This is a genomic window from Tunturiibacter gelidiferens (assembly GCF_051013345.1).
In the GTDB taxonomy this organism is placed as follows: Bacteria; Acidobacteriota; Terriglobia; order Terriglobales; family Acidobacteriaceae; genus Edaphobacter; species Edaphobacter gelidiferens_A.
Genome location: NZ_CP132939.1, coordinates 115,344 through 346,029, shown reverse-complemented (window position 1 = coordinate 346,029; position 230,686 = coordinate 115,344). Strand labels below are relative to the sequence as shown.

Sequence of the window (230,686 nt, the reverse complement as noted above, 5' to 3'; positions counted from 1 at the left end):
TGGTCACTAAGGTTGCGACCAGCAGGCCGCCAATTTGTGCGTAGCAGAGCGGTTTCCAGAGCGGACCGCCGTGTGCCGCCAGGGGAACCAGCGCAAACACGGTAGCGAACACGGTGATCAGCACCGGGCGAAGGCGAAGTATTCCGGCGTCGATCAGAGCAAGCTCGAAGTCATCACCCGCGATGTGCCGCTCCTCAATGAAATCGAACAGGACAATCGAGTGACTGACGATAACGCCCACCAGGCTGGCGACACCGAGAAATGCCATGAACCCGAAGGGTTCTCCCATGATCCATAACGCCGCAAACGCGCCAATCATGCCGTACGGAGCAGCGGCTAGCACCAGGAGAGGCTTGATGGCATCTTTGAATTGAAAAGCCAGCGCCATAAAAACAGCGGCAATGGAGACCACCATGACCATGGCGAGGTTCCGGAAGCCGTTCTTCGTCTTGTCGTACTCGCCGCCAATCTGGATCTTATAGCCAGGTGGCAGTGTCGCTTCCATCTTTCGCAGCCTGGGCATGGCGGCTTTCAGCACCTCAGAGCTCAAGTGTCCAGCGACAGGGAAGCTGCGAACGTTAATCGTACGGAATTGTTCCTGCCTGACGATGCGGCCTGTCAACAGACTGTGATCGATGTCCGAGATCTGCGCGAGCTTTATCTTGTTAGTATCTTGCGAACCATAGACGTATAGATCCTGAACATCGGAGAGCTGCGCCCGTTCCCCCATTCGCAGGCGGGCTACAATCGGAATCTGCTTCTGGCCTTCTTGCAGAACTCCGACAGTCGAGCCGCTGATACCCGCAGTCGAAGAGTTAGCCACATCCATGTTGGTGATGCCAGCCAGGTTCGCTCGATCAGGGTCGATCGTCAGCGCAATCTGCCCATTTGCTTCTCCCCATTCACTGCGGGTACGCTCCGCGATCGGAATCGAACGCAATATGTCTTCAACTGTCGTTGCCAGCGACTGTAACTCACGAATGTCCCCTGGCTCCTGCTGTGCGCTAAGATCAGCGGCACTCGAGATGCGAATCTCAATAGGGTAATCCATGGGGTTCGTCAATAGCTGACGCGCATCCAGGCGTGCTCCCGGAATCGATGAGGTAAGTACAGGTTGCAGCTTCCTGACAAACTCCGGCGTCATCTCCTTGTCGTTGACCTCGATTAAAATCTGCGCATAGTTCAACTGCTGACCCTGCGGAGACGCGGAGAACCAGAAACGTGGGCCGCCCCCGCCGACAAAGGTGGTGATGTAACGCAGGAGACCGCTTCCTTTCAACCGCTGCTCATGTTTCCTGGAAAAGAGCGCTGCCTGTTCCCGTACAACCTGTTCCGCTCTAAGCGCAGTCTCTTGGGTCGCTCCGATGTTCGCGTCGTTCGGCAACCAGACATCGATGTAAGACCAATACTGAACATCCTCCGGAAAGAACGTGGTACTTAGTCTGGAAAAATCAGAACGCCGCCGGCAAGGAACAGGAGCGATGCGAAGAAAAACTTCCAACGATGTTCGATTGAGTACTTTGCTGCGCGCGCATAGAGGCCAAAAAAGCCGCTCTCACGTCGCTGCTCCAGTGACCTTTCACTGCTTTTTCCGGACGAAGCAGATAATATCCGAGTACGGGTAAAAAGGTCATCGAAACCAGGCGCGACGCAACCAGTGCCACCGTCATCACAATCGGCAAGCTAAAGAGAAACTCGCCGGTACTACCCGTCACCATCAGGAACGGCAGATAGGCCACAATGTTGGTGACCGTCGCATACATAATGGCAGTTGCAAGCTTGGTCGGACCAAGCCAGGCCGCGATGATGCCTGGATGGCCTTCCGCAAGAGAGCGCTTAATCGAATCACCGGCAATCACCGGATCATCGACCAGCAGTCCAAGCGCGATAATCAACGTGGCCACTGAAACTTGCTGAATATCAATGCCGAGCAGGTACAGCGCACCGAAGGTCATTGCCAGTGTAATTGGGATGGAAATAGCCATCAGCAGCGCGGAGCGCCACTCCCAAAAGCCGACCCAGGACACCAGCACCACAAGAACAATCGCCTCGTACAGCGAATCCATAAACAGGCTGATGTTCTCCTTCACCTGCAAAGGCTGATCTGAGGTCCGCGCGAAGACCAGATCGTCGGGGAGATATTGCTTTACCGCAGCGAGCTTCGCATCAACGCTTCTGCCAAAGTCATCGATCTGCGCACCATCTTTAACCTGAACCGCCAGCGTTATGGCGCGGCTGCGATGCCAATGTCCTTGCTTGTCTGCCCACGTGAGGTAATTCAAATAACGCGCGGGGCTTTGGTAAGAGCGCGAGATCTCCACGAGATCGCGAAGGTAAATAGGGCTTTGTGCCGCGGAAGAAGAAGAACCGACGATCACATCGCCAATCTGCCGTGGATCCGTAAATTTTCCTGAAGGATTGATCTGAATGCTGGAGGGTCCCGCCTCCAACTGGCCTCCCGGCAGCGTCACGTTGCGTGCACCTAGTATGTCCTTCAAGTTAGAGGGAGTCATGCCGTACTGTGCTAATCGGTACTGGGAGTAGTCCAGGTAGATTTGCTCAGAGAGCACTCCCTTCCGATCAATCTTGGCGACCTCCGGCGCACCCTGGATAGTTCTGCTCATCAGGTCGGTGTAGTCATCAAGTTCTCGATAGGAGTACCTATCTCCCGCCACGGCACCCAGCCGTTTCTCCGAGTCTTCTGGATTACGAATGAAGACTGCAGGCCACGCATCCGGATGCACTTCGGAGCGATGCAGCTTGTCTGCGACCAATCGATCCCTTCCACTGTGGAGTTCTTCATCCGTCAGAGTAGTGCCGATATCGACACCGATAAAACCGCTGCCTTCGAAATAGTGAGGATCGGAGATCATCCCGGTTTGTGCCGCAGACTGAATGACGGAAACAAAAGAATCTCGCACCAGAGAAGCCGATACGGACAAGGGAAATGCATTCACGATGCTAACCCGCGCCTTCGGCGATCTTCCTGACTCCACAGCACGTGTCTTCTCGATGGCACTGCGAATCGAACTTGCCCGCAAAGCCACGTCAACCTCGTTCGCGGGGGACTGGCAACGGTCAGCATCAAAGCTGCGGTGTCACCAAAGTCGCTGTTGAACTGGATGGGGCCCGCACCCTGCGGCAACATGCCATTCAGAGCATTCAGTTTCAAATTCATATCGGTGAACTGCTTCTTTGGATCAGTCACCTGGTCATCGAGCTGAACATACACCATCGAAAGGGAAGGAAAACTAAAAGAGCGAATGCCAAAGTCAGAGGCTGATGGAGGCTTGACGAAAGCATTCTGCGCCATCGACTGCTCAACTTGTCTGGTAACGAGTTGTTCGACCTCCTGTGCCGTCGCCCCGGGCCACTGGGTGGAGGCAACGGCCACGCGCACTGGGATCTTCGGGTCTTTGCGCTTTGGCATATGCTGAAAGCCATACCAACCCCACATGCAGAGCGCTACCAGGATAACCAGCGAAAGCTGCCGGTTCTCCACGAAGAAGCGCGCCGTGTTGTGAGTGTGAGCGATGTACTCGGCTTCAGACTTGTGGCTCATGGCATCCCGTCGATTACTTCTTCACTCCGCAACCTGCTGACCAGCAGTTATGGAATAACGCGAACCTGATCGCCACTCTTGATCAAAGTGACGCCGGTCGTAATCACTCTTTCCCCAGAACTAATTCCGCCTTTAGCAACAATCATGTTTCCAAAGGTGTCGCCAAGCTCCACGGGTTGTAAGCGCGCCGAGACTAGATCGCCAACGCCTTCCGCAGTCATCACCGCAAAACCATTTGCTCGCCCAGGGTCACGAATGATTGCAGCCAACGGGACTGCTAGCGCAGGTTGTTGCAATTTTGCGCCCTTCACGCTAAGCGAAGCGATCATGCCCGACTTCAACTCGTCTCTTGGATTCGGCATCGTCACCTCGACAGAAAAGACCCGGCTCTTCGGATCAGCGGCAGGCGAGATCGCACTGACGCGACCATCCACCGAACTAGAGAGCGCGTCTGTGTTGATAACCAGGTGTTGGCCTGGCCTGACCCGGCTGATGACAGTGTCGGGAACTCCAAACACTGCCTTGACCGAGCTCGTATCGGCTAGAGTAAATCCATTGGTGGCTGGTCCCACCAGGCTTCCGAGATCGACGCTGCGCTTCACTAACCAGCCGCTGAAGGGAGCGCGCAGAGAACAATAATCAAGCGCGATCCTCGCCTCGCTGATCTGTGCCTGGGCGCCGGAGACCGATGCAGTGGTGCTATCCAGTTGCGCCTTGGCGGAGTCGTAGTCAGGTTTAGTAGCACTCTGTGTTGAATAAAGCGCGGAGACCCTTTCAAAGCTAAGTTTCGCTTTTTCGTGTTCTGCCTCACCACGCGCGAGTTGCGCCTCGGCCTGTTGCAGCTTCTCGATATAGTCCTGCTGGCTGACTAACGCGAGCACTGTCCCTTTGGGAACCCAATCTCCCTGATCGACATTTCTTATACCGCCGCTCGGGTTCTTGACTTGGTGGATCTTCTCGACATAGCCGTTCGATTTGAAGGACAAGTCCACCTGCGCGTACGGAACGATGTTGGCCGAATACTTCGTGCTGCTCTCTTCAGAGATCATCTGCACCACGGCCGTGTGCACTGGCAGGGGAAGCGTCGCAGCAGAGTTTTCCTGTTTGCATGCGGAGACAGCGATGGCGAGAGTGCTCGCGAGAGTTGCGGTCCAGAGTCGATCCTGCATGCTAGGTCGATTCATCGTTCACTCTTCCCCGAGGGCTTTCTCAAACTCCGCCTTCGCGTTCCAGAACGAAAGCAGGCTCTCCTCGTACTCGTGATTGGCGTTGGCGACCGCAGCTTCCTGCTTCAACACGTCGCGTAACAGTACTGCCACTTGCTTGAACTGATTATTTACTTCACGCAGCTTTTCATCCGCTGCATCGCGTGCTGCCAGTGCAACCTCCAACATCGAGCGGCTCTCGCTCAGCTTGCGAAAGGTTTTGTCGACATCCAGCAGTATCTGCGAGCGCGTCTGGTCCAGTTGATACTGGCTCTGCTGCACCTCGACACTCTTTTCCTTTACGGTGTCCCTGCGACGACCCCACTCAAACGGCTCCCAGGTCATCTTCACGCCGCCCGAGAGAATATTTTGTGGAAGGATTTGTGTATTGATCGGAGTCAGATATTGCAGCTGTGCCCCAATACCGGGAATATATTCAGCCTTTGCCAGACGGCGATCATTACCAGCCCGATCGACGTTGATCTTCGCCTCCCTAAGCTCGGGCCGCTGTTTCAGCGCCGTCTCCCTCGCCACTTTCAAATTCATCTCGTCGTTAGACACGGGAGGAACAGGCTGAGTGCGAAACGGAGTATCAAGATCGCGCCCCAGCAGATCGTTGAGATGTTCCTTCTGTGTCTCTAAATCATCTTGAATCGTAACAAGCTGATGCTTTGCCTGGGCCAGTTGTGCCTTCACTTCAAGGCTCTCAGATTTCAGGACCGACTCCTTACTCAGGTACTGACCAGCCACCCGATCGGTCTCCTCATACTCCTTCACCAGCGATCGCTCCAACTCCAGAGCACTCTCCGACTGGAGAATGCCGTAGTAGGCCTGCTTTACGTCCGCCACCGTCGTCTGCCTCTTCTGCTTATATTTTTCTCCTGCAAGATCGGCGGAGAGCTCCTTCTCCCGGATCCCAAGATGTATCTGATAGAGCTGCGATATCGGCTGCGATGCAGTTGCAATGGCGTATCCGGTAATTCCATTCGACAGGCTGATCTGAGTATCTTTCGATGGAATCGGCGGTCCATTTGGCTGCCCATTTGTCGTTCCGAAGATGCCTTCCTTAAACGTGAAGGTTGGCGAAGTAATATTTCCCGAGGCCAGCAACTCTGTCTTGAGCTCGGGAAATCGGTGCGTTCTGGCCTCGGCGACCTCCCATCCGGACTTGCTGACATCGAGCCTGGCGATCTGGACCGGCCTGTTATTTCCCAACGCGATCTGAATTGCATCGACCAACGCAAGCTCCGGCACCTGGTCCGCAGCACCTTGGCACCAACCGGAGAGGCTCCATAAAAAGACCAGGCCGCCCGAGTAGCAGCTCAACAGCCTTGCGCGCCTTGCTTGTATCATCGCCATACCGGGATCGAACCGGACTCCACGGACCCGCGGATAGTTTGCCTACAATCCATTTGTCCTCAGACGGGCGCCGCCTCCCTTAGGTCCGAGACTGTTCAGATCATCGAGGACCGCTTGTCGGTCTTGCGGTCGGAATGAGCCAACGTTCATCGTCTCTTCGATCTGAGCCTTAGCGGCCTTCATCGCCCTGAACTGTTGAAGCATGCCATCTCCACTGCCCTTGATCGATTGGAGCGAATTCAGGCTCTCCTGAAGCTGCTGCACCTGCGCGGGAGTTGGTTCGCCATGCATGACAGCGGCGAAGATGTCTTTGCCAAGTTTTTCCCTGGCGTGTCAGGTTCTGTCGATGGCGCCGGCTGTCTCGTCGCCAACATCAGCTGAAAGTCCTGTCGCAGAGTGCCGCGGTCAGGCTCCGTTACGGTCGCCATGATAGCTCTAATCTTGGAGACGGCCGTGTAGAGGGTCATCAGGTCAATGGGTGCGCCCGGCTGCTGTTCGCTCTTGGCCTCTTTAAGTATCGCCAGATTCCCTTGAATCTCTTTCAACTGAGGGACGGTAATACTCTGATCCATGACTGCTGCTTTTAGATCCTGCTGGAACTTCTCCTTAGCCGGATTGGATTCCTCCTGCGCTGCGATGAGCCAGGAAGAGGTGAAGATCAGTGTCGCCAGAAGAGCGACAGGGAAGCCGATAACTCTTCGCTCGCATTCCATAGATCCTGCTTTCTTAGAATCTCTCTTTATCAACGTCCTCTGCGTGAACCGCGTGCAGTGCCGCCTCCGCGACTTTGAGACTGTTCCAGTTGATCTCCGCGCGCGCGAGACTGTGAATCATTCTGTAGCTGCCCCATCGTATTGGGCGGGCTCGAACTGCCCGGAGTAGCTTGGGTAGAAGGCGAAACCGGCTGGTTCTGAGTTCCTCTCCCGCGGCGCGAGGATTAGTCTGATCTGATCCCCTGCCCGTCGTAGGTGAAGTAGCTCCTCCCTGCGCACTCGGCGCGGAAGACCCCGTAGGTCGCGACTGAGACAACTGACTAGGATTGTCTGAACTCTGCTTCTGCTGCCGCGTCTGGTTTGCGCCAGTCGATGGATCTACCGGAGTCCAGCCACCGTTGTCATACTTACTCCAGTTGCCGCTGGAGTCTTTCTTATAGACGTTGCCATCGGCTCCAGCATAGACATTGTTATTATTCGCATCCTTCGCGACAAAGCCGCTGTTCCCGTTGGCGCCCGAATATCCAGCGCCCGCGCTCCCCTTGGAAGTCTGGAAAGATCCTGCCGTTCCCTGGCTGTTCGTTACATGCTGAGCCTGCGCCCAATTGTCACCGTTTGTTACTACCGAACTGCCCCACTGGCTGTACTGGTTATGGCCTTGCGAGGTCGCAGCATAGGTCCCAGTCCAAGGATTATAGCCTTGGGCATAAGTATGGCCACCATATGCATTTTGAGTGGTGACTGCTCGTCCATAGGCTCCGGTGCTGGGGTTATACCAGGCCGCCGTACCTGCTGACCCGTAAGGCCCATACACTGCGTGCCCAACTCCATAAGCGCCGGTATAAGGGTTGTATACGGCGGCTACTCCGTAGGTATAAGGATATGGATAGTAGACGGGGTGTGGTCCCCAGTAAACATACGGCGGATAGTAGTATCCGGTCCCATACACAACCGCGGAACCCACAGCCATACCCACAACAAAGACTCCTAGGTAGCCGCTCGAATAACTTGTCTGCACCGTCGTCGGCGTCGGGTTCGAGACGATCACATAAGTCACGTTGTACATCGGTGAAGTCGGTGGAATGGTGTAGATGATCTGCGGTACCGAATCCGCCGTCTTCCACGGGCCGGTCGGACTTCGAGAAACAAACCACACCCCCTGAAAACAAAGATAGTAAAGATCTCCAACACGAATCACTTTATCCGGCGTGTTCATCGCATAGGACATGGTTGTAGTTGGAATCTGCGCAAAGTTAGGTGGTCCCGCATAAGCCACCTTCACTTGAGCCTCCGCGGCAGCGCGATTCACAATTGCTGTAGTGGGTACCTGCGAGAGCAGCACCGCATCACTGGCCTCCTGCGTTCCGGGCACCGAGACAAGGACATCGTGACACGGGCTCCCGCGCGGAATCATCCTGAAGTCAGCAGGAAGGGAATCGCCCGCGTACATCCACGGACCCTCGAGGCCCGCGGCGCGAAACCACCGCCCCGAAATCAAAACATATACCTGCCCATCAGGCTGATGAAGAAAAACTTTGGCCTCCGTATTCATCGCATAACTCAGGTTGGTCTCAGGAATCTTTGAATAAATTGGCCTACCTCTGAACAGGATCAACTCAGCCGGCTTTTCCACGAAAAAAACCTTGGGTGTAACCCCGGCAATTGAGCTTGGCGGCACGGACTTCAAGACGTCATCCCAGTTCTGATGAGCCGGAAGTTTCGCGATATCCGGTGGCAGTCTTACAGTCGTCTCCCACGGACCGTGAAGATCTTTTGCCTTCAGCCAGATCTTTCCGCTCATCAAGTAGTAGTCGGATCTGTCAAAGAACAGGTCCCAGTTAGTATTGACGACATACTCCAGACTTGTTCCTTGAACCGGTGCCAGCACAGGTTTCCCGTCGACCACAAGAACAATCGCGGGCACCGTTGTTACGAGTATCGACGGCGCCGCCGTGCTTGCCGCGATCGACCTTACCGGCGCATTCACCTTCTCCAGACTGGCAATCATCCGAGGCAGTCCAATGGTCAGCGTCATAGTTGGGTAAAGTTGGTGGGCACGCCTCTGCATCTCCGCTTCTTGTATTGCACCAAGCGAAGGAAACCGCGCGTCAAGCACCTCGATGTCTTTCACATAAACCGTCTGCGCGCTAACGTTGGTGATCGTATCGGCGCGCCAGGAGATAACACCGAGGACAGGCTTTCCCCCTTTGTCTGTTACCGAGACTGCAGTATCGGCCACCATCGTGCGGTATTTTTGCCAGGCCTTAAGTTGTGGCTGATAGACAACCAGATGCACGCCATCCCGGTCGAACACCCTGGGCCACGGTGGAATACTTGTCGAGGAGTTAGCTAGCTTGCTACCTGACGGAAAGCTTCCCTGCGCAATGGAAGAGCTCGCTACACTCAGGAGACAACTCGCAACCACAAAGACCAGACAGCCTCTTGATCCTCTCAAAATGGCTACCTCATCGAGGTTTGAAATTGGTAGTGGCTGGCCTGTTTTTTGCGAGACGAGTGTATCCGATAAACGTCATCTTGTGGAATTAGTTTTAACGGCCAATAAATCTGTTGCCAATAAATTTAGTTTCCTCTTATAATCCTGACTCCTCCGAAATGCAAGAAACAACCGGGCCCAAGTTTTGCCAGCGTAGTTTGGCAATCTCACTTAAGGCACCCATGAAACCACTCCGACTTCCTTTCGCACTATCTTTACTCTTCATATATCTCTGCGTTGTCGCTCAGGCGTTGCCCGAGCAATCGTCTGTCGCGCCGCAAAAGTCGCCCACCTCGTTCTTCACCAAAGACATGACCGTATACGTCAGCGACTTTGAGCTCGACGCCCAGGATGTTCAGGTGGACAAGGGATCAGCCGTGGGTCAGTTACGACCGGGAATTCTGGAAAGACCGCGAAAGAAAGAGCAAACGGATCCGGCAGCCCAGGCCAAGAAGCTCGTGGACACTTTGTCCCAAAGTTTGATCAGCGATCTCCAGAAAGCCGGCTACAAAGCACAGCGGCTCGGCCCCGACGAGCCCAGGCCCACCGCCGGCGCATGGGTGCACGGAGTCTTCACCCAGGTCGATGAGGGAAGCCGTCTTCACCGCGCAATGATCGGGTTTGGATCCGGCCAAGCGAAGATGGACTTATTCGTAACATTGACCAATCTCGCCAGTCCCGAAAAGCCTCTCTACGAGTCTGCTGAGGCGGGCACAAGTAAAAGAAGCCTGGCGCTGCCATCACCATGAACCCTTATGTGGCCGCAGCTAAATTCGTCATGGAACAAAATGCGCCGGAGAAGACCGTCAAAGCTACTGCCTCTCAGATCTCAAAGGACATTGTCTTGCATCTACAGCAGCCTGGGAGTCCAGCGGCACTCCCCTAGTTGCCATCTACCCTTCCACGCGCCCTGCCGAAACCTGCAAGCCCATGGCATCGAACTCTTATGCCCATTTACCTCGCCACCGCGAGGAGCAGATTGAGCCAGGCGTCGGTTCTCGGTTAGGATTTGAAAGTGGTAAAGGAGGATGTTGAGATGAGTTCGTCAGCTGAGTCGATGTCTTGGGTGGATCGTTGGTGGCCGCTGCTGGTCATTCTTTTTGGAGTGATCTTCGTCACGGTTCTGGTGAGCTTTAACCCGACGACGTAGAGAAAGGGTGCGGCGCAAGCCGTGCCTTTTTCCTTGCACACGCTGGAGCCGCGCGCAAGATCTGTGGCCTCCACTGCTATCCTGATCCGGTGTCTGAACTCAACCTCAACTTGGAAAACTGGAAGCCCGCGCGCCTGCCTGAACCTGTCGTGTTGGACGGTCAATGGGTTCGACTCGAACCGCTCACTGCATCCCAGCACGGACACTCGATCTGGTTGGCTGTAGACGGGCACGATTCCATCTGGGCGTGGCTCGGTGACTGTCCCTATGCGCGCGAGGAGGACCTCCTTCGAGCTCTGCGCGCCAAGGAGATGGACATCGCTGCCCGGTTCTTCGCTATCCTCCCAAAACAACCATCAGGGGCAGCCGGGAGTGCCGCCGGATACGCCAGCCTGATGCGAATCGACGCGCCCAACGGCGTCATCGAAGTCGGCAACATCATGTTCTCTCCCCAGTTGCAGCGAACGCGTGCCGCCACCGAAGTAATCTATCTGATGGCGCGATATATCTTCGAAGAGTTGGGCTATCGACGCTACGAGTGGAAGTGCAACGCGCTTAATCTACCTTCGCGGCGAGCTGCCGAGCGGTTCGGCTTCACCTTCGAGGGTATCTTTCGCCAACACATGGTAATCAAAGGGCGCAGCCGGGACTCAGCGTGGTATTCCATGCTCGACAGCGAATGGCCCGACCGCAAGCGTACTTTTGAACGCTGGCTCGATCCCGCAAACTTCGACACAGAGGGGCACCAGATCCGGTCGCTGACCTCATTGGCGAACCCGAGCAAATAAATCAAGCGAGCTCGAATTCTGTATATCCAACAAAGGAAAGCCCCGCAATGCGAGGCTCTTCCGAAGCTTACGGCCGAGACTAAGAAGCGCGCTTCTTCAAGCCCAAAGCCGCCTCTTTTTCATCCTCGCGGCTCTTCTGCGCCGAATACTTTTCCTTGGCAGACTTCGGCTTCTTCTTATGCTCCGGCTCTTCTGAACTCTGCCTGAGAATCGGCTGCGCGGCCTCGGTAATCTTTGCCGCCGCCGCCAGCTCCTCGTTCAGATTCTCCGTCAATAAGTCGATTACGTCCTGCATCCCCAGCGTCTTGGCCATCGCAATCGTCGCCTGGTAACCCGCGATCTCATAGTGCTCGGTCCGCAGTGCTGCGCCGATCAAACCCGAATCGAAGGAGGCTCCCTCCTCGTCCTTCTCCAGCGCATCCTTACCTTCTTCCACGATGCCTTCCATCCCGTTGCAGTGCTCTCCGGTCGGCTTCTCTTCCAAATGCCCGAAGACCTCCTTCAAACGTTCCACTTGGCCCTTGGTCTCTTCCAGGTGTGCAGTAAAAAGCTCCTTGAGCTTTGCATTCTTTGCACCCTTGGCAAGCTTGGGGAGCGCCTTGACCAATTGATTTTCCGCGCTGTACATATCGCGCAACTCATCCAACAAAACATCCTTTAAGCGGCATAAACCTCTCCTGTTCGATTTATAAATTTGCGATTCCCGGCCACTTTGCCACTTGTGAACCAACTAATGAGAGACACGCCAGCTAAAGTAAGTTGGCCGCCGACAGCTTTAAATGTCGAACGGGCCGCGGAAACATCGCAGTCCTTCAAATCCGATCTAACTACTTCTCGCCGGACGATGTCGCCGACTTCGTGTGGGCATTAGTCGGTTCACCATGCGCCGCCGTCGACGACTCATGAGCCTTCTTGGAGTGTTCGTGCGCCTCGTCACCGTTGCCATGTCGTGTTTGTGGGCCGCGTTGGTGTGGTGACCCGCAGCCTCGGTGTGATGCTTTGCAGCGCTCATCACCGCAGCAAGGAGACGTATGTCGGTCTAACGATCCATAGACCGAGTCCCGAGGATCCGGCCACAGTCCGGCTGAAAATAATTCGAAAAAATCTTCGCCAAAGTTGGCGTATGAGTTATATCCGGTTCGCTACAATTATAAGGAGAGATCAAAATCAAGGGCTGCCTGCGGCGAAAGCTGCGGCAGCCCTTTGCATTTAGCCGTCCACAACACACCACCGATACACCACGAAAGGACCACCAAACACCATGTCCACGCGCATCAGGATTCACGCCTTCACGGAACCGCCCGTCCTACCCCACGCGGAGGCCCCCTTCAGCCAAAAAGCTTCAAACCCCTCTGCCCATTCACTTCTCGGGACCCAAAGAGCGAGAAAAGACGCCCTCCGCAGCGAAGCTAACCTGAACAAAACAAATATATTAGGCGTAACCCTTATAGATGCGCTATTTTAGCGGCATGCCCTCCCGCTAAACCACTGCATCTATTCCACTTACTCCCAGAATACCCTTGGGGAGGGGTACCACCGAAACGCGGTCAACTACTCATAATCGCGAACTTCGTCACGTCTTCGTAAAAGCCGGCACTGGCCTCCCGGCAAAACGGCGTGCCCCCGACCTCTTACAGTCTCGTGACAGACTTAAGACTGGTCCATGACACACCGATTGCGGCGCAACGATAGTCTGTCACTGTTCCCGCCATCTTCCAACGGGCCCGGAATTCAATAATGTCGTCTATGGGAACCATCGTATGTCGATCGTGAGCGAAGTTCGCGCAATGATCAAGAGGATTGTCTTCGGGGATACCCTATTCCCTCAGGAGTTTACTCTCGGACTTGCAGAACCGCAGGCAGAAATCACAGTGTGGCTACATGGCGCAGGAGAACCCCGCGACGTAACTCACCGGCATTCCATGGTATGTGCTTCTCCACTAACTATCTGCATCGGATTTGACGAAGGACAAGTAACAAATGAGAAAGACCTGCCTAACTTATCGCTGAGATTCTGCGAACGAAGCGGTCGTAGGCGAATCTTAGGAGAGATCGGACTCAGGCCTCAGATCATCGCTGCGGAGGGTGGATCGGAGTTCGTCTTGTTCGAACCTCGAAGTTCAAGAAACTTTTGTCTGCCGAAAGCGCGTCTCTGCGCTCACTATTTGCTTCACGCATATCGGCAGTGGAGGAGCGATAACACCAAAGGAATAAAGATGTCGTTCCTCGAGAGACGAGCAGGGATGGCGATCTTTATCTGCCCCCGTCCAATCATGCTTGTAAGCGTGGGCAGCAGAGAAAACGGGAATATTTTTCCCATGAACATACTCGGCAATCTGGGTAACGGCTATATGGGGTTTGCTTTGAGAGGCGAGAGACTGGCGGCCAGCCTCGTAGAACGTGCCGGCCGTATTGCGCTGAGCAGCCTTCCATTGTCGCAGGGGACCCTGGCATACCAACTCGCAAATAACCACACAAAGGAATCAATCGACTGGAGCCAACTCCCGTTCGCAACAAAGATGTCGACCACATTCAATATTCCGGTCCCTGAATTCGCTCAACGAGTCAGGGAGGTGGAGGTCAAGTCGGTTCGTGCGATCGGGAGTCATCAGTTTTTTATCGCGCGAATCATTCGAGAAGACAAATTTTTCGACGGCTTGGAATTCTGCTCTATTCATGGCTTCTATCAGGCCTGGCGACTCAGGAAACTCAAAAGGGAAACGAAGAGCTAGAGATTTCGTTGGCAGGAGATGCGTTCAACAAGCGAGGACGCCACCGCTCACCGGCGGCCAGGGATGTTCCGATCAAGATGGTTGCATCAAACAATAAGCTTAATCGATGAGTGTGAAGCGGAAGCCGCCAGGCGATCGCCGGGACCATCAGAGGTGGCCACGACCTCCGAATCACTCAATGTTGCTAAGACACACGGAGAACATCGATTGGAAGATCCAGTAGCCTCCACAGTTGAGCATCTCCACTCCGCACTCCGATGGTCTCGTATCGGGGAATGGATATTGTTAACGTTGCTGGCGACGCATATGGCTCTACGCACTTTGCCGAAAGCGTGGGACACGCTGAATACTGACTTTCCCAATTACTACTTGACCGCAAGTCTCGTACATGAAGGATACGATACATCGCGAGTCTACGAGTGGCCATGGTTACAGCGTCAGAAAGATCATCGTGACATCGATCAACGGCTGGTCGGTATGGTCCCGATAACGCCATTCTCTACCCTCATCATCTATCCGCTCACGTCGTTGCCTGTCTTAACTGCGAAACGCTGCTGGCTCATCCTTAACCTCGGCCTTCTAGTCGCGACTTTGTCGATTTTGAGACGTCTGACGCGGCATCCTTGGCGACATCTTTCTCTCGTGGCTGCCTTAAGCTTCCCGCTGCGTGTGAATTTCTTATTCGGACAATACTATGTTTTGCTGCTGTTCTTACTAACGCTCGCGTGTTGGCTTTATATCTGCCAGAAGCGGTTTTTGGCAGGAATTGCGGTTGGATTTGCGACAGGCCTGAAGGTCTTTCCCGCCTTTTATTTGCTTTATTTCCTTAGGAAGAGGGATCTCAAAGCGTTTGCGGGTGGAGTGCTGGGCTCTGTGAGCACTGGCGTCGCATCAATATATGCCTTCGGTTGGGAGCTAAATCGCACTTATATTTTCCAGGTGCTACCCTCAGCACTCCGTGGCGAAGGCCTGGATCCATACAACCTGCAGGCAGCGTCTCTCTCATCCCTCCTACACAAGCTTTTTATTTATGAGCCCCAGCTAAATCAACATCCCGCATTTAGTGCACCTTCCTTGTTTGCAATCTTGCACCCACTCTTGCAAATGATGCTGATGGCGCCAGCCCTGCTCCTTGCTACGCCCAACGAAACCTGTCCGCGTCGTGTCCAGCTCGAGTGGGCGGCGATCTTACTAGCCAGCCTTGCGATTTCAACGTCACCGGCGTCCTATCTCTTCACTCTCCTAATCTTGCCCGCATCCTTAATTTGGGAGGCGCTTCAGCAGGAGAAGCGCGGCTGGTGGGTCGCAATTCTCTTACCTCTTTACGTGATAGCGGGATTCGTGGGCGGAACAAATAATGGGGCAGAGGGATGGATCGCGTTACTGACGGTGCCAAGACTCCATGCAATGATCCTCCTCTGTGTGTTTTCCTATGTGGTTCTGGTCAGGCAAGAGTCAAGCAAAAGTACGAAGCGTGATCGTCTTGCGTGGTCGCTTGCACTCGCCGCAATCCTGACCTTTAGCATCGTATTCAATCTTCGCCACCAGCGCGGCCTCTATGCCGATTATCAACAACGAATACCTATTCCAAAAGAAGTATTTATGGCGGTTCACCCAACGGTAGAAGAAGATGGGATTTTGTTTGTGGCGATGCAACACGATGGCTACCATTCCGCAGTTGAACGTTTCGGGGCCGTGCACTTCAGTAAAGGGCACGATGACGAACTCGGAATAGCCGCCGCGAACGGCAATCGATGGGTTGAACAAACCGGAAACGAATCCAAAATCATCTCCGCATCGGACGGGAGAATTAGCATACAGCAGGCCGAGTCTCCAGTGGCATCTTCTAATGGCCGATGGCTGGCGTTTCTTCGCGAGGATCACGGCCGAACGCGCATTTGGACACGCGCTCTGGATCAGCCGGCGGCCATAGACATGCCGCTTACTCCATCGGAATTCAACGTGCTCGAAATGTCGTTTGCGCCCGGAGGCGGAATTGTATTTTCAGCTGCGTCGGGGGTGGGCAACCAGGATTATTTGTGGCAGATCGAGTCGGAGGTATCCGATCTCTCGATATGGGCGAGGCCAGATATCCTTCTATCTCACCAAACGGCCACTGGCTCGCTTATAGCCAATTGCAAGGTGGAAATTGGAATCTTTGGCTGCGCGATTTGCGCAACGGCCAAACTCGCAGGCTTACCGATGCAGCATGCAACAACACCGAACCTGCCTGGGCCGCGGACTCGCAAACGTTGATTTATGCCAGCGATTGCGGACGAGCCCTTTGGTTCTCGGCTCTTTGCAGACGCGGAATCATCTACTAAACGATATGCTCATGTTATCCCGTCGACTGGCAGTCCATATCGTTGGTTATCTTTACGTCCCGCGTGTTCTTTGAACTAACCTTGATCAAGGTTAGCAGAAACAATCAAATTACAAACCTGTGACAACAAAGAAACGCTAAGCAAGTAGTATTTTTTTGTCCGGTTTTTTTCGCTAACTCAATAGTAAAGTTCAGAGATATAACCATTCTGAGCTGATTGGTCTTCGGTACGTCTATATTGCCAATTTCGCGACCATATCTCTTCATTTATTAGAGCATGCCCTGGAGTCGTGTTGACCTTTCGATATTAGGACGGCGGTGCTCGCCCATCCTAAAAATAGCTGTTAGACGTAAGCCTCTCGCGTCAATTCCGAGATGCAATTTCACTTGATCGCGCGCATTAGAACTAAAAGAAATTTTGCGAAACTCATTAAATCAGCAGGAGTTGGGAACAGTGGATGACCTCGTGAAGCCGTTTCGTGAAATCTATGCTCCTGATCTACAGTCACACTTTTTGAAGGATGAAATAGCCTCGCAAGGATATTTGCTCGTGAGGGGATTGCTGCCCTCCGAGGATGTGAATCAACTGCTGAATGAGATTCTGCCGGTTGTTCGTATTGCTGGCTGGCTCATGCCAGGTTTTAGCCTAGCGGAGCGTATCGCTGACCACAGCGCCATCTGTGGCGATTCTGACTTATCGTTCAATCTTGTCTACGAACAAGTCTTTAGATTGGAATCTTTCCACGCTCTCGCGCACCACCCGGCGCTCCAGCAGGTGATGAAACTACTTGTGGGTTCACGACTCCTGATACACCCGAAGCCGATTGGCCGGTTAATCTTTCCTAACTGTGAACGGTTCGTGATTCAGGCACATCAGGACCATCAGTCCATTGGGGGAGACCCGGAAAGTTTTACGGCGTGGATTCCGCTCCACAACTGTCCCGAAGAACTAGGACCGTTGCGGATTCTTGAAGGGTCTCATCGTTTTGGACTTCAGAAGAGCGACCCCGAAACAGGCATCATTCCGAAGGGGGCAGAGCGAGGGGGCGATTGGGTCGGCGGACAGATCAATGCAGGCGATGTCCTGATTTTTCACAGTCTAACGGTCCATGCAGCTTCCCCGAACGTCTCTAAGCAACTTCGCATTTCATTGGATTGCAGATTTCAGGATTACGAACGAGCGATTGATCCGGCAAATCTGGTATTCCCGGGATCCTCAAATAGATCTTGGGAGGCGACATACGATAATTGGCGCTCAGACGAATTAAAGTATTTCTGGAAGCATATGTCCCTAAAGTTAAAGCCCTCCAAAGACGAACTGGTTCAGCTTGTCCAAACGGCCGGTTCTCCAAAGATGCAATCGAGGTATGCCAGAATTCTGAGCCAGCTCGAGTCACAAATGCCTTGTTGATCACACTGTAATTTTTAACCAAAAATCGATCCGCTCTCAACTCTAACACCGACATCTTCCATGGCTTCTTCTCTCGATTCCTCCAGCTTCAGTGACGATGTAAGGTCTGTCAATCGGACTTCACGGGACATTAGCGGGACCACAAAAAAGAAGCGATTCTTATCAGGGCCAGGGCCAAACCTCGCGAGAATAAGGGCCGAGATTTGGAAACTCGTCGAGCCGTTTCGGGGGTTCTTGCGTGCAGCTTTTTGCTGATGATTGCGAACCGAGCTTGTAGCTTAGCTGTTCCCATTTCTTCTCGTTACCTTGTCAATAATGTAATGTACAAGCATCAGCTAGCGATGCTGCCCCTGATCGTAGGTGCTGTAGCCTCTGCTGCCTTCATCCAGGGCGTCACCACCTACGCCATTTCGAAGCAGCTCTCCACTACCGGCCAGCGTCTTATCGCAGACCTACGCATTCGGGTCCAACAGCATATCAGCCATTTGCCCATCTCGTTCTTCGATAGTAATAGTACTGGGGCTCTGGTCACTCGCATCATGTCCGATGTAGAAGGAGTCCAGAACCTTGTCGGTGCAGGGCTCATAGATTTTGTCGGTGGCATTCTCACAGGGATCATCGCGCTCGTCATTCTCATTCGCATTAGCATCCTCATGACGATCCTCACGTTCTGCATTTTGATCGTTTTCGCCTGGTTTCTCAAAAAGGCATTTGGGGTCACGCGACCGATCTTCCGCGAACGCTCCCGTATCAGCGCCGAGGTCACCGGTCGCCTCAGTGAATCCCTGAGCGGTGTACGTGTTGTAAAGGGATATCACGCTGAGGCGAGCGAAGGGCGGGTCTTCGCCAAAGGTGCTGTCCGCCTTCTCCAAAATGCCGCCAGTTCGATAACTGCTAGGTCGATTATGTCGCTCTGTTCCACGATCGCGATCGGAATCGTGGTCGCGCTCATTATGTACCTCGGAGCAAAAGCAACAATGACGCATCATCTCGATGTCGGAGGCTACGTGGAATTCACAATGCTCCTGGCCTTCCTAGTTGCGCCGATTGCCCTGTTAGTCAGCGTCGGAACTCAACTCACCGAGACGTTTGCCGGTCTTGATCGCACCTTCGAGATCCTCGATGAACCCGAGGAGGATGACGAACTGACCCGCACGGAGGCAGTAGATTCAATCATGGGGGACGTCGTGTTTAAGGACGTCACTTTCTCCTATGTACCCAACACGCCCGTTCTGCACGGGATCAGTTTTGAGTCGTTGCCGGGCACCGTCACGGCGCTCGTTGGGTCTTCGGGATCGGGCAAGTCGACTATCATCTCACTCATCTGCGGCTTTCACAATGCAATCGACGGTCAGGTTCTGATCGACGGCGTTGACCTATGCACTATCCGTCTGTCGAGCTTTCGTCAGCGACTCGGCGTCGTACTGCAGGAGACGTTCCTCTTCGACGGAACCATCCAGGAAAACGTTCTGTTCAGCAGTCCAAACGCGACCGAAGAGCAACTGATGGAAGCATGCCGCATCGCGCGAGTCGATGAGTTTGCCGAGCGATTTCCGGAGCGATACCAGACGGTGGTGGGAGAACGGGGGGTCAAGCTATCAGGCGGACAGCGTCAGCGGATCTCGATAGCCCGTGCCATCCTGGCTGATCCGTGCATTCTGATCCTCGACGAAGCTACCAGTTCGCTGGACTCAGAATCTGAAGCTCTGATCCAGAGCGGCCTCAACTTTCTGATGCAGGGCCGCACTACCTTCGTGATCGCGCACCGGCTGTCGACGATTCGACGTGCCGATCAAATCCTGGTGATTGAGCAGGGGAGGATCGTCGAACGAGGGACTCACGAGTCTCTGTATCAGCGCGGAGCTCGCTATTACGAGCTTTACACTCGTCAGCACGGCCTGGAATCTAATTTATTTCTCGCACCCGGCGAAGGCGACAGGGTCATCTAATCTCACGCTCCTCTTCATGAAACCGCGGCTGAGCATTCCTGGCGTAATCCGGTTCTTAAGATGCGACGATCTGACAAATTAGTGACAGACTCCAGACCATTGGGTGACACACTCGTCGAGACCTCGCGATAGCGTTGAAACAGCATGTGTACTTTATCTAATTTGAAAGATCGCGCACTTCTCGGACGAGTCGGCAAGGTGCTGTTTTTCGCCACGATGCTGTGCTACTTGCCAGTTGTCCTTGCTCAGGACACTCCTCTCCTCTCGGGAGGTTTAGGCTTCTTTACAAACACCAACGGCGGTAGTACTTCTTACCAGACAATCGCGGTCCCCGTGCTGGAAGCTCCGATCGGGCAACATCTACTGGTTGAATCGCGTGCCAATGTCCTTGAGACTTTTTCCCCACAAGGAAACGGCCAAGGGTATAACCATTCTGGGTTTCTAGGATTGTCCTATCTTCAGGCGGACTACATCGCCACGACACACCTCACAGTGGTCGGAGGCTACTTCCTTACGCCCTTTGGCACCTACAACGAGCGGCTTTCACCGATCTGGATCAGCAACCTGCAGGATGCTCCTTTGATATACGGCATCGGCACCATGGGCAGCGGCAGTGGAACGGGCGGTATGCTAAGAGGTAACGCGTACTCGACGGATACGGTCTCAATCAGTTATGCAGCTTACTTTTCGGCAGGCAGCACGAATAAACAATTTCAATCGTCACGCTCGACGGGCGGACAGGTATATGCCTACTTCCCTAAGACAAGGCTCGAGATCGGAATGTCTTATGGGAGAACGCTGGAAAGTGCCAAATCAAACTCCTTTGGAGTGCATCTCTGGTGGGAGCCGGCAAGGACTCCTCTGAAGATCCGCTCCGAGTATGCGCATGGGGCTCACTCGCAAGGATATTGGATAGAGACGGACTACCGGTTGTCTCAGATTCACGGCGCTGATAGCTTGATCGGGCGGTTGGAGCCGATTTTCCGGCTGCAGCAGACGTTCCGCAATAGTCCGGATGCGTCGGATTTTTTGCCAACAGCCGATACGCAGAGAGCCGATTTCGGACTCGATTACTATCTGCCGCACGAGGTGAGAGTCAACACCAGCTACTCCCGTCAGTTTTCCTCGACCGGAAATTTCAATGTCTGGGAGACGGGAGTTGTCTACCGCTTCCTCTTTCCAGCATGGAAAGGTAAATTGCGATGAAGATTCCTTTACGCATTTCCTTCTGTGTTCTCTTGTTATCTACAGTGCAGGGGTTCTCGCAGACGGAAAGTAACTACGTACCGGCTGAGGCTCAGCAGCAGACAAAGGGCAACGCGGTGCATGGCGCAAAGCAACGAGACGGACAGCAGGTGTTCGATCAAAACTGTTCGCGCTGCCACAACGCTCCACAAGGCTTTTCGCCTCGGATTTCTGGGACAGTCGCAAGACACATGCGCGTGCGCGCGGGACTGAGTAGCGAAGATGAAAAGGCCATTTTGCGTTTTCTGAACCCGTAGCCCGAAACCCTGCAAGCGCTTGAATGAAAGGTTATATGGTAAAGCTCAAACACCTGCGCCATCCTTTTCAGACAGCGAATGCTGCGAAGAATCTACTCGGTGCGCGCGTAAGCATGTGGAGGTTCGCAAATCACGGCGCTCGTCGTTTTAAGGACGATGATCGCTACGATCTACATAATGTAACGGAGGGGTTCAAATCCCGCATCGATGATTCGAGCGATGACGATGCGTTGCTGGAAAGAATATGCACGGCATACATTGGAGCTGTACGGCAACAGTCTGCGCCAAGCGCATACCAGGCTACGGAATGGTGGCAGCAGGTACGACATAGAAGCCTGGGACCTGTAATCCAGGCGCTGCTCACCAAAGACACTAACGCGCTCCGAGGAATGTACCGGAATTTTTTCCGGGATCCTTGTTCGACGGGTTTGCTAGGAGCACCTTATGGTATGTCGAAGGCATATTTCGGCGGAAATATCAAAGATCTTCATAGGAAGTTTTATCTAGGTCACGTTCTATACCGGTTTGACTACTGGAATGCGCAGACAGAGGGCCGCTTCCCATTGCGTCACCTGGCAGGCCCAGGGATAGGAAATCCATTTGGCGTGGTGATTAACGGAACACACATAAATGTAGGTGCGGAGTACGCACATTACTGTGCGCATAGGATCGAAAGCATGCTATCTCCAGAGTCCGGCACCGTTGCTGAAATAGGAGGAGGGTTTGGTGGAATGGCTTACTATCTGCTGCGCGACCGAGCGAACGTGACTTACCTTGATTTCGATGTTCCAGAAAGCATTGCGTTAACCTCGTACTACCTAATCAAAGCCTTTCCAAGGCTGAAGTTTCTACTTTATGGCGAGGGCAAGCTGACAAAGAGAGCTATCACTCAGGCGGACGTGGTGCTATTGCCAGTGTTCGACCTAGAAAACATGCCGGCTGAAAGCGTCGACATTACTTTTAGTTCTCATTCAATGTCGGACATATCCTCTGGCGCGATGGATGAGTATCTGAAACATATCGATCGAATGACAAAAGACTGTCTTTTTTATATAGGTAAGCAACAAACGAGCCAGTCAATATCGAGCATTTTCGGTCAGAAAAAGGATTCATTCGAGCTGTCAGACACGCGAACGTCCGGGTGGCACAGTTATAAGGTATCCGGTGCTGGGGTAGGCGGCGCCTCGGGCTTGGCAGCGTCAACGATGTTGGAACAGAGTTACACACGAATCGCGAAACCTATCCGTTAGACCGTCTTCGAGTTGCCTGATACGAGCAGTCAACACATTACCTCAGATCTTCGGCTGAGTACTTATTGACAGGAAAGTTATGCCGGTGAATTTGATGACAACAGAAACATCGACATCTACCCCATATGCGTTGCGCCGGAAGCTCAAAGCCCTTCTCTGGGTTGCGATGGGCGGGATGACAATATCCGTCATTCTTTATAGCGAGGTACCGCTTCTGCGTCAGGTAAAGGAGCGAGCTTATCTGGGTACGATCCCCTTCCTGATCATCCCACACATTTTAGCGGGAATCGCCGCGTTGCTAATTGGTCCGCTTCAATTTTCGAGTCGGATACGGCGGGACAACCCAAAATTTCATCGAGCCCTCGGGCGCGTATACGTCTGTTCTGTCTTTATCGCGGCTCCGCTCGCCATTATCCTATCCAACCACCGCCACGATCCCCGTGCGATCCACTTCGTTGTTGCGAATACCGTCCAGGCGGGAACCTGGATCATCGCGACGGGGCTGCTTTTCTGGCGGCCCGCAATCGGCACTTTCACCAGCATCGCGAGTGGATGGTCCGTTCCTATGCTGTCACCTTCACCTTTGTTGGTACCCGTGTCTTGCAGCCAGTCCCAGCATGGAATCGTCACAGCGAGGCAGGATTTGCTATAGAGATAATTATCATCACCTTCATGGCCATCTTGGTTCCAGACCTCGTCTTTCATTGGAGCGCGTTCACATTGCGTCGATCGTGAACCAGGTGTTCTCTCTTCTTCTGCTAGTTGTGAGAGCGAAGCTTCAGCCTTTGTCTTAATACCACTCACAAATACCAGCATTTCCAAGCGCGCGAGTACGCGTTTCTTCCCTTAGCCCACAGCGACAACGAGTGCATCCTCCCACACCGCGTACAGAGTTCGGGCTCGCAATAAGGATACTGCACGATTGGCCTGGACTGGCCGTGAAAAGAAAGACCCTGCAATAGATCGCATCAGATAAAGTCGACATTTGCTCCTCCATATTGCCACCCCTTTTACTACTACTCCGAGTTCCATATCCTTCGCCAGTGAGGTGCCGGTCTCAAGAATCGGCAGAGTAGTGTTTGGTTCAGAACTTCGCTCCTGCCGAAGCTCGACCTCGACCTTCATGCGGTGCGAGACCTCCGGCGCATCTCTCGTTTCAGCCAGCCCACGCACAGGATTGTGCTCAACAGAAGCATTTGCGTGGCGGCATCCATTCGCTCCACCCAGAACCAAATCTTGTGATTTTTCTGTGCATGTCCAAGGAACTCCGTCTCCGCCGCATTCGTCATGGCTCGTTCGTCGAGCGAGTGAGCGGTTTCGTCCAGCTTCCGGTCGTAGTCTACGATCCATTTCGTATCGACGACGGGTCTTGCTGACCGCTGCCGGAAAGCGTCTGCTTGCCGCGAGATAAATGACGAGTTTGTCTCAAAGCCCGCGGGACTAGTTTCCCCCAGCTTGCGTACACGAAGCGAGCGTTGTCGCCTTAGCTGGAAGCGATTCCGTCCCGCCACCCTGGGCGCCTTCCATCTGAGTCTGCAGTCTATCAAGTTGCGATCGGTACGACATCAGCGAAGCTCTCTGCGCGAGCGGGACTTCATTTCGTAATTCAGCGAAGGCAAGGAAGACTCAAAAATCTCGGCTTCTCTATAGACCTCGATTTCAAACTCATAAAAAGGCGCTGTGTGATAGTCAACGGAGACAGCCGAGAGTGTGCCCAAAGAGCTTATGCTCGCTCTCGGCGCCAGCAATTATCGGGCAGCGTGCAGCGCGTGATCCTGCTCGAGACCAATCGACTCCGGGGGACCAACGCCGTTGTGTCGGCTAAGCGTGTCCGCGATACGGGAGTAGCGCGGCGAATCCCTCAACAAAAACCAGCACTCGCGATCGCCTTCACCGTAACGCCAGCCTCTACGCCGCCGATAAAACTCCGATCCGTAAGAGACCAGCCACAATTCATACCGCGATGTGTCCGCGCCAATTACCAGATTTCGAGTCAGATTTGGCCACGTCCGACTTCCATACTGCATCCGCCATCCGGGCTGGATCAGGCAACTATCCGGCTGATCCGGATGGACAACGATCACATCCGCGTGTAGGCGCTCCACATCCTCGGGTTGTATAAAGCGATGGGCGAACTCCGGAGTGTTCAAACCCCATGGATCATACGTCAACCACCCGGAATAATAGGGCAGAAAACCGGTCTCCGTTGTGATCATGGTGCCGCGTTCCTGCATCGCACTCAGTTCCTGCGCGATGTCCTTCGACTGGCTGAATTGCATATCCCGAAAGGTACGGAGCTCGCGATAGAATGGCATCGCAATCAAAAGCAGCCAGGCCCCGAAGCCGATACGCAACACCGTCCTACGTGACGAGAGTGGCGTTTGCTGCCAATAGACAGCCAGCAGAATAGCGGCAGTTAGCGGCAAATAATAGAAGAAGCGATCGCCGACATTTTGATCGAGACGCATCATCCAATAGAAGGCCGTAGGTGCCGCGATCAGACTCACAAGCAGAAACCGCGATTGCAATTCGCGAAGCAAAACCACTGGCATTAGGACCGCCGCGTCGAACACAAGATACTTGAGGCTTTGCTGCAGCGAATGAGCAACCACTAATCCCAGCATCCGCCGCGCATCCGACTTGACCAGGAACGGCAGCGGAAAAAGTTCACCAAAGTAATGGACTCTCCAAACGAAATACGTCATCCCCGGCACCAGAAAAAATGCAGTCACCCCACTCCCCGCACCTCTCCTATCCTTCGAAGAGACCACCGCATAAGTCAGCAGAGGCAGCACAAACACCACACCATCGGGCCTGAACAGGCAGAAACCCAGCGCGGTGAGCGAGGCCCAGACCACACGCTTTTCGATAACCAGCAAAGTCACCGTTGCGAGCAGCAGAGCATCTGGAAGAACCGCGAACCCTGATGCCGCGGCGAAGACCTGCGGGAACAGAGCCGCCGATCCCGCAATGGCGAGCACAAGAAGCGTTGAAATCCGAACCCGCATCAGCCGCAACAACACAACCACCAGCCCTAGCAGCGATCCGACATTGACGACGGCCGAGAACCAGAACGGATCGAAGCCAACGCGAATCGCTCCGGCGACCAGCGTCATCCACGCAAAATCCGTCGCGCCCTCTGCGAGCGGCCCGCCCGCAAAAAAGTGATAGCCCCATGCGTGGCAAGATTTCTGCTGTATGCAAATAAGATCATTGCATCTTCCGCAGGCAGAAAATACTTTGGCGCAATCGCCAGAAAAATCAGCCCAATCGCCCCATAAATCCCTAGCAGCCACACGAGTACGCGTTCTGATCCCGCCAGCTTCGGCTCTAAGTCAATATGCGACAAAGGCGAAGAGGAAGACCTGTCCGGTTCATGATCGTGGATGGGGATCGACAAGTGTTGGCTGTCACTTTCTTCTACCGCGTTATATCGCAGCTACTTAGGAGTATAGATTCAACAGGTGTAAGAAGAGTCTGCCCCGTGGGTCTTGCGTTTAGGCGAGGCGAGATCATCTTTTTGCGCAATAGGCAACTGCGTACTAAACTTCAAACAGGGAAGAGTGGCCGAGTGGTTGATGGCTCCAGTCTTGAAAACTGGCGTACCTGAAAGGGTATCGGGGGTTCGAATCCCTCCTCTTCCGCCATTTTGTCTGTCCTGTCTTGGAGTAGCGATTACCTTCGGCAGAAACTCGCGGAAATCCCCATAAATGGAGCTATCTTCCGCTGAGCTCGATCTCCAAAGAGGGTTGTGGGTTGGAATCATCTGCCCTGCGTGGGCGAATATCTCCGGGTGGGTCGATTGGAGAGAAATCCTGGGCGGGTCGTAGGAACGCGATGATTCATCTGGGAGGCCTCATCCAGCATATCGATCCACTGATGTGAACTCTTTCGCATGGTGCCACCGCGTGGTGCAAGCTGCCAAAGCATATCCGGGTCTCTGACCAAATCTCGGCCGCCAAGTGCCCGAGTTCTTGATTGATGTTATCGCCGTGAAAGGGCGATTCACGGTGATTATGGGTAGTTTGTATGAGCTATGCAAAGTTCGCATAAACCCAGTAAACATGCATGGTTCAAGGGTACTCGCTACCCTAATTCATTTGGTGAGGTTTGGACCAGTTTTTACCCTATTCTGCTACCAAGGTGCTACCAGACCCTAACCAGTGCTAGACGCACCCAGAAATGGGCTGGGCCTCTGGGTGGCTCTCTGAAGGCCCCATACCCCTGTTCTGAGGGCTAGAAGAGCACCTAGGGCCAGCCAGAGGCCAAGAATCACCCAAACAGAGAAGAGATGAGCCTCTGGCGTTTGCCTCTGAACTGCTGTGAAGCGATTCGACCCAAATCGAAGTTGCCGATAATGCGACTTTCGAGGAACGGCCAACTTGCCAGTTTTATTTCTGCCTGAGAGCATCGCACTATGCTGAACCCAGATGAGCGACGGCAAAGGCTTCGCATGATGATCATCTTCCTGATTGTCCTCGCCTGCGTACTTGCCTTCATCTACGACGTGGAGAGGCCACACTCAGGGCCGGATGCAGGGGCCGTGTCAGAGGTCCATCACTTGGTTGGACCGTAGTTGCCGCAAAGCCGACTTTCGGGGAAGAAGTAGAAGGAAGAAGTAGAATGCGAGTGTGACTGGACGCCATAAGGCTAAGCTGGACGTTCGTAAGCGATTGAAGGATCTCGCGCTGTACATTCTGATCTGTGTCCTTGTGCTGGCGACTATAGCTGGACTCGCGAGCACTGGTATCAAGTGGGAAACTCTGTTCAAGCTGTTGCAATCTCTGATGTTCCCGATACTCCTATTCGGAATCGGAGTGCCCAAGCGTCGCTCGCGGTGGAAAAACAAGCGGTTCTGGCTCACTATTGGCGTGACCTTGCTGACACATGCCGTCCTCTTTGCGATCCTCGCCAGCCGTACCGAAACACTAAAACCCGCGGTCACCAGCATCATGGCAGTCCCCGAGTTCTTGCTTTGGATGATTGCCGATCACTGGCAGATGGAGCTTGCCGACCGGAAGTCCAAACGGACGAACAAACGCGTCGGCTCGATCTCGTGAGCTGAGACGCCCTGAAAACGGCGTTATGAGAAACTTCGACCTTGAACTTGCCGCCCGACTTTTAGGGAACTTCGCGGCTAGCTTGCGACGATCGGCCTTCGCAACGAAGGCCTTACATTACCGGTGGTTTTTTGCGAAAAACTCTTCTGCGAAGAAATTTACTACCTTCGCGTTGTCGCGAAGTATCTCGAGATAGGCGGTCTCAAGCAGCTGCGAACGATCGTTGCGGATTTGGTTGCGAACATTTTGCTGCACCACGGGGCTGGTAACATCGCGCTGGCCGATTCCCTCACGTGAAATGAGCTTCACAAGCATGTAGCCAGGTGGGGTTGAGGAGTCCGTCGGGCTAAGTTCCAGAATTTCACTCGTCTCGCCTACCTTCAAGGTGCTCACCGCTGCAAAAAGCAATGTGTTTGATCGGAGTTGATGTTCCAACAGAAAACCCATATCTCCTCCGTTCGCGGCGGATGGGGCATCGGAGAGGCTCGAAGCAAGGGTGTTGAAGTCTTCGCCGTTATCGATACGACTTTTTAGGATTTGAATCTTTGCCCTCGCCTCGGGAGCGTCATTGGCTTTGCTGCCGAACAGCGTAGCTCTTCCGTATGTTGGAACTGAGTTCACAACAATTTGAGAAATCCGATACCTGTTTTCAGCTAAATTGAAATCCGCTCTATGTGCATTGAAATATGCGACTGTATCTTGGTCAGTGACGCTAATCTTGCTATTAATCTCCCTATTGATGAGCCTATCCGCCGTGAGAGAGCTACGCAGATTGCGGCGTAGATCGGAGATCGTTTGGTTGCTTTGCTGCAGCAACTGATTAAATTGAGCCTCCGTGTAGCGCGCCTTGATCTCGGCGAACTTGATGTCGACATCTTCGTCCTTGACCGTCACTTTCATCTTGACCGCCTGAAGCTCGATAATTTTCCGATCTATTAGGTCGCCTAGTAATGCCAATCGATCCATGTCGCCCTGCTCCGGCGTTTCGAGGCGCATACTCCCCATCTGCTTTTGCCGTGCGGTGTAATACTGGTCCAGTTCCGAGCGCGTTATGGCTTGGCCGTCTACCGGGCAACCACATCCGGAGCAGCCGGTTTGTGACAGCTCGAGACGCCAAGGGATGCAGCTACCGTCAAGCTAAGGGCAATTTTCCGCCGTTGACTGGAGCGGGTGGCCATGGATCTGGTTATCTCAGCGGGCTGGCTCTGGCGGCGCTTCATCCCAATCATTTTAGGCTTGCCCGGACCGTAGTCCCGAAAGATTGCTGGCACGGGCATGAAAATAGCGGTGTCCGCACCTGCTGCCACCTCGGAGATGCGGGTGATTGAACTTCGGTTCGGAGATGGGGATGATCAAGCTACCCTCCGACTCGTCTTTGAACTCAGAAAGAAAATGATCGACATCATCACGCCTACGTGAAAAAAGTGCCGACTACGATACCTGATGGCTTCGTACGTGTGCTTCGGCTACAGACCTATTCGACGCCCCAACTGACCTTCCCGGGAAACGGCGCTATGACTAACTTCGGCAACTCAGTTTTCGAACTTGCCGACAACCCGACTTTCGAGGAAGCTGCGGAATTCGTTCAGAAGTTGCCGTTCAGTAGACCCATGAGGATCAGAAGCGGGTATGCCAAGCCAATAGTGGAAGCAGAAAGCAAACGTCTTCGATCGCAGAATAGCCCCACGATTCCGATAAAGGGTGCGAAGAAAATGGGCAGAACGACATAGTGGATGAAAGTTTTAGACAGAGGCAGGGTCACACCGGCGACGCCGACTCGCGCGATAACGAAGTACACCAAGAAGACCGCAATGGTACTTAGTTCGAGAATCAGGCCGAACGCGCCGAATGTGCGATCCGTCTTTCGCATCTTGCCTATTCACCTGACATCTCTCTGATCGAAGCTTCCGTAACGATGATAGCTGTAGCGGTTCCCGGGAAACGGAGTTATAGGAAACTTCAACGAAGTTGCCGATAAGCTGACTTCGCGGGAACGTAGAGCTTCACAGGAGTCGTTTAGAAATTGCCGTTCAGGACACCCATCAGCGTGAGCGTGGGAAGCGCCAACATAATCGCAGCCACAGACAACAAGCGCCTCCTATCGAAAAACAGTCCGCCGACCCCGACAAGGGGCGCAAGGAAAACCGGCATGACAATGTAGTGAAGGAACGTTCTGGAAAGCGGCAAGGTCGCACCGGCCACACCGACCCGCGCAGCGACGAAATACACCAAAAAGATCAGGATGGTCGTACCTTCGAGGATCAGTCCGAACGCCCCGAATAATCGATCAGTCTTTCGCATTTGATTCCCTAAGTACAGTATTTCTACGTTTGGAGCATTCCGCCACGATGATAGCCGAAGCGGTTAGCGAAAAACGGGGTTGTAGGCAACAACGGATTGAACTTGCGAGATGGTGACTTTGACTTTATGGGCATGACGCGATTACTTCCGTTTGCCCGTCATCGGGGAGCAAGCTCTTAACCGTACCTAGCGAGAAGTCATTGCAACCACGCGCCCGAGGCCTGCGAAGAGTGCTAGAAGGCAACGCACGTTTCAACGCGGCGAAATATCGTCCGAGCATTACCATAACTCTGTGCCGATCCTCCAAAAGTTCCTTCTCTTCCTGCCGCTTCTGGTGCCCTGCGCAAAGGCGCAAACCCTCACCATCACTCACGCAACGCTCATCGATGTCACCAACGGCAAAAGTCAGCCCGACACCACCGTGGTCATCAACGGCAATCGCATCTCCAGCATCGCTCATTCCACCAAAGCCAATCCCAAAGCAGGCCAGATCGTCGATGCCAAGGGCCAGTACCTCATTCCTGGCCTCTGGGATATGCACACCCACGTCTACTTCGATGGCACTGCCGCTGACGGCACGGACCTCATCCTTCCGCTTTTCCTCGCCAACGGTGTCACCGGCATCCGCGATATGGGCAGCGCCCTTGACTCCGTCCTCCAGGCCCGCGATGACGTAGCCGCGCACCGCGTCTTCGGACCGCGCATGGTTGTCTCGGGTCCCATGCTCGACGGTCCCAAATCCCACTACAAAGCCGCCGTTCCCATCGCCACACCTGAGGACGGACGCAACGCTGTGGACATGCTCAAGAGCCGAGGGGTCGACTTCATCAAGGTCCAGTCCGGTGTCCCTCGTGAAGCCTACTTCGCCATCGCCGAAGAGTCGAAAAAGGTAGGTATCGAATTCGAGGGTCACGTCCCTGACTCGATTCGCGCCTCCGAGGCCGTATCCGTCGGCCAGCGAACGTTCGAGCATCTCATCGGTATCTTCGAGGCCAGTTCCCTCGATGAGGACAAATACCTCACCGGCACGAAGACCCCCGGAATGTTCCTCGAGAGCTACGATCCAGCCCGCGAGGCCGGCATCATTCAGCTTCTAGCGAAGAACCATGTCTGGCAGTGCCCCACCCTTTTCTGGGAGCGTGGCCAGTGGCTCGTCGACGCCATCGACTACACCAGGGACCCGGACCTCGCATACGCTGGTCACATCTGGGTGACCAAGCAGTGGCCCGCAGCTCAGAAGGGCATCCTCAAATCCCTCGACACCGACCCTCTTGCTGTTCGTGAGAAGTTCGTCGATCACGAACTCGACATCGTTAGAAAGCTGCACGCTGCGAATGTGCCATTTCTAGCCGGCACCGATACACCTGCGGGAGTCGATGTCATTCCGGGCATCAGTCTCCATCTTGAACTGCAGCGCTTTGTAGCGGCAGGCTTCACCCCACTTGAAGCCCTCCAGACCGCCACCCTCAATCCGGCAAGGTTCTACAACAGGCTCAACGACTTCGGCACTATCCAGAGAGGCAGGATTGCCGATCTCGTTCTTCTCAGAGCCAACCCGCTGGACAACATCGGCAACACCCGCAAGATCGCAGGAGTCATAGCCGATGGACGCTACTTCTCACCACAGGACCTAGACCAACTCCGCGCCCGAATCAAACAGATTGCCGCCGCGAAATAGTTCTTCGATCTGCCGTTTTGAAAGAATCCCTGAACCTTGGTGCGGGACTTCGTAAACTGCGGCGTGCCTCGCTCGCCATAGTTACTCGACGAGCAGATTGGCTAGTCCGCGGCTGTGCTCCCCTGCGCACGCCTGCTCGGATGCGATAACGCTGCAACCGTGATCGACTGGACGCAGGCTGGTTCGAAGGGACCGCCACGCGCAACAACTGCGAACCAACTGAAAAATTGATCGCTGACGAACCTTTGATGGTCGCTTCGCCAGCATGCAAGCTTCATGGCCGTTAGCGCATTTCCCACCAGAAAGAGGTAGTATTCGTTCGGGAAGAGTCAGGATTAGGTTCATTCAAGTCATCAGCGATGCGAGCAAAAGCACTGTTGATGGTATCCGTCGTATTTGTCGAGGAGATGTGAAGCCGCCGGGTCGCCTTCGAGGCAGTCTGACAAAGTTTGTATTTATTAGTAACGGTTTCCTTGGCACGAAAGATCAGTTCTGAGCGCATGGTAATTCTCCGATTCTTTAACGGCGTCTCAGGCTTCTCTTCTGCTGAATTCGCGGGTGAACTGCAGGTGCTGTTCCTTTGGAGGCCATCCGACCCAAGACGACAGTTCGAACTACCGAGCCAAATCTTCGTCGCCCTCGCCAGAAAGCCATTGGAGCGATGTTTCGCCAGGATTTTCGATATTGAAAGCGACATCACCAGTCTACGCCCTGAGCGGTTTTCGATGAAATTCGGTTTAGCTTTAAGTCATTTCGCCTGATTATTCTACGTGGCGGGCGTTATCAGGGGGTAAGGAGGTCGGTATGTCAAGGTCGACCCATGTTCAATCTGTCACTGAGTCAGTGAGAAACGACTAGGAGAGAGGATGTCAAAGCTCGTATCGAAGGGCCGAAAATCGAACTTCCCGAAACAGCGTTAGCGACAACCTCCGCCGTCAGCGAATCGAACTTGCCGCAAACCCGACTTTCGAGGAGTCTGCATTTGAACGTTCTGCTTATGAGCCAAAGCCGACCACATCCCGAGAGACTTCGATCCCATCAGCAGGTATAGTGCGGATGATGCGCCTAGGGTGTTTCCCATCGACGACCAGGACATATAGCTCCTGAAGTCTTCCCTCCCATTCAGCGAGTTGAACGTTCACAGTGAACTGCTCGTCGGTCTGTATCCACAGTTGGGCAATGGAGTTTCGGACTGCTTTGGCACCTGGATTCTCGGGAGCGGGAGCTTGCAGGACCAGTAAGACTCCCTCAGAGTTCGGCCCTTCTGCGACGACCCTTGTTTGGCTTATATCGGCGGTCTCCCATCCATCGCTTGCGGCCAGTATCGACTGTACCCAACCCTGCTCGATTCCCGACAACGGGCGTGGCTCAATCGACTTCACTTCGTCACTGAGAAGAGCTGACCGATCAAGTTTAAGTAGGCGCGACAGTCGTTCGGAAATTTCAGGGAGGATCATAGCTTGGGAATAGAATATCGCCGCGCACGGGATCAGGAATGAAAAACGGGGTTACTGAGATGGTCCGCCGCTTGAACTTCACCGTAGGGTGGAAGATCTTGTAGGCAGGTTCAAGGAGGATCATCGATATGCAGATTCGTTCGGTAGGGATTGACCTTGGCAAGACGACCTTTCACCTGGTGGCGCTCGGCGATAACGGCAAGGTGCTGCTGAAGAAGAAGTTCACCCAGAAGCAGCTGATCACGTTCACGGCGAACCTGCAGAGCTCGCTGATCGGCTTGGAGGCATGTGCCGGAGCGCACTTTCTTGGTCGTGCTCTGCGTGAACAGGGCCATGACGTGAAGCTCATTCCGGCTCAGTTCGTGAGGCCATTTGTGAAGTCCAACAAGAACGACTTCCTGGATGCAGAAGCTATCGCGGAGGCTGTCGATCGACAGAACATGCGTTTCGTGCCGATCAAGACAGATGACCAGCTCGATCTGCAGGCGCTGCATCGTGTGCGCGACCGCTTGATCACACGACGAACGTCCGTGATCAACCAGTTGCGTGCCTTCCTGCTGGAGCGCGGCCTAGTGTTCGCGAAGAGCCCGGCCAAGCTGCGCGAGCGTATGCCTGAGATCCTTGAGAACGCCGAAGAAGATCTCACTCCGCGGATGCGTAACCTGCTCGCTCTGCTTTGGAACGAGTGGAAGGATCTTGAGCAGCAGGTGGTCGATCTGAACCATGAAGTGGAGCTGATCGCTTCCAGTGATGCGGCATGCCTACGGCTCAGGCAGATCCCAGGCATCGGCCCTTTGGTCGCAACAGCGATCGTGGCTTCGATCGGCAACGGCGCTGCGTTCCACAAGGGGCGAGAGTTCGCCGCCTGGATGGGACTGGTGCCGAAGCAGTACTCGACTGGCGGCAAAGCAAAGCTCTACGGCATCAGTAAGCGAGGCAATCGCTACTTACGCAAGATCCTCATCCATGGAGCACGCGCCGTGGTCTTACGCTGCAAGCGAGAGCGGATTCCCATGGGAGCGTGGATGACGGCTCTTGAAACGAGAGCCCCACGCAACGTGCTCATCGTCGCGGCAGCCAACAAGCTCGCGCGGATCGCATGGGCGGTGCTATCGAGTGGCCAGGACTATCGGGCAGTTCAAGAGCCAGCTGCTGCGTAGGCAAGAGTAACCATCAAGATCAAGTTCTCCCACCGAGGTCTGCACCGGACAAGTAAGGATGAAAGAACAGTCAAAACGGCGCACCTGAAGCCTGTTTGCTCAAATGGCCCTTACACGGCCGAGGGGTTTCGAAGGACAGGTACGCGGCGTATCTCATCATGGCCAGGAGACACCTCTCCACACAACAGGTCGGATACATTGACGCAGACTTTCTTCATCCACCAACTTTTCCCTTGCAGTCAGACGGCGGACCATACATTTCGGCAACTTCGATTTTGAAGTTGCCCAAAAAGCTGACTTCAAGGGGAGCGATTGCTATCTGTCTCTTACTGAATCAAGCATGCAAGTTGATTATTGTTGTTTCTCACACATAGATTGCTCGTACGATTCCATGCTTGGAGGAACTTTGTGCTGAAAGCGCTTGATGCTCGTGCCTGCTGTAGTTTCGTGTTGTTGGGTCTGTTTGTGTCCAGCCCTGTCTCGGCTCAGACGGCGGTGCGGCCGCAACCGGATCGGCAGCAGTGGTATCTCAATGCCGGCAAGATGACCTACGTGGTCGGCGTCAATGAACAGGGCATCCTGCAATCGCTTTACTGGGGACCGAAGCTGAGCGACCGTGGTCTCGTGCCGGTGGCGAAGAGCCTGCCTGAACGTGCTTCCCAGTATCCTCCGGCAGCCACAACGCCACAAGAGTATCCGGCATACGGCGCCGGGATATTCCCGGAGACAGCGCTCAAGGTCAATTCGCCGAACGGGGATCGAACGCTCATTCTCAAATACGAGTCGGCAAAGGTAACTGGATCGGAGCTCGAGATCGTCCTGAAGGATACGAATGAGCCTCTGCGCGTACACCTGTACTACAAGACCTTCCCCGAGGGCGTACTGGCGCGCTGGTCACGCATCGAAAACACAGGCAAAGGCAGCTTCGGCATTGAGAATGCCGCGTCGGCTACATGGAATCTTCCCGCCGGCACAGGTTATGCGCATCGTTGGCTGACGGGGATGTGGGGCGGTGAGTTCCGGTTGAACGAGGAGCCGCTGAAGACCGGAAAGAGCGTGCAGGAAAGCCGTACCGGACACACGTCGCACGAAGCGAACCCGTGGTTTTCGATCGGCAAAGAGGGAGAAACGACCGAAGAAGCCGGTCCGGTCTGGTTTGGGGAGCTTGGCTGGAGCGGCAATTGGCAGATCGTCACCGAATATACTTCGCTGCACCAACCGCGGGTGACCGGCGGCTACAACCCATTCGACTTTCATTGGACGCTTGCAGCCGGCGCGTCGCTCGAGACACCGAAGTTCTACGCGGGTTACACGGATGGCGGCGATGGCGAGGCGTCGCGCATCCTGAGCCAACTTCAGTTGCAGGAGATCCTGCCCAAACGCGGTGAAGCGCGTGAGCCCAAGCCGCGTCCAATCATCTACAACTCCTGGGAGGCGACGGAGATGAACTTCACGGCCGACACGCAGATCGCGCTCGCCGAACGCGCCGCGAAGGTAGGCGTGGAGAGGTTTGTGATCGATGATGGCTGGTTCGGCAAGCGTGACGACGACCATGCCGGACTTGGCGACTGGACAATCACGCCGAAGAAGTTTCCGCAGGGGTTGAAGCCGGTCATCGATCACGTGCATGCGCTCGGCATGGATTTCGGCATCTGGGTGGAACCGGAGATGGTGAATCCAGGCAGCGATCTCTATCGCCAGCATCCGGAATGGGCGATGCAGTTCCCCAATCGCGAACATTCGGAAGAGCGCAACCAGCTGATGTTGAACCTGGCCCGGCCGGATGTGAAGGAGTGGATGTTCAACTGGCTCGACAAGCTGGTGAGCGAGAACGACATTGCTTTTCTGAAGTGGGACTATAACCGCATCTGGTCGGAACCGGGCTGGGACATGGCACCAGGTTCTTCGCCGGCGCACCCCAATACAGACGCGGAAAAGGCAATCTATCTCGAAGCTGTGCGCAACCTGTATGACGTGATCGACCGGCTTCGCGCGAAACATCCGAAGCTCGAGATCGAGTCCTGCTCAAGCGGCGGCGGGCGCGTGGACCTCGGCATTCTTGAGCGGACGGATGAGGTTTGGCCGAGTGATAATACGGACGCGCTCGACCGGCAGGACATTCAGTTTGGCTACACGCAGGCTTACACGCCGCAGACCATGGTGGCGTGGGTGACGGATGTGCCAAGTATGGATCACCGCATGGTTCCGCTGCAATATCGCTTTGTTGTGGCCATGCAGGGTGCGCTCGGCATTGGGGCAAACCTGACGAAGTTTTCTGATGCCGACTTGGCGCTCTCGGCGAAGCTCACAGAGTTTTACAAGACCATTCGTACTACGGTGCAACAGGGCAGACTGTATCGGCTTGCATCTCCGCTGACAGGTGATCCATCGCAGATGGAATATGTCGCACAGGACGGCTCACAGGCCGTGCTGCTGGCGTTTCTGCATAGTCAGCGATTTCGGCTGCCCTACCCCACCGTCCACCTGCGTGGGCTTGACCCCGACGCGATGTATCGTCTTCGTGCGTTGGACCCGGAGAAGTACACGGGGGAGGCGGTTCTATCGGGCTCCGTACTGATGGGGGCGGGTGTGAACTTGAAGCTCGAGGGCGATTATGACAGCACCGCTTTAGTCCTGGAGCGGCTCCCGTGATTTGATTCACCCATCGGGAAACAGCGTTTTCTGCAGGCTCAACCAAGTTGCCGAAAACGTGACTTCGCAGGAACATGTTCTGTTGACCGAGTTATGACCCGCACATCCAACGCCTCTTGAAACCGACAAGCGTCTCGGGCGTTGGCATTACGAAAGGCCGATGTTGCCCAGCAAGATCGTAGGCTTCCATACCTTCAATTTCCTACAGAAACCATTTGCTTGGGAACCAGGGTGTATCAGCGTTAACGTGGACGACGGCCCTTTCTTCAAAAGAAAAGCCCGCTCTTAAGAGCGGGCTTTCAAGCATCGCACCGACTATGGCTTCAGCGCAGACTCGATCGCCGAGATCACCTGTGGCGAATCCGGCGTCACGGCCGGCTCAAAGCGAGCGATCGGCTGTCCGTTGCGGGCGATGAGGAACTTGGTGAAGTTCCACTTAATCTCGCCGCTAACGTTGGGCGCCGCAGTGAGGTACTGGTAGAGCGGCGTCTTATCGTCGCCCTTTACCGAGACCTTCGCCATCATCGGAAACTTCACGTGGAACTTGGCGTTGCAGAACTCTCGGATCTCTGCATTGGTGCCGGACTCCTGGTTGGCGAAGTTGTTCGCCGGCACGCCGACGATTACCAATCCCTTGTCCTTGTACTTCTCGTAGACGGCCTCGAGCGCGGTGTACTGAGGCGTGAAGCCGCAGGCGCTGGCGACGTTAACCACCAGCAGCACCTTGCCCTTGTAGACACCTAGAGTGGTGGGGTCACCATCGATGGTGCTCAGTTTGAAATCGTAGACGGGCGCGCCGGTACCGGCCACGGCCACGCCGCTGAAGAACAAGAACATCAGCATCAGGTAGATCTTTCGCACGGCGACTCCAGAAAATCGTTATGTGCCCAGTGTAACCGTGCGGCTGATTTAAGTGGCAGCGCCGTCGCCGATGTTCGTACCAACTGCCATATGCCGTCGATAATGCCAAACGACCAGCAGCACGAAAAACGGAGTTTTCGGCAACTTCCAAAGCCGCGTACACAATCCTTTATCCGAACAACGAAGGGGCTGGGGGCTCATCGGCCCACGCCTCACAAAGCTCTGGGCCAATGTTCCTGACATTACCGACCTTGGGGTCTACCTTCCATGCCTCCAGACTCAGCAGAGAGGGCCTGAGCAGGTCAGTGGGTGGCGTAGCTGGGTCTACTGGAGCCAGCCATCTCTCGTAGTCCTCTGGGCGGAGGATGACAGGCATCCTCGTATGGATCGGCTCCATGACCTCATTGGGGTCCGTCGTGATGATGGTGAAGGTCTCAAGGGGCTGTCTCGCAATGGGGTCGTTCCAACTCTCCCATAGACCTGCCATGCCGAATAGCTTGCGATCTTTCCGCGCAATCGCCCATGACTGAGTTTTCTTGCGCTGGGGGTCTAGGCCCTGCCACTCGTAAAACCAATCGGCGGGAACGATGCAGTGCCGTCTCTTGAAGGCTTCGCGGAACGTGGGCACGGTGGCGATGGTCTCGGCGCGTGCGCTCGTCGATTTGAAACCTGTCTTGTCATCCTTCGAAAAGAAGGGAATCAGACCCCAGCGCATGAGCGTCAGTTCGCGGTCGCCTTCATCATCGAGACGCACAACGGGGAGGAACGTACTGGGCGCGACGTTGTAGTTCGGAGCCAGCACGACCTTCGGGTTCACCTTCTTCGCGTAGAAGGCGTCGGCGATTGATTGCTTATCTGACCTGAGTCCGTAGCGGCCACACATTGGGAAATTCTATTCGCAAAATTCGACCGACCGTCAACAATGCCAAACTCGTAATAATCGCTCGATGACTTGGTGATCAAGGCCATAGGCGAGGTGGGAGGCCAAACTCGAGGGCGAGCTCCAAGCCTTCGTTGATTGCCCGAAGAGTCTCTGGATTTCGGAACCAGTTGCGGTGTTTGAAGCTGAGGTCGTTTCTCTTCTTGGCGTCATACTGTTGGATCAAGACCCTTGAAGCGATTTCGAAAGCTTTTAGAAGAGCCATCTGGGGCGGTGTGTTTTCTGTGGCAAGCCACGTGTTTGGTTTCGCTAATTTACTCAGATCCTGATCCAGGCTCCAGCTTTGCTTGGCGTAGGTTTGACGCTCTAACTCCCCGACAGCGTAATAGACCAAACCTTTTCTCTCTAAAGCCGGGTGCATGGTCAATTGCTTCGAACGGTGCGTCTTTCTATGAGTCTCCCAGAAGTTCTTCACTTTGTCGCACGCGAGAAAGGTACCCGCTTTTAGGCTGAAGTCAGATTCTGTCAACGGACTATCAGGAGACTCAAAGATCTTGGTGTATAGGCCAGTTGAAGAGACGTCGAAGAGCTTGCTTGTCCCGCCCCACATGTCGTCTGGGCCAAATTGGAACGCGTATAGGGCCTTCGTAAGCTCTTCCAATGTGATCGCAATAGTATTTCTGTCCTTACGGCTGCGCTTATTCTTATACTCGTACTTGCGACCGAGGAGATTGACGCTATCGAACCGCCGCGCCATATCCTTTTGAACTTCGTCATTACTCCTGAAGTCCGCGATCTTCACAGCATTTTGGGTATTGTTGTACTTTGTTACTTCAGCTACGAATGGAACTTCGGCCGGATATTCGAAGGACATTAGCCGCAAAAGTACCCTGACCGAACTGACTGGTTTGTGATGCTTCTCTCCGGGCCGGTTCACGGCCACAAGCAGGGACTTTACGGTCTGTGCGCCATTGATTATGGACATCCGTTCACAAGTGAGGGTCCCCGCTTTGCTATCGGGCGATATCTTGCCAGCCACCGCCGTTACGCCGTTATTGAAATACTCGAAATTCAGCGGGTCTTTCAAAGCCGTATCAATGATTTGCTTATTCGTCTTTGTGTCGCCAACGTAATCTCGGATGTTCATAGTAAAGAGACTGGACTTGTGTGTTTGCAGCAGCTGTGCAAGGACTGCCCCGTTGACTTCGCCGACGTAGATCTCTCGGTCATCGCCTTCGAAATGGCACCAAGGTTTGTCATCTGAATCCGGAATCATCGGGATAATGATGGGGCGTTCAGAGAAGTCAGCAGAAGAAATTGCATCTCTAAGAGCTTGATTGAGTAGAGATTGATCAAGGTAATGAAGAAAACTGCGGTCCTTGAGATCGGGAAGATCAGGTATGTGAACCAGACCCTGCTTGACGCGGTCCTTCACCGCATCACCGGTCTTGGCCGACGTTATAAAGTAGACATTGAAGATGTCTTCTTCCCAGTTGATCTGACTAGCCAACTCAAGCAAATCCTTGTGTAGACTTTCTTGCTTGCCTTCCATGGCAAGATACAGGCGCTCGAGAATGTCACAAACTCGTCCAACAGATTCCGGAGACTCCGTAGCATCCTTACCCCGATACTTAGCCTGAATAATTAGGACTTGTCCGTCATCCGTCCGATACAAAAGATCGGCGCCCCCGTCACCAGAGCCATCAATGATGCTGCTCTCGAGTTCTCCCTCGTCATCAGGGACAATGCCAGGGTCGAGCTTGCCGAGAACTTCTTGAACAAAGAACATGATCATCTGACGAGATCGCTGGAATTGATTCAGATTGTCAAATTTGGTTCCAAGGGTTGCTTCTGTCCAAATCAGAAGACGGTCCTTAAACTGCTCTTTCATCTTGGTTTCTGGCTTCATCTGTGTCTTCGTGACTCACTCTCTAAGTTGAAATTAGAACATACGCACGAGTTCGGGGAGCCAAAGCACATCATAAGGCTCCCTCGGCGGAGACTATCGCGCGGATGGACAGGTATCTCCTATTCACAGCCCTCGAAGCAGCTTCGACAAACTCAATTGGAATCCGTCGGCGATGGTCTGCCTCTCTCGACAGACCACATAGAGCGCCTCGACAAGTTGCCCGAACCCAAGCTCAACTTTCCTGCTCAGTATTTGAAGATTGCTCCCAATTTCTCGATTGCAGGGGCAACGGTCAACGGAGCTCGATCTGTCGAAGTTTGAAGACGGGTACGAAGTCGCGGTGGAGGAATTGGTCGATGCAAAGCTGAAACATCTGCCCGTGCCGAAGGACGAAGGTGCACAGCCTTCGCGCGGCAACGTCGTGAACCTGATGGATGCGCTGCGTAAGAGCATCGGCAGTGACGAAGCCCAGGTGGGGAAGGCTACGAAGAAGCCCGTCGCCAGCGCAAAGCCCGAAGCGAAGAAGGGAATTGGCCTCGTGAAACCTGCGGCTAAGGCTGCGTCGAAGCGGAAGACGGCCTAGGGAATCTCTGCGCAAGTTCTCCGTTTGCGGCCTGATTGATTAATACTGTTGCCAGGGGTGAAGGACGGTGAAGCAGCAGAGTTTGGCGTCGCAGGCTGTGTTTGAGAGGTACGGGCGGAAGAGTCGGCGGGAGTTGTTTCTGGACGAGATGGAGCAGGTAGTTCCGTGGTCAGGCCTGCAATCGCTAGTCGATCCTCACTACGCGAAGGCGGGGAACGGGCGCCGTCCGGTGGGGCTGGGGATCATGCTGCGGACGTACTTTGTTCAGCAATGGTTCAACCTGTCGGATCCCGGGGTGGAAGAGGCGTTGTACGAATCTGCCGCGCTGCGCCGGTTCGTGGGCGTGGATCTCGGCGTTGCTCCGCCGCCAGACGAGACGACCATCTGCCGCTTCCGCCATCTGCTGGAGAAGCACGATCTGGGTGGTCTGATGCTGGAGGCTGTGAACGTGCATCTGGAGGCCAGGGGCATCCGCATTGCGACGGGCACGATCGTGGATGCGACCATCATCCACGCGCCTTGCTCCACCAAGAACAAGTCCGGCGAGCGTGACCCGGAGATGCATCAGACCAGGAAGGGGAACCAGTGGTACTTCGGTCTGAAGGCGCATATCGGGGTGGACAGCAAAGAGGGCGTGGTGCATTCGGTCTGCACGTCCGCGGCCTCGGTGGCCGACAAGCACATGCTGCCCGACCTGCTACACGGCGAAGAGCGCAAGGTGTGGGGTGACGGTGGCTATCAGGGCCAGACAGAGGCGATCCAGGAGGCCGCGCCACACGCGCAGGACATGACCTGCCGCAGGACGAAGTTCAAAAACTATGTGGACGAAGAAGCGAAACGAAAGAACACCACGAAGTCGAAAGTAAGAGCGAAAGTAGAACATGTGTTCCGCATCCTGAAACGCGTCTTCGGCTTCGACAGGGTACGCTATCGTGGCATCGCGAAGAACCATCACCGGCTCTGCGCGAACTTCGCCCTGATCAATCTCTACCTGCATCGCAAACGCCTGGCCCCGCTCGGGGCGTAGTGCGTCTGGAGGCCAGAAAACGGCCGCTCCAACACTTCAAATCAAATCGAGAACCAACCACTTCCGACATCACCAATCGAAAACCCCGCAACATCAAGCTCCGTTCGCCGCCGCCGTCCAATCAAACACCTGCGCAGGGGCTCCCTAGGTGTAAACGTCATATCCAGCGACCAGCAGAGTTTCGTTCACTTGAGCAAAGTGGCGAACAAAGCTTCCCAGTTTTTCATATACTCCGTAGCTATGGGTTTTGCGTTCTTTCCGAGGAGCGCCTGTTTTGTCCGTTTCGCGACTTCCACCTTCCAACCCGGTGCATTTAGCTCTATCTTGTTGGCCTTCGCCCATGCTTCTATCTGCGGCACTATTGGTGTTCCCGCTTTATATGAGTCAGCGAAACCTACCTCGGGGCCACGCTGCCACCGATCAATGACCTGCGCCAACACTTCACCGGGAATCAGGTCTTCGATTTCTGATCCATCTAAACCAGTGAATGTAGCCACTTCGAACACGCGATCTTTTGCATCGACGTACAGCGAGGACATCAGCTGCTGTGCCGTGACCTTCCCCGTCGCATCGCTGTCGAATAGTGCCACGGGCAAGGCCTCGTCACGGCTACTGAGAATACTCGCGACGACCTTCACACCTTTTGCTCCGCCAGCTGGTGGGAAGACCACCTCTTTATGTGGCGTGATTTTTCCTTGGCCTATCAGGATGTTTTTTATCGCACTGAGATACATCTGGTCCGATGTTCCTTCGACGATGACAACGGTGCAGCCTAGGAGCAGGCTTTCGGCGACAGTTAGGCCTAGCGCAGCGTAGACTGCGTACCCCGAAGCACGTTGTGCCTTGTCATCCCCTTCTGATTCCCTGAGATCTGGTGTGGCTTTGGTGGTCCCATCGGCCGCAACATAAACTTTCCGCGCTCGGTCCAGTCGGTCAGAGTCAATTAGAAAAGGCGAGTGTGTTGTATACACAAGTTGATTGCTCTCAGAAAGGCCATCGAAAAACGCCGAAAGGTCCTTCTGAGCTAGAGGATGAAGCGATGTTCCAGGCTCGTCGAGCAACAGGATAGCTCCGGCATGTGTGTCGCGACTTTCAACTAGGAAGACAAGATAAAAACTCAAGAACCACTGGAGACCGGTGCTGCGCCCTTCTAATTCAACTTCCTCGGGCCGCTTGTCGTCGGAAACCCAAATGCGGAAGTGATCGCCGTCAGCCTCAAAACGAAAACGATATTCACCTTGCTTCCACCACGAGCGGAACTCCTGCGTCAGCTTTGTAGACGCAGACTGGAGCAGAATGCTGCGCTCTTTCTTCTTTTCAGCAATTTCCGCGATTTCTTGTTCCGTTGGCTCTCGGTCCTTACCTGCTGGAGCTTGAAAATCTAAACCGAGTTCCAAAATCTCTTCCGGTTTCAAGCCAACAAATTCGAACAAAACTTTCAACGTGCGAACTTTTGCTTGCTCCTTTGCTCCTAGTTCGGCACGTTTCATGTTTTCGATTACGTGAGGGAGATATATCTCAGAGTCTAGATTCCCATAGTTTGTGTAGTAAACAAACGATGGCATCTCAGCATAAGCGAGGTTTCTGGCTTCTTGAACGTCGTTGGGAAGAGGGGCGGATAGCTCAATTCTGAAGGCCTCGATCTCTGCTTGCAGTTGAGCATAGCGCGGAGCTATTGAACTAGTTTTTGCTGTTCCTTCAATCGTCGGTAGAAGCGCGATCAGGTTGGCTAAATCGTCCATAGCGACGTTTTCTTTGGGCGATAAACCGCTGGAAGCTTTGGTAACGGTCGCTTTGATCCGGGCTGCCACTTCCTCTTCCACTTTCATCGGAGTGATCGCATTGATCTCAGTAGCTGCCGCAGACAAAACAGCGACAAGCCGTTCGCGTCTTACCGTACGGTACGTCGGAGCTTTCGGAAACGACACGTACGTTTTGTTCGAGAAGCTCTTCTGAATATGGATTTCTTCGAAATCGGCGGGGTCTGACTGGCACAACGTAGCGAGACGTTGGGCCAAATCTTTGTCGCTCGTAAATATGGCTTCGATGAAGATCGGTTTCGGTTCCATGCCCCGAAAGTCGTTGTAAGACTTGCGCGGATAATCAGCGGTTGGTTTGATCTCGCCATCTTTTGCAGGGTTCAACTTCCAGAGTGGTAAAAGCAAATTTGATTTGCCTGATTCGTTGATTCCGATAAGGGCGGTGACTCCGTCGGTTTCGATTACGCCACTGTCATCCACAGACCTGAAATTCTTCACTCTAAAAGACTTAAGCTGCATACCCATTTTTTTGTAGATCTCCGCTGTTGTTCCTCGAGTCTATTGCAACCGACGCCGAAATGACACTCCACAATCGTGTAACTTACCGCAAACAAAAGGCCATCTAAATAGGTTCTAGCCTAATCGGATATCTTTTGTGCTGTTTTTACTTGTCGAAATAGGGTTCTAAATCGATCATTTAGGCGCTTTCTAATATAGATAGGACCCTTTTTAGACGGTGCGTTTGGCTCGCACTACGGTCGGCGGAAAGTGGCGTCATCGCACCAAAACCGCTGCGTCTTCCATCCTAGGGGGAGATCTTTCTTAAGGATGGACAAAGTAATCGGCTCTGCCGCGACGTGCGATCGATATGGTTCATACAGTTGGATCTCGGCGGAAGGATCGCCTGAACGCGCCTTCCCGAGAAGGTCTTTGCAGACTTCTTCTCGGCTAAAAAGACGCACAATCCATTGCTAGCTCCTTGCGGTCAAAGAGCAGAGGAATACAACGTTCTGTTAGCGCTCCAGTGGTTCCAGCAACGGAGCGCTCGGCTTTTCTTCCTCGATCGCTGGAATGAAATTCGGCAAAATCTTTGCCTTCGCTGCTTGCTCATACGCGTAGCCGTATCCGAGCAGTCGCGCTTCGCTCCACGCTGGACCAATGAAGGATAAGCCTACCGGAAGTCCTAGCACCGCGCCCATGGGCACGGTCAAGTGCGGATAGCCCGCCACAGCAGCGAGTCCCCCCGCACCTCCACCGTTGATCTGATCCCCGTTCGCAACGTCTATCTTCCACGCTGGTGGCATGGTCGGGAACACCAGCGAATCCAGGTGGTTTGCTGCAAGCATCGCATCGATCCCATCGTGTCCGGCAATCCTAAGAGATAACGCGCGTGCAGCTTTGTAGGCTGGATCGTCCAGCCCCTTTGTTGCCTCGGACTTAATGAAGGTTTCCTGACCGAAGAGCGCGAGTTCGCGTTGGGCGTGAGTTGTGTTAAATGCGATCACGTCAGCAAGCGACCGCGTCTTCACCGTCTCGGGGGTTGTTGCGAGATAAACGTTCAGATCCGCCTTGAGCTCAGTTTGGAGTACCAACGTCTCCGCTTCGCCGATCTTGTCCTTGTCCTTGAGTTCAGTAACATCGACCAGCGTCGCGCCCTGCTTCTTCAGCACCGTCAGCGCCTGTTCAAACACCTCGTCGGTCTTCACAGACCAGCCTGTCGCGAAACGCAGCACACCAATCCGCGCACCCTTTAGAGCATCGGGCTTTAGCGCTGCCAAATAGTCGGCAACGTGCGCATCGGCGTCTTTCGTTGCCGAGTCCGCGGTGTCTGTCCCGGCAATTGCGCTGAGCACTCGCGCCGCGGTTGTAACATCGACAGCAATCGGCCCGGCGGTGTCCTGACTATGACTAATAGGAATGATCCGAGTGCGACTGACGAGACCAACCGTAGGTTTCAATCCCACCACGCCGTTCACCGCCGCCGGGCAGGTGATCGATCCATCAGTTTCAGTGCCGATAGCAGCATCAACTTCGCCCGCGGCCACCGCGGCCGCGCTGCCCGAGGAGGAGCCACAAGGATTCCGGTCTAGAGCATACGGATTGTGCGTCTGGCCACCCACCCCGCTCCAACCTGAGATCGAAGCATTTGAACGAATATTTGCCCACTCAGACAAATTTGTCTTACCGAGAATCACCGCATCCGCCCTGCGAAGGCGAGTAACCAGAGGCGCATCGCGATGCGTTACGTTGCCGAGGAGCGCCATGCTCCCCGCGGTTGTGGGTAGCGGCCCATCCGTTTCGATGTTGTCCTTCAACAGAATCACGCGTCCGTAAAGCAGCCCCCGCGCCTTTCTCTGCCGGTCGATTGCTCTAGCCTGCTCAAGCGCCGTCGGGTCGAGCGCGAGCACCGCATGAATCTTCGGATCTAATGTCCTTACTCGCGCAGTTGCTGCCTCGGTCGCCATCTCAGCGCTGGACGCTTCATTTGAGGAGCCGTTTGGAGCTAAGGTCTGTGCAGCACACGAAACCGTCAGCAGAAGGGTGAGCAAAGTTGAAGTCATGTCGTATGTTCTCACCTTCAAACACGGCATGCTAGATCACTCCTCACGAATCTCTGGGCTTATCCATGACGTTTGACTGGGAAAGATCGAAATCATCTTGCCACCAAGTCAGCTGCGCCTAGAAGACCAGGCAGCCAAGACCCTAATACCCTCTGGCGAGTGAAGGGTTCTCACGGATGGTAGGCCAGTTCTGGGATAGAAGATGGTGAGACATTCTTGAATCAAACCAGCAGCGGATCGAAGAGAGAGATGCGCCACCTTTGTGGGTTTCGCGATGCCTAGGGTTTACCGTGCGTTGGTCCTATCCTGCGAGATGTTGTTCATTCCACTCCAAGGAAAGATCTTTTGTTAAAAGGAATACGCTAAGCAGGGGTGAGTGATTTCCAGAAAGAATGGCTTCGTAGAGGGCCGGAGACAATGCCGCTAATCGGAGAATCCGAGAGGCGTACCGTTTGTTGAGACCGGCCTTCGCCGCAAGTTGCTCTAGGTTCCCTACCTTCCCGGAGACTATCCATTCTGACCATGTCCTCGCCTGGACGACCGCGCGCACGAGCGAAGCGATCGGGGCGTCGCTCTTGCACTCTCCGTTTGACAGGATTAATTTGACGGCGCTGCCACGCCGTGCGAACGATATCGGTTCATGCAGTTGGATCTCGGTCGATGAATCTCCTGAACGCACCTCGCCGAGCAAATCTTTGCAGAGCTCCGCTTGGCTCAGGAAGATGCACAGTTCATTACTATCGACAACTATTCTCTTAACGATCCGGGAGACTGTGTCCCGTACGTTTGCGTGCGTGATCTCTGAGAGTTGAGCAGAGCGATGCTTTGCCGCCGACGTCAACAAGCGCAGTTCCCGAATGTCTAGCGTAGTGAAATGCGCTGCAAGCCGCGGAGAGTCTTCAAGGAAAGCACCGATTGAGAAGAGAACACGACCCTCCAATTCATCTGCAGGCAGGCGTTTGATTGTGTGCGCCGATGGACCGCGGCTGGAGCCGGTGAGGATGTAGTAAAAGTAGCGTCGTCCGTTCTTCGCTGCGTGAGTTGGGGTATAGCTTTGGCCATCCGAAGTCAATAATTTCCCATGCAATAGACGGCCCGACGGGATGTTGCCCTGGGTTCGCCGAGCAGCGCGGTTGTCCTTCAACATTGCTGCGACTTTATTCCATATTTGCAAATCTAAAATTGGCTCATGTTGCCCGTCGTGAAGTTTCCCCTGATGAGCAATTTTTCCGATATAGATCGGATTGTTGAGCGTGTGATAGAGGGAGCCACGTGAGAGGGTCACACCCCCGCGTTGACGTCCTGTGGAGCTAGTCCATCTCTTGCTGCGAATACCAGAGTGTTTCAGACGTTCAGCTAATTTCCGCACACATCCACACTCAAGATATGTGAGGAAGATATTACGGACAGCCCCCGCCTCCTCGGTGTTGACGATGAGTTTTCCCTCCACCCTGTCGTATCCCTTGGGCACATGGCCTCCCATCCACATGCCCTTCTTCTTCGAGGCGGCGACTTTGTCTCTAATCCTTTCGCCCGTGACCTCACGCTCGAACTGTGCGAAAGAGAGCAGCACATTGAGAGTAAGTCGACCCATGGAGGTTGTCGTGTTAAATTGTTGGGTAACAGAGACGAAGCTGACGCCCTGCTTATCGAAGGTATCCACTATCTTCGCAAAGTCGGATAGTGCGCGAGTGAGGCGGTCTACTTTGTAGACAACTACGGTGTCGACCTTGCCGGAGGCGATATCGGCGATCAGCTTCTTGAGTCCGGGACGTTCCATGTTGCCACCGGAGAAACCGCCATCGTCATATTGATTTGCGAGAAGCCGCCACCCCTCATGCCGCTGGCTTAGGATGTAAGCTTCGCAGGCTTCGCGCTGGGCATGGAGGGAGTTGAAAGACTGTTCGAGCCCCTCCTCGGAAGACTTTCGGGTGTAGATCGCACAACGAATTTGAGTTTTAGCCGAGGTCACGAAGCCTTCACCTTCTTCGTGCCGAAGAAGGCTGGCCCAGACCAGCGTGTCCCAGTGATCTCACATGCGATCGGAGAGAGACTCTTGTAGATCTTTCCCAGGTAGTGATAACCCTCATCGTTTAGTGTGACCTCGTGGGTCTTTCCCTCCATTCCCGCACGAGCTTGGTCCCCGACTTGAAGCGCCGACGCGCTTCATCCCGAGAACGGCTCTGCGGTCTTAGCGAGGTCGCAATGACCTGCGACCTCGCACTAGCTTTCGGGGACAGACCACCATAGGCTCTTTCCTGGATCCTGTACGCGAGAATGGGCAGCATGAGTTCGGGACGAACCCTACCCGGCTCCTTACCAAAGTTGTCCTTCCATAGCTCTACCAACCGCGTTTTAGGAAGCTTTGGCAGGCTACGAATCAATAGAGCATCCTGTGATGTTGCTTCGTCCATGGGGCCGCCCTCTCTGCGGCAGTCCCATTCCCGCTCCAATCAGGCGAACAGTCAAGTCGAAACTGTCTCTGATCGACCTCAGATTATTTCTTTATTTGGTTCGTGAGGCGGGCTGAAGGGGCCTCTGTCGACTTCCCGGCTGTCTCAACAACTCGCGCCACAAAGTAGGCGGATTAAGCTCCCATTCGCCCCAGGCGCGCCCAAATATCAGCGCTATTGTTGTTGCGTAGGTAGTTGAGAGCCTGTGTCGTCGAATCGACCTGGTCGTCATATTTCGTCCCGGAAATGTGGTTAGCTCGCGAACATAGTCAGCCAGCCACGGCGCCTGTTTTGGAAGCCATACGCAGCCATTCTCAAAGGCTGCAGACTGAGCAAACAACCGCATCGCCTTATCGTTGCCAGGCGGTGGACAGTAGGCCTTTAAAGCAAAAACCCCATCGGCTCGCAGATCCTGTAAAAGTTGGATACCGGAGCCCTTATCTTCGATCACAACTGCATTGGGAGAATGCTTCACGTACTGCTCCTTCACAGCGCGTCTCAAATCGGGATATTCCAAGCGACAACGAAAGACATCCAAGAGATAGTGCTGCTCGTTCAATACCCCCACGTAGTACAGACACTGTAGTCGTTAAACTCTCCGCTCTTACTCGCAGTGTCCCAACTCTGGATTTTTGAAGAGAATCTGCCTGGACGTTCTTCTGGAACGTAATACCGAAGCCACGCGGTCTTTATGATGGCGCCACCCACAGGGACGGGGTTTTGTTGGTACTGGCTTTGGAAGAGATAATCACCCAGCTCATGTTTTATCTTCTCGATGGTTTTAAGATTCTCTCTTCCCGCGTCGAGTACCTCCCCGGCCTTCCTTTCAAAACGAAACTCGCCGAACGCAGTTTGAGCAACATGGACTTCGTCCTCTTCGGCGATGGCAGGGAAGCGGAGCACGTCCCATTCGCCCACCTCAAGCAAGTGCCCGACCAAATCGTCCTGATGCAGTCTCTGCATAACGACGATGATCACCCCGTCCTGTTTGTTATTGAGACGGCTCACCAGCGTATTGTCGTACCAATCGTTGACGTACTTACGGAGTGTCTCCGAAAAGGTGTCTCCTGGCTTGATCGGGTCATCGACGATGATAAAGTCCGCCCCTCGTCCCGTCAGCACACCGCCAACAGAGGTCGCCATCCGGAAGCCGCCCTGCGTCGTGTGAAAGTCGTCTACAGCCAACTTTTGGGGAGAGAGCCTGGTGGGAAAGGCGCGTCGGTAGTCCGCACTCGACATGATTGTGCGCGTGTCTCGAGCATGTTTATCTGCGAGGCTTTGTCCGTAGCTGGCACATATGAGTTGCAGGTGCGGCCGCTTTCCAAGCAGCCATGCCGGGAAGGCGACACTGGTCATAATCGATTTTAGCGAGCGAGGCGGGAGACAGATAATCAACCGTTTGCATTTGCCGGAGGCGCACTCTTCAAGCTTGGCAGCAAGGATGGAAAGGTGGGGACTGTCTGAAAACGGAGTCTGTGGGAAGAGTTCGCGAAAAGTGTATTCCGTGAAAGCCATCAGGCTATGCTGCATTACAAAATCAAAATCGCTGATTGCCACGGTTGCGCTCATTTGGTTTCCTCTTCTTCGTTCGCTGGGGACGTGGGTAACGACTCATCTTGCACTGCTTTACTCATCAGTTTCATCCGTTTGATAAATCCGTCCATGACCTCTTTGTTCCTTTGAGTGAGCTCTCGCGGAATCTCTTCTGTAGGCTCTGCCAGGCTGTAAATTCTGTCTGTTTGTAGGTAGCTTTGTATTGCCCACCGTTCTCCGGAGACTGCTTTGTTTGTCAGCTGAACCATGACTGCATGGGCTTTATTCATGGTCCGTTTGCGGCCGCCTTCGGTGACAGTCACCTGCTCCTGACCTATTTCTCTGAAAAGGGTAGCTAGGTTCTTCGACCCCTTCGGTCGACCATTAGGGTTTCCGGACTTTCCCTTTGCGAACTGAGTGCTCTTAGGTGGCTTTCCGAAACCTACTTCATACTCTTCATCGGCCACGAGACACCTCCTCAAAAACATGCTCATCAAAGGTGACACCAGTGCCAGATTTGTAGGCTCGCTCTCCTGTAAGCTGCTGCCACCGTCGAATGGTTAGGTCAATGTACCTGCCCTCGATCTCCATCCCATAGCAGACCCGGCCTACACGCTCGGCAGCAAGCAGGGTACTCCCAGCCCCGAGGAAGGAATCGAGAACGATCTCTCCTCTGGCTGAGCAGTCGAGGAGTGCATCAGCGACCAGCGCTATGGGCTTCACGGTGGGGTGCATTGCGAGTACGTTTCCTTCTTCGCCGGTACGGGAGAGAGTGTTGGCGCCAGGGTAGTTCCAGGAGTTGGTTCGGTTACGACCAAACTTCCCCAACTGAATATTGTTTCGGTATGGCTCCTTGCCCGATTTGAAGACGAAGATCAGTTCATGCTGTGATCGGTAGAAACTGCCCATACCTCCGTTGTTCTTGTTCCAGACACACAGGTTCAATAAGGAGTCGTAGGCTTGTCTCCCGGCTGACAACAGCTCTGTCATGTGGCGCCAATCCATCGCTACGAAGTGGACGGAGCCATCGGTACTCCATTTGCCGAGATGTCCGAGACATGTTGTCAAAAACTGGGTAAATTCCGGCTCGCTCATCTCTCCCGACGCCATTGCGAATTCTGGATGCTCGATCTTTCCGTTTCCACTGACGTGGCCAGAGATGCAGACGTTGAACGGTGGGTCTGTGAAGACTATGTTTGCGCGTTTATCTCCCATGAGGGTCGAAAAGGAAGATTTCATTCGCGCATCGCCACAATAGATTCGGTGATCCCCTAAACACCAGAGGTCACCGGCCTGCGAGATGATCTTGCCAGACTCTTCAGGAACTTCGTCGTCGGCGTCTTCTTCGACGGACGCGGGACCTATGATCAGATCGATCTCCGTCACTTCAAAACCAGTTATTGAGACGTCAAGGTCTGGGAGGGCGACTAGATGTTGAAGCTCGATTTTCAGGATTTGCTCATCCCAGCCTGCGTCTTCAGCAAGCCGATTGTCAGCAATGACATATGCTCTGATTTGATCCGGGGAGAGCTTTTCAAGGCAGATGGTTGGTACTTCTGCCATGCCGAGGACCTTAGCTGCCTCAACTCTTCCGTGACCGGCAATGATCGTTCCCGCTTGGTTGATCAACACTGGATTGACGAACCCAAAGCTTCGAATGCTGTCTCGTAACTTTCGAATCTGGGACCGACTATGGGTCCGCGCGTTACTCGCAAATGGGGACAGCGTCTTGATCGAGCGGTAGACTACTTGAAGTTCTAGCGGTTCTGTTGTCGGTGACTCGGACATAATAGGTACCTCCTGAGATCACATTACTGTGGCTGTCAAGAGACAATTTCTTTTGATAACAAATTGTTATCCTTGGTAGTGACCGACTTCCACTAGTACAGTGTTTGCGCCAGGCGCACGGCTGCCTGGTCACGCCTGACGTCGTCATTTGCCTTGGCCAAACGGGCAAGAACCAGCTGCATAATAAGGGTGCCATCGCAGCCGGTTCTGACTTGATTTATCGATCACGCTTCACTTGCAGTCATGGACCGGACCATAGATGCGGGAATGCATCCTTGATTTGCTTGAGCTCTTAGATTCCCAGAGTGGATGATTCGCGAACACCTATTCAATCGAACAAGTTTCGCTTATGAGCCAACATTACTAAGAGCAATGTCCACGACGTCTTCATTTTCTACGATTCTTGGCTCCAATGATGTTGATCCGCTTGCCTCAAATAAATGACTCAAGGGCAAGCCTACGTCACTGTTCACCAGTACAAAGTTACCGTTCTTTTCAACAACAACGGCAATCCCGAGGCTGGATGCTAGTTTCAACCTCTTCGCTTCGACATTCGCGTCCAGAAAAATAATCATTTTGGGCGGCAATGAATGTTGAGTCCTTCGATGAGGGGCAGGGAACCGCCTACGTCGCGAAGAGCAAAAATGGAGAGTCGCGGTACGTCGATTTGAACGATGAGGGCATCGCGGTGTTTGCGGAAATTACAAACCAACGTAAGCCGAAGGAGCGTCTGGACTATTTCACTAGGAGCTGAACGGTGTTGTTCCGGGCTCCGACTTTGGTTGAGCTTTGACGAAGAGGTTCTTGAGGCGGCGGCCGAAGTAGAAGAGAGCTCCCGAGATCGCCGCGCTGATGCCTTGAAACAGGAGCAGACCTGAGCCGGGATCGACATACGCATGGGCCTGGCGCTCGAAGGTAAAGCTGAGCGCTATAAGAAGCATCAGCGTAATCGCGAACCGCTTAAAACCGTGAGTCATTCTTGTTTCCTCTGGGGAGGTGTGTGCCTCGAGGGGCCCAATCTCATTAGGAGTGAAGACGAAAAGTGCAAACAAAAGTTTCGATTCGATGAATACTTTCGCCTACGGAATGCCGAATCTTTTTTCTTGCGTTTCGCTTGTACTGGCGCCGTCACTTTCTGTGCAAACGCAACAAACAAATGACAATCGAATGACAGCATGAGGACAACCATCGCCCAGGTGCGGTGCAAGATGGGGTGGCCATCCTCGGACGGTCCCTCAAATGTCTGCAATCTCTTTGTAAGGAGTTTTACCTTGCGTTTTAAGACTCTGCTCATTGCTCTTCTAGCGTTCGCGGTGATGGTTGGTACGGGAGTTGCACAAACCGGAAGTATTACAGGTCAGATATTCGACCCCGCAGGCGCTGTCATAGCCAATGCGAAAATTACCGCAACTTCCGCTTCCACTGGCTTCACGCGTACGGTTACCTCGACCTCCGCCGGTATCTATAACTTCGGCGCACTACCGCCCTCTGTCTATAGCCTTTCTGCGACCGCGACAGGCTTTCAGGAGCAGATCAAAAAAGATGTCACCCTCAGTGTGGCCGCAACCCTTCCAGTTAATTTCACGCTGGCGATCTCTGGTACGACGGCTGTCATCGATGTTCGGGACGTCTCTTCCGCTTCGGTCGAGACAGACAGCTTCCAGCTTTCAACTGTCATCGATTCAAAGCAGATCAACGATCTCCCTCTTATTTTGCGCGATCCTTACCAATTGGTTCTCCTGTCGCCGGGCGTTGTCAGCGCCACAAATAACGACGGTGGAGTTTCGGTCAACGGCCAGCGCGACCGGAATAACAACTTCACGCTCGATGGAGCCGACAACAACGACACCTCAGTTCCGGGTGGTCTGGGAGGCGTATCTTCTGCAAATCCAGACTCGGCGCAGGAGTTTCGTGTGATTACCAACAACTTCGACGCGGAGTTTGGACGAAACACCGGCGCCATTATCGATGTGATCACACGCGGAGGCACCAATAGCTTTCACGGGGACGCCTATGAGTTTGGCCGCTATAATGCGTTGGGCGCCCGCGATTTCTTCAACACCAAGGCGAACGGCAAGCAGGACCCTTATGTCCGTAACGATTTTGGCGCCTCGGTCGGTGGGCCACTCTGGAAGGATCGCACCTTCTTCTTCTTGAACGGCGAAGTCCAGCGTTTCAGAACCACACGCACGGAGAGCACAGTTACCCCGACCGCCGCATTCAAAACAGGACGGTTCACCTACATTGATCCCACGGATGAGAGTCAGACGCCCGTGAATCTCACAAATCCGGTCGGCAACCCCAATAATCTCTCCGGTTTGCCACAGGATCCCACCATTGCAAAGATCTTCGCGATCGCTCCTGTCGGACAGGCGGATAACGGCGATGGCGTCAGCACTACGTACTTTTTTGCGTCTCCCGACGCGCTCAACTCCTACACCCTCACCGGCCGCTTCGATCAAAAGCTAACCGATAAACACCAGCTTACGGTGCGCTACATCTACGGCCACTCGAACGAAAATGACCCCTTCCACGATGAGAGCTTGCCGGGATATGGCAACACGGCCGTGATCGGCACAAACCACAATGGCGTGGTGTCCATTGCGTCTGCCCTCTCCGCCAACACCGCCAATGTATTCCGCGCCGGGTATAACCAGAACCAAGCTGGTTTCTTTTGCAATCATGCAGGTTTTGACTCGTTGCTCGGCGTCGACAGTTTCGGCAACGGCAGAGATATCAGTGTCCCTTACTTCTTTAATGGCAACGCTTTTGGCTGTTATGACCTGGGCGACAGTAACGCGCAGGCTCGCCTCAGCTCTACGCTGCTTTTTTCGGATACCTACTCGGTCACCAAGGGTGCTCATTCGCTGAAGTTCGGTGGCGAATACCGCAGCGTCAAGGACACCAGCTTCGATAATTTTTCCTCTCGCAATCTGCTCTCACTTAATAACTTTACCGACTACGGCGCATCCGCCTACGCCTTCGCCGGAAACCCCAATTCGCCCAGCGTCCTATCTTTTCAGGATCTTATCTGGGGCGCTCAAGGCGCCGTCGCGGAGACCACCGAGAACCAGTTCTTCACGGCCAACGGCACTCGACGTGGCACTGATCTCACCCGCTTCCGCCAACATGAGTGGGACCTCTTCGCGCAGGACACTTGGAAGGTGAATCCCCGTTTTACTGCGATTCTGGGCCTCCGCTACGCCTTCAACGGAGTTCCTTATGAAGAGAACAGCAACTTCTCTAATTTCTACGGCGACGCCTCCGCTCCGCTTCCGGCATCAGGCTTTTTCAGCTTCACTCCTGTGGGCCCTGGGACCGGAAAACAGCTCTATGCAGATAGTTGGAAGCTGTTCGAACCCCGGCTGGGCTTTTCGTACGATCTCAATGGGGATGGCAAGACAGCAATCCGCGGCGGATACGGCATCTTCCATGACCGCATCTTCGACAACCTCTTCGGAAACGCAAAGTCCAATCCACCCTTCCAGGCTAACCTTACCAACTTCCCCTTCGATCCCAACAACCCTTCAACCAGCCCCACGGTGTCTAACATCCAAAGTCCGGGTAATCTGATACCGTCCGCAGATATCACCAATGGATCCTACCTCGAGCCAGTGGTGATTGATCCTAACCTCAAAATACCGACCAGCCAGAGCTACAACATTGGCATCCAGCACCAGCTCAACCAGCGAATGACCCTTGAGATGGACTATGTCGGCAACCACGGCACCCACGGCCTGCGCGAAATCGATGGCGCTCCCCCACAACAGAATCTCGTGCAAGCCTATATCGCCGCTGGTGTACTGCCGTCGGCCCTGACGTTCAACGCGCTCTATCTAGGCGGCAATGACGGCAATGGAACTAAATTCAATCCCGCGGTCAACAACACAGCCTTTCTCCACGAACTCTTTCAGACCTCAATCGTCAGCAGCAATTACAACGCACTACAGGCTAAGGTCCAGGGACAACTAGGCGGTCTTACTCTCACCGGAAGTTATACCTACGCGCATTCACTAGATAACGGTTCCGACCCGCTCGTACCGGGCGCCGGCGGCTCCGGCCTTCCGCGCAACAGCTTCGATCTCGGGCCCGAGTACGGGAACTCTGACTTCGACGTCCGTCACCGCGGGACTGTGGGTGCCAGCTACAATCTTCCTGTCGGCATAGGCGGCGCGCACCTGAATAGTGGTTTGCTCGGCCACGTCTTGGAAGGCATTCAAATCTCGGGCATTCAACAAGTGCAGAGCGGTCTGCCCTTCGATATCCGGGGTACGGTCGATAACCTGCATACCGGCCTCACTAACCGCCCTCAGCTCATTGGCGCTCCCTACCCCTCAGGTCGCGGAACCATCGTCGCGGCAGGAGGAAAGATTACCGGACCATCCGTCAATGCATTTGGAAACGCCCCCTATGACCAGAGTGTGTCCATCCATCGCAACAAATTCTATGGCCCTGGCTTCGTCGACACGGATGTCGTCTTCCAAAAACCCAGACCCTGCATGAGCAACTCAAACTGGTGTTCCGCGCCGAAAGCTACAACGTCTTTAACCATCCCAACCTCCTTGCGCCTGCTGCTAGCTCCCTGAGCATTGCATCACCGACCTTTGGCGTGTCTCAATCAGAAGTTGGTCAGAACGATGGCACAACGGGTGCCCGGCAGATACAAGGCGCGCTAAAGGTAATCTTCTAACCCCGACCAACTGATGCAAAAAGTCCGTCCTCCCTCATCCAGGGCGGGACGGACTTATTCTTGATGCCGCCAATCTGTGACGTGCCCGGGATCGAAAGTAACAATAAACGCGCTTGTGTTTGTCAACATCCCAAACGCTCCAGAAAAGTCTGGTTTCTATGAGCAGGTCATTCACGTCAAAGGGTTTTCTGTTTCTTTCCTAGCGGTTTAGTCTCTCTTGTTGGTCTGTTGTAGTTGGTCCGCATATTGTTCTCCACCGTGTTTCTATTCGCACTTTGGTGAGCCGCTCGTGGCTCTGTGTCGGTTGGGGTCAGAAGGAGAAGTTGATGCTGCCAGAATTGAGGCTAGCGTTCGGTCGGTGGAAGTTGTAGTCGTGCAGCCAGAGAGTTCTTGTCGGTGGAGCGAGGTGGGATCAGACCGGGCGTAGTTCTACCGCCTGGATGTTTTACCCGTCTTCCGGGCCCGAGTGCCCCGCTCGGCGTCAAAATCGTATTCGCTCTGCACCAGGCCACCGTTAAAGCAGCGCGTAGCTACGTGGCGAAGACTGATGTCGCGCGGCACCGGACCGAACAACGGGATGCCCGCTCCGATCAGTACTGGCACGTGTGTGAATGGACCGCCTCCCGATTTAGATCAGTTGAGTCTAGTGATCCTAATTTGCCTGGTCAACAATTCGGGCTGAAGCGTCGTTGCCTCTGACTCGAAATTGTGGATAGTCCCCGTAAGGTCTCGCTGAGTGACTCGACGATTTGTCATGAACCGATATTCTGAGCCAATGTAACTTCCGGTTTGTCGGCAATCCGCACCTTGCGCTCGGGGGACCATGTGACGGACGCGAGAAATCTTGCCACAAGCCGACTTCACGCTACTAGTCGCCTGAATACCAGACGTCCGTTATGCCCTGCGTTCTTCTGAACTCCCGGCAAAGGCTAATGTGAGCAGGCAGCAGTTCCCGACCTACGATGTCGTGCTATGCTGGCCGGGTTATGCGCCTTTCATTCGTTCTGCTCTTTGTTCTGCTTGCGCCGAAACTATCGGGCCAAGCCAATCTGTCCAGCGGCTCTGCTTCCTCTGTCTCGGACAATGCAGCATTGACAGAGATGTACACCGTCGATCAAAAAGCGCGGGAAGGAGATCATATTGACTGGGTCAAGTTGTCGAAAGACGACGAGCAACGAAGAAAAGACCTACGGCACCTACTGGCTGCTGGTGAGGTTCGGACAGGTAATGACTATTACCATGCTGCGATGATCTTCCAGCACGGCCAGAATCCCGACGATTACTTATTGGCTCACGTGCTCGCCATGGACGCCGTTGCGCAGGGCAGCAAAGAGGCCCGGTGGCTTTCCGCAGCTACGCTAGATCGGTATCTGCTCTCTATCTGGCAGCCACAGGTCTTCGGCACACAGTTCGACGGAGGGTATGGCTTTGGGCCAATGACACACGACAGGATTAATCCCGAGATTGTTAGCGACTCTATGAGAACCGCCACCTGTGTGGTGTCATCTGCACAGCAGCAGAAGACGCTTGAAACGGTCAACCACGGTGGTAGCTTCGGTAGTACGCAATTGAAGGAGCAATGTAAGTAGGTTTTCACTGCTCGCCATTAGTGTTTCTTCTCTTTGCTCGGCGGTAGACGATTCTGCACAGCCAGCAAGGAGGCGGATTAGGTCAAGACAAACGCCGGCACGGCTGCAGCAGCCTACACTGACGAGAGTAAGGTGCGGTTTGCCCGTTATCCGCCCAGAACCCAGAAATCCGGAAAGTCTTGTGTCCACACTGTTCGGTGGGTGTTTCTTGGAAAACACCCAAGCAGGTTGCTAATCTGGGTCCGGGTTAGCTAATCCCCACCGGTAGAGCCTAGGCGAGGAGGATCTCTAACATGTCACGGAAAGTAGATCTCTACGATAGTGCGTATGGAAATTATGAGTCGGCTACCTACCGCCAGGTGCGCATCGAGACCTACGGCGAGGATTTTGGGCAAACAAGCTGGGTTACAACGGAAGAATCTAATGCAATCCCCCAACTGCTGGGTCTGAGATCCGATTCGTTTGTGCTGGAACTGGGGTGCGGTTCGGGGGGATACGCGTTGCACCTTGCAGAAAAAGTGGGCTGCCGGCTCATAGGGCTGGATATTAATGAACCGGGAGTTCGCAATGCGAACCAGCTTGCGCTGGCAAGAGGTCTCGCTTCCCAGGTACGTTTTGAACAGTGTGACGCCTCGAAGAATCTACCTTTCGACGACAACACCTTTGATGCTGTGTTCTCGAATGACGTTCTGTGCCATCTTTCAGGACGCCCCGAGGTGTTGGTTGAGATGTTTCGCGTACTAAATCCCGGCGGACGGATGCTATTCAGTGACGCTCTGGTAATTGGCGGAATGGTTTCCCACGAAGAGATCGCTACGCGTAGCTCGATCGGCTTTTACGTGTACAGCCCGCCCGGAGAGAATGAACGGCTCATGGAGCGAGCGGAGTTTCGCCACATCCGCGCAAAAGACACAACCGAGAGCGCGGCTCGCATCGCGAAGCAGTGGTATCACGCACGGGAGAAAAGGAAAGAGGAACTGGTCGCAGCCGAAGGCAATACTAACTTCGAGGGACTGCAACGGTTCCTCTCCTGTGTATATATCTTGACGAGCGAAAAGCGTCTGCTGAGGTATCTGTACGTTGCGAGTAAGGAGCCACGACACGATCCCACTCCGTGATTGCATGAAATGTGTCGCAGATACTGAATGCCGCGCTATGTGTCAGTGTGGGCGTATAGTCCCTACCGTGACAACTGGAAACCGCGGCAGTTGGCAGCCGGCCCCAAAATATTGAATGGATAACTTCAGGTTTGCCCGTTACTCGGGATCGACCGAGGGATACTAGAACCGACCCGCGCGCGGAACTCGACAATGCCCGCTCGCTGATAGAGTTGTACAAACCTGAAATGTTCCCTGTCTTCCCGCGATTCTCCCGTGATCGCGGACAATCGTGCCTCAGTTTGAAGGGAGTTGCAATGAAGCTTTCCTGGGTATGCTCGCTCATTGTTGTGCTCGGCGCCTGCTGCTGCAGCGCGTCGGCTACGGAGGCGAGCCTGATCTTCGTCAACGCCAAGCTATGGACCGAAAATCCGGCGCAGCCCACCGCCCAGGCAGTGGCGCTCGATGGTTCCAGGATCCTCGCGGTCGGCAATAACGAAGCGATTAGAAAACTCGCCGGCCCCGACACCCGCATCATCGATCTCGGCGGCCGCCTTCTCCTGCCCGGCTTCAACGACTCCCACGTGCATTTCCTCATCGGCGGCGGTTCGCTGATCACCGTGCATCTTGGCGCAGCCAACAGCCAGGCCGAGTTCAAGGATCGCATCGCTCAATTCGCCAGAACCCTGCCCAAAGGTGCGTGGCTTCGCAATGGCCTTTGGGATCATCAACGCTGGAATCCGCCCGTTCTGCCCGACCACCAGTTGATTGACGATGTCTCCGGCGATCATCCTGCATTCTTGTGGCGGCTCGACGGACACATGGCCCTCGTGAATGCACAGGCCATGAAGCTCGCCGGCATCGACCGAAACACGAAGGACGTGCCGGGCGGAGAAATCGAGCGCGACAAGGACGGCAACCCGACCGGCATTCTCAAAGACGCTGCCATCGCTCTCGTCCAGCGCATCATGCCTCCGCTGTCTCCCGAAGAGGAGGCCCAGGCCATGGAAGAAGCCATGCGCGAAGCGGCAGCTCACGGCGTAACCAGCGTGCAGAACATGGCCGACAGCTCTGAAGACCGCGGCCAGCCGGACAATTTTCGCGAGTTTCAGAAGATCGAGCGCGCTGGCAAGTTGACTGTCCGCATCTACGAGGCTTTTCCCGTCCGCGATTGGAAGACTCTGGCCGACGCCGGCATCGTCGCGCCTTTTGGCAGTCCTTATCTCCGCATTGGCAACCTGAAAGCCTTCGCCGATGGCGCCCTTGGTTCTGAAACTGCCTGGATGGATGAGCCGTTCACGAACAATCCGGCGAAGAGCGGCCTCGCCAGCCCCGATCTTCTCGACGTCGAGCATTTCTACGAATCGATGCGCCAGGCCGACAAGGCCGGACTCCAGCTTACGATCCACGCCATCGGCGATCGCGCCAACCGCACCATACTCGATCTCTACGGCCGCCTGGAAAAAGACAATGGCCCTGCCGATCGCCGCCCCCGCATCGAGCACGCGCAGCACCTTCATCCGGAGGACTACGCGCGCTTCGCAAAGCTTGGCGTGATCGTTTCCATGCAGCCCTACCACGCAATCGACGACGGACGGTGGGCTGAAACCATCCTTGGCCCGCAGCGTATCAAGTCGAGCTATGCATGGAAATCCCTGCTGGATGCCGGTGCAACACTCGCCTTCGGTTCCGACTGGCCCGTCGCGCCATTGGATCCCGTGATGGGCATCTATGCCGCCACCACTCGCCGCACCCTCGACGGCAAGAACCCAAACGGCTGGATTCCCGAGCAGCGCATCACCGTTGCGCAGGCAGTGCACGCCTACACAATGGGATCCGCATTTGCCGAACACCAGGAGACGGTCAAGGGATCCATCGAACCGGGCAAGCTGGCAGACCTGGTAGTGCTCTCCGACGACATCTTTACAATCCCGCCAGAGGCGATCGAGAAGACCAGGGTCGACATGACCATCTTCGACGGCAAGGTGATCTACCAGCGCTGAGCGGGCGAGAGGCGTATAGCTAAGCAAACGTTCCCAGCGCTAGCGCGCTTTGCGGATAGATACCCGCCGCTGCGGGGTGGTCACACACTGAATTGAGCGCAACTTCCGGATGGTCGGCAAACCGCACCTTACTCTCCAGCGTCTGACTCCGACCACGTCCTGTGGACCCGGAGACGCCTTTCCGAAAAATGGGATGAGCAGGTCTCTTAGATCGGAGAGACTATTGCCATGAAAAAGCCATCGCAACACCTCATCGCGGGAGTTCCACGCAGGCAAGTCAGGGTTGGGATGACGATCGGGATCGACCTTGGGGATGTCTGGAGCCATTACTGCACGCTCAACGAAGATGGAGAAGTTGTGGGCCGGGGCCGATTTCGTACCAGCCCATCGGGAGTCGAGAAGTGGTTTACCGATCTGCCTCCGGTGCGGATCGCGATGGAAGCTGGGACGCATTCGATCTGGATCAGCGAACAGCTTCAGGAACTGGGTCACGAAGTGATCGTTGCGAACGTGCGCGAACTGCGTGCGATCTCGCACAGCGATCGGAAGAGCGATCAGGTGGATGCGGAGAAGCTGGCTCGATACGCGCGGCTCGATCCGAAGATCCTGCGTCCGATTGCGCATCGTACGGTCGCTCAGCAGGAAGCACTGACCTTGATCCGTGCCCGCAACCTGATCGTTCGGCTGCGGACGGCGGCGGTGAACTCGGTGCGCGGGTTGGCTAAGCCGTGCGGCTATCGCCTACCAGCCTCTTCCACCTTGTGCTTCGCCAAGCGGTGCATGGCCGTGCTGCCGCCAGGTCTGGCTCTGGCACTCGGCCCAGTGCTCGAACAGATCGCCACCATGACGGTAAAGATCAAGCACTATGACCGTCTGATCCAGCAGCTGACGGAGACGGAGTACCCGGAGACGCAGGCGCTGATCAAAGTCTATGGCGTCGGCCAGCTCACAGCACTGACGTACGTTCTGACGCTGGGCAGCAAGGAACGCTTCGAGCGAAGTCGCGATGTGGGCTGTTATCTCGGCCTGCGGCCGAGACGCCGGCAGTCCGGGGACCACGACCCGCAACTCGGCATCACCAAGGCTGGCAATATCTACCTCAGGTCTCTGCTAGTCGAGTGCGCCAACCATGTGCTCGGGCCGCATGGACGGGACTCAACCCTGCGGCAGTGGGGCCTGCATCTGGCATCGCGTGGAAGCAAGCAGTCTCGGAATCGAGCCATCGTCGCCGTCGCTCGCAAGCTCGCAGTACTGCTTCATCGCATCTGGGTCACGCAAGAGCCGTACATCCCGTTCTATGCAGTAGCTGCCTGAGTATCCGAATTATGTGCCCTGTTGCTAAACCCCGCGTCCCGATGACTGCGTGTCGGGTTGGGCCTTCACAAGGCCGGCCGAAAACTGGCAGCATCGACTTCTCCTTCTGACCCAACCCGACACAGAGCCACGAACGGCTCACTCAAAGTGCGAATAGAAACACGGTGGAGAACAACAACGCGGAGCAACCACAACAAACAACAGCAAAGACCAATGACGCTATGAAGGAAAAAACAAAAAACACTTGACGCCAGTGACCTGCTCATAGAAACGTGACTTTCCGGGCAGAACGTGCCGGCAAGCCGCTATTCCGAAGGAATGAATGAGCGACTGCGCTGATCGTAAATCTGTGCCTTCTGACTGGGCCGTTCAAGTAATCTTTCTCCCCGTGGACGTCTGCTTGACTCTCGATCACCAACATTACCGATGGGGCCCCCTACTGAGCCGCCACGCGTGAAGTGGATCGACGGCCTGATTGTTCCCGACAACTCTCCCAGTGAAGTGCCAAAGTATGTATGCCAGTACAGACCGTGAGGTCAAGAAAGAATTGCCAGCCCCAAGCCAAGATCGGGTCTAGAATTCCCCACATGAAGCGCACGTTAGTTTCAATCCTCGCACTTCTCGGCTTTTCTCCGGCGCTCGTCTCTGCGTCCTATGCGGAGATACCCGCTGCAAAGGTCGGCCTGCTGCTATTTGTGACGCGGGGACTACGTCCAAGCCGCCGACCCTTCCTCCAGAGGTCTTTTCGACCACATATGAGGGGAGTCGATTGGCAGGATATGAATCCAGCCCAGACCTACGCCAGTGGGTTCGCCTGCGTGGTCAAGTCCCTTTTGGCTGGCCAGATTCGAAGGAAGGATATAGACAGTCTGAGCGGAGGCATCCTGTCCGGGGACACCTGGGTCTGGTCCAACAACCGTAGTTCCCGGGCGCGTGGTGCGGGGACTCGCGAGTGACACGCGAAAAGCACTCAGAGAACAGAACTGTTCAGATATAGACAGAAATTTGTACGCGTGGGTCGCAGCCTAAGCCACAGCGCAGTGGAGCTTCCACCTCTAGTTGCGAAGGAGATCTTCTATATCTTCGGGAGGTAGAGGCCGCGACAAGAGAAAGCCTTGAATACAATCGCACTTCAGCTCCCGAAGAAGCAGCAATTGATCTTCGTCTTCCACCCCTTCTGCAATTACTTGCATTTTGAGGCTATGCGCCAGCTCGATGATGGCCTTGACAATCGGATAGCTGCGGCTCGACTCGCACAATCGCTGAATGAAGGAACGGTCAATCTTGAGCGTTGAAATTGGCAATCGATGCAGATGTTGCAGCGAGGCATAACCTGTGCCGAAATCATCGACGGCAAAACGAATCCCCATGGCAGCAAGCTCCGTCATGCGTTTGGCAATCTCGTCAAAGTTCAAGACCACTCTCTCCGTGATCTCCATCTCCAGCTGCGCAGCTTCGATACCCGACTCCAGGATGGCTTGCTGCACCTCTGCAGCAAAATCGCTGCGCATCAATTGCAGCGGCGATACATTGACTGCAATTCGACCCGGTGTCAACCCCGCCTTGTTCCAGAGCACTAATCGTCGGCAAGCGTCTTCGATCACAAATTTTCCGAGAGGGTGAATCAATCCACTCGCCTCGGCCAGTGGGATAAAACGATCCGGACTTACATATCCTAGGGTTGGATGCGGCCATCGCACCAACGCCTCGGCTCCACGGATTTGACCATTCATGTGATATTGCAGCTGATAGTGCAGGCAAAATCCCCCTCCTGCAGTATGGTACGCATTTGGTTCTCAAGCTCCACGTTCTCTATAACGTCCGTACTTGTATCCTGTGTTGCCAAAAGATACCGGCCACCTCCATCACCCTTGGCACGGCGCATTGCGACGTCTGCGTCCTGCCATAGCTGTGTCTCTTTCTCGCCATGGTCCGGATACACAGCGCCCCCTATACTTGCGCGAAGCAGAATCGGGCACTCCTCAACTTCCAAAGGTATTGCGAACAGCTCCATGAGAGCTTTCGCCACAATGCCTGCAGCTCCCACACTTTCTACTTCACCCAGGACGATCGTGAACTCTTCCTCTCCCGTACGGGCTACTGTATCCATTCCTCGCAAGCGCCGGGTCAGCATCGTTGCCACCCGTTTCAGACACTTGTCTTTCACCATTTGTCCATGTTCATCGTCGGCCTGCTGAAATCGTTCGAGCGCCAGACAGAGAACGGCAGCTCGGTGTCCCCTCTCTCGCCGAAGTCAAAACACGGATCATCTGTTGCACAAGTAATCTGCGATTTGGCAGCCCGGTTAGATCGTCGTACAAAGCTTGCTGATTATCTTGTCCACGATGATGTTTCACCCGTAACATCCTCCACCAACTACAGTTGCCGCTGCGCAGAGAATGGTTCCTCGCACCTCCGAGTATACAAAGTTTGTCTGCAAAACTATGCATAGTCGCGTCGAAAACTTCGCCCGTTCGAGTTGCCGATGGTACCCTTTTGGGAACGAGCCCGCGAGCGTTAGGATCGTCTCGATATTAAGGAGACAAATTCACGTTCACTGGTCTCTACGCAGCTTCTTGTCACTACGTCAAGCCCTTCACTTTTGCACGATTCGGCGCTGCCATACTCGACATGCATGACTGCACATTTTCAAAACAGAACTATGCAACCGTTTGCATGATGGGCCTGTCTAACGAATATGTTGAACCGGCTCTGTGTCGGTTCCGAACGGCTGGTGCTGGGGAGAGATGAAACTCCTCGATATGCCTTATACGCTTGTTTCCATCGTTTGCCTCAATCCTCGCCGCCAATCTCATAGAAGTATCGGTTGCGTTCCGAATGCCACTCCGGTGCTGATAAAATTGATGGCCTTCCCTTGTAGAGTACTTAGGAGATGTTGTGGCCGCTACGAAAGTTCTGTTGGTCGATGATGATGTTGTTGTACGGTTTACCTTGGAAAAGGTCCTAGAACAACATGACTTCGATGTAACAACAGCAACAAACGTGCCAGAAGCGCTGAAGCATATTAGCTCGAATTCTTTCGACGTGCTGCTGAGTGATCTCCACATGCCAGGAGCAGGAGATGGCCTGACGGTCGTAAGTGCGATGCGCCACGCTAATCCCAAAGCCGTCACGATGCTACTCAGTGCATTCCCCGAGATGGATGCCGCAGCTCATGCCATCCTGAAGCAGACCGATCAGATATTGGTGAAGCCGATGGAAGTAATGGAGGTGGTTAAGGCGATCAAGCAGAGGCTGGTAAGTGGATCATCTGCTATTCGTGTGGTGGAGACCGTGGCTTCCATTCTGGAACGCTTAGCCAAGATCACCATTCAGGCGTGGTTTAACCGTATTGTGACTGACAAGAAGCTAATGGCAGTCTCAATGACATACGAACAGCGCACTAGTCATCTCCCTCAAGTCTTTCGTGATTTGGTGTCTCGCCTTAACTCTACTAAATCAATCGGCAGCAAAGAACTGATCTCAGAAGCCGCCTCTGAACATGGAATCAACCGGCGTAGGCAGGGTTATACGGCTGCAATGATGGTGGAAGAGTCCCGGATATTGCAGGCCTGCGTCTTTGATACGTTGCAAAACAATTTGGCAACAATCGATTTTTTCGCGTCGTGCTCACCAGCGTGATGACAATTGCCGACGAGATCGATTCTCAGCTGAGCCAAGCTATGGACAGCTATATCTCGGAGTCGGTCGAAGATGCACTTCCTGCTTGATCGCTGTTACCGATAGCGTAGAAGCGGGCATTCGGGTTTGCCGCCGACGAAACGAAGATGCTTTCTCAGCTAACTGCAACGGCGATACATCATGCGATCTTCGTTATTTGCTTGCAGCGAGGCGGTTCCATTTTGGGTCAGCGTGTGGATTTAATGCGACCGCGAATTGGTTTGAGCGTGACTTTGGAGCTAGAATGGTCTCGTATCTGATGGCACACATTGAGTTAGACCAGCATCGGGAGAAAAATGAAGCTGTTTGATGTATGTACGTTTTTCCTTGTAGTGATTGTCTGTGCGAGACGGTATCCGTTCCCCTGGAGACATCTGGCCGCGGCTCTAATAGCGAAAGATCGTTTCCTCCAGATATCGGCAGTCTGCGATCTTTTAGCGCTGCTCACAGCCTGTGATTACGTGATGTCCCGCATCTCTAGATCAAGTCACCACCCCGCTTGGACTAGCTTTCTGTGCGCGGGCTACGTTTCCGTAGGATTAATCCTTACTCCCACCGCCCGATCTCTTATTGCAAGTATCTTTCTCAGGAAATCTAAATTGGAACGACCCGCCAAGCGAGTGTTGTCATCGCCGTAGAGTCAGTTGCCCGTTTCAAGGAAACATCATGCGTCTCTTATCGAAATTGCTGGAAAATGCGCCGCCCTGTTAAGGCGGAAACCATCCGTTCAGAATAATTCGAACCTTGGATCTGATTTCAATCGAGCAAACTAATGCCCGCTCTCTATGCCGAGCTTTTCACGAGACTTTCAGTGCATCCCATTGTGTGGATGGTGCTTGCCATTTTCTCTTCCACGGCCGCGTTCAAGGCGTACTGCGGAATAAACACCTCGGTTCAGTTGTTGCGGATTGCATTTTTACTGGAGATATTCTCTGTCGACGGATTGACTCTCCATCTGCACGTTATTGCACGAAACCTCTTACTCTTGTGGTCAACAGTAATCTTCTTCGTCTTTGCCGCCTGCGCCATTGCCTGGGTCAGGGATCGGCAGGAATGGGGCAGATCTATGTACTACAGGGTCCAATCATGTGACGTCGATTCTACCCGTCTGAGGGCAAAGAGCTAGTAGTAAATGTCGGGACCAGCTTTCCTGCCAGATCGAAACAATCCTCACCGACTAGATCGAAGGATCTTTGCCACCCTGACAGTCTGACCTGCCCATCGAAGAACATCGGAAGTACCGTATCCAACTCTTGTACGAGGCAAGAGCCAGATACAAACGCGCGGAGCGGTCCAACACCAAGGCCATTCAAACGATCAAAGAAACGCGTATCGGATGACGGCGAGGTGCGGCTGTGATGCCGAAGATCTTCCAGAAAAACTTCGACATCACTGAGCTCGCCCTCCAAAGTGACTTCGATCTTAGCTTCCCAATTTTGCAAAACATACCCGGTCAGAGTGTATGAATTTTGCATATGAAACCGCAAGATCACGATAAAAGGCACTCCGTGTGTCCGGAGTTCTGAGTTTGTGTATTCCAGAATCTGATAATCGCAGGGCGTCATTTTCACTGTTCTGGTAAGCGAACTGTCGGGATCTCGTCGCATCCTTTTGGACAAGCTCGGTCAGGTTGGATAATCGATGGATTAGTCCTTCCATCAGGCTTCTCAAGTCACCGTTATACCATCGCGCGGGAAGAATTGAGGTGACCCAAGAGAGGACCTCAGGAAGAACGGTTCGAAAGTGGGAAATCCAGGACGAAACGACCTCGTCATGCCAGAGTTCGGAGTAAACGGATGATTCGAGATGGAGGGCCGCTCCCGGCCGTTCTCGAAAGTTCCAGTCAGGACCTCCAAACATGTGGCCGTGGTCAATGAAGAAAGCCTCCTGAGCATTGTCGTCCGATCTCCTGAGGAGAACAGCCTGTCGGTTGTCTTGATGGTTCGCCCAAACGTCTAAGATGTACATCCCCAAAAATGCATCCCTATTCGCAATAGAGTTGATTCTCGAGGGACTGATGTACTCTGATGGCCGTTGTGGACCAGAGGGTTGGCCCACAAGCAGGCTTCCAAAATGCAAGCCAGCGTCCGGACGCTTTCTTCCTGAGGGGAGTTCAAACCAGATGTCTGGCTCACTATCGATGAAGTGATCGGATAGGTGAATCACCATACTTTCAGCTACGGGAAGTCCGACTGCGCCTGCGATGACGCTACCCAGAAACTCATTGGCCACGACATTAGGCCCCTGTGGGTTGCCGGCCATTTTTACGACGTAGAATCTATCGTCGTCGCATTGAACAAGGATTGATTGAGAACCACCTTTCATCTTCCGAATGTATTTGTTAGCAGAGAGAAAAACAGTAGAACAAGGGTGCTCTTCCTTATAGAAGGAATCAAACTCAACGAAACTCAACGCATTCCTCCAGGTTGAATCACTAGGAGGCTACATGGTAGGACCATGATTTCGCTAGTAGGATATTCAGAATAGTTCGCAGTTCGATAACACTTTTGGGTGAACCGCCTGGGTCGATGGGACAGTCTTTTGATCAACTGCCGATCTTTCGAACATTCAATTGGGCTAGCGTTCTGAAGAGAACCAGCCGACCTCTCTGGAGCAAGTCGGTTGGCGCTTGCCCTTCGGGGCAAATCAGTGCGTTATCGCCCGCAAGGATGAGACGTTGCTTCTCGGGCGATGAACAGGATCGTTCGACATGACATACGTTTTTGCTTCAAAAGCGAGGATGACGACATCGACGGTGAAATCAATCACTGGCTTACTACGCTGCGCTAAGGAAGGCAGGTATACCCGTGGAGATGTACTTGCATACGCAAGACGGCCACGCAACGGCAAGAATCGAGTTCGCTCTCTTCTGCAAAATACTGCGGATTGAAACTCTTCGACAGTTTCTAACCAGCCCTCTGTCCTCCGACGGATGGCCGGAATGCAAAGGCGGTTACGGCGTGACCGGAGTTTAGGCCCATTGGTCTTTATAAACGCCATAGTATTCACTGATTTCCAGTCGGGGACTTTCCACTTGGACGATTAGTCGGCTTTCTATGAGCAGGTCACTAGTGTCAACTTGTTTTTTCCTCGTTAGGGTCTTTGTTGTTGTTCGTTGTGCGGCACATTGCTCTCCACCGTGTTTCTATTCGCACTCTTGAAGAGCCAATCTTGAAGCAGGCTCGGTGCCGGTTGGGATTCGAGAGGAGAGTCGATGCTGCCATTTCTCGGTCGGTCTCTGAGACCAAAGCCGACTCGCAGTCATCGGAACACGGTGTCGTCGCAACGAGTAAACATGGTGATCATCTATGCAGCTTGTTCGTAGAACGGCATATAGGGCTCCTGCGTCGTCCAGGATGCGATGCAGGAGCACCGCCAGCTTACGTGCTACCGCAACAACAGCCTTGTTCCTCGCTTGCTTACCTCCCGCGGGAGGCAAGGTGTAAGCCCCACTGTCGGAGAGCCGAGTCTCGTCCGTGCGGTCTGAGGATGTGGTTGGCACATTCGATCAGCAGACTTCGGAGATAAACGTTGCCGGCCTTGGTAATGCGGAGTTGCGAATCACGATCACCTGACTGACTGCGTCGCGGTCTCAGGCCGAGGTAGCATCCGACATCGCGACTTCGTCCAAATCGCTCCTTGTTCCCTAGAGTGAGAACAAAGGTCAGGGCGGTGATGTGGCCCACTCCGTGGACCTTCAACAAAGCTTGTGTCTCTGGATACTTGGCTCGACCGAGCTGCTGGATCTGCTGGTCGTAGTGCTTGATCTTGAGCGTCATCGCCGCGATCTGTTCGAGCACCGGACCGAGTGCTGCGCTGTGTGCCGGTTCTCTTCCGACTCCACCTTCAGACCGCGTTGGATAACCGGTTCCCGCGCGCGGTGGCCAGGGAGATATACCAGGTTATGGATCTCATCCCCCGGCTCTGACTTAGTCGGCAGTTGGATCTTTCTCTCACCGCTTCAAATTCTAGGGAATCGGTAGCTCGGATCAAATGCGGCAACAATTCCGCAACTGCTTCCATGCTACATTGACACACCGTTAGTGGTTTGTCCGATTGTTAATTCGTGACGTCGAGTCCAAAAGTAAAACGCAAAGCCAATAGTGACCAACGGTAACGCAATCCCAAACTCACCGGTAAAGTAACTGGTGCGGCCAGTATCGGCCGTCATGGGATCGAAGAACCGTTGGATAAAAAGGTTATGACTGGCGTGCAGAAACATGCACGTCCACAGATTTCCAGACTTCAAACGAATCCACGCAAAGATGAAGCTTGAGGACACTATCATCACCGTGAAGCAGGCCAGCTCATACCATACAGATCTATTCGAACGGTAGTCTGCTCCTATCAGAACGGGGTAGTGCCAGACTGACCAAACTGCTCCGCTGATCAAGGCCGTCTTTGTATAGCTAAATCTCTTCGCAAGATGAGGAACAAGAAAGCCGCGCCAGCCAATCTCTTCCCCGAGTGCGCGTGCGCAACCCGGCACCATACCTGCAGTTGCCGAAAGTACAAAATAAATCGTGATGGTAAGCCACGGAGGGAGAGCTCCAAGTCCAAAGCTTTGACCTGTGCGCTCAACAAAGGCATAGTCATAGAAATGGCCTCCGTGAACGAGCCAGACTCCGCAATAAGCGATCGTCGCGTAGAGCAGAGGAATCAGGTAAGCCATCACCTGATAACGTGTCTCGCCCCACTTCCAGCCGAGCGTGCCTAAAGATTCTCCGAAGCTCAAGCAGGCGATGATACCCGCCGTCGCCGGTGACCACATCAGCCCCACCACATAGAGTCCGCCGGCTGATCCTATATGGCCAGACTTGATAATCAAGAAATAGAAGAGCGAACTGAATGCGAACGCCAACAGCAGATAGAGCGGGATCTGATTACGATGTTCACTGGTTCTCATGGTGGGATTCTCACTTTGGAATGAATTCGACGCAGCTTACCTTCCAGATCTGAAACCAGGGATACCTTGACTTCAGCATGACAGTTGAGTCTAGCTGTTATGCTGCTAGACAACACTATACGTATGTGATATCACAGTGAAATCCTACCCGCCCCTTCGGAGAGCTCAATCATGTTCCGACGCACCGCAAGTCTCTTTTGCCTGGTCCTGATATCTACCTTCTCCTCTCACGCTCAACAGGGTGCCGTCTCGGCTCCGACTTTCAATCTAAAGATCGATTTCAATCAGCGGGTGAAGATGCGGGATGGCGTTGAACTAGACGCCGATGTATATCGGCCCGATGCTCCCGGACAGTTCCCGGTGATCATTGCGCGAACTCCGTATAACAAGAGCACCCAGGTAGGCAATCATCTGGCAATGGGTGGATATTTTGCGGCCCGCGGTTATGTGTATGTCGCTCAGGATGTCCGCGGACGGGGCGACTCAGACGGTCTTTTCATTCCATACCGTAATGACGGTCCTGACGGATACGATTCCATCGAATGGTGTGCCAAGCAGCCATGGTCGAGTGGAAAGGTGGGAACGATTGGTCAGTCTTATCTAGGCTACGATCAGTGGATCGCAGCGCTGCAGCAGCCGCCACATTTAACCACGATGATCGTAATGACGACGCCGCCTGACCCGATCGTCGAGTCACCGACAGGTCTTCCTTCTCCAACCTATATGAGTTGGTGCAACCTGCTTCTCGGCCATACGATGCATAATGATGTCGCTGTGGACTGGAATGCGCTTTACTGGCATCTGCCGCTGGACACGATGGACGCAGCGGGGGATACCACTCCGTCTACTGGCAGGAAGCAATCAATCATCCCGGGATTAACTCTTGGTGGGAACCGTTGATCTATCAGGATAAGTACGACCGCGTTCATGTACCAATCATGCATGTGTCGGGCTGGTATGACGACGAGCAGGCAGGCGCGCTCATGAACTATATCGGGATGACACAAAAAGGGCCTGCCGATCAGCGCAAGAATCAGAAGTTACTTATGGGACCCTGGCCTCATGCCATTAACTCGACTCATAAGCTAGGAGAGATCGAGTTTGGGCCGACCGGTCAGATAGATCTGTTCGGGTATGAGCTCCGTTGGTTCGATCATTGGCTGAAGGGGATCGATACAGGCATCATGGCTGAACCTCCAGTGCGAATCTTTCTGATGGGAAAAACGAATGGAAAGATGAGTCTGGCTGGCCGCTGCCTGGCACGGAGATGGTGAAGTATTACCTCAACAGTGAAGGCAACGCGAACAGTCTCTATGGAAAGGGAGTGCTTGCGTTGCAGCCATCAGAAAAGCCATCGTTCGACCGGTATAGCTACGATCCTGCGAATCCGGTTCCGTTTATTACCGGCGCGACGTTCTCTCAGCTTGGCGGGCCGGACGACTACCGTCCTGTGGAGAATCGCGACGATGTATTGGTATACACAAGCGAAGCTTTCGAAAAGCCGCGATTGATCTGCGGGCCTATCCGTGCTCACCTGTCCGCCTCGTCGTCTGCGACAGACACGGACTTCATGGTGAAATTCCTTGACGTGTGGCCGAACGGTTTTGCCCAGCGCATGAGCGATGGAATGATTAGAGCCCGTTTTCGCGACGGTGGGGATAAGGCATCGCTGATCGAGCCAGGGAAAATCTATTCCTATGACGTGGACGTGTGGAACACATGCCAAGAGTTTCCCGCGGGACATCGTATGAGGGTTGAAGTCGCCTCAAGCGCATTTCCTAAATATGATCGCAATCAAAACACAGGAGAGCCACTCGGAAGAACGGCGAATATAAAGGTGGCTCAGCAGAAGATCTATCATGATGCGGACCATCCGTCCTATGTGACAATTCCTTTTGCGCCAGACAACTAACGAGAAAAGCTTGGCCCGTCAGGAGTGATCGATTTGCCCCACTTGCCTTTATCACGCTTCACAAGCATGCGGATCTTATTGATCGCTTCCTGATCGGGAACGAACCGGATCAAAATCGACGTTTGTCTTCTGGCATCCGTCTTAGCTATCCAATCCCTGCAGCTTGCGGTGTAGATCAGAACGTCCGACTTCTCTATGACCTTACGAACAGCAGCTTGGTCAGTTACAACAGCATAAGGAATCGATTCGGCCGGAGAGTCACGATAGAACTGGATCATCTTTATGATCCCCGGAGCCGGATCGACTGAGCCGAATAACACGCCGAGCTTCTTATTGTGTGGTACGGAGACAATATTTTGTATGGCCTCACTGTCGAGAGTGTGGGATAGAGCGAAGACTTTCTGATGCCGAGGGCTCACCAGGCGTTGAACAAAGTCGTAGTGGTAAAGAGTTGTAGTCATTAACTTGTCAGTGCCTGCGTTTTTTGGGGCCGGGGGTAGGGCAGAGACTATATCTTTGAGCGAAGTCGTCAAAACTCCTTCAATCTCAAGATGCAGGTCGGCCAGCGCAATTCGAAGCTCCGCAGTATAGTCATCGACATACTCCGGCAGGCACTCCACGAAGATGATTTTGACTGGTGCCGCTTGTCGCTGATGGGCGAGTGCGCGATGGTTGATGGATTGCGCCACAAGCATGGGGTCCATCCCCTTTTGCACGGCCTGCGTAACGACTTTTTCGGCAAAGGCCGAGAGTCGCGCCCTCTGGCGCGCCTCTTCTCCAGTGGCTTCAAGCGTAAGAATGACCCGCACCCCCACTCCCCGCGTGCTTGCAACTACTCTTCGATCTCGCAACCAGGCGTAGGCCTTGTTGACGGTAAGAAAGGAAACACCTAGTTCCTCGGCTAGTGTTCGTATTCCAGGAAGTTTGTCGCCAACGTGCAGTGCGCCAGTCTCAATGCGAAAGATGAGTTCATGGGCGATTTGCAGATATAAGGGAAGGCCGCTCTCCGAATTGAGAGTAAATCGCTCTAGTTCGCTCAACTTGGAACTTTCCTTTCGCCCGACGATGCTGGTGAATTTTAACACCTGCACATTGCTTATCAAGCGACTACGTAAATCTATGTGATTTAGCGGCACTCTAGCCAAAAAGTACGGCTTCAGCAGAAAATCGTTTGACACATCGGGCGGTTGCATGCTGTACTACATCACTATAACAGCTGACAAAGAAGGAGGCTTCATGATCAAAGCACTCGTTTGCGTTCCAGCCATCTTTTTCCTGTCAATTACCGTGTCTGCGTTCTCTCAACAGGCCACAGCCGACCTCCGTGGCTTTGTCACCGACAAATCTGGCGCAGCTGTTGTCGAAGCGCACGTTACGCTGACCAATCCTCAGACCGGATTGCAGCGTTCGTCCCAGACTTTGGGAACAGGTGCGTTTGCTTTCGTAGCTATACCTGCAGGCGGTTACAAGCTTTTGATTGAGAAGCCAGGATTTGCGGCTAAGCTGGTCGAGGGAATCACTCTCACCGTTGGACAGACAGCCAGTCTGGATGTTCTTGTTGACGTTGGCTCTGTGGCCCAGACGACGAACGTATCCAGTGATCCTCCAGTCGTCGATACCACACAGTCCTATATAGGAACAACAATCGGCACCCGTGAGGTTCGGGACCTTCCCTCCAATCGCGTCAGTTTGCCAATCTTGCGGTCCTCACGCCAGGCGTGACGCTGGTCTTCAATGCAGATCCGACTGCGAAGAATCGTCTGATGCCCTCGATCGCGGGTGGCCGAGGACGTTATACCAGCTTCTACGTGGATAACGCCGACGACAATGAAGATCTCGACGGCGGTCTCCTGCAAACGGTCAGCCTCGAAGCCGTTCAGGAGTTTCAGGTAATTACACACCGGTTTACTGCCGAGCAGGGACGTGCTGCTTACGGCATTATCAATGTGATAACGAAGTCAGGCACGAACAACTGGCATGGGAGCGCCTTTGAGTTCTTCCGCAACGATGCGTTTAACTGGAAGACTCACAGCGAAGAGTTATCGGATTCGCCGAAGAGCGCGTACAACCGAAACCAGTTTGGTGGTTCGTTTGGGGGACCAATCATAAAAGACCGCATGTTCTTCTTTGTGTCGCCGGAAAGACTTTCCCAGAGCACCGTAAACATTGTGAATACGCAGGGCGTTGCTCCTACGCTGGATGGACCAGAGACGCTGCCGCAAACGCTGTTTACTATCTCTGCCAAACTCGATGTGCAGTTGGCGAAGAATACTCTTCTTACGTTCCGTTACTCGCGTGAAACCAACGCTGACGTTAGCGATGTCAACACGCTCACTCCCCATCAGAGCTCCGGTACCAATCAGAACACGTACAACACCGGGACTATAAACCTCACCAGCACTTTCGGAGCAAACAAGGTGAATCAGCTAACCTTCGAAACGGCAGACTGGCAAAACGGTTTGTTGGCAAACAGTTCGGGCCCTGGATTGTCTTTTTCGAATGGCGTTATTCTGGGACAAGGTCCGTCCTTTCCTCAAACGACATCGTTCAGAAAATATCAGTTACGCGATACTTTTTCGACGACAGTCGCGGGAAGGGGATCCCACAACCTGAAATTTGGAGCGGAAGAAATTCTCGAACCACATCCACAGGGGACATACGGCACACAGACTTTTCCTCAGTACAGCTTTCTGGGCAACAGTCTCACTTCTCCAATCTCCCAGATCTTCTACAACGTAGGTGACGCCTCTTTCACGTTCAACTCTTTCAACCGGTTCGGCGTTTTCGCCCAAGATGATTGGCAGATCACTCGCAAACTAACAATCAATGCAGGTCTCCGTTGGGATGTTTACGGCGGCGTTGCGTTCAATCAGAACTATAGCCAGACTTATCAATTCCTTCAAACAGCCTCACCATATTTCACCGGGCAACAAACTCAGACGCCGAAGACCAACTTCGGTCCACGCCTCGGCTTCGCCTATGACCCTACTGGAACAGGGCGAACCGTTATTCGGGGCGGATATGGGCTCTACTATAACTTTCCGATCGAGACGAGCTTCTTCACTATTGTCGAACGCAATCCAGATCCTCAAGTTCTCGGATATCTCGTATCGAATCCAACCGGCATTTTGAACCCAGACGGTTCGTTCTATCAGTATGGCCAGCCGCTACCTCCAAACCAGCTAACGCCGAGCCCATTTCCGTTGGAGAATTCAGTAGTAGATCCGCACCAGGTTGATCCGCGTTACCAGCACGCGACGATAGGATTCGAACATCGATTAGCTCCTAACACAGTGATTGGTGCAGATTTCTTGTGGTCTCGGGGAGACCATACTCCTTCTGCTGATGAGATCAATCGTTTTCCCAGTCTGGAAAATCAGGTACGTCCGTATGCGGCAGCCGGTTACAACTTTCCAATACGCATCGAACAGACAACGGGAAAAAATCTGTACCGATCGCTGAACATCTCTCTTGTGCACAACTACTCGAAGAGCTTCGCAATTAATACTTGGTATACCTATTCAACTTGTCGCAGCACCAATGTCGTTGCCTCTGACGAGGGCTTCAGTACGTTTCCCATCACAGAGAATGACGGAGGTGCCCCCGCAAACTTTGGACCTTGCGCACTGTCTCCGACGCATAAGCTGCTGGCGAGCCCGGTCTGGACCTTGCCGAAGCAGTTCCAGATCTCATCGATCGCTCGATTCAGCTCACACTCTCGCTACAACATCACCGCTGGAGCAGACTTGAATGGCGATGGCGTCAACAATGACCTTCCAGTCGGAGTAGCAACGATCAACTCCGGTGTTGGAGCCAACTTCTTCCAGCTAGACCTGCGCGCTTCAAAGTTCTTTACGATGCCACGCGAATTCGGCAGGATAGAAGCGGTATTCGAGCTGTACAACTTGTTTAACAACATCAACCCTTCTGGGTATCAGGGCAATGAGCTCGGAAGTGACTTTGGACAACCCACTGCATTCGCCGGAGATCCCGTGCAGGGCGATGCTCGCCTCGCTCAGCTCGGAGTTAGATACTCATTTTAGGTGTGGTTGAGGTGACGCGGAGTTCGCTGATCCTCGACTCTATCCCACCCATCCGGCCATGACTTACAGCAGGCTCTACAAAACAAGCATGTCAACGCGGCGCATGAGCCTCCTATCAGCGGCTCATGTTTTATAAGCGCAGAGAAGCCGTTGCAGACGGAAGCAGGATTTCAAAGTGACAACAATGTTGAAGGACTCTCTGCAATATTTGCGTGATGAGGATGCAACATCACAACTAGATAACCTTGATCTTATAAAAGCAATCGAAGATGCCTTCCAACTAAATCGCGATTCCTACGTCATGCCGCAGCGAATGATTCTCTCCCAAGGCTCACAAACTGTTCTTGTCATGCCCTGCTTTGCGGAAGACGTTTTTGGTATCAAAGTCGTGACGATGAGTAGAGATCCTGGTCACGGTCCTCGAGTGCTAAAGGCTAACTACACCGTTTACGACGGCAAGACCGGCGAAGCTCTGCTGGCGATGGAAGCAGACGTCTTAACTGATCTGCGCACTGCTGCAACATCTGCTGTAGCTACAAAACTCATGGCACGGACAAACTGCAGCGTTCTTGGAGTGTTCGGCACAGGAAGGCAAGCAGTTGCACACCTCTCCCTAATGCTCTCTGTACGACCCTTTACAGATGTTCTAATCTGCGGCTCGTCGACGGAACGTAGTCGAACATTCGCTGCGATGGCCTCGGAGAGATTCAAACTCCAGGTGCGATCTGTGGACGCCGACACGTGTGCTGCGGAGTCCGATGTTTTGTGCACATGCACCACATCCGCTACGCCACTTTTCGATGGTAGATTGCTGCGTCCGGGCGTGCACGTCAATGCAGTAGGTGCCTTCCGCCCGGACACGCGCGAAGTCGACGATGAAACGATTCTTCGATCGCGGCTGGTTGTCGATTTCTACGAAGGAGCGCCCGTAGAAGCTGGAGATATATTGATTCCGCAAGCCAATCATGTAATCGGGCCGGAACATATACTTGCCGATCTGCATGAAGGGCTCTCCGGCAAAAAGGAGATTCGGAGGAACGACTCTGACATCACATTATTTAAAAGCGTAGGCTGCGCTCTGGAAGATCTTGCTGCTGCTCGCCTGCTACTCCAGCGTACTCATTGACCCAAAGTGGGCTCTTGTGATCAGACTTGTTCGTGAGGAAATTCGTTGATGACGGAATCTCGAACAGTCGGCGCAAGTGAAGGGCGAGTCATCATAGTTGGTGGCGGTGCAGTCGGTGTGTGTTGTGCCTACTTCCTGGCAACGGCCGGCTTCCGCGTGCTTTTGTTGGAAGAAAATGAAATATGTTCCGGCTGCTCTTATGGAAATCTCGGATTGCTGGCCGCAAGCCATTGCACGCCACTGGCCTCTGCTGGAGTAATAGCCAAAGCGACTGCCTGGATGTTTGATCCTGAAAGCACATTCTCAATTCACTGGCGGTCCGATCCCCAGTTGGCCGCATGGCTATCGCAGTTTGTTCGAGTAAGCTATCTAAAGCCAGCTCCTGTTGCAACTGCTGAACTTTTGCGGCTCGTTCTCGTCAGTATGTCACTCTTCGATCAGTTATCCCGTAGAGAGGACCTTAGCTTCGGATATAAGAAACAAGGTGTTCTGGAGCTCTTCGCCACTACGACCGCCTTCCGTGACGCGAGCAGGCGGACAGAATCGCTCAGAAGAGCAGGCTTGGAAGTGGAGATTCTTGATCCGGAGGCGACCAGGCTCCTGGAGCCGGCAGCTTCGTCTAACGTCTGCGGAAGTCTGCTTTATAAAGATGACTGCCACATTCAGCCTGCAGACTTCGTCTTGGGCTTGGCAGACGTCTCCAGAGGAGTCGGCGTGGAGATTTTGGAACATAGCAGGATAACCAGTCTGAGGACATCGGGGAACTGTATCACCGGGGTGTGCACAAGGGAATCCTTCTTCGCCGCTTCAATAGTCATACTTGCGGCCGGTTGTGCCACACCCTCGCTGGCGAAACCTCTTGGCGTAAGTCTTTCGGTGCAACCCGCGCGCGGATACTCTTTTACTGCACCAGGCAGAGGTGCCGACTTGCTACGGCCAATCATGCTCGCTGAATCCAAAGCGCTGTTAACTCCGATGGGGAACGATCTGCGACTTGGCGGCGTGTTGGAACTCACGGAAGTAGGCTCAGCGATCGACGCGAGACGTGCGCAGGCGCTGGTTAAAAGTGTTTGCCGATACCTATCACCGGAAATCTCCTTTGACGGCTTGGAGCCATGGAGTGGATACCGCCCCTGCTCGCCGGATGGTTTTCCTATAGTGGGTTGGTCGCAACGCTGGGAGAATTTAATATATGCAACCGGGCATGGGATGCTCGGACTTACTCTTGCACCTCTGACCGGACAGATTACTGCCGAACTAGCTGCGGGAAAACCTCTGCCCTATGAGGCGGCACGACTCTCTCCCACTCGATTTGGTTCGAGGATCTGAATTAGTAATATTTATTACCTTCTGTTATATAACAGTGATACAGTAAAATCAGACCTAACAAAATTTGCCCACTATGCCTCCGAAGGCGTCGCACAACAGACTCTTGTTTTGGTTCCCGTAGCACAGGTCCAACTGTCTTTGAAATGACTGAAGGATAACGATGAAGCGTTGGTCCTTGCTCTCGATTTCTTTGTGTTGCTGTCTCAGCATATTCGCGCAGACCAGTACGCCGGGGTCGAAGGCGGAGTTTCAGGTGCGGATCGACTTTAATCAGCGTGTCAAGATGAGCGATGGCGTGGAATTATCTGCGGACGTTTATCGACCGGACGCCGAAGGCCGTTTTCCAGTTATTCTCGTTCGCACTCCGTACAACAAAGGCAGCGAATTTAAGAATCAGGTTTACCTTACTGAAGGCAGATATTTTGCGGCGCGCGGATATGTTTACGTGGCGATGGATGTTCGAGGCCGAGGCGATTCTGATGGAAGATTCACCCCCAGCGCAACGAAGGCAAAGATGGATATGAATCCATCGAATGGTGTGCGCGGCAGCCGTGGTCAACGGGGAAGACCGGCACTCTAGGCGCTTCTTATCTGGGGTACGACCAGTGGCTCGCCGCGGTTCATCAGCCTCCGCACCTCACGACGATGATCGTTCACACTACTCCGCCCGATCCGTTTATTGAGAATCCTACCGGCTTGCAATCGCCGGCCTATCTCAGCCTCTACCACTTCACCACAGGCCACGTTCTCCAGAACCTAGCTGCGGTCGACTGGAATAAAACCTACATGCATCTGCCGATCTACACCATGGACGAAGCGGCAGGCCTCCGCATTCAGTATTGGAAAGACATCATCGAGCACGCCGGGATCAACACATGGTGGGACCCGCTGATGTACCAGAGCAAGTTCAGCCTTGTGAATGTGCCTGTCATGAACGTCTCCGGATGGTATGACGATGAACAGGCCGGTGCCACTATGAATTACATCGGCATGACGACTGAAGGTCCGCAGGCGCTGCAGCAGTCGCAGAAACTTCTCATGGGACCATGGCCTCATGCGGTGAACACAACGACGAAACTGGGACAGATAGAATTTGGCCCAACGGCAGTCATCGATCTTTTAGGGTATGAGCTCCGTTGGTACGACTACTGGCTGAAAGGTATGGATACCGGAATAGCCAAAGAAAAACCCGTACGCATCTTTCTCATGGGGCAGAACCAATGGCTCGATGAAGAGACGTGGCCGATTCCTGGCACAAAGGACATACGTTACTTCCTCCACAGTAATGGAAAAGCCAACAGCCTGTATGGTGACGGAATCCTGTCAGAGGCCAAACCTGGCGAGGACAAAGAAGATGTCTACTCCTACGACCCAGCCGATCCGGTACCGATGATTATGGATCAAACCTTTGCTCAGCTCGGGGGCCCAGACGACTATCGCTCGATCGAACGAAGAGACGATGTTCTGGTTTTCACGGCGGCGCCATTCCTGCAGGACGAGACGGTATGCGGCGCAGTTCGGATGCAGCTCTCAGCCAGCTCTTCCGCAAAAGACACCGACTTCACTGCCAAACTCCTCGATGTGTGGCCAAATGGATTTGCCCAGAGACTCAGCGACGGAATCGTTCGGGCGAGGTATAGAGACGGAGGCGATAGACCTTCCCTTATTACCCCGGGACAGATCTACTCCTACGATATCGACCTATGGAATACCTGTCAGGTGTTCAAGACCGGGCACAGTCTTCGGGTTGAAGTTTCATCGAGTACCTTCCCGAAGTACGACCGTAATCAAAATACGGGCGAGGCTCTTGGTAAGACGAGCAATATCGTGGTCGCACAGCAGAAGATTTACCACGACAATCAGCATCCATCGTACATAACGATTCCTATTGTGCCCGACAACACCGGAACACCGGCATTCTTCACGCGACAGTAGACCGGCTAGTCGCCGCAGCCAACTGAAAGGAGCTTGCTCATGCGCTTCGCGAACATGATCTCAGCGGTAGATGCACATGCTTGCGGAGAGCCGGGCCGCGTCATCGTGGGCGGAGTGTTCGATGTTCCTGGACGCACGATGTACGAGAAGAAAGTCTACCTTGAAAAGAACGCGGATGGTCTTCGCCGGAGAATGCTGCGTGAGCCGCGTGGATATCCTGCACTGTGTTGCAACCTGGTGCTACCCGCGGCCGATCCAAGTGCCGACATCGGCTTCATAATCATGGAGCAGACAGAGTATCCTCCAATGTCCGGCTCGAACACAATCTGTGTCGTGACCGTTCTTATCGAAACAGGCATGGTTCCGATTCAGATGCCGATCACCCGGCTCAAGCTTGACACGCCGGCGGGAATAGTTGAAGTCGAAGCAGAAGTATCGAATCAAAAAGTCACGCAGGTGACCTTTCAGAATGTTCCTGCATTCGCTGTCCATCTCGACCGCGTCATTGAAGTCAGGGGCCTTGGTTCCGTTACCGTGGATGTTGCCTACGGAGGCATGTTCTATGTCATCGCCGATGCATCCCAGTTCGGACTTTCCCTAGTCCCCGAAGAGGGCAGTGAAATTGCACGGATCGGTGAGATGTTGAAGGCAGCGGCGCGAGAGCAACTTCCCGTGGTCCATCCAGAGAATCCCGATATCGCCGGAGTCTCTATCTCTCAGCTTTCAGCTCCCGCAATTAGTCCGGAGGCAGATCGAAGGAACAGCGTGGTGGTTTCAACCGGAACGTTCGACTGGAATAGGCCCGAGAGTTGGAAGGCCAGTCTGGATCGCTCGCCTTGTGGTACAGGGACGTGCGCAAAGATGGCGGTCTTATACGCCAAGGGACTACTGCCTCTGCACCAGACTTTTGTGCATGAGAGTGTCCTTGGCACTTTTTTTACCGGGCGACTCATCGCAGAAACCACAGTCGGGGGCTATCGGGCTGTCGTACCAACCATCAGCGGGAAGGCATGGATTACAGGATTCGCTAACTATGTTCTCGATCCGGACGACCCTTTTCCAGAGGGATTTACCGTGGGAGATATCTGGGCATAGAAGGCTCGAGTGCATTCTGGATATCTAAATTAGCAAGGAGAAGGGAACTCGAATTGATGAACTCGCGCGAACCGTACGAAACATCCATTGTGATAGATACCCATGCCGACACTTTTGCTCGTGTGTTGGATGAAGGCGAAGATTTCTTCAGTCCGACCAGCAAGTTGGCCGTCAACTTCCCGGATATGGTCAAGGGGGCTGGATGTGCAGGTGTTCGCACTCTACATCGCCCCAGGACTTCCTCCCGGCAAGACGATCAAGCGAGCGATGTCGATGGCCGGTACCTTCTTCCAGGCGCTTGAAGCGTCCAACGGAAAGTTTGTCATGGCCCGCACAGTCAGAGAGGTGAGAGCTGCTGTCGCTTCAGGCCGTAAGTGCGGCCTGCTTGCAGTAGAGGGAGGTCATATTATCGAGGGCGATCTGAACATACTGCGGTCGCTGCGAAATATGGGAGTCGTCACCATGACTCTCACTCATGCGAACACAAACGAGTGGGCTGATTCCTCTCAGGACGAACGTCGATGGGGCGGTCTGAATGATCTGGGACGCGAAGTGATTCGTGAGATGAACCGACTTCGGATGTTGATCGATGTCTCACACACATCCGACGAGACAGTTGAAGCGGTATTGGAGATCTCTGACGCTCCCGTAATCGCCTCTCATTCCTGTTGCCGCGCTATCTGTGATCATCCGCGTAATCTTACCGACGGCTTAATCAAGAAGATCGCCAGCAAAGGCGGCCTCATCGATATGGCCTACTATCCCCTTTCGTGGACAACGCGGCTTCCAGCGCATACCAGGAGCGATGGGATCAGCTGCGCGGTGCTAACTCGCCTAAGGTCACTCCGGAAGAAGATCCCAACTACATGATGAATCTTTACGCCCGTTGCATGGAAGGCGTTCCCGCCGTCTCTATCGAAAAACTATGCGATCACATCGATCATGCTGTGTCCCTGGTCGGTGCCGAGCATGTAGGCCTTGGTTCGGACTGGGACGGTGCTACGGTCGTGGTCAAGGGTTTGGAGACCTGCGCGAACTTACCCTTACTCAACGAAGCGCTTATCAAACGCGGGTATAAGCAGAAAGATCTAGACCTCATTATGGGCGAAAATTTTCTGCGAGTTCTCGAAAGAGCCGTCGGCGAGTAATACCCCGCTTCAGGTTTCTAGTTGTGATACCCATCGGATTTGACTTGGCCCGAAGATACAGCGAGAGACTATGACCCAAGTAAGCAGACTGAGACAAGGAGCTTCATACGGAAGACTGCTTCTTGCTCTTCTGTTCACGATCAATCTATTGAACTATATTGATCGGCTCGCAATCAGTGGACTGCTCGAACCGATTCGCAGGGATCTTGGTTTGACCGACGCCCAGTTGGGCAGGGTTGCCCTTGCCTTCCTGGTCCCGTATGCCGTTCTGCCGCTTTTCGTTGGCTGGATCGGTGACCGTGCGAATCGATCCAAGTTGATAATGCTTGCGATCTCTGTCTGGAGCGGCGCGACCGCATTCGCGGGATTGGCCAGGGGTTTTGGGCAGCTCGCTGCGACCCGGGCTGTTGTCGGTGTAGGTGAAGCTACTTACATGACGGTCTCGCCCAGCATGATCGCTGACGTCTACGGTACCAGCAAGCGCGGATCCGCAATGTCCCTCTTTTACATCGCGTCTCCTGTAGGTTCAGCGCTGGGAGTCATCCTCGCAGGAGTGATCGCGGCAGCATACAACTGGCGTGTTGCTTGCCTGATGGTAGGTCTTCCCGGCATTGTCATGGCGATCACTATGGGATTTTTCCCCGAACCCACTCGAGGCAATCTCGATCCGGACCAGGAGTCCATTCGTCCTAGGCTCAGCGTCGCCGCGCGCAATTTAGTAAGCAACCGGCCCTTTCTTTTGCTGGTGCTCGCGTACACGGTGCAGGTATTTGCTTATAACCCGGTTGAGTTCTGGCTGCCGACACTACTCCAGCGTGATAAGGGAATCCCGATCGTCCAGGCAAACACCATATACGGCACGCTCGTCTTCATAGCGGGAATCGCAGGTCCTATATTCGGGGGCCTTGTCGGGGATTACCTCGTTCGGCAGAGGCGCACTGCATACTACTGGATATGTATGGCAAGCGCGCTGGGTTCTGTCGTTCCTATTATCGGATTAGCCCTATTGGATCGCGGTATTCCATTATTTTCCGCCGTCTTTATCGAGGTGTTACTGGGAAATATGAGCACCGGGCTGGTATTCGCAATCCTGGTAACAATTGTCATCCCCGGATTGCGTGGCACGGCTACGGCGATCATGCTGACAGTCATTCATCTGTTTGGGGACGGGCTCTCCCAACCATTAATCGGACAGATTTCATCGAACCTTCAGTCAGGGGCAGACTTTCTAGGCCTTCGCGGAAGATTTTCCCTCTTTGATCACCTTGCTGGCACACAGCATCTCTGTGTAGCTTTGGCGTGCATCACGGCACCGGCCATGCTGGTCTCCGCTGGTCTATATATCCTTGCGATACCCGGAAAGAGCGGTCTAGAGATGTCGCCAGGCGAACCGATTTACGGTTGTTCCCCAATCGGTAAGTGATCGCCGGCTCCCGCGTCATCCGCGTTGGGCGTTCGCGACCATATGGCTAACACATTTTAGAATAGCTGCACGAGAAGATGATTTCGTGAGGAGTCAACCCCGCCGAGGCACAAACTGCAGTGTAGCTAATGTTGAAAGCGCCACTTGGAAGGGATCGCTGCCCGCCAACGCACTGACCTGCGAAGCGGAGGTAATATCCCGATTTGCGGTTTATGCGGGTTTTTTTACAAAAGTTAGGTCACGCATTGCCTGATATTTCCCTGTTGTTCGCTGTTGCTGAAATGCCTTGTCCTCTCAATCGAGGCCTTAACGCGCGGATTTGACCAATATTGATAGTCAAAAAGGCCCACATTCCCAGTATATTTCCCTGTAAGCAGGCGGATTGTCGCGGAGAGTAGTTCGCCCTCGGACTGCATCCACCGCCATCTCTTTATCCGAGAGCATCCGGAGAAATCCACAAGAACTTAATTTAAGCGCTAAACCCCGCATAATTACCGTAGAGTTAGTCCGTATGCGTCCGGGAGTGTACGGGGACATCCATCGTTTGGCGGGTGTACATCTGGGTGTATTCTGTTCTCAGCTTGGGTGTATTTTGCAGATGGAGGCATTTTGACACTAGCCAATACCGAGATACAGAAGGCCAAAGCGACACCGTCGCCACGGAGTAGATACCCTTGTCAGCTCACTGACACCAAAATCAAGAATGCTAAAGCAAAGGCAGAAGCCTATAGCGTGGTCGATGGAGGCGGACTTTACCTCCGGGTGACTCCGGCAGGCGGCAAGCTGTGGCGCTGGTCCTATCGGTTTGATGGCAAGGAAAAACTCATGTCACTGGGAGAATATCCGTATATTTCACTGTCGGATGCGAGACAGAAGTATGCCGACGCCCGGGTGCTTCTCGCTAAAGATATCGATCCAATGGCGCAACGGAAGGCTGAGAAAACCGCAAAGAAAGCAAATGCCGAGAATTCTTTTCAGAGCGTTGCCACAAGATGGATGGAACATTGGCACCACGAAAAAAGCCCGCGACACGTGGAGTACGTGAAGCGTCGTCTGGAGGCCGACATCCTGCCCGTTTTGGGGTCGCGGCCGATTGCGAAGATTCAAGCTCCCGAGATCGTGGCGATGGTGATGGCCATCGAAGCACGCGGCGCCGGAGTTATTGCCCGGCGCGCACTTCAGACCACGGCGCAGATCTTTCGCCACGCCAGAGTCCGTGGCTACGCGGACCGCAACCCCGCCAGCGAGTTCAGACCTAGCGACATTCTGAAGCCAGTGCGCGAAACCAACTATGCCCGCATTGAGGCCAGAGAATTACCCGACTTGCTGAGACGGATTGAAATCTATCAGGGAACCCATGTCACGCGTCTGGCAATTAAACTAATGGCGTTAACGTTTCTGCGGACGTCCGAATTGATCGAAGCCCCGTGGACAGAGTTTGATTTCGAGGCGGCTCGCTGGGACATCCCGGCCGAACGCATGAAGTCGGGTAAACGGCACATCGTGCCCCTGGCTCGACAGACTCTTGAGGTCCTGGGAGTGCTACACGACTTGACGGGACACAGCGAATGGCTCTTCCCCGGCGATCGTGACCCTAAAAAATGCATGAGCAATAACACCATTTTGAAGGCGTTGGAACGTATGGGGTACAAAGGCGCGATGACTGGGCACGGTTTTCGGGGCCTGGCTTCGACGATCCTGCATGAGCTAGGATACAAATCCGAATACATCGAACTGCAGCTCGCGCACCTTAAAAGGGACAAGGTGAGCGACGCCTACGATCATGCCCGTTATCTAGGACCGCGCACCACGATGATGCATGAGTGGGCGGACTTCCTGGAGAAGACCCAGAAGAGCGGTAAGGCGCCACAATTCGCCGGCAAGGTTGCATAGCGAATTGAAGGGCTTCGAATTACTCCAAAATTTAGATTGATAGATCGTTTCGTGTGCGACGTTCCGATAGTACCCGCGCCAGTGCGCGAGCTGCTGGATGAGGTATGGGCTGTATATGGACAATTCACCGCTTCCAAACTCGAATCCATGACGCATCAAGAGCCGCCTTGGATAAACACTCCCCAGAGCGATCCGATTTCACATGGTGTAATGGCTGAGTTTTTTAATACACTGGTAATCGATGATGGCCAAGGGAAAGATACTCAAGCCCAAGCAAGATAAAGGCAAAAGAATCGCTCTATCGGCGTCGGCCGAATCTGCAACCGATTACAGCCGGGAAACCCCTACGTTTTGTCTTCGATATGTAGATCCCGAATACTGCGTCTCGCTGTGCGAGAAAGACGATAAGGCGGCTTTTGCTGATCGCGTACGCAAGCTTAGCCAGGTGACTTGGAATGAAATTATCCAAGCCGATAGACATGGCTTTGGTCGGGAAAAGATTGCCACCTCCTCTCTCAAACGTCCCATACCCCGACATTTGACGGAAGACGTGACTTTCATTGCATTACGATTTAGCGGCAAGAAGCCGATGGTAGGCTATCAATCCGGGCGCACGTTTCACGCTATCTGGTTTGATCGCGACATGAGCGGCGGGGTCTATCCTCACAGCTAATTCAAACTGCACCACTACCGGGGCGCAACGTTCGGCCATGGAAGGCGAAACGGATGACGCCTTGCGCGGGCGCGATCCTGTCGTCGTACTCAAGCTCGATGCCCTGCTGCCTGTGGCGACTGAAGTTCGTGAGCCAATCGGTGTCAGCGCATCGATGATTCCGAACGAGTTCGGAATTCTGAGACAATCTTGCCGACCAGCGATCCAAACTTAGCCTCGTAGTTCCCAGAACTCGCGCGATTCCTTCCAATGCATCAGGTCGTGAGCGGCCGCGATGTTTCTCTTAGGCGGAATTAGCGGAACGACCCAGGATGGCTTCGAAGTGAGCGGCTATTGCACAGTGGTCGAGATGACTTGAAATGATCCGGAGTTGTAGTTCGTCAGGTACAACGTTTTATCATCGCTGCCAACCGTAATCTCCCGCGGAAACAGTCCCGTCGAAATCGTCTGCACCACGCTGGCCGACGCTGGAACCACAACCGATAGAACCGTCGCATTGGCAATGCTGCCGGTGCCAAACCGGTTGGAGTTGGCTACCGCCAGCAGCTTACCGCTGTCGAACAGCCGCAGCCCGACCGGAGCCGTCCCGCCGGTATCGGCATACCCCAACAACGCATTCCCTGGGTTGGTCTCAAGCATCCCCGTACTGAACGCCAGCACCCGGTTATCCCCGCGCGCCGAAACCCACAGCGTCGACCCATCCGCCGTCTCCACCGCGCGCACAGGCGAGCAGCCAGCGTTAACAGTCGAAACAATCGCCGCCGAGGAAGGATTCGCCTCCGCCTTCGCCACATCGATTACCGTTAGCAGCCCGCTGGCCTGCGTCCCGCCGCCCGCCTGCTGGTAGCACCCTGTCCGCGTCAGGATGGGATTGCTTCCCCGGTCGCATTCGTGAAGCTCCCTTCTACCTCGCTCGTCGCATACAACCGGCTACCGTCAGGCGAGATCGCAACGCCCGCGATCGTCTGTCCTCCGGTTGATATCTCCCCCACCAGCGTCCCCGCCGACACGATCCCTGACGAGTCATACTGCAGAGCCACAACCCCTACATTCCCCTCCGCCGTTGCACCCGGTGCCACCCCATACGCGTTCGCCACAAACGCATACTTGCCATCCGGCGACATCACAACATCGAAGCTTCCCTCATCGGCCGAGACCGCGCCCTGGCTCACCTGCAGTCCCGTCGAGGTGCATGTCTGGAGCGTGCTGAGGTTATAAAAGATCGCCCCATCCACGCCTAGCGTCGCCGCCAGTCCCTGCCCATTCGGAGTCAGGTTCATCCCGAAGGTGGACGCCCCATCCTGCACGAACTGCGGACGCACATAGTTGAAGCACGAAAGCTGCAATCCGCCGCCGGTCGCCGGCCCAAAGACCAGCATGCCGGAGGTCGAAGCCGAGACCGATACCAGCACATTGCCCGACGCCAGCGGCAGCGCCCGAAACGGGCTGCCATAACCGCTAGTCGAATAAGTAACGCTGGAGGCCGTTACCACCGGCGTCGCCGCTCCTGAAGCCAACACCGTCACATTCGTGGTGCCCGCCGCGCTCGTGTACGAAGCCGTATTCGCGGGCGTGAAATTGGCCGTCAAGGTATCCGTTCCTACCGCCAGCAGCCCCGCCGGCACGCTCACCACCGCCTGTCCGCCACTTACCAAAAAAGGGAACGAACCGTAGTTTCCGCTGCTCAAAACCACCGAGCCCGCAGGCGCCCCGGCACTCGACGCCACCGCAACCGCGACGCTCAGAGCCTGCGCTGTGCTGATGCTTCCTGAAGGCGACGCCGTGACTGTTACCGTCGGCGTCACCGCTCCCGTCATCGGTGGGGTCGTGCTGCCACCCGAGGAGGTTCCACTCGCGCAACCTGTTATGAGAGACAAACCGAGGGACACAGTTCCAAGCAGAAAAGCGCAGCGCCCCATTTTCGTCAGAAGATTATTTATGGCATTTCCCACCCGATTGTCATGAACTGCTTTAGGGGAAGTGTACCCTGACCAACCAGAAGCCATGTCCAAGTCATAGGCGAGACACACGGCGAACAAACGCAGCAATCAAAAGCACGCATAGGACGGCGTGTGTAAATGAAGAACATAAAAGAGTGGTGTCGAGGGGGCAGAAACGGCGCAGCAGACATCTCACGTTCGAAAAACCTCAGGGAACCGAAAATTGAAACGTAACACGCCTAAAGAGAGGCCAAAGACAAGAAGTGGAAAACTGGGAGACGAACCCTAAAGTACACACCTCCCGCAAAAATGCAAAGAGTTCGGGAACGATTTTTTGCGAACAATTTTCACGCGTGATAATCCAAGGAAATATGTTACGGTCCACGGACATCACAGATCTCTTCAACAATCGGTATTCCCAACAAGGGATAAACCCAACATTGCTGTCACCAGGGGCAATGGACCAAGACAAAGCGAGGTTATCGGGGTAGTTTCCCGGAACTACAAGACCGCACTTGTCCGGAAAGCCGACTATTCGGCCAAGTGCCTCCCGTTCGATTCTCGATAAGCGCATTGGCGATTTGCCACCAATTGAGAAGCCGCCAACTGCATAAAGCTGGCGGCGCGAGACTATGTTTCATTCGGCCGGACTCACGGGAATATGTAATTTTCGACGATCGAGCTGATTGTTACGATTTCGCATGATAATAGAGATGAAAACCAGAACACTCAGCATAGTGAGGAACCAAGGGGCGTGCCCCGCCATCGGGTTAGTGGCAAGCCCAAATCTGCGTTAGTCCCAAAACGACGCATTCTCTGTGTAGATGACTAGATAGTCGGCACTACGCTCCGTGCTAACGCCCTAGGGAACCTCTGCGTAGGCGTCTGACTTTCTGGGGTCAGGGAGTGGGCATGGAAGATGCGCGGGTTTTGGTTGGTTTGATGCTGTTGGAGGGCTAATTGAACGCGCATCCGCCCGTTTTCCGGGGCTTCCAGGCGCACTACTGCCCAAGGACTGCCAGACGTTTGCGGTGCAGGTACAGGTTCACCAGCGCGAAGTTCGCGCACAGGCGGTGATGGTTCTTCGCGATGCCTCTGTATCTCACTTTGTCGAAGCCGAAGATGCGCTTCAGGATCCGGAACGGATGTTCTACCTTGGCCCGCACCCTCGACTTACTCCGGTTCTTCTTTTTCTGTAACTCGTCGACATAGTTTTTGAACTTCGTCCGCTTGCAGGTCATGTCCTGTGCCTTCGGAGCGGCCTCTTGGATGGCGTCGGTCTGGCCCTGATAGCCGCCGTCGCCCCACACCTTACGCTCTTGGCCGTGCAGCAGTTCCGGTAACATGTGGCAGTCCGCCACGCTGGCTGCGCTCGTCGCCACAGAGTGGACGATGCCCTCCCTCGCGTCCACGCCGATATGCGCCTTCAGGCCGAAGTACCACTGGTTGCCCTTCCTGGTCTGGTGCATCGCCGGGTCGCGCTCGCCACTCGCGTTCTGGGTCGACGAAGGCGCATGCAGGATGGTCGCATCGACAATCGTGCCCGTCGCGATCCGGATGCCCCTGGCATCCAGATGCACGTTCACCGCATCCAGCATCAACCCGCCCAGCTCGTGCCTCTCCAGCAGATGACGGAACCGCAGGATGGTCGTCTCATCCGGCGCAGGCGCAATCCCAAGGTCCACGCCAACGAACCGCCGCAGCGCCGCAGACTCGTACAACGCCTCTTCCACCCCAGGGTCCGACAGATTGAACCACTGCTGCACAAAGTAAGTCCGCAGCATGATCGCCAACCCTACCGGCTGCCGTCCCTTGCCCGCCTTCGCATAGTGCGGTCGTACCAGGGCTTCCAGCGCAGACCATGGAACCACCTGCTCCATCTCGTCCAGAAACAACTCCCGCCGACTCTTCCGCCCGTACTTCTCAAACACACCCTGACTCGACAGACTCTGCTGCTTCATCGCAATCTCCTCGCAGCTATCAGATTAATCAATCAGGCAAGCGATGCAGAACTTGTGCAGACTCTCCCTAGAAGAGCACGGCTATTCGATAACTCTCTACCACTGTCCGTTGGCCGTACTCAGGTGCGATGTTTTGTATCGATCTTGCGATTCTCGATTTTCAAATGCCCGGACTTAATGGCCTAGAGCTCCTTCTGCGTATGCGAGCCTTAGGAGCGAGGTTCCCATTGTGCTACTCACCGGATGTGTCGATGCACTCTCGTGCGATGACCGCGCCCTCTTTGCGCGCTGCATCGACAAAGCCCAACACATAAAATCTCTGTTGTACACCATTGCGGATTTTCTGGACCCGAATCAGATTCCCGACTACGGCGCCTGAGACCGCACTGTCGCAGGCGCGAAATAACGAGCGAGTGCTAGTCGGGAACTGGCATCGCGAGGACGAACGTATCAGTAGCGCTTACGTCAAAAGCGGCCTTAGCTACGACCACAGCGGGTACCTCGCTCTCGGCGGCAATGCACTGACCTACATCCTGACTCTGAAGACTCGCCGCGGTTCCGAAAGAGCCGAGATGGAGATACCGGTACGAGTGGCGTCATCACTTCAGGAAGCAAACCTTAAACTTTCACGAGCCGAAGACTTGAACGGAACTGTGGGCCAGATGCCGCGGTGCAGTCGTAACGTGGTGTGCTGAATACCCAGCCGAGATTTGACCCATAGAGCTTCCGAGGATGATTTGCACCTACAGACAATGCGTTCTGGATCACAGCCATTCGATTAGTCTCCTAGGAAGCAACACCATTGTTCATTCATTGAATGCAATACATGAGTGGCTTCGTTTCTTACCAGACCTTGTGCTACTAGGAACATGTAATAGCGACTTGTTTTTTACCTCCATACGATAGACCATGCCAGACCCGGACGAGTCGCTCTAATGTTGAAAAAGAAGGCTTTTCTAATGCCGTGGTACTGACGGCAAAAAGGCAACGCACACCGCCTGTCGGGATTATTGGGCAAGCGAGTTCAATCGCCTGGGAGTAGGCGGGTGATGACGGTTCTACGAACAATGTGGGGTAAGGCGGTGGTCGTCCGAATACGGGCACGACCCGTTTTCGTGTTGGGCACCGTGTTGGCTTACTTGTCGCTGGTAGCGCTTCCCCGTGCGCTCGCGCTTGATCCGGACCGGCGGATCTCTCAGTACGCGCACACTGCCTGGCGCGTGCGTGACGGAGTCTTCGCAGGAGCACCCACTGCGATCACCCAAACTACAGATGGATATGTGTGGATTGGGACGGTAGGCGGGCTGTTGCGCTTCGACGGCGTTCGTTTCGTCCGCTGGACTCCACCCACCGGAGAACATCTTCCCGCGACGGCCGTTTTCTCACTCCTGGGCGCTGCCGATGGGAGCCTATGGATCGGAACATCCGGTGGCCTGGCCCAGTGGAAGAACGGAAATTTGTTAAATTTCCCGGAGACAGCGGGTCGCGTGAACTCGATCTACGAGGACCGCGAGGGCACGATTTGGATGGCGCGTTCGCGAACGCGGGCTGGAGCTGTTTGTAAGGTCACAGCATCTGTGGCCAAATGCTACGCGCCCAAAGACGGAGTTCCACCCTATGCCGGGACATTGACCGGCGACAACTCCGGATATCTTTGGATTGGAACCAGCACCGCACTTGTCCGATGGAAACCAGGTTCATCTACTTCGTACGAGTTGCCCGGACTCAAGTCCAACGCAGCGCTTGGTGGTGTAATGGCTCTTGCTGCCGCTCCTGATGGATCTGTCTGGACGGGGATCGCGAATTCAGGCCGCGGGCTTGGTCTCCAGCAAAGGGTAAACGGTACATGGAGAACCCTGACCACAACGGCACTCGACAGCAGCACGTTGAATGTCTACGGCTTGTGGTTGGACCGACATAACGCCTTGTGGATTGGAACTCAAGGAAACGGCATCTACCGGGTCCACGACGGCAAGGTAGAACGTTTTCGAAGCGCAGATGGTCTATCAAGCGATACTGCCGAAAGTTTTTGAGGACCGGGAAGGTAATTTGTGGGTGACCACGCCCGAGGGCGTCGACTGTTTCCGCGACATTCCAGTTGTCAACTTCTCTGTGCACGAGGGGCTTACTGGTGACTCGGTCGATTCCATACTTGCGGCCCGGGACGGGACCATCTGGATCGGGAACCATGCAGGTTTGGATTATGTGCGTGGGGACGTCGTTTCATCCATCGGTCCAAAGAATGGATTGCCGGGCAGTCGCGTGACGTCGCTTCTCGAAGACCATGCTGGACGGCTTTGGGTCGGGTTGGACAATGGATTGTTTGTTTACGAGCGCGGCAGGTTTAGACCCATCCAGCGTCGCGACGGAGGTGCCATTGGGGTCGTTTTGAGGATGATCGAGGACGTGGATAGCTGCATTTGGGCCGTAGTCGTTCGCACTGGTCCCGGAAATGAAGGTGGACTGGTCCAAATTCAAGATGGCAGATTCGCCACCGAAATTGCAGACGAGAGGCTGGGTATTCCAATTTCGCTGGCGGGCGATCCCGAAGGTGGCCTCTGGTTGGGATTGCGTAAAGGCGGCCTGGCCCGGTATCGGAATGGCCAACTGCAGATCTTTCCTCTCAAGAACACAAATGCTCCAGTTTTACAGCTACTGGCAAACTCGGATGGTTCTGTGCTGGCAGCAACAACCGATGGCGTTGTCGAACGGCGCGGTGAGACTCAGTATGCCCTCGACCACCATAACGGCCTGCCCTGCGACCGGACCTACGCGATGGTTACAGACAAATACTCCAATCTTTGGCTGTATACCGAGTGCGGTCTGATATTGATCAAATCGGACGACCTGCAACAGTGGCGTAGACACCCCGACCTAAAGGTAAGGTCCGATTTGTTCGATGCGTATGACGGCGCCCAGCCCTATCTCGCTGATTTTAAGCCACGTGCAACACGATCAAACGATGGGCGCTTGTGGTTCGCGAATGGAACTGTGGCTCAGATGATTGATCCTGACCGGTTGTTTAGAAACTCCATCCCGCCGCCAGTTCATATCGAAGCAGTGATTGCTGATCGAAAGAGTTATCCGTCTCAAGACGGCCTTCGTCTCCCGGCCCTGACGCGTGATATCGAGATCGACTATACGGCTCTGAGCTTTGTCGTTCCTCAGAAAGTGCAGTTCCGGTACAAGCTGGAAGATTATGATCGAGACTGGCAGGACCCTCAAACCAGGCGCCAGGCTTTTTACAGTAATCTGCCCCCTGGCAACTACCGGTTCCATGTGATGGCCTCCAATAATTCTGGTGTCTGGAATGAAGCAGGGGCTGAACTCGATTTCTACATCGCTCCCGCCTACTATCAGACAACCTGGTTCCGCTTGTTGTGCGTGGCTGCGTTTCTGGCATTCCTTTGGGGGCTGCATCAACTCCGAGTGCAACAATTGCGGCGGGAGGAAAGAAAGTGTCGCGAAGCCATCGAGTTTATTCCGACCATGGCGTGGATGTCTGGACCGGATGGGGTCCTTCAATTTGTGAATCGACGCTGGGTTGAGTATACCGGGCTGTCGCAGTTGGAAAAACCGAAGGAAGTCAGGAAAGTCGCTGTTCATCCCGACGATCTGGATCGAATTGAGCGACGACTGGGCGCGGCCAAAGTCAGTGGTGAGCCGGTCGAGGAGGAGCTGCGCCTCCGCCGCACCGACGGGGAGTATCGCTGGTTCTTGGCCCGCGTCGTGCCGCTGCGGGACAAGCGAGGAAAGGTCGTGAAATGGTACGGTGCGGCGACCGACATTCAAGATCGCAAGCGTGTGGAACAGCTGCAGGCAGACCTTGCACACACCAATCGGGTCAGTATACTCGGAGAACTGGTCGCCTCCATCTCGCACGAACTCGCACAGCCCATCACGGCCACAACCAATAATGCCAAGGCATCTTTGAATTGGCTTCAGCGCGACCCGCCCGATCTGACGCAAGTTCGCAAAGGGACGGAAAGAATCATCGAGGCGGGCACCTTTGCCTCGGAAATCATCAATCGTCTGCGATCGTTGTACAAAAAGGCCCCTCCCAAGCGAGAGTTGGTCGCGATAAATGAGGTCATCGGCGAAATGGCCGGGATGCTGAGAAGCGAAGCCAGAAGACACGGAGTATCAATCCGCACCGATATCAAAGACGATCTTCCAATGACCGTGGCGGATCGAGTACAACTTCAACAGGTGCTGATGAACCTGATGCTGAATGGCATCGAGGCGATGAAGGACACGAGCGGCGTGCTTACGGGGAAGTCGCAATTGGGTGAGGACGGCCAGATCCAAATTTCTATTCATGACACGGGGCCCGGGCTGCCCGTGGGCAAGGCCGACCAGATATTTGACGCATTCTTTACGACGAAGCCGCAAGGCAGCGGCATGGGCTTGGCAATCAGTAAGTCGATCGTCGAATCGCATGGCGGACGGATCTGGGCCACCGGTAACGGCGGGCGGGGCGCGACGTTCCACTTCACCTTGCCAGCGGCTTCCGCGGAAACAAACCCTCCAGTAGATGTAGCGTGATTCGGCATTCAGCAGAGTGGATACGCGGGCCCAGTCGGCGTCATTTGATGCATAATCGTCTCACTCGTCGACTGCAGATTGGCGCTGGAATGTCAGCCAGTGTTTACGAGTGCGTTCGCTTCACCTGGCCGAAAAGCCGGCTAACCATCACCAGGTTGCCGGCAGCATAGCGTAGACATAGCAGGCAGTGACTCTCTTAACCTCATGATCCACCACATTGAGGGCGGCAATCATGAGGAAGATGTCTACGAGTGGAAGCAAACGCAAGAAGAACCGACCTAAGACCAAACTCGGCATACCTGATCTGGAGTATTCGAAAGCCGCAGTCCTGCGAAGTCTCGCTTCACCTGATTCGCGGCGTGGCTACCAGCACGCAATTGATGAGTTTGTTGCTTGGTACTGCTCTGAACCACGACTGGCATTCAACAAAACAGTGGTTTTGCGCTATCGGTTTTACTTGGAAGAACGCGGTCTTGCGCCTGGGACGATCAACGTGCGCATGGCCGCTGTGCGTCGGCTTGCTTATGAGGCAGCAGATTCGGGTCTGTTGAGTCCCGAACTCGCCGCCGGCATCCATCGAGTCAAAGGCATTCGTAAGCTCGGCTCTCGTTTGGGTAACTGGCTAACGGCGAATGAAGCATTAGCCTTCTGGCAGTCGCCCGATGGCCGGACTCTTACGGGAAAGCGCAATCGAGCGATGTTGGCGATCTTGCTTGGTTGCGGACTGCGCCGTCGCGAGCTCAGCAGAGCTGACATTCGATAGTTTGCAGCGCCGTGAAGAACGTTGGGCCATCGTGGATCTCGTTGGCAAGGGAAGACACATACGAACCGTCCCCGTAACGAATTGGGTGAAAGAAACGCTTGATGCATGGTTAGAGGCAGCTGGCATCAGTAATGGTCCGTTATTTCGATGTGTCTGTCGAGCAGGTAAGCTCTAGGGCCACGGCATTTCAGAAAAGACAGTGTGCACGACTCTGCCATGATGCTGGCGGCGAGCTGGAGCAAATCCAGTTCCTTCTCGGGCATGTCTCAGTGCAAACAACCGATCGCTACATTGGCTGCAAGCAACATTTGAGAATCGCTGTAAATGACCGCCTTGGCATCGAACCCAGCTGAGCTTCACCTGGACGAGAAGCGGACTATTTCGGCCATGTGTCAACTTCTGGATGGTCGGCAACGCGGAAGTTGGACAGCGATGAACTGGGTCCTAGCAGGAAAGTTTCGTAATAGTCTCGAACAGACCCGCAGACGTTCTCTCTAGGTTTACAAGCTCTTTTAGGGTGACTATATACTTGACTCACCAGCAAATCCTTTCTCTCAAGGGTAGATTCGATTCGAGTCGTCCTAAAAACCCCCTATATCAAGCTATTTTTGACTGTATACCTAGTCCTCTGCAACCATGTTCCACAGCGGAAGATTGGGTGTCATACGCATCCTTCCGTAGCGACCCAATAGGCGCGGATAGGATCATGGTGGCATTGATTAGTGCGTACTTTGATGAGAGTGGAGGAACAACTTCAGACTCTGCATTGACATGTTCTGCTGCGTATCTCTTTCGAGAAGACGGGTTGGCCCAATTCTTCAAAGAATGGGAACCCTACCTAAAAGGCAAGCAGTTGAAGTACAAGCAGAGCTACTGCTTTCACGCAACAGATCATTGTCGCCAAGATAACAGCCCAGAAATCTTTAACACTCTACGGGACTTAATTTCACGCACAAGTGAACAAGGGTTTGTCAGATTTGCTCTTAACAAAGACCTTGAGAAATTTAACTCTCAAGGTGGCATCGCTCGAATATCAGGTGACAAATACTCTTTACTCACTCTCGCCACAATGGAGGCTGTGGCCGACTATGCCAAGGCTCAAGATTGCAAAGTTGTCTATTACATAGAAAACGGCCCTAATGCTGATCTTCGAGAGATGATTAAACAAATTGAGATGGATGACTCTCTGAGGGAGAGATATGCGCTTAGCAACATAAGTTTTCCTAAAAAGGCTGATGCTATGCAACTGCAAAGTGCAGACCTACTTGCATGGTCATTTCATCGTCTGGACAGATCCTTGGGTAAGGTAAATCCGCTCATTGACCCCGCTCCTGGAATGGATTCATTCAAGACTTGGTATGAGTGGTACAAGGGTCACGATCTAAGGGGTTCTCCTTCGAAGGGCTTGGGGTTAGGAGTTTAGTGAATAGTATTGCCGGTCTGAGAATGCCACAGAACTTCATAGATAAGGGCCCAAAATGAAAAAAGAAGAAAACCCCTCATCTGAGTTCAATAAGTTCAAAGAATTTGTCCGTAAGGTAGTCTCTGTTCCCAAATCAGAGATAGACAGTATCAAGGAAGAAGAATTGAAGGAAAAGAAAAAGGCCCCGAAGAAACGGCCAGCTAAATCTAAAACCTAGTTGGCTGTTTTACCTGTTAGCTCTGCGAGTGTAAGACGCTTGCCACCAATGTTGCTACCTGTGCAACTCGCGATGTCTTTGTATCTGGGCGGTGATGCTCGTGACGAAACATAATTTGCCGGAAAGCAAGCGAGACCGCTCATTTGTGGTGACTAATCCAGTTGGCAAAAAGCGCAGCTTTGACAAACTGATGGATCTTGCGCAATGGGCCGCTGCCAACTCATTGGGCAAGCCTGAAAGCGAGTGGTTGATGAACGGGCGCGATGTCGAATAATTGGATTTGGTGGGAGTATAGAAGCCGCGGTAAGGGTTTATCTTTATCTAACTAGAGTAGTGGAGGGTGTGCATGATTCATCCAGGACTCGCGGCTCTAGAAAAGTGGGACACCATCGAATACGCGGCCGGCTATCGGGCCCGTCTAGCTGCGATACCGGACTCAGAGATCGCACATCACTGTTGGCGTTGTGGCTGGGAAGACGCCGATACGGAAGCTCTTGAATTGGATCGGCACAAACGTGTCTTAGCCGATGGCGGGGAAGATGATTACGCAGAGACAGGAGGCCTGCTGTTCGATGCCGGCGGCGATGCACGGGCGAATGGAGTTCCGTTCGATGAAGGCCGTACGCAACCCTGGAAAGAAGGCTGGATCGGAGCGGACATCAACGTTAGGCTGGCAGGGATTGAAAACTAACCCTTCACCGAACCCGATATAATTTTTGTGCAATGGCCTAAGCTCTCTTGCGAAGAAACTATTCCGAGCACTGGCAAGAGTCATTCCACAGTGCGGCATGGTGTCGCAGGCCGTAGCCTTCAATATGTTCCTGGCTTTTTTTCGAGTCTGCTGGTTGTGCTCGGTCTGATGAGCAATCTTCTAAGAGGGAAGAGCGGTGGGGAACTTGCCGTGCGGCTTTCGACAATTCTGCCCCCGGGAAGTTGGCAGCTTGTTTCTGATTCCCTGTTGCGCCGGAAAGTGAATCCCTGGGCCTGGGTGATTTCCGGCTGGGTCGGGACGCTACTCGTCGGCTCGCAGGTGATGAAACTCATCATGGAAGGCATCCACTTTATTTATGATGATCGCGAGAGACATTCTTTTCTCGGTCGGCAGCTGCGTGGCTTGCTTTTGTTCTGCGTGTCCATTGTGGCATGGCTCCTGGCTGCTGGACTGAGTGTCTTTGGCCAGCCATTGCGCCAATGGATAACTCGAGAATTCGGACTCTCTCCTTTGGTTCTCGGCGTCTGGAGCGTGATACTTCCGGTCTTAGGAGGGATCCTGACGATGCTCCTCTTGGCCTTGATCTATCGCGTTGCGCGACCCATCGCAACGACTTGGAGGTCCGTTCTGCCTGGAGCAGCTGCGGCTGCGATTCTATGGTGGGGCGCTAGTCTACTATTTGGAATTTACGTTCAGAAGATGCGGTATGGCCCTGTCTACGGTGGGCTGGCCGCTGCGATCGGTTTGATGGTGTGGATGGAGTTCTCTGCAATGATCGTTTTTCTTGGGGTGGCCTGGAACGCAGAAAGCACCTGAGCCGGAGCGGCCCTATGGTGGAGTTTGCTCTCGAGAACATCAATCAGCCGATCGGGTTGTCTACTGATCTTGGAGGACCGAACTAAGTTCGCGCCGATGTTGATTGCGTACCCGGATGATGAACACGGGGATAACCTGATCTCCTCCCTTGCCGATCTGGCGCCATGCTTCATCGAAGCCGATCTGGATGCCAAAATGCTCAAAGGTGCGACGCCATGCTTCTGCATGCAAGGCGTTGCTGTCCACAAGAGTTGCGTCAATGGTTCGATGAGGTAGACGAGGTACTCGCGGCGCCACACGGCAGTGGATCTCCCCTTTGCCAGGGGTAGAATTGATGGACAAACAGGTGAGATCTATCGAACAAAACGAGCTCGTGCCACTCGATGCAATCGACGCCACGGCACGTCTTTTCTGTCTTCCTATCTACCCGCTCCTCTCAGGGAGTGCGGTTTTTAGCATTCATCCGTTGAGAATAATCCATGCATCTCACTTGGAAGTGCATCGCGGCATGTAGCGCCCCCTAGGAGACGGGACGGCCGACGTTTTGCTCACCGACAATTCCTACAGGCGCCCTCTCCCTGACAAACCGTTCAAAAGGCTTGATTATGCCCTATGATCTCAAATCTGATGACGCAGGGCAGAACTCACGTTGAACGGTGTTGACTCCATTGATCGCGTCCAGCACCGGAAATGTTCGCAAAGAATCGGTGCAAGTCACAGCGAAGATTCCTTTGTCGTTCTTTACCCAGACCGCCGCTCTGGCGTGCGTGCCCGTGCGCGGACGCGCAGGGAGCTCATGAAGCAGATTCGGTCTCTCTTGCTCTTGCACTTTGAAATATGCCAGCGGTCGAGGCCGTGGGAATGTGGTAATCCCGAAGGCATGTCCAAAGAGTGTGGGAACGGTGGAAAGCCAGATTCTTGGCTTTCCATGCTTCCATACTCTGTCATTTCCATGGCCTGCTTTGTAAACGCGTGTCGCAAGATCACGATCACGTTTTGGGAACGGGACCACTTGTCCGAAGGGCCGACTATTCGGCAATCGCTCTGTGTTCCACGCTGGACTCTCGTTGGGGTGCCGCGCTGATTTGTTGGCAATCGCTGCGAAAGATGTCGATGACGGATTGAGCGAGTGCCCATTCTCTTCTCTGTAGCCGCCGGATCGCCCTCTTCCGTAGACTTCTCGTAGATGATCCGGTGACTGAAGCTCGGATTCCATTGATTCATACATCTTGCGGTGTTGGGCTCATTGCGTCGCCGGTGTGGGTCGCCGGTGTGGCGACACCTTTGATGAGCAGCCACAGCGAGAGCACGACTTGGAATGCCAGCGCCGGCAGCCACTGGTAGTATCCGGTCAGCGGCCCTGTGGAGAAACCGGCGAGCTGCAGGGGAAGGACCACCACGAGCAGGCTCGACGCGAACACGCCCAGCCATGCGATTGAGACGGGGACCATCCGTCCGCGCAGGAGTAGCCAGGAAAAGATCAGGCTTCCGACGGCAAAAAAGAACGCACCGAGGGGAACGCTCGCGCCGGGCATCAGCAGAAATGCCCGCAGCGCGTTCGCTGTGGGCATGTCGGGGACATCCGTTCCGACCCCCGCCTTTGCCAGCCACAGCAGTCCCAGGTAGCTCGGGATGTTATTGATCGAACCGAGGACACCTTCAGCAACGCGACAGACCAATCCGAGCATTGCAAGCTCGTGGTCCTCGTCGCGTGTGATCCCATAAAGCGTCACGGCGAGCACGAGGGACGAGAGGCCCTCGAGCAACGCAATCAGGATCGACAGGCGCACGTTCATCGCATGCTGACCCATGTGTACGAGTTTCGCGGCATCACCGCCGACGCCCCTCGCCTGGTGCATCAGCAGCTCGATGCACATGCCGATCGCCGCGTAGAAAAGGTACGTGAATCCAGCGATTCTTGCGTTTGTGGTGCGTGTCATGTCAACTCCTGTGCTGTCGACCTGCTTAATCTATCGGGCGCAGCTCCGGAAGGTGGTAATCCCTTCAGCAGGAGCCAGAAGCCCATTGTCAGTTCGAAGAAGAAGATAGGAGCTCCATAAATCTCAACGGGGACGATCTTCGCAAGCTCTGGAAAGATGATGAACGAGAATGCGCACGCTCCCATCAGAAAGGACGCAACCATTCCCCATGCCGCCAATGCTCTTGGGATGAAGCCGGACTTGAACCACAGATAGCAGAAGGCAGTACTTCGAAGCCCGGCGAGCACCAGCCCGACGTTATACGCATCGGCATGCGCACTGATCGACAGCCTGGCCAGGGCCTGCAACCGGTTCGCTTCGAATGCATGCAAGTAGTCCGCACCACTGAGTATCCGCAAAACCTCGAAGTCACTGAGCGTGACGACGACCAGGGTTGCGGTTTCGATCAGCCCCCAGCCCGTGGCCAGCAACGCGAGGCTTCGATTGACTGGCACGAGGACCACGTAAAGAGCAATGATCAGGACGACATCAAGCGCGAAGACAGTGAGATTACTGGCGGTGCCCAAACGAAAGAGCCGTTCGTGCGCCATGATATTCTGCGCAGTTTGCGCGGCATTGTCGAAGGTGATGAGTTGGGTGCGTACATAGAACTCGGCGAAGATCGCCGGCGGCAGCGCAAACAGATAAGAGAATCCCACAACTGTCGCTGCTTTGCGTTGTGATTCGTCGATGGTGCCGATTATCATTCAGCCTCTCCACCGTCTCGGTGCCGCCTAACTAATAGTAGGCCGACCAGAATATCTCGGCCAACCCTGTGAGGCTCGCTGTATAAAGCCTAATCCGCCCACCCGAAGGCGACGTATTTCCAGCCAGGTTGGGGCTTTTTTCTAGCCAAACAGTGAAGCGCTTATCTCAGTGGCCAACCGCCTGCCAAACGGGTACGGGCTTTCCGTTGAAGAGCTAGCACCCAAGTACGGGCTTTTTCTGCAAACTACCACTCAGGTACGGGCTTTTGGTCTCAAAACAACGAGCGAAATTCGGGCTTTCGAGGCTATTTTTCAGCCAAGTTCGGGTCACTTCTACCCGAATACGGGATTTTTCCAGCCGGGTACGGGCTTTCTCCAGCCAGGCAGTAAGGAGCTTATTTCAGGTGATCGATGGCTGCTGCCAATCGGGTACAGGCTTGCGGACGTCTCGTTGTTCAGTCCCTCATGCGGTCGCTCATGGTTGAAGAGCTGCCGGAAGCGATCGAACTTCTTCGGTTGTAGCCTGATGTTCTGGTGAAACCGATGGCACTAGTCATGCTGGTCTGAAGAGGAAGGGGCGAGGCATTCGCAGAAGCGAGGGCACTTCAGCCGCAGAAGCTGTGCTCACCGTATGAATGAAACTCAGAACCGGATCAGGATCCGGGAGCCAGTGAAAACCGCAGCACGAACAGACACCGCTACAGGCATCCGGCTCAACCGGTGCGGGATGATTGATGACCGGGCGCAACGAAGAAAAAATCGTCGGATGCGGCTCGTCACACAGGTCGCAATGCGGAGAGCTTACCGACAACCACGTCATCAACAAGCACAGCAGCCAAGCAGCTATGCGGGTCGTAGCTTTGACGGAAGGCTTCATTCCAGAATCATACTTCCCCAGATATACCGGCGGCGATCCGTGGGCATTCAGAGATTCGTTTTGGATGACCCCGGATGACGGGCAACCCGCACCCTACCCGTCGTTGGCCGTTCGGGCGCGTAACGGAAGGGTTGCCGACCATCCGGGAGTTAGCCGGTTTTCCTGATAGACCCACACTGGGACCCAATCCAGCCTAGGCCATTTTCTGAACAACCTCTTCAGGCCGCATGATGGCTGAAATCAAATTTTCGCGCCGCTACAACCCTGATGGGACGTGGCGAGCAATCTTCCCGGAATGTTATAAAACGGTAGCGGAAAGCCGCGTAGAGGCAGACCTCAAGCGAGCCGAGAGTTTCCATGTTTGCCTCTCACTCAATGGACCCATGGTTCGGATTGATTAGCCTTTTTCCGCTCGCGCGGATCAACTCGACTGTGTTTCGGAGAGTTCCCGAAGATCGAAACAACAGATCAGGGGGCCAAATCCTTCGGATCGACCGGATTGAGGAGCTACCGGAGGATTAGGGCCATGTCTTCCAGTGGAGTAAGCTGGAAGTGAGGTCAGCCGACCATGTCAGTCACAGTGAGGTCGCTGGCGACGGCCAACGGCAACCGTTTTCGGTTCTCTGCGACGAGTAGCCCGTCTGCGGTCGCTAGAAGAAAGAACCTGCATTTCCCCGCGAACTCAGCAGAACATAGTCTGAACGCCGCAAAGAACGTGGAGGCTGACGTGCGCTCAGAACTCATATTTCGTGCCAAGGAAACAGTTGATAACAAGTACAAGCTCTGTCAAACAGCCTCAAAGGCAACTCGTAGCCTTCACATCGCCGCGAAAAACACCACAGACACCATCAACGATGCCTTTTCACGAATAGCTGGTGGCGATGAATCGTCGCTAACTGCGAATCCTGTTGTTGCTTCGTCGTAACAAGCACAGTCAGGAACGTGCACGCCTGGCCTCATGGCGTCCTTTGCAGTCGGCAGAGCGTTAAATAAGGGCGTATGGTTGAGTCCTAATCATCTTAGCTCCTCCCCATCAGCCATCCATTGCTTCGCTCTAGAAGGGCATCACTTAGCGAACCAAAGATTCAGTATGGAGGCAAGGGAATGAACTCACTGCGCTTTAGCTGGCCGGCTGGACTTCCGAGGTTGCTGGGTTCGCCTAAAGAGTGCCCAATCTGTACCTTGATCGAGTTTACCGAGGCGGAGTCCCATCCTCTCGATCGCACCTTGTCCTTGCTCGCATTACATCCGATTCGCTGTGTAAATTGCTGTCGAATATACTACGACTTCTCGATGACGAACAGAGCCAGCACATGACGCGCCACATTTATGGTGGCTCGTGCCAAGGGAGGAACATGGACGATACCCGATCTCCAGCCGGTGAAACCTCGAATGACGTCTTATTTCAGCTTGAAGCGATGCACTCTACCGATGCTTTGAACTACCGAATCATCGCGCAAAGTGAAAGCGAGGTACGAGATATTCAGAATGCGCCTGCGATAAGCATGAGCTCTTTCATTACTGAGTCAGACCAGACAAAACTCTTAAGAACAGTAAGCATCTACAGCCAGAGAGGCGAAACCAGCGACCAGGTGCGTCTTCTTTATATGAATGATGCGGCGTTTTCGGTCTGGAAAGGTATGGGTAAGGAACCAACAGTTATCGGCTCACAACATCGACCACCATCGACCGCCCTGCTCGCGTTTGGCATTCCGTTCAGTGAGTAAAGATCCGGCTTGGGGCCACCGGTTCAGCTGATGGATCATGGATATCGGGCCTGGCAATGCAGACGCCATTCGCGCGACGAGCCTAAACCTCTGATATCTACTCGAGTAGCGGCGGTCCGGCAACCTCCAACTTCCGGCGCGCCGAACACGCTGGGATCGGCGGTGCGATCATTGAAAACCCGTGTGGCGTGCCGTTTGTCACGCCTCACGGGTTCGTGCTCCCAACCGTGCGTGCCGTCGCGTCTGGAGAATCAAACCGAGTAGAGATCAGGCACATACCCAGGGGAACCAGTGCCTTTATTGTGCGAATCGGCCGAGTCTGAATCTCTGCAAAAGCTGTTTGCTAACATTCGCGGGCAAATTGGGTTTCGGGAGCGTGCGTGCGACGTCTGCAATCGATGTGCCTATGGGTGACGACCTGACGGATGAAGACGCTTTCCGTGTTCTAAACGGACATGGACTTACGGTGCTCGTGAAAGATACCTATCGTGAGACCAACGCAGACACGTGGATCAGACCACTGCAGGAATTGATCGATCTTCTCGAACGATGGCTAATTAATATTTCTTCGAAGTGATGAAGGGCCTAATTTTCCTGTACCAAGGTCAGAGTTAGTCTTCGACCTGTTTAGGTTCCAGCCAGATCGCGGCTAGCCGCGATCTGGCTGGCGAACTCGCTCGGCGTCCTGTCATCGAGAGATGCGTGAGGACGACTCTCATTATATTCCTGCCGCCATGCTTCGATCAGGTGTCTTGCCTCCTTCAAATCGAGGAACCAGTGGATATTCAGACATTCACTTCGCAGGGTTCCGTTGAAGCTTTCAACGAAGGCGTTGTCTGTTGGCTTGCCTGGTCTGGAGAAGTCGATCTTAGCGCTGTTGCGATAAGCCCATAGATCCATCGCCTGACTGGTGAACTCGCTGCCGTTGTCACAGAACAGCACCTTCGGCACGCCACGGTCTAGCTTCAACTGGTTCAGTGTCCGCACAACATCGTCTCCTTTCAGGCTCTGTCCTACTTGAATCGCTACAGCTTCTCTCGTATGCACATCCACGATCGTCAAGGCGCGGAACCGCGTTCCATCCTGCAGCTGATCCATCACGAAGTCCATACTCCAGGCTTCGTTCGGAGCCGTAGGCTTGATCCGATCCTCACGAGTTCGAGATGCCTTCCGCTTCCCGGCAGGCTTCATCCTCTTCAGCGTCAGTCCTTCTTCCTTGTACAGCCGGTACACCAAGTACTTGCCCACATCCCAGCCTTCGCGGTTCAACAGCACGCGGATCTTGCGGTATCCATAACGCACTCTTGCCTGAGCGATCTCGCGGATCCTCATCCGCAGTTCAGTCCGTGGATCGAGACAGCTTCGGTAGCGGTAGGTCGCTCGAGGGACGCGTAGAACACGACAGGCATGCCGTTCGCTTACCAGGTAGCTTCCAACCAGCCGCTCCACCATCGGCCCACGCCGCGAAGGCTTCACCATTTTTTGAGAGCACATCCTGCAGCATCGTCTTGTCCAGCGTTAGCTCTGCAACAAGCTGCTTCAAACGCAGGTTCTCTTCTTGTAACTGAGCCATCTTGCGAACTTCGTCCACCTCTAGGCCAGCGTACTTCGCCTTCCACCGGTAGTACGTCTGCTCGCTAATCCCCGCCTTGCGGATCACCTCCGCGACAGGAACGCCTACTTGCGCCTGCTTCAGCACACCAATCATCTGCTCTACCGTGAACCGTCTCTTCCTCATCCAAATCCTCCTCAGCCATAGGGTTAGATTTGGTCGAAGACTAACATTTCTCCTGGCTCAAAATTACCGGGGCCCATCACAGAGCGATTCTTTCGAAAACTCTTGCGTGGCCAGGGTGCGGAACCACTGCAGATCATTACCGACAAATTGAGAAGCTACACCGCTGCCATGCGAAGCATCTTCAGCAACGTGACTCACAGGGTGGAGCGGTACGCCAACAATCGCGTCGAAGCCTCGCATCAGCCGACGCGCCAACGGGAACGGCAAATGCGCCGATTCAAATCTGCCAGGCACGCTACAACGTTTTCTCTCCCTCAATGATGCCGTCCGAAATCTGTTCCGTGTAGGCCGACACTTATTGAGGTCTAGCAATCACCGGCTCCTGCGATCGCGGTCATTCGCGGTCTGGCGGGAAGTGACCGCGGCCTAAGCCAGCGCAAGACCCGCAGCGTTCCCAGCTCAGAATGTCCCTCAACGTCTTAAGTTGACAATGCCATCACGACTATAGGCTGGACTTTGTGTCATGTAGCTCATGTGGAGCCGCTCCTGCCAGTGACGCCATTGCGGTCGGTGAAGAAAGCGGCTGAATCGGGAGGCGGGCAAAAAGCAGTCCTGCGGGTATTTCGTGTCTGCGGACTGACAAACGATCAGGGTCGTGCCTCTCTGAATAGAGTAGGCGAGTTCATCTACAGTTTTTTCTGTAATTTTCAGGGCGGTTCGCAACTCCTTGAGGAGGCGTGCATGCGCAGTGCTTCGAGGCTCGAACTGCTGTGCGCTGACTGCTACGCCTCGCGCGAAACCCCGGCCCTTCAAGAGACATGCTGAAGAGCAGAGGGAACATCACGTAGGACGAACGCGGGATGTGGCAGCGATTCGCGACAAACTGGGCAACATCAACCATAACCATATCGGGTGGCATGGTCGCGATTTTGGAGTCGAATTAATCGTTCTCGAAGTTGTCGTGATCGTCGATTGCGTGGCGATAGCCGCGTTGTGCATCTGTGGAACTAAGACTGTTGAGCAGAAAATCGGCGGTCAGCCCGCTGGAGTCCACAGCTCGGTCGAGATACTTCTCCGGGCCCTTCACCTTGATATAGGTTTTATTCACGCGGTAACTCTTGTTCGTCGCTTTCAGATGCGGGTGAGCACGAGGGGAAGATCAAGAATGGTGCCGAAGCGCAAGATCGAACCTCCGATTAAAGAAGAGTCTGGCATCACATACCTCCTAAAACGGAGATGAGACAGATTTATTCCATGCTTTTTGGGCTTTTCTAAGAATGAATGTCAAACTCGGCGGTTATTCAATTAAAGAGGCGAAGATAAGCAAAGTTTCGTGCGGATAGCCATTGTACGGGGCCATCCGAGCTAAGCTGGGAAACTCAGTGGACGGTGGTAGGGGACGCAATTGCCGTCGTTCCAGCCGCGAACCGGAGCACATCAAAGTTTGCTGCAAAGTTACCCTGCGATACGTACCGGTGCCAGCATAGGTATGGTCGGACTTACGTAGGTCCCGGTCGTGCGGTCCCGAAGCTCCACGCATACGTCAGCGGCTGTCCCAGGTCCGTCGAACCGCTACCGTTGAAGCTGACCGTCATGCCCGTTGTCCCGGAGTACGAGCACCGGCGTTCGCTGGCGAAGGTATCGGCGGCGACGGGCGCCTGAAAGCCGAGTTCAAGCCCAACGCGATCCCTTTCTCGGTTCCCAGCCGCAATGCTTCGGGTCTCGATACCACGGTCGTCGAGGCTGCCTACCTAATCGATGCGGCATTGCTAAAAGGGCATGTGAGTTCAGGGGTGACGCTTTGTGCTAAGAATCTGTTCGGCGCCACAAGCATCAATCCCGACTGGCGCAAAAACGCGCACGACGGCTTTCCTCCCAACCATAACGGTTCCCCAAGTTACTCCGCATTCGTCGATTTCCTGGGTCATAAGGATCTTGGCGAGAAGACCATGCTTTTGTCGTCGACGGGCTCTACGGAAGCGAGAACGCGGATGGACCACCAAAGCGCAAATGGAAGATGGCCCCTTTCAACGATGCCTGGCCGAGCAGCATTTTCACGTCGTTGGACGGTGTGGCGGTCGATTCGGTCGGCTTCGATTTTCTGACCTCGGAACGGCCTGATCTCGTGGATATTAAGAATGCCGACAACTATCTGCGCGAAGCCGCTCTGGCTAATGATCCACCTTCGAAGACGTTCTACGATCCTGAACGCGATGGCATCCGATGCCGCAGCCTTGGCGTACATGAGCATTGGAACAATGGAGCGGACAAGAAGTACTCGGGCAATCTCGGAAAGGCGCACGGGGTCGAGCTTTTCCAGGTGGGCTGATCGGGACCAAGAGGAGATGAAGATGAGCAGGAACGTCTTGTTCTTGTGCTTGACCGCAACATCGGTGTTAGCGGCAAGTGCGTTTTCCCAGCCATTTTTGAGCCAGTATAGGGGCATGCCCTATCACGACAGCCACTATCAAGGCGGCCCACAGAAAGTACCGGGTCGGGTGTTGTGCGCCTATTATGATCTCGGCGGCGAAGGAGTGGCGTACCACGACACTGACCCGAAGAATCACGGCAGCGGAGAATTGAATCCGGCCGATCTGACCTACCTCAATGAGTTTCGCATCCATGAGGGAGTGGATACTTCATATACGAAGTTCGACCGGAAGCCGGATCCGTTTGACGACAACCCCTTTGACAAGACTGTCCCGAGATGCCAGGGCAACGCCCGCATCCGTTGGCTACAGCAGCGCGAACGCGAGCTGTTGCCCACCCGCTACGTCCATGCGGTATTCACGCTGCCGCGTGAACTGGCTCCCCTGGCGCTCCAGAACAAGCGGCTGCTCTATGGCCTGCTGTTCCACGCCAGTGCCGCAACGTTGCTGGAGATCGCACGCGATCCTCGACACCTTGGCGCCGAGATAGGCTTCTTCAGTGTCCTCCACACCTGGAACCAGAGGTTGCAGCATCATCCGCACGTTCACTGCGTGATCGCCTCTGGCGGTCTGGCTCCGGATCACTCCAGTTGGATCGCCGCCCGAAGCACATTCTTCCTTCCGGTCAAGGTGCTCGGACGTGTCTTCCGCGGCAAGTTCGTCGCTGGCCTGAAGGCCGCGTTCAGTGAAGGCAAGCTTGAGTTACATGGCCACCTCACATCGTTGGCCGATCGACCCAGCTTCGCCGCCTGGCTCAGACTCCTCTTCCGTCACGATTGGGTCGTCTACTCCAAGCGGCACTTCGGTGGGCCGGAACATGCCTTGCGCTATCTCGGCGCATACACCCATCGGGTCGGCATTGCCAACAGCAGGCTGGTCACCCTCTCCGAAGGCAAGGTCAGCTTCCGCTGGCGAGATTCCACGCACGGCAACAAGAAGCGAGTCATGAGCCTGCCGGTCGACGAGTTCCTGCGCCGCTTTCTCCTGCACCTGGTCCCACGCGGCTTCGTCCGCATCCGCAACTTCGGCTTCCTTGCCAACCGGCAACGAGCCACGTTGCTGCCGCTCTGCTTCGACCTGCTCCAGCGTGAACCCGATCCATCAGGCCAAGCACCTCAAGTCACCCGACCACCTACGCTTCCGAAGTGCCCGCTCTGCGGTGGAACGATGCACGTCATCGAACGGCTGAAGCGGCGCAGTTGCTCCTTCGCTCTACACCCTACACAGACAGGCGTGCTGCATGAACGTCCAACCTCAGCCTCGCACCGACGCTATGTTCTTGCATGCATACCCGGTCTGCTCCCTGAGTGCCCTTTACCGCCTCTGTCTTCGTCTGCCTGCACGCTTAGGCAACGTGCCGAAGCTCATCTGCTGCCATCAACACGTAACTCAGGAGCCCTCGGCACACCCGAACCTCTGGCACACTGGCCACCACAAGCAACTCAAGCCTATTCAACTCCCATAGACCGGCGCCGCTACCATGCCGTCGTGCTGCGGGCGCTCCAGATACAGCACTAAGACTTGTGAGCACTGACGATTTCCGCAGACTTTGGCGATTACTGCCCTACTTCGAGAGACCTGTCCTTGCTCCAAACGAACGTTCCCGGTACTTCTTACTGCATCACCGAGAAGCTGTCGTGCAGTGTGGCTGTCGAACTGTTGCCAACCCACACGTCGAAGTCGGAAGGTTCTACAACCCATCCATTCTTCGCGGCGCTCCAATAGTTTCGCTCATCGCGGCCGATCGTGAAGCTGACCTCCTGTTTTTGCCCCGGTTGTAGCGTAATACGACGGAAACCCTTCAACTCACGAACGGGTCTCGATGCCGAACCGAATCGCTGATGCAGATAAAGCTGCACCACTTCGTCGGCTGCCCTTGCGCCAGTATTTGTAACCGTGACCGTTGCCGTGATCGATCCGTCCAAGGGAGCGGTTTTAGCGCTCAGGCGAAGATCGGAGATTGAGAAGGTCGAATAGCCCAGCCCATACCCAAAGGGGTAAAGAGGTGAGGTGGGAGCGTCCCAATAGCGGGAGGTAAAGTCCGGCGAATCGTAAGGCTTATGCGAGGTGGTATGCGCGTAATAGATTGGAATTTGCCCACCGGTTCGTGGCCAGGTAACCGGCAGCTTGCCCCCGGGTACCGCATCACCCACCAGAAGATCAGCAACTGCATTCCCTGTCTCCGTGCCTCCAAAGTAACAATCCATAATCGCTGGAATGTGTTCTGAAGCCCACGAGAGATCGAGCGGACGGGTGCTGAAGAGCAGCAACACGACAGGTTTACCAAGCGCTTGAATCTTCTCGAGAAGTTCCAGTTGCTTGCCGGGAAGACTGAGCGACGAACGCGAGGAGTACTCGAAATCCATAACGCTTAGCTCGCCGAGGGTCATGATCACCACGTCAGATTTCCCGGCCAACTGCAGCGCGCCCGTCATCTGGCGGTCCGCCTCTTCGGGACTCCAGGGCGTCTCTATCTTGGGCCCGATAAAGCCATCGAATGAAGAAGGAAACGCCTTGGCTATCTGCACGCCCTCTGCGTATTCCACGTGCGAATCGGGTAGCTTTGCGCGGATACCGTCGAAGACAGAAACTGTATCTTCTGCCTTGGCAGTCAGGCTCCAGGGTCCATTCATATCGCCCTTGCTATTGCCCAGCGGCCCGATAACGGCAATATGCTTTGTAGTCTTTGCCAGCGGCAGCAGACTGCCTTCGTTCCTAAGCAACACAACAGAACGTGCAGCTGCGGTTCTCGCCATCTGACGATGCTTCGCAAGCATCTCGGCGTGGGTCTGTTCCGTAGCATCCGCATACGGGTTCTCAAAAAGCCCCAGATGATATTTTGCTGCGAGGATAGGGCGGACAAGATCGTCAAGCTGAGTTGGGGTTAGCTGCCCCTGATCAAGCAGAGACTTCATATGCGCGAGGTAGGTGGCGCTGCTGATGGGCCCCGGTAATTTTGAGCCAGGAGAAATGTTAGTCTTCGACCAAATCTAACCCTATGGCTGAGGAGGATTTGGATGAGGAAGAGACGGTTCACGGTAGAGCAGATGATTGGTGTGCTGAAGCAGGCGCAAGTAGGCGTTCCTGTCGCGGAGGTGATCCGCAAGGCGGGGATTAGCGAGCAGACGTACTACCGGTGGAAGGCGAAGTACGCTGGCCTAGAGGTGGACGAAGTTCGCAAGATGGCTCAGTTACAAGAAGAGAACCTGCGTTTGAAGCAGCTTGTTGCAGAGCTAACGCTGGACAAGACGATGCTGCAGGATGTGCTCTCAAAAAATGGTGAAGCCTTCGCGGCGTGGGCCGATGGTGGAGCGGCTGGTTGGAAGCTACCTGGTAAGCGAACGGCATGCCTGTCGTGTTCTACGCGTCCCTCGAGCGACCTACCGCTACCGAAGCTGTCTCGATCCACGGACTGAACTGCGGATGAGGATCCGCGAGATCGCTCAGGCAAGAGTGCGTTATGGATACCGCAAGATCCGCGTGCTGTTGAACCGCGAAGGCTGGGATGTGGGCAAGTACTTGGTGTACCGGCTGTACAAGGAAGAAGGACTGACGCTGAAGAGGATGAAGCCTGCCGGGAAGCGGAAGGCATCTCGAACTCGTGAGGATCGGATCAAGCCTACGGCTCCGAACGAAGCCTGGAGTATGGACTTCGTGATGGATCAGCTGCAGGATGGAACGCGGTTCCGCGCCTTGACGATCGTGGATGTGCATACGAGAGAAGCTGTAGCGATTCAAGTAGGACAGAGCCTGAAAGGAGACGATGTTGTGCGGACACTGAACCAGTTGAAGCTAGACCGTGGCGTGCCGAAGGTGCTGTTCTGTGACAACGGCAGCGAGTTCACCAGTCAGGCGATGGATCTATGGGCTTATCGCAACAGCGCTAAGATCGACTTCTCCAGACCAGGCAAGCCAACAGACAACGCCTTCGTTGAAAGCTTCAACGGAACCCTGCGAAGTGAATGTCTGAATATCCACTGGTTCCTCGATTTGAAGGAGGCAAGACACCTGATCGAAGCATGGCGGCAGGAATATAATGAGAGTCGTCCTCACGCAGCTCTCGATGACAGGACGCCGAGCGAGTTCGCCAGCCAGATCGCGGCTAGCCGCGATCTGGCTGGAACCTAAACAGGTCGAAGACTAACTCTGACCTTGGTACAGGAAAATTAGGCCCTTCAATGAACGCGCTACACTAACTCCTCACTGGCACAAAAGATCGGGCAAACCAACCCCTTCGACACCTTCGACTCGAAGGGTTATAACGACTATCCCTTCGGCCACGAATTGGCGTCCCGCTAGATCTCTGAAAGAGCACTCAAGCGGCCATACCTGAACGCCTCTGCGTTCAAGTATGCCGCTGTATTGCGAACAGGGAGTCTTCGTAACTCAAAAAGTGCTTTCAACGATACGTGGCAGCAATTGAAGGTCTGCAACATGAATTACGCACCAGTTTTGCATTCCTCTGAGGAATAGTCGGTATTCCCAAGGTTGCCAAATCTGATTCGGAACTCACACATCAGATTAGTGTCTGGCAGGCCGAATGGCTGGCGGTCAGTTGATCAGCGAATCGATCAATCATTTTTCATAAACCAAGGAGATCCATGTCTAAGTTAGCAAACAAAGTGGCACTTGTTACCGGCGCTTCTAGAGGTATTGGCGCAGCGATTGCGAAGCGTCTGGCTGCCGATGGTGCAAACGTAGCCTTCACGTACGCCAAGGGCGCCAGTGCGGCCTCGGCTGTAGTCAAGGCGATTGAACTCGGCGGCGGAAAGGCCCTTGCGATCCAAGCAGACGCTGTTAATGTCGAAGCGGTCAAAGCCGCGGTCGAAAAGACCGTCGCGACCTTCGGCCGGTTGGACGTACTTGTGAACAACGCCGGCACGGCCATTCCGAAGCTGTTCGAAGAGGCGACGCTGGAGGAGATGGACCTCGTGATCAACATCAACATTCGTGGTGTATTCGCCGCGAGTCAGGCGGCGCTTAAGCACTTGGGGGATGGGGGCCGAATCATCAACGTCGGTTCGTGCGTGGGCGAGCGTACTGCTGCACCCGGGCTCGTCCCCTATGCAGCCACGAAGGGAGCAGTCAAGATGTTTACTCAGGCGCTGTCCAGAGAGGTCGGAAGCCGGGGCATCACGGTCAACAACGTGCAGCCGGGTCCGATCGATACGGATTTAAATCCTGCCTCGGGTGATTGGGCGGTACCGCAGAAGGCCGCTACAGCGCTCGACCGCTATGGGCGCGTTGAGGAGATCGCGGCAATGGTGGCGTTCGTCGCCGGCCCTGAATCTTCTTACATCACCGGAGCGAATCTGACCGTTGACGGCGGAATGAATGCATAAAGCAGCACAACTCTCATTTAGCCCAGATCTGCCTTAAGAAATGTGTCTCCACGCAGATATGGTTGCGAGCCGACAACCTAACGTGAATCGGCTCGCTTTCAATTTAAGGAATCGCACTCGTTCTATCAGCTGCCGCTCTTGGCGCCGACTTCAAGGCGAATGAGAGCGCAGCCTCCACAGGCTTACGGAGGGTGCTGCGAGTTGCCGAAGCTACTCATCTGCTGCACTGGATCGCTCGCGTGCACGATGCTCTTTCCGTAACGAACGCGCAGTATCCGTTCCTGGCATATGGAACGGACTGGTTGGCCTTCGCCCACTTTGTGCTCGCTCTTTTGTTTGTAGGGCCGTACCAAGATGCCGTACGCAACAAGTGGATCATTACGTTTGGTTTGATTGCGTGCGGAGGGGTTATTCCACTCGCTCTCATTGCCGGCCATGTTCGCGGCATTCCGGTCCCATGGCGACTCATTGACTGCAGCTTTGGCGTCTTGGGAGCCATTCCCCTTGTGCGTTGCAGAATGCTTATTTCAGAAGTAGAGCAAAGGGAAACAGTGGCTCAAATCTGATGTGAATTAGGTGCTGTCGATCCCGCTCTTTTCAGTCTCCAATTGTCGGCGAGGGTGTCGTTTCTATTACTGATCTTCTGTTTCTCGGCGACCACAAATTGATTATCCATCTCATCTCCTCTGCTGCATATGACAACGTACGTTTCCATGGATGTGACAACTATCGTTGTCGATTCATCTAAATTGTGAAAGAGTGGAAATAGGATCGTTTTGACGGGTGAATCTTCCTGATGCGACGCCCACCCGTTGATCCAGTTCCGGCACAGTTTCGGAGGTAGAGCGTGAAGCAATGGTCTGAAGACAATCCAAAAGCAGCTCTGATGGAGCAAAAGCGCACAGCTATTGTGGCTGCGGCGAGGCGGGCGTTCCTGGATAGCGGGTACGCCCAGACTTCGATGGACGGCATCGCGGAGTTGGCGGAGGTTTCGGTCAAGACAATCTATCGCCACTTCGAGAACAAAGATGAGTTGTTCAGCGCCGTGATGCAGGCGGTATGCCACGACAACGGAGTCGCGCCCGGAGAACAGAACGTAGCATCTCTCGCTTTGAGGTACCCATGGTTTGACGATGCCTCCGTCCAAGGTCTAACGGCTGGAGGGAAAGAGTATCTCGACCATGTGCTCTCGGACGAGCAACTGTCCCTTTATCGCGTAGTGACCCGGGACGCACATCGTTTTCCCGAACTCGGTCGGCGATATCAGAGGGAAGTGGTGAGCGGAAGGACCGAGATATTTGTGAAGTACATTGACCGTTGCGCGCGAACCAACAAGTGGAAGGTCAAGAGTCCGCGGAGTGCCGGAAACGTCTTTGAGGCGCTGCTTCGGGCCGGCCTCTTTGAAGAGGTACTGCACGGGATAAGAACTTGTGAAAAGAAGGACATCGTCGCGCATGCTCGCTTGGTTGCGAACGTAATGTGGAAGCTGATGCAGGTTGAGGTACTCTGAGCGCCGATCTTAAGTTGCTTTGCTTTGATGCCGTTCAGTAGATCATCAGATCATCTGGGGCGACGACGAAAGCAATCACCCAATGACAACTGAGAGCAAGCCACATGGACGAAAAGTCGCCATTTCGGACAAGAGCCGGTTTTGCGGACAAGTGGCCTCTCGCCGACTGGGTTACTAAAAATGAAGCAGTGCTAGCGGGACTATTGGGTAAGCCATGTCTACCCTTGTCCTGAACTGCGATTTTCTCATTTCGGGACCAGCGCGCCGAACTACTACTAGAAGATCCCTCGGGCGAAATCAGCCCCCTTAGAAGCAGACAGGTCGGTGGTCTTGTATGAGGAAGAAGTTCGTAAAGTCCAGGCAGTCCTAATAAGCAAATTTCAGAGAAAATTGAATTTGGCGAGAACTTCCAGCAGTGCGGTTGATGAGGCCGAAGCCTGATCCAAGGATCGTGTTCGCGGGAAGGCCCAGATTGGCGATGTTGAAGATGTTGAAGAACTCAGATCGAAACTGTACATCAACGAGCTCGCTTCCCGACTTTCGTTTGCCCATCGGCGTGTCTTTCACGAGTGATATGTCGAAGTCGTAATATGCAGGTCCACGGAAGGTATTGCGGCCAAGAGTGCCGAAACGTCCCTGATTAGGACCAGTCCCCCCGACCAAGTTGATTGGGATGGAGAAGAAAGAAGCATTATTTGCTCCACGCCCGAAGTAGTCTTCGCGTCTTGCACGTGCTGTTGACAGATCGGGTGTAGCAATCTGATCCGGGCGGTCTGAGTTTGCCGAGCCTACGCCGGTTTGCTGAATTCCGGAGTACACCGTGAAGGGCGTCCCACTCGAAATGCTGGACACGCTGATGAGCTGCCAGCCTTCTGTGACCTTCTTGTTGATCGCATCCAGAAAAGTGACACTCTGAAACGGAAGCTCTTGCGCCAGGCTCAGCGAAAAGGAATGCGTTTGATCGAAGGTAGACGGACCGCGTTCTGGATGCGTATCAAATGGGTTTTGCGGGGCAGCCTGAGCGATAGCGCCAACGGTGCTCGTTGCCGATGTTCCACTTACCGTGCTGGTATCGTCGATGGATTTGGAGTAGGTATAGCTTGCCTGAATTCCCGGTCCACCGTGCCCCGTCGGACCAGCGGCTGAAAGCTGAAGCGCGTTATAGTTCGAGTGCGAGGTCGGCGTAGCAATACTCTCGGTTCCGAAGCCGCCAACGGGAACGCCGGCTGCATTGAACTCCGTAAACCGCGCGACTCCAGCTATGGCGCCAGGATAGGCATTCGGGAACGAAATCCGCGACAGTTTCCACGCTGTTGTTCCAACGTAGTTTGCTGAAACTGTGACGTTTCCTAGCGACCGCTCCAGCCCCAACGTCCACGTTGCGAGTCCCGCGTTGCCGAATCCTCGGCTGATCGCTTGCACGTTGAGTGGCGAGGGCTGACCGGATAGCGCTGCGATGTCTTGCTCCAGCCTCGCTACATCAAGGACGGTGTTTGCCGGCACAGCCTTCGTTCCATTCGCAAAGATGTTTACTCCGGCAGGGGTGTAAGCGGTCAGCGGTAGTGAAGACGGGATCTGAAAGCCGTATGAGATCTGTTCACCTGGAGCTGCTGTGACTCGCGGATAGATGACGAAAGGAAGACCACCGGTCAGGTTGTTATTCTGCCAGATGTTCGGCGGGATGGTAGTTAATCCAGCCGCGGCATGGCCACGGAAGTGATCGCTGAAGCGGTAGTCGAGCTCTACACGCGGTCCCCAGTTGTTCATGTCACTGCGATAACGGGGATGCTGAGGATTAATCATGAACTCCTGGCCGCCATCCGGCGTCGGGTAAACTCCAGACGTGCGCTTCTCACGGTCCGAGATGGGTGTGTAGAGCTCGTAACGCAAGCCATAGTTAAGTATGATTCGCGACGTCGCTTTCCAGGAGTCTTCGGCATAAAACTCGAAGGCGTTGCGACTGTCGGCCGCAGGACCAATGTTCTGCCCATTGGAGAAGTCTGACGGGGCAACGGCCCGAGTGTAGGCAAAAGGGCTGCCAGTGAGCAGAGCCGAAAGCGTGTCGGGCAGCGGGTCACCGACCCGGATGTTGTGAGTGCCACTTTGTGATGCAATCGCAACTGGCGAGTAGGACGTCCCGCCCCCGAAATCGTACTCGCCGTTCGGTGATATACCGAAATAAGTGGAATCCCGGTTCAAACGGACGTCTACACCAGCTTTGAAAGCATGGCTGGTTGTGGTGATCGTCACGTTTTCTCGGCCTTGAAACAAATTGCCAAAGGCACGCGTAACTGTGCCGCCGGGAGCATTGAACGGTTCGAAGAGAGCATCGTTAAACTTAACGGCTGGGTCAGTTGTGTCGGTCGTCGGGAAGGCCGGCGTTGTCCGCTCAAAGCTCAGTGACGACTCGAAGACCAGGTGCGGTGAGACCGTACGCACCCAGGTGACAACTCCGTTTCGTTGCCTGTCCATATAGACCACACCGAAGTTCGGGTCGATGACAGTCTGATCCGGGTTCGTGATCGGACCGTCCAGATTGTCCAAAGTGAACCGTCCGAAGATGTGGTTCTTCGGCCCTAACTGGTAGTCGATCCGAATAGAAAATTGATTGGCGTTGGTCACAACCTTGGAGGAGGTGGCGTACGTATTCGCTCCGAACGTGCCTCCAGTAAAGTTCGGAAGAGGATAACGAGCGAGCACCCCAGCGATGGAACTATTGACCGGTACGATGAGCGTGTCGCCAGGAAAGGCGCTCGTATCTACTCCTGTTCGCTGCTGCGCCGTAGGCACTGACAAGACCTGCGTCGTGCCAAGGACTTGACGGAAGCCTTGATACTCCCCGAAGTAATATGCCTTACCGCGACCGTCGTAGACGTGTGGGATGAGAATCGGCCCACCGTTCGTAAAGCCGAACTCGTTTCGCTTGAATGGCGGGATGCGCCCAGGATTTGCTGGTGAGGAGAAGTCGAAGTAGTTACGCGCGTCCAGGGCGGAGTTTCGCAGGAACTCAAACACCGAACCGTGAAGTGCGTCCGAGCCGGACCGGGTGAGGACGTCTGTGAAGCCCGAGGCCCCCGGCCGATCTCTGCGGGCATGACGCCGGAGAGAGACTGAAGTTCGAGCACGGCATCGACGTTGAAATTGGTAAACGTACCTCCGCCAAGCTCCGGGTCGCTCGAATCAGCACCGTCAAGCGCAAATGTAGCTTCCACGCCGCGCTGCCCATTGATGGCGAACTGCTGGGTGAAGTTGTAGGCCCCGCTCGAATCGGCGGCAGTCCCCGCCGCAAGCAGAAGCAGTTGGCTGAAGTCTCGCTTATTGAGAGGGATTTCGCTGACGGCTTTGCTGGTCAATTGTTCGCCACCAGCCGCTGCCTTCTCCTGCTGAACACCAACGGATAATCCACCATCTCCCTGAAGCGTAAGCGTGACCGCCGCCTGCGCCGAAATCTTAATGTCCGCACTGCTTCGATATACCCGCCCATTTATAACCACAGAAACGTGGTAGGTCCTCGGAAGCATCGAGCTAAAGAGGAACACTCCGTCTTGGTCGGTCGCTGCCTCTTTGTGTTCATTCCCCGCGTCGAGTTTCACCGTCGCTTGCGAGATGTGTTGGGCGGTTTTGTCTTGGAGCACGCCGCGCCATGCCAGAGTCGGCGCCGTTTGACTCCAACCATCTCCAGCCACAACAAGAAGAACAGAAAGCAATATTGTGCGCGGATACTTGCCGATCAAGGCCAGCCTCGCGTTTGCCCAGCGACGCATGTGTTCCTTTCAGGTGCTGCAAACGAGGGCAGCGCCTCGTCCGCCTCTATGACGACCAGTTATTTTTGAAGTCAGTATGGAGAGTCAGTCCCCCATCGACATAGAGAGTCTGCCCCGTGATGTAGGCTGCGTCATCGCTGGCCAGAAACGCGAAGACGCCAGCGATCTCCACTGCCGACGCGGAACGACCGAAAGGGATGTGACTTTCAACCTTCTTCCGAACCACCGGATCGTCCGTCCACGAAGCGTTGAGCGGTGTAATCGTCGCTCCCGGCGCAACCGCGTTCACACGAATGCCGCGATCCGAATATTCAAGCGCCAAAGTGCGCGTGAGATTGCCTAGACCGCCTTTGCTTACCGAGTAAGCCAGGAACTCAGGCTTCGGGACCAACTCGTGATTGGAAGAGTTGTTCAGAATAATCCCGGCCCCCTGCTCGACAAACAGCTTCAGGGCTTCCCTGCTGCAAAGAAACGCGCCTCGAAGATTCACCCCAAGCACTTGATCGAAGTCGCTTGCAGTGAATTTGTGGGAGGGGTTCTGGCGATTGATCCCCGCATTGTTGATCAGGATGTCGCAGCCGCCAAGAACATCTCGCATGTGCTCGAAGCCCGCGATGACCTGCTTCTCATCAGTAAGATCGACACGCATTCCAAAAGCGAACCCGGGAAAGCGACCGTTCAGGCGATCCACTGTCTCAGTGATGACCGAGTCCGCTACTACATCGGTCAGCAGCACAGAAGCCCCTTCTTGAAGGAAGCGTTCCGCGACCGCTCTTCCGATTCCCTGTGTAGCACCTGTGACGAAGACGCGCTTCTTGCTAATACCCTTCATGGTCATCTCCTTGCTAGTTGAGCGGGCGGCGAATCCCCCGATCTGGCGGCACGATCGAAGTTTCAATGCGTTGCAGGAGCAGCTTGATGAAGCCGCAATCCTCTCTCTGAAAGGGCCGTCATCGCGGAGGCTGGCGCGTCGGCTTCTACCACCACATCTGCAATCGAATCGATCTCCGACACCTTGTGTGCGGCAACCGACTCCAGCTTTTCATTCAGGACAGCCACGGCTACTGAACCCGCCATTTGAATCAACGTCCTCTTCATTTCGGCATCGTCAGCATCGAACGCTCCCAGCCCTTCGTTCGCGTGAATAGAGCACACGCCGAGTACGAGCAGGTCTGGGCGCATCCCCGCAACCTCACGCATGGTACGGCCCCCGAGGGCAGCTCCAACCTCTCGATTGACGCTGCCGCCAATCAACAGCAGTTTGACCGCGGACTTTCCCATGACGCACGCGGCAATCGCAGGATCATGGGTCGCGACGGTGAGGGGAAGATCGTGGGGCAACACGCGTGCAAATTCCAGGTTGGTAGAGCCGGCGTCGATGTAAACGAACTGCTTCGGTCGAAGCAGCGTCGCTAGCATTCTCCCTAATGCTTCTTTACGATCGTTCGACTCGCCTACGCGCACAGCGATCGGCGTCGAGGCCGGGGAAATCACCACGGCACCACCGTAGACTCGTTGGCAGAGGCCCCGCGCGGCAAGCTCGCGCAGGTCACGACGGATGGTGTCTTCCGAGGTCGAAAACTCTTCTGCCAAAGCGGTGGCGTTTACCTGCCCATCTCGGTCAAGGCGGTCCAGGATCCGTCTCTCCCGATCCGCTGGGAGAGACGAGTTTTTTCCGACTTTGCTAGAATCATGCACAATCATGTATTGACCATGCAACATCAGGCATGTATTGTCAAGACCAGAACAAATTTCACGGTTACATCGCGGTCAGTTCTCGTGAGCTGCGAAGGCACGAGCACACGCTGTGGAAACCCTGCAAAGAGGAAGGATGCAGAAAATGAACCTTTGGAGCAGTCTAGCCCGGCTGACAGGTTTTTGTGCGGGGACGTTGGGTCTACTGACCGCTATTCCGTTTTCGATCGCTCAGATTGCGCAACCCTGGATGGATACGAGTCTTCCCCCGAAGCGCGGGCCGAGATGGTTCTGAAGCAAATGACGCTGGACGAGAAACTCACTCTGCTGCACGGCAACGGGATGGCTCACGCTTCACAGTGGCAGATGCCGAAGACCCATCTTGCCAACGGGGCGGCGGGATATGTCGAGGGTATTCAGCGGCTCGGCATCCCTCCGCTATACATTTCAGACGCCGCGTACGGCGTGCGCGATAGTGGAGCGAACGGGCGCTATTCAACAGCCCTGCCTTCCGCTCTTGGGGCGACGTCGAGCTGGGACCCTCAAGCAGCCTGCAAATACGGTGCACTCATCGGGCGAGAGGTGCGCGCGCAGGGCATGAACATGACTCTCGGCGGTGGCGTGAACCTAACCCGCGAACCGCGAGATGGGCGAACCTTCGAATACGCAGGCGAGGATCCCTTACTTGCCGGAACAATGGTCGGCAATCTCATGAAATGTGAGCAGGCCGAATATGTCATCGGTGATATCAAGCATTACGCGATGAACGATCAGGAGACAGGCCGCAACATCGTCAACACCATTATCTCCAAGCGAGCGATGCAGGAGAGCGACTTGCTTGCCTTTCATATCGGGATCGATATCGCGCATCCCGGGGCGGTCATGTGCTCCTACAACCGCATCAACGGCGATTACGGATGCGAGAACTCATACTTGCTGCGTGACGTACTCAAAGGAGAGTGGGGCTTCGAAGGCTTCGTCATCTCCGACTGGGGCGGTACGCACAGCACGGAAAAGGCCTCTGCTGCAGGGCTCGACCAGGAGCAGCCTATGGCCGACTTCTTCGGTCCAGCCCTCAAACAAGCCGTCGAAGCTGGCAAGGTTCCAATGACCCAGATCGATGGCCACGCCCGCCGTGTACTCTACGCTGAGTTTCTCTCCGGCATCGTGGATCATCCTGCGGAAAAGAGCGTCGTGGATGTCCAGGGTGGGTTCGATACGGCCCAGCAACTCGAAGAAAAGAGCATCGTGCTCTTGAAAAACGAGAATGCCATCCTTCCGCTCGACCCAGCCAAGGTCCGCAGCATCGCCCTTATCGGCGGCCATGCTGACGTCGGTATGCTCTCCGGCGGCGGCTCGGCCCAGGTAGATCCTCCCGGCGGGAACGCCATCATGCCTCCCGGCCAGGGCGCGACCCACTGGCAGGACCATATCTGGTTTCCAACCTCTCCGCTGAAGGCGCTTCGTGCAACGCTGCCGAGCGCAAAGATCGAGTACAACTCAGGTGAGGAACTCGCCTCGGCAGCGGCGTTGGCGAAGTCGGCCGATGTGGCCATCGTCTTTGCCTATCAATGGCAGGCCGAAGGCATGGACCTTCCCACTCTGGCTCTCCCTGACAATCAGGATGCGCTCATTCAACAGATAGCGGCGGCCAATCCGCATACCATCGTCGTCTTAGAGTCAGGTACGGCTGTGATCATGCCGTGGCTCGACAAGGTCGCCGGTGTCGTTGAGGCTTGGTACGCCGGCAGCAGCGGACATAAGGCTCTGGCCAATGTACTCTTGGGCGACGTAAATGCCACAGGCAAGCTGGCGATAACCTTTCCGAAGAGCGACTCCGATCTGCCCCATCCTGTCATCCCGCCTCTCGCCCCTGAAGACAAGGGTGCTGGCACGGGAGCGGTAGACGATCGCGCGCATGTGGAATCGAAATATGCAATCACCTATGACGAAGGTCTGAAGGTTGGCTACAAATGGTACGAGGCAGAGCACAAGCAATCGCTATTCGCGTTCGGATTCGGCCTGTCTTACACCTCGTATGCTTATTCCGGTCTGACCGTTGATTCGCATGCAAGGGCGGCACGATTCACCGTCAAGAATGTCGGAAAGCGTGCAGGTACTGAAATTGCAGAAGTATATGCAAGGCTGCCTCAAGGTTCAGACGAGTCTTTCAAGCGGCTGGCTGCTTGGAAGCAAATCGCACTGGCTCCGGGTGAATCGCAGACTGTCACCGTTGCGATTGATCCGCGAGTATTGCAGACATTCGATGAATCAAGCGATCGCTGGAAGCTCGCCACAGGAGAATATGAAGTCCTCGTTGGGCCATCCTCAGACAACACACCCCTGAAAGGACACCTTCAGGTTCGCTAAAGACGGTCGTAGCCCAAGGCGCTTGCTTCACGCACAAGGAAGGCAAACGCCTCGGGACTCGCAACCACGAGCACGGCGAATGCCGTATGGATTCCCCTACAGTTCGTTTATCAGCGTCGAATCAAGGAGAAATTTCGGATGAACAACGTATCAGCTTTAGATCGGACCAATGATGCAGTCCGAGCTGATCGAACAAGCAGTGGAAAGACCCATTTTGAAGTGCTGGACGGCTTGAGAGGAAGCGCGGCATTTCTGATTGTCATTTCCATCTCTTCAATTACGCATTTGGCTTCAACTCCCCTTTGAGTCTGTTACGCCACGCATACCTGGCAATCGATTTCTTCTTCGGGCTTTCCGGCTTTGTCGTCGCTTATGCATACGATGACCGTTGGACGAGGATGTCGATCCCCCAATTCTTCCGCATTCGGCTCATCCGGCTCCATCCTCTGGCACTCTTGGGCGCGACTTTTGGGCTTCTGGGCTATCTCTTCGATCCCTTCGGCAAGGCTATAAACCACACTCCAGCCCCGCTATTGCTGCTGGCTTATGTGACCTCATTGCTGCTATTGCCTTCACCTCCAGTCGGGGGAAGGCCAGAGGAAACTCAGGCGCTCAATGGGCCAGCTTGGTCACTCATGCAGGAGTATCTCGGAAACATCGCGTACGCTCTAATTCTTCGCAGGCTCCGTGCGATCAGCCTGGGGATCATCTTTGGGTTGTCTGGACTGCTTCTTATCTGGGTTGCGAATACGAAAGGTTCGCTTGATGGAGGCTGGGGATATCCGGTGATTTGGATGGCGCCCTTGCGGTTGACGGTTTCCTTCGTCATGGGGCTTTGGCTCTACCGTGTTCAGGATCGTATTCGCCGCCCCAAAATTGGACTTCTGGCTCTTTCGATCGTTCTTGTAGTGGTTTTCCAGATGCCGAAATTTCCCGATGCCGGCGGTCTTTCTCTAAACGGTCTCTACGACGCAATGTGTGTGATCTTGTTGTTTCCCCTCATCATTCTTTGTGGAGCACACTCTGAAGCGGGCGCGGGCATGATGAGGCTTTGCAACTTCAGCGGTAAGCTCTCATATCCCCTCTACATCACCCACATCCCGTTCGTATATGTGCTTGCGAACTTCGCTCATACCCGAGATCCAGGCAAGACAGTGGTGCTGACCTGGATTTTCCTGGTTCTGCCATTTGCGATCACGGTGGCATGGATTGCGCTGAAATATCTGGATGAGCCTGTTCGTGCTTGGCTGACCCGTCGTTACGGCATCAAGCGCACGAACGCATAGCCGAACCGACATGGGTTAGGCTTGCGTTAGAGAAATATCCCTGGGTCATCGCACGGCGTGCTATTTCCCCAGAGGGTCGAATCGCTGTCGGAGTACGTGGACAGGAGCGGCAACAACGGTGGGGTGGGTTCATGAGGAAGGAGCAGATAGTGAAGACGATCGCTCCATGGCATCTGCGCTCAGGTCTGGCGAATACGGTGAGGCTTAGTCTTCCAGCAATGCAGGCACTGCGTTTCCTGGAGATCGAGTTGGCTCGCTCACTAACGATCGGGGGCCAGGCGGGAGCGTTGGATATGAGCTAGCCAGCCGTGCACCTGTCGTCACGCGAGAAAGTGATCTTGACCTCGTAATCAGTGCTCCAGGTCGCTTTGATAGAGATTTCGCTCAGCATTTGTGGAAGAAGATCGCTCTAGCGCCGGCTAAGGTTGACGTGCGAATTGAGACACCCTCGTGTGGGTTCTCTTTGGAAGAATATGTTCGCAGGAACTCTGAGAAGCTCCTCGTTCGTACTTCGATGGGTCCCCGACTCACAACCGACCCATGGAATCAACTGGCAGGGGGCAATGAATGAAGGTCGCATTCCTGTTCCCTGGGCAGGGTTCTCAGGAGCCTGAGATGCTTCACCACCTCATATCCCATCGAGCGGCGGAAGAGGTGTTGCAGGAGATGAGTCAAACTTTGGGCTTCGACGTCCGAGTTGCCGACTCGGAGAATGCTCTCAAGTCGACAATATCTATTCAACTCGCGCTTCTGGCCTCAGGGGTCGCCACGGCGCGTGTCCTGATACAGAGTGGGGTGCAACCCATCGCGGTTGCCGGTCTATCGATCGGAGCTTTTGCTGCTGCAGTGGTCGCGGAAGCAATCTCCCTTAGCGATGCCACCAAACTGGTACGGTCTCGTGCCGAAGAGATGGAGATGATGTATCCAAGCGGCTACGGTTTGGCAGCGCTCATTGGTCTGAATGAGACTCAAGTCAGTGGACTCGTCAAAGCCGTCAGCAGTGAAACTGATCCAGTGTTCGTGGGGAACATCAATGCTCCGCGACAGATCGTGATTGCTGGCTCTATCGACGGGATGAAAGAGGTGTTAAGCCGAGCTGTCGAGTTGGGAGCACGCAAAGCTGAGCTTCTACCTGTCTCTGTTCCATCTCACTGCCCGCTATTGCAACCGATCGCAAAATCTCTTCGGGAACAATTGCGATCGATGCAAATTCGTGATCCGCAGTTCGTCTATATCTCCAATGTTAAAGCGAGAGCTATTCGTTCCGCAGTCGGTATTGCAACAGATCTGGCAGACAACATCGCTCACGGAGTGCGATGGCACGACGCTACCAGTGTGGCGCAAGAATTAGGTTGCCAGCGTTTTCTGGAAATGCCGCCCGGCCATGCTTCGAGCGACCTCGTCCGCGAGAATCTGTCGGAGGTCGAGGCATTTCCCGTCGTTTCTGGCAGCATAGATAGGCTCTTCAAACGTGCTCAAAGCTGAAGTCGTTAATGCCACTTGCAAGCGCTAGCTCGGCTGACCCTGGAGAAATACCTTGAGCGGAGTTCGTGTCAGCACACTACCGAGCAGCAAACCATCAAGGAGAACGACCTTGAAAAAGGTTGGCGTCACCCATTTTGCGCCATCCGCATTTTGCACATTCCAAAAGAGTTGGAAGATCGCCTCTAATCAGCAGGGCAGCGCACGACCAATACGCGACCGTAGTCATAAAGCGACATGTTATTCAAAACAAGTTATTTACCCAAAACACGTGAAAGCCTCCCGTCCGGGGAGGCTTCCGATTTAGGATCATCTGGGATGATTGCCTCACTAGGTTGTTCCCATTGTTCCCGCTCAACAAATCGACGGACTTCGTCCGTATGTTCCAAAAACGTTCTCCGCTACACACGGACTACACGAAAGAGACCGCGAACGTGAAACGCAGGCGCGAAGGTTAGCGACTCTGAATTCGACTTAGGGAACCTCTGCGTAGGCGTCTGACTTTCTGGGGTCAGGGAGTGGGCATGGAAGATGCGCGGGTTTTGGTTGGTTTGATGCTGTTGGAGGGCTAATTGGAACGCGCATCCGCCCGTTTTCCGGGGCTTCCAGGCGCACTACTGCCCAAGGACTGCCAGACGTTTGCGGTGCAGGTACAGGTTCACCAGCGCGAAGTTCGCGCACAGGCGGTGATGGTTCTTCGCGATGCCTCTGTATCTCACTTTGTCGAAGCCGAAGATGCGCTTCAGGATCCGGAACGGATGTTCTACCTTGGCCCGCACCCTCGACTTACTCCGGTTCTTCTTTTTCTGTAACTCGTCGACATAGTTTTTGAACTTCGTCCGCTTGCAGGTCATGTCCTGTGCCTTCGGAGCGGCCTCTTGGATGGCGTCGGTCTGGCCCTGATAGCCGCCGTCGCCCCACACCTTACGCTCTTGGCCGTGCAGCAGTTCCGGTAACATGTGGCAGTCCGCCACGCTGGCTGCGCTCGTCGCCACAGAGTGGACGATGCCCTCCCTCGCGTCCACGCCGATATGCGCCTTCAGGCCGAAGTACCACTGGTTGCCCTTCCTGGTCTGGTGCATCGCCGGGTCGCGCTCGCCACTCGCGTTCTGGGTCGACGAAGGCGCATGCAGGATGGTCGCATCGACAATCGTGCCCGTCGCGATCCGGATGCCCCTGGCATCCAGATGCACGTTCACCGCATCCAGCATCAACCCGCCCAGCTCGTGCCTCTCCAGCAGATGACGGAACCGCAGGATGGTCGTCTCATCCGGCGCAGGCGCAATCCCAAGGTCCACGCCAACGAACCGCCGCAGCGCCGCAGACTCGTACAACGCCTCTTCCACCCCAGGGTCCGACAGATTGAACCACTGCTGCACAAAGTAAGTCCGCAGCATGATCGCCAACCCTACCGGCTGCCGTCCCTTGCCCGCCTTCGCATAGTGCGGTCGTACCAGGGCTTCCAGCGCAGACCATGGAACCACCTGCTCCATCTCGTCCAGAAACAACTCCCGCCGACTCTTCCGCCCGTACTTCTCAAACACACCCTGACTCGACAGACTCTGCTGCTTCATCGCAATCTCCTCGCAGCTATCAGATTAATCAATCAGGCAAGCGATGCAGAACTTGTGCAGACTCTCCTTAGATGTCCGAGCGGAATGTCGAATTATCATCGGAACACCGCGCCAGGGTTTCTCCATAGATCAGCATCGGTATTCCCAGTCGAAGCGTATATATATATGACTGGCGTCTGAGAACCACCGCTATGACAATCCAAAAACGTGGTGCGATAGCAGGCAGATTGTGTAATCTTTTGCTTGCGGAGTTCGGCTCCGCTAACAGCTAAAATCTTGCGAACATTTGGAGGAATATGAAACCTTCCCTTGCACTTCCTCCATCAAAAAGCATCGATCGAATATACTTCTCATGTTCGTGAGCGTTTTTCTATCTGCCTGCAATTCGAATAGGGTACCACCCAAACCAAACGTTCAAATCACGCTAGTCCCCGCCGCCAATCCTGGAGGTCCGGTACAACTGGACTTTATCGAAGGACGGGCGAACGGCGCCAAACCTGGTCAACAGATCGTACTTTACGCACGCAGCGGTATTTGGTGGATTCAACCTTTTGCGAATCAGCCTTTTACGGAAATCCAACCCGACTCGACGTGGAGGAATTCGACCCATCTCGGCACCGATTATGCGGCGATGCTAGTTGAGCCCGGCTTTCATCCGGCTACGAAGCTTCCGGCTTTACCTGCAGAAGGCAACGGCGTGGTCGCAATCGCTACTTCGAAGGGCATGCCTGCTGCACCGATTGTTTCTAAGGTCATCCACTTTAGTGGATATGACTGGGGCGTGCGTAACGCGGCGAGCGACCGAGGAGGGCAACCCAACTCCTACGATCCATCGAACGTGTGGACCGATAAGAACGGCTATCTGCATCTTCGCATGGAGGAGCATGATGGCCTATGGACATGTGCCGAGGTGAGTCTGACCCGCAGTCTGGGTTATGGTTCGTACATCTTTGTCGTTCAGGATACCGGTCATTTTGGCCCATCTGCTGCTCTGGGGTTGTATACAAATGATGACTTTCGAACGGATGAAATTCCTGGTGAACTTGACATCGAATTGAGCCGCTGGGGTATTGCAGACAGCAAGAACGCGCAATATGTTGTCCAACCTTTTTATGTCCCTGAAAACGTCTCTCGATTCACGGCCCCGGCCGGAGTGCTGACCCACGTGTTACGTTGGGAGTCCGGACGCGCTTCCTTTAAGACTGTCCGCGGATCGGGGATAGGCCCCGGAGCCGCGACCATTAGTGAACACATCTTTACCTCGGGGGTTCCGACTCCTGCCAAGGAAACGGTTCACATGGGCTTGTACAGTTATCGACCTACGAAGACTTCATCTCAACAATCGGTCGAGGTTGTGATTGAAAAATTCGAATTCCTACCGTGAAAACGTGATGCAGAGGCATCAGCTACGCAAGGGACTCATAAAAGGGATCGCGCTCTTATGTCTTGTGAATACTGCTTTTGGATTAGACCCTACCCGGAGAATCTCACAATACGTACGTGACAAGTGGGGCGAGGATAAAGGATTTATTGGAGGAAGGATTTACGCCATTCGCCAATCGGCCGATGGTTATTTGTGGATTGGAACCGAAAGAGGTCTGGTTCGATTCGACGGGTCCAATTTCATTCTGATTCAGCGACCTCTTCCAGATTCGCCTCCGATTAGTCCCGTGCGCGGCTTCGTTACCGATGCCAGTGGGAATCTCTGGATTCGTCTCGAAGGTCCCCGCATGCTTCTTTATCATGACGGGAAATTTGAGGATCCATACACCCGATTCGATCTTCAGGACATCACCTTTACAGCGACCGCTTCCGACGAAAAGGGTCGCGTCATTCTCTCCGGACTCGGGGACCGGACATTCCGATATGAGGGAGGACGCCTGGAGACAATAGTCAGTGCAGAGCAAAATCCCGGTATTGTCATCTCACTGGCTGCGACGCGAGACCAGAGTATTTGGCTCGGCACACAAGATAACGGTCTCTTTCGTCTGAGCCAGAGACACATTTCCTCAGTTGCCCAGGAGCTCAAGGGTTCGAAGATCAATGCCCTTCTGCCCGCAGACACAGGCGGCTTATGGATTGGAACCGACAACGGCATTCATTTGTGGGAGGGCGGCATACTGGCCACCCTTAACTTGACTTCTTCGCTGAAGCAACTACAAATTCTGGCGATGGCCAGAGATCGTGACCTAAACATCTGGGTTGGAACAAACCATGGCATCGTGCGCATTACTCCATCCGGCGCTGTTTCGCTCGACCTGCTCAACCCAAAGCCTGGGTTCGAAGTAACAGCAATCTATGAAGATCTCGACGGAGATATTTGGTTTGGCGGTTCGCGAGGAGTCGAGCGACTGCGAAATGGAATGCTTACAACCTATTCGACTTCTGACGGTCTTCCGTCAACCGGCATTGGCTCAGTCTACCCCGACTCCACGGGCCGGATCTGGTTTGCGCCGCTCTCGGGTGGCCTCTACTGGATGAAGGGAGGGCAAGTCGGTCGTATAACAGTCGATGGACTGGAACACGATGTTGTGTATTCCATTAGCGGTGGTGACGGTGAAGTCTGCGTCGGCCGGCAACACGGCGGTCTCACAGTGCTGACCGGAAAGGGCGATTCATTTACGGCCCACACCTATACACAGGCGGATGGCCTGGCGCAGAACAGCGTTTATTCCGTGCACCGTGAACGCGATGGGACGATCTGGGCTGGGACTGTGAGCGCTGGTGTAAGCAGATTGAATGGCGGGAAATTCACCAATTATTCGGACTCCAGTGGACTCCCCTCAAATACTGTCAATTCCATCGTCGAAGGCTTCGATGGGACAACATGGTTGGCTACCCCCAACGGCTTAGCTTCGTTCGCAAATCGGCACTGGACGATTTACACAGCTAACGACGGCCTACCATCGTCAATAGTAAGAACAATCTTTGAAGACACAAAGCATGTGGTGTGGGTCGTAACTCCCGGCGGTCTGGCGTACATATCCTCCGGAAAGATCAAAGTTCTAGCGAGGCTGCCTGAGGCATTACGGGAGCAGATCTTCGGAGTTGCGGAAGACGGGATGGGTTCCCTCTGGTTCACCACCTCAGATCACGTACTTCGCGTCAATAGGGACGGACTTTTGAGCGGATTGCTCTCTGATACCGATGTTCAAAGCTATGGAATCGACGACGGCCTCCAGGGGGTGGAAGGCGTGAGTCGCGACCGCACCGTAGTTGTTGATCCTGAAGGACGCATCTGGATCTCACTTAAGTCGGGTTTGTCCATGGCCGATCCGATCGTCATCTCCAGAAATTCGATTCCAGTCGCAGTGCGAATCGAATCTATGTCCGCCGGCGGAAATCAGGTTAAGGTGCAGAACCCCATCAAGATTCCCTCTGGAATTCAGAGCATTACCTTGAATTACGACAATTCGAACTTGGCTGCGCGAGAACGCATCCGTTTTCGCTATAAGCTCGATGGTTCCGATCAAGGTTGGAGCGATATCGTTGCGTCAAGGCAGGTTGTCTATAAAAACCTGGGCCCTGGCACATATCTCTTCCGCATTGTTGCCTCCAACAGTGTTGGTCTTTGGAATGGTCCGGAGACTTCTGTCCCTTTCGTGATCGAACCTGCGTTCTGGCAAACGTGGTGGTTTCGAGTGGCTTGTCTTGCGGGGTGTTGTCTGACGATCCTCGCCATTTATCGCTTGCGCATTCATCAATTGACGGAACGATTGAATGTTGGTTTCCAGGAGCGGCTCGCCGAACGTACGCGGATTGCGCAGGAATTGCATGACACGCTGCTGCAAGGTGTTCTGAGCGCCTCTCTCCAGCTTGATGTAGCTGAAGACCAACTTCCAGAGGATTCTCCCGCCAAACCTCTCTTGAAACGGGTTCTGCAATTGATGGGTACAGTCACTGAAGAAGGTAGAAATGTGCTCCGTGGGCTCCGCACAACGGAATCGGGCAACCAAAGCCTTGAGACTGCCTTCTCGCGACTGCGACAGGAATTACCCCTCGACGGCAAAACGGACTACCGCGTTATCGTTGACAGTGTTACGCGTCCTTTGCGGCCGCTGATCCGCGATGAAGTCTACCGCATTGGCCGCGAGGCTCTATTGAATGCATTTATGCATGCGCATGCGAACCGTATCGAAGTCGAAGTAGAATATGCGAGCAGACATCTTAGAGTATTGGTGCGCGACGATGGCCGTGGAATCGATTCACAGGTGCTGCATTCAGGTCTTGAGGGGCACTGGGGACTCGTCGGCATCCGAGAGCGCTCGAAAAGAATCGGCGCTACTCTGAGACTTCGGAGCCGTATTGGCGCAGGAACTGAAGTTGACCTGACCGTTCCTGGCTCGATCGCATTCGAAAAAGGTCCGAATGACCCTATATCGCGGTGGTTCCGTTGGCTCAGCCGAGAGAGGCTCCAGACGCCGAAGCATGACAAAGGGAAGCGAGTACATAAATGAGCGCTCCCGCCAGGATTCGAGTCTTCTGCGTTGACGACCATCCTCTCATGAGGGAAGGCATTGCGACCGTCATCAGAAACGAACCCGACATGCAATTGGTTGCAGAGGCATCAACTGGACACGATGCTATCCGGGGATTTCGTGAACATCGGCCGGACGTGACACTTATGGATGTCCGGATGCCGGATATGGGGGGCATCGATGCATTGCTCGCCATTCGCACAGAGTTCGCGAATGCCCGTGTGATCATGCTTACGACGTTTGAAGGAGACGCCGAGATTCAGCGCGCTCTGGAGGCGGGAGCGCAAGGCTACATGCTCAAAAGCATGCCCCGAAAACAGCTCGTAGATATGATCCGCAAGGTGCATGCGGGGCATAAACACATCCCTATCGAGGTCGCCGTTCAGCTCATGGAGCATCTTGGGGCTGAAACGTTGAGCAAGCGAGAAGTTGAGGTCCTTCAGAAGGTCGCCGGAGGAAATCGAAACAGCGACATCGCAGCGCTCCTTTTCATCTCTGAGGAAACAGTAAAGGGACATATTAAGCACATCATGGAGAAACTCGGTGCCAGCGATCGCACCGAGGCCGTCGCTATCGGCATTAGACGCGGAATCATACATCTCTAGCTCCACCCATACTCCAGAAAGAAAGTACGAAGAGTCTGCGAGTAGCCCCAGAAAAGCACTCGATCTGGGGGTCCAATTCGCGGCGAAAGAAGCTAGTCTCTTGCTGGCACGTTTTGTGCCCCGAGGAGGCATCCGCTGCAAAGACTCTTTTCCAGCTTCCCGGAGGGTTGGCCAGGCATCGGCCTCATCTTTCTGCGGCTTACGGTTGCAGTCAATGCAATCATTTGCGGAATTGACGCGCTCGATGGACCCAACAGTCACTCGATTAGCGTTTGGGCAGTTGGATCGCTTGCAATCGCTGTTGGATCGGCGATTTCTGTCGGCTTTCTTACACCTGCCGCAAACGCCGCGGCAACAGTTGGTTATCTCATGACGGGCGTTTCGTCGTTTTTGATGACTAAAGCGAACAACCACCACATCAGTGCGTTAGCTGCCTTCAATCTGGCTGCGATATCCGCCGCGCTTGTCTTGCTTGGCCCGGGCGCCTTTTCACTTGATGCGCGGCTCTTCGGTCGTCGCGAAATCATTATTCCTGAGGGCCGCGTTCACCTCGTCGATGATTCCCAGGAAGATTCCGCACTTCATTGAGATTGAACGCAATAGTTGTGCACACGTTCGGGGTATCAAATCCTCCCTCAATAGTGGTGTCGGATGCGCACCAATCACTAGCGTTGAAAATACCTTCCTTCGCGGGATGCAATCATCCGAGTCTTCCTTCATAGTCACTTCATCAGGATCGAGCACGGAAGACGGATCAGAGAGTTACGAATCACTAATTCTCTGAATCGGGGAAGCTTCAATGGGAGGTTCGGTTTTTGCGATGTTCCATTTTGATTATCTTTCTTGTTTCCTCACCATCCTAGCGACAATCCTGCTCGCGCGAAAATCCTGGATCGGACTCCTTGTCGCAATAGCCAATAGCTTGATCGTCTGTGTAATTGGATTGCGAACGTCACAGCTTGGCTTTATTCCCTCGAACCTGTTTTGCATCGGCGTATACGCGTTCAGCATGCCATCGTGGCTCAAGGAACAAATACACACAAATCGAAATCAGGCGCTACGACAGGATAGTGGTTCGGTCGCGGACAGCCCTCTGATAAGCCCTGCTATGCAGCATCGTACCGCTGCTGGTACAAGGCGCTTCCCAAATGATCTCGGCAAATCTATCGCAATAAAGACAACGGGAGACGGGTTTACTTATCTCGACCCCACGCAGTTTCATGATTACTTTGCAGCCGATCTGCCTATTGAGCCGGCGGCCTTCCTAGCCTCGAACGGTGGCATGCCGTACGAGCCGGGAGCCACACAATGGGAGTCGCAGGCGCCAGTCCTTCGATCTATGTCTCCAGATCATAGGGGAGAACTGTGAGAACACACCATAGGAAAACAAAGAGTTCAGACCGCGGCAATATCCTCACGTTGATAAGGGTGTTGGTCTGGATGAGAGCCTCATCAGCAGTGACGGTTCTTGGCCTTTGAAACGCGCTGCAGAATTACAAAAGCTAGGAGTGATAACCATGGCAACTTCATTCGCATCTGTATCATTTACCCCATCACCCAGAAGCGCATCATGGTGCTTCCTGCTGCTCGAGCACCTGGATGAATTCGCGACGCTGGCATGGTATCTCGTAGCAGATGGCAAGCTTGTCGAAGATACGCTCGCGCGCACGATAGCGAAGCTCGATATGACTGCATTTGAATCTTCCGCTCCAGCACTCGCTTACAGTCAGGCTCGAGACATTCTCATCACCCAGGCGATTGCTGTACTGTCGGATGCGCGCAGAGAGGAAAATGAGAACCGATTTTTTAGGCCGGAGTCCTTTGGCAGTTTGCCCGATCACCCCCGCCTGGCATTCATGCTGAGATTGATAATCCGTTCGTCTGAAGCAGAGGTTGCGAAGTTTCTCGGCGTATCACCATCTGAGGTGAAAGGACTTGTCAAGCATGCGATTGATCGTCTTAGCGTTGTTCCGCCTATCTCAGAATCGACAGGTTGTTATGACGCATAGGTATCCCTTAGTTTTGGAGATTCACCAGGAATAGAGTACAAAGACCTGCGAATTTTATGGTGGCCCAGCCACGGATAAGAATTGCATGAGCTTGTACTTTGTACCGATCTGCCTGTTGAACTGGCCGCCTTTATGGCGCGATCGCCGGTAGTCAACGCAGCTAACAATTTCAAAGCAGTCATGACTACGCCTGCGTGGACGAGCAAAACCGAGTTGGATGGTAGTAGCGACAAAAGGCGCCAGCCATTCGATCTATGTCTCCAGATCACCAGGGGGATCAGTGACAACACACCTTAGGAAACCAAAGATCTCAGGCCGCGGCAATATCCTCATGTTTGATAAGGGCGTTGGTCTGGATCTGCGAAACAAACCGCAGCGGCCTGCACCACGCCAACTGATAGAGGCAGAGAGGATGTCGGCAATCGGCAGGATGGCATGCTCGATATCCCACGATATGCGCCACTCGCTCACGGCGATCTATGCGAACGCCGAGTTCCTCGAGCGCCACGATATATGTGCGCGCGTGCGGGCTGATCTGCTGCTCGAAATTCAAGAAGCAGTGCTCGCGATGACGGAGCGTATTGAATCATTATTGCGATTCGGTAGTAGCGGACGGAAAAACCCGCTTGTCCGTGCGCGCGTTTCCTTGGTTGTTGAGAAAGCCGTTGCGGCAGTGAAGTTTCATCCAGACGGGCGGAACGTGTCCATCACAGCCGGCAAGTTCCCGCCGGCGGAAGCAGACATCGATGCGAGGAATCTTGAAAGTGCCATATATAACTTGCTGCTCAATGCCTGCCAGGCTGCGGCACGCTCAACTCACGTGCCTGAGGTAAAGGTCCACCTTGCGGAAGTCGATGAACGGATCTACGTCACAATCTTGGACAATGGTCCCGGCATACCTGCCTCTGTCCGGAGGACGTTGTTCGATCCGTTCGTGACCGCAGGAAAACCCAACGGAACAGGCCTTGGGCTCACCCTGGCTCGTCGAATAGCTGAAGAGCACGGTGGCAACGTTTGCCTCGAGGAATCGAATCGAGAGACAACGGTATTCACACTGAATCTGACGAAGAACAAATTGTCACAGTAGCTCCTACTCTCCGATGAGAAGATCGTCGGTTCCTTTCGGGGAGTAGAGCCTGGCCTCGACAAGCTCGACGGAATAGTTACGTCACCCTCAAACAGTGAACACGGGCACAAAGTAATCATGGTCGAACGGGCATTGTCAACTTAAGAGGTTGAGGGACATTCTGAGCTGGGAACGCTGCGGGTCTTGCGCTGGCTTAGGCCACGGTCACTTCCCGCCAGACCGCGAATGACCGCGATCGCAGGAGCCGGTGATTGCTAGACCTCAATAAGTGTCGGCCCACTCGGAACAGATTTCGGACGGCATCATGGAGGGAGAGAAAACGTTGTGCGTGCCTAGCAGATTTGAATCGGCGCATTTGCCGTTCCCGTTGGCGCGTCGGCTGATGGGAGGCTTCGACGCGATTGTTGGCGTACCGCTCCACCCTGTGAGTCACGTTGCGGAAGATGCTTCGCATGGCAGCGGAGTAGCTTCTCAATTTGTCGGTAATGATCTGCAGTGATTCCGAACCCTGGCCACGCAAGAGTTTTCGAAAGAATCGCTCTGCGGCGCGCTGATCACGATGCGGCTGGACCAGAATATCGATCACGTCGCCGTCCTGATCCACGGCGCGCCACAAATACCACTGTTGGCCGTTGATGCGAATGAAGACTTCATCCAAATGCCAGTGGTCGCCCAGCCGTCCCTCTCGTCGCTTCAATCGCCGAGCCTAGTCGAGACCGAACTTCTCACACCACTGCCGGATCGTTTCATAGGATACGATGATGCCGCGCTCGGCGAGAAGATCTTCGACATCCCGGAAACTCAGGCAGAAGCGGTGATAAGCCCACACCGCATAGCTGATGATCTGGGAAGGGAAACCATAGCCGGAGTAACGAAAGCAATCACTCTTCATGCCACCAGTGTTTCAGGTTTCGTGCGCAAGTTGACAATGCCAGGCAAAGGCGTAGTGTGGCAACGATTCGCGACAACCTGATCGAACTTGTCCAAAAGGATGCGGCAAGATCTCGACAGTTCGTTCACCAGGACAGTGAAAATGACGCCCTGCGATTATCAGATTCTGGAATACACAAACTCAGAACTCCGGACACACGGAGTGCCTTTTATCGTGACCTTGTGCTTTCATATGCAAAATTCATACGCTCTGACCGGGTACGTTTTGCGAAATTGGGAAGCTAAGATCGAAGTCACTTCGGAGGGCGAACTCAGTGATGTCGAAGTTTTTCTGGAAGATCTTCGGCATCACAGCCGTACCTCGCCGTCATCCGATAAGCGTTTCTTTGATCGTTTGAATGGCCTTAGCGTTGGACCGCTCCGCGCGTTTGTATCTGGCTCTTGCCTCGTACAAGAGTTGGATACGGTACTTCCGATGTTCTTCGATGGCCAGGTCGGACTGTCAGGGTGGCAAAGATCCTTTGATGTAGTCGGTGAGGACTGTTTCGATCTGGCAGGAAAGCTGGTCCCGGCATTTACGGCTCTGTTGCATTAACTAAGGCCGTGTATGGTGAGAGCTGAGTCGAGGAGTCCAGCAGATGTCCATCTTCAAGCGCCGCCGATTTCCGGTCGAGATCATCCTGGTATGCGTGCGGTGGGATTGCAAGTACGGCATCACGTATCGCGATCTCGCGGAGATGATGCAAGAGCGCGGAGTTGAGGTCGACGCCTCGACGATCTTCCGGTGGGTGCAGCGCTACGCGCCTTAGCTCGAAAAGCGCATCCGCTGGTATCAAGGCTACCGCTCGAGCTCCTGGCGAGTGGACGAAACCTATGTCAAGGTCGGTGGACAGTGGAAGTACTTGTTCCGCGCCGTCGACAAGCATGGCCGGTTGATCGACTTCATGCTGCTGGACCGCCGTAACACGTGCGCGGACAGCGCTTCTTGGGCAAGGCACTGAAGACGATGCGTAACTGGCCGCCGCACTCGATCACAACCGATAAGCTGGGCTCCTATGCTCGGCGACATGCACTAGTCGTGATCTGAGAAGGCTGACTGCATCTATCAATTAATTGAGGTGAGGGTGCTCTCTCACCTCACTTGAATTACTTAGCAGATTCAGATTTAGCCGCTGCCCGCGCCTTGGCAGCGTCAGACATCTTCTTTCTGGTTGCTGCGGATATCACTCTCTTCTTGGCCGGAGCTGCCGCTTTCACCGGAGAGGGTGCCTTCACCGGAGCTGTCGCCTTAACCGACGCAGCCTTCTTCGTGGTGTTGGACTTCTTCGCAGGCGAGGAAGTCTTTGCTGGTGTTACGGCAGAACGAACGTACTTTCGTTTCTGGGTTTTACCGGTTGTTCTTACAGGGGATCGACTTTCTCCAGCAGGGCTCTTTAAGAGAGACTCACGGATCTGCGTCAGACGGCTAATTTCTTTATTCAAAGCGGATATTTCTTTGTCCAATTCAGATACTGCTCCGGTTATGCTCATCCAACCTCCAATAGGGAAAGCGTAACACCGCAGCACACGAACTCACAGCGGAACCATGTTTTCATTGCACGCTAGAGGTTCGGAGTCGGCACCTGAAGGCGCCTGCCAAAGGGCGTTGAACTCTAGTTGAGTCATTGCAAAAGCCGTCGCAGAAGCTCACGTTGTTCTTCTCGGATATAGTCACTTGCCTCACTCATTGAAAACCAGCGGCCACGATCAACTTCAGGAATTTCGAGACAATGCCCGGAACGACGAGGCCACTCGATCTCACACGTATTGCTCGTCAATTTGTCCGGGTCGCAGTCACCTTCAAATACCCATACGTTCACGACCTTGCCGCTCTTCTGTTTGATTGAGCCTAAATGGACGAATTCGCCGGTGGCCTGGAAGCCTGTCTCCTCTTCGAATTCGCGTCGCGCTGCGACAAGCGTATTCTCGTTCTGCCCATATTCACCTTTTGGTATGGTCCACACACCCTTGTCTTTCCTGGCCTAGAGCGGTCCTCCCGGATGAACCAGAAAAACCTCCAACTGATCACTTAATGTGCGAAACATCAAAAGGCCTGCACTGCGCTTTGGCATCCGTGATCACTCCGAACCGAAAAAGACATATCTGCGAGTTTGGCTTTGACTTCGACCTCGGCTTTGGCACCGGCTTCTCTAACAGGCGTCGCACGCAATTCATTGGACGGCAGAATACGTATCTTGGGTATTTGTATTCCATTCACGTCGTCTTGGGGAATATCGAGTGTCCCTACTATCGTGGTACAGCTTGATGACCTTCAGTTCCGGATGCGTCACTGGCGGATCGTACATGTTTATCTCCAGATGAGGTGCATCTTCCAGTTGTGCCACTTCACCACGGAGAGGCGGTCGGCCACGTAAGCCGGGAAGCCCTCGCGGTTGGAGTTCTCCTGTTTCTAAGCGTAAGCGCATAGACGCATCCCCCCAGATTCATCATTTGAAGCGGTTTGTGTGGAGGAAGCCGTGCGGGAAGTCTCTGCGTCAACCCACACGCATGCGAGTGGCGTCTTTGCATCGCCTGTAGATACCCAGGCACAAGTCAGATGACGTGTCTTACCCAAAGTAAAAAGCTTGTCGTTCATCGTTCACCCTTTTGGTCCGCGCAAGCGCAACCGAGCCAGCGCTCGAGGCGCCGATCGGACGACTGCACGACTCATCGGTCTAGGGAGGGGCGAGTCGGGGTTGGAGGATCACTAGCTCACGCGCTCAATTCACAGATCGCATGCTGTGATGAGCGGGAGGAGTCGAGCTACTGAGGCTAGATGCGACTTCCGGAGCGCTCATCGCAACACAGGAAAGCTCTCCGTGTACTCGGAGATTCTTGTGCGGACTCTGGGCTCACAATTTGTGCTCCTTCTTCTGCGAGGATGAAAATTCTCGCCTTTCCTCTTTTAGGTACCTCAAGTAGGGAGTAGCTTACCGCCTGCCTTGAGGCCGCGTGCTTCGGGGCGGACGGCGATAGAGGGAACCTCAGCGACGTGGGCGCCGAGGGCGGCGCGGCCCAGGAACTAGCCCGTAGTGTGAAGCGGCGACGAGCTCCGCACGATAGGGTTGTAGGATGGCTGGTGAAAAAAAGCGCATTCGGAACCATCGTCTACAGGTCTATCTGACTCTTCACGGCGTAAAAAAGCTGTAACGAAATTGTGTCATGCACGCCAGCCAGAGCTGGCGATGTTCGTCAAACGTCCTGAATCATAGGTGAACAGTTCAGTCTCCATTAGTGACCGAGCCTTCTACTCTCTTCCTGCTTCATTGGTTTGCGCCACGCCGCTTGTTCGCCCGGAATGTTTCGCTGCTGGACTTGCTCAGCGAAGCCTTGTGACTGGAGGAACTCCGCCTCTGCATCAACCACAAGTACAAACAAACCATCTCTCAAATCAAATCCGTCAATTATTATTTCTTCTGCGTCAGCTGGAGTGATTAGTCCGAGTTCCTTGAGTTCCGACACCGAAGACCTCTGTACACAGTCCAAAGCCTCCTGCAAAAGGCCTCCCCATTCGATAATTGCGCCCGTATGGAATTTTGGGCGCGACACACCTGCGTAAGCGGGTTGCAAACTATGGTACTCGGTGCTACAGTTAACATGTGCGCTCCGCTGCTCCGAAGAAGTTGTCGGTATACAAAACCAAGCAGTTTGCTCGGTTTGCACGCAAGGCACGCATCAGTGATGCGGACCTTTGGGAAACTGCACGTCTGGTCAATGAGGGTGTAATCGATGCTGATCTGGGCGGTGGCGTGATCAAGCAACGTATCGCCCGGCCCGGTGAAGGGAAGTCGGGCGGGTCACGATCCATCCTCTATCGTCTCCAAGGGCGAGCCGTTTTCGTGTAAGGATTTGAGAAGAAGGATTTCGGCAATATCAAGGCGAATGAGTTTGGAAGCCTTCCGAGAGCTGGCGGACGTTGTGTTGGGCTATAGCGATACCGAGATGGCGAAGCGAGTGGCGGACGGAGCTCTTCTCGAGATACAGCCGCCGAAGGAGGATTGAGATGCCAAAGAAATATCGTAGCGACGTAATGGCGGCAATCCATGAAACCGCGACCGATCTGTACAAGGTTGACGGAATGGATCGGAAGACGATGCGCAAGTTCGATGTGCTGTGCCTCACTCCCATTCAGGAGATGACGCCGAAGAAGATTCGCGCCCTTCGCGCGCGCGAGAAAGCAAGCCAGACTGTCTTCGCGGCCTACCTGAACGTGACGCCGAGCCTGGTGAGCAAATGGGAGCGCGGCGAGAAGCATCCGCAGGGAACATCTCTCAAGCTACTCACCCTGGTTGAGAAGAAGGGCCTTGAGGTCATCGCCTAGCGGAGCTGGCGGCGGCGGCGGGTCTAAGCACGGGCTACTTTTCCCAGATGTTTCGTACAGCAACGGGACAGTCGCCCCTCAGTTTGTACTAGCCGCGCGAATCGAACGCGCTAAGGAATTGTTGAAAGGGTCTCAACGGGTAATCGACGTCGTTAGGGAGAAGTTCTGAGAAGAATGTTCTGGCAACACAAGACGACAAACGTTATGGCAACAAGGAGTGCATCGCCTCCCGACGATGGTTCTGAATGCGGGCAGCTAAATTTCCCTCACCAGAGGAGCGGCGCACGCGATCGGTACGTGTGCAGCGCGCTGCGAAAACTAACTGCAAGGTATTTGCATCAGTGCTTTGTCTATTTTTTGGAGACAGAGACTTCGAATAGCCCTTCTACCGGGCGGACCAGGAATAAATTGAGCAGCTTCGTGTTTTGTTCAATAGATGAGCAGATTGTGCTTCGGCACTGCGGCACCCATCTTGAGCATAAGCAGGAAGAGCATGATTCACTATATCGGTCCCGAAATAATTAATGCGCTTCTACGTCGCGAGATGACATCGTCATGCCCACCAGCGAGCTCACCCCACTCGCCGCACTCCGACATCACGGATCAATCGGACTCCGTTCTCTCCGGGTCCGTCACAAACAGCCTTCTTTCTTCGACAAACTATTCGCGATAGTTCGCCGATCAACAACCACGAGAGTGGTTGCGCTTGCACTTTATGTCTTCTCACGATAGGCCGGTCATCGGCGCATCGCGCCAGGTCCAAAAACTCTTGAGGCATACCTACTTTCGCAGAGCTCAGCCTGACCTTGCCACTTAAACTAATAAACGAGGCTTTGAATCTGTCGAAGGAGACTCCTGCAGACGCTCGAAGCCTTGCTTGGTTGGGGAGGGCCGCCTGTCAGACTAGAACGAAAACCTGGACCAGCGCAGTGTTTGTATCGGTGTAACTCCTGTCTCCTGCTATGTCGATCTTCCGACATAGCGTCATTAGCGTATTGAGTTGACAACGCCTTCTGGCTACCACGCCGCCATTTCTTATCGGGACAAACCGGTTCACCGCCTGGAATAAAGCTCCTGTCTCCGTGTTTATGTTTCAGTAGGTCGCGTCAACCATATGTGATCAGAATAGGAGGAGAAATGGAGTGTCAGTATTGGCGCCGCCACGGAGCATCGCTTCTGCAACGAAAGTGCGGAGATGGTCCTCATCGGTCGCACCAGGCAAAGCTCGCGAAAGTCGCAGAGGATCTCCACCAAGGAGCGCTAACTTGTCCAGACTGCTGATGTGTGATCGTCCGACAAGATGGTCACTGACGGCCCATCTTTCAAGGGACAAGCGGCCTGTACCATTCGGTCGAAACACGACTCGAGCCCAATCAAAACAACAACAACTGGTCGGGCATCGTCAACTTGCGCACGAAACCTGAAACACTGGTGGCATGAAGAGTGATTGCTTTCGTTACTCCGGCTATGGTTTCCCTTCCCAGATCATCAGCTATGCGGTGTGGGCTTATCATCGCTTCTGCCTGAGTTTCCGGGATGTCGAAGATCTTCTCGCCGAGCGCGGCATCATCGTATCCTATGAAACGATCCGGCAGTGGTGTGAGAAGTTCGGTCTCGACTATGCTCGGCGATTGAAGCGGCGAGAGGGACGGCTGGGCGACCACTGGCATTTGGATGAAGTCTTCATTCGAATCAACGGCCAGCAGCGGTATTTGTGGCGTGCCGTGGATCAGGACGGCGACGTGATCGACATTCTGGTCCAGCCGCATCGTGATCAGCGCGCTGCAGAGCGATTCTTTCGAAAACTCTTGCGTGGCCAGGGTTCGGAACCACTCCAGATCATTACCGATAAATTGAGAAGCTACTCCGCTGCCATGCGAAGCATCTTCCGCAACGTGACTCACAGGCTCCCATCAGCCGACGCGCCAACGGGAACGGCAAATGCGCCGATTCAAATCGGCCAGGCACGCACAACGTTTTCTCTCCCTCCATGATGCCGTCCGAAATCTGTTCCGTGTAGGCCGACACTTATTGAGGTCTAGCAATCACCGGCTCCTGCGATCGCGGTCATTCGCGGGCTGGCGGCAAGTGACCGCGGCCTAAGCGAGCGCAAGACCCGCAGCGTTCCCAGCTCAGAATGTCCCTCAACGTCTTAAGTTGACAATGCCCTCTCAGCGCCATTTCAACGCCTTCAATTGCAACGAATCCGGTTTGTGGGAAATACCTTTACCGCGCCACCGCAATAGATGGAAGCGCGTTCCCCGTTGTGGGCACTCGGGCGGAGTCCATTCCGATAATGGGCGCAACCTCCCGAAACCAGGTTTTTAGACACATCGGCGCCAAGACCTTCAGGCCTCTCAGTTACCCTGATGTGCGAAGAAACTCTCGGAAGTTCTTCACGAAATCGTTGAAGGTCTTCTGCTGGGGAGAATCCGGGGCCCAGCCAAATTTGAACGCGAGCGCAGGAATGCCGTAGCTGATGAAGCTCGCCTGATCCGACCTTACAAAACGGTTCTCATCCGGTTGCTTGTCGAATTGAACTTCGATCTCGTTCGATTGCGCAACTGCTCTAACATCGTTACCGAGACTCGATTCGCTGAGACCTTGGACCTCAAGGTATTCAAAGGGGGATCATTGTCGGTCAGCGGGTTTTACTTTCGGCAGCCAAACTTCAAGCTGTCCCTTCGGCGAAGGCAAGCCGACTCTCACCACATGCGCATTCGGATAGGCCTTCCGCAAAATCTCTGCGCATCGATTCGCTATTGCTAGATCCGACTCATTGAAGTATCTGACCTGCGCTGTGTCAGGCATCTTCTGAGTTGGGATTTTCTGCACCTTGGACTCGACGTTAGCAGAGGGCCAGCCGGAACGGAGGAGTTCAACGACCTTCGCGCCCGAGGCTGGGCTGTCCTGGACGTCCATCTGGACGTACATGTGCGGCTTGGGCGCGACCGAAGCTGGAGAACGGTCAGGAACGACCAATGCTTCCACAGGCTTCGGAGTCGGATGCGCAATGGAGGCAGTCGACCCATCGCCAAACTCGGAAAGCAGCTCCACGATCGGTTGGCTCTCATTGTCAGCGACGCTCACCGTAGATGATCCTGGATTGTCGCTGATGCTGAACCCGCCGATTTTTGCCAGCTGAGCCTTGACCGTTGCAGGATTGTCTACCTTCACGGTAAAAGTCATCTTGCCGAGTACCGTTCCGCGGATCAACCGCATACCCGGGTGGCCTGTGAAGTATTTCCCGCAATTTCCTTGGCCGGTGACCTGTTCCACCGACTTGTCGTCCATAATCTGAATCTGCGCGTCTGCGATCGTGTACTGGACGTTTTGCGATTGCTTCAGATTTACTCCAGCGCTATCAAGTCCCTGAAGGGCGCCAGACCCGAGGTTCGCGGCGAGAGCGGTGTCGCTAGACATCGTGTAGGAAGGGAATAGGTGCTGCGCAGCGAGCGGCTTCGGAAGTGGAGTGGGGACGCAATCTTCGAGGTCCGCTGGGACAGAACCGGCCGAACGGAGCAGAGTGCCCAATGGATATGCAGTCGTCGCCACGATCACGCTGAAATCTTTACCGCCGCCGTACTGTTTTAACACTCGGTCAGCCAGATCCTGTTGAAACTGATCGAAGTCGCCCACGCTCTGGGTAGTGATGTGATTTCCATTGCCGGTGGTGGTGGTGACGAGGGGATCCTTCGGCAGATGGGTGAAATGCCATGTAACGGCGACGACGATCAGGACGACTATGACAGCAATCAGTCCGACAATTTTCTTGCCTGTGGGAGTCATCTATCGAGTCCTCAGCGAAAATCGAAACCCCACATAGTGCTGGGCATCCAATCATCGTCTCAGAAAATGTCTTTTTCACATAGGGATTATGAAGCAGCTGTCACTCCGCTGTCGTGCTCTCATTCGCCTTGTATAGAAGAGGCAATTCAAGGGGTAAGTGGAGTGCGGGCGCTTGAAAGACATTACAAAGCCACAGAGTTGACTGAACTTTGGGGAATGAGCGTAAAGCTCGTAAGGAAGATCTTCGCCGCCGAGTCCGGCGTGCTGAAGGTTGACTGCCCGGAGCTGAGGAACAAGCGCGGATACTGTTCTCTCCGGATACCAGAAAGTGTTGCGATTAGCGTCCACAAGAGGATGTCGATATAGGGGCCGGACTGGAGAGGTTGATCGGTGCTGGGTTGCAATGGAATGCTGCCACTGAATGCAACGTGCTGCCACTGCCGGCATTTCCGATGCACTATTTTCCTGTCACCGGTACGATGAAATCCTGCCGCGTGGTGCAACCCAATCTTGCCACTTGAATGATTGCTCTCCAATTCACTTTTATCTAACAGAAAATAAATAGCTTAAAGACCGGTAACGCAGCTTATGTATAGCGAAAACGTCAATCCCTCGCGTCTGTCACCTTAAGGCCGTTCTTGGCAAAGAAGATTTCTTATTGCCAAACGAACAGTACGTTGGCTTCCGTGCGAACTGATGTCCACCTGAATCTCACGACCCGGTTTTCCATGCAGTTGGCTCGACAGATCTTCCTGAGGCATTTCGATCGTGCTTAGTCCATTAGCGGAAAGGATCTGATCGCCTACATTGAAATTTGCCTCCGACGCAGGAGTCGGACTCCAGACCGCCATAACAGTAAAGAACCCGGTAGGGTCTTTCACAAACTGAATACCGATGGTAGAGAAGCGATCTTGATCAGGCTTGAAGTTAGGATCAGGACTCAGATACAGAGAGTCATTCGCAAAATCGAGTAAAACGACAAATCGCATTAGGAAATCACTGCCCAATAGGCCGCTGATGTCGGGATTTGAAAGAATCCCAGCAGACGTCGGTGGTAGTACTCTCATTGGCAGGTTTTCATAAAAAGCACGTCCAATCAGCATCCGAGGGAAGCACACCAATTTAGAAGTCGCTGACGTTCCCGATGAACGAACACCATCAATGGCCGGCAGCGGCCGCTTGTCTTGATTCAGCTTTGACCATCCTCCCTGCGACAAGCTGCTGAAGTTCGTGCCGGTGTCAAGCAGAAACGACAACGGAACCCCACCAAATTTCAAGTTAGCGAAATATCGGTCACCGATTCTACGCAGTTTGATGGGAACGCCGTGATGTACAGCGGATATTGGGCCGAACGTGACAGACCCCGTGGAATAGTCGAGGGTTACCGCAAATTTGCCAAGAATGTCATTTCCTAAGATTCCGTCGATATGCACTCCCAACGCTTCGGAGCTTGCAGCCAAATCATCCGTCAACATTGTCATGTCTTTGATGCGAACAGATTGAATGTCTAAGTTGGGGATAAGCACGAGCTCACTTTGATCCGACGAATAGGGTTTCTGAATATTCGCAAATCCAACTGGGCGAAGTCCGAGTCGCTGTGCGAACTCCCGATCAAGGAGTGAGCGCTCTGCACCTGTATCGAGCAGCAGAACAGCCGGCGCTCTATCTATTTGGACTTCTACCAGCAAGGCCCCGTCAACATTGCGCGATTGTGCGTTCGAGGATTTGATCAAGGTTCCGCTCAAAATAACGACAGCTATGACCAACAGCATCCCTTTGAGGACTCGTGAGGCAGATTCCAGTGGGCATGTGCGTATTGGCGTCATGAGAATTGACCTGAGAGTGGAGGGACTCTTATTCAAGCTGCCAAAGTTGCGGATAAGAACCACACTGCAGCAGTGAGTGAACATACACGCGGCCTAAGCATTCTCGGATGCCCGGCAAACACTTCGAAATTGGGCCTATCGGAAGGGACTGTGGCTGGCAACAGCGTGCGCTGCTGCCAGCCATCCGATTTAGAACTTCACGAGGAAGGCGCCGGTTATCCGGTTCTCGCTGTTGCGAAGGTCGGGACTCCAGCCTGAGACAACAGAGCCTAGAGCGCCGGTGTTGCCTCCTGGCGGAGTAACGCCCCGGGACCGGCGAAGTAGGGGACGTTCGCCGCACGATGGTTGTACTCAAGGCGGTAGGTGAAGTACTGGCTCGGCATGTAGTCGGCGGTGACCGAAGCGTCCCACGCCTTGAACGGATCACCCGGATTCTCGGTGAAGTATGGCGTGCCAGAAGCAGCCGTCGCACCGTTGATCGGCGGCAGCAGCACCAGGTAGCGGCCGGGGTTGTTGATGCGTCCACCACCAAGGGTCAGACCGAAACGATCACGATCGAACCAGAGACGGTTGTAAAGCATAAAGCCGAGGAAGCTCTGTTTCGGGCCTTCGTTGGTATTGCCATGGCAGCTGACTCCGCCGCCGCTCTCGCATCCGGCGTCTCCGGTGAGGGTCATCGCAGCTTTGCTGATGACTGCATCGGGGCGGTCGTAGTACTTGTACTCGATGCTGTCGTCGGTGTGCAAGCGGGTGCGGCTGGGCAGGCCCAAGGCATCCTCGCCAAAACCGTACTGGTTGCCGATAAACTCCCACTTGCCGTTGGGCCGATACAGGATCTGTCCGCCGAGTCCAGGCCGGCCGTTGAACCGGCCGTAGGACTGCCATCCGTTGATGAACCATGGCTCGATCTTCAACTTGGCCGTGGGATACCACTGCACGCGCACGCCGTTGAAGAACCACGGTGTGTTCGAGGAGACGTAGGACGGCTGATAGGCCCAGTTGTCGAACTGGTAAAACGAGAACAGGCCGACGTAGGAGAGGAAGATGCCGGCATCCACGTTGAGGCCGTGCTGTACGTTGAAGTGGTAGCCGGCGTTGGCCTCACTTATATAACGATAGGCGTCGGCAAGGTCCCACTGCCCGCGCGCGGGGCTGGCATCATTGCGCGGCGTTGATGGGCCCCGGTAATTTTGAGCCAGGAGAAATGTTAGTCTTCGACCAAATCTAACCCTATGGCTGAGGAGGATTTGGATGAGGAAGAGACGGTTCACGGTAGAGCAGATGATTGGTGTGCTGAAGCAGGCGCAAGTAGGCGTTCCTGTCGCGGAGGTGATCCGCAAGGCGGGGATTAGCGAGCAGACGTACTACCGGTGGAAGGCGAAGTACGCTGGCCTAGAGGTGGACGAAGTTCGCAAGATGGCTCAGTTACAAGAAGAGAACCTGCGTTTGAAGCAGCTTGTTGCAGAGCTAACGCTGGACAAGACGATGCTGCAGGATGTGCTCTCAAAAAATGGTGAAGCCTTCGCGGCGTGGGCCGATGGTGGAGCGGCTGGTTGGAAGCTACCTGGTAAGCGAACGGCATGCCTGTCGTGTTCTACGCGTCCCTCGAGCGACCTACCGCTACCGAAGCTGTCTCGATCCACGGACTGAACTGCGGATGAGGATCCGCGAGATCGCTCAGGCAAGAGTGCGTTATGGATACCGCAAGATCCGCGTGCTGTTGAACCGCGAAGGCTGGGATGTGGGCAAGTACTTGGTGTACCGGCTGTACAAGGAAGAAGGACTGACGCTGAAGAGGATGAAGCCTGCCGGGAAGCGGAAGGCATCTCGAACTCGTGAGGATCGGATCAAGCCTACGGCTCCGAACGAAGCCTGGAGTATGGACTTCGTGATGGATCAGCTGCAGGATGGAACGCGGTTCCGCGCCTTGACGATCGTGGATGTGCATACGAGAGAAGCTGTAGCGATTCAAGTAGGACAGAGCCTGAAAGGAGACGATGTTGTGCGGACACTGAACCAGTTGAAGCTAGACCGTGGCGTGCCGAAGGTGCTGTTCTGTGACAACGGCAGCGAGTTCACCAGTCAGGCGATGGATCTATGGGCTTATCGCAACAGCGCTAAGATCGACTTCTCCAGACCAGGCAAGCCAACAGACAACGCCTTCGTTGAAAGCTTCAACGGAACCCTGCGAAGTGAATGTCTGAATATCCACTGGTTCCTCGATTTGAAGGAGGCAAGACACCTGATCGAAGCATGGCGGCAGGAATATAATGAGAGTCGTCCTCACGCAGCTCTCGATGACAGGACGCCGAGCGAGTTCGCCAGCCAGATCGCGGCTAGCCGCGATCTGGCTGGAACCTAAACAGGTCGAAGACTAACTCTGACCTTGGTACAGGAAAATTAGGCCCTTCAGCGTGGCCGTGGAGTAAAGACCAATCTGGCTCAAAACGCGGGCACGCACATTGTTTATGTGGAAGTCGCCGCCGATTCCAAGGTCCGTCAGTGTAACCTCGCTCGACCGAAACACTTCGCTCGATCCGACGATGGTGTCGTCCTTTGGGTGGCGGAAGTCGTAGGTATAGCTCACATCCGAGCGAATCTCGGGTGTAAAGAATTTGGTCGCATACGGAGTATCCTTGGTGCGTGCGTTGCCGTTGAGCCAGGTGAAGTCAGCAAAGGCGAACGGCTCCGAGTGCGGACTGGAGGGATCGGTGACCTCTGGCTCCGCTTCGCTAAGACTGGCGGGGGAACTGAGGCCTTTGCCGTCGTAGTGTGATGGGTTTCCGGCTGGGCTGAATTGGCTTGCTTCAGCTCTATGAGCTCCTTTTCAATCTCCTCCAGTTTGTTCTGCAACTGCTGGATCTTTTGGTCCTGAGCCGTCGGTGTCTGAGTATCTTCCACTGCCATTTGCAAGTTGGGCACAGTGGTCTGGGCTTTTAGATCTCCCACTCCAAGACGCAGGCCGATTAGCGCCAAACCCAGCAGCGATGGCCACTGAATGCGTGACTTAGTTATTGTTTTCACTTTACTTCTCCGTTTTCTCATGGCTCTTGCGAAAGGCGTTTATCTCATCGCAGGCCACCGAGAAGATAGCAATGATTTCGTGAGGAAGCCGTAACTAAATCGTAAAGAAGTTGTGTGTATTGGTTAGGCTCCCTGTACGAGGGGAACCTAAGGCCGTCCATGCCTCTTTCTAATCGTGTGATGTCATGGTGGAACGATGTCGAACTGTTGCCGACCCATACGTCGAAGAGGTCGAGCGTATTCGGGGCCTCTACAAGGTGGCCGATCTGGCGATCAAGTATGGGATCGGAGCGGCGACCCTTGCCACTAACTTAGGTCTACCGCAGTGGCAGACCGATCGGATGATCGCAAGCCATAGGAGGACGTATGCCACATACTGGGCGTGGGCTGAGTCGCAGGTGGAGCGGGCCTACCAGGAAGGCTATATCTCTACAGCGTTTGGCTGGAAAATGGCGGTGGACCGGAACACGCGAAGGAACACCGTATGGAACTTCCCCCAGCAAGCGGCATGTGCCGAGATCCTGCGACTCACCGTCATACTCGCTGTTGAATGTGGGCTTCGACATCGCCTTCGTAGCCGTGTTGGTCGCTAGCACCGCGATCATGCTGCTGATGGCCGCAGTCATTGCCAAAATCATCAGCCGGGCGAAAACACCTAAGCCTTGCCGCGTGTACCAATACGGTGTGGCAAGGAGATGATAAACATCCAGCAAGCCAAAGACAGCGCAGAGAGCGACGCCGGCGTACACCAACTGGAACCACACGGTAAGTAACGACAGCGCTCTGTTGACTGGTGCGAGCAGGACATACAGCGCCCAGGCAATGATGATGTCACCTATAAACGCTATGGGGGTATGGATCAAGATGAGTTGGGCATCTGGACATCACCTACGGGCGCTAAGGTCGCCTGGTTCAAAGACCCAGACGGAAATACTCTAAGCATCTCAGAACATCCTGAGTTGAAGGGCTGACCTCACAAGAGCTCTGATTCGATTCCTACTGTGCTGGTAAGTTCCGGATCGTCGGCAAGCCGGAAGTAACGGGGAATTTTCCTGATCCGCCGGGGCTTCGGTCCCTGTCGAATCGGTTTGTTGTCCACCACCCTGCAATTCCGTTTTCTTTGCGGCCTGACCTGCTTTCCCGCTGGCCCGCTCACGTGCGGTCGTCGCCGCGGCGTCCATCTCTGCCTTCGCCTCCTGCAACGTGTGTTGGAGCCGCAGATTTTCCTCGACGTACGCCCCCGAGATTCCTCGCCATTTCGCCGTCCACTTCCTCTAGTGTGCCGCTGAAGCTGAGGGCGCGCACAATGCGGCGTTTTCATCCTCCCTCTTTCTTGTTTGGATCACGTTAATGCGGATTCTATTCTTGTCGATACGAGCGACTGTCAACATCACCGTCCGCTCCCAAGAAGCGGAATCAGCTCTATGAACATACGTCCCCCTGTAAGAAACTAGTTCACTCACGTTCGGTGGAGGGCGCCGCAGGGTCCATACGGCGTGGATTCACTTTATTGTTTTTGGCTTGTCAGCTTGTCAGCTTGTCAGCTTGATAGCGGTGAGGCCCGGTGAGTTGGCGAGTTACTAGGGAAAAGCTAGTTTTCGCCAAAACTCAGCCCGCAACAATTGACAGATACAATCGCAGTAAGCTGTTTTTGGCTTGGGATGGTGATCCATCGATTTTGCGATCCTTCCGTTTGTCCTGCTGGATCGAACCCTATCCGCAGGTGATCAACAGCATCATCCAGGAACAAGAGGCTTACCCCAACTGGAGGGCACTCTTGGGGTGGACTGGATTCGGCCGACGAGGACTGAGGCTGAGGAACTGCGGTGGATTATCCTGCTTTTGAACAGGCAGCTTAGAAAGAAGCATTCGTATGTCACCTCGTGGTTTTTATTCAGGGACGTCGCGCGTGCACAACCTAAAGCCGCTCTTTAGCCTTCTCTCAAGCGACCTGGCCATCGATCTGGGAACCTCCAACACACTAGTTTATGTTCGTGGCAAGGGCATCGTGGTGAACGAGCCGTCCGTCGTAGCCATTAACAAGAACAGCGGTGAGGTGGAAGCAGTGGGAAGAGAGGCCAAGAAAATGCTGGGCCGTACACCGGGCCACATAGTTGCAATTCGACCGTTGAAAGAGGGGGTCATTGCCGATTTCAAAGTGACCGAGAAGATGTTGAATTACTTTATCCAGAAAGCGCACAATCGCAAAATGTCGGTGCATACACGCATTGTGATTGGTGTGCCCGCGGAGATCACGCAGGTGGAAAGACGCGCGGTCATGGACTCAGCTTACCGCGCGAAAGCCAGCGAGGTCTATCTGGTGGACCAGGCCATGGTGGCGGCGATTGGTGCCGGGCTTCCCACCAGTGAACCCACCGGAAGCATGATCATCGATATTGGGGGAGGTACCACGGATATTGCGGTGATCTCTTTGAGTGGCATCGTGTACGCCCGTTCTTTGCGAATGGCAGGAAACCAAATGGACGAAGCCATCATGACTTACGTGAAGCAAAAATATAACTTGCTGATTGGCGAACGCACCGCCGAGCGGATCAAGATTGAAATAGGGAGTACGTTCCCGCTCGAGAAGCCGCTGACGATGGAAATCAAGGGCCGCAGCCTGATTGAAGGGGTACCCAAGACCGTCATTCTGAATGACAGTGAAGTCCGCGAGGCATTGAGTCAATGGGTGTCGACGCTCATGAACGCCATTCGTGTGGTGCTAGAGCGCATACCGCCCGAGCTCTCAGCTGACATCAGCGACCGCGGCATCGTGCTCACCGGCGGTGGCGCGCTCTTGAAGGACCTGGATAGGCGCATCCGAGAAGAAACCGGACTTCCTGTCTCGATTGCCGATGACCCTCTGTGCTGCGTTGTTCTGGGGACTGGCAAGATGCTTGACGATTTCAAGCTACTACGGAAGCTCTCCATTGAGTCTGTGTCGGCCTGAACGGAGTCGAGCACTTAAACTGAGGCCCCCAGAAGTCGGCTTTGCTCCGGCCAACTTTCCGGGATGCCCGTCAGGCACAATGCAGAGGGGAGGCGCTGATCGACCGTTACCGCCATACACATCTCGTCTGGACACATTCTCTTGGCCACTCATTACAGCGGCCGAGCAAACGACAGCTCGTGGCCATCTGGATCGAGCACGTGGAAATAGCGTTCACCCCAAGACGCGTCCCGTGGAATTTCACGATCAAATCCTTTCTCCTTCAGATGTGTCCAGAACGCATCCACATCCGTAACGTGGAAGATCAGCCGGCCCCAGCGCGACATAGTGTCTCGTCGTTCGAGGTTTAGGATCGCAGATTCTGAATCGTTCGCTCGCAGTGAGGAGAAACTCGCCTGTTCTCCGCCGTAAAGCAGCTCCATGCCGAGCACATTTCGGTAAACTTCTCGAAGATTCTGACCATCGCAGAGCATGACGCGGAAAAGACCGCCTGCCCGCACTGCGGGAGTCACGAGGTAGAGCAGCGCTGGTCTGCCTTCTCTGCCATCACCTCAAAAAAGAGCGCCTGAACACAGCAGCACGAGGAGGCGCATATGCACTTCGACAAATTTTCCTTCGGTACCCTCCGAATCGACGGCAGTACGTATGAGCAGGACGTGGTGATCGACCGCGGAGAAATCCGCAAACGCAAGAAGACAGCTTCCAGGAGATTCAGTGACGAGTTTGGGCATACGCCCCTGTCCAGCGAAGAAAAGATACCCTGGAAATGCCACCGGCTTGTGATCGGCACCGGAGCGTACGGCCATTTGCCAGTTATGAAGGAAGTGAAACTTGAGGCGGAACGCCGCCACGTCGAATTGGTCATCCTACCGACCAGTGAGGCCATCCGGCTAAGATGATGGTCTTCTTCCATGACAGGCGTGGAGGTTTGCAGGGTCAAACAGCTCGCATACGCCTTGCGTCCTTCACATCGCCCCGTAGCGTCCCTCATGCGCTCCAGGACGAAGGGGCACAGCCTCCTTCTCGCGGCAACGTTGTGAACCTGATGGACGCTCTGCGAAAGAGCATCGGCGGTGACGAAAGCTCAGGTAGGCAAAGCTACGAAGAAGCCCGTACCCTCACTATGCGGGCCTATTCAGAGCTCATGACGGTTGGGTTCAGGGTTATTTCCAGAAGTGGACGAGGAGCATGAAGGTGGCGGTGGTGACGACGATCTGAATGAGTCCCCAGTAGAGGCCTATGCGAAAGATGTCGCGGTCTCGGCCTTTGACGTCGACGAGAGAGGCGGCAAAGCGGATAAGGGCGGGCTTGACTGCGTTGGTTGGTCCCATGGCTACGAGGTTGACAAGGCCGACCAGCAGGATAAGCGGGAGACCCAGCTTTACGGCCGAGGTGACCTGCATTTTGGAGAAGAGGAAGATGGCGGGAGCGCCCTGGCCGAAGGTCATACCGCCGAGGAAGATGAGGACGGCGTCGAGCACCTGATAGGCCATCTTGCCGCTTCCGGCGAGGACCTGGCCGAGGAAGACGATCTGGCTGGTGGAGACCATGAGGTAGACGGTGGCGCTGCCGAAGAGGAGCGTGCTGAGGCTGGACGCGCCGTGTGTGGTTCCGCGCACGAAGTCGGTGATGAAACTGGCTTTTTCAGGCGGACGGCGTAACAGGTTGCGATGGCGACGAACAAAGGGATTGCGGGCGTGGTGAGGAGATTGATCCGAACGGGGCTGAAGCCCCAGGCTGCGACGGAGAAGTCGAACGCCGAGAGCGCCCTGGCTATGGCAGGCAGTCGTGTGACGATGGCGTAGGCGATGGCCAGGAGGAGGGGCACATAGGCCTTGATCTGCATGGACCGTGTGTAGCGCAGGACGGGACGGAGGGACGCCGCGGTGTCGACTGCGGCGCTGGCATTCAGGCTGGGGTTCAGGAGGAGATTGCGCTTCTGGGAACGGCCGTAGAGCGCGAGGAGCGGAAGCGCGAGGACACCGCCGGCCATGAGCGTGAGTTCGTGGTAGCGGGGCCAAAGCTGGGTGAAGAGGACGATTCCGGTGATGTTGCTGAGGGACATGATCCAGAAGAGGGTCTGGCTGCCGCGCTCGAGGAAGCGGAAGCCGAGGATTCTGTAAGTCCCGTAGATGGAGACGAAGACGAGGGGATGGTGAGCAGGCCGGAGGCGCGGGCGATCTCTGCGACGGGAAGGCCGGTGGCCGTGCTGGCGATAACGGCGCCGATAAAGAGAGCGGCGAAAGGGATGCACCATGAGGCGTAGATGAGATATCCGGCGGCGGCCTGTACGCCGTCGAAACCAAGCTCCGCGAGGGCGGGGATGGCGACGGGGTAGACGGCATAGAGGTTGAAGGTGCCGACGAAGGCGCTGAGCAGGGTGACGAGGGTGAGGGCGCGGCCGCGGCGATCGCTGAGGGGCGAGAGCGAGCCGAAGGAGTCGAGGAGGACGGGGATGAGGCCGGTGGCGCGAAACGTCTGACCGAAGATCTGCCCGGACCAGAGGAGGATGAAGACGCTCCACATGGTGAGGTTACCCCAGAGGGCGGCCTCGATGCTTTTGACCAGCGAGAGATGGTAGTAGGCGATGACGACGAGGAACTCGACCGCGCAGGTAAGGATAGCGGTCATGAGAGCGCTGAGGCGGAAGACAAGAAAGCCGGCGACGAGCGTGGCGAAGGGAAGGAGGGCGAGGAGAATCTTGATGGCGTTTACGCTATGCACGGGTCACCGCCGCGAAGTGGGAGAGCTGCTTGCGCGCTATGTCTGAGTCGGAGTAGTTGAACATTGCGGGTGAAAAAAGAACAAAAACGAACTGCGGCGATCTTTCACTTCGTTCAGGATGACGACCCAAAATGAAGCGGGGTTGAGCACACCTATCCTTGATCTGGATTTGCTCCAACAATTCCGTGAGTTTTGGGAAGTAAGACCCGCCGCTTTGCTGCATCGTTCGTTCCTCCTTTGACGGTGCGCGCTGCTTCATCGCCCTGCGCTGCCCGGCGACGCGCGGCCGAGACGGGGCGACATGCGCTGAGGCGGAGAGAACGCGTAGCCTAGCCCGGAGGCGAGCGCTTGGCGATAGAGCTCGATGCCGAGCGAGAGATCGGATATGCCGACGCCAAGCGCTTTGAAGAGGGTCAGGTCGTCGGAGGCGGAGCGTGATGCCTGGTCGGCGACGATGGCCGCGAGGGGCCGGACTGCGCTCCATCGGGCGGGGTCCTCACCAAAGAATTCGACCATCTCACGGGAGAGCTTCTGTGCCTGAGGGATGCTGTCGGTGACGACGCGGGTGGAGCGGGCGAGGACGTCCTGGGCTACCTCGGCGCGGCTGGGCACGATGGCCCCGACGGAGTTTACATGGGCGCCAGGCCGGAGCATATCGGCGGTGAGGATGGGGTCGGAGGCGCGAGTGGCGACGGTGATGATGGAGGCGTTCTCGACGGCCTTCCTGACGCTGGCAACGTCGGCGACTTCAACCTGGAACTCGGACCGCAGGCGGGTGACGAACTGGGTGCGGTGAACGGGATCGCGGCTGAAGACGCGGATGTCGCGGATGGGTCGCACCGCGAGCACGGCGGCGACCTGGGTGATCGCCTGTTTGCCGGTGCCGATGATGGCGAAGCTGTTGGCAGCGGGTTCTGCGAGCCAACGGGTGGCGACGCCGGACGCCGCGGCGGTGCGCATCTGCCCGAGGGCGAAGGCTTCGATGATGCATTTGAGAGCGCCGGTGTTGGTGTCGAAGAGGATGAGGAGCGGTGTGGCTCCTGCGGGGGTATGGGTCCAGGTCTTCGTTCCGCAGATGCCTATGGTGGGGAAGACGGCGCCGATGGCGTGGAGGGTGGAACCGTCCCATTCGGCGTGGGTCTTGACCATGTTGTAGGCGGTTCCCTGGGCCTCGGCGAGCAGACCGCGCTCCAGGGCAGCGATGGCGCCGGGGATGTCCATCATGGAGACTACTTCCGATTCAGAGATCCAGAGTGGGCGTTGTTCAGACGTGGTCAAAGGCCGTTCTCCAGGGGCGGGATGGGAAGCGGGGGGCAGCGAGGTTGAGCGTGTTGACGATGAGCGCGTGCGACATGTACCGGCCGATGAGCATGAGAATGGCGATGGCCTGGGCGGGGCCGATGGCTTCGGTGACGGCTTTGAATTCGGGGGCGGCGCTGCGGCCTCCGCTCCGGACGGCGGAGAGGACAAGGCGCTGGACGAGCCGCTCCTGTTCGGAGAGGGGGCCGGGATCGTCGGGCGCGAGGCTGAGCACATCGCGGAGCCACTGCTGGCTGAAGCCGAGTTTGAGGGAAAGGCGCTCATGCTGGACTTGCTCGTAGGCGTTATCCATGAAGACGGCGATGGTGAGGGCGACGAGCTCGGTGAGGTTGTTGGGCAGGGCGTGTTTGAGGTGTTCGGTGAACTCGAGGAAGGCGAGGAGAGCCTCGGGCTGGTGGGCGGTGCATTGGAAGAATTCTCCGAGGTAGCCCAGACGCTCGACGCGGGGGCGCAGAAATGCGACGAGCTCTGGCGGCATGTCGCGGGTCGAGAGACGGGGGATGAGATCACTCATGGTCGGAGGTCTCGAGGTGGCATTGAACGTCGACGACGTGAGAGCTCATGACGCGCTTTGCGAGGTCAGCGTCGCCGCTTCGGACGGCCTCGAAGATGTCGCGGTGGTATTGCACGACACGGGTACGCATCTCCTGAGTGCGTTTGGAGCGGAGGATGGAGTCGCGGATGGACTGATTGACGGCGTTGACGACGATGTTCATAACGGGGTTGTGAGCGGCTTCGGCGACGCAGCGATGGAAGTCCATGTCGAGCTTCCGGCTGAGCTCTCCGCCTTCGAGCTCTTTTTCCTGGGCGATGACAATGGCTTCGATGGCGAGGAGGTCTTCGGGAGTGGCGCGTGAGGTAGCGAGCCGGGTGATCTCCGGCTCGAGGATGGAGCGCATCTCGGTGAGGTTGGCGCTCTTCGCGGAGCCAAGCTTGACGACGGTATTGAGGGACTCTGCAAGGGCGTTGAGGGCGTTGTCGAAGTCTGCGACGAACGCCCCGCCGCCTGCGCCGCGTTTGATGGTGATGAGCCCTTCCTTTTCGAGGGCGCGGAGGGCCTCCCGGAGAGCAACACGACTGGTCTGAAACTGCTCGGCCATCTCGCGTTCGGGGGGCAGTTTGTGGCCGGGGGCGATGAGACCGCGGAAGATGGCCTGCCGGATCTGGTCGGCGACAGGCTCGTGAACGCGGCGCCGCTTCACCCCCACGATTTTGAAGGAACCATCGATAAGAAGATCATCTGCCATGTCTATGACCTCATGTGAATGTAAGCTCACGGTCTTACTTTATACCAAATCAGGCTAGAGAGATATGTGGATGTTTCTCAAAGCGCCGAGATGGGCGCTATCTGCTAATCGTGCTGGGATAAATTTGGAGGCAGCAGAGGTATTTGACGGTCGTCACGGTCCTATAAATAGAAGAGATTGTAGGGATGCGGGGTGGGACGCCGGTGCTTGAAACGGTGAAGACATCCAGGAAGCGAAAAATGCTTGTTGACACGTGAATCGCTCGAAAGGTATAAGTTCATGCCGAAGATTAAAGAGGGTAGATCCAGTGCTCTGCGGACCGCCATTTCCAAAGCCGGGGTCGCCAATGGAGAGCATTTCACGCTGCCCCCGCCTATACCCCAAGTTGTCGCGACGAAGGAGGGTTGAGGCCTTCCGACCGAAGAGGCGCTTTCAAGGCGACGGGATCGGCAGTTTAGAAGGCGGCACATAGCAGAGGTTGAAAACTGGGGGTCGAGATGAAGTGCACGAAACGGAATTTTGCTGTTCAAATAGTGGTACTTTGGCTGTTTTTGCTGGCTCTGCCTGGATATGTGCTTGGACAGAGAACCAGTGGAACGATTCTGGGCATCGTGTCCGATTCGAGCGGTGCGCAGATCGCTGGTGCGAAGGTTTCGGTAACGAACACTGGGACGGGGGCGACGCGGACGGTGACGTCGGGGGAAATGGAGGGTACGAGGTTGCGGGCTTGCCGGCTGGATCGTACAAACTCCAGGCAATCTCGACGGGGTTCAAAGCGGAGATCCGACAAGGTGTGGATCTGACGGTGGGCGCGACGATCACGGTAAACCTGTCGCTGCAGCCTGGTGCGGTGTCGGAGACGGTGGTGGTGACGGATCAAGCTCCGCAGGTGGATACCGCCTCTTCGGCAATCAGCGGCGTAGTGGGCGAGCACATGATCCGGGAGCTTCCTCTGAACGGGCGCGACTGGCTGCAACTGGCGACGCTGCAGGCGGGGGTAGTCGGGGGACTGGGGCAGCAATCGACGCAGGGGTCGCCTACGAACTCGCGTGCGGCGCGTGGCAATGGACAGAATCTGTACATTTCAGGCAACCGGCCGACGGAGAACCTGTACCTAGTGGATGGGCTCATCGTAAACGACTATGCCAACTCGTCCCCGGGGAGTGGCCTGAATGTGAACCTCGGGGTGGATGCGGTACGCGAGTTCGCAGTGTTGACGAGTGGGTTTTCGGCGCAATACGGAATGACGTCAGGAGGGGTGATCAACGCGGCGTTCAAGTCAGGGACGAACAATTTTCACGGGACCGGCTTCGGGTTCTTCCGGAACAGCGCGCTCGATGCGCGGAACTACTTTGACGGACCCAGTGTGCCGCCGTTCCATCGCTATCAATATGGTGGTGCTATCGGCGGTCCGATCAAGAGAGACAAGATCTTCTTCTTCGGAAACTTTGAAGGCCTGCAGCAAGCGCTAAGCCTTTCGGAGAACTCGTTGACGCTTTCGAACTCCGCGCGCATGGGGGTGGTGCCGAACCCGAACGGCTCAGGGACCATCACGGTGCCCATTTCGGCCAGCATCCAGCCTTTTCTGGCGGTATTCCCGGTAGCGAATGGAAAGGACAACGGGGATGGGACGGCTTTCTACACATTTCCCGGCGCACAGACGGGCCATGAGTATTATGCGGTCGGAAAGGTCGATTTCAACCTGTCACCGACTACGACATTTTCTGCCAGCTACCAGTGGGACACGTCCTCGCTGGTTGCTCCGGACCTGTTCAACCAGAAGCTGACCGGCTCGCCTTCGAACCATGACAACGTCGCGTTGTCGCTACAGCATTTCTTCACTCCGAATCTGTTGAACACCGCGCGTCTGGGGGTGAGCCACACGTATGCGACGGACTCGGAAGATACATCGGCGTTGTCACCTATAGCTACGGACACTTCGCTGGGTTTCGTTCCGAATAAACCAGTTGGCGTATTGACTGCCGGTACGCTGCTGACGGCGGGCGGCCTGGGAGCGTCCGGCGCGGACATCTTCCACTTCATCTCGTACCAGGCCTCGGACGACCTGAACTGGGTGCGCGGCAATCATACGCTGCAGTTCGGCTTCAGCTTCGAGCGGATCACGGATAATTTCAGCTCGGTGAATCTGCCGTTCGGCGAGTGGGACTTCGGCTCTGTACAGGACCTGCTCGAGAACATTCCGTTGACCTTCTCGTCCGACCAGCCGGGGACAAACGGAGGGCGGAGTCTGGGGAGCGACGTGTACGGGGCGTATGCACAGGATGTGTACCGCGTGACCCCAAAATTGACGATCACGGCGGGGCTCCGTTACGAGACGAATACGCCGGTGAATGAGGCCAACGGCAAGGTTGCGACGCTGATCAACCTTACGGATGCGCTCCCACGGCTCGGGGGTTCTTTCATCGGAAATGGGAACCACCTGAACTTTGCTCCGCGTCTCGGTGCAGCGTTCGACCCGTTTGGAAACGGGAAGACCTCCATCCGCGCCTCGTTCGGGCTTTATGACGTGATGCCTCTGCCGTACCTGTTCGTGAACCGAACGCACGGTGTTCCCTTCTATGTCACGGGCGTGGCGCAGAACCCGCCGGGCAGCGCGTTCCCCAATGGCGGCCTGAATCTACTGACTCCGCAGTCTTCGGAGGTGGTGTACGTGCAGCAAAATCCACCGCGCGCTTACAACCAGGCGTGGAACCTGAGCGTACAGCAGCAGCTTACTTCGGACACCGCGCTGACGATTGGATATGTGGGATCTCACTCAGTACATATCCCGCTGAACATCGACGATATGGACCAGGTTCCGCCGTCGCTAGTTACGACCGCGCCGAACGGGCAGCTTATCTTTCCGATTCCAGAAGGAGGAAAGACGAGCAACATCCAGCGGATCAATCCGCTCTACGGTCGCATCGAAGGAATGGTGTGGAGCGATTACTCGGTATACCACGGCCTGTTGACGAACATCAGTAAACAGTTGACGCATGGCTTTGCGCTGCAGGGAACATATACATGGGCCAAAAGTATGGACGAAGGATCGGCCACCTTCAGCGACAACGAATATGACAACACCGTGGGGCCTTCCTATGCCTTCGATCTGAAGCTGCAGAAGGGCGTCTCCGACTACAACATTACGAATAACCTGATCGTCAACGGTCAATGGAACATTCCTGTGCCTTCGAGTTTGCGCGGCGTGGCCCGGGGAGTCGCGGGAGGATGGCAGCTCGGCGGGATTACGCAATACCATTCGGGCGAGCCGTTCTCGGTTCGGCTGACGTCGGACCAGGCATTCACTGGAAACAGCCGTACGCATAGCAGCGCTGGCGGCCAGAGACCGAACTTCAACCCAGCGCCGGGTTGCACGACAAACGCAATCAACCCGGGTCAACCCTCGAACTACATTAAGACGAGTTGCTTTTCCTTTCCCGCTCCCGGCGTTCTTGGCGACCTGGGACGAAACACCCTGCGCGGACCCAAGTATGTCGACGTGGATGCTTCCGTGTTCAAGAACATTCCTTTGATTCACGATAAGTACAACGTGCAGCTTCGGGCGGAAGCCTTCAATGTGCTGAATCACACGAACTTCCGCACAGTGGCTACGGGCCTGTTCAACAAATCAGGAGGCATCCTTACTTCGGCCGGGCAGTTACCTGCGCCTACGTTGACGACGTCAAGGCAGATTCAGTTTGGAGCTAAGGTTGTCTTTTGAGAAATGTCGGTGTGAAGGTTGTGGTTTGATCAAACCCATGTCCGAGAGTTCGTTCACGGGCACCCTTATTCCTTTCCACTTTCCTAATTTTACGCCATTGCTTTAGAGGAGAAACAAAGATGAAATGCCGAGATCTTCTCCCCTTTAGCCAGCTTGAGTTCATATTCGAGGTATTAGTCGTTTAGCAGTTAGCGCAAACAGAGCCGGCATTCTGATGTGGATGCGGAACCTCTTCGATACTGACCGGTGCATCCTCTTGAGGGGCGCCGCGCAACCCATAGGAGAATACGTGAGAAGCCCAAAAGACATTGCGATGGATCTCAGGTTAGGCCGGATCTCCCGGCGAGAGTTTGTACAACGCGCCGCCGACGGCGCGTTTAGCCTTGCGGCAACGTACTCTCTGCTGGGACAGGCGGCACATGCTCAAACGAAGACGGCTGCCCACGGGCATGATTCACATCATGCGGCGAGCATCGATGAAGGATACGATCCCAATCAGACGAACTTCGACTCCTACGCGGAGTGGCTAAAGACGGAGGGCATTCCGGTGTACCGGGAGTTCGCGATCTCGGACCTGCGGGCGCTGGAGCTGAAACCCTGGGGCAGGGTGGGCGGGTTCGGAGCGCATGTGAACCTAATCGGCGGCGAGGGGGTGAATACAGCGTACGTGTGCGAGCTGCCTCCTGGTGCGGCGACGAAACCGCAACGCTACCTATTTGAAGAGACGCTCTACTTCCTGGATGGAGAGGGTGAGTCCGAACTGTGGGTGCCCAAGGGCCACAAGTATTCGGTGCAGTGGAAGGCGGGCAGCGTGTTGGGACCGCCACTGAACATGTGGCGGCGACACATCAATCGCGGGAGCAAGCCGGCGCGCTTTGTTTCGGTGAATAATGCGCCGGTTGCGATCGATCTTTTCCATAACGCCGATTTCGTGTTCAACAACGATTATGTTTTTCGCGACCGCTTCGATACGGCGGGCGACTTTTTGAAGAGTGGTGACGATAAGCTGCACATGAAGAATGTGAAGAGCGCCGAGAGTTCGAAGGGCGTGTACACGTTCCATGGGAGCTTTATCGAGGATGCGCGCTCGATCGGGGTAAAGCGCTCGTCGTCGCGGGGCAAGGGGAATTCGAGGATCGAACTGGAGCTTTCAAACAACACCATGCAAACGCACATCTCGGAGTTTTCAACGGGAACGTACAAAATGGCACACCGACACGGTCCAGGGTCGCATGTGTTGACGCTGAATGGCCAGGGCTACACGCTGTTCTGGAAGGGATCGAACCGTTACTCCGACGCACCCCTTAAGAGAAGGGTGGACTGGGTGGATGGAAGTTTGACGGTCCCCCGGATGGATGGTTTCATCAGCACTTCAACACGGGCCGCGATGCTGCGCGATACATAGCACCGAACTGGGGCGGCGATGGCAGGTGGTTTATGGAGGGCCTGGGCGGCGGCGGGTATACCCACATGTTGGACTCGCTAGACGTCAAGAAGGGCGGCAACATGATCGAGTATCAGGATGAGGACCCGCAAGTGCTCGAGTTGTACTTGGCTGAGCTCGCTAAGTCCGGGATCAAGTTCAACATGGATACCAAGAAGACGGTTGAGGACTGATGGACGATGGTCGAAGCAGGTGTAGACCGCCGGCTAGAACAGGCGAAGGACGGAATAGACACACAAAGACAATATAGAGTTCCTAATCCTTCTCTAACATTCGGGGCAGGATGGCGATGTCGAAGGGATAGGTTCGGGGTGGTAAGCGATGTTGCATCGCTCTAGACTTTGAAAAATTTGCTTACTTCGGCGGGGAATAATTCTTCGATCGTTACTCTCCGCTGGGTAACTCCCTGCTCGTTGCAGAACTGGAGGAAGGCGTCGAGCGTCTTTCGGTTGGCGTCGATTCCGTAGGGCCAGAAGTTGTCGCCTAGGACCTCCTGGGCGCGGTCGTACGCGTGATGCGACCAGGGAATAGCGATGCGCGAGTTGACGATGCTCGAGAGCCGCCGCAAGCTGTTGGCCTTGGCTTCCTCGAATGCACGAAAGAGGTTCATAGCGATCCAAGGGTGACGGGCGAGAGTCTCGTTCTTGATGACGATGACGTGCATGATCGGGAAAACGCCTGTCTGCCGGTAGTAGTCCTCTTCGATGGCACGGTAGTCGGGCCAGAGACGGGCGATGCGGGGATCGCGTGCGAGGAACGCGGCTGGCTCACGAGCGGAGATGATGGCATCGAGATCGCCGGCCAATAGCATTTCGTTGAGGGAGCGATTGTGTGCAGTTTCGATCTTGACTCCGGCAGGGAGGGAGAGCTCCACCTTTTCAGTTCGCCCTGCCTGGTTGACGCCGGACTGTACCCAATGGATATCGGCGAGATTGACACCGCATTGATGCTGCAGGAAGGCGCGAGCGTAGACCCCCGCTGTCTGCGCCCACTCCGGTATACCGACGCGACGGCCCGCGAGGTCTTGGGGAGTGCCGAGAGCGCCGCGTGAGGCGACATACAGGGCCGACTGACGGAAGACGCGGGAAGGAAAGACGGGGATAGCGCGAAAAGGCTGGGTGCCTGCGCCGACCAAAGAGACATACTTCGCCATGGAGAATTCGGAGACGTCCCATTCGCCAAAGGAGAACATGCGGAAAAAGACCTCTTCGATGGGCAGTTCCATCGGGGTCAAGTTAACGCCTTCGATTCGTACGCGGTTGTTTAGCAGATCTGCGACGTGGTCGTAGTTGCTGATTGCCATGGAAATCGGGACGCCCGGCATTTGGTTCTCCTCGGTGAGGCTGACACGTTAAGGAAGTAGCGGGAATTCGTATGCGCTTCCCTGCTTTCAGGGCCATGGGTGGACTAGGCGTGTTTGAGGAGGTGGCCCCACTTGCGCAGGGTTTCGGATCGAAGCTCCACGCTGGACTCGGCGACCGGCGGAAATTCCTTCATCCATTCGTAGGGTCGTACTGCCATGATGACGCCGCGGGAGTTGTGGGCCTCACCGGCACGTTTTCGCGGGTCGAGCGGGCCGCTCCAGGCTTGACGAATGAACTCGATGTCTTCGCTGGGGTCGCAACGCGTCGCCATGGCCCAGAGGAGGTCGAAGGTGTTGCTTGGGTCGATGTCGTGGTCGACGACGACGACGAAGCGGCCGAGGTAGTTTCCGGCGTGAACATTGGCAGCGAGCATAGCGGCCTGACGAGCGTGTCCTGCGTAGGCCTGTTTGATGGAGATAACGTTGAAGAGCCTGCCACCGCCGGCCTCGTGGCACCAGACGCCCTCGACGCCAGAGAGTCCGGCGCGCTCGACCTGATCCCAGATCATGGCGGACTTGATGACGCACTTGCTAAGGGTGTAGTCGGAGGGCGGCCGCATGGGGCAGGCCATGGTGAGGATGGGATCATTGCGGTAGTAGGCGCGCTTGATACGGAGGACGTTGTCGGCGCGTTCGGCGCTGGCATAGTAGCCTGTCCACTCCCCGAAGGGGCCTTCAATCCGAAGGTCGTCGGGCAGAATTTCGCCCTCGAGGACGATCTCCGCGTTGGCAGGCATCGGCAGGCCGAAGAGCTCGCTCTTGAGCGTATCGAAAGGAGCGCCGCGATGGCCACCAGCATGGGCAAACTCAGCGACACCGTAGCTGACTTCGTTGCCGGATGAGAGAAAGAGCAGCGGATCGTGGCCGCAGCAGACGACGACGGGGCAGGGTTTGCCCATCTTGAAGTACTTCTCGCGGATGATGCGTCCATGCTTGCCGGGTGACATCCACAAACCGAGCGTGTTGCGGTCGTGCACCTGGGCTCGGTAGGTGCCGACGTTTACCCAACCGGTGTCGGGATCTTTCATGATGACGAGGTCGGCCGTACCGATGTAGCGGCCGCCGTCCAACTCGTGCAGGAAGGGCACTGGGAATTTGTAGAGGTCAACATCCTCGTCGCGGTCAACGTTTTCGAGTGCGGCGCCGGCTTTTACAAAGACGTTGTCGATGAGCTGGAAGTTCTTCATGCGGTCGCGATATGCGCGGACGATGTCGAGAGGACGCTTGGACAGGGGGAGACCGAGTGTAAGCGCCAGCCGCTGTGGCGAATTGGTCATCCCGGAGAGAACGCGGAAGCCGGGAGGGTAGCCGGGGATGCTTTCAAAGAGGATCGCAGGCGGGTTCTCGGGGTGCGCGTGATAGATCATCTCTGCGACGGCGCCCATTTCAAGCTTCCAGTCGACGCCGGAGACACGTAAGAGCTCGCCGATGCCCTCGACGCGCTCCAGCCAGTCGCGCAGATCAGTATGCGGTTCGGAGAAGGCTCCAAAGTTTGAGGGGGCGATGGTCTGGGGATTGTCTAATGCGTTCATGGTTCATCTCCTTGACGTTGGACAGGCTCTAGGGCTGAAACAAAGCAGAGTACCTTGCCCCCGAGCAAAAACAAAGACGAATACCGGTTCCTTCATCTCATTAAGGATGACGACCTAAAACAAACAACGACGGAAGAGCAGTTTCTGGACAAGTTCTCACGGTACGGAGGCATGGGATGGCTCGAGTAATCCAGACCTCTGCAGCACGGAGTCCAAGATCGGTTCGTTCGCCTGAGCGAGTGAGACGAGCGGCAGACGCAGCTCTGGAGAGTCGAGCAAGCCGAGTCGCGACATCATGTACTTGAGCGGGACGGGGTTGGTGTCGATGAAGATGGACTGGTTAAGCTCGAAGAGCTCGACGTGGATCTCGCGGGCGCGGGCGAGGTCGACTTGCTGGACCGCCGCATAGAGCGCCGCGACGCGGGCTGGAGCGAGATTGCCTACAGCGTTCATCAGGCCGCTGCCGCCGAGAAGGAGCATAGGGAGGCTGAGCGCCTCGACTCCACAGAAAATCCGGAACTCCGGTCCGAGGCCGATGAGCAGCTCCGTGAGGAGTTCGAGGTTTTGGTCGGCGTGCTTGAGTCCGACGAGATGAGGAAGTTGTTCTGCGATGGCGATGACCGTTTGGGCCTTAATAGAGACAGCTGCGCGTCCTGGGATGTGATAGATCATGAGCGGCAGACGGGTGCGCTGTCCCAATGTGACGAAGTAGTCGATGAGGCCGCGCTGCGAGGGTTTGATGTAGTAGGGCGTGACCACGAGGGCGGCATCGGCGCCTGCCTGCTCCGCCTGTGCGGTGAGCTGGGCCGTCTCTGTAAAGGACTGCGAGCCGGTTGCGGCGACGACCTGGATTCTGCCGGCGATGACCGAGATGGCAACCTTGAGTAGCTCGGTGCGCTCTTCGACCGAGAGGCTGCTCGGCTCGCCGGTGGTACCGGCGACGACTATGCCGTGGGAGCCTTGCAGGACCTGTCGCTCAACGAGTTCCGCAAATTTCTCGTAGTCAACCTTCCCTCCTCGAAATGGTGTAATCAAAGGAGGGAAGGAGCCACGCAGGAAGGTCTTCTGGAGAGACATCATATAAAGGCTGGCTCCTTGCGGGGCTTCCGAGTGGAAGCCGGTTTGCTAAGTGGTTGACCCAAGGTAGGTGATCAGGCTCGACGGTTGGTCGTGAAGCCCTCGTTTGCGCCGAGCAGTTCGATGGGCTGGTCGAGACTCTCCTGCCAGAGCAGCGAGCCCATCCAGATATTGAGTGGACTGTCCTGGACGGTAAGCTCGTAGACATCCTGGTCGAGTGAGGCGTGGTTGTGAACAGCCCATCCAGGAGCGGAGAGCATCAGGTCGCCCGCCTTCCACGGATATCTGACACCTTCCACTACGCTGTAGCCGCTGCCAGCGAAGTAGTAGTTGATGGCGGCGCCTGTATGGCGATGGGGGCGGTCAACAATATTCTTCGGGCGAATGCACATGGTGGCGAAGAAGTTGCTTGTAGTGCCATTCGTGCGGCCAGTCGCTGGATTGTAGAGCAGGTAGAGGCGGCGTCCGCGGTAGGACTGTCCGAGCGACGCCAGCTTGTCGAGCTCCGTCTTGACGCGCGGCCAGGGGAAATAGTGGGAGGCATGCTTCATGACGTCCGGGTTGATCAGCTTCTCGTAGGGCATCAGGAACGAGCCGTCGTCGGAGATGGGGAAGGTGCCGAAGGGGCTCTCGGCAGAGGAGTGCTCATCGTAAGTCTTCTTTTTGCCGCTCTGCTTCGGATCTTCTTCGATGATGTGGACCTTCATCTTTTCGAGCAGCGGCGAGTTGCTGTAGGTCAGCCGCACCTGCAGATCGCTGGTGTTGTTTCGGTGCTCGTAGATGACCCAGGGTGGGGTGTTGAACACGTCGTACTGGCCGTAGTGGATCTCCTTGCCGTCAACGGTCGCCTCGCCTGCTCCGCGGATGCAGAAGTTGACCTGCGAGGAGTTGTGTCGGATAGGCGCGGTGCGTTCGCCCGGCTTCAACACGGAGAGGGAGACATCGATGCCGGGAGCCAGGCCCTCACCGGCACCGCTGAGCGGATTGGCGATGCGCGAGACTCGTCTGCCATTGGAGGGTGCGGCGAGATTTGCCAACCGCTCCACCTCTGCATCGATGGCTTCTTTCGGAATCGTTACCGCGGGAATCAGGTCCTGCTTCTTCTCTACCAGACCTGTCCGGTCTGCAAAGTAAAATCCGCCGTTGTGCTCCATGATGCTCCTCCTCCGTGCCTATGCTGTCCCTTTCTGCTCCGCTCGGACGAAAACGACACGCGGTGAGCGCGGCGAGGCGGCCGGGGTCCTCAGGACAGCAAATGAACTATAGCATGAGGTAATAACTTAGACCAAATAAATTTTGGGGCATTAGTTTATGTAAGAGATGCTTAGCATGACTGCGTGGATTCGGAACATGGCTAAGGCAACTAGGCATAGGCCGATCCCACAAGCACGCGGGATTTTGTCAGCAGACTCAATAGTAGAATAATATGGGCTATCTACTGACGCTCGGCTGGGAGCACTCCTTTTGGACGAGGAAGCGATTGCGGCCTTTCTGTCTGGGCGGTGCGATTGACATCGCTCCAATCATAAAGGTATAAGATTACACCATGAAAGTAAGCTGAACGCGATGTGCCACCTCGATGTCTATTCGAAGTCGATCGAAGCCTCTTCCAACTTCCTCAAAACCACTGAACTGGAGACGTTTTTCATGCCGATTGCATCCATTAACCCCTGCAACGGGGAGACACTTCAGGTGTTCGAACCGCTGACACCGGACCAATTGAGTGACAAGATCGAGGCGGCGGCGGTCGCCTTCCAGAGCTATCGGAGTTCGACATTCGTAAGTCGGGCGCAGCGCATGGTGCGTGCCGCCGAGGTGCTGGAGCGAGACAGGGAGAAGCTCGCGGAACTGATGACCCTTGAGATGGGCAAGCCTCTAATCTCCTCGGTGCATGAGATAGAGAAGTGCGCCTTGGTGTGCCGGTACTATGCTCAACACGCGGAGCGTTACCTGGCTGATGAGGTGATCGAGACCCACGCGACAAAGAGCTTCGTGCGCTATCAGCCGTTAGGTCCGGTGCTTGCAATCATGCCGTGGAACTATCCGTTATGGCAGGTGATTCGGTTTCTCGCTCCTGCGCTGATGGCGGGGAACACGGGGCTGCTGAAACATGCATCGAACGTTCCGCAGTGCGCACTCGAGATCGAACGGATCTTTCTCGAGGCCGGATTCGAGGAAGGGATATTTCAGACCCTGCTGATCGGACCGGAGCTAGTGGATGGGATGCTTGGGGACGGCCGCATTGTCGCAGCGACGATTACGGGAAGCGAAGAGGCTGGGATCAAGGTCGCAGTGGGAGCAGCCAGACGCATCAAGAAGGTGGTGCTGGAGTTGGGAGGCAGCGACCCGTTTATCGTTATGCCCACGGCAGATCTAGATATGGCCGTTAAGATGGGAGTGCGGGCCCGAACCCTGAATAACGGTCAATCGTGCATTGCCGCAAAGCGCTTTATCGTTGCGGAGAAGGTCGCCGACGAATTTGAGGGTATGTTTGTCGCCGCCATGAAGGCCTTGATCGTTGGGGACCCGCTCGACGCGGCCACCGATGTCGGTCCTTTGGCTACCGCGGGGAGTGTTCGCAGGCTTCACGCCGACGTAACCAAGACGCTCGAGGCGGGAGGGCGTGCTCTTGCTGGTGCTGTGCCGCTCGATCGACCAGGCTTCTTCTACGCTCCTACGGTTCTAACGGATATTCCACCCGATTCGCCGGCGTACTGCGAAGAGTTCTTCGGGCCGGTCGCGTCTCTGTTCCGCGTCAAAAATATCGACCACGCAATACGGGTTGCAAACGATACGCGCTTCGGGCTGGGAGCAAGCGCCTGGACCAGTGACGCGACGGAGCGAGAGCGGTTCGTGAACGAACTCGACGCCGGAATGGTTTTCATCAACAGCATGGTGGTTTCAGATCCCCGCCTTCCGTTCGGGGGAATCAAGATGTCCGGATATGGCCGAGAGCTTGCGGTCCATGGGATTCGTGAGTTCGTGAATGCCAAAACGGTCTGGATTCAATGAATCAAGGTACGATAGACCGACTTTGAGCACCTTCCGGCTAGCGTTTCCCAAAGGTTCGCCAAAGCCGTTTTCTCCCAACAGCGTTCATCGACACCGGTTGCAGAGTGCTTTCGGAAGCGGCATATTCGGTACTTAGAAATAGACATGCTGCACAGTAGAAAGGATTTCGAATGAAGCGCATGGTTGTTGCAATTACGGGTGCATCCGGGGCGATCTATGGCGTGCGTGCGTTGGAGGTCCTGCGTGCGATGGATGATATGGAGGTCCACCTTGTGATCTCCCCCTCGGCTGCGCGCACGCTGCGGGAAGAGACAGATTTTACGATTGAGGACGTTCGAGGCCTTGCTCACGCGGCACACGACCACAAGAACATCGGTGCGTCGATTGCAAGCGGCTCATTCAAGACGGAGGGGATGATCGTCGCTCCATGCTCGGTAAAGACTCTGAGCGGGATAGCGAATTGCTACGACGAGGATCTAGTGATCCGGGCGGCGGACGTCTGCCTGAAGGAGCGCCGCCGCGTGGTCCTGCTATTCCGGGAGACGCCTTTACACGCGGGGCACATTTCACTTATGGACCAAGCGACGCGGATGGGAGCGATTGTCATGCCTCCGACACCATCCTTCTACAATCGTCCCACGAAGATCGACGATATTGTGAATCAGAGCGTTGGACGATTGTTGGACCTGTTCGGACTGAGTAACGATCTAGTCTCGAGGTGGACGGGAACCAGCGGGCGCCCAGAAGGCGCACGGAGGACGGATGATGCGCGTTCTGCCGAACCCCTTGCTCGCAATGGCGAGTAGGTATGTACCCGGGAATCCTACGAGAGAAACGCGCTGCTCCGTCGCGTCAAGTGGAACGTTGCTCTCTATACTTGCGGTGCTATTCAGAACTGAGCTATGGCACCGTTTGTACTTCAGCTTGCTTCCGCAGGGGCAATCATCGTTCCGTCCGACTTTCGACATCAGTCGATCCTACCTCTCTTCGATGTGTCTAACAGGGTATAGCCTAATTGGGGATCGTTTGCGCTCGATTTTGCTGCCGAAATAGGGTCTCAAATCGATTATTTAGGTGTTTTCTAATATAGATAGGACCCTTTCTGGACGTTATGTTGGCTATGATTTGCTTTACGGTTGGCGGAAAGTGGTGTCATCGCGCCAAACGCTGCTCCTCCCATCCTAGGGAAAGATCCTTCGTAAGAACGGACACGGTGAGCAAGGGTGAGTGATTTCCAGCGAGGATCGCTTCATAGAGCTTCGGAGACAACGCTGCCAATCGAAGAATTCGCGAGGCGTAGCGTTTGTTGAGGCTCGCTTTTGCGGCAAGTTCTTCCAAGTTCCTTACCTTCCCGGCGACTATCCACTCTGACCACGTTCTCGCCTGGACCACAGCGCGCACCAGGGAAGCGATTGGGGCGTCGCTCTTGCACTCTCCGTTTGAAAGGATTAATTTGACTGCGCTACCGCGTCGTGCGACCGATATCGGTTCATGCAGCTGTATCTCGGCAGAGGAATCGGCTGAAAGAACCTCGCCGAGCAAGTCTTTGCAGAGTTCCGCGTGGCTCAAGAAGATGCACAACTCATTGTTGTCAACAACTACTCTCTTAACGATCCGGGAGATCAAGTCTCGTGTGTTTGCGTGCGCAATCTCTGAGAGTTGAGCAGAGCGATGCTTCGCGGCTGAGGTCAACAAGCGCAGTTCCCGAACGTCTAGCGTTGTGAAATGCCCTCTTAACCGTGGGGAGTCTTCAAGAAAAGAACCAATTGAAGAGACAACACGGCTCTCCAATTCGTCCGCAGGCAGGCGTTTGAGGATGTTCACCGATGAACCGCGGCCAGATCCGGTGAAGATGTAGTAAAAGTAAGGTCTCCCCTCTTCGCTGCATGGGTCGGTGTATAACTTTGGCCATCTGAAGTCAATAATTTCCCATGCAATGATGAGACAGATCTGAGAGGTGAGCCAACCGCCTTCAGGGCTCCGACCACCTCTGAATGCTTGTTCTCTTAGATCTGGACCTTTAGTTCATCCAAGCTCAATTGAGCACCCCAGGGGTTGAAACCGAGATTGTCCAGCTGTCTATTTCTAGCTTTGACTATGTCCCAAAAGGCCTTGTTCCTGGCATTGATCATCCGAGAGTTTTCAGTTTGGCTATCTTCTTCCGGTTCTGATGCTCCAAATGTCCAGTACGGTCCGCTAGGTGAAGCTGAGCCCATGACTTATGCCTCTAAATTTCGATCGATGGTGTCTGAAACAAACGCCCGCGAAAAAACTTGGGCTTTGAAACTCCTGCGAGTAAACTCCAAGCCAGTGTTGCATCGACCCGTTGAGACCGCCCCGTATTTGGGGAACTACGAGCTAAATTGCGTTCTGCAGGTACCTGGTCTTTGCATCACGAAGCTGCTTGACTTGTTCATGCTTCAGGATACGAGGAGCGCCAAGTTGATGTGCGACGAGCGCGATCTGTGCCAGATGCTCGACAGTCTCCATCTTCTGGAAGGCTTGGAGCAGGGTGCTACCGTAGCTGACTGCGCCATGGTTGGCCATAAGGATGGCGTCATGGTCTGGGATGAAAGCGACGAGACTAGCTGCCACCTCTTCGGTCCCCGTTGTTGCGTAGGTTGCTAAAGGGACTACTCCGAGAGTCATAACAGCCTCCTGACAGAGCATCTCGTCCAGTCCTCGGCCGACACAGGCGAAGGCCGTCGCGATCGGAGGATGAGAATGAATGACCGCTGTGACATCGTCTCGGTGATGGTAGACGGCAAGATGCATGCTGACTTCGCTTGTGACCTTCCTCGATCCCTCCAACTGTCTCTCTTGGAGATCGACGATGACCATGTCGGCTGACCTCAACAGAAACTTGCTGACGCCGGTGGGAGTAACTAACAGACGCAGGTCATCCAGTCGAACGGAAAGATTGCCCGACGTCCCCGGCATAAACCCCAGACGATGGAGCATTCCGCTGAATCGGACTAGATCTCGCCTCAACTCGACTTCGGTCCGGCATTCGATTTCTACCAATGTTGGATCCTTTCTGTTGCGCGGCAATATCCATTTGCCTGTTCGAGGTTAAAGTATCTTGAAGGGTGTCGGTCCGGCAGCAAGGACTGGCTTTGGCGATAAGGCGTTTTGGAGTTTGCGCCAGCCTTTTCCGAAACGGTCAGAGGCCATGAAGATTCGGCCAGCGGTAAGGGGTCCCAATATCTTGTAATGACCGACGGCCGCCAGACCCATCGAAGCAATGCAGCCGCACTGATGACAATCAGGCGCTCCCCCAAACTGACAGGGTGTTATCTGCGTGGTGAGGTCGGCAGAGATGGTCTTCGTGGTCCTGGCAAAGATACATTCGGCGGGATTTTTGGAGGAGAAGCGATCTCCTTGATCACGGAGTCAGGCATGTCCAGCATGGGATACTTCAGACGCAATCGTCTCAGTTCTGCGATAGTCGAAGCTCTCTGTGAGGGCGTAAGAATCTCCGGGTCGGTGGCACCGATCTGTGGCGTGAAGAGGCTGAACCACACCTTTGCGATCTCCGGGCGGCGGCCCCAGAAGTGAAGGAACTCATCAAGGTAGCCGGGGCGTTCTGCGATTTGCGACGTAATGGTGCAATGGACCGTTACCCTTGCGCCCGCGATGTTCTTGAGAATGCGTTCGTACGTGGCGGGTTTGCGTCTTTCGTCATGTTCCGGTTGAAGTCCATCGATCGACACCACGACATTAAGCTTCTTGAACTTTTTCCAAGCGGCGGGGACGGCCCGGAAGGCGCTCGTAACGACCTGGGTATGCACTCCACGGCGTTCGATCTGTGGCAAAAGCAGTTCAAGCTCGCGGTAGCGCACGAGCGGATCGCCTCCCACGAGGGAGACATGAAGCGGCCGGTGCTCCTCGATGACAGCGAGCACTCTCTTTACCAATTCGTCTCCCTTGAAGTCGGAGAGTTGGCGAAGCTGGGTCGCGCCTCCTAGATGGGCCGCGTCGAACGCATAACAACCAGGGCAGCTCAGAGGGCACTCTTTGGTGATTTCGATGGAAAGGGAAGGTGCGGAACCGGCAAGGATTCTGGCCCATGCGTGGAAGACTTCGGACTTTTTCATGATCTCTCCAAAAACGAATCGCAAATGCGACTGGTTTTGCATTAGCGGACGCGAGGGACTCGGAACGAGCCATCCTCCGTGCTTGGCAGGCGGAGAGAGATCAGACTTGAATGGGCAGGTTATATCGGCATAGTGCGCTGCTGGACTGGGGCCCGGCGTCGGAGCGCGCGATCAAACTCCATGCGATCGCCACTGCCCGTGGATTTGGGTCTTCAAAGGCAGGCGATAGCCATCTCCGAACAGCAAGAAGGAGAGTGACATTCTGCCGACGCTGGTTTAGGAGAACGAGGACGAGCGAAAAAATTGTTAGAAGCGCGAGAAGACCAAGCTCGCAATCCTGGCCGCCACGGAGAAATCTATCGAGTTGGCAGAAATACTCGGTCCACGGCATAACGAAGATCAGGATAGCCGTGAATAGAATGAGTAGGCGGCCTACCAGGGCATAGCCCTGAGAGATGCCATCGATAGGCGCCATTATCGTGGAGGTATGCTTCAATCTGCCTCTCGATCTGATCGATCATGCACCATCATCATCGGTACTGAGTAAAGTTGGATGCAAACCGGAAGGGGCAAGCTTCTCTCCCAAGTGGTGCGGTTTTAGTCTCAAATAAAAGAGTTAGCCTAAAGAGCTAGCCCGATTTGCCCTCTGCCGATTCGGTATCCGCTTTTGTTGAGATGCATTTTGCAAGTTCGAGACTTATCGGGCGCCCTGGTGTGGTCGAAGTTGCCGCAAACCCCTGCCAGCTCAACCGGTCGATGCAACACTATCTAATCAGCTGATCCACAGATGCTTACTCTGAAGAATCGATCTGTTTGGCTGATGTGGCCAAACCTAGCCAGGGTAAGGTTCCGGCTGATCTAACTCTAGCCAGCGCATTTAGCTTTTGTTTTCAATGAATGCGGGTCTGAGCTGAGTGTTGCGTCGACCCATTGAGACCACCCCGTTTTCCGTGCACGACTAAAGTAGGCTTAGTAAGCCATTGAAGGATGATGCACTCGAGTGAGGCATCGGATTCGTTATACTGCCTCTGTGAGGAATTGCCTAAGGAACCTCTGCGTAGGCGTCTGACTTTCTGGGGTCAGGGAGTGGGCATGGAAGATGCGCGGGTTTTGGTTGGTTTGATGCTGTTGGAGGGCTAATTGGAACGCGCATCCGCCCGTTTTCCGGGGCTTCCAGGCGCACTACTGCCCAAGGACTGCCAGACGTTTGCGGTGCAGGTACAGGTTCACCAGCGCGAAGTTCGCGCACAGGCGGTGATGGTTCTTCGCGATGCCTCTGTATCTCACTTTGTCGAAGCCGAAGATGCGCTTCAGGATCCGGAACGGATGTTCTACCTTGGCCCGCACCCTCGACTTACTCCGGTTCTTCTTTTTCTGTAACTCGTCGACATAGTTTTTGAACTTCGTCCGCTTGCAGGTCATGTCCTGTGCCTTCGGAGCGGCCTCTTGGATGGCGTCGGTCTGGCCCTGATAGCCGCCGTCGCCCCACACCTTACGCTCTTGGCCGTGCAGCAGTTCCGGTAACATGTGGCAGTCCGCCACGCTGGCTGCGCTCGTCGCCACAGAGTGGACGATGCCCTCCCTCGCGTCCACGCCGATATGCGCCTTCAGGCCGAAGTACCACTGGTTGCCCTTCCTGGTCTGGTGCATCGCCGGGTCGCGCTCGCCACTCGCGTTCTGGGTCGACGAAGGCGCATGCAGGATGGTCGCATCGACAATCGTGCCCGTCGCGATCCGGATGCCCCTGGCATCCAGATGCACGTTCACCGCATCCAGCATCAACCCGCCCAGCTCGTGCCTCTCCAGCAGATGACGGAACCGCAGGATGGTCGTCTCATCCGGCGCAGGCGCAATCCCAAGGTCCACGCCAACGAACCGCCGCAGCGCCGCAGACTCGTACAACGCCTCTTCCACCCCAGGGTCCGACAGATTGAACCACTGCTGCACAAAGTAAGTCCGCAGCATGATCGCCAACCCTACCGGCTGCCGTCCCTTGCCCGCCTTCGCATAGTGCGGTCGTACCAGGGCTTCCAGCGCAGACCATGGAACCACCTGCTCCATCTCGTCCAGAAACAACTCCCGCCGACTCTTCCGCCCGTACTTCTCAAACACACCCTGACTCGACAGACTCTGCTGCTTCATCGCAATCTCCTCGCAGCTATCAGATTAATCAATCAGGCAAGCGATGCAGAACTTGTGCAGACTCTCCCTAAAAGCATTCGCCGGAGTTCTACTGGTTGTAATGGTCGTGAGCCTTGTGTTCTCCCTACTAGGTCCTCATGATTTTCAGCATTTAGGCGCCGTCGCATTCCTCTTCGCCTTAGTGCCTATCTTTCTGTTCGGGTTGATCGCGCTGCGTGAGGTCTCAACCTTCTGGTTGTCCGCGAGCTATTTACCAATCGATCCAGATAGTAACCGCCCCAAGCTATTCCAGCTTCCCCCACCCCTCAATAGCTAAAATGCGCCTCTGATTCGTGTCCGTCGGAAGCTTTGCCTTCCGACGGCTCCCCCGGTGCCGCAAATTTCTAGCTAACTATGAGGCTTCGCATGGATTTCGACCTGCTCCTGTTGGCGGAGTTGTACCTATTTTGCATTTTTGTTGCGTCTGCCTTTGTCTTTCAACGTCTTCGCTGGAGATACAGGAAGCAGCGTGGGAAGAACGATCTTGGCTTTTATCCAAGCTCTACGTCCTTAGGAAATGCACTCCATCAAATTAAAAGCATTGCTGAACCGCCTGTGAAGCACGTAATCGTGGAAACCATGGATGGGGATGATCCAGATGAGCAGGAGTCCCGTGATCAACGATCCCAGAAGGCATTTACTGAAACAGGCCGAACGTATCAGGAGGGGCGAACATCTAGAGCGGCTGACAGGGAGAGTGCATAGACGTTGATGAACAGCCACCACACGTCGAGTCACCATACTGCAGCTGGCCAAGCTCCTGGATCTGTCGATTGTACCGCTTGATCTTCAGCGTCATCTCCGCGATCTGCTCGATCACCAGGCCGAAACCCTTTACTTCGATGTCTCAGAAGTTCTAGATGACTGGCATTGGGTCAAGATGAGCAAACTCGACGAAGGTCTTCGCGTTCGCATATGTATCCCGGCAAAGACTGTTTCAGGACTATATATCGGAATATAGGGGCATCTGAGATTTGGGACTGCCAGGATGCCTAGCATGCGAGCCATTTCGCTCGGGTAAGGGCATTCCTGGTTCATCTGCTTTCCCGAAGCATCCAAGCTTAAGGTGTCCGGCCAGGTCGCGCTGCAACCGCAGCCGAGCATCGCCGGATTAATTCTTATCGCAACGCAACCCGCACTTGCTCTAGCAGCAGAAAAGGATTCTTTATGGTCTCCAATCGCGGAGTGGTCTTTCTCGGACCGAACCACGTCGAAATTCAATCCATCGACTATCCCAAGCTCGAAAATCCGAACGGTAAGAAGATCAATCATGGAGTTATTCTCAAAGTTGTTTCCACCAACATCTGCGGTTCCGACCAGCATATGGTCCGAGGTCGGACGACTGCTCCGACTGGCATGGTCCTTGGTCACGAGATCACAGGAGAAGTCGTAGAACTTGGGGCCGACGTCGAGTACATCAAGATGGGCGATCTCGTCACCGTCCCGTTCAACGTTGCATGCGGCCGCTGTCGCACCTGTAGGGCTCAGGAGACGGGCGTATGCCTGAATGTGAATCCTGGCCGGGCCGGTGGAGCATACGGCTACGTCGACATGGGGGGCTGGGTAGGCGGTCAAGCGGAATACGTCATGGTGCCTTACGCTGATTTCAATCTGATTCCATTTCCTGATAATGCCCAGGCCATGGAGAAGATAAGGGATCTCACGATGCTGACCGATATCCTTCCTACTGGCTTTCACGGGGCAGTCAATGCAGGCGTCGGCGTCGGTTCAACTGTCTATGTTGCCGGGGCCGGTCCCGTTGGCATGGCCGCAGCCGCATCGGCCTATATTCTTGGTGCCGCCGTCGTCATGGTCGGCGATATGAACCCTGAGCGGCTGGCTCATGCCAAGTCGGTCGGTTACGAGCCTATCGATTTGACCAAAGACGCCTCTCTCGAAGATCAGATCGCCCAGATCGTGGGGCAGCCCGAAGTAGACGCGGCCATCGACGCAGTCGGCTTCGAGGCAAGGTCGCACGGCCAGCACGGAGAAGAGGCGCCTGCAACCGTCCTCAACTCCCTCATGACGATCACGCGAGCCGCTGGCTCTATCGGCATTCCTGGCCTTTACGTCACCGAAGATCCGGGCGCTAAAGAGAAGGCAGCAAAGACCGGGAATCTGAGCATGAGGTTCGGACTCGGCTGGGCGAAATCGCACCGTTTCTATACCGGTCAAACTCCCGTGCTCAAATACAACCGGCAGCTAATGCAGGCGATTCTCCACGATCGGCTTCCGATCGCGAGAATCGTAAATGCAACGGTCATCAGCCTCGACGATGCTCCTCAGGGATACAAGGACTTCGATAAGGGGCTGCGAAGAAGTTCGTGATCGATCCACATGGTTTGATCCCGAAGTCAGCCTAGTACCCGACCGGGCACACAGATCCAGCGTGGAAGGATCTGTGTGCCCGGCAGGTTGGTGTCTCGTCGGCACGATGACGCTACGCATGCGCAACCTCGTCAGCCTGCTCTGGAGCGAGTGGAAGGATCTGGAGCAGCAGATCGTTGCGATGAACGTGGAGGTTGAACAGATCGCCTCTTCCGATCCAGCCTGCCAGCGACTCAGACAGATCCCGGGTATTGGGCCTCTGGTTGCAACCGCGATCGTAGCGGCGATCGGCAACGGAGCGGCCTTTCATAAGGGCCGGGAGTTCTCCTCCTGGCTGGGACTTGTGCCGCGACAGCACTCGACCGGCGGCAAGATCAGACTCTTCGGCATCAGCAAGCGCGGCAACAGCTATCTGAGGAAGCTGCTTGTGCATGGTGCCCGATCCGCCGTCCTCCGCGTCAAGCGAGAACGATCGCCGTTCAGTCCCTGGCTTAACGCTCTTGAGCGCCGGTCCCCGGTCAAGGTAGTGATCACAGCCGCAGCTAACAAGCTCGCCGTATCGCGTGGGCCGTTCTCTCGAGCGGACAGGACTATCGAGCGGTTCCGGACGCAATGACTGCCTAAGCAAGATTAGCCACCACCGGCATCAAGTTCTCCAACCAAGGTCTGCACTGGATAGCTAAGACGAACGAACAGTTCCCAACGGCGTGCTCGCAACCTGCTCCCGAAAATGGTCTTCCAGGACCGTCCCGTTTATCAGGAAGAGCACGCAGCGTAACTCATCATGCCAGGAGACTCCACTCTCCACCCAAAGGCTGATTAGATAAGGGCGAAGACTCAAGCCGCTCCCGGTAGACTGTGTTTGGTTTAGAGACCATGGTCAGCGGGAGGAGGAGGTCCGATGATCATAGTAGGTTGTGATTTTCATCCTAGCTTTCAACAAATCGCCATGCTCGATACCGAGACTGGAGCAACCGAAGAACACAAGCTGATGCACACGAGCGGAGAAGCCGAAGGCTTCTATCGGAAGCTGGCTTGGCCCGCGATTGTGGGCATTGAAACCGTAGGAAATGATCAGTGGTTCGTGCAGCTGTTGCAGAAGTTGGGTCACGAGGTCTGTGTCGGGGACGCGGCGCAAATTCGTGCCAGCTAAGCACCGATTGAAGATGTTTATTCCTCTGCTTGGAGATCGGCATGCGCTTGATCGTCTCCGCTGAACTTCGCTCTGCACCGCACAGACCGCAGTAACTGACAGCTTGCTTGACCGAGTGAAAGCGAGCTACATCGTCGACCTCAAGCACCCAGGTCAGAGCGGTGATCGGCCCGGCCGCAGGGATCGTCATCAGGCGTTCGACACGAGCATGAAGCAGGGTCACGGCGCAGGGAACGAATCAATGCACTCTCGGTCTTGCCGATCCGCACGATGGTCTCGCGGCAGATCGCCAGCAGCGGCTTCAGCTCGCAGCTGATATCCGGGTTGGTCTCCATCAGTTCCTTGAAGTAGCCGACCTTATGGAGCTTCTTCTATGACCATCTTCTGCCTCATGCTGCAGCCGTGAAGGTGGCGCATCCGCTGATGCTGCGGGCGATCGCAGCGGCCAAGAAGAAGAACGATCGCATCGATGCGAGCAAGATCTGCGACTGTCTTCGATGTGATTTCCTGCCCGAGTGCCACATGGTCTCCGCCGAGGTTCGGGAGCGACGTAGGACGCTACGCTACCGCAAGCTACTGGTCCGGCAGAACGTACAGTTGCGCAACAAGGTCTCACAAATGCTGATGGAGTCAGGCGTGGTTTACAACAAGCATCCATCCGGTAAACATGGTTGCTTCCATGGCCACGGTCCACGGAACTGGTAACGTCTTCACCCAATCGTCGAGCTGTGCTCTAGTCGCAGCAACGGTGCCTTCAGAAAGAACCGTACCACTCACGTCCTTCACGCAATAGCTGATCGTCTCCTTGTGGATGTCTAACCCGATGAAGTGCATACTGGTCACGAGGAGCCTCCTTGGATGTCTCTGAATCAGCAAGTAATCGCTGAGTTCAGCCCTTGTACACCAAGTCCTCCTCAACTCCGCGACTTATCCATCCAAACAATTCGTTCATGTGGAAAGTCACCCACTGGAAATCAGTAAACAGTACGGCGTTTAACGTTAGTAAATCTTGACTGTATTAGAGCTTGATGAGCGCAGTGGACAGTTATCGCCACTGAGATCAGAAGCTATAAGCACGCCGAGGCGGCAAGCTGGTGAACGAACGTTTGTTGACCTCTGAGACGTACGTCGCACAAGACAGCCGATGTTCATTCGATCTTTAACAAGTATTGAATTGACCCCTCTTAGCGCCCAGCGTAGAATTTGCCCGTCGCGTAGGTGATCTTCCCTTGCGACGCTCGTCGGCCCTGGTCTCTGCAGAAATCTATCGCCCCCTTAGATCTCCCAAGAATTTACCGGCTACCTGATTCATTCGACTAAACCGGCGCCTCATCGAGAGCCTTCATCCGCTCTCGAAAAGCTGTCTGCCCCATGCTGCATCCAGCTAAAGAGGTTCTGAACAAGTTCAGGTCAACCATTGTGCAAACTCTCAGTTATCTCCTGTCCGGGTTGCCATACCGGCTCGGGCCTCTCCGAATTTCACTCTCAGCAGCAACGAATTTCATCGATTGGAGGATAGATAATGAAACGCAGAGACTTCCTGAAAACCACCGCCGCCGTCGCAGGCGCCAGTATCGCCACTCGCCTTGGTTTCTCTCAAAACATCACCGAACCAGGAGCCAAGCCCAACATCCTCTTCATCCTCGTCGACGAGTTGCGATGGCCAACCGTCTTCCCCATCGGCGTCAACAATGCCGAACACTACTTCAGGCGCTTCATGCCCAACCTCTTCAAACACATCTGGAAGGGCGGCGTAAAGTTCTCCAACTACAACACCGCTGCCTGCGCGTGCACGCCTGCTCGCGGCACCATTATTTCCGGCCTCTACTCCCACCAGAGCTGGCTCAATACCACCATCACCACTGATCCCAACGTTCCGGTCCTTAATCCTGCTTTTCCCACTTACGGCAAGCTCCTTAGGGCGGCGGGCTATACCACGCCATACGTTGGTAAGTGGCACGTCTCCGTCCCCAGCGGGCCCAGCGACACCGATCCCTACGGATTCGCTTGGAACAGCCCACCCGACCCGACCGGGTACAACCTCCAGGGCACCTACGGCGACCCCGCCACCCCCGCCACCCCCAAACCCCACGGTCCCCCCCATACCACAACGACGCCTACACCACCCAGCAGGCCATCGCGTATCTGCAGAACGTCAAGACCACCGATGCCCCATGGTGCCTGACCGTCGGCTATGTCAACCCGCACGACCGCGAGTTCTTCCCCGCCGGCACCGAGTTCCTCACCTTCACCGACCTCTTCGCGGAATATAACGAAAACCACCCAAACGCCCCGCTCAGCCAGTTTATCGACTATACGACCACTCCTCCAATCGTGAACTGGGACACCAACGCGCTCAAATCACCTCCCTTCTTCGGCTATCCCATCCTTCCGCCCAACTGGCAGGACCCCAACCACTATGCCGCAGCCGGAAAACCCACCACGCACACCTACCTTCAGATGTTTTCAGCGGCCATCTGGGGGGACATCAACGCGAACCCGTTTCAGTTGGGATTCAAGGTCCTTCCTTACCCCGTCGGACCCCAAGGGCCCACCGGCTACGGCGTCGGCTACGCGCCGTTCCGCTACTGGCAACGCGGCCTCGACAGCTACACCCAAATCACGAAGATCCTCGATCAACAGATCGGTGACGTCCTCGAGCAGCTCCACGACCTGCCGCAGAGCATCATCGACAACACCGTCATCATCTTCGCCTCCGACCACGGGGAATACAATGGCGCGCACGGCTTCGTGTCGGGCAAGATCGGGACTGTGTACGAGGAGTGCACCCACATCCCGCTCATCGTCATGGACCCCAGCGGCCGCTTTACCGATGACACCCATGTCATCCGCACGGGCCTCTGCTCCTCCGTCGACCTGCTGAACATGTTCGTCACCATAGGCAACAAAGGCGACACAACGTGGCTAACGAAGTTCCCCTATAACCAGATCTACAACAACCGGCACGACATGTACTCCATGCTGAAGTCGCAATTTGCTCCGGGCAGGGACTACCTTCTCTTCGCCACCGACGAGATCGCTCCCAACTTCTTTAACTTCATCGGAGCCCCAACCAACATCATCGGCCTTCGTAAAGAGGGCACCAAGACTGGTGTCTACTCTGACTGGTTGCCTCTCACTACCCATATCGATCCGGTCACCGTACAGCTCGAGTTCTACGACTACTCCACTAAGAATGGTCAGCTCGAGCTCATCAGCGACCCGGACGACCCCCGTGCCAAGGCGGACTTCGTCGAGCTCACAGGTAACTTTATCCCCAACGAACTCGCCGCACCTCTCCCCGGCAGTCCCCTCGATCCCAACTCGCTGCGCTCCCAGCAGCTCAAATCGGAGGCTGCGCACCTCCTCTACCGCGACTTCATCAAGAACCAGCCAAATCCCACTTGGCAGCCCGGCGGCGGCGGATTGCGCAAGTTCCTCGGCTACGGAGGACAATTCTAACGAATCGGCTACACCACACAGACGCGAAGGGAGGCGCTTCTTCCGCGCCTCCCTCTTTCTTTCTGTTCAGCACTTGACGCCTTGAGTAGCCAGCCTCTGGATGGCGCGTAAAATTTCACGATGCCTACTGACATCTTTAGCGTCCCGAGTATGTGGTCCGCGAGCCGGAAGTTGCCGCACTTCTTTCTCAATTGTTGATAAATCGCCGACGCATTAGCCAAGGTCGAATCGGTAAGGCTTTAGTCGGCCAGTGTTTACAAATCCAGTCCACCTGGACGTAAACCCGGCTATCCGGAAGTTGACTTTGTACCTCCCGCAAAGTCGAGTTTTGCGGCATGTTTCGGATCCAAGTTTCTCACCCCGTTTTCGAGGAACTTCAGACTGCTGACCTGCTATCGAAACAGCTGTCTCCAGAGTCATCGCGAGCCATAACCCATCGACGGAACAAGTGATGAGAAGCCAGAAACCGACCTGCTTTCCAGCGATGACTACATGCGGTTGGGTGCAGCTGAAATCGCAATGCTCACCAGAGTAGACGTATCCTGCCTCCGTGCTGCCGTCTGCAAAGATCACATCAGCAGCCGTAGGCGCCAGGAGCATAGCCTTGTAGTTCGTGAGCTTCAGCAGGTCTGAGAGTAGCCTCGTCCTGATCCTCTTCAACCTCCTCGTCCGTGCAAAAGTCCTACAGGGGATGGTCGCTGAGATCTTGGTCGGAAAGAAGGTTTAACTGTCGACGTGCGTTCGATAGCGACTTCGCGATCGCGTCTGATCGCCGCTCACTTCCGTCCCCGAACGAAAAAGACCACGCGAATCGCGCAGCCTACGAGTAAACGAAGAAATAGAGACGATTTCAGAGCTACATCCGACAAGCGCTACCTAGAAAAACCAGCGCAACTACTTCCCGCCAAACTGAAAATTGATGCCCGCCGAATACTTGAAGTTGTTCTGGCTTCCCGTATAGGTTGTTCCGTTGACCCCAAACCGAGTCAGCAAGTAGTCGACCTCAACCGGACGAAGCTCTACGTACGGGATGATCGCGTAATCCAGGCCGCCGCCGAACTCCATCGCGAAGGCATTGTTCGTGCTGCTCTTGTTCGTGATGCCCTCGTCCTCGAGGATCTGCGCAACCTCGTTACTATGCGCGGCGCCAAAGAGCGCTTCGCCGAATGGCTGGAACTTGCCGCTATGCGTCTTAAACTGCGGTCCGAACATATAAGTAACCAAGTTTGCGCTAAGCTGACCCGCAGGAAAGCCATTGTGTTCAAGTGTGTTCCGCACGCCGGTGCCCTGAGTGTAGAACTGGAAGTCAGCTTTGATCCCGACGAGCGATGCGAAGTTGTAGACGACACCCACGCCGCCGCCGAAAACATTGAAGCTGGTGATGACAGGGAGGTCCGGGTGAACATTGATGAAAGAAAAATCCACGGGAACCTCGAACTTTGGATAGCTCGTTTGAGCCCCTGAGACCGTCGTCAGTAATAGAACGCATACGCTTGTCGCTAGATATTTAAATTTATTCATCACTACCGATTCTCCTTGTAGAAGGTGTACGGTACCGTCGTCACGATCACCGCTCAGCCGAGCTGAAGCTAGGGCCATAATAGGCAAAGACCGTTTTGATCGGAACTAGAAAAAAGATGGCGCCCTAAATGTTTCAGCGCGTCTGATAGGGCTTACTCCAGAACGCAGATGGATGAGAAAAGAAACGCTCTGAACGCGCTGATAAATGGGACATTGGGCCGCCTAACGCCTAAAAGCGGCGAGCTTCCCGCAAAGTCATGCCGGCTCAGACGGTCGACGCAACACTTGCGGATCGCAGAAGTACACTTTGACCTTGGTGCCACTGTAAACTCCTTGTGCCTGGCCATCTCCAAGCCGCGATCCCAGGTCAGCGAACGCCGCAGGGTCGCCGGGAGTTTACCAACATGCCGGCTCAAGGCTTGAACGACCGCTTCGGTGTCTTTGCCCGGCACCTTGACCAGCATGGCAAAGCGTGAATGACGCTCGACTAAAGTCGCGATGTAACTGTTCTTTGCGCCGCTCAGCAGATCACCTTCCCAATGCCCCGGAACCGCTCGGTCTTCCACTTCCGCGATTAGTACCGATAGGTCGGCTTGCGTTGAGTAATCGTCACATGACGAGGAACGGGCTAGGTCATTCTAACTGTAGTTGCTGGTCGGGGGGCAATGGGGTATGTACCCGGTTCCCGAAATCTGCTATACACGCAGTTACATCCATGAAACTCCGTCTGATTGTGTTGTCCGCTGCCGTAATTGCGACTCTGCCGCTGCCGTCCCATGCTCAAACTCCGGCGTCCTCCGTGGATCCGTACCGCGACTAGCCGTTTGTATTTGAGCGGTACGACACCACTACAACAATGAAGGCCGACGGCACCGGAGACATAGTGCAGCATGTGATCGTGCGCATTCAGTCCGACGGAGTGGCGCGGCAGTTCAGCGTGTTGAATCTGTCATACGCTTCAGCAAATTCGACCGCGACGATGGAATTCGTACGCGTGCATAAGCCGGACGGAGGCATGGTAAACACGCCAATCGACGACGCCATGGAGATGCCCGCAGAAGTAACCCGCGAAGCGCCGATGTACTCGGACGTGAAAGAGAAACACCTCCCCGTGCGTAGTCTTGCGTCGGGCGACCGGCTCGAATATCAGTTCCACACAGTCCTTACCAAGGCGCAAGCGCCGGGACAATCCTGGGGGCGGAGCATTTCCTGGTGCAGGGTGGCGTAGTTCTGGAACAGAGTCTAACGCTTGCCGTGCCGGAAAATACCTACGTGCAGGTTTGGAGCCCGAACCACAAGACGACGCCGGTGACGCGCGACGGAATGCATGTGTGGACGTGGACCTCGTCGCAGACCAAGGCCAGCGCACGCGACGAGACCGGCAAGATGACCGTGGCCGAGGTGAAGGATCCGGACGAGGACGCCGACGGACGCAAGCTGCCCAGCGTGGCATGGACCACCTTCCATAGCTGGGCCGAGGTTGGCGACTGGTACCGCGGTCTGGCAGAGCAGCGCCTCCAACCTACCGCCAGCGTGCGAGCCAAAGCCGATGAGCTGACCAAAAATGCGAAGACACCTCAGGAACAGGCAGAGGCGCTCTATCGCTTCGTTGCGACGCAGGTCCGCTACATCTCGCTCTCGTTCGGTGTTGGCCGCTTCCAGCCGCATACACCCGACGAGGTGCTGGACCACGGCTACGGCGATTGCAAGGACAAGGACACTCTGTTGGAGAGCCTGCTGCGCGCGAAAGGGATGACCACGGCACCCGTGCTGATCGGGGCGGGGATTGCGCCGGTAACGGATGTGCCATCACCCGCGGTCTTCAACCACGCCATCACGACAGTCGAATTGCCTGACGCAGCCGGCAAGCCGGAGCGAGTCTGGCTCGATTCCACCGCTGAGGTCGCTCCCTTCCGCGTGCTCATGCCCGTCATCCGCGACCAGCAGGCGCTCGTCATCCCGGATAAGGCTCCGGCCGCACTTGAGAAGACTCCGGCGAACCCGCCCTATGCCTATCACGAAGACTTTGTCGCCGAGGGCACGCTGAACAGTGACGGCCTGCTGAAGAGCCACATGGTATTGACCGCGAGATCTGACAATGAGCTGGAGCTGCGCTCCATGATGCAGCGGCTATCACCCGCGCAATGGGACGACGCGATGCAGTACCTCTCGGGGGCAATGGGGTTTGGCGGTAAGGTGACGGCACGGACATGCGCCAGACCGACGCAGCTGCGCCGGTGAAGATCAGCTACGATTACAGCCGCGAGAAGTACGCTGGGTGGGAGAACAATCAATCGTTGCCTCTCTTCCCCACCGTTGAACTCACTCTTGTGAGCGAAGAGAAGGCGCCCGAACACGATATCGACCTTGGCGCACCGCGTACCGTCGAGGCTCACAGCACCATGGCCCTTCCCGTGGGCTATCGTGCAGAGCTGCCCGACGCGGTTCATGTCTCCCGAGAGTTCGCTACCTACGACAAGACATATCGCCTCGTCGACGGGAAGGTCATCGCGGATCGCAAGCTCGTCGTCAAGGTGCATAAGCTGCCGCGTGACCGATGGAAGGATTACCTTGCCTTTCAGAAAGCAACTCTGGTGAACGATGGGGAGCCTTACCTGCGGCTCATCCCGCCCGATCACCTCACGATCAACAAGGAGGGCGCGAAGAGCACATCCACTACGCCGGCCAAGGATTCGACGCCTGCGGCCGAGCCCCCGAACCCCTCTGACACGCGACAGCAGCTGGTAGAGATCACCGCTATGCTGCAGCGAAGAGATCTGGGTGGGGCCCGCAGCCGCCTCGAAGCTCTACGCAAGAGTTCGCCGGATGCGCCTTACGCCCTGGGTATGCTTGGGCTCGTCAAGGCGAATGACGGGGATCTTGACTCCGGCGCCCGCGATGTCGAAGCGGAGATGAAGGCACATCCCGATGACGACCCCTGGATGATTCTCGGACTGGCCCAGGAATACAGCAACAAGCAGCGTTACAGCGATGCTGAGGGATTGCTGAACACATACGGCGGTGGCAGCGAACGGGTTCAGCAGATGCGAGTCTATGTGTTTGACAAACAGGGCGACTACACCCATGCGCTCGGAGTTCTGCGCGATCTTCAGGCGCGCCAACCTGAAGACCGCGCGGTGGCCTCGCAGGTGGCAACCACGCTATACGAACTGCATCGCAACGAAGAAGCCGCCATGGCCGCGAAGAAAGCGATGGACGGTAGCGATGATCCGGATGTCATCAACAATAACGTCTACGTGCTGTCGGAGACGAAGATCGATCTGCCGTTCGCGGAGACGCAGTCGCGCCGTTCGGTCGATCTGCTGGAAAGGGCGACCGCCTCGCACGTTTTGGAAGAGGCGAATACGAAGGCCTTTGCCGAGTCGGCGAACCTCACAGCCTCGTGGGACACGCTGGGCTACATTCTGCTGCTGGAGAGCAAGCCGAAGGAGGCCGAGCCGTACCTGCGCGCAGCATGGTTCTCACAGCAAAACGTAATCGTCGGCAATCACTTGGCGCAGGCCTTCGAGAGTCTGGACCGCAATGCAGATGCGCTATGGATGTACCGGCTTGCGAAGCAGGCGGAGCATGCGGCCGATGCGAAGCAGGACTTTGCCGAAGTGGCTGCGGCCATTGCGCGCCATGAGAAGGCTGGGGTCAAGGCGGCCAGCGGCGAGCACTTTGCAACGTCGATGCAGGACTTTCGCAGCTACCACGTGAAGAATGGCGCGGGTGCGGAGGGTGGCGGCACGGTACGTCTCCAGTTGAAGGCCGATGGTATCGCGGCAGCTATGCTCGTCTCCGGTGATGCAAAACTGAAGCCCCTGCTGGACGAGGCAAAGTCGCTGCAGCTGCCCGGCGCGGAGCCAGCCGGATCGTCTGCGCGTGTGCTGCGCGATGCGGTTGTGTACTGCGGTAAGAAGAGCTCGACCTGCGATTTGGTATTTATGCTCAGCTCTGGTATCGCAGTGGAAGGCGCGTCAGAGTAGATTCGCCACGTGGTTTCATGTCGTCCCAGTTTATTCCTGGAACTTGGCTCTGACGCCGGGTGGCTCCAGGTGGCGAGTCGGCGGCGATTGCGGCAGGCATGTCTCCGCTTAACCTGGGTACTGACCTTGCTATCTCCGTGCGGGGTCTGCAGCGCACACCGGCATTGTCTCGCTCAAGGCCACCACGGACGCGTCCCCATGACCGGTATCTGGCCGCGTGAGCCGCGCCGTTTCTGGCATGTAGGCCCGATGGCGCGCAGTATCCACGATCTATCGTTGGCTTTTTCCCCGGACGGACAGGACGGCAACGCCATCTCGTTCGATAACGGAATTGGGAGTTCCAACAAGCGTCCGCTTCGTGTGGGCTGGCTGGTGGGCCCGGCTGTGGTCCGATCGACGGCGAGGTCGCGGCGACGGTGGAAGCTGCTGCTGAAGCGCTCAAGGAACTCGGGCACACAGTCGAGTCCGTGCGCATTCCTGCACTTGAGGTATTCCCGCAAAACGGTGCCAGCTCAACCGGTCGATGCAACACTATCTAGTAGAAGTTCTTCTATAGAGGGATGGTGTTTATGAGCGAAGGGAAGCAGTCGAGACTATCTGCTGTGCAGAGAGCTGATGTCTGGAGGCGATGGAAGGCGGGGGAGTCGTTGCATGAGATTGGGCGTGCCTGTGGCAAGCCGCATAACTGCATTCGCTGTGTGTTGTTGTCGCGCGGAGGGATTGCTCCAGCCGCTCGCCAGCGCTCTGGCATAGCGCTCACCTTGGCTGAGCGAGAGGACATTTCGCGAGGAATCGCGTCCAGCTCATCGATCCGCACGATCGCCAGCGGCCTCGGTCGGGCGGCGTCGACAGTGAGCCGGGAGGTCACGCGCCATGGCGGCCGATCGGCCTATCGCGCCCACGATGCGGATAGGCAAGCCTGGAAATCCGCTTTGCGACCGAAGAGGTGTCTTCTTGCCGGGAACCGCAAGTTGCGGACCCCTATCTCGCAAGCGCAGCTCGACCAGGTCGCGCTGCGCTTGAATCAACGTCCGCGAAAAACTTTGGGTTTCCAAACTCCGGCAGCTAGACTGCAAGCAAGTGTTGCGTCGACCGTCTGAGCCGGCACGGGTAATCGGAAGTTCGTGGTCAAGAGTTCACAATCACGTTTTCCGGAACCAGCGGATCGATATGAGAGGGGCAGTTCTTTCTATCGGAGAGTGCGTGCGGCTGTATTCAACTCTCTGAGCGTCAGAGGTAATGACGACGTTCCTGCCGTCGAATCTCTTTGTAGCGCACGAAGGCTTGCCGTTCGTCTTCCAATCCCAGCATTGTGCGAAGTGTAGAGCCGCGGTAGGTGTGGGCAGCCATCTTGGCGACATTCCGCGCAACGAACCAGGGATCATGGCGAAATGCCGCGGGCATGTGGCGGGTCTTCATACCACGCTCGGCCTTCCAGCGCAGATACTCAATTTCATCTGCTGAGAGGTGCTCATTCCGCACGACTGAGGTTGTGCCGTCATACTCTTCCAATTGTTCGTTTTCTATCAGACCACGGCGGCGAAAATCATCGGTGATTGGGGTTCGGGGATAGGGAGTCGGATGCTGAATGTATGGCCAATCCACGTACTGGCGGGCGAACGCGAGGTTGGCCTCAATCGACTCGACTGTATCGTTTGGACTGCCAACGATTAGGCCTCCGATCACATACATCCTATTGCGATGCAGATATTCGATTGCCTGAAGGGTCGCGTTGCCCAGGTTCTTGCCATCAGCGCGTGCGGTGTTCTTTGCGGACGCATGCAGGAATTTGAGGTCACTCTCCAAAACGTTTTCTATTCCCAGGAAAACATAGCGGAACCCTGCGCGGGGCATAAGCGGAGCCAGACTCTCTCCATGGTTCGCTATCGCTGAGGTCATTCCTTGCCGAAGCATAACCAACGTGCAGCGACGTGCCAGCCCCGTTTTGGGATGATGCCTGCAAAGCCCCGATTTCGGCAGGGTCTTTCGGTTCAATGATAGCTCTGACGGTGCCTGAAGTTGCTCAGGTTCCCGCTTAGCGGGAACTATGTCGCCAAGTTCGGATCGTCGGCGGGGGAATTGTTTCCGAGTTGCCGACAAACCGGGAGTAAAGTGACGAGAAGCGCGTTTAGCATTACGGATACCGTATCCGGACGTCATAACAACCCGAACGACGACTCACGAAGAGGTTATCTATGGATCGGCGAATGCTGGCGATAGTAGCGGTCGTTGTAGTTTGTATACTGGCGCTGCTGATGACCCTGGCCAAACCAAAGGTGTCGCCGCGGAGTGGACCCGCTCTCTCAGACTCGGTTTACAACCCGTACCCGCCTGGCATCCTCCCGCCCGATTTGAATTCCGAGATCGATCGTGTTCAACGGGAGGTAGACGTCATCGAAGACCGAGCGCTTGCACGCTGGCACGGGTTACAGCCCCCGATTCTGACTGGTCAGCCGCCCGTGCTTAGGGATATCGGAACTGAAGCAGTAGAGACGCTCGGCGAGTTCATGCTTTTCGACAAGAACATATCAACCAAAAGAAATCAGGCGTGCGCGTCGTGCCACATGCCGTACGTAGGCTTCGGCGGGCCGATCCCCTCGGCCAACCTGACAATAAGCGCGTATCCCGGATCGGTTCACACTCGGGCGGGCAAGCGGACACCGCAGCGACACCCGTATTCACCCTTCTTCCCTGTGCTCCAATACAACCAGGCACAGGGCCAATTCTTTGGGGGAAATTTCTTCGACTCACGCGCGACCGGGTATTTGCTAAGGATTCCCGACGCCGAGCAGGCACAGGGCCCTCCCGTCGATACTCAGGAAATGGGCCTCCCCGACACTGCCTGCATCGCATTCCGGCTTTCGCAGGCTGTGTACCGACCTCTCTTTGAGGAGGTATGGGGCAAGGGCTCGTTCGAAATCAACTTTCCGAGTGAGACGGAGCAGATCTGTGCGACCCCTGGTGGGGCTGCGGTGTTTGGCGGGCGCACCACGCCGATTCCTCTAGGTGCGGCCGACCGAACCCGCGCCAATACGGTCTACGACCGTTGGGCGCAGTCGATTGACGCATACGAGCAGTCCGCGCAGGTCAGCGCCTTCTCATCGAAATTCGACGCGCTCCTGGCCGGCAAGTACAAGCTCACCCCAGAGGAGATGGCGGGGTTCAAGCTCTTCGACGGCAAGGGCAACTGCAATTCATGCCACCTCGACGGAAGAGGAACCGCTCTCAAGTCCAATCAGACCGACACTAGCTCGGCCGCCATGGTGAACCCTCAGTTCACGTGCTTTGGCTCGGCCAATGAGGGCCTGCCTCTCAATCCGCGAGATTCTTTCTATTACGAGACCACGCCGGATGCTTACGAATTCACTGCCAACCCTTACGGTTTCGGCTATAGAGATTTGGGACTTGGGACTTTCCTAAGAAGCGGGTTCGGTTCCGGTCCCAACCCAAACATGAATTGGAAGCAATACGCACTTACCGCCGACGGCCAAATGCAGGTATCTTCGGCGCGCGATGTGGCCATGACACCGCCGCAATGTCCTACCACGGAAGCTCCCGGGCCGTACTTCCAGAAGGCGTTCTTTCACAACGGCTACATTAAGAGCCTGAAGCAGCTCGTACATTTCTACAATACGCGCGACAAGTATGCGTATCCGGTCACTTCCGGACATTGCCCGAAGGGAACAACCGAAAAAGTCGATTGCTGGCCTATGCCTGAGGTACGGAACAATATCGATATGACCAGCGGGAATCTTGGCCTCACAGATAAGGAGGAGGATGACATTGTTGCGTTTCTGCAAACATTATCGGACGGTTTCACGAGGCCTTACCGCAACAGCGATACTTATACGGGTGCTTGTGTGAGGGGCGGTTCGGCTGCGACCCAAGGTAACGAGTTGCTGATCCCCACTCCGCCGCTACCACCCTGCGCGTCGGCGATCTGCGGCGTCACGCCCGTCCCCAAACCGCCTATTCCGTAGCGTCAAGGTTAAACGGCGTGGATGTGCCTTCGCTCATCTGGCCATCGAGCTTTTTGAGGTGTGAACATGAACAGAGTGCTTGGAATATTGGCGATCTCGGTTTTGAGCAGCAGCCTGTCCGCCCAGGAAAGTCCAACGACTCCAAAAGCTGCGCAGGTACGGATCATCCATGGGCCCGAGATCGAATTGGCGAAGGCGCATTTGACGATTATCAACTGGACGACGAACAATCCCGGTGGCTCCGCCGTGCGTTACGGAATCGTGCACTATGGGACAGATCCACATAGCCTGATCGAGACCGCAAAGTCTCCAATCAGGTTGAACCCGGATCACTCATCGACGGTCTTCCGCGTACGCCTCGATAAACTCGAGCCGCAGACGACCTACTACTACACCGTTGACTCGATGGAGGCCACCGGCAAGAGCGATGGGGTCAAGAGCTCGGTCAACCACTTCAGTACCCCTTAGCTAGCGCAGTCCACTTGGCCGAGAAGTCGCCTTAGCGAACAAGTGGCCCTCGCCAATCAACTGTTGAACTGAAGCTGATATCTTTCCACAGATAATTTTGAAATGCGAAACTGCTTCCGTTCTGGCGTTTAAGCGATCCGCCTAACCATGCGGCACTACGCCCACCTGTGTCCGACCTTCAAGCAGGAATCTGTTCGGCGCAATGCTCCTTCGTTCGGCTTTGCCTTCAGCAAGCCCGCACTGGTGTTAGTCGGCAAAGCTAGCTAGTCATAGGTGTAACCCTAAAGTCTTACAGCCATATCCCCCTTTGATTGATAGGGTTTTCATCAAGCGGGGGTAAGAGATGCAACACGCCGAGTTTCCTACAGTGCTTCTGGTCCTTTGTCTCATCGCGATCGCATTCTCATTTACTGGTATCCAACACTGTTAGCGAAACGGCGTCATCACAATAATTTTGGCTCCATCAAGCTTGTAAATCTCTTCTTCGGTTGGACATTCATCGGTTGGGTTGTTGCGTTGATTTGGGCTGCTAGCGACACGTCGAGGCCGCCTTCATCAGGGTTGGTTCAGCGAGCCCTGAATAATCAAATGGTGTTTGATGCTAGAGTGCCGGCATGAATACGATAAAGCTTCTTTTCCGAGACGTTGAGACAGAGATAGATCTGTCTCCTGAAGCCACCGTTCCATCCGTCGCGGCAGATCGACAGACATCAATCGCCTCGTCGACCAAAACCGACATGAATTGCTTACCTCGCCAAATAATTTCACCAGGAACCTAACCGGACGGAAACGCCGTTGTCTAATCGGCGAATGGATAGGGCAGAGACAGAAGCGATCCGAGAGGTGCTCGGGGGAAATCGAGACGCTTATCGCGTTCTGATGGATCGTCACTTCTCGTTGGTAGCCCGTGTGGCGTTTCGCATCACTGGCAATGAAGAAGATGCGGAAGAAGCAGCGCAGGAGGCGTTCCTGCGGGCTTACAACAGGCTGTCCAGCTTTCGGCAGGACTCTGTCTTTTCGACCTGGATAGTAAGAATCGCTATGAATACGGCTATCAATCTCGTAGAACGACGCAACCGCGATCTCTCCTATCGAGCGCCGCGCATTGCGGATGAGCCCTCAGCGGCCGAGCGTACGGTGCGTGTAGCCGACGAGCAGGCAGGGCCGGAAGGTGAGTTGCTTGGTAGGGAAGCCGCTTCTCTGCGTGAAGCAGCGATGGCGGCGTTGACACCGATGGAGCGAGCCGCGTTCACGATGAGGCATATGGAAGAGGTTCCGATGTTAGAGATTGCAAGGGCGCTGAATATCACGGTGAACTCAGCGAAACAGGCCGTTTTTCGGGCCGTTTCGAAGCTGCGGCGATCGCTTGCGCCTGTTGCAGGAGGTTTGCGATGAAACATTTCCCAGAAGAGGACTTAGTTGCATATCAGTTGCATGAGAGCTCGAATGAGGCTGCAATTCGCCGGCATCTGGAAGAGTGTGTGGAGTGCGCGGCCGTGTCGGAGTCGATCGCGGAGACGCTGCGTGTATTTTCCGCAGAGCCAGCCCCGAAGCTTGATCTGGAGAGAAACTGGCAGCGGTTGCGTGGAAATCTGAGCGTACTAAGCGAGGATCGACCGAAGCGGTTTGGTCTGCGGTGGAAGCTCATATGGCCGGCGGTTGGCTTGGCGATGGCAGCGCTCCTCGTGCTGGTCTTCATTGCGTTGCATGGGAACCACACGATGAAGACACGGCCAAATTTCGCGATCAACGGACATGGACCCCTGACGACCGAGCCCCGCGATCCGGCGATTGCGGACCATCTTGACTCCGCAGAGCGCTTGCTCACTGAGGTCAACAATACTCAGGGGCCACTGGATGACACTACGCGCGAACAGACACATAACTTGTTGTTGAAAAACACGGTTTATGTTCACAGTGCGAGGCAGAGCGGAGATGTGGCGCAAGCAGCGGTGTTAGAAAACCTCGGCCGTGTGCTGACCACACTGGACAATGAACCGGAAACCTCACACAGCACGTGGAGGCTGCGGCTGGAGATGAATACAAGTGGATTGCTGTTAGACATTAGGATTCTGCGGCAGAACGACGATCGAAATCAAGGAGCGTCACAATGATGTCTTTTTCTAGAATTACACTCTCCTCGGTACTACTGTTTTCCTCGGTGGGAGTGTCTTCCATCCATGCGCTCACGCCAGAACCGAGTGCTGCACCGGTGCAGGACGATGCCGCCTACACGGCGGGCTCGAAAGCAATGGATGAGCATCGCTGGCTGGATGCGGTTGTCTCTTTTGACAAAGTGATTAACGCGAAAGGGAAGCGCGTCGACGCGGCAGTTTACTGGAAGGCCTATTCGCTGAACAAGCTGGGCAAACCTCAGTTAGCTGCGGCAACGTGCGACCAGCTACATGCGCAGGATCCCAATAGTCAGTGGAATCGAGACTGCTCCGCGTTGACTGTGAATGTACATATCGATACCCAGGCCTTAGCTGAGAGTATGAAAAATGTGAATGCTCAGGTGCGGGCAATCGCCGATCCCGCAGTGGAAGATGCGGAAATATGGGATAACAGCAATCCTCCACACGGTTCAGATGAAGATCTGAAAATGTTGGCCTTGAACTCGCTGCTGAATCAGGATCCGGCGCGGGCTATTCCTCTCTTGAGAGGGGTTCTCACTGGGAACGGGTCGCCCGCCATGAAGAAGCATGCGCTGTTTGTATTGGCACAAAGCAAATCGCCCGATGCTGACGTCATTCTGCGCGATGCGGCGATGGGAAAGATGGGCCCCGACCTCCAACGTGAAGCCATTCGGTCGATCGCCGTTTTCGAAGGCAAGCGCTCGAACGATACGCTCGTGGAGGTCTATAAGACGACCAGCGACCCGAAGATTAAGAGGTCAGTCATCTCTGGACTGTTTATTACTCAGGATGCACCGAGGATGGTTGAGCTGGCCCGCAATGAGAAGGACCTCGAGTTGAAGCGGAGCATCGTTTCCCAGCTCGCTCTGATGAATGACAAGGCCGCAACGGACTACATGATAGAGCTATTGAGTAAGCCGTAGCTTCGTTCCCAGCAAATCAACGCCCTAAAACCAATTCAGATGTTCAGGAGAATATATCAATGCGAACCCTCGTGCGCATTTATGCCGCTGGTATGATGCTGTTTGCAGTTACCACTCTTTTGGCGCAACCGCCAGAGATACTTCACGCCCAATGGAAGATACAGACTGTTGACCATGGTCTCAGCGCCGTGCTGGACGGATTGAAGGCGCAGAAAGGCGCGACCTGGGTTGGCTACTCCATTGCAGTCAAAGAAAGAATCTCTTCGGGAACGCGATCCAACCACGTTGAGTATCTTGAAGAGGACAACAGCCACACCTTGACAGATTCGTCGGAAGAAAACATCAAATCCTACGATCACGCGCTGATTTTAGTGAAGGTAGCGGATGGCGCAGGGACGAAGCTTCACGTGGTGAATCCAGATCGAGCATTGGATGCCGACGGACTTCCGCTGGTTTGGCTGAACGGCGTTGATGCGGAAGATAGTGTTCGTGTTTTGGCTGATCTGGCACGCCGGAATGACGCTGAACATCTGCGCGACAGTGCGATCTTTGCCATCTCTATTCATCAAAATCCTGCTGCAACAGCGGCTCTCATCAGCCTCACTGGGGAAGAAAACGATCTGAAGATTCGGAGAAGGTGGCGTTCTGGCTCGCAAGCCAGCGCGATTATGAAGGCTTTCTGGCTATTCAACACCTGGCCCGCACAGACGGAGATGAGAGGTTTCGCGAGAAGCTAACCTTCGACCTATCGTTGACCAAAGATCCAGCAGGTCTGACGGAGCTGATTCGAATGGCGCATGAGGATACTTCCCCTCGAGTCAGGAAGCAGGCTCAATTCTGGATGGCGAACAAGGGAGGCAGGCCATCTTTTGGCTGGGCCAGTCCAGTGATCCAAAAGCCTTGGATTGACCGAGCTAATTTATAGCATAACGCTTGACGTTACTAACGCGTCGCGATATTATCCAATCATGATAGTAAGCTTTGGTGACGCGGACACAAAGATGCTCTGGGAGAAGGGGAAATCCCGCAGAATCCCAGCTGATCTTCGCCGCTCCGCTCTCCGTAAGCTTGCCATCCTAAATGCTGCTATCGAACTGTCGAACCTGAAGATTCCTCCCGCCAACCATCTCGAGGCCCTCACAAAGGATCGTAAGGGGCAGCACAGCGTCCGTGTCAATGATCAGTACCGGATCTGCTTCAGATGGTCGGAAGGGAATGCTCACGACGTAGAGGTTGTTGACTACCACTGAAAGAGAAGGTGAACAAATGAATACCGTGTCAACAAACATATCTTCGATTCATCCGGGCGAGATTCTTCTCGAGGAGTTCATGAAGCCGCTCAGCCTTACCGCTTACCGCGTGGCAAAGGATATTGCAGTTCCGGCACCACGGGTGAACGACATCGTCCTTGGCAAGCGTTCCATTTCAGCTGATACGGCGCTCCGCCTAGGGAAGTACTTCGGTCTTCCGGCTCAGTTCTGGCTCAATCTGCAGAACGATTACGATCTGCGCAACGCGGACAAAACCGCCGTGTCCAAAATCAAGCCGCTGAAAGCAGCCTAAATAAAAAGAGCTCCGAGTGCCTTTGCAGGAGGCCGGAGCATCTTTATGGGCGGCGGCAGCGCAACGATCGGCGAGACCAACGAATAACTATGTGCGGGCGTTACTATCGGCGATCTGACAAGCAACGCATTGCTGAGGCCTTCAAGGTCGGCAGACTTCCGCCCGGCTTCGAGCTGCCTACGGATTACAACATCGCACCAAGCACCTTTCAACCGGTCATCCGGTCAAACGCTGAAACCGGTGAGCGCGAACTCGCACTGATGCGCTGGGGGCTGGTCCCGGCAAAGATTGCAGATCCTGACTCCTTCAAGATCTTCTCCACCACGAATGCCCGCACTGAGTCGATCCTCGACAAGTCCATCTGGAAGAGCCCGTTTCAACAGGCCCGCTGTCTCGTGCCGGTCGACGGTTTCTATGAGTGGTTGCAGCGCCCCAGTCTGCCACAGCCGCCGCCGATCGAGCCGGAAGAGCATGGATTGTTCGGTGACATCCAGTCGAAGCCAAAGCAGCCGGCTAAACCAAAGGCAGGGTCCAGACCTCTTTATAAGTTCGAGATGCCCGATGGAGCGCCGTATGCTCTCGCCGGGTTGTTCTCTGAGTGGCGGCCGAGGAAGGGAAGCACGCACCCTCCTCTGGATACCTTCTCCATCGTCACCACCGAAGCCAACGAACTGACGGATCCTATCCACGATCGCATGCTAGTCATCTTGCATCCGCGCGACTACGACCGCTGGCTCAACGACTACGACGAAGCCCGGCCGCCGCTCGATCTGCTGCGCCCTTACGAATCGGAGGGCATGCGCATGACACCAGCGAATCGTCTTGTCGGTAACGTCAGAAACAATGGGCCTGACATGCTGAATGGCGCCTAAAAGATAAGGACGTCGGCATCAGGCCAGTTTGCCCTCGCCTGGTCGGAGACCCATCACATCAATCTGGCCCGCTGTAAGTTCGACGGCCTCACAGTAGGTCTCAACTGTCGGGTGATTCCTCGCTTTTTCGCGCCGCTTCTAATAAGCGAAGCGTCTAAAATGGCGCTATCTTAGCCAGATTGACTACGGCCGCGAAAACTTCATCGTTCAGATGAACTAAAATCGAGCACATGCCAGACAAGCTAGTCGTTGATGACCGCAAGGAGCCACTTCCCAAGTTTGACGATTGGAAAAAACAAGTGCGGATCCTGCCAAATGATGGCCTGATCAAGATGCGTGCTCACGTGACCGAGAACCTCAGGGAAAACGCCGAATGGAGTTCGTATTTGGACTTCGTTGAGCAGCTAATGGCCGACCGCGGCATTATCATATGAACGAAACGTGACAGTCACAGCCTGAATAATGACGGTGCGTTCGGAGGTACGCTGTCGATCATGGAAACCAAAATCAACGTATACAGCGGCGGCGATATTGCGTTCACAATAGGCGTCGACACGAACAGCAATCAACCGATCCCAGCTGCGGGCGATACGGTCGTGCACGGAGATCGTGAATATCGTGTCAGTGATCGAAAGTTCTACTACGGCAAAAGCTTGACGATAAATCTCATCTGCGAAGTCGTGCCGGCCAAGACCACGAGGAAGTATGAAGGTATTCACCAAATCGTCGACGGCCACAAAGGACGCTAAGCCTGCAGCATCCGCTGCACCTGTACCGCACTCCATTCGCCGCCGCGGGCTGTCCGGATGCCGTGCCCGCGTTACAGGGTCCCACAAAAATCCCCCACAACCCCTTGCCGACTGGGAAAAGGAGGCATTGTCAACTTGCGCACGAAACCTGAAACACTGGTGCCGGTGAAGTCTTCATTCGCATCAACGGCCAACAGCGGTATTTGTGGCGGGCCGTGGATCAGGACGGCGACGTGATCGACATTCTGGTCCAGCCGCATCGTGATCAGCGGGCGCAGAGCGATTCTTTCGAAAACTCTTGCGTGGCCAAGGTTCGGAACCACTGCAGATCATTACCGACAAATTGAGAAGCTACTCCGCTGCCATGCGAAGCATCTTCAGCAACGTGACTCACAGGGTGGAGCGGTACGCCAACAATCGCGTCGAAGCCTCGCATCAGCCGACGCGCCAACGGGAACGGCAAATGCGCCGATTCAATCTGACACGCTGACGCCTGAAGGCGCGGCAAATCGTCGATAGGTTTTTAGAAGAGGTGCTTGCAATTACTTGTTCGCCTTCGCCTTGTGTTTAGGTGTGGTCTTTTTCCGACCTTGCCTTTCCGTGCGACTCTCAAGCAAAGCTCGGGACAGTGCTATGGCCTCATGCAGTTTGCGTTCAAGAATTTGTTTTGGGGGCAGTTCCGTGAGATATTGACCGACTCGGATGCCAGCTTGATCCAATCGAAGCAAGGCGATGCTTTCATGTCCTCCTTCCGCGCACAGGATCAAGCCGAGCGGCGACTCCTCACTGGACTCCTGTTCGTTTTCCTCCAGCCAGCGTAGGTAGAGCTCCATCTGTCCCTTGTAGGCAGCTTTGAACTTGCCGAGTTTCAGTTCGACCGCGACCAGCCGGCGCAGGCGACGATGATAGAAGAGCAAATCAAGGGTATGGTCTTCGCCGTCGATCACCATTCGCTTCTGACGGGTGACGAAACTGAATCCGCCTCCCATCTCCAGCAGAAAGGCTTCAATATCGCGAAGGATAGCGGTCTCTAAGTCCCGTTCGCTGTAGTTATCGGAGAGATTAAGGAAATCCAGAATGTAGGGGTCGCGAAATACCATATCCGGCATCCATTGGCCATCTGAGCGCAGGGCGCTAAGCTCCTTGCGTGCCAACTTCTCTGGCTTACGGGACAGAGCCGTTCGTTCGAAGAGCATGGAGTCCATTTTTTGCCGCAACTTGCTGACGCTCCAGCCTTCCACTCGGCAAAGCTCGGCGTAGAAGTCCCGTTGAAGCGGGTTCTTAATGGGTAGCAGCGCTATGAAATGAGTCCAGCTCAATTGTCGTATCAGCGATACGACAATTTCCTCCTCGGGGAAGACTTCGGCAAACTGCATCATCCGTCGCAAGTTCTTCTCGCCGAAACTTGGACCATATTCCTGAACCAATTGTCGCGCCACCGATACGACAATCTGTTGACCATAAGCGGCCCGTTCTTTGCCGAGAACTTCATCAACGATCCGTTTGCCAATGCGCCAGTAAAGCAAGGTAAGGCCGGCGTTGACGGTTGTGGCGACGTTTCGACGTGCCTCTCCGATGATTTCGCGAATATCTTCGATCAGGATCGGCGAGACTGCACTGAATCTGCCGGTTCTTGTGAGTGACTTCGTTTGCTTGCGCGCCGTAATTCATTCTCTAACGGCTTCGGGTAGGTTCCATTTATTTTTGAGCGCCGACCAGGAACTCATGGAGTTGATGTCGCCCTACCTACACCCAAATTCCGGAATTCGAACCATCAATGTAACCGAGTCCCCCGGAGGTGTCCCTTATTATCCATCAAATTCCGTTGCTCGAAATACTTGCGATAAACGTCCGCTTTTCGAAGAAGGTTAGAAGCCAGATAGTTTGAATATCTGAATTCTCGACGGCACCGTATGCGTACTTGAATATGTCCTCTTCCCGGTGGTGGACTTTGAAGCCTGCCATGATGTCTTCAGGAAGAGCATACCTGAGGACATCAGCCCAGACCCGCGGCTCGGGAACGGCAGATTCGAGGCCATGATAGCTAGACAATCCTCGCACAATTTTGAATAACAGCGGAGACATCAGTTGGCACAAGGGCAGAGTGTTCGTCAGCCAAGTCTTACGCTTTGAGGATCTCGGCTTTGAACTTGTTGCAGAAGACTTCTACAAGGTCTTCTTTCGTGATGTAGAGATTGGAGAGTTTGACCCCGAAGCCCTCCGGTTTAGACCTGTGCAGGCCTTGCCTTGCTTTCCGGCGAAATGACCACTTGGGAAATAGGCCTACGACTCGACGCTGTACATTGGCTTTGTCATGAAAAAGTTCATTAACCGTACCGAAGATGTCGTGGAAGAAATGATGCAAGGCCTGGCCGTGCTTCGCCCAAACTCGACGCGTTTGTTGGGACACAAAGTGATGGTCTATGCAGATGCGGAGCAGGCCCATGACCAACAGGTCGCGGTAATCTCTGGCGGTGGCAGCGGGCACGAGCCTGCGCACGCGGGCTACATTGGCGTTGGTATGCTGAGTGCAGCTGTGGTCGGAGAAGTCTTCACCTCGCCAAGCAGTGACTCCGTCTTCGCCGCTATCAAGGCGGTCTCGGGAGAGCCCGGTGCACTCCTGGTAGTCAAGAACTATACCGGCGACCGGCTGAACTTCGGTCTGGCGGCGGAGATGGCGCGTGCTGAAGGTATTTCGGTCGAAATGATCGTCGTGGATGATGACGTTGCCCTAAAGGGAACAGAGCAGGCTACCGGTGCGCGTGGTCTCGCCGGCACTATTTTCATTCACAAACTGGTGGGGGCTGCCGCGGCTGAAGGCAAGAGCCTGGCCGATGTAGCGGCAATGGGAAGAGCGGCGGTTGAGTCCCTAGCGACCATGGGCGTTTCGTTTTCTGCCGGAACTTCACCCGCAGTCGGAAAACCGAGCTTTGAGCTCGACGAGCATGAGATGGAGCTCGGCCTCGGTATTCACGGGGAACCCGGCGTGAAGCGGATGCGACTGCAGAATGCGGACGAGCTGACCGAGACGTTGCTGGCCGACGTTCTGAAGTACGGAAGTTTCGGTGACGAAAAGCGCGTGGCAGTGATGGTGAACAATCTTGGCGCAACCACGGAGATGGAGCTGGCGATTGTGGCTCGCCATGCGATGCGCTTTCTCGAAAGCAAAGGAATTACGGTGGAGCGAATATATGCCGGAACATTTCTCTCATCACTGGATATGGCGGGGATCTCAATCACCGTTCTCGGTGTCAACGACGAGTGGCTGCGCTGGCTCGATGCCGTTACGACGGCTCCCGCATGGCCCAACGCGCTGAAACAACGCCCGGGCAAACCGGAAGCGCAGATCGCAGCGGAGGTCAACACGAAGGTGAGTTCGCCGACCGGCAGGGGAGCGCAATCGGAGGCAGGCAGAAAAACAAGGCACGCCATCGAGGCCGCGTGCAAGGCTCTGCTAGGCGCAGAGGGTGAGCTTACTGAGATGGACCGCGTTACAGGTGACGGCGACCTGGGCACCAGCATGGAGCGCGCGGCCAAGGCTGTGCAAGGTGCGGTAGGTTCGTATCCCTTGGACGATGTTCCCGCTACATTTAGAGCGATCGGTCATACCCTACGGCGCGAGTTGGGTGGATCATCAGGGCCGTTCTACGGTGTGCTTTTTCTGCGTTGCGGCAACGTTCTGGAAAAATCCGGCGCAATGGGATTGGCGCAGTGGGCCGAAGCGCTCGATCAAGGCTGCCGCGCCATCAGTGAATTGGGTGGCGCAAAGCCAGGCGATCGGACCATCCTGGATGCGCTCGATCCATTCGTGAAGGCTTTGAGGAAAGGGGTCGGCGGGAAGGCGTCGCGCGAGGCGATCCTGGCCGCGGTTGAAGCGGCGGAAGGCGGCGTCGAAGCGACGGCCAGAATGAAGCCCCGTCTGGGGCGGTCGAGTTATCTTGGACATCGTGTGCTCGGCTGTCCCGATCCAGGAGCGAAGGCGGTCGCCCTCTGGTTGCGTGCAGCCTCCGAGGCGCTCTTTGCACGCTAAGCCCTCAAATCTAATCTTGGCAGGAATTCTGGCTCTGTTGCATTAACGGGTGTCGTAGTCTGGAGTCGTTGGCCGAGGAGCCTTGTTCATGTTCAAGCGCCGTCGTTTCCCTGTGGATATCATCCTGGTGTGCGTTCGCTGGTACTGCAAGTATGGGATAAGCTCCCGGGATCTGGCGGAGATGATGCAGGAACGCGGCGTAGACGTGGATCCGTCTACGATCATGCGCTGGGTTCATCGCTACGCGCCTGAGCTTGAGAAGCGGGTCCGCTGGTACCAGCGGGTACCGTGCGACCTCGTGGCGAGTGGACGAGACGTATATGAAGGTCGGTGGCCACTGGAAGTTCCTGTTCCGGGCCGTCGACAAGCATGGCCGGTTTGACCACGGACCAACTCGGCTCTTATCCAAAAGCCATTAGCCGGCTACAACGAGAAGGCAAGCTATCAAGCGATACCAAGCATCGCACGTGCAAGTATCTGAACAACATCATTGAAGCCGACTACGGGGCTCTGAAGCGAGTCATTCGCCCCACGCGAGGCTTTCAGACCATGAAGACGGCCGCCGCTACGATGAAGGGGTTCGAGGTGATGCGGATGATCCGCCGAGGACATTGCCTCACGTGTAAGCCGCATGTCAAAGACGAGGTGCGATTCGTAAACAAGCTGTTCGACATCTTCGATATCGCTGCCTGAGGTAAACCGCGCAACGGAAGAACTGCGACCAACAAAGTTAATGCAACAGAGCCGAATTAACTGTCGACCTGGCATTGGTCTACGAAGAGCGGAAGAGGAAATAGCGGCTCGGCAGCAACTCGTTCGCCACCAGAGACAATGAGCGTCTCGCCCGTAATCCAGCGTCCGTCATCCGACGTCAGGAAGACAACAGGAGGTCCGATGTCGTTCGGCTGTTCGATGCTGCCAGAGGAGTTAGCTCCACGTTGTGTCTCTCCATCGGACTGTCGGCGAGGCCTGCTGAAATGAATCCTTCCGTCATGACCACTCCCGGGTTAACCGAATTCACGCGGATCCTGCGGGGCCGAGTTCTTTCGCAAGAGACTTCGTAATTGCTCGCGATAGTTGAGGAGACAGCGAACCTAGCGGATGCTGCTAAGAAAATTGTGTGTGGGCAATGGAGTGAGGAGGACAGTGGTGCACTTCACCCGGCTATGCCGCTGTTCATGAGTGAGTGGCAGAGGGTAGAATCTTCTTTGCGCGACTAGTTTCAGTCGCTATCAAGCGACGCTTCACACCTCCCAGACGGTTGCCCAACTGGACCTTGGCTATGCCTTCCGCTCGAAAACTCGACACTCACCACAAAGCGCTCACCCTGAATCTCGATACATCCACCTTCGGTTCTTTCGCCGAAATCGGCGCCGGACAGGAAGTCGCGCGTTGGTTCCTTCTCGTGGGAGGGGCTTCCGGCACGGTGGCTAAAACCATTTCCGCTTACGACAAGGAAGTCAGCGATGATCTCTACGGCTCCGGTTCGCGCTACGTATCCAAACAGCGACTCGAGGCGATGCTGGACAACGAATGGACCCAACTTCTCACGCAATTAAGCAAAACCCGTGGGCCGCAGACTCGGTTCTTCTGCTTTGTTGATACCGTCTCCGCCCGTAACTTCGCCGGAACCAACGACTCACATGGCTGGATCGGTCTCCGGTTCCAGTTGCAGCCCGGTGGTACCCCCAACGACGTCCTGCTGCACATCAATATGCGCGATCTTTCGAATGTCCTCCAGCAGCAAGCCATCGGTATTCTGTGCGTCAACCTCATCTATGCCGCGTTCTATGAAGTGCAAAGCAAGGAATCATTTTTGGAAGGCCTGGCACAAGACGTCGTCGCAGAGCGAATCGAGATCGACTACGTGGACCTTTGCGGGCCAGCATTCGAGAGTTGGGATCGCCGAGCCCTGCTAGTCCACTTGGTTCGTGCGGGATTCGCAGAAGCGGTATTTTTCCCCGCCAAGGGCTCCACTGTTCCCCTTACCGAGGTTCTTTACTAGAAAGCCATTGTGCTTGCACCGGGATACTTCGGCCACACTGATCCCGTTCACTCGCACGTTCATTTGCGATTATTGGCTTCGGCAATTCAAGAGCTTCAGGGAGACCTTGGCGAAACAAAATCGGCGCCCGCCGGTTTTTTTGCCTCACCGTTGCTCCGTACACGCCGAACCAACCAGCCCCGGAAACTCCCGACTTGCTTCGTCGCATCGACGCGCTTCTCGCCGCTGGCGGAGACGTGCTGCTTTTTCGTAAACCCGAGCTCTACCACATGACCGCTCTCGTAAACCGCCATACACAGGCGCCTGTACGCTTCGTCGGAGGTCTTTCCCTGGTGATTCGAGCGTTTGAAGACGTTTACGGCAATCTCGAAGGCAAACTTCTGGAGGCCCTCGCACGTCTCTTCACCCAGAATGTTCGCATCTACGTTTATCCGATGACCGTCGCGGATCTGCGGGAATGGCTGAAGAGTGCTTCCGCTAACGATTGGGAGTGGAGTGAGACGGATGGATGGGTTTCGGCAAGCCAGCTGCGTCGCGCGCCACCTCTCGGACATCTATTCGCCTATCTTCTCGCCAGCGACTTTCTTGTCCCTATGCGACTCCCCGTGGAGGCATGAGAGCCTAAGGTCGGTCGCTACACGTGGGCGCGCTCTCCCGTAACCACGGGTTTTTGATCGGGTTCTTCTTGTAAAAGGGTGTCTGAAAAGTGTTATGGCTGGGTGAGACGGTTCAGCATGAGGCGAATCGCGGCGATATCGGGCAACGCACTTAGTGAAAGCACGAACCCGAGGTCCTCTTTCGGTTCGTGGGCGAGCTTCTTCCTTTGTCTGCAAAGGCAACTGCCAGCACCATGCTCAACCGGACGATGAATGTGGGTAGGCGGCTTCAGAACCTTTGACGTAGCAGCAGCGAGCACTTCCGCCGACCGTTCCGGTCGCTGGTGTCGATTCCTTACGTACCCACCATCGAAGCCGACTACTAGTTCTTTGCAGGGCTCCGAAACTTTGAAGTCCTTGCTGGCAAGGCGCTGGATCGCGATGGGCATGCCGCACGCTTTGCTTTCGTGCGCAACGGAGGTTCCGAGGCGGTGAGCGCGGTCGGTCTTGCGTTGCGGAAGTGCGGAGTCGATGAAGCCACTTCGGTCACAGTTCTGACCGATGGCGATGCCGGTTTGCGGGCCATTCACCATCAGGTTGCGCCACATGCTGAACATGTATTGGATTGGCTCCACATCGCGATGAGACTTACATGCTGAATGCAATCAATTCTGCCACCCAGTGCAGCGTTATGCGGCCACCAAGTGCAAAGTTATGCTGCCATCCAGTTCAACGGAATGCTGCCACTTCGGCAATCACCAAGGGGTGTGCAAAGTCTCATCCGCGCCGGAGGCGTGCGGTGCCGCGGTTGCGGTTCGGTCAGGATGATGTCTGGTTCGAGCTAAGGGGAGTAAGGTGCGGTTAGCCGACCATCCGGAAGTTGCGCGTCGTCATTTCAACGTTACGGCGTTATCACGAGCGGCTCCGCATATGTTCGTCCAAAAAGGCGAATATGTCAGGCTCCCAAATGTTTACCCCCAGAAAAGAAAGCCATGCCCGTCGTCAGCCGTCTGCCCGATTGGAGGGTAGCCTTTCCTCGGGGAAGGCCCCGCTCGATGTTGCCTGTGGAGCGGGAGGCCCGGCGCTGCGAATCGCCGCTGCCATTGGCTGTTCTGTCGGTTTCGCTGCCCATGGGCGCGTAGCCAATCCGACACTTGCCGTCATTACCGCCTGTTCGTGATCGTCAATGCCGACGTTCACTTCCTGCCTTCCTCAGACTCTTCCTTCCAAGTGCTTCGTGTGGTGCTACGGCCCTGAGTTCGTCGCCAAAGACCTTCGCAAATGGCTGGCTGATACCGGTGCAAAGACGCTCTACATCGAACCCGGAAGTCCCTGGGAGAACGGTTACCGCGAGAGCTTCAACTCGAAGCTCAGAGATGAGTTCCTGAACGGAGAAATCTTCTACTCGCTGAAGGAGGTGCAGGTTCTGGCCGAACGCTGGCGGGTTCACTACAACACGATCAGGCCGCACTCGTCGCTGGGTTATCGCTCACCAGCGCCAGAAGCCTGGGCGATTGAAACCAATCTCACGGGGCGTAAAGAGCTGGGAATCGCTACGCGCTTCCCAGCTCTTCACGCCCCGTCCGGCAGCCATCCAGGTACATCAAAAGTGATGGGCCCCGGTAATTTTGAGCCAGGAGAAATGTTAGTCTTCGACCAAATCTAACCCTATGGCTGAGGAGGATTTGGATGAGGAAGAGACGGTTCACGGTAGAGCAGATGATTGGTGTGCTGAAGCAGGCGCAAGTAGGCGTTCCTGTCGCGGAGGTGATCCGCAAGGCGGGGATTAGCGAGCAGACGTACTACCGGTGGAAGGCGAAGTACGCTGGCCTAGAGGTGGACGAAGTTCGCAAGATGGCTCAGTTACAAGAAGAGAACCTGCGTTTGAAGCAGCTTGTTGCAGAGCTAACGCTGGACAAGACGATGCTGCAGGATGTGCTCTCAAAAAAATGGTGAAGCCTTCGCGGCGTGGGCCGATGGTGGAGCGGCTGGTTGGAAGCTACCTGGTAAGCGAACGGCATGCCTGTCGTGTTCTACGCGTCCCTCGAGCGACCTACCGCTACCGAAGCTGTCTCGATCCACGGACTGAACTGCGGATGAGGATCCGCGAGATCGCTCAGGCAAGAGTGCGTTATGGATACCGCAAGATCCGCGTGCTGTTGAACCGCGAAGGCTGGGATGTGGGCAAGTACTTGGTGTACCGGCTGTACAAGGAAGAAGGACTGACGCTGAAGAGGATGAAGCCTGCCGGGAAGCGGAAGGCATCTCGAACTCGTGAGGATCGGATCAAGCCTACGGCTCCGAACGAAGCCTGGAGTATGGACTTCGTGATGGATCAGCTGCAGGATGGAACGCGGTTCCGCGCCTTGACGATCGTGGATGTGCATACGAGAGAAGCTGTAGCGATTCAAGTAGGACAGAGCCTGAAAGGAGACGATGTTGTGCGGACACTGAACCAGTTGAAGCTAGACCGTGGCGTGCCGAAGGTGCTGTTCTGTGACAACGGCAGCGAGTTCACCAGTCAGGCGATGGATCTATGGGCTTATCGCAACAGCGCTAAGATCGACTTCTCCAGACCAGGCAAGCCAACAGACAACGCCTTCGTTGAAAGCTTCAACGGAACCCTGCGAAGTGAATGTCTGAATATCCACTGGTTCCTCGATTTGAAGGAGGCAAGACACCTGATCGAAGCATGGCGGCAGGAATATAATGAGAGTCGTCCTCACGCAGCTCTCGATGACAGGACGCCGAGCGAGTTCGCCAGCCAGATCGCGGCTAGCCGCGATCTGGCTGGAACCTAAACAGGTCGAAGACTAACTCTGACCTTGGTACAGGAAAATTAGGCCCTTCAAAGCTGCGCTACACTAACAATCCAACTGGTACACAAGATCGGTCAGGCCAATGACGCTGGCCGACCTTGATGGTGGATTGCGCTCCGCGAAAGGTGGCTTCCATCTCGCCGTCGAGGAGGGTGAAGGTCTCTTCGAAGTCGTGGCGATGTGGAGGGGGCCGCCGCCTGGAGGGATGTGCATGTCGATAAGGCAGAAGCGACCTGCAGTGTCTTTTCCTGAGAGGAGGATGGTGTAGGTGTCTCCTACTAAGCCGATGTGGGACCGATTGTTGTCGTCGGCACTGGCGAGGATGAGGCTGCGGGCTAAATCGTCGGGCGAAAGGGGATTATTCTGGGAGGCTTCGTCGGTCGTGATGGGCATGTTCGTCTCCTCTGAAGGTTATGATGCGGATTCGGATGGGGAGTTGGAGGGGATCGTACCACGGCCGCAGAAAACTCATGATTAGAACTCCCACCGAAATCCCGGGCCTTGGTTTTCGATGAAAAGGGGTTCCGACTAGGGTAGATTAGAGGCTAGAAATCAGCCATGCTTAAAGCATCCTCCTTACTAGAAGGGGCTTGCGCGCGTTTCATGATGATGGTTAATTTGTTGTCGCACCAATCCTTAATACATTCTCGGGTAGAACACGTCGTCCAGGGCCGGTCACCACTTAGCGTATCGATTCCCAGTCCAGATTACTTGCACTAAGATAAGCTGGCTCGACACGTCTTCAATCAATCTGCGTTCAGTGTGAAGAGTATCGGAGATGAAATTACAAGGATTACTCCTGTCGAATCGTGGAATGTTGGGCATTGCCTTCGTCTGCATGTTTCTGCCAGTGATTGCGCATCCGCAACATGCGCCGCAGGTTCCTGACCGTCCATGGGACAGCAACCGGGCAGAGAGCGGTGTGCATGCGGAGCCAGGTAACGAGCTGAAGCTTGATCCGACCCACACTTATGTACTCGCGGAGCTGATTGATCTCGCCGAGCTGAATAATCCTGAGACGCGTGAAGCCTGGGCATTCGCCAAAGGTCGCGCAGCTCGATTGGGGATCTCCCGCTCTGACCTATACCCGACGCTGGTGGCGAGCGCTTTGGGAGTGGCGTCGAAGGATGGCATTTTGATCAATGATCGCTTTGTGCTGCAAACGCTCGGAGAGTATGACCTTGCTATCAGCCTCTCTTATACGCTTCTCGACTTTGGCGAGCGCCGCGGTCACATCGACGAGGACCGTGCACAGCTTCTGGCGGCTAACTTCGCATTCAACCAGGTTCACCTGAAGATTGTGAGCAGGGTACTTGCATCTTTTTTCCGGCTTCAGCAGACTCAAGGCGAAGTCGCTGCAGCGGAGGCTAATCTAACTTCGGCGCGTACTGTGCGCGAAGCCGCCGAGCAACGACTTGATCTTGGCGTGGCCACCGTTCCTGATCTGCTTGAGGCACGCAGCACGGAGGCGCGCGCTGTCTATAACCTCGAGTCGGCACGAGGCGCGCGCCAGATTGCTTCGGGCGATCTTGCAACCGTACTCACGGCCTCTCCAGCGAGTGACTACAAAGTTCAGAGCCTCGATAGCCTCCCAATTCCGAATGAGTTGAATGAAACTGCTGAACAAGCGATTAATAAAGCACTCTCGCAACGCCCCGATCTGCTTGCCCAGATGGAGCGGGTTCGCGCAGCCAGCGGAGCGATCACGAGCGCTCGTTCCGAGTGGTACCCGCGATTGACGTTTCAGGGTGACGAGGATTTTCTGAGGGCACATGGCGAACAAACTCCATTTCCTGGTGTGTATGCTGGCGCAAATACCTATCATGCGGAACTTTCGCTGAACTGGACGGTGTTCGATGGCGGGCGCCGGAGGAACGATGTCGAGGAGGCACATGCTTCGCAGAAGCAAGCGCAATCGGCGGTTGATCGAATGCGCGATGAGGTGAGTGATGAAGTGTGGAGGGCATATTCCAATGTCAACACCGCGTTTCGTCAACGCGACGCTGCGACCATGCTGTTGACCGCTTCGACGGATTCTTATGAAGCCGCGTTGCAGAGTTACCGCCTTGGCGTACGCAACCTGGTTGACCTGCTGGCTGCAGAACGCGATCTGGCTGATGCCCGTTCGGCTGACATAACGGCCCGGGTGAGTGTGCTTAATTCGCTGGCGGAGCTGGCGTACAGCACGGGAGATCTTCTTAAAACCACAGCCAGGAGACCTTCTCCATGAACAATCACTTTCATTGCTCTCCTGTGTCGTCTCTCGGAATCAAAGATTCTCGAGTGCTACGTCGTCCTCGATTCTGGGCGACGTTCCTGCCGCTTGCCGGGTTGTGTGGTTGCCGACGGGCCCCATCGCTCGGCATCTATGGCTCCTATTTTCCTGGGTGGCTGATCTGCCTTGTCCTTGGTATCGCACTCACTGTAGCGATCCATCTAGTGCTGAGGCGACTGGGCTATGAAGCTCGCCTGAATCCGCTTGGCCTTGTGTACATCGCGCTTTCGATTACGCTCACGTGTCTGTTGTGGCTGGTTCTCTTTTATTAGGAGGTGTTTCTATGGCCGACTCCATCGATCCTCGACCAGACGCAGACCCGGTTGGGAGAATCATCTCGATCACTATCATTGCGAGCGCTGTTGTTTGCCTCATTCTGGTGATCGTGCTGACAGCGATGCACCCACGAACGGATGACGCCACGGTGTTCGCAAATTTCATTGGGATTGCTCCGGTTGTAGAGGGGCCAGTAGTGCACCTGGCTGTGCAGGACAATCAGTATGTACACAAGGGCGATCTGCTTTATGAGATCGACGATCTGCCTTATCGCTACGCTCTGAAGCAGGCACTGTCGGAGCAGGCCGCGCTTGAGGGGAATATTCGCGATCAGACGCGCCAGATCGCTGGTCAAAGGAGCGCCGTCGTTGCGCAGAGAGCGGCGCAGAATGCTTCAGAGGCTGCGATGCATCGGGCTACGGCATTGATTGATGAGGCGACAGCCGACGTGGGACATGCGGAGGCCGCCGTAAAACAGGCTCAGGCTGAGTACGACTATGCCGAGAGCAATCTGAAACGCGTCGAGCCATTGCTGACGCGAAAGTTTGTGACTGCGGACCAGGTGGATCAACTGCGCTCGAATACGAAGGCCAGAGCTGAACAGCTTCGGCAGGCGCAGGCGCAGTTAGTGCTCAAGCAGGCGTCGCTGAAAGCTGCTCTTGAAGGACAGACTCAGTCTGTCGCCGAGGTTGGTCAGAATGAAGCGCAGGTGGAGCAGCGCGGTCGCGAGGTGAGAATACTTGATCCTCTTACGACACAGCGCGAAGGGCGACAGGCAGCGGTAGAGCATGCTTACTACAACCTGAACCATTGCCGGGTGTATGCACCCTTCGATGCGCGCGTGACGAATCTGACGATTGCGGAGGGCGCGTATGCGCATGTTGGGGAACAACTGTTCACGCTGATCGATGCGCGAATCTGGTGGACGGTCGCGAACTTTCGCGAGGACCAGATTGGCCATATACATCCTGGCGATCACGCAAGGGTGTTCATTATGCAGGTGCCGAATGCGGAGTTTGACGGAGTCGTCGACAGTGTTGGCTACGGAGTTATACCTGACCCTGACGTTATTGGTGTCATAAAGCCCGGATTGCCGGCAACCGATCGCACACTCAACTGGGTGCACCTGGCGTCACGGTATCCGGTTCGGGTCCGCATTCTGAATGCGCCTGCGGAAGTGCTGCGAGTGGGCGCTACGAGCCTTGTCGCGATACAGGGAGGCAATCATCGCTAGCACCGCTACCATCGCGGCACAGGGGCGGCGGTCGTATTGGATAGCGCTGTGGCAGATCGTGCGGAATGAACTCGAGCCGTATCCGGGCCGTCTCGACAAAACGGTTCAATACACGGTTGCGACCGTGATTGCAGCCATCGTAGTACTGACCTTTCGATTGCCGAGCGCTGTGCTTGGGGTCTACTATCCGCTCCTGCTGATGGAGGACACGCCTGCTGCGAGCTTTCGCGTAGCTAAAAAATGCGGCCTGTTTCTTTTTTGCCGCAATCTGGGTTTTGTGCGGTGCGGTCTTTTTCTTGGATCTCCTATGATGCACTTTCTTTGGGTGGTCTGTACGCTATTTCTCGCTTGCTGGTTGATTGAAGCGGGGAGGATCATGCGGCGGCGACCAGTTTCGGGATTTACGTGGCCACAGGCATCAGTGTTCTTGATGCGCCGATCTCTCCAGATGTTCGCTTTGAGAACATCCTTTACATTTTGCTGAGCCTGGTCATGGGGATTGCGATCTTCCTGGCCGTTCAATATGTCATGGCTGGCGACGAGAAACAAAATGGTCTGGAGCGAGGTATCGGTACAAGGCTTCTAATTTTGCGTAACTGTCTGGAGTTGATTTCGGAAGGGCGTACACCGGGGCGATTGCTTCGGCGGCAGTTGCGGAAGTATTTCATGATCGGGACAGGGCGAATACGAAAGACATTGCTTGGGCTGGACTACACGCGACGAGTTCGCGATGAACAGTCGTCAGCCGTTGGTCTGATCGGCAATATGATTGAGTTTACTTACAGTCTGGTAGAGACGCCCGGTCAACCTGTGCCCAATCAGCAGGCGCGACTGCGTGGGGTAGTGAATGCGATTGATCAGGTGCGAGCGGATTATGCTGCGAGGCGAGCGCCGGAACCTATTCCGTTGCCTGCTCCGCAGCCGGGTGAACTGCGTCGCTCGCCGGTGTACCGGCTCGAATACTCGATTGCTATTCTTACCCAGGTTTACTCCAGCTATTTGATTGCTGACCGGGTTCCTGAAGAGCACCCGAAACCGAAGGGCCTGATTCGACCTGGATCAGTTACGAATCCTGCAACTCTGCGATTCGCCATGCGGGCGTCTTTGGCCGCTATTTTTTGCTACTTGTTTTATTGGGCTGTTGATTGGCCAGGTTTGGCCGTCGCTCTAACCACGTGCATCGTGACGGGGCTCTCGAGTGCAGGGGCGTCACGTCAGAAGCAGATGCTTCGCTTTTTTGGAGGGGCTATTGGTGGGGTGTTTGCCTTCGTTGCGCAGATATTCATTTTGCCGCGTGTTCAATCGGTTGGCGGATTCAGCTTGACGCTGGCCGGAGCGATCTTCTGCTCGGCGTGGGTCTTCTTAGCTTCGCCGCGTATCGCGTATGCCGGCCGTCAGATGGCGCTTGCTTATGAGGCTGTCCATCTAACCGATCCGTACTATAACGTCGGGCTCACTCAGGTGCGGGATCGCGTCTTTGGAGTTTTTCTCGGGCTGGTTGCAATGTGGCTGATCTTTGACCGGCTGTGGTCGCGTCCTGCGGCACCCACGATGACGCAATTGTTTGATGAAACGCTTGATTGCATCGCGGAGCTTCCTAAGCGGGGAGTGTTGAAGCGGTTCCTGCGCTCACGCGATTGCGAGAGACGATTGATGGTAACTTCGACAAGATCCGAGATCTGGCTGATGCTGTGTTGCTCGAATTCAGACGGGATAGGGCACACGACCTGATATCACGCTATCGCGTTCGTTCCTGGATGCCGCTGATACGGAGCATCTTCATGCTGCGGTTGGCTATCATGCGGCGCTGCTGGGTTGACGAAGCGGGTGTAGATGATCCGCGAGTTGCAGAAGCGATCGCCACTTCGACGAGTGTGCTCCAGGAGATTCGCGGGATGGCTACCGTTGATATTTCGAAGAGGCCTGATCCACCTTTGGCAGCGCGCGTGGTGCCGATTCCTAAAACAACAGCGAACGAACCGGCGGTTGTGAGGATTGCTGCTTCTCTCGCAACGGTGAGCGCCTACCTTCGCGAAGACGTATTGCTTGATTTACGCGGAACTTGAAGGTGTTCGAACCTGGCTCTCCGTGGTGTTACGAAGGGGCGTAGTGCGTGAGGGCGCTTTGGTCGAAACGTTTTCAACTGCTTACTTTGCTGGTTTCATATGCAGAAGATCGAGACACGTGATGCTGAAGACGAGGACCTGGCCTGAGGTGCGGAGCTGTACTCCGAATTGCTTCTCGTACCGAACGTCGAAGGCCAGGCGATGCTTGATGTCGGTGTACTTCCACTCGGCGCCTGCGCCGAAGCCGCGGTCGAGTTGGCCGGCAATCAGAGGGTTGATTCCACTGCCGGAGTCAGCCGAGAGCTTCTGCGAGGCGTAGCCGACGAAGCCGGCATTCATCTGGTATTTGAAGAAGCGGCGGCCGAAGCTGTACTCGCCGGTGAAGATGGGGCCGGGCTTTACATCGAGGCCCAGCTTGCTGTGATTGATCTCCCAGGTGGTGAGGCCCGAGGCGTTCCAGAGCTTTTTCTTGTCGAAGGCGTAGGTTGCGCCTGCCTGAATCTGGTGCTCCCAGAATCCGAGGCCGGGGTTGAGAGGCGAGCTGGGGTCAAAGTCTCCGCTGGGGGCATAGAAGGCGTAGCCTGCGGTGTAGTTCGCTTTGCCCTTCTCCCAGCCGAGGCCGATGGGCTCGAAGAGTATGTCGGAGATACCGGCGGACTCTGCGGACGCATTGAAAGCATTGGAGGTGAAGCGGGTGTTGAGGATGGGGACCATGAAGGCCAGAGCGTAGTCGCCTCCGAGAATCTTCTTTGGGGTGACGACACTGTACGCAGCGATGACGCCTCCTACATCGATGTCGGGCTTCAAGACAGTATTGCCATTGGGGCCTTTGATGGAATCGACAGGCTCGACAAGGCCGAAGGTGGCGGCGTAGAAGCCGGGGGGCGCGGAGGAGCCGTTTTCGAGGCCGGTGAAGCCGCCAATGTAGTGGCCTAGCTGTTAGGCAGGGAGGAGGCCGAGAGAGCTGCAAGAGCAATGAGGGAGAAAAATCGTGAGCGTGCACAGAGAAAGACCGGCTTCATGAGAGATCTCCGAAGGAACATAGATTCAGATCCGGGATTGAGACGCAGTGCAACAACTCTGCAACGGGATTAAGTCGCAACCTTAGAAAAACTTAGGAAGCTACTCGCCTTGAACTTGTGTAACCTTGCCTTCAATCCGCTCAGTGATTTCACGGAGCAGGAGAACCATAGCCATATTCCCCTTGAGAAGGATTTTCGTTACGGCCTGCTCGATAGCTGCCACGTTCTTCGGATCGGCCAGAATCCGCTCATACATCTCCGTAATCGGCTTAGTAGCGGGCCGTCCGCCCGGATTCCCTGACTGTCCGGGCTTAAAGCGGTAGGGAGCGAGTCTCGCTGTTTTCTCGCTGTTCTGAGTGTCTTTAGATTTAATTGCCATTACCGTGAGTTCTTGAGTCAGGCACGTTCTGCTGAGCGTTCGTCATTTTGCTGAGCCTGAAGCATGAATCTGATGGTGACGCTGTCTCTTTTCAATACCTTAGCACTTGGCATGATGCCTGCATATCTAAATGCGAAAGAGCACGAGTAGATCGCCACAGTTAAGGAGCGATTCAAATGGAAGTTACATCAGAGAGCGTTCGCGAGATCTTCAAGGGACTTGAGAACGGCAACGGTGCCGCGTTCTTCGAACGGGTAGCAGACGACGTCGACTGGACAGTGATGGGCACCCATCCGCTCGCCGGCCACTACCGTAGCAAGAAGGCTTTCACGGAGGGTACCTTCGCCAAGTTGAGCCAAGTTCTCCCACAGGGCGCGCAGCTCCATGTGGCGGATTTGCTCGTAAAGGACGATGTGGCGGTAGTTGAACTTCATTCTCTCGCGACAGCCAAGAACGGCATGCGCTTCGACAACCGCTACTGCTGGGTAGTTTATTTCCGAAATGGCCTAATCGTGCGAGTTCGTGCCTACCTCGACTCGGCGATGGTCGCCCGACTGTTCGAAGAGAATTCGATTGCCTGATCGGCTGCGCCGATCTCCCATTCCGCCGCCTCCACGACAGACCAGACGGGATGACGGCCGACCGTTTCTGATCGGCGTTGAGGTTAGTTGACAACGATTGGAGGATCTGAAATGACACTTCCGAAGTCGCAACAAGCGATTCTTGCACTCAAGAGTTGGCTGTTCACACCAGCGACCAAATCTGACAGATTTGGTCGCGCAGCCGACGCTTATGCCGACGCCCTAATCATTGATCTTGAAGACGCAGTGGCTCCATCTGCAAAGAATGAAGCGCGGGAAACAGCACTCGGTTATCTGGCGGTGATGCCTCCAGATCATCTCCCTTGCTCCCTGAGAATTAATTCCCCGGACACGAGGTTTGGGTTCGATGATCTGCAAGCGCTATTAGGCTCTCCAGCCGACCCCGATTACCTGATCTTACCGAAATGCAGGTCGTCCTCTCTCATTGGCTTGGTAGGAAACCTGCTGGGAGAGGCGGGCAAGACGGCGCAGATTATTGCGCTCATCGAGAGCGCCAAGGGTGTAGACGCTCTCGATGAGATCGTCCGAGGAGACGCCAAGCCAGCTGCTTTGCTCTTCGGAGCCGCGGATATGGCTGCTGATCTTGGAGCGGAGACTGCGTGGGAGCCGCTGCTTTGGGTACGGTCGCGCGTTGTTCAATCAGCTGCATCAACCGGGATCGCACTCCTGGATTCGCCCTATTTCAATATTGAGGACACAGAAGGCCTCAAGCAGGAGACGAAAGCTTCGGCCAGTCTGGGATTTCACGGCAAATGTGCAATCCACCCGGGACAAATCGCAACTATCAATGAAGTCCTAATGCCGAGCGAACAACAGGTCGCCCAGGCACGCCAGATCCTTGTCGTGAACCAGAAGGGCGTAGGTTCTTTGGACCACCAGATGGTGGATGAAGCCGTCGCGCGCAAGGCGAGGCTCGTTCTTGAACGAGCTGGAATTGCTGCCGAGAAATAAGTCTGGCCATCAGAGAGACGGCATTAACGAAAGAAAGCAGAAGGAGAGGACATGGAGAAGGCACTATCGGCATACCGGGAACTAGGCCCGAAGCACTATCGCGAGACATCCGGCCTTTACTACGAGGACTTCGAAGTCGGTGACGTATTCGAGCACCGTCCAGGAAGGACGATCACAGATGTCGACAACATCTGGATGACGCTGCTCACTATGAATGTGCAACCTGTCCATTTCGATGCAGCCTATGCCTCGAAGACAGAGTGGAAAAAGATGCTGGTGGACAGCACATTCACGCTTGCACTCATCACTGGCATGAGCGTCCGAACCATCAGCGCCAAGGTCGTTGCCAATCTCGGATGGGACAAGGTCAAGGCGACACATCCGGTTTTCGCCGGGGACACGCTCTACGCGGAGTCGACGGTTCTATTCAAGCGCGAATCAAAAAGTCGTTCCACGCAAGGGATCGTGACGGTTTCCACACGGGGGCTGAATCAGGATGGCAAGGAAGTGATGAGCTTCGAGCGCACGATGCTGATTTACAAGCGGGATCATCAACCGGACTCCGCAAACTACTAAATCTCTCACAAGCCCGCGTTACTCACGAATCGTCAAAACGGATCGAATCCGAGGAAAACCATGTTGGAACCCAAATCGCTTTATCGATCGAAGCTCACCACACCCGCAGACGCGGTCGCGATGATTGCCTCCGGAGCCACCCTGTCTATGGGCATGGCCATGACAGAGCCTCCAGCGTTACTCAAGGCATTGGCGGACCGTGCCGCCGCAGGCAAAGTCGATGATCTAAAGATTTATTACTTCGAGTCTACGCGTATCGCTGGCGAGACTATTCTGCGTTACGAGCTGGCCGACCGCATTCATCCCTATTGCATGTTCGTCACGGGAGTCGAGCGTGCACTGATCAAAAAGGGATGCAGGACGGGGGCAACAAGACACTCACCTACGTTCCAAGCAACTTCCATCAGTCGCCCCGGCTCTTGATGGAACACATCGGCATCGACACCTTTCTCGTGACGGTGTCGCCCATGGATCGTCACGGGTACTTTACTTTCGGCACGGGGAATGACTACTCCAGCAAGGTAGCTCGTGCGGCCAAACACCTGATCGTGGAGGTGAACGATCAGATGCCGCGGGTCTATGGTTCTCTGGCACAACTACATGTGTCAGAAGTCGAGGTCATCGTCGAGAACAACGTACCGTTACTGGAGTTGCCCGTTCCTGAGTCGTCACCTGAGGACGCCACGATTGGTAGGATCATCGCCGAGATGGTGCCGGATGGTGCATGCCTGCAGATGGGCGTCGGTGCGTTACCAAACATAGTCTGCTCGCAACTCAGTGGCCGGAAGGATCTCGGCATCCACACGGAAGCGCTCTGCCCTGGGATGATCGACCTGATCGAAGCCGGTGTGGTGACCAACCGGCGCAAGCGTCTCAACACGGGAAAGACCGTCTTCACCTTCGCCATAGGGCAAAAGGCTATGTATGACTTCCTGGACGACAACCCGTCCGTCGAGAGCCACCCGGTGGATTATGTCAATGACCCGTACGTCATCGCCCAAAACGATAACGTCGTCTCGGTCAATGCCGCCTTGCAAGTCGACTTGACTGGAGCAGCCAACGCTGAACATCTGCTCGGTCATCAGTACAGCGCCACGGGAGGCCAACTCGACTTCGTGCGTGGCGCTTACGCTTCCCGCGGCGGCAAGTCAATCATCGCCTGCCATTCAACTGCGGCCAAAGGCAAAGTGTCGCGAATCGTGGCTCGCCTGGAAGGCCCGGTGACCACTCCGCGCACCGACACGCAGTTCGTCGTCACAGAATTCGGTTGGACGGACCTCAAAGGTAAGTCATCGACGGAGCGCGCCAAAGCATTGATCGCCCTGGCGCACCCCGAGTTCCAAGGTGAGCTCACCGCGGCGGCCAAGAGCATGCACCTGATTTGAGAAGTTCAGGACACGAGACCTACAGCCATGCTAGACACAATTTTGAGCGCACTACTACCAATGGTCGTCACCTTTTTGCTTGGTTTCGTGGCGGCCTGGCAACACGATTTTGGGTCAAAGGATGCCTCGACCCTGAATCGGATGGTGCTTCAATACGCAGTACCGCTGGCGCTTTTTGCCGGAACCGTTATGACGTCGCGCAAGGAACTCAGTCAGGATATACCGCTGGTTATTACCCTATGCGTTGGCATTATTGGCTTCTATTGTGTCGTCTTTCTGTTTTCCCAACTGTTTCTTCATATGAATATGGGCGGCAGCGCGCTCGCCGCGCTGACGGCTTCGGCGCCAGCAGTGCCTTTCGTCGGCCCAGCCGTGCTCGGTGATCTATTCGGAGGGCTCAGCGCCATTCCGATCGCGATAGCCAGCCTGGTCATCAATCTCACGGTCGTGCCAATCACAATTCTGCTTCTTGCACTGGATTCGAAAGGGGAGACTCACAGAACAAAAGTCCTCTTCTGCAGGCAGGAAGGGATTCGGCATCGGCACCTAAATCATACGTCTCGGTGTTTACTGGCAGACTTGCGGAGACCGTGAAAGAGCCAATCGTCTGGGCGCCGGTACTCGCATTCGTTGTCGTGTTGAGGGGCCTCCGCATTCCTCAACTCATCGTCCACTCGCTTGCCCTTCTTGGCCACGCATCCGGAGGAGTCGCGCTGTTTGCCTGCGGGATCGTGCTTGCATCCGGGAAGATCAAAGTCAACCGGTATGTCTTGTTCTTCGTATTCCTGAAAAACATCATTCAGCCCGCCCTGGTTCTGGGTAGCTTGCGATGGATGGGCTATGGCAATCCTGTAGTCAGTGAGGCCGTGCTGACTACGGCCATTCCAGCCATGCCTATTGTGCTCATGCTTGCTTTGCAGTACCGCGTCGCACAGGAGGAGGCAGCGTCCTCTGTGTTCCTCAGCGTAATGGGCTCCATTGTCACGATGGGAGTATTCATCGCCCTAACGCACTAAACAGATTGACCCCAAAACGGAGAATCCAAATCATGACTCAAATTGAAGCTCTCGCAAAGTACGCCGCCCGCGCCTCCTTCGACGACCTTTCGGCCGAATCACGCAGACAGTTACCAATCCACATTCTAGACTCGCTGGCTTGCTGCATCGCCGCACTGGGCGCCGCACCGATCGAGGCTTGTCGCGAGCAGGTCGCGGAGTTCGGCGGCAGCAGCCCATGCACGTTGATCGGCGGCAGCCAGGCGAACCCCATCTACGCAGCGTTCTGGCATACCGCACTCGTACGCTACGTCGATTTTATGGACAACTTCCTGGCTCAAACCGAAACCTGCCATACCGCGGATAATTTCGGCGTCGCACTTACCATCGCCGATTACGTGGGCGGCAGTGGACGCGATTTGATGCTCGCAGTGGCATTAGGCTACACGGTGCAGTCACGTTTTGTTGATAAGGCCAACTTCATGAGCAGCGGCCTCGACCACACCGCGCAACTGGCCTTCTCTCACAATGCCGCCGGCGGCCTGCTGCTCGGTCTGAGCGAGCAGCAGATTGGTCACGCCATGGCGATGGCCGCGGTCAGTGATGCGTCCTTCGCTGTCGTTCGGGCGAAGCCACTGTCGCAGTGGAAGGGTCTGGCCTCGGCGCAGTCGGCGCTCGGCGCCATGAACGCGTTGTTCCTGGCCCGTCGCGGAGTGCAGGGTCCTCTGCAAGTTATTGAGGGCCCCCTGGGCATCGATCACCTCCTGAGGATGAAGATCAACATCGACTGGGAGAAACAGGGGTACGAGGGCGTCGTGGGGAGCACCATCAAAAAGTACAACTCTATGATCCACACCCAGTCCGCGGTCCATTGCATGGTCGAACTTGCGAGCCGGAACAAAATTGATTTCGACAAGATTGTCTCAATCGAAGCAGAGGTGTTCCAACTCGCGTTTGACTTCGCAGGTGGCGGCCTCTATGGCGTGGACAAGGTGATCCGCACCAAGGAACAGGCGGATCACAGTCTGCCGTACTTGCTTGCGGTGGCCCTCCTTGACGGCGACGTGATGCCGTCGCAATTTGAGCCGGAACGCATCATCAAGCCCGACGTGCAGGCGTTACTAAAGAAGGTCTCGGTCCGGCCGAGCCATGAATACACGGAACTATACCCCGGGAAAATGCCCGTTAAGATCGCCATCACGTTACAGGGCGGGAAAATGATCGAACACAGTGTCCAGGACTACCCGGGCCTCGCTTCCCATCCATTCACCTGGGAGGATGCCGTCGAGAAGTTCGACACGCTCGTTGCTGGTCGCATCAGCGAGGGCCTGTCGCGTGAGATCAAGGATGCCGTGCATTCGGTCGAAAACGTCCAGGTCCAGGACCTGATGGAACTGCTCGGCGCCGTCAAGGTAGGCCACACGGCACTCGCGTCATCGAACGCCGCCTGAGAAATCGCGCAGATCGAAGGCACGTTTGCAGTAACCGGGTAAATTAGGTGCGAAATCGTGGGCAAGCATGGATGGGAACACAAGGAGAAGAGCCATGGCAAAGGTGGCAGAAGTACTGGTTCAGACGTTGATAGAAGCCGGTGTCAAGCGGGTCTATGGAGTCGCCGGCGATTCATTAAACGGGATGACGGATACGATCCGCAAGAGCGACAAGATTGAATGGTTACACGTGCGCCATGAGGAAGTGGCCGCCTTTGCGGCAGGGGCCGAGGCACATCTTACGAACGAGATAGCTGTCTGTGCCGGCAGTTGTGGTCCTGGAAACCTCCACCTTATTAACGGGCTCTTTGATTGCCATCGCAGCCGAGTTCCTGTCCTTGCAATCGCGGCGCAGATTCCGAGTCACGAGATCGGTGGTGGGTATTTTCAGGAGACCCATCCGGAACACTTGTTTAAGGACTGCAGCTATTACTGCGAATTGGTGTCACAGCCTGAGCAGATGCCGCGCATCCTGGCCATTGCCATGCGGACAGCCATCGCGAGACGCGGCGTAGCTGTTGTGGTGATCCCCGGAGATATCGCATTGCGTGAATGCCCTGCGCCGGCCATCTCTTTGGGAATTCTGGAATCGGCATCGACAATCCGTCCCTCGGAAGGCGAATTGCAGAAGGCGGCGGAGATTTTAAATAGAGCCAAGAAGATTACGATCCTCGGCGGAGCAGGATGCGAAGGGGCGCATGATGAGCTTGTCGCTGTTGCTCAGCGTCTGAAAGCGCCCATTGTGCATGCGATGCGCGGAAAGGAGTTCATCGAGTATGACAATCCATTCGATGTAGGAATGACAGGACTCCTCGGATTTTCCTCCGGCTACCACGCCATGATGAACTGCGATGCGCTGCTCATGCTCGGCACTGATTTCCCCTATCGCCAGTTTTATCCAACAAATGCAGCAATTATTCAGGTTGACATCCGGGGCGAGCAGATCGGGCGACGCACACATGTCAGCCTTGGGTTGATCGGCAAGGTCAAGGACACCCTGGAAGCGCTCACTCCTCTGATCGAAGAGAATATCGATACGTCTTATCTGGACAAATGCATCAGCCATTATCGCCAGGCACGCCGGGGATTGGACGATCTCGCGATAGGAGAGCTTGGACGAACTCCGATTCATCCGCAGTACGTCGCTAAGATCGTTGACGAAATTGCCAGCGAGGACGCAGTCTTCACCTGCGATGTGGGTACGCCCACGATCTGGGCTGCGCGCTATCTCACGATGAACGGCAAGCGCAGGCTGCTCGGCTCGTTTACGCACGGTTCGATGGCAAACGCCCTGCCGCAGGCGATTGGCGCACAGGCGGCGTATCCGGGCCGGCAAGTGATCAGCCTTTCAGGCGATGGCGGGTTGGCAATGCTGCTCGGAGACATACTGACCCTTAAGCAATTGAATCTTCCAGTGAAGCTGGTGGTATTCAACAACAGCACACTGGGTTTCGTAGAGCTTGAAATGAAGGCCGCCGGCCTTATTGACTATGGCACAAGCCTCGTGAATCCCAATTTCGCGAAGCTGGCCGAGTCGGCAGACATACTTGGCGTCCGAGTGGAAAGTCCGGAGGATTTGAGACCCGCGCTCGAACGCGCCATCGCACATGACGGACCGGCTCTGGTTGAGGTGATCGTGAGCCGGCAGGAACTCTCGATGCCTCCCACGATCAGTGCGGAACAGGCGTTGGGATTCAGCCTTTATATGATCCGCGCCGTCATCAACGGTCGCGGAGACGAGGTCATCGACCTCGCCAAAACGAATTTCTTTCGTTGAGAGAGGAAGATAGGGAGTTTTCCAAAATATGCGTGCGAGCACAGAAAGTCTGGGAGATGAAAACACAAGGAGTACTCCCAACGAAGGGGAGCAGAGTGTGGAGCATCGTGTGTGCCTGCACTCTACTCCCGTTCACCGCCTATGCGCAGCGTGCGCCCTCGGTTCCTGACCGTCCGTGGGAGAGTGGTCGTGCGGAAAATGGCCTGCATGCCGGACCGGGAAATGAAATGAAGCTTGACCCGGCTCACATCTATACGCTCTCAGAGCTGATCGATCTCGCAGAGCAGAACAATCCGGCGACACGCGAAGCCTGGGCATTCGCCAAGGGGCGCGCGACTCTATTGGGCATCTCGCGCTCTGACCTATACCCCACCTTGGTGGCGGGCGCTCTTGGAGCAACCTCGAAAGATGGCGTCCTGATCAATGAGAATTTCGCGTTGCAATCGGTCGGGGAGTACGACCTTGTCTTTAGCCTCTCCTATACGCTTCTCGATTTCGGCGAGCGCCGTGGGCATATCGACGAGAGCCGAGCTCATCTTTTGGCCGCAAACTTTCGTTTCAACCAGGTCCACCTGGAGCTTGTCAGTCGGGTACTTGCAGCCTTTTTTCGTTTCCAGCAAGCTCAGGGCGAGGTTGTCGCGGCCGAGGCCAATCTGACCTCGGCACGAACGGTCCGCGAAGCAGCCGAACAACGCCTTGGCCTCGGCGTGGCTACGGTTCCCGATGTGCTGGAAGCGCGCAGCGCCGAGGCGCGCGCTGTCTATAATCTGGAGTCGGCACGGGGCGCGCGTCAGACCGCTTCGGGCGATCTCGCAACCGTGCTGATGGCCTCTCCGCCCAGTAACTATAAGGTGCAGAGTCTCGATAGCCTGCCAATCCCCGATACGTTGGATGAAACCGCTGAGCAGGCGATCAGCAAGGCCCTTGCCTTGCGCCCGGATTTACTGGCGCAGATGGAAGAAGTACGCGCAGCTAACGCCGCCGTTACAAGCGCTCACTCCGAGTGGTATCCACGATTGATGTTTCATGGCGACGATGGCTATCTCCGGGCTTATGGACAGCAGTCTCCACTTCCCGGCGCATACGCCGGCGCCAATGTCTATCATGCGGAACTTTCTCTCAACTGGACCGTGTTCGACGGCGGGCGCCGCAGAAATGAGATCGAACAAGCGAGAGCATCGATGAAACGGGCTGAGGCTGATGTCGATCGCAAGCGGGACGAAGTGAGCGACGAAGTATGGCGTGCTTACTCCGATGTCAATACGGCCTTTCGCCAGCGCGACGCGGCAACCACACTGTTGACTGCTTCGAGCGATTCTTATGAAGCGGCGCTTGAGAGCTACCGGCTCGGTGTGCGCAATCTCGTCGACCTGTTAGCAGCCGAGCGCGATCTGGCTGACGCCCGTTCGGCTGACATCACGGCTCGCGTAGGGGTGCTTAACTCCCTCGCCGCGCTTGCCTACAGCACTGGAGACTTACTAAAGACCACTGCCAGGAGACCGGCACCGTGAGAGACCACTCTCTTCATATGAAGCTGCGCGCAGGCAAAGGTCTTCGAAGACTGTGTCGGCATGCGGTTTGGATGGCGGTTCTGTCCCTGTTGCTATTCAGCGGCTGTCGCCGGGCTCCATCGATCGGCATCTATGGCTCCTATTTCCCGGGATGGCTCCTTTGTCTCGCCTTCGGCATTGCACTCACCGCGGCGGCACATCTTGTGCTGAGACGGATGGATTATGAGGTGCATTTGCGGCCACTCGGCCCCTTTTTCATTTCACTTTCGATAACGCTCACATGCCTGTTGTGGTTAATTTTCTTCTACTAGGAAGGCCGGCGCATTATGGACGACTCAAATGATCCGCAACCTGAGACGTATCTGTTGGGCCGAATCGTCTCGATTATTGTCATTGCGAGCGCAGTCCTCAGCCTCGCCCTGGTTATCTGGCTGACGGCGATCCACCCCCGTACAGACGACGCGACCGTTTTAACAAACTTCATCGGGATCGCGCCCGTCGTGGAAGGTCCTGTTGTTCGTTTAGCTGTGCAAGACAATCAATTCGTCCACAAGGGCGAGCTGCTGTATGAGATCGATGATCTGCCTTATCGCTATGCTCTCCAGCAGGCGCTTTCGGAGCAGGCCGCTCTCGAAGGGAATATCCGTGATCAGTCGCGGCAGATTGCCGGTCAAAAGAGTGCAGTCGTTGCCCAGCAGGCTGCGCAGAATGCTTCGGAAGCTGCGATGCACCGCGCTACAGCGCAGATTGACGAGGCAACAGCCGATGTGGGACATGCGGAAGCCGCGGTCAGACAGGCGCAGGCGGAATACGACTACGCAGCAAGCAACCTGAAGCGTATCGAGCCCTTGCTGACCAGAAAATTTGTAACTGCAGACCAAGTGGACCAACTGCGCTCGAACACAGAGGCGCGCGCCGAGCAACTTCGTCAAGCACAGGCACAGCTTGTGCTCAAACAAGCTTCTCTCAAAGCTGCGGTTGCGGCACAGCTTCAATCCGTTGCGCAGGTCGGAGAGAATCAAGCGCAGGTCGAGCAGCGCGGCCATGAAGTCAGAATTCTTGATCCTCTCACTTTGCAACGCGAGGCTCGGGCCGCCGCCGTGGAACACGCAAAGTACAACCTCGATCACTGCCGGGTCTATGCACCTTTCGACGCCCGCGTCACTAATTTAACGATCGCCGAAGGGGCATTTGCGCATATCGGCGAACAACTGTTCACTCTCATCGACGCGCGAACCTGGTGGACGGTCGCAAACTTCCGCGAAGATCAGCTCACGCATATTCATTCAGGCGATCATGCCAGAGTTTTTGTCATGCAGGCGCCTGGCGTGGAGTTCGACGGAGTTGTCGACAGCGTCGGTTTTGGTGTGACGCCCGATCCGGATGTAGTCGGTATCCTCAAGCCGGGATTGCCAGCGACGGATCGTACGCTCAACTGGGTGCATCTGGCCGCGCGTTATCCCGTCCGTGTTCGCATCCTGAATGCTCCTGCTGGGGTTCTTCGGGTTGGTGCCACAAGCCTGGTTGCTATCCAGGAGGCGATCATCGCTAGCTTCGCTTCCATGGCGGCACAACAACGGCGTTCTTATCGATCAGGACTCTCGCGCCTTGTGCGCAATGAACTCGAGCCTTATCCAGGGCGCCTTACCAAAGTGATCCACTACACCGTCGCGACCGTCGTGGCAGCCATCCTGGTTCTGACTTTTCGGCTGCCGAGCGCTGTGCTCGGTGTCTACTATCCGCTCCTGTTAATGAAGGACACGCCGGCGGCGAGTTTTCGTGCGGCGAAAAGCTGTACGCTGTTCCTTTTCTTTGCTGCCCTATGGCTGTTATGTGGTGCAGTCTTCGTGCTTGGCTCCCCTCTATTGCACTTCCTCTGGGTGGCCTGCACGCTCTTCCTCGCTGCCTGGTTGATTGAAGCTGGGGAGGATCCTGCAGCGGCAACGAGTTTCGGACTCTATGCGGGTTCAGGAATCGAGGTTCTCGATGCGAGGATCTCCCCCGAGGTTCGCTTCGAGACGATCCTCTATATCCTGTTGAGCCTCCTCATCGGCATCGCGACATTCCTTGCCGTTCAGTATGTCCTGGCCATCGACAAGGAGGCGAATGGAGTGCGGCGCGGTCTCCATACGAGGCTTTCCGTTGTGCGCGACTGTCTTGAAGTGATCTCCGATGGCCGCATACCAGGTCCGCTACTTCGGCGACGGTTAAGGCAGTATTCCATGGTCGGCACTGGACGATTGCGTCACACCTTACTTGGGTTTCATTACTCGCGAAGGGTTCATGATGAGCAGGCCTCCGCCATCGCCCTCATTGGCAATATGGTGGACTTCACCCGTGATCTGGTGGGTGCGCCCAGCCAGCCAGTGCCGAATCAGCGGGAGCGGCTCCGCGAGATAGTGAATACCATAGACCAGCTGCGGGAGGACTTCCTCGCAGGCCGGGTGCCGGAGCTGCGATCTTTGCCATCTCCACAGCCAGGGGAATTACGCCGTTCTCCTGTCTACAGGCTTGAATATTCGGTGGCCATCCTTACAGAAATCTATTCCAGCCATTTGATCGCTCAACGTGTCCCTGAAGAAAAGCAGAGACCGAAGGGCCTGCTTCGGCCCGGCGCTCTCGCGGACCCCGAAATCCGCCGCTTCGTCCTGCGCGTTTCTCTGGCAGCTATTTGCTGCTATGTGTTTTACTGGGCCGTCGACTGGCCTGGACTCTCTGCCGCACTCACGACCTGTATTGTGACGGCACTTTCGAGTGCAGGAGCATCTCGACAGAAGCAGATGCTTCGCTTCTTCGGCGTGATGGCGGGCGGGGTCCTTGCCTTTGTGGCACAGATTGTCATTCTGCCTCACACGCAGTCGATTGGTGGATTCACGCTGGCCTTGGCGGGAGCGATCTTCTGCGCGACCTGGGTCTTCACTTCCTCACCACGTATTGCGTATGCCGGTCGTCAGATGGCGCTCGCATATGAGCTTGTCCACCTGAGCGACCCACGCTACAACGTCGGTCTCACTCAGGTGCGGGACCGGGTCTTTGGAATCTTTCTGGGGCTGATTGCAATGTGGCTGATCTTTGACCGTCTCTGGACGCGTCCCACCGCCCCGACGATGACTCACCTGTTCGACGAGACTCTTGAACTCATCGCCGAGCTTCCAGCTCGTGGCAGTCTGGAGCTCGCCGCCAGCGTCACTCGGCAACGCAACACGATCGACCGCAACTTCGACAAAATTCGCGATCTAGCCGATGCCGTTCTGCTTGAGTTTCGTCGCGAGCGAGAATACGACCTTAGGGCGCGCAGCCGCATACGTTCCTGGCAGCCGTTGGTCCGCATCATCTTCATGTTGCGTCTCGCCATTCTGCGGCGCGGCTTGATCAAAAATACCGGCGCGGACGATCCGCGTGTCGCCGAAGCAATTACGGTATCCTCACGTGTGCTGCGAGAGGTTCGCGGTATGACGATAGTTGACGTGTCCAGAACGCCAGATCCGCCGCTGGCTGCCTGTGTCGTGCCGATTCCTCACGCAGGAGTCAACGAACATCCTATCGTTAGAATAGCTATCTCTCTGGCAACTCTAAGCGCCTACCTGCGTGAGGATGTTTTGCTCGATCTTATCTCCTAACGGTTCTTCGGCGACACCGTGCCTTGGCATCAGTACTATGCAGATGAGCGCCCCTCGCGCTCAGTCAACTGGAGCTGATAAAGCTTCGGAATGTAATGGTGCCGGATCGCAAGTACCGTTCTTCAATCCAACCGATCCTCAGCGGGCGAACCGTGCGCGGTTGTGACAATTTGATCTCGATAGTGCCAGAAACGCGAACGGGCGAGGGCGGGAGAACGCCGATGCCAAGTCCGGCCGCAATCCTCTCTGCTGTGGCTGAGTGCGCATCAGCAGTTTCGGGCGTGGCAGGCGATTCCGGGCTACAGGACACGCACCTCACCTACCTCTAATCCCCGAGGAACTTAGACACAAGCCTGGCGTAGTCGCGGACGTCATAAGACAT

The 230,686-nt window shown here is 55.2% G+C and carries 199 protein-coding genes, 1 tRNA gene and 22 pseudogenes (1 of these 222 running past the window's edge); 137 read left to right on the top strand and 85 right to left on the bottom strand.

Going from position 1 to position 230,686, the window contains the following annotated elements; all coding sequences use genetic code 11:
- The 7 genes from RBB80_RS01660 to RBB80_RS01630 all read right to left on the bottom strand — a co-directional run.
- Positions 1-1,384, bottom strand: the 5' portion of a protein-coding gene (locus RBB80_RS01660; RefSeq protein WP_433966614.1) for an efflux RND transporter permease subunit. 143 nt of this gene lie to the left of the window's left edge; 1,384 of the gene's 1,527 nt are visible here — the first part of the coding sequence; its start codon is at positions 1,382-1,384; the stop codon falls past the left edge of the window.
- 67 nt (positions 1,385-1,451) lie between these two features.
- On the bottom strand, positions 1,452-2,957 hold the full coding sequence (locus tag RBB80_RS01655) for an efflux RND transporter permease subunit (RefSeq protein ID WP_433966613.1): 1,506 nt from the start codon (positions 2,955-2,957) through the stop codon (positions 1,452-1,454).
- Positions 2,954-3,562 carry an efflux RND transporter permease subunit gene (locus tag RBB80_RS01650; protein ID WP_433966612.1) on the bottom strand — a complete coding sequence of 203 codons (609 nt, stop codon included), beginning with the start codon at positions 3,560-3,562 and terminating at the stop codon, positions 2,954-2,956. Before RBB80_RS01650 ends, RBB80_RS01655 begins: the two co-directional genes overlap by 4 nt.
- Before the next feature lie 47 nt (positions 3,563-3,609).
- Positions 3,610-4,746, bottom strand: coding sequence for an efflux RND transporter periplasmic adaptor subunit (locus RBB80_RS01645; protein ID WP_433966611.1), 1,137 nt, complete (start codon positions 4,744-4,746; stop codon positions 3,610-3,612).
- 3 nt (positions 4,747-4,749) lie between these two features.
- Positions 4,750-6,093 (bottom strand): TolC family protein, encoded by a 1,344-nt coding sequence (locus RBB80_RS01640; RefSeq protein ID WP_433966610.1) that lies wholly within the window; start codon positions 6,091-6,093, stop codon positions 4,750-4,752.
- A gap of 272 nt (positions 6,094-6,365) precedes the next feature.
- Positions 6,366-6,839 carry a hypothetical protein gene (locus tag RBB80_RS01635; RefSeq protein WP_433966609.1) on the bottom strand — a complete coding sequence of 158 codons (474 nt, stop codon included), beginning with the start codon at positions 6,837-6,839 and terminating at the stop codon, positions 6,366-6,368.
- A 13-nt stretch (positions 6,840-6,852) separates the two neighbouring features.
- Positions 6,853-9,153, bottom strand: coding sequence for a hypothetical protein (locus RBB80_RS01630; protein WP_433966608.1), 2,301 nt, complete (start codon positions 9,151-9,153; stop codon positions 6,853-6,855).
- A 362-nt stretch (positions 9,154-9,515) separates the two neighbouring features.
- On the opposite strand from RBB80_RS01630, the gene RBB80_RS01625 reads away from it, so the two are divergent.
- Together RBB80_RS01625 and RBB80_RS01620 are read left to right on the top strand one after the other, a co-directional pair.
- On the top strand, positions 9,516-10,082 hold the full coding sequence (locus tag RBB80_RS01625; protein WP_433966607.1) for a DUF4410 domain-containing protein: 567 nt from the start codon (positions 9,516-9,518) through the stop codon (positions 10,080-10,082).
- A 490-nt stretch (positions 10,083-10,572) separates the two neighbouring features.
- Positions 10,573-11,271 (top strand): GNAT family N-acetyltransferase, encoded by a 699-nt coding sequence (locus tag RBB80_RS01620; protein ID WP_433966606.1) that lies wholly within the window; start codon positions 10,573-10,575, stop codon positions 11,269-11,271.
- Positions 11,272-11,350: 79 nt separating this feature from the next.
- Here RBB80_RS01620 and RBB80_RS01615 read toward each other — a convergent pair whose 3' ends face one another.
- Complete coding sequence (locus tag RBB80_RS01615) at positions 11,351-12,001, bottom strand: ferritin-like domain-containing protein (RefSeq protein WP_433966605.1); 651 nt, start codon at positions 11,999-12,001, stop codon at positions 11,351-11,353.
- 1,513 nt (positions 12,002-13,514) lie between these two features.
- On the opposite strand from RBB80_RS01615, the gene RBB80_RS01610 reads away from it, so the two are divergent.
- From RBB80_RS01610 to RBB80_RS01570, 9 genes and pseudogenes are all read left to right on the top strand, one after another.
- On the top strand, positions 13,515-14,003 hold the full coding sequence (locus RBB80_RS01610; protein ID WP_433966604.1) for a flavin reductase: 489 nt from the start codon (positions 13,515-13,517) through the stop codon (positions 14,001-14,003).
- 282 nt (positions 14,004-14,285) lie between these two features.
- The gene (locus tag RBB80_RS01605; RefSeq protein WP_433966603.1) at positions 14,286-16,259 is read left to right on the top strand and encodes a glycosyltransferase 87 family protein; all 1,974 of its coding nucleotides are present in this window, start codon (positions 14,286-14,288) and stop codon (positions 16,257-16,259) included.
- Between the two features lie 533 nt (positions 16,260-16,792).
- Entirely contained in the window at positions 16,793-17,737 is a 945-nt protein-coding gene (locus RBB80_RS01600) for a phytanoyl-CoA dioxygenase family protein (RefSeq protein WP_433966602.1), read from the top strand.
- Between the two features lie 254 nt (positions 17,738-17,991).
- Positions 17,992-19,686, top strand: coding sequence for an ABC transporter ATP-binding protein (locus tag RBB80_RS01595; protein ID WP_433966601.1), 1,695 nt, complete (start codon positions 17,992-17,994; stop codon positions 19,684-19,686).
- 198 nt (positions 19,687-19,884) lie between these two features.
- The gene (locus RBB80_RS01590) at positions 19,885-20,892 is read left to right on the top strand and encodes a hypothetical protein (protein ID WP_433966600.1); all 1,008 of its coding nucleotides are present in this window, start codon (positions 19,885-19,887) and stop codon (positions 20,890-20,892) included.
- Entirely contained in the window at positions 20,889-21,188 is a 300-nt protein-coding gene (locus RBB80_RS01585; protein WP_433966599.1) for a c-type cytochrome, read from the top strand. Before RBB80_RS01590 ends, RBB80_RS01585 begins: the two co-directional genes overlap by 4 nt.
- Positions 21,189-21,223: 35 nt before the next feature.
- Positions 21,224-22,438, top strand: a complete 1,215-nt coding sequence (locus tag RBB80_RS01580; RefSeq protein WP_433966598.1) for a putative sugar O-methyltransferase — start codon at positions 21,224-21,226, stop codon at positions 22,436-22,438.
- 79 nt (positions 22,439-22,517) lie between these two features.
- A pseudogene (locus tag RBB80_RS01575) lies at positions 22,518-22,838 on the top strand (DUF2306 domain-containing protein); the annotation flags it as partial.
- A 152-nt stretch (positions 22,839-22,990) separates the two neighbouring features.
- A complete protein-coding gene (locus tag RBB80_RS01570) occupies positions 22,991-23,173 on the top strand; it encodes a hypothetical protein (protein ID WP_433966597.1) in 183 nt (60 codons plus the stop codon).
- 386 nt (positions 23,174-23,559) lie between these two features.
- Here RBB80_RS01570 and RBB80_RS01565 read toward each other — a convergent pair whose 3' ends face one another.
- Both RBB80_RS01565 and RBB80_RS01560 read right to left on the bottom strand, forming a co-directional pair.
- Positions 23,560-23,949, bottom strand: coding sequence for a hypothetical protein (locus tag RBB80_RS01565; protein WP_433966596.1), 390 nt, complete (start codon positions 23,947-23,949; stop codon positions 23,560-23,562).
- Positions 23,950-24,186: 237 nt separating this feature from the next.
- Complete coding sequence (locus RBB80_RS01560) at positions 24,187-25,554, bottom strand: hypothetical protein (protein WP_433966595.1); 1,368 nt, start codon at positions 25,552-25,554, stop codon at positions 24,187-24,189.
- Positions 25,555-25,995: 441 nt separating this feature from the next.
- On the opposite strand from RBB80_RS01560, the gene RBB80_RS01555 reads away from it, so the two are divergent.
- The 3 genes from RBB80_RS01555 to RBB80_RS01545 all read left to right on the top strand — a co-directional run bounded on the left by RBB80_RS01555 (position 25,996) and on the right by RBB80_RS01545 (position 27,498).
- Positions 25,996-26,085, top strand: a tRNA-Ser gene (locus tag RBB80_RS01555).
- Between the two features lie 770 nt (positions 26,086-26,855).
- Complete coding sequence (locus RBB80_RS01550; RefSeq protein ID WP_433966594.1) at positions 26,856-27,014, top strand: hypothetical protein; 159 nt, start codon at positions 26,856-26,858, stop codon at positions 27,012-27,014.
- Between the two features lie 55 nt (positions 27,015-27,069).
- Positions 27,070-27,498, top strand: coding sequence for a hypothetical protein (locus tag RBB80_RS01545; protein WP_433966593.1), 429 nt, complete (start codon positions 27,070-27,072; stop codon positions 27,496-27,498).
- Between the two features lie 117 nt (positions 27,499-27,615).
- Here the strand turns inward: RBB80_RS01545 and RBB80_RS01540 are convergent, their stop codons facing one another.
- A complete protein-coding gene (locus RBB80_RS01540; RefSeq protein WP_433970048.1) occupies positions 27,616-28,602 on the bottom strand; it encodes a peptidylprolyl isomerase in 987 nt (328 codons plus the stop codon).
- 171 nt (positions 28,603-28,773) lie between these two features.
- Between RBB80_RS01540 and RBB80_RS01535 the strand changes: the two genes are divergently transcribed.
- A complete protein-coding gene (locus RBB80_RS01535; RefSeq protein WP_433966592.1) occupies positions 28,774-28,917 on the top strand; it encodes a hypothetical protein in 144 nt (47 codons plus the stop codon).
- 166 nt (positions 28,918-29,083) lie between these two features.
- Here the strand turns inward: RBB80_RS01535 and RBB80_RS01530 are convergent, their stop codons facing one another.
- Together RBB80_RS01530 and RBB80_RS01525 are read right to left on the bottom strand one after the other, a co-directional pair.
- Positions 29,084-29,368: a hypothetical protein gene (locus tag RBB80_RS01530; RefSeq protein WP_433966591.1), complete on the bottom strand. Its 285-nt coding sequence runs from the start codon at positions 29,366-29,368 to the stop codon at positions 29,084-29,086.
- 146 nt (positions 29,369-29,514) lie between these two features.
- Positions 29,515-29,799, bottom strand: coding sequence for a hypothetical protein (locus RBB80_RS01525; protein ID WP_433966590.1), 285 nt, complete (start codon positions 29,797-29,799; stop codon positions 29,515-29,517).
- Between the two features lie 292 nt (positions 29,800-30,091).
- Here RBB80_RS01525 and RBB80_RS01520 point away from each other — a divergent pair, with 292 nt between their 5' ends.
- Both RBB80_RS01520 and RBB80_RS01515 read left to right on the top strand, forming a co-directional pair.
- Positions 30,092-31,477, top strand: a complete 1,386-nt coding sequence (locus tag RBB80_RS01520; protein WP_433966589.1) for an amidohydrolase family protein — start codon at positions 30,092-30,094, stop codon at positions 31,475-31,477.
- Between the two features lie 473 nt (positions 31,478-31,950).
- Positions 31,951-32,238: a hypothetical protein gene (locus tag RBB80_RS01515; RefSeq protein WP_433966588.1), complete on the top strand. Its 288-nt coding sequence runs from the start codon at positions 31,951-31,953 to the stop codon at positions 32,236-32,238.
- Positions 32,239-32,472: 234 nt separating this feature from the next.
- Here the strand turns inward: RBB80_RS01515 and RBB80_RS01510 are convergent, their stop codons facing one another.
- The gene (locus RBB80_RS01510) at positions 32,473-32,859 is read right to left on the bottom strand and encodes a hypothetical protein (protein ID WP_433966587.1); all 387 of its coding nucleotides are present in this window, start codon (positions 32,857-32,859) and stop codon (positions 32,473-32,475) included.
- 203 nt (positions 32,860-33,062) lie between these two features.
- Here RBB80_RS01510 and RBB80_RS01505 point away from each other — a divergent pair, with 203 nt between their 5' ends.
- Both RBB80_RS01505 and RBB80_RS01500 read left to right on the top strand, forming a co-directional pair.
- Positions 33,063-34,094, top strand: coding sequence for an IS110 family transposase (locus RBB80_RS01505; protein ID WP_433964350.1), 1,032 nt, complete (start codon positions 33,063-33,065; stop codon positions 34,092-34,094).
- A 408-nt stretch (positions 34,095-34,502) separates the two neighbouring features.
- The gene (locus RBB80_RS01500) at positions 34,503-36,746 is read left to right on the top strand and encodes an alpha-galactosidase (RefSeq protein WP_433966586.1); all 2,244 of its coding nucleotides are present in this window, start codon (positions 34,503-34,505) and stop codon (positions 36,744-36,746) included.
- A 315-nt stretch (positions 36,747-37,061) separates the two neighbouring features.
- On the opposite strand, the gene RBB80_RS01495 is transcribed toward RBB80_RS01500, so the two are convergent.
- From RBB80_RS01495 to RBB80_RS01485, 3 genes are all read right to left on the bottom strand, one after another.
- On the bottom strand, positions 37,062-37,607 hold the full coding sequence (locus RBB80_RS01495) for a glutathione peroxidase (protein WP_433966585.1): 546 nt from the start codon (positions 37,605-37,607) through the stop codon (positions 37,062-37,064).
- 169 nt (positions 37,608-37,776) lie between these two features.
- Positions 37,777-38,490 (bottom strand): SOS response-associated peptidase, encoded by a 714-nt coding sequence (locus RBB80_RS01490; protein ID WP_433966584.1) that lies wholly within the window; start codon positions 38,488-38,490, stop codon positions 37,777-37,779.
- 76 nt (positions 38,491-38,566) lie between these two features.
- Positions 38,567-40,396 (bottom strand): AIPR family protein, encoded by a 1,830-nt coding sequence (locus tag RBB80_RS01485; protein WP_433966583.1) that lies wholly within the window; start codon positions 40,394-40,396, stop codon positions 38,567-38,569.
- Positions 40,397-40,655: 259 nt separating this feature from the next.
- Here RBB80_RS01485 and RBB80_RS01480 point away from each other — a divergent pair, with 259 nt between their 5' ends.
- Both RBB80_RS01480 and RBB80_RS01475 read left to right on the top strand, forming a co-directional pair.
- Positions 40,656-40,979 (top strand): hypothetical protein, encoded by a 324-nt coding sequence (locus RBB80_RS01480; RefSeq protein WP_433966582.1) that lies wholly within the window; start codon positions 40,656-40,658, stop codon positions 40,977-40,979.
- A 67-nt stretch (positions 40,980-41,046) separates the two neighbouring features.
- Positions 41,047-42,006 carry an IS5 family transposase gene (locus RBB80_RS01475; RefSeq protein WP_433966581.1) on the top strand — a complete coding sequence of 320 codons (960 nt, stop codon included), beginning with the start codon at positions 41,047-41,049 and terminating at the stop codon, positions 42,004-42,006.
- A 185-nt stretch (positions 42,007-42,191) separates the two neighbouring features.
- Here the strand turns inward: RBB80_RS01475 and RBB80_RS01470 are convergent, their stop codons facing one another.
- The 9 genes and pseudogenes from RBB80_RS01470 to RBB80_RS01430 all read right to left on the bottom strand — a co-directional run bounded on the left by RBB80_RS01470 (position 42,192) and on the right by RBB80_RS01430 (position 52,688).
- Positions 42,192-44,291, bottom strand: coding sequence for an AAA family ATPase (locus RBB80_RS01470; protein ID WP_433966580.1), 2,100 nt, complete (start codon positions 44,289-44,291; stop codon positions 42,192-42,194).
- A 488-nt stretch (positions 44,292-44,779) separates the two neighbouring features.
- Positions 44,780-46,327: an amidase gene (locus RBB80_RS01465; RefSeq protein ID WP_433966579.1), complete on the bottom strand. Its 1,548-nt coding sequence runs from the start codon at positions 46,325-46,327 to the stop codon at positions 44,780-44,782.
- Between the two features lie 301 nt (positions 46,328-46,628).
- Positions 46,629-48,299 carry a recombinase family protein gene (locus RBB80_RS01460; protein WP_433966578.1) on the bottom strand — a complete coding sequence of 557 codons (1,671 nt, stop codon included), beginning with the start codon at positions 48,297-48,299 and terminating at the stop codon, positions 46,629-46,631.
- Positions 48,296-48,741, bottom strand: a pseudogene (locus tag RBB80_RS01455) (DUF2924 domain-containing protein). The gene RBB80_RS01460 and the pseudogene RBB80_RS01455 overlap by 4 nt, the downstream one beginning before the upstream one ends.
- A gap of 91 nt (positions 48,742-48,832) precedes the next feature.
- A complete protein-coding gene (gene terL, locus RBB80_RS01450; protein WP_433966577.1) occupies positions 48,833-49,348 on the bottom strand; it encodes a phage terminase large subunit in 516 nt (171 codons plus the stop codon).
- Positions 49,336-50,349 (bottom strand): terminase large subunit domain-containing protein, encoded by a 1,014-nt coding sequence (locus RBB80_RS01445; RefSeq protein WP_433966576.1) that lies wholly within the window; start codon positions 50,347-50,349, stop codon positions 49,336-49,338. Before RBB80_RS01445 ends, terL begins: the two co-directional genes overlap by 13 nt.
- Positions 50,346-50,780, bottom strand: a complete 435-nt coding sequence (locus RBB80_RS01440) for a DUF5681 domain-containing protein (RefSeq protein ID WP_433966575.1) — start codon at positions 50,778-50,780, stop codon at positions 50,346-50,348. The genes RBB80_RS01445 and RBB80_RS01440 overlap by 4 nt, the downstream gene beginning before the upstream one ends.
- Entirely contained in the window at positions 50,770-52,101 is a 1,332-nt protein-coding gene (locus RBB80_RS01435; RefSeq protein ID WP_433966574.1) for a site-specific DNA-methyltransferase, read from the bottom strand. The genes RBB80_RS01440 and RBB80_RS01435 overlap by 11 nt, the downstream gene beginning before the upstream one ends.
- Before the next feature lie 347 nt (positions 52,102-52,448).
- A complete protein-coding gene (locus RBB80_RS01430) occupies positions 52,449-52,688 on the bottom strand; it encodes a hypothetical protein (RefSeq protein ID WP_433966573.1) in 240 nt (79 codons plus the stop codon).
- Here RBB80_RS01430 and RBB80_RS01425 point away from each other — a divergent pair.
- On the top strand, positions 52,688-52,855 hold the full coding sequence (locus tag RBB80_RS01425) for a hypothetical protein (RefSeq protein ID WP_433966572.1): 168 nt from the start codon (positions 52,688-52,690) through the stop codon (positions 52,853-52,855). The two genes, RBB80_RS01430 and RBB80_RS01425, sit on opposite strands and share 1 nt — an antisense overlap.
- On the opposite strand, the gene RBB80_RS01420 is transcribed toward RBB80_RS01425, so the two are convergent.
- Positions 52,845-53,078, bottom strand: coding sequence for a hypothetical protein (locus RBB80_RS01420; protein ID WP_433966571.1), 234 nt, complete (start codon positions 53,076-53,078; stop codon positions 52,845-52,847). The two genes, RBB80_RS01425 and RBB80_RS01420, sit on opposite strands and share 11 nt — an antisense overlap.
- 294 nt (positions 53,079-53,372) lie before the next feature.
- Between RBB80_RS01420 and RBB80_RS01415 the strand changes: the two genes are divergently transcribed.
- The 6 genes from RBB80_RS01415 to RBB80_RS01390 all read left to right on the top strand — a co-directional run bounded on the left by RBB80_RS01415 (position 53,373) and on the right by RBB80_RS01390 (position 63,750).
- Complete coding sequence (locus RBB80_RS01415; RefSeq protein ID WP_433966570.1) at positions 53,373-56,687, top strand: carboxypeptidase regulatory-like domain-containing protein; 3,315 nt, start codon at positions 53,373-53,375, stop codon at positions 56,685-56,687.
- Between the two features lie 1,204 nt (positions 56,688-57,891).
- On the top strand, positions 57,892-58,380 hold the full coding sequence (locus RBB80_RS01410) for a hypothetical protein (RefSeq protein ID WP_433966569.1): 489 nt from the start codon (positions 57,892-57,894) through the stop codon (positions 58,378-58,380).
- Between the two features lie 293 nt (positions 58,381-58,673).
- On the top strand, positions 58,674-59,498 hold the full coding sequence (locus RBB80_RS01405) for a class I SAM-dependent methyltransferase (RefSeq protein WP_433966568.1): 825 nt from the start codon (positions 58,674-58,676) through the stop codon (positions 59,496-59,498).
- A 329-nt stretch (positions 59,499-59,827) separates the two neighbouring features.
- Positions 59,828-61,480, top strand: coding sequence for an amidohydrolase (locus RBB80_RS01400; RefSeq protein ID WP_433966567.1), 1,653 nt, complete (start codon positions 59,828-59,830; stop codon positions 61,478-61,480).
- A gap of 228 nt (positions 61,481-61,708) precedes the next feature.
- The gene (locus RBB80_RS01395) at positions 61,709-62,794 is read left to right on the top strand and encodes an IS110 family transposase (protein ID WP_433966566.1); all 1,086 of its coding nucleotides are present in this window, start codon (positions 61,709-61,711) and stop codon (positions 62,792-62,794) included.
- Between the two features lie 587 nt (positions 62,795-63,381).
- Entirely contained in the window at positions 63,382-63,750 is a 369-nt protein-coding gene (locus RBB80_RS01390; RefSeq protein ID WP_433966565.1) for a hypothetical protein, read from the top strand.
- Between the two features lie 99 nt (positions 63,751-63,849).
- Here the strand turns inward: RBB80_RS01390 and RBB80_RS01385 are convergent, their stop codons facing one another.
- Together RBB80_RS01385 and RBB80_RS01380 are read right to left on the bottom strand one after the other, a co-directional pair.
- Entirely contained in the window at positions 63,850-64,527 is a 678-nt protein-coding gene (locus RBB80_RS01385) for a putative bifunctional diguanylate cyclase/phosphodiesterase (RefSeq protein WP_433966564.1), read from the bottom strand.
- Positions 64,524-65,027, bottom strand: a pseudogene (locus RBB80_RS01380) (diguanylate cyclase domain-containing protein); the annotation flags it as partial. The pseudogene RBB80_RS01380 and the gene RBB80_RS01385, both read right to left, overlap by 4 nt.
- Positions 65,028-65,692: 665 nt before the next feature.
- Between RBB80_RS01380 and RBB80_RS01375 the strand changes: the two are divergent.
- Positions 65,693-66,436 carry a response regulator gene (locus RBB80_RS01375; RefSeq protein WP_433966563.1) on the top strand — a complete coding sequence of 248 codons (744 nt, stop codon included), beginning with the start codon at positions 65,693-65,695 and terminating at the stop codon, positions 66,434-66,436.
- A gap of 1,461 nt (positions 66,437-67,897) precedes the next feature.
- On the opposite strand, the gene RBB80_RS01370 is transcribed toward RBB80_RS01375, so the two are convergent.
- From RBB80_RS01370 to RBB80_RS01360, 3 genes are all read right to left on the bottom strand, one after another.
- Positions 67,898-68,887: a HipA family kinase gene (locus tag RBB80_RS01370; protein WP_433966562.1), complete on the bottom strand. Its 990-nt coding sequence runs from the start codon at positions 68,885-68,887 to the stop codon at positions 67,898-67,900.
- 1,007 nt (positions 68,888-69,894) lie between these two features.
- Positions 69,895-70,275: a transposase gene (locus RBB80_RS01365; protein WP_433966561.1), complete on the bottom strand. Its 381-nt coding sequence runs from the start codon at positions 70,273-70,275 to the stop codon at positions 69,895-69,897.
- A 224-nt stretch (positions 70,276-70,499) separates the two neighbouring features.
- Complete coding sequence (locus RBB80_RS01360; RefSeq protein ID WP_433966560.1) at positions 70,500-71,381, bottom strand: lysostaphin resistance A-like protein; 882 nt, start codon at positions 71,379-71,381, stop codon at positions 70,500-70,502.
- A 171-nt stretch (positions 71,382-71,552) separates the two neighbouring features.
- On the opposite strand from RBB80_RS01360, the gene RBB80_RS01355 reads away from it, so the two are divergent.
- Together RBB80_RS01355 and RBB80_RS01350 are read left to right on the top strand one after the other, a co-directional pair.
- Positions 71,553-72,281 carry a CocE/NonD family hydrolase gene (locus tag RBB80_RS01355; RefSeq protein ID WP_433966559.1) on the top strand — a complete coding sequence of 243 codons (729 nt, stop codon included), beginning with the start codon at positions 71,553-71,555 and terminating at the stop codon, positions 72,279-72,281.
- Positions 72,278-73,293, top strand: a pseudogene (locus RBB80_RS01350) (CocE/NonD family hydrolase). The gene RBB80_RS01355 and the pseudogene RBB80_RS01350 overlap by 4 nt, the downstream one beginning before the upstream one ends.
- Here RBB80_RS01350 and RBB80_RS01345 read toward each other — a convergent pair.
- Positions 73,290-74,486, bottom strand: a complete 1,197-nt coding sequence (locus tag RBB80_RS01345; protein WP_433966558.1) for a GntR family transcriptional regulator — start codon at positions 74,484-74,486, stop codon at positions 73,290-73,292. The pseudogene RBB80_RS01350 and the gene RBB80_RS01345 overlap by 4 nt on opposite strands.
- 43 nt (positions 74,487-74,529) lie before the next feature.
- Between RBB80_RS01345 and RBB80_RS01340 the strand changes: the two genes are divergently transcribed.
- The 12 genes and pseudogenes from RBB80_RS01340 (at position 74,530) to RBB80_RS01285 (ending at position 87,958) form a co-directional block, all read left to right on the top strand.
- Entirely contained in the window at positions 74,530-75,015 is a 486-nt protein-coding gene (locus RBB80_RS01340) for a carboxypeptidase-like regulatory domain-containing protein (protein WP_433966557.1), read from the top strand.
- A 41-nt stretch (positions 75,016-75,056) separates the two neighbouring features.
- Positions 75,057-77,336, top strand: a complete 2,280-nt coding sequence (locus RBB80_RS01335) for a TonB-dependent receptor plug domain-containing protein (RefSeq protein ID WP_433966556.1) — start codon at positions 75,057-75,059, stop codon at positions 77,334-77,336.
- Positions 77,337-77,520: 184 nt separating this feature from the next.
- Positions 77,521-78,462, top strand: a complete 942-nt coding sequence (locus RBB80_RS01330; protein WP_433970046.1) for an ornithine cyclodeaminase family protein — start codon at positions 77,521-77,523, stop codon at positions 78,460-78,462.
- Between the two features lie 48 nt (positions 78,463-78,510).
- A complete protein-coding gene (locus RBB80_RS01325) occupies positions 78,511-79,791 on the top strand; it encodes an NAD(P)/FAD-dependent oxidoreductase (protein WP_433966555.1) in 1,281 nt (426 codons plus the stop codon).
- A gap of 160 nt (positions 79,792-79,951) precedes the next feature.
- Positions 79,952-81,726 (top strand): annotated as a pseudogene (locus RBB80_RS01320) (CocE/NonD family hydrolase).
- 39 nt (positions 81,727-81,765) lie between these two features.
- The gene (locus tag RBB80_RS01315; RefSeq protein WP_433966554.1) at positions 81,766-82,821 is read left to right on the top strand and encodes a proline racemase family protein; all 1,056 of its coding nucleotides are present in this window, start codon (positions 81,766-81,768) and stop codon (positions 82,819-82,821) included.
- Positions 82,822-82,923: 102 nt separating this feature from the next.
- Positions 82,924-83,691, top strand: a complete 768-nt coding sequence (locus RBB80_RS01310; RefSeq protein ID WP_433966553.1) for a dipeptidase — start codon at positions 82,924-82,926, stop codon at positions 83,689-83,691.
- Entirely contained in the window at positions 83,688-83,969 is a 282-nt protein-coding gene (locus RBB80_RS01305; RefSeq protein ID WP_433966552.1) for a membrane dipeptidase, read from the top strand. Before RBB80_RS01310 ends, RBB80_RS01305 begins: the two co-directional genes overlap by 4 nt.
- Positions 83,970-84,039: 70 nt before the next feature.
- On the top strand, positions 84,040-85,392 hold the full coding sequence (locus tag RBB80_RS01300) for a spinster family MFS transporter (protein ID WP_433966551.1): 1,353 nt from the start codon (positions 84,040-84,042) through the stop codon (positions 85,390-85,392).
- A 609-nt stretch (positions 85,393-86,001) separates the two neighbouring features.
- Entirely contained in the window at positions 86,002-87,285 is a 1,284-nt protein-coding gene (locus tag RBB80_RS01295; protein ID WP_433966550.1) for a tyrosine-type recombinase/integrase, read from the top strand.
- Positions 87,286-87,336: 51 nt separating this feature from the next.
- Positions 87,337-87,567, top strand: a complete 231-nt coding sequence (locus RBB80_RS01290; RefSeq protein ID WP_433966549.1) for a Panacea domain-containing protein — start codon at positions 87,337-87,339, stop codon at positions 87,565-87,567.
- Positions 87,527-87,958 carry a hypothetical protein gene (locus RBB80_RS01285; RefSeq protein ID WP_433966548.1) on the top strand — a complete coding sequence of 144 codons (432 nt, stop codon included), beginning with the start codon at positions 87,527-87,529 and terminating at the stop codon, positions 87,956-87,958. The genes RBB80_RS01290 and RBB80_RS01285 overlap by 41 nt, the downstream gene beginning before the upstream one ends.
- Positions 87,959-88,288: 330 nt before the next feature.
- Here the strand turns inward: RBB80_RS01285 and RBB80_RS01280 are convergent, their stop codons facing one another.
- The 3 genes from RBB80_RS01280 to RBB80_RS01270 all read right to left on the bottom strand — a co-directional run bounded on the left by RBB80_RS01280 (position 88,289) and on the right by RBB80_RS01270 (position 91,859).
- Complete coding sequence (locus RBB80_RS01280) at positions 88,289-88,750, bottom strand: YncE family protein (protein ID WP_433966547.1); 462 nt, start codon at positions 88,748-88,750, stop codon at positions 88,289-88,291.
- A gap of 68 nt (positions 88,751-88,818) precedes the next feature.
- Positions 88,819-89,835 (bottom strand): YncE family protein, encoded by a 1,017-nt coding sequence (locus tag RBB80_RS01275; RefSeq protein WP_433966546.1) that lies wholly within the window; start codon positions 89,833-89,835, stop codon positions 88,819-88,821.
- Positions 89,836-90,899: 1,064 nt separating this feature from the next.
- A complete protein-coding gene (locus RBB80_RS01270) occupies positions 90,900-91,859 on the bottom strand; it encodes an IS5 family transposase (protein WP_433964127.1) in 960 nt (319 codons plus the stop codon).
- Positions 91,860-92,088: 229 nt separating this feature from the next.
- Between RBB80_RS01270 and RBB80_RS01265 the strand changes: the two genes are divergently transcribed.
- The 4 genes and pseudogenes from RBB80_RS01265 to RBB80_RS01250 all read left to right on the top strand — a co-directional run.
- Complete coding sequence (locus tag RBB80_RS01265) at positions 92,089-92,238, top strand: hypothetical protein (RefSeq protein ID WP_433966545.1); 150 nt, start codon at positions 92,089-92,091, stop codon at positions 92,236-92,238.
- A 34-nt stretch (positions 92,239-92,272) separates the two neighbouring features.
- Positions 92,273-92,554, top strand: a complete 282-nt coding sequence (locus RBB80_RS01260; protein ID WP_433966544.1) for a hypothetical protein — start codon at positions 92,273-92,275, stop codon at positions 92,552-92,554.
- Positions 92,555-92,908: 354 nt separating this feature from the next.
- Complete coding sequence (locus tag RBB80_RS01255) at positions 92,909-93,892, top strand: ligand-binding sensor domain-containing protein (RefSeq protein WP_433966543.1); 984 nt, start codon at positions 92,909-92,911, stop codon at positions 93,890-93,892.
- Positions 93,858-94,142: pseudogene (locus tag RBB80_RS01250) on the top strand (two-component regulator propeller domain-containing protein); the annotation flags it as partial. The gene RBB80_RS01255 and the pseudogene RBB80_RS01250, both read left to right, overlap by 35 nt.
- On the opposite strand, the gene RBB80_RS01245 reads toward RBB80_RS01250, so the two are convergent.
- Positions 94,083-94,466 (bottom strand): hypothetical protein, encoded by a 384-nt coding sequence (locus RBB80_RS01245; protein WP_433970125.1) that lies wholly within the window; start codon positions 94,464-94,466, stop codon positions 94,083-94,085. The pseudogene RBB80_RS01250 and the gene RBB80_RS01245 overlap by 60 nt on opposite strands.
- 69 nt (positions 94,467-94,535) lie before the next feature.
- On the opposite strand from RBB80_RS01245, the gene RBB80_RS01240 reads away from it, so the two are divergent.
- From RBB80_RS01240 to RBB80_RS01210, 7 genes are all read left to right on the top strand, one after another.
- Entirely contained in the window at positions 94,536-96,404 is a 1,869-nt protein-coding gene (locus RBB80_RS01240) for an ATP-binding protein (RefSeq protein WP_433970044.1), read from the top strand.
- A 241-nt stretch (positions 96,405-96,645) separates the two neighbouring features.
- A complete protein-coding gene (locus RBB80_RS01235; RefSeq protein ID WP_433966542.1) occupies positions 96,646-97,167 on the top strand; it encodes a tyrosine-type recombinase/integrase in 522 nt (173 codons plus the stop codon).
- A gap of 706 nt (positions 97,168-97,873) precedes the next feature.
- Positions 97,874-98,590: a hypothetical protein gene (locus tag RBB80_RS01230; protein WP_433966541.1), complete on the top strand. Its 717-nt coding sequence runs from the start codon at positions 97,874-97,876 to the stop codon at positions 98,588-98,590.
- Positions 98,591-98,645: 55 nt separating this feature from the next.
- A complete protein-coding gene (locus RBB80_RS01225) occupies positions 98,646-98,807 on the top strand; it encodes a hypothetical protein (protein WP_433966540.1) in 162 nt (53 codons plus the stop codon).
- A 100-nt stretch (positions 98,808-98,907) separates the two neighbouring features.
- The gene (locus RBB80_RS01220) at positions 98,908-99,081 is read left to right on the top strand and encodes a hypothetical protein (RefSeq protein WP_433966539.1); all 174 of its coding nucleotides are present in this window, start codon (positions 98,908-98,910) and stop codon (positions 99,079-99,081) included.
- A gap of 72 nt (positions 99,082-99,153) precedes the next feature.
- On the top strand, positions 99,154-99,498 hold the full coding sequence (locus RBB80_RS01215) for a hypothetical protein (protein WP_433966538.1): 345 nt from the start codon (positions 99,154-99,156) through the stop codon (positions 99,496-99,498).
- A gap of 27 nt (positions 99,499-99,525) precedes the next feature.
- Positions 99,526-100,335 carry a YihY/virulence factor BrkB family protein gene (locus tag RBB80_RS01210; protein ID WP_433966537.1) on the top strand — a complete coding sequence of 270 codons (810 nt, stop codon included), beginning with the start codon at positions 99,526-99,528 and terminating at the stop codon, positions 100,333-100,335.
- A gap of 60 nt (positions 100,336-100,395) precedes the next feature.
- On the opposite strand, the gene RBB80_RS01205 is transcribed toward RBB80_RS01210, so the two are convergent.
- From RBB80_RS01205 to RBB80_RS01195, 3 genes are all read right to left on the bottom strand, one after another.
- A complete protein-coding gene (locus tag RBB80_RS01205; protein WP_433966536.1) occupies positions 100,396-100,581 on the bottom strand; it encodes a hypothetical protein in 186 nt (61 codons plus the stop codon).
- Positions 100,582-101,555: 974 nt separating this feature from the next.
- Positions 101,556-102,275, bottom strand: coding sequence for a DUF4386 domain-containing protein (locus RBB80_RS01200; RefSeq protein ID WP_433966535.1), 720 nt, complete (start codon positions 102,273-102,275; stop codon positions 101,556-101,558).
- A complete protein-coding gene (locus RBB80_RS01195) occupies positions 102,272-103,021 on the bottom strand; it encodes a DUF4386 domain-containing protein (RefSeq protein WP_433966534.1) in 750 nt (249 codons plus the stop codon). Before RBB80_RS01195 ends, RBB80_RS01200 begins: the two co-directional genes overlap by 4 nt.
- 2,232 nt (positions 103,022-105,253) lie before the next feature.
- On the opposite strand from RBB80_RS01195, the gene RBB80_RS01190 reads away from it, so the two are divergent.
- Positions 105,254-105,625: a hypothetical protein gene (locus RBB80_RS01190; RefSeq protein WP_433966533.1), complete on the top strand. Its 372-nt coding sequence runs from the start codon at positions 105,254-105,256 to the stop codon at positions 105,623-105,625.
- A 627-nt stretch (positions 105,626-106,252) separates the two neighbouring features.
- Here the strand turns inward: RBB80_RS01190 and RBB80_RS01185 are convergent.
- A protein-coding gene (locus RBB80_RS01185; protein WP_433966532.1) for an IS3 family transposase occupies positions 106,253-107,363 on the bottom strand; the annotation gives its coding sequence in 2 pieces (ribosomal slippage) (positions 106,253-107,111 and positions 107,110-107,363; 1,113 coding nt in all).
- Between the two features lie 27 nt (positions 107,364-107,390).
- Here RBB80_RS01185 and RBB80_RS01180 point away from each other — a divergent pair.
- A complete protein-coding gene (locus RBB80_RS01180; protein ID WP_433969623.1) occupies positions 107,391-107,684 on the top strand; it encodes a DDE-type integrase/transposase/recombinase in 294 nt (97 codons plus the stop codon).
- A gap of 619 nt (positions 107,685-108,303) precedes the next feature.
- Here the strand turns inward: RBB80_RS01180 and RBB80_RS01175 are convergent.
- Entirely contained in the window at positions 108,304-108,471 is a 168-nt protein-coding gene (locus RBB80_RS01175; protein ID WP_433966531.1) for a hypothetical protein, read from the bottom strand.
- Between the two features lie 430 nt (positions 108,472-108,901).
- Between RBB80_RS01175 and RBB80_RS01170 the strand changes: the two genes are divergently transcribed.
- From RBB80_RS01170 to RBB80_RS01160, 3 genes and pseudogenes are all read left to right on the top strand, one after another.
- Entirely contained in the window at positions 108,902-109,468 is a 567-nt protein-coding gene (locus tag RBB80_RS01170; protein WP_433970043.1) for a DUF362 domain-containing protein, read from the top strand.
- Positions 109,381-109,692: a hypothetical protein gene (locus RBB80_RS01165; protein WP_433966530.1), complete on the top strand. Its 312-nt coding sequence runs from the start codon at positions 109,381-109,383 to the stop codon at positions 109,690-109,692. Before RBB80_RS01170 ends, RBB80_RS01165 begins: the two co-directional genes overlap by 88 nt.
- A 373-nt stretch (positions 109,693-110,065) precedes the next feature.
- A pseudogene (locus RBB80_RS01160) lies at positions 110,066-111,036 on the top strand (IS91 family transposase); the annotation flags it as partial.
- Between the two features lie 369 nt (positions 111,037-111,405).
- Here the strand turns inward: RBB80_RS01160 and RBB80_RS01155 are convergent.
- Positions 111,406-112,707: a glycoside hydrolase family 3 C-terminal domain-containing protein gene (locus tag RBB80_RS01155; RefSeq protein WP_433966529.1), complete on the bottom strand. Its 1,302-nt coding sequence runs from the start codon at positions 112,705-112,707 to the stop codon at positions 111,406-111,408.
- 102 nt (positions 112,708-112,809) lie between these two features.
- Here RBB80_RS01155 and RBB80_RS01150 point away from each other — a divergent pair.
- The 3 genes from RBB80_RS01150 (at position 112,810) to RBB80_RS01140 (ending at position 116,644) form a co-directional block, all read left to right on the top strand.
- Positions 112,810-113,920, top strand: a protein-coding gene (locus RBB80_RS01150) for an IS3 family transposase (protein ID WP_433963841.1) whose coding sequence is annotated in 2 segments (ribosomal slippage) — positions 112,810-113,063 and positions 113,062-113,920 — 1,113 coding nt in all. Because the reading frame shifts where the segments join, the coding sequence is not laid out codon by codon here.
- 473 nt (positions 113,921-114,393) lie between these two features.
- Positions 114,394-115,134 carry a 3-oxoacyl-ACP reductase family protein gene (locus RBB80_RS01145; protein ID WP_433966528.1) on the top strand — a complete coding sequence of 247 codons (741 nt, stop codon included), beginning with the start codon at positions 114,394-114,396 and terminating at the stop codon, positions 115,132-115,134.
- A gap of 847 nt (positions 115,135-115,981) precedes the next feature.
- Positions 115,982-116,644, top strand: a complete 663-nt coding sequence (locus tag RBB80_RS01140) for a TetR/AcrR family transcriptional regulator (RefSeq protein ID WP_433966527.1) — start codon at positions 115,982-115,984, stop codon at positions 116,642-116,644.
- A gap of 366 nt (positions 116,645-117,010) precedes the next feature.
- On the opposite strand, the gene RBB80_RS01135 is transcribed toward RBB80_RS01140, so the two are convergent.
- From RBB80_RS01135 to RBB80_RS01120, 4 genes are all read right to left on the bottom strand, one after another.
- Positions 117,011-119,434 carry a hypothetical protein gene (locus tag RBB80_RS01135; protein ID WP_433966526.1) on the bottom strand — a complete coding sequence of 808 codons (2,424 nt, stop codon included), beginning with the start codon at positions 119,432-119,434 and terminating at the stop codon, positions 117,011-117,013.
- Complete coding sequence (locus tag RBB80_RS01130) at positions 119,404-120,408, bottom strand: carboxypeptidase-like regulatory domain-containing protein (protein WP_433966525.1); 1,005 nt, start codon at positions 120,406-120,408, stop codon at positions 119,404-119,406. The genes RBB80_RS01135 and RBB80_RS01130 overlap by 31 nt, the downstream gene beginning before the upstream one ends.
- Before the next feature lie 46 nt (positions 120,409-120,454).
- Entirely contained in the window at positions 120,455-121,240 is a 786-nt protein-coding gene (locus tag RBB80_RS01125) for an SDR family NAD(P)-dependent oxidoreductase (protein WP_433966524.1), read from the bottom strand.
- Between the two features lie 62 nt (positions 121,241-121,302).
- Entirely contained in the window at positions 121,303-122,112 is an 810-nt protein-coding gene (locus RBB80_RS01120) for a DeoR/GlpR family DNA-binding transcription regulator (RefSeq protein WP_433966523.1), read from the bottom strand.
- A 136-nt stretch (positions 122,113-122,248) separates the two neighbouring features.
- Between RBB80_RS01120 and RBB80_RS01115 the strand changes: the two genes are divergently transcribed.
- From RBB80_RS01115 to mdcH, 7 genes and pseudogenes are all read left to right on the top strand, one after another.
- Positions 122,249-122,398, top strand: a complete 150-nt coding sequence (locus tag RBB80_RS01115) for a hypothetical protein (protein WP_433966522.1) — start codon at positions 122,249-122,251, stop codon at positions 122,396-122,398.
- Positions 122,389-124,473, top strand: coding sequence for a glycoside hydrolase family 3 C-terminal domain-containing protein (locus tag RBB80_RS01110; protein WP_433966521.1), 2,085 nt, complete (start codon positions 122,389-122,391; stop codon positions 124,471-124,473). The genes RBB80_RS01115 and RBB80_RS01110 overlap by 10 nt, the downstream gene beginning before the upstream one ends.
- Positions 124,474-124,775: 302 nt before the next feature.
- Positions 124,776-125,759 carry an acyltransferase family protein gene (locus RBB80_RS01105; RefSeq protein WP_433966520.1) on the top strand — a complete coding sequence of 328 codons (984 nt, stop codon included), beginning with the start codon at positions 124,776-124,778 and terminating at the stop codon, positions 125,757-125,759.
- Positions 125,717-125,866: pseudogene (locus RBB80_RS01100) on the top strand (hypothetical protein); the annotation flags it as partial. The gene RBB80_RS01105 and the pseudogene RBB80_RS01100, both read left to right, overlap by 43 nt.
- Positions 125,867-125,908: 42 nt before the next feature.
- Positions 125,909-126,061 (top strand): hypothetical protein, encoded by a 153-nt coding sequence (locus RBB80_RS01095; RefSeq protein ID WP_433970123.1) that lies wholly within the window; start codon positions 125,909-125,911, stop codon positions 126,059-126,061.
- A gap of 26 nt (positions 126,062-126,087) precedes the next feature.
- A pseudogene (locus RBB80_RS01090) lies at positions 126,088-126,330 on the top strand (phosphoribosyl-dephospho-CoA transferase MdcG domain-containing protein); the annotation flags it as partial.
- Positions 126,327-127,244, top strand: coding sequence for a malonate decarboxylase subunit epsilon (mdcH, locus tag RBB80_RS01085; protein WP_433966519.1), 918 nt, complete (start codon positions 126,327-126,329; stop codon positions 127,242-127,244). The pseudogene RBB80_RS01090 and the gene mdcH, both read left to right, overlap by 4 nt.
- Before the next feature lie 611 nt (positions 127,245-127,855).
- Here mdcH and RBB80_RS01080 read toward each other — a convergent pair.
- Positions 127,856-128,815, bottom strand: coding sequence for an IS5 family transposase (locus tag RBB80_RS01080; RefSeq protein ID WP_433964127.1), 960 nt, complete (start codon positions 128,813-128,815; stop codon positions 127,856-127,858).
- Positions 128,816-129,101: 286 nt separating this feature from the next.
- Here RBB80_RS01080 and RBB80_RS01075 point away from each other — a divergent pair, with 286 nt between their 5' ends.
- The 6 genes from RBB80_RS01075 to RBB80_RS01050 all read left to right on the top strand — a co-directional run bounded on the left by RBB80_RS01075 (position 129,102) and on the right by RBB80_RS01050 (position 136,994).
- Positions 129,102-130,199: a glycoside hydrolase family 16 protein gene (locus tag RBB80_RS01075; RefSeq protein WP_433966518.1), complete on the top strand. Its 1,098-nt coding sequence runs from the start codon at positions 129,102-129,104 to the stop codon at positions 130,197-130,199.
- 7 nt (positions 130,200-130,206) lie between these two features.
- Positions 130,207-133,272: a two-component regulator propeller domain-containing protein gene (locus tag RBB80_RS01070; protein ID WP_433966517.1), complete on the top strand. Its 3,066-nt coding sequence runs from the start codon at positions 130,207-130,209 to the stop codon at positions 133,270-133,272.
- Complete coding sequence (locus RBB80_RS01065; protein WP_433966516.1) at positions 133,269-133,898, top strand: response regulator transcription factor; 630 nt, start codon at positions 133,269-133,271, stop codon at positions 133,896-133,898. The genes RBB80_RS01070 and RBB80_RS01065 overlap by 4 nt, the downstream gene beginning before the upstream one ends.
- Positions 133,899-134,267: 369 nt before the next feature.
- Positions 134,268-134,486 (top strand): hypothetical protein, encoded by a 219-nt coding sequence (locus RBB80_RS01060; protein ID WP_433966515.1) that lies wholly within the window; start codon positions 134,268-134,270, stop codon positions 134,484-134,486.
- A 929-nt stretch (positions 134,487-135,415) separates the two neighbouring features.
- Positions 135,416-135,907, top strand: coding sequence for a hypothetical protein (locus RBB80_RS01055; protein WP_433966514.1), 492 nt, complete (start codon positions 135,416-135,418; stop codon positions 135,905-135,907).
- Between the two features lie 523 nt (positions 135,908-136,430).
- Positions 136,431-136,994, top strand: a complete 564-nt coding sequence (locus RBB80_RS01050; RefSeq protein ID WP_433966513.1) for an ATP-binding protein — start codon at positions 136,431-136,433, stop codon at positions 136,992-136,994.
- 193 nt (positions 136,995-137,187) lie between these two features.
- Here RBB80_RS01050 and RBB80_RS01045 read toward each other — a convergent pair.
- A pseudogene (locus RBB80_RS01045) lies at positions 137,188-137,886 on the bottom strand (IS6 family transposase).
- 637 nt (positions 137,887-138,523) lie between these two features.
- Between RBB80_RS01045 and RBB80_RS01040 the strand changes: the two are divergent.
- Positions 138,524-138,694: a hypothetical protein gene (locus RBB80_RS01040; RefSeq protein WP_433966512.1), complete on the top strand. Its 171-nt coding sequence runs from the start codon at positions 138,524-138,526 to the stop codon at positions 138,692-138,694.
- A 51-nt stretch (positions 138,695-138,745) separates the two neighbouring features.
- Positions 138,746-138,886, top strand: a complete 141-nt coding sequence (locus RBB80_RS01035) for a DDE-type integrase/transposase/recombinase (protein ID WP_433966511.1) — start codon at positions 138,746-138,748, stop codon at positions 138,884-138,886.
- Positions 138,887-139,031: 145 nt separating this feature from the next.
- Here RBB80_RS01035 and RBB80_RS01030 read toward each other — a convergent pair whose 3' ends face one another.
- From RBB80_RS01030 to RBB80_RS01020, 3 genes and pseudogenes are all read right to left on the bottom strand, one after another.
- Positions 139,032-139,415 (bottom strand): hypothetical protein, encoded by a 384-nt coding sequence (locus RBB80_RS01030; protein ID WP_433966510.1) that lies wholly within the window; start codon positions 139,413-139,415, stop codon positions 139,032-139,034.
- Positions 139,416-139,546: 131 nt separating this feature from the next.
- Positions 139,547-139,891 (bottom strand): annotated as a pseudogene (locus tag RBB80_RS01025) (NUDIX domain-containing protein); the annotation flags it as partial.
- A gap of 1,264 nt (positions 139,892-141,155) precedes the next feature.
- Positions 141,156-141,386, bottom strand: a complete 231-nt coding sequence (locus tag RBB80_RS01020) for a hypothetical protein (RefSeq protein ID WP_433966509.1) — start codon at positions 141,384-141,386, stop codon at positions 141,156-141,158.
- Positions 141,387-141,523: 137 nt separating this feature from the next.
- On the opposite strand from RBB80_RS01020, the gene RBB80_RS01015 reads away from it, so the two are divergent.
- The 4 genes and pseudogenes from RBB80_RS01015 (at position 141,524) to RBB80_RS01000 (ending at position 144,348) form a co-directional block, all read left to right on the top strand.
- Positions 141,524-141,769, top strand: coding sequence for a type II toxin-antitoxin system RelE/ParE family toxin (locus RBB80_RS01015; RefSeq protein WP_433966508.1), 246 nt, complete (start codon positions 141,524-141,526; stop codon positions 141,767-141,769).
- Between the two features lie 158 nt (positions 141,770-141,927).
- Positions 141,928-142,245: a helix-turn-helix domain-containing protein gene (locus tag RBB80_RS01010; protein WP_433966507.1), complete on the top strand. Its 318-nt coding sequence runs from the start codon at positions 141,928-141,930 to the stop codon at positions 142,243-142,245.
- A gap of 5 nt (positions 142,246-142,250) precedes the next feature.
- Entirely contained in the window at positions 142,251-142,337 is an 87-nt protein-coding gene (locus RBB80_RS01005; protein WP_433970041.1) for a hypothetical protein, read from the top strand.
- 1,344 nt (positions 142,338-143,681) lie between these two features.
- Positions 143,682-144,348, top strand: a pseudogene (locus RBB80_RS01000) (IS6 family transposase).
- Between the two features lie 258 nt (positions 144,349-144,606).
- Here the strand turns inward: RBB80_RS01000 and RBB80_RS00995 are convergent.
- Together RBB80_RS00995 and RBB80_RS00990 are read right to left on the bottom strand one after the other, a co-directional pair.
- Positions 144,607-144,840, bottom strand: a pseudogene (locus RBB80_RS00995) (hypothetical protein); the annotation flags it as partial.
- Between the two features lie 36 nt (positions 144,841-144,876).
- Complete coding sequence (locus RBB80_RS00990; RefSeq protein ID WP_433966506.1) at positions 144,877-146,034, bottom strand: hypothetical protein; 1,158 nt, start codon at positions 146,032-146,034, stop codon at positions 144,877-144,879.
- A 162-nt stretch (positions 146,035-146,196) separates the two neighbouring features.
- Here RBB80_RS00990 and RBB80_RS00985 point away from each other — a divergent pair, with 162 nt between their 5' ends.
- Positions 146,197-146,400 carry a hypothetical protein gene (locus tag RBB80_RS00985; protein ID WP_433966505.1) on the top strand — a complete coding sequence of 68 codons (204 nt, stop codon included), beginning with the start codon at positions 146,197-146,199 and terminating at the stop codon, positions 146,398-146,400.
- Between the two features lie 260 nt (positions 146,401-146,660).
- On the opposite strand, the gene RBB80_RS00980 is transcribed toward RBB80_RS00985, so the two are convergent.
- Both RBB80_RS00980 and RBB80_RS00975 read right to left on the bottom strand, forming a co-directional pair.
- Positions 146,661-147,806, bottom strand: coding sequence for an aspartyl protease family protein (locus RBB80_RS00980; protein WP_433966504.1), 1,146 nt, complete (start codon positions 147,804-147,806; stop codon positions 146,661-146,663).
- A gap of 323 nt (positions 147,807-148,129) precedes the next feature.
- The gene (locus RBB80_RS00975) at positions 148,130-149,131 is read right to left on the bottom strand and encodes an outer membrane beta-barrel protein (protein ID WP_433966503.1); all 1,002 of its coding nucleotides are present in this window, start codon (positions 149,129-149,131) and stop codon (positions 148,130-148,132) included.
- Between RBB80_RS00975 and RBB80_RS00970 the strand changes: the two genes are divergently transcribed.
- Positions 149,112-150,222, top strand: a protein-coding gene (locus tag RBB80_RS00970; RefSeq protein WP_433963841.1) for an IS3 family transposase whose coding sequence is annotated in 2 segments (ribosomal slippage) — positions 149,112-149,365 and positions 149,364-150,222 — 1,113 coding nt in all. Because the reading frame shifts where the segments join, the coding sequence is not laid out codon by codon here. The genes RBB80_RS00975 and RBB80_RS00970 overlap by 20 nt on opposite strands.
- Before the next feature lie 12 nt (positions 150,223-150,234).
- On the opposite strand, the gene RBB80_RS00965 is transcribed toward RBB80_RS00970, so the two are convergent.
- On the bottom strand, positions 150,235-150,447 hold the full coding sequence (locus tag RBB80_RS00965) for a hypothetical protein (protein WP_433966502.1): 213 nt from the start codon (positions 150,445-150,447) through the stop codon (positions 150,235-150,237).
- A 622-nt stretch (positions 150,448-151,069) separates the two neighbouring features.
- On the opposite strand from RBB80_RS00965, the gene RBB80_RS00960 reads away from it, so the two are divergent.
- The gene (locus RBB80_RS00960; RefSeq protein ID WP_433970040.1) at positions 151,070-151,477 is read left to right on the top strand and encodes a DNA polymerase; all 408 of its coding nucleotides are present in this window, start codon (positions 151,070-151,072) and stop codon (positions 151,475-151,477) included.
- Positions 151,478-151,570: 93 nt separating this feature from the next.
- Here the strand turns inward: RBB80_RS00960 and RBB80_RS00955 are convergent.
- A pseudogene (locus RBB80_RS00955) lies at positions 151,571-151,747 on the bottom strand (DUF4386 family protein); the annotation flags it as partial.
- 1,010 nt (positions 151,748-152,757) lie between these two features.
- Between RBB80_RS00955 and RBB80_RS00950 the strand changes: the two are divergent.
- Positions 152,758-153,834, top strand: coding sequence for a rod shape-determining protein (locus RBB80_RS00950; RefSeq protein ID WP_433966501.1), 1,077 nt, complete (start codon positions 152,758-152,760; stop codon positions 153,832-153,834).
- Between the two features lie 152 nt (positions 153,835-153,986).
- Here RBB80_RS00950 and RBB80_RS00945 read toward each other — a convergent pair whose 3' ends face one another.
- Positions 153,987-154,256, bottom strand: coding sequence for a VOC family protein (locus RBB80_RS00945; RefSeq protein ID WP_433970038.1), 270 nt, complete (start codon positions 154,254-154,256; stop codon positions 153,987-153,989).
- Between the two features lie 171 nt (positions 154,257-154,427).
- On the opposite strand from RBB80_RS00945, the gene RBB80_RS00940 reads away from it, so the two are divergent.
- Positions 154,428-154,733 (top strand): MTH938/NDUFAF3 family protein, encoded by a 306-nt coding sequence (locus RBB80_RS00940; protein WP_433966500.1) that lies wholly within the window; start codon positions 154,428-154,430, stop codon positions 154,731-154,733.
- Positions 154,734-154,997: 264 nt separating this feature from the next.
- On the opposite strand, the gene RBB80_RS00935 is transcribed toward RBB80_RS00940, so the two are convergent.
- Positions 154,998-155,453 (bottom strand): hypothetical protein, encoded by a 456-nt coding sequence (locus tag RBB80_RS00935; protein WP_433966499.1) that lies wholly within the window; start codon positions 155,451-155,453, stop codon positions 154,998-155,000.
- A 51-nt stretch (positions 155,454-155,504) separates the two neighbouring features.
- On the opposite strand from RBB80_RS00935, the gene RBB80_RS00930 reads away from it, so the two are divergent.
- Positions 155,505-155,639, top strand: a complete 135-nt coding sequence (locus RBB80_RS00930) for a hypothetical protein (protein ID WP_433966498.1) — start codon at positions 155,505-155,507, stop codon at positions 155,637-155,639.
- 115 nt (positions 155,640-155,754) lie between these two features.
- Here the strand turns inward: RBB80_RS00930 and RBB80_RS00925 are convergent, their stop codons facing one another.
- From RBB80_RS00925 to RBB80_RS00905, 5 genes are read right to left on the bottom strand one after another with little or no spacing between them, the layout of a single operon-like run.
- Positions 155,755-156,558: a hypothetical protein gene (locus RBB80_RS00925; protein WP_433966497.1), complete on the bottom strand. Its 804-nt coding sequence runs from the start codon at positions 156,556-156,558 to the stop codon at positions 155,755-155,757.
- Positions 156,551-156,781, bottom strand: coding sequence for a hypothetical protein (locus RBB80_RS00920; protein ID WP_433966496.1), 231 nt, complete (start codon positions 156,779-156,781; stop codon positions 156,551-156,553). The genes RBB80_RS00925 and RBB80_RS00920 overlap by 8 nt, the downstream gene beginning before the upstream one ends.
- A gap of 32 nt (positions 156,782-156,813) precedes the next feature.
- A complete protein-coding gene (locus RBB80_RS00915) occupies positions 156,814-157,836 on the bottom strand; it encodes an ornithine cyclodeaminase family protein (RefSeq protein ID WP_433966495.1) in 1,023 nt (340 codons plus the stop codon).
- Positions 157,823-158,392, bottom strand: a complete 570-nt coding sequence (locus RBB80_RS00910; protein WP_433966494.1) for a carboxymuconolactone decarboxylase family protein — start codon at positions 158,390-158,392, stop codon at positions 157,823-157,825. The genes RBB80_RS00915 and RBB80_RS00910 overlap by 14 nt, the downstream gene beginning before the upstream one ends.
- The gene (locus RBB80_RS00905; protein WP_433966493.1) at positions 158,385-159,125 is read right to left on the bottom strand and encodes a FadR/GntR family transcriptional regulator; all 741 of its coding nucleotides are present in this window, start codon (positions 159,123-159,125) and stop codon (positions 158,385-158,387) included. Before RBB80_RS00905 ends, RBB80_RS00910 begins: the two co-directional genes overlap by 8 nt.
- Before the next feature lie 727 nt (positions 159,126-159,852).
- Here RBB80_RS00905 and RBB80_RS00900 point away from each other — a divergent pair.
- From RBB80_RS00900 to RBB80_RS00890, 3 genes are all read left to right on the top strand, one after another.
- Positions 159,853-162,846: a TonB-dependent receptor gene (locus RBB80_RS00900; protein ID WP_433966492.1), complete on the top strand. Its 2,994-nt coding sequence runs from the start codon at positions 159,853-159,855 to the stop codon at positions 162,844-162,846.
- Between the two features lie 289 nt (positions 162,847-163,135).
- Positions 163,136-164,251 carry a hypothetical protein gene (locus RBB80_RS00895; protein WP_433966491.1) on the top strand — a complete coding sequence of 372 codons (1,116 nt, stop codon included), beginning with the start codon at positions 163,136-163,138 and terminating at the stop codon, positions 164,249-164,251.
- 32 nt (positions 164,252-164,283) lie between these two features.
- Positions 164,284-164,463 carry a hypothetical protein gene (locus RBB80_RS00890; RefSeq protein ID WP_433966490.1) on the top strand — a complete coding sequence of 60 codons (180 nt, stop codon included), beginning with the start codon at positions 164,284-164,286 and terminating at the stop codon, positions 164,461-164,463.
- A 161-nt stretch (positions 164,464-164,624) separates the two neighbouring features.
- Here RBB80_RS00890 and RBB80_RS00885 read toward each other — a convergent pair whose 3' ends face one another.
- The 4 genes from RBB80_RS00885 to RBB80_RS00870 all read right to left on the bottom strand — a co-directional run bounded on the left by RBB80_RS00885 (position 164,625) and on the right by RBB80_RS00870 (position 169,416).
- Entirely contained in the window at positions 164,625-165,614 is a 990-nt protein-coding gene (locus RBB80_RS00885) for a hypothetical protein (RefSeq protein WP_433966489.1), read from the bottom strand.
- Positions 165,615-165,697: 83 nt separating this feature from the next.
- Positions 165,698-167,185 (bottom strand): UbiD family decarboxylase, encoded by a 1,488-nt coding sequence (locus tag RBB80_RS00880; RefSeq protein WP_433966488.1) that lies wholly within the window; start codon positions 167,183-167,185, stop codon positions 165,698-165,700.
- Between the two features lie 156 nt (positions 167,186-167,341).
- The gene (gene dapA, locus RBB80_RS00875) at positions 167,342-168,265 is read right to left on the bottom strand and encodes a 4-hydroxy-tetrahydrodipicolinate synthase (RefSeq protein WP_433966487.1); all 924 of its coding nucleotides are present in this window, start codon (positions 168,263-168,265) and stop codon (positions 167,342-167,344) included.
- A 71-nt stretch (positions 168,266-168,336) separates the two neighbouring features.
- Positions 168,337-169,416 (bottom strand): cupin domain-containing protein, encoded by a 1,080-nt coding sequence (locus RBB80_RS00870; protein WP_433966486.1) that lies wholly within the window; start codon positions 169,414-169,416, stop codon positions 168,337-168,339.
- A 412-nt stretch (positions 169,417-169,828) separates the two neighbouring features.
- Between RBB80_RS00870 and RBB80_RS00865 the strand changes: the two genes are divergently transcribed.
- Together RBB80_RS00865 and RBB80_RS00860 are read left to right on the top strand one after the other, a co-directional pair.
- Positions 169,829-171,274 carry an NAD-dependent succinate-semialdehyde dehydrogenase gene (locus RBB80_RS00865; RefSeq protein ID WP_433966485.1) on the top strand — a complete coding sequence of 482 codons (1,446 nt, stop codon included), beginning with the start codon at positions 169,829-169,831 and terminating at the stop codon, positions 171,272-171,274.
- A 170-nt stretch (positions 171,275-171,444) separates the two neighbouring features.
- Positions 171,445-172,080, top strand: a complete 636-nt coding sequence (locus tag RBB80_RS00860) for a UbiX family flavin prenyltransferase (protein WP_433966484.1) — start codon at positions 171,445-171,447, stop codon at positions 172,078-172,080.
- On the opposite strand, the gene RBB80_RS00855 is transcribed toward RBB80_RS00860, so the two are convergent.
- From RBB80_RS00855 to RBB80_RS00835, 5 genes are all read right to left on the bottom strand, one after another.
- Complete coding sequence (locus tag RBB80_RS00855) at positions 171,982-172,242, bottom strand: SEC-C metal-binding domain-containing protein (RefSeq protein WP_433966483.1); 261 nt, start codon at positions 172,240-172,242, stop codon at positions 171,982-171,984. The two genes, RBB80_RS00860 and RBB80_RS00855, sit on opposite strands and share 99 nt — an antisense overlap.
- A 184-nt stretch (positions 172,243-172,426) precedes the next feature.
- Positions 172,427-172,900: a hypothetical protein gene (locus RBB80_RS00850; RefSeq protein WP_433966482.1), complete on the bottom strand. Its 474-nt coding sequence runs from the start codon at positions 172,898-172,900 to the stop codon at positions 172,427-172,429.
- 732 nt (positions 172,901-173,632) lie between these two features.
- Entirely contained in the window at positions 173,633-174,298 is a 666-nt protein-coding gene (locus RBB80_RS00845) for a class II aldolase/adducin family protein (protein ID WP_433966481.1), read from the bottom strand.
- A 269-nt stretch (positions 174,299-174,567) separates the two neighbouring features.
- Entirely contained in the window at positions 174,568-175,371 is an 804-nt protein-coding gene (locus RBB80_RS00840) for a radical SAM protein (protein ID WP_433964535.1), read from the bottom strand.
- Positions 175,372-176,553: 1,182 nt separating this feature from the next.
- Positions 176,554-177,513: an IS5 family transposase gene (locus RBB80_RS00835; RefSeq protein WP_433964127.1), complete on the bottom strand. Its 960-nt coding sequence runs from the start codon at positions 177,511-177,513 to the stop codon at positions 176,554-176,556.
- 1,206 nt (positions 177,514-178,719) lie between these two features.
- Here RBB80_RS00835 and fdhA point away from each other — a divergent pair.
- The 3 genes and pseudogenes from fdhA to RBB80_RS00820 all read left to right on the top strand — a co-directional run bounded on the left by fdhA (position 178,720) and on the right by RBB80_RS00820 (position 181,033).
- Positions 178,720-179,880, top strand: a complete 1,161-nt coding sequence (gene fdhA / locus RBB80_RS00830) for a formaldehyde dehydrogenase, glutathione-independent (RefSeq protein WP_433966480.1) — start codon at positions 178,720-178,722, stop codon at positions 179,878-179,880.
- Positions 179,881-179,986: 106 nt separating this feature from the next.
- Positions 179,987-180,504, top strand: a pseudogene (locus RBB80_RS00825) (IS110 family transposase); the annotation flags it as partial.
- 277 nt (positions 180,505-180,781) lie between these two features.
- Positions 180,782-181,033, top strand: coding sequence for a hypothetical protein (locus tag RBB80_RS00820; protein WP_433970122.1), 252 nt, complete (start codon positions 180,782-180,784; stop codon positions 181,031-181,033).
- 58 nt (positions 181,034-181,091) lie between these two features.
- Here RBB80_RS00820 and RBB80_RS00815 read toward each other — a convergent pair.
- Both RBB80_RS00815 and RBB80_RS00810 read right to left on the bottom strand, forming a co-directional pair.
- Positions 181,092-181,223: pseudogene (locus tag RBB80_RS00815) on the bottom strand (transposase); the annotation flags it as partial.
- Positions 181,174-181,368, bottom strand: coding sequence for a hypothetical protein (locus tag RBB80_RS00810; RefSeq protein WP_433966479.1), 195 nt, complete (start codon positions 181,366-181,368; stop codon positions 181,174-181,176). The gene RBB80_RS00810 and the pseudogene RBB80_RS00815, both read right to left, overlap by 50 nt.
- A 37-nt stretch (positions 181,369-181,405) precedes the next feature.
- Between RBB80_RS00810 and RBB80_RS00805 the strand changes: the two are divergent.
- Positions 181,406-181,738, top strand: a pseudogene (locus RBB80_RS00805) (IS110 family transposase); the annotation flags it as partial.
- Here RBB80_RS00805 and RBB80_RS00800 read toward each other — a convergent pair.
- Entirely contained in the window at positions 181,664-181,876 is a 213-nt protein-coding gene (locus RBB80_RS00800) for a hypothetical protein (RefSeq protein ID WP_433966478.1), read from the bottom strand. The pseudogene RBB80_RS00805 and the gene RBB80_RS00800 sit on opposite strands and share 75 nt — an antisense overlap.
- 679 nt (positions 181,877-182,555) lie before the next feature.
- On the opposite strand from RBB80_RS00800, the gene RBB80_RS00795 reads away from it, so the two are divergent.
- Entirely contained in the window at positions 182,556-183,218 is a 663-nt protein-coding gene (locus RBB80_RS00795) for a sulfatase-like hydrolase/transferase (protein WP_433966477.1), read from the top strand.
- Positions 183,170-184,495 (top strand): sulfatase-like hydrolase/transferase, encoded by a 1,326-nt coding sequence (locus tag RBB80_RS00790; protein WP_433970036.1) that lies wholly within the window; start codon positions 183,170-183,172, stop codon positions 184,493-184,495. The genes RBB80_RS00795 and RBB80_RS00790 overlap by 49 nt, the downstream gene beginning before the upstream one ends.
- A gap of 894 nt (positions 184,496-185,389) precedes the next feature.
- Here RBB80_RS00790 and RBB80_RS00785 read toward each other — a convergent pair.
- Together RBB80_RS00785 and RBB80_RS00780 are read right to left on the bottom strand one after the other, a co-directional pair.
- Positions 185,390-186,016: an outer membrane protein gene (locus tag RBB80_RS00785; RefSeq protein ID WP_433966476.1), complete on the bottom strand. Its 627-nt coding sequence runs from the start codon at positions 186,014-186,016 to the stop codon at positions 185,390-185,392.
- 285 nt (positions 186,017-186,301) lie between these two features.
- Positions 186,302-186,588 (bottom strand): annotated as a pseudogene (locus RBB80_RS00780) (IS30 family transposase); the annotation flags it as partial.
- 284 nt (positions 186,589-186,872) lie between these two features.
- On the opposite strand from RBB80_RS00780, the gene RBB80_RS00775 reads away from it, so the two are divergent.
- The 4 genes from RBB80_RS00775 (at position 186,873) to RBB80_RS00760 (ending at position 191,105) form a co-directional block, all read left to right on the top strand.
- Positions 186,873-187,244 carry a DUF3857 domain-containing protein gene (locus tag RBB80_RS00775; RefSeq protein ID WP_433966475.1) on the top strand — a complete coding sequence of 124 codons (372 nt, stop codon included), beginning with the start codon at positions 186,873-186,875 and terminating at the stop codon, positions 187,242-187,244.
- On the top strand, positions 187,229-188,257 hold the full coding sequence (locus RBB80_RS00770; protein WP_433966474.1) for a transglutaminase-like domain-containing protein: 1,029 nt from the start codon (positions 187,229-187,231) through the stop codon (positions 188,255-188,257). The genes RBB80_RS00775 and RBB80_RS00770 overlap by 16 nt, the downstream gene beginning before the upstream one ends.
- Positions 188,227-190,005, top strand: a complete 1,779-nt coding sequence (locus RBB80_RS00765) for a tetratricopeptide repeat protein (RefSeq protein ID WP_433966473.1) — start codon at positions 188,227-188,229, stop codon at positions 190,003-190,005. Before RBB80_RS00770 ends, RBB80_RS00765 begins: the two co-directional genes overlap by 31 nt.
- Positions 190,006-190,574: 569 nt before the next feature.
- The gene (locus RBB80_RS00760; RefSeq protein WP_433966472.1) at positions 190,575-191,105 is read left to right on the top strand and encodes a helix-turn-helix domain-containing protein; all 531 of its coding nucleotides are present in this window, start codon (positions 190,575-190,577) and stop codon (positions 191,103-191,105) included.
- 130 nt (positions 191,106-191,235) lie between these two features.
- On the opposite strand, the gene RBB80_RS00755 is transcribed toward RBB80_RS00760, so the two are convergent.
- Complete coding sequence (locus tag RBB80_RS00755; RefSeq protein WP_433966471.1) at positions 191,236-191,919, bottom strand: hypothetical protein; 684 nt, start codon at positions 191,917-191,919, stop codon at positions 191,236-191,238.
- 293 nt (positions 191,920-192,212) lie between these two features.
- Between RBB80_RS00755 and RBB80_RS00750 the strand changes: the two genes are divergently transcribed.
- From RBB80_RS00750 to RBB80_RS00690, 13 genes and pseudogenes are all read left to right on the top strand, one after another.
- A complete protein-coding gene (locus RBB80_RS00750) occupies positions 192,213-193,985 on the top strand; it encodes a cytochrome-c peroxidase (RefSeq protein ID WP_433966470.1) in 1,773 nt (590 codons plus the stop codon).
- Between the two features lie 66 nt (positions 193,986-194,051).
- Positions 194,052-194,453, top strand: coding sequence for a fibronectin type III domain-containing protein (locus RBB80_RS00745; protein ID WP_433966469.1), 402 nt, complete (start codon positions 194,052-194,054; stop codon positions 194,451-194,453).
- A gap of 381 nt (positions 194,454-194,834) precedes the next feature.
- The gene (locus RBB80_RS00740; RefSeq protein WP_433966468.1) at positions 194,835-195,071 is read left to right on the top strand and encodes a superinfection immunity protein; all 237 of its coding nucleotides are present in this window, start codon (positions 194,835-194,837) and stop codon (positions 195,069-195,071) included.
- 225 nt (positions 195,072-195,296) lie between these two features.
- Positions 195,297-195,848 (top strand): RNA polymerase sigma factor, encoded by a 552-nt coding sequence (locus RBB80_RS00735; RefSeq protein WP_433966467.1) that lies wholly within the window; start codon positions 195,297-195,299, stop codon positions 195,846-195,848.
- Complete coding sequence (locus RBB80_RS00730) at positions 195,845-196,567, top strand: hypothetical protein (RefSeq protein WP_433966466.1); 723 nt, start codon at positions 195,845-195,847, stop codon at positions 196,565-196,567. Before RBB80_RS00735 ends, RBB80_RS00730 begins: the two co-directional genes overlap by 4 nt.
- 98 nt (positions 196,568-196,665) lie before the next feature.
- Positions 196,666-197,511 carry a HEAT repeat domain-containing protein gene (locus tag RBB80_RS00725; protein WP_433966465.1) on the top strand — a complete coding sequence of 282 codons (846 nt, stop codon included), beginning with the start codon at positions 196,666-196,668 and terminating at the stop codon, positions 197,509-197,511.
- 59 nt (positions 197,512-197,570) lie between these two features.
- Complete coding sequence (locus tag RBB80_RS00720) at positions 197,571-198,248, top strand: hypothetical protein (protein WP_433966464.1); 678 nt, start codon at positions 197,571-197,573, stop codon at positions 198,246-198,248.
- Positions 198,249-198,512: 264 nt separating this feature from the next.
- Positions 198,513-198,761 carry a type II toxin-antitoxin system RelE/ParE family toxin gene (locus tag RBB80_RS00715; RefSeq protein WP_433966463.1) on the top strand — a complete coding sequence of 83 codons (249 nt, stop codon included), beginning with the start codon at positions 198,513-198,515 and terminating at the stop codon, positions 198,759-198,761.
- A 16-nt stretch (positions 198,762-198,777) separates the two neighbouring features.
- Positions 198,778-199,074, top strand: coding sequence for a HigA family addiction module antitoxin (locus RBB80_RS00710; protein WP_433966462.1), 297 nt, complete (start codon positions 198,778-198,780; stop codon positions 199,072-199,074).
- Positions 199,075-199,163: 89 nt separating this feature from the next.
- Positions 199,164-199,946, top strand: coding sequence for an SOS response-associated peptidase (locus tag RBB80_RS00705; RefSeq protein ID WP_433966461.1), 783 nt, complete (start codon positions 199,164-199,166; stop codon positions 199,944-199,946).
- Between the two features lie 230 nt (positions 199,947-200,176).
- Positions 200,177-200,380: a hypothetical protein gene (locus RBB80_RS00700; protein WP_433966460.1), complete on the top strand. Its 204-nt coding sequence runs from the start codon at positions 200,177-200,179 to the stop codon at positions 200,378-200,380.
- A 60-nt stretch (positions 200,381-200,440) separates the two neighbouring features.
- A complete protein-coding gene (locus RBB80_RS00695; RefSeq protein ID WP_433966459.1) occupies positions 200,441-200,695 on the top strand; it encodes a hypothetical protein in 255 nt (84 codons plus the stop codon).
- 176 nt (positions 200,696-200,871) lie between these two features.
- A pseudogene (locus RBB80_RS00690) lies at positions 200,872-201,185 on the top strand (DDE-type integrase/transposase/recombinase).
- Between the two features lie 52 nt (positions 201,186-201,237).
- Here RBB80_RS00690 and RBB80_RS00685 read toward each other — a convergent pair.
- Positions 201,238-202,275: a PDDEXK nuclease domain-containing protein gene (locus RBB80_RS00685; RefSeq protein ID WP_433970034.1), complete on the bottom strand. Its 1,038-nt coding sequence runs from the start codon at positions 202,273-202,275 to the stop codon at positions 201,238-201,240.
- A 734-nt stretch (positions 202,276-203,009) separates the two neighbouring features.
- Here RBB80_RS00685 and RBB80_RS00680 point away from each other — a divergent pair.
- The 4 genes and pseudogenes from RBB80_RS00680 to RBB80_RS00665 all read left to right on the top strand — a co-directional run bounded on the left by RBB80_RS00680 (position 203,010) and on the right by RBB80_RS00665 (position 207,347).
- Positions 203,010-204,725 carry a dihydroxyacetone kinase family protein gene (locus RBB80_RS00680; protein WP_433966458.1) on the top strand — a complete coding sequence of 572 codons (1,716 nt, stop codon included), beginning with the start codon at positions 203,010-203,012 and terminating at the stop codon, positions 204,723-204,725.
- 88 nt (positions 204,726-204,813) lie between these two features.
- Positions 204,814-205,334: pseudogene (locus RBB80_RS00675) on the top strand (IS6 family transposase); the annotation flags it as partial.
- Between the two features lie 652 nt (positions 205,335-205,986).
- Positions 205,987-206,730, top strand: coding sequence for a hypothetical protein (locus RBB80_RS00670; RefSeq protein ID WP_433966457.1), 744 nt, complete (start codon positions 205,987-205,989; stop codon positions 206,728-206,730).
- Positions 206,731-206,924: 194 nt separating this feature from the next.
- Positions 206,925-207,347, top strand: a complete 423-nt coding sequence (locus RBB80_RS00665) for a hypothetical protein (protein WP_433966456.1) — start codon at positions 206,925-206,927, stop codon at positions 207,345-207,347.
- Between the two features lie 92 nt (positions 207,348-207,439).
- Here RBB80_RS00665 and RBB80_RS00660 read toward each other — a convergent pair whose 3' ends face one another.
- The gene (locus RBB80_RS00660) at positions 207,440-207,943 is read right to left on the bottom strand and encodes a hypothetical protein (RefSeq protein ID WP_433966455.1); all 504 of its coding nucleotides are present in this window, start codon (positions 207,941-207,943) and stop codon (positions 207,440-207,442) included.
- A gap of 632 nt (positions 207,944-208,575) precedes the next feature.
- On the opposite strand from RBB80_RS00660, the pseudogene RBB80_RS00655 reads away from it, so the two are divergent.
- Together RBB80_RS00655 and RBB80_RS00650 are read left to right on the top strand one after the other, a co-directional pair.
- Positions 208,576-208,992, top strand: a pseudogene (locus RBB80_RS00655) (integrase core domain-containing protein); the annotation flags it as partial.
- A gap of 23 nt (positions 208,993-209,015) precedes the next feature.
- Positions 209,016-210,127 (top strand): IS3 family transposase gene (locus RBB80_RS00650; RefSeq protein ID WP_433964155.1). Its coding sequence is split into 2 segments (ribosomal slippage): positions 209,016-209,268 and positions 209,268-210,127, totalling 1,113 coding nucleotides; the frame shifts between segments, so codons are not numbered across the junction.
- Between the two features lie 63 nt (positions 210,128-210,190).
- Here the strand turns inward: RBB80_RS00650 and RBB80_RS00645 are convergent.
- The gene (locus RBB80_RS00645; protein ID WP_433966454.1) at positions 210,191-210,538 is read right to left on the bottom strand and encodes a hypothetical protein; all 348 of its coding nucleotides are present in this window, start codon (positions 210,536-210,538) and stop codon (positions 210,191-210,193) included.
- 385 nt (positions 210,539-210,923) lie between these two features.
- On the opposite strand from RBB80_RS00645, the gene RBB80_RS00640 reads away from it, so the two are divergent.
- The 5 genes from RBB80_RS00640 to RBB80_RS00620 all read left to right on the top strand — a co-directional run bounded on the left by RBB80_RS00640 (position 210,924) and on the right by RBB80_RS00620 (position 215,996).
- Complete coding sequence (locus tag RBB80_RS00640) at positions 210,924-212,375, top strand: TolC family protein (RefSeq protein WP_433966453.1); 1,452 nt, start codon at positions 210,924-210,926, stop codon at positions 212,373-212,375.
- A complete protein-coding gene (locus RBB80_RS00635) occupies positions 212,372-212,692 on the top strand; it encodes a YtcA family lipoprotein (protein WP_179585969.1) in 321 nt (106 codons plus the stop codon). Before RBB80_RS00640 ends, RBB80_RS00635 begins: the two co-directional genes overlap by 4 nt.
- Before the next feature lie 11 nt (positions 212,693-212,703).
- A complete protein-coding gene (locus RBB80_RS00630; RefSeq protein ID WP_179585967.1) occupies positions 212,704-213,930 on the top strand; it encodes a biotin/lipoyl-binding protein in 1,227 nt (408 codons plus the stop codon).
- 405 nt (positions 213,931-214,335) lie between these two features.
- On the top strand, positions 214,336-215,661 hold the full coding sequence (locus RBB80_RS00625) for an FUSC family protein (RefSeq protein WP_433966452.1): 1,326 nt from the start codon (positions 214,336-214,338) through the stop codon (positions 215,659-215,661).
- A 50-nt stretch (positions 215,662-215,711) separates the two neighbouring features.
- Positions 215,712-215,996, top strand: coding sequence for a hypothetical protein (locus RBB80_RS00620; RefSeq protein WP_433966451.1), 285 nt, complete (start codon positions 215,712-215,714; stop codon positions 215,994-215,996).
- Between the two features lie 81 nt (positions 215,997-216,077).
- Here RBB80_RS00620 and RBB80_RS00615 read toward each other — a convergent pair whose 3' ends face one another.
- Both RBB80_RS00615 and RBB80_RS00610 read right to left on the bottom strand, forming a co-directional pair.
- Positions 216,078-216,830 carry a SphA family protein gene (locus RBB80_RS00615; RefSeq protein WP_433970032.1) on the bottom strand — a complete coding sequence of 251 codons (753 nt, stop codon included), beginning with the start codon at positions 216,828-216,830 and terminating at the stop codon, positions 216,078-216,080.
- A 288-nt stretch (positions 216,831-217,118) separates the two neighbouring features.
- Positions 217,119-217,397: a DUF5681 domain-containing protein gene (locus RBB80_RS00610; RefSeq protein WP_433966450.1), complete on the bottom strand. Its 279-nt coding sequence runs from the start codon at positions 217,395-217,397 to the stop codon at positions 217,119-217,121.
- A gap of 176 nt (positions 217,398-217,573) precedes the next feature.
- On the opposite strand from RBB80_RS00610, the gene RBB80_RS00605 reads away from it, so the two are divergent.
- The 11 genes and pseudogenes from RBB80_RS00605 (at position 217,574) to RBB80_RS00555 (ending at position 230,304) form a co-directional block, all read left to right on the top strand.
- Entirely contained in the window at positions 217,574-217,978 is a 405-nt protein-coding gene (locus RBB80_RS00605; protein WP_433966449.1) for a nuclear transport factor 2 family protein, read from the top strand.
- A gap of 111 nt (positions 217,979-218,089) precedes the next feature.
- On the top strand, positions 218,090-218,950 hold the full coding sequence (gene ripC, locus RBB80_RS00600) for an itaconate degradation C-C-lyase RipC (RefSeq protein ID WP_433966448.1): 861 nt from the start codon (positions 218,090-218,092) through the stop codon (positions 218,948-218,950).
- A 51-nt stretch (positions 218,951-219,001) separates the two neighbouring features.
- Positions 219,002-219,526 carry a (R)-specific enoyl-CoA hydratase RipB/Ich gene (gene ripB / locus RBB80_RS00595; protein ID WP_433966447.1) on the top strand — a complete coding sequence of 175 codons (525 nt, stop codon included), beginning with the start codon at positions 219,002-219,004 and terminating at the stop codon, positions 219,524-219,526.
- A gap of 60 nt (positions 219,527-219,586) precedes the next feature.
- The gene (locus RBB80_RS00590) at positions 219,587-219,949 is read left to right on the top strand and encodes a hypothetical protein (protein WP_433966446.1); all 363 of its coding nucleotides are present in this window, start codon (positions 219,587-219,589) and stop codon (positions 219,947-219,949) included.
- Entirely contained in the window at positions 219,949-220,911 is a 963-nt protein-coding gene (locus RBB80_RS00585; protein WP_433966445.1) for an acetyl-CoA hydrolase/transferase family protein, read from the top strand. Before RBB80_RS00590 ends, RBB80_RS00585 begins: the two co-directional genes overlap by 1 nt.
- Before the next feature lie 27 nt (positions 220,912-220,938).
- Positions 220,939-221,927, top strand: a pseudogene (locus RBB80_RS00580) (AEC family transporter).
- 32 nt (positions 221,928-221,959) lie between these two features.
- Positions 221,960-223,357 (top strand): MmgE/PrpD family protein, encoded by a 1,398-nt coding sequence (locus RBB80_RS00575; RefSeq protein WP_433966444.1) that lies wholly within the window; start codon positions 221,960-221,962, stop codon positions 223,355-223,357.
- Positions 223,358-223,451: 94 nt separating this feature from the next.
- Complete coding sequence (gene poxB / locus RBB80_RS00570; protein WP_433966443.1) at positions 223,452-225,173, top strand: ubiquinone-dependent pyruvate dehydrogenase; 1,722 nt, start codon at positions 223,452-223,454, stop codon at positions 225,171-225,173.
- A gap of 56 nt (positions 225,174-225,229) precedes the next feature.
- Positions 225,230-226,684: a TolC family protein gene (locus RBB80_RS00565; RefSeq protein ID WP_433966442.1), complete on the top strand. Its 1,455-nt coding sequence runs from the start codon at positions 225,230-225,232 to the stop codon at positions 226,682-226,684.
- A gap of 17 nt (positions 226,685-226,701) precedes the next feature.
- Positions 226,702-226,995 carry a YtcA family lipoprotein gene (locus RBB80_RS00560; protein WP_433970031.1) on the top strand — a complete coding sequence of 98 codons (294 nt, stop codon included), beginning with the start codon at positions 226,702-226,704 and terminating at the stop codon, positions 226,993-226,995.
- Positions 226,996-227,010: 15 nt separating this feature from the next.
- On the top strand, positions 227,011-230,304 hold the full coding sequence (locus RBB80_RS00555) for an FUSC family protein (protein ID WP_433966441.1): 3,294 nt from the start codon (positions 227,011-227,013) through the stop codon (positions 230,302-230,304).
- Positions 230,305-230,686 lie beyond the last annotated feature (382 nt).

Coding starts and splice junctions, on each gene's coding strand:
- RBB80_RS01650 (WP_433966612.1), bottom strand. CDS start 3,562: ATGAGCCACAAGTCTGAAGCCGAGTACATCGCTCACACTCACAACACG.
- RBB80_RS01645 (WP_433966611.1), bottom strand. CDS start 4,746: ATGAATCGACCTAGCATGCAGGATCGACTCTGGACCGCAACTCTCGCG.
- RBB80_RS01635 (WP_433966609.1), bottom strand. CDS start 6,839: ATGGAATGCGAGCGAAGAGTTATCGGCTTCCCTGTCGCTCTTCTGGCG.
- RBB80_RS01625 (WP_433966607.1), top strand. CDS start 9,516: ATGAAACCACTCCGACTTCCTTTCGCACTATCTTTACTCTTCATATAT.
- RBB80_RS01610 (WP_433966604.1), top strand. CDS start 13,515: ATGGCGATCTTTATCTGCCCCCGTCCAATCATGCTTGTAAGCGTGGGC.
- RBB80_RS01595 (WP_433966601.1), top strand. CDS start 17,992: ATGATTGCGAACCGAGCTTGTAGCTTAGCTGTTCCCATTTCTTCTCGT.
- RBB80_RS01585 (WP_433966599.1), top strand. CDS start 20,889: ATGAAGATTCCTTTACGCATTTCCTTCTGTGTTCTCTTGTTATCTACA.
- RBB80_RS01580 (WP_433966598.1), top strand. CDS start 21,224: ATGGTAAAGCTCAAACACCTGCGCCATCCTTTTCAGACAGCGAATGCT.
- RBB80_RS01570 (WP_433966597.1), top strand. CDS start 22,991: ATGGTCCGTTCCTATGCTGTCACCTTCACCTTTGTTGGTACCCGTGTC.
- RBB80_RS01560 (WP_433966595.1), bottom strand. CDS start 25,554: ATGACGCTGGTCGCCGGAGCGATTCGCGTTGGCTTCGATCCGTTCTGG.
- RBB80_RS01550 (WP_433966594.1), top strand. CDS start 26,856: ATGCTGAACCCAGATGAGCGACGGCAAAGGCTTCGCATGATGATCATC.
- RBB80_RS01535 (WP_433966592.1), top strand. CDS start 28,774: ATGAAAATAGCGGTGTCCGCACCTGCTGCCACCTCGGAGATGCGGGTG.
- RBB80_RS01530 (WP_433966591.1), bottom strand. CDS start 29,368: ATGCGAAAGACGGATCGCACATTCGGCGCGTTCGGCCTGATTCTCGAA.
- RBB80_RS01525 (WP_433966590.1), bottom strand. CDS start 29,799: ATGCGAAAGACTGATCGATTATTCGGGGCGTTCGGACTGATCCTCGAA.
- RBB80_RS01505 (WP_433964350.1), top strand. CDS start 33,063: ATGCAGATTCGTTCGGTAGGGATTGACCTTGGCAAGACGACCTTTCAC.
- RBB80_RS01490 (WP_433966584.1), bottom strand. CDS start 38,490: ATGTGTGGCCGCTACGGACTCAGGTCAGATAAGCAATCAATCGCCGAC.
- RBB80_RS01485 (WP_433966583.1), bottom strand. CDS start 40,396: ATGAAGCCAGAAACCAAGATGAAAGAGCAGTTTAAGGACCGTCTTCTG.
- RBB80_RS01470 (WP_433966580.1), bottom strand. CDS start 44,291: ATGGGTATGCAGCTTAAGTCTTTTAGAGTGAAGAATTTCAGGTCTGTG.
- RBB80_RS01465 (WP_433966579.1), bottom strand. CDS start 46,327: ATGACTTCAACTTTGCTCACCCTTCTGCTGACGGTTTCGTGTGCTGCA.
- RBB80_RS01445 (WP_433966576.1), bottom strand. CDS start 50,349: ATGAGCGCAACCGTGGCAATCAGCGATTTTGATTTTGTAATGCAGCAT.
- RBB80_RS01435 (WP_433966574.1), bottom strand. CDS start 52,101: ATGTCCGAGTCACCGACAACAGAACCGCTAGAACTTCAAGTAGTCTAC.
- RBB80_RS01425 (WP_433966572.1), top strand. CDS start 52,688: ATGAATGTTGAGTCCTTCGATGAGGGGCAGGGAACCGCCTACGTCGCG.
- RBB80_RS01420 (WP_433966571.1), bottom strand. CDS start 53,078: ATGACTCACGGTTTTAAGCGGTTCGCGATTACGCTGATGCTTCTTATA.
- RBB80_RS01410 (WP_433966569.1), top strand. CDS start 57,892: ATGTACACCGTCGATCAAAAAGCGCGGGAAGGAGATCATATTGACTGG.
- RBB80_RS01405 (WP_433966568.1), top strand. CDS start 58,674: ATGTCACGGAAAGTAGATCTCTACGATAGTGCGTATGGAAATTATGAG.
- RBB80_RS01395 (WP_433966566.1), top strand. CDS start 61,709: ATGAAAAAGCCATCGCAACACCTCATCGCGGGAGTTCCACGCAGGCAA.
- RBB80_RS01390 (WP_433966565.1), top strand. CDS start 63,382: ATGAAGCGCACGTTAGTTTCAATCCTCGCACTTCTCGGCTTTTCTCCG.
- RBB80_RS01385 (WP_433966564.1), bottom strand. CDS start 64,527: ATGAATGGTCAAATCCGTGGAGCCGAGGCGTTGGTGCGATGGCCGCAT.
- RBB80_RS01360 (WP_433966560.1), bottom strand. CDS start 71,381: ATGAGAACCAGTGAACATCGTAATCAGATCCCGCTCTATCTGCTGTTG.
- RBB80_RS01355 (WP_433966559.1), top strand. CDS start 71,553: ATGTTCCGACGCACCGCAAGTCTCTTTTGCCTGGTCCTGATATCTACC.
- RBB80_RS01345 (WP_433966558.1), bottom strand. CDS start 74,486: ATGCAACCGCCCGATGTGTCAAACGATTTTCTGCTGAAGCCGTACTTT.
- RBB80_RS01340 (WP_433966557.1), top strand. CDS start 74,530: ATGATCAAAGCACTCGTTTGCGTTCCAGCCATCTTTTTCCTGTCAATT.
- RBB80_RS01335 (WP_433966556.1), top strand. CDS start 75,057: ATGCCCTCGATCGCGGGTGGCCGAGGACGTTATACCAGCTTCTACGTG.
- RBB80_RS01330 (WP_433970046.1), top strand. CDS start 77,521: ATGTTGAAGGACTCTCTGCAATATTTGCGTGATGAGGATGCAACATCA.
- RBB80_RS01325 (WP_433966555.1), top strand. CDS start 78,511: ATGACGGAATCTCGAACAGTCGGCGCAAGTGAAGGGCGAGTCATCATA.
- RBB80_RS01315 (WP_433966554.1), top strand. CDS start 81,766: ATGCGCTTCGCGAACATGATCTCAGCGGTAGATGCACATGCTTGCGGA.
- RBB80_RS01310 (WP_433966553.1), top strand. CDS start 82,924: ATGCCGACACTTTTGCTCGTGTGTTGGATGAAGGCGAAGATTTCTTCA.
- RBB80_RS01305 (WP_433966552.1), top strand. CDS start 83,688: ATGATGAATCTTTACGCCCGTTGCATGGAAGGCGTTCCCGCCGTCTCT.
- RBB80_RS01300 (WP_433966551.1), top strand. CDS start 84,040: ATGACCCAAGTAAGCAGACTGAGACAAGGAGCTTCATACGGAAGACTG.
- RBB80_RS01285 (WP_433966548.1), top strand. CDS start 87,527: ATGATGGCCAAGGGAAAGATACTCAAGCCCAAGCAAGATAAAGGCAAA.
- RBB80_RS01270 (WP_433964127.1), bottom strand. CDS start 91,859: ATGAAGCAGCAGAGTCTGTCGAGTCAGGGTGTGTTTGAGAAGTACGGG.
- RBB80_RS01255 (WP_433966543.1), top strand. CDS start 92,909: ATGACGGTTCTACGAACAATGTGGGGTAAGGCGGTGGTCGTCCGAATA.
- RBB80_RS01235 (WP_433966542.1), top strand. CDS start 96,646: ATGTCTACGAGTGGAAGCAAACGCAAGAAGAACCGACCTAAGACCAAA.
- RBB80_RS01230 (WP_433966541.1), top strand. CDS start 97,874: ATGGTGGCATTGATTAGTGCGTACTTTGATGAGAGTGGAGGAACAACT.
- RBB80_RS01225 (WP_433966540.1), top strand. CDS start 98,646: ATGAAAAAAGAAGAAAACCCCTCATCTGAGTTCAATAAGTTCAAAGAA.
- RBB80_RS01215 (WP_433966538.1), top strand. CDS start 99,154: ATGATTCATCCAGGACTCGCGGCTCTAGAAAAGTGGGACACCATCGAA.
- RBB80_RS01200 (WP_433966535.1), bottom strand. CDS start 102,275: ATGACACGCACCACAAACGCAAGAATCGCTGGATTCACGTACCTTTTC.
- RBB80_RS01195 (WP_433966534.1), bottom strand. CDS start 103,021: ATGATAATCGGCACCATCGACGAATCACAACGCAAAGCAGCGACAGTT.
- RBB80_RS01190 (WP_433966533.1), top strand. CDS start 105,254: ATGGACGATACCCGATCTCCAGCCGGTGAAACCTCGAATGACGTCTTA.
- RBB80_RS01165 (WP_433966530.1), top strand. CDS start 109,381: ATGGCCCCTTTCAACGATGCCTGGCCGAGCAGCATTTTCACGTCGTTG.
- RBB80_RS01155 (WP_433966529.1), bottom strand. CDS start 112,707: ATGAAGTCTCTGCTTGATCAGGGGCAGCTAACCCCAACTCAGCTTGAC.
- RBB80_RS01145 (WP_433966528.1), top strand. CDS start 114,394: ATGTCTAAGTTAGCAAACAAAGTGGCACTTGTTACCGGCGCTTCTAGA.
- RBB80_RS01130 (WP_433966525.1), bottom strand. CDS start 120,408: ATGCGTCGCTGGGCAAACGCGAGGCTGGCCTTGATCGGCAAGTATCCG.
- RBB80_RS01125 (WP_433966524.1), bottom strand. CDS start 121,240: ATGAAGGGTATTAGCAAGAAGCGCGTCTTCGTCACAGGTGCTACACAG.
- RBB80_RS01120 (WP_433966523.1), bottom strand. CDS start 122,112: ATGATTGTGCATGATTCTAGCAAAGTCGGAAAAAACTCGTCTCTCCCA.
- RBB80_RS01115 (WP_433966522.1), top strand. CDS start 122,249: ATGAACCTTTGGAGCAGTCTAGCCCGGCTGACAGGTTTTTGTGCGGGG.
- RBB80_RS01110 (WP_433966521.1), top strand. CDS start 122,389: ATGGTTCTGAAGCAAATGACGCTGGACGAGAAACTCACTCTGCTGCAC.
- mdcH (WP_433966519.1), top strand. CDS start 126,327: ATGAAGGTCGCATTCCTGTTCCCTGGGCAGGGTTCTCAGGAGCCTGAG.
- RBB80_RS01080 (WP_433964127.1), bottom strand. CDS start 128,815: ATGAAGCAGCAGAGTCTGTCGAGTCAGGGTGTGTTTGAGAAGTACGGG.
- RBB80_RS01070 (WP_433966517.1), top strand. CDS start 130,207: ATGCAGAGGCATCAGCTACGCAAGGGACTCATAAAAGGGATCGCGCTC.
- RBB80_RS01065 (WP_433966516.1), top strand. CDS start 133,269: ATGAGCGCTCCCGCCAGGATTCGAGTCTTCTGCGTTGACGACCATCCT.
- RBB80_RS01060 (WP_433966515.1), top strand. CDS start 134,268: ATGACGGGCGTTTCGTCGTTTTTGATGACTAAAGCGAACAACCACCAC.
- RBB80_RS01055 (WP_433966514.1), top strand. CDS start 135,416: ATGGCAACTTCATTCGCATCTGTATCATTTACCCCATCACCCAGAAGC.
- RBB80_RS01040 (WP_433966512.1), top strand. CDS start 138,524: ATGTCCATCTTCAAGCGCCGCCGATTTCCGGTCGAGATCATCCTGGTA.
- RBB80_RS01030 (WP_433966510.1), bottom strand. CDS start 139,415: ATGAGCATAACCGGAGCAGTATCTGAATTGGACAAAGAAATATCCGCT.
- RBB80_RS01010 (WP_433966507.1), top strand. CDS start 141,928: ATGCCAAAGAAATATCGTAGCGACGTAATGGCGGCAATCCATGAAACC.
- RBB80_RS00990 (WP_433966506.1), bottom strand. CDS start 146,034: ATGACTCCCACAGGCAAGAAAATTGTCGGACTGATTGCTGTCATAGTC.
- RBB80_RS00980 (WP_433966504.1), bottom strand. CDS start 147,806: ATGCTGTTGGTCATAGCTGTCGTTATTTTGAGCGGAACCTTGATCAAA.
- RBB80_RS00960 (WP_433970040.1), top strand. CDS start 151,070: ATGGTGGAACGATGTCGAACTGTTGCCGACCCATACGTCGAAGAGGTC.
- RBB80_RS00950 (WP_433966501.1), top strand. CDS start 152,758: ATGTCACCTCGTGGTTTTTATTCAGGGACGTCGCGCGTGCACAACCTA.
- RBB80_RS00945 (WP_433970038.1), bottom strand. CDS start 154,256: ATGGAGCTGCTTTACGGCGGAGAACAGGCGAGTTTCTCCTCACTGCGA.
- RBB80_RS00940 (WP_433966500.1), top strand. CDS start 154,428: ATGCACTTCGACAAATTTTCCTTCGGTACCCTCCGAATCGACGGCAGT.
- RBB80_RS00930 (WP_433966498.1), top strand. CDS start 155,505: ATGGCGACGAACAAAGGGATTGCGGGCGTGGTGAGGAGATTGATCCGA.
- RBB80_RS00920 (WP_433966496.1), bottom strand. CDS start 156,781: ATGCAGCAAAGCGGCGGGTCTTACTTCCCAAAACTCACGGAATTGTTG.
- RBB80_RS00910 (WP_433966494.1), bottom strand. CDS start 158,392: ATGAGTGATCTCATCCCCCGTCTCTCGACCCGCGACATGCCGCCAGAG.
- RBB80_RS00905 (WP_433966493.1), bottom strand. CDS start 159,125: ATGGCAGATGATCTTCTTATCGATGGTTCCTTCAAAATCGTGGGGGTG.
- RBB80_RS00890 (WP_433966490.1), top strand. CDS start 164,284: ATGGAGGGCCTGGGCGGCGGCGGGTATACCCACATGTTGGACTCGCTA.
- RBB80_RS00885 (WP_433966489.1), bottom strand. CDS start 165,614: ATGCCGGGCGTCCCGATTTCCATGGCAATCAGCAACTACGACCACGTC.
- RBB80_RS00880 (WP_433966488.1), bottom strand. CDS start 167,185: ATGAACGCATTAGACAATCCCCAGACCATCGCCCCCTCAAACTTTGGA.
- dapA (WP_433966487.1), bottom strand. CDS start 168,265: ATGATGTCTCTCCAGAAGACCTTCCTGCGTGGCTCCTTCCCTCCTTTG.
- RBB80_RS00870 (WP_433966486.1), bottom strand. CDS start 169,416: ATGGAGCACAACGGCGGATTTTACTTTGCAGACCGGACAGGTCTGGTA.
- RBB80_RS00865 (WP_433966485.1), top strand. CDS start 169,829: ATGTGCCACCTCGATGTCTATTCGAAGTCGATCGAAGCCTCTTCCAAC.
- RBB80_RS00860 (WP_433966484.1), top strand. CDS start 171,445: ATGAAGCGCATGGTTGTTGCAATTACGGGTGCATCCGGGGCGATCTAT.
- RBB80_RS00855 (WP_433966483.1), bottom strand. CDS start 172,242: ATGTCGAAAGTCGGACGGAACGATGATTGCCCCTGCGGAAGCAAGCTG.
- RBB80_RS00840 (WP_433964535.1), bottom strand. CDS start 175,371: ATGAAAAAGTCCGAAGTCTTCCACGCATGGGCCAGAATCCTTGCCGGT.
- RBB80_RS00835 (WP_433964127.1), bottom strand. CDS start 177,513: ATGAAGCAGCAGAGTCTGTCGAGTCAGGGTGTGTTTGAGAAGTACGGG.
- fdhA (WP_433966480.1), top strand. CDS start 178,720: ATGGTCTCCAATCGCGGAGTGGTCTTTCTCGGACCGAACCACGTCGAA.
- RBB80_RS00820 (WP_433970122.1), top strand. CDS start 180,782: ATGATCATAGTAGGTTGTGATTTTCATCCTAGCTTTCAACAAATCGCC.
- RBB80_RS00810 (WP_433966479.1), bottom strand. CDS start 181,368: ATGGAGACCAACCCGGATATCAGCTGCGAGCTGAAGCCGCTGCTGGCG.
- RBB80_RS00795 (WP_433966477.1), top strand. CDS start 182,556: ATGAAACGCAGAGACTTCCTGAAAACCACCGCCGCCGTCGCAGGCGCC.
- RBB80_RS00785 (WP_433966476.1), bottom strand. CDS start 186,016: ATGAATAAATTTAAATATCTAGCGACAAGCGTATGCGTTCTATTACTG.
- RBB80_RS00775 (WP_433966475.1), top strand. CDS start 186,873: ATGAAGGCCGACGGCACCGGAGACATAGTGCAGCATGTGATCGTGCGC.
- RBB80_RS00765 (WP_433966473.1), top strand. CDS start 188,227: ATGCGCCAGACCGACGCAGCTGCGCCGGTGAAGATCAGCTACGATTAC.
- RBB80_RS00760 (WP_433966472.1), top strand. CDS start 190,575: ATGAGCGAAGGGAAGCAGTCGAGACTATCTGCTGTGCAGAGAGCTGAT.
- RBB80_RS00755 (WP_433966471.1), bottom strand. CDS start 191,919: ATGCTTCGGCAAGGAATGACCTCAGCGATAGCGAACCATGGAGAGAGT.
- RBB80_RS00750 (WP_433966470.1), top strand. CDS start 192,213: ATGCTGGCGATAGTAGCGGTCGTTGTAGTTTGTATACTGGCGCTGCTG.
- RBB80_RS00745 (WP_433966469.1), top strand. CDS start 194,052: ATGAACAGAGTGCTTGGAATATTGGCGATCTCGGTTTTGAGCAGCAGC.
- RBB80_RS00730 (WP_433966466.1), top strand. CDS start 195,845: ATGAAACATTTCCCAGAAGAGGACTTAGTTGCATATCAGTTGCATGAG.
- RBB80_RS00720 (WP_433966464.1), top strand. CDS start 197,571: ATGCGAACCCTCGTGCGCATTTATGCCGCTGGTATGATGCTGTTTGCA.
- RBB80_RS00715 (WP_433966463.1), top strand. CDS start 198,513: ATGCTCTGGGAGAAGGGGAAATCCCGCAGAATCCCAGCTGATCTTCGC.
- RBB80_RS00710 (WP_433966462.1), top strand. CDS start 198,778: ATGAATACCGTGTCAACAAACATATCTTCGATTCATCCGGGCGAGATT.
- RBB80_RS00705 (WP_433966461.1), top strand. CDS start 199,164: ATGTGCGGGCGTTACTATCGGCGATCTGACAAGCAACGCATTGCTGAG.
- RBB80_RS00700 (WP_433966460.1), top strand. CDS start 200,177: ATGCCAGACAAGCTAGTCGTTGATGACCGCAAGGAGCCACTTCCCAAG.
- RBB80_RS00695 (WP_433966459.1), top strand. CDS start 200,441: ATGGAAACCAAAATCAACGTATACAGCGGCGGCGATATTGCGTTCACA.
- RBB80_RS00680 (WP_433966458.1), top strand. CDS start 203,010: ATGAAAAAGTTCATTAACCGTACCGAAGATGTCGTGGAAGAAATGATG.
- RBB80_RS00660 (WP_433966455.1), bottom strand. CDS start 207,943: ATGTTCAGCATGTGGCGCAACCTGATGGTGAATGGCCCGCAAACCGGC.
- RBB80_RS00645 (WP_433966454.1), bottom strand. CDS start 210,538: ATGCCCATCACGACCGACGAAGCCTCCCAGAATAATCCCCTTTCGCCC.
- RBB80_RS00640 (WP_433966453.1), top strand. CDS start 210,924: ATGAAATTACAAGGATTACTCCTGTCGAATCGTGGAATGTTGGGCATT.
- RBB80_RS00635 (WP_179585969.1), top strand. CDS start 212,372: ATGAACAATCACTTTCATTGCTCTCCTGTGTCGTCTCTCGGAATCAAA.
- RBB80_RS00630 (WP_179585967.1), top strand. CDS start 212,704: ATGGCCGACTCCATCGATCCTCGACCAGACGCAGACCCGGTTGGGAGA.
- RBB80_RS00620 (WP_433966451.1), top strand. CDS start 215,712: ATGCTGCGGTTGGCTATCATGCGGCGCTGCTGGGTTGACGAAGCGGGT.
- RBB80_RS00610 (WP_433966450.1), bottom strand. CDS start 217,397: ATGGCAATTAAATCTAAAGACACTCAGAACAGCGAGAAAACAGCGAGA.
- RBB80_RS00605 (WP_433966449.1), top strand. CDS start 217,574: ATGGAAGTTACATCAGAGAGCGTTCGCGAGATCTTCAAGGGACTTGAG.
- ripC (WP_433966448.1), top strand. CDS start 218,090: ATGACACTTCCGAAGTCGCAACAAGCGATTCTTGCACTCAAGAGTTGG.
- ripB (WP_433966447.1), top strand. CDS start 219,002: ATGGAGAAGGCACTATCGGCATACCGGGAACTAGGCCCGAAGCACTAT.
- RBB80_RS00590 (WP_433966446.1), top strand. CDS start 219,587: ATGTTGGAACCCAAATCGCTTTATCGATCGAAGCTCACCACACCCGCA.
- RBB80_RS00585 (WP_433966445.1), top strand. CDS start 219,949: ATGGAACACATCGGCATCGACACCTTTCTCGTGACGGTGTCGCCCATG.
- RBB80_RS00575 (WP_433966444.1), top strand. CDS start 221,960: ATGACTCAAATTGAAGCTCTCGCAAAGTACGCCGCCCGCGCCTCCTTC.
- poxB (WP_433966443.1), top strand. CDS start 223,452: ATGGCAAAGGTGGCAGAAGTACTGGTTCAGACGTTGATAGAAGCCGGT.
- RBB80_RS00565 (WP_433966442.1), top strand. CDS start 225,230: ATGAAAACACAAGGAGTACTCCCAACGAAGGGGAGCAGAGTGTGGAGC.
- RBB80_RS00560 (WP_433970031.1), top strand. CDS start 226,702: ATGAAGCTGCGCGCAGGCAAAGGTCTTCGAAGACTGTGTCGGCATGCG.
- RBB80_RS00555 (WP_433966441.1), top strand. CDS start 227,011: ATGGACGACTCAAATGATCCGCAACCTGAGACGTATCTGTTGGGCCGA.